The sequence below is a fragment of the Anaerosphaera aminiphila DSM 21120 genome (genome assembly GCF_900129925.1).
GTDB classification, from domain to species: domain Bacteria; phylum Bacillota; class Clostridia; order Tissierellales; family Peptoniphilaceae; genus Anaerosphaera; species Anaerosphaera aminiphila.
This window is the reverse complement of the sequence record NZ_FQXI01000001.1, coordinates 1-230,686: the sequence shown is the minus strand read 5'-3', so window position 1 is coordinate 230,686 and position 230,686 is coordinate 1. Positions and strand designations below refer to the sequence as shown.

Below are 230,686 nucleotides of genomic sequence, written 5' to 3'. Positions count from 1 at the left end.
GAATAATTCTATTAGTTTTTTGTGCGATTTCAGCTGGACTTTTAGCTTTTGTAAATAGTTTAACAGCTCCTACAATAGCAAAGACAGAACTTGAAAATACACTTAGCTCATATAAAGTTATTTTTGGAGATGAAGCAGATGATTTTGAAGAATATGACAGAACTAAATTTGCTGAAATCCAAGAAGAACATCCGGAAATACAAAATGTATTTGTGGCCACTAAAAACAGTGAGAAAGTGGGATATTGTATAAATGTTTCGGTAAATGGTTTTGGTGGAGCTATGACTAATGCAATAGGAATTTCATTAGATGGAGATGTAATTGCGGGATTTAGAAATATATCTAATGCAGAAACTAAGGGGTTTGGAACATTAATAGAAGAAGAGGACTATTATTCGTCTTATATGGGTAAATCTGCAACATCAGAGTTAAAAATGAATAAAGAACCTTCAACTGATGATGAAGTGCTACAAATTAGTGGAGCAACAGTGACTTCAAAGGCTGTTTTAGGTGGAGATAATATAGTTATAGATGTATACAATAACTATTTAAAGTTAGATAAATAGGGGGGATTAGTATGAATTTAAAAAAAGTTTTTATTGACGGAATGATAAAAAACAATCCCATATTTATACAATTAATAGGATTGTGTTCAGTACTTGCCATTACTAATACACTGGAAAACGCCTTGGCAATGGGAGTGGCAGTTACCTTTGTATTAATTATGAGTAATGGAGTTGTCTCACTGCTTAGAAATGTAATACCAAATAAAATAAGAATTCCCTGCTTTATAGTTGTTATTGCAACTTTTGTTACATTAGTTGAAATGATTCTTCATGCTTATTCACCAGCAATATACAGCTCACTGGGAATATTTTTGCCCTTAATAGTAGTAAATTGCTGTATTTTGGGAGAAGCTGAGGGGTTTGCATATAAAAACAAGTTTATTCCTTCAATAGTTGATGGATTGGGAACAGGTTGTGGATATATGTTAGCAGTAGCTTTAATGGGAATTATTAGAGAATTTTTTGGATATGGAACTCTTTTAAATATTCAAATTCTTCCAGAACTATATCCTGGAATAGGACTTATGGGTGCGCCTGCAGGGGCATTTATTCTTCTTGGATTTTTAATTGCAGGATTTAAAAAATTACTTGCTGATAGGGGTGAATAGTTATGATGAGTAATATTATAACGATATTGGTATCTACAATTTTAGTAAACAATTATGTATTTGCTCAATTTTTGGGAATTTGTCCGTTTTTAGGAGTTTCGTCTAAAACAGAAACAGCTGTGGGGATGGGAGTAGCAGTAACATTTGTAGTAGTTATTGCATCAGCAATTACATGGTGTTTACAAGTATTTATACTAGATAAATTTGGACTTGAGTATTTACAAACTATTGTATTTATTTTAGTTATAGCATCACTTGTACAATTTGTAGAGATGGTTATTAAAAAGACTTCTCCTGCACTTTATACAGCAATGGGAGTTTATCTTCCATTAATTACAACTAACTGTGTTGTATTGGGAGTAACAGTACTTAATGTTCAAAATGGTTACAATTTAATTGAAACTATTTTCAGTGGACTTGGAGCTTCAATTGGATTTACATTAGCACTTGTGTTAATTAGTACACTTAGAGAAAGACTAGCACTGGGAAATGTCCCTAAAGCACTAGAAGGTGTTCCGATAGCTTTAATTAGCGCTGGCTTAATGGCTTTAGCATTTTCTGGATTTTCTGGATTAGTATAGGGGGTAAATATGAATATAGATGCGATTATACTTCCAGTTGGAATATTAGCTGTAATTGGAGCTATCTTTGGGGTTGTACTTTCAATAGCTTCCAGAGTTTTTGCTGTTGAAACAGATGAAAAGGTAGAGGCTATTCGTAATGCACTTCCTGGCGCGAACTGTGGAGCTTGTGGATTTCCGGGATGTGACGGATTAGCTCAAGCGATTGCCGACGGAAAAGCTACAGTTAGTGGATGTTCCATTGGAGGAAAAGAAGTTGCTGATGACATAGCTGAAATTATGGGAGTAAATGCAGGAGATATTGAAAAAGAAGTTGCCTGTGTCCTATGTCAAGGAAGCTGTGGAAAAGCTAAAGAAAAATATAATTACAACGGATTTGTAGATTGTAGATTGATTTCTGATTTTCAAAAGGGATCTAAATCTTGTAACTATGGCTGTGTTGGTGGCGGTACATGTGTATCTGTTTGTGAATTTGACGCAATACATATTGTCGATGGAATTGCAGTTGTAGATAAAGAAAAGTGTGTGGCATGTAAAAAATGTGTGGATATTTGTCCTAAACACTTAATAGAAATGGTGCCATATAAGAGTAAGACTGTAGTGAAGTGTTTTTCTAATGATATTGGAAAAGTTGTTAGAGCTAATTGTTCAGTGGGATGTATTTCATGTAATATATGTGAAAAAAGTTGTCCTAAAGATGCAATACACGTTGAGAACAATATTGCGAAGATAGACTATGACAAATGTATTAACTGTGGAATATGCGTTGCAAAGTGTCCAACAGGAGCAATTTTCTCTGAATATCCTGAAAGAGTAGAAAAGATTAAAGAAAAACAAAAATTAGATGCAGAAAAGAAAAAACAAGAGTTATTAAAACAAAAAGCAGAAAAAGACTTAGAAGCTACGAAAAATAATTAATTAAAGGCACTGATTTTCAGTGCCTTTTTACTTGCTTTGACAGTTGATTAGTTGTTATAATTTATTAGAGGTTTATATGAAAAAAGGCGATTATGTTGTAGTTATATTAATTTTTCTAATTTCAGTTACAATTTTTTATATTTCAAAGACAAACTTAAGTACTTCAAGTGACAGTAACTTAATTGTAAATGTAAATGGAGAAATAGTTGAAAGACAAAAATTAAATAGTGAAGTTTCAGAAAAAGAGTTTGTAGTTGAAAGTGAATTTGGCAAAAATATAATTGTAGTAGAAGATGATTCTGTATATATTAAAGACTCAGACTGTAAAGATAAAACTTGCATTAAAATGGGGAAAATTAGTAAAGTCGGTCAATCACTAGTGTGTCTGCCAAATAGACTTATTGTAACAATTGAGGGAAATAGTGATGTGGATGTGGTTTTACAATGAAAACTAAAAAAATGATATATTTATCTTTGCTGGTGGCAATGGGAATTGTAGTAAGTCTTTTTGAAAATATTATTCCTATACCACTACCTATTCCTGGTGCAAAATTAGGACTGTCTAATATAGTAGTCCTTGTTACAATAATAGTATTTGGATATAAAGAGGGATTAATAGTAGCAGTACTAAAGTCAGTAGTGTTAATTTTAGTGACTGGCTCTCTATCTTCTTTTATATTTTCATTTGTAGGGGCTATGCTAAGTTCCATATCTATGATTTTGGCAGATAAATATTTAAGTAAACAGCTATCTTTAATTGGAATTAGTTTAATTGGAGCATTTTTTCACAACTTTGGACAAGTACTAGTAGCTTCGTTTATTTTAAATAATATAATGATATTTAGTTATTTGCCTTTTTTATTAATTTTGGGATTATTTACAGGATATTTTGTGGGTATTGCAAGTGAAATGATTGTAAGTAATTTAAAAAAGACAATAAAGGAGGGTTTAAAATGATTGTTCTTGCATCAAATTCACCAAGGAGAAAAGAAATTTTAAAGAAATTTATAGATTTTTCTGTAGTAACTTATGATATTGAGGAAAACAATGAATACTATAGTAGTCCTGAACAACTTACTATGGCTCTTTCCTTTGAAAAGGGAATAAAAGTTGCAATAGATAATCCGAAGGACATTGTAATTTCTGCAGATACTATTGTAACTATTGATTCTAAAGTAATGGGAAAACCAATAGATATATCTGATGCAAAAAATATGTTAGAAGAACTTTCAGGTAAAGTTCATGAAGTAATTACAGGGTATAGTATTTTCAATATAAATAAAAAAATTAAATATACAGATCATGTTAAATCTAATGTAAAGTTTAAAGAACTGTCAAATAAGGATATAAAGTATTATTTAGACACAGATGAATATATTGGAAAAGCAGGCGCTTATGCTATACAAGGTTATGGGAGTTTGCTAGTTGAATATATAGAGGGAGATTTTAATAATATAGTTGGATTGCCAATTTCAAAAATCTCTGATAAGTTATATGATTTTTTTGGAATTTCTTTAATGAAAGAGGTAGTAAAAGGTGGAAAAAAGGGAATGCACTTATAAAATAAAAGATTTGCCCTTAGAGGATAGGCCGCAAGAAAAATTGTTGAAATATGGAGCTGACAATCTTTCTAATGCAGAATTACTTGCTCTTATTATTAGAACGGGAACTAAGACTAAAACTTCAGTGGAACTCTCGCAAGAGATAATAAATTCTCTAAAAAGAGAAGGTGTTGAAAGTGAAGTTGGAATTTCTGCTCTGTCAAATACTACAATTAAAGACTTATTAGAAATTAAGGGAATAGGTATTAGTAAAGCGTCTATGATTATGGCAGCAGTTACTTTATCGAAGAGAATAAATAAAGAGAGTATACATAGTAAGAAAAAAATCAAATCGCCAAATGAGGTAGTTAAATACGTCATGAGCGAAATGAGGTTTTTAAAAAATGAAACATTTAAGATAGTAATTTTAAATACAAAAAAAGAAATTGAAAGTATAAGAGACATATCTTCAGGAATAATAAATGCAACTATAGTCCATCCAAGAGAAGTATTTTTTACAGCAGTAAATGAGTCAGCACACACTATAATTTTACTTCACAATCATCCATCAGGTGATCCTAAACCATCTAAGGAAGATATTGAGCTTACAGATAGAATGATAAAAGCAGGAGAAATAATGCAAATACCAGTAATAGATCACATAGTAATAGGGGATAATGTGTATTACAGCTTTTTAGAAAATGGTTTAATTTGAGGTTAAAATGGGAAAATTTTACATAGATGATGATTTAAAAGTAGCTATATATTATAGCGATGAAATAAAAAAAATAATAGATTATGAAGATTCAAAAATTTCTAGTATTTATAGAGGAAGAGTAAAAAAAGTATCTAAGACTATGAACTGTGCCTTTGTTGATATTGGCTTAGAAAAGGATGGGTACTTAGATTTAAGTAACACATGGAAAGATATAAATGAGACAGATGAAATATTAGTGCAAATAAAAAAAGTACCTGAAAGGGAAAAGTCTGAAAAACTTACAATGGAACTGTCATTTTCAGGTAAATATATAGTGTATTTCCCTGAAAGAAAATTTATTAAGTTTTCAAAATTACTTGGGAAAAAAGAAAAAGATGAACTTTTAAAATTTGCCAAGGAGAAAAATATAAAAGGTGTTTTATTTAGAAGTAATGCCAAGGCAAAATACACTCAAAACATAGTAGATGAGTATTTTAGCTTAAAAAAAATAGCCGATAAAATACTACTGAAAAAAAACCTGAGACCAACACCAAAAGAATTGTATTTTGATAACTCTCTTAAGAGTTTTATAAGGGATAATTATAAAAAGGACGACATTATAATTTCTAACAATAAAGATTTGTTTAGTGGTGAAGAGGATTATGAAGTAGAGTATGATAGTGGATTTAAAATTATATACAATATAGAATTATTAGAGGAGTACAAGAGCTTATTTAATAAAAAAATAGAGCTTTTAGGCGGAGCTAACATAGTTATAGAAAAAACTGAATCTCTCTATGCAATAGATGTCAATTCTTCAAATTATGACGTTGGTAATACAGTTGAAGAAAACATCTATAAAGTAAATGAACTTGCAGCAAGAGAAATAGTTAGACAAATAAAACTTAGAAATTTATCGGGAATTATTATTATAGATTTTATAAATATGAATGATTTAAAAAATAGAGAAAAGCTTTTGAAATTGCTTAAAAAATCTCTGTCAAAAGATGATTCAAGATCTGAAGTGTATGGATTTACGAGGTTAGGATTAGTTGAAATAGGTAGAAAAAATTTGGGAAGTGAATTAAAGAATAAACTTGGGAAGTGATAATTTGACTATATTTGCTCTGGGAGACTCTATAGTAAAGGGGTTTGGGGTAGGTGAAGAAAAATCCTTTGTAAATGTAAATGAAAAGGGAATTCACACTGTTAACTTTGGAATGAATGGTGCAACTAGTGACTATGGAGTAAGTAAACTAAAAGATATATATGGAGATATTCTTGTTTTATATTTTGGAATTAATGACTTTTTGTCAAACTACAGTGTTGACTATGTCGTAAAAAATTTAATGACTATTTTTGAATACGTAGATAAAGAAAAGTTGGATATTATTTTATGTTCTCCTCATAGAATTGCTATTGATTCAATAGAAAACTGGACTAGTTATACTTCTTTTATCTCAACTAATAACAAATTAAAAGAATACAATCAGAAATTGAAAGATATCTCAAATATAAAAAATATAAATTTTTAGACTTTTACAGTGTTTTAGGTAGTATGGATAATTATGATAACTTGTTTTTTGATGGAATTCACCCTACAAAAAGTACACACAATATTATGAGAAAAGAATTATTAAGGATTTTATAGGTGAGTGTGTTGGAGAAAATAAAAGAAATTTTAAATGTAAATATTCTCTCTAAAAGAGAAAAATTATTACTTTTAATATTGTTGATTTTAATTTTTGAACTACTATTATATTTTTTAGTTTTTTCTGAAAAGATTGAGAAAATAAAATCTGTTGAAGCTAAATCAAGTGAGGCTAGAAGCGAAATTGACCTTCAACAAAAACAAATTGAACAATATAAAACTTTGGCAAAAGAAAATACTAAACTTCAAAATATAAATTTAACAAACAATAGATTAACTACACTGGAAGATTTAAATAAAATCAAAGGTGATTTTCCGTACATAACCAGCGTTGAAGAAATAAATAAAAATATAGATCACTTTGAATTTAACTTGCCATTAGAAGAAAAAAATAAGTTGAAAGTTTTAACTGATAATTTTATTATAGATAAATTATACATAAATAGAGAATCCGAAGAAAATTACCATGGAAGAGCAGAAATTTATAAAAATCAATCTGAGTCAAAACTTCCTATTATTTCCAGCTCAGATAGTGAAGTGAATTCTAAAATTAATTTAAATAAAGAGTATTTTAAAAACAGAAATGATTTAAAAAAGCAAAGTGAAGAAAATAAAATAGGTTTTAAGGGAGAAAACGCAGAAAATAAAAAAATAAAAGAAGCGATGAAGGTAGAGAACTTACCTAAAGAAGAAACTAAGAAAATAGAAGATACAGAAAAAATTATAAAAAATAAAGAATTAAAAGAAGTTAAAAATTTAAAAACAGAAGTACAAAAAGAAGAACTATTATCAGAGTTAAATCTGGACTATAAAAGTTTGTTTGTAGTATACAGTAGTGAAAATGCAGCAAGTATATTTTATCCTGAATTGGAAAACAGAGCGTTTATTCAATATAGTTTAAATAGAGAAACAAATGACAATGAAATACTGGTATTTTTTGACGAGTTAAGGGATTTTGAAATTATAGAGTTTGATTTATTTATACCACAGAATTTCTCCGGAGAATTTGGTCTCTATTGCAATGATAAAATACCCTATACTGAAGAACTAGAAAAAGATGTGATAAATACTATTAGGTTTGAAAATGTAAAAAATTTAAGGGGAATCTACTATGAAGTAAAGAATAATGAGCAGGAAGATGGGGTTTTTGCATTAGGAAATTTTAAGGTTAAACTATGAAAAGAGGATTTACTTTAATAGAATTAGTAGCTGTAATTTCAATTTTATTAATTTTAACTACAATAGGTTTAAATAAAAGTTCAATAGTTGAAAACTACAGGGCCAAGCAAGATATAAATATGATTTATAAAGATATTAGAAGTGCAAGAAACTTAGCAATGTCCAATAAAAAAATGGCTACAGTTTCTTTTAATAAAGACAATTCCTACACAATATCTTGTGGAGATTACATGGAAAGAAAAAGATATTCACAAAAAATTAAATTAATGAGCAAAAATATAGAAAATATTGGATTTACTAAAAGGGGAGCAGCCACGCAAAATGGTTCCGGTACTTTTATATTTTTATTATTAAACAGAGAATATAAAATAACAGTTGAACCTGTTACAGGGAAAGTGAATTTAAAAAAATGAAAAGAGGATTTACTTTAATAGAAACTTTAGTAAGTGTTGCAATATTAAGTATTATTGCCTCGATGCTACTGCCTTCACTTATTAACACACTATCAAATCAAAAGAAAGTAGAATCTAGAAATGAAATGTTTTTAGAGGCGAGAAATCAAATGGAGCAAGTGATAGGAACAGCTTATAGAGGCAAGCTAGATTTAAGTAGTGTTGTTTCTGAAAAATATGAAATGGAAATAGAAAGTAGAGAACTTAACGAAGAGTTGGTGGAGATTACTTTAAAAATAAAGGAGAAAAATAGCAAGGAAAATGAAGCTGTATTTAAACAAATTTTACCGAAAAAGAGGATTTACATTAATTGAATTAATTATTACTTTGGCAATATCTTTAATAGTTTTTTCGGTTCTAGGGTCTATTTTAAATATTACTTTAAAAACATTAAATGCTTCAAATAGTACTGACTCAATGTTTAACGATACATATTTTAGTTTAAACTACATTGCTGATGAAATTTATAGTGCTGATTATATAATCCCAAATAAAAACAAGGGAAGTTTGGGATTTGCAATATTAAATACTATGAATAACAGAGATGAAAAATATAGGTATATTTACTATTCACTAGATGGGATGGCCTTAGAGAGAAAGGCAATAAATCTTAAATACAGACTAAAAAACGAAGAAGTTTTAAGTGGAAAATTTGGAACAAATATTTTATTAAATAATGTTAAGAGTTTAGAGTGTTTAGTTAGTGATGAGTCTATAGATTTAGAAATGAATTTACTTGAAAATGGATTGGAAAAGTGCATTAGAAAAATAATTGCAATAAGGACTTTTGAGTAATTTTCTATGATTACTAATTAAAACAAATAAAGTGAGCTGATATATTGAAAAAAAGAGGATATATTTATATTGTGTGTATTTTTATTATTTCAATAATATTGTTAACATTAAACTATATGTTTTCAAATGTTGAAAGTTCATCAAATATATTAAAAAACGAAAGCAATTTGCTTCAAGCAGAATTAAGTGCAGAATCAATAATAAACATTGTATTATCAGATGAAGAAGAGTTAAAAAAGAGTTGTAAAGAAATTTATAATGGATCAAAAAATAAATTAGTAGAAAATATAAATACATATGTTTTAGATGATATTGAGGACTTACAAGTTAATCTATCACTAGATAATACCTATGAAGAAAATGGATTTTTATTAGAATCTAAGTTGCAATATAGAGGAATTGATGCTAGTTGTTACAGCAAGGGCACTATTGTAAACCCTGTATACACTTTGGGAGTAGATGTTTTAAATAAAAATACTTTAGAAAGCAAAGAAATAGAAAAGCTCATAGAAGAATATAGCAATATAAACATTGACTCATTTGAAAAAATAAATGTAGTAGATTTAGACAGTGGTACTTATTATTTAAAAAAAGAAGAATTAAATTTTATAGTTTATAGTGAAATTATAGAGTATGATGAAAATGGTGAAAGTTTTACAGTTGAAAATATTCTATACAAATATCCAATTTCAAAAGGAGTGTTTTTAAATCAAAAAGAGGGCATTCTTGTAGTTGAAGATAACTTGAATTTATACGGCGTTTTTAACTTAAGTGAAGTTTACCTTTCTGAAGATTTAAATATTAAAGGTCTTTTGGCGTTAAATGGAAGTGTAAACAATATAGAAAATACTAAGAACATTGTTGTAGAGGGAATTTTAGTAAATTTATTGGGACTAAGTGAAAACAATGTAGTGTCAAATTATAATTTCAAATATTTAAAAAACTATTCAAACTATATTCCGGGTTTCTTTGATATAATAGTTAGAGCTATTGAAAAGAGTAAAGTTGAAATATAACATTTTTCTTGATAGCTAACCGCTATATTGATATAATTGAAACATAGATAAATTAGGAGGTAAATTATGATTTCAGCAGGTGATTTTAGAAAGGGCTTAACATTTGAAATGGACGGAGAAGTCTATGAAGTAATTGATTTTCAACATGTTAAACCTGGGAAAGGAGCTGCTTTTGTAAGGGCAAAGATTAAATCTGTGCTAACAGGTGGAACAAAGGATACAACTTTTAATCCATCTGAAAAATTTGAAAAAGTAGTAATCGAAACAAAGGAAATGCAATATCTATATGGAGATGGTGAGCTTTATTATTTTATGGATAATGAAAATTATGAGCAAATCCCATTAGAAAAATCAATGGTGGAAGATGCACTTAGCTTTTTAAGAGAAAATGACACTGCAACTATTAATTTTTATCAAGATAAAGCATTTAAAGTTTCACCTGCAAATTTTGTGGAATTAGAAGTAACACAAACAGAACCTGGAGTAAAGGGAGATACCTCATCTGGAGGAACTAAACCAGCTACTGTAGAAACAGGATTTACTTTAAACGTTCCATTATTTATAAATACAGGTGATGTAATTAGAATTGATACTAGAATTGGCGAGTATATGTCAAGAGCATAAATTTAGGAGGTATAATTATGGAAAATATTATTAATAGAATAGCTTATTTAGAAGGTTTAGCTGAAGGATATGAAATAGACGAAGAGTCAAAAGAAGGTAGACTGATTTTTGAACTAATTGACGTAATTGCTGAAATGGCTGAAGAAGTTAAAATAGCTCAAGATGAAATGGAAGAGTATGTAGATATTATTGAAGAAGACCTTTCAAGCTTAGAAGAATATGTATATGATGACTTAGATGAAGATTATGATTCTTATGATGATTTTGATTTTGATGATGATTTTTATTTTGAAGAAGAGGCAGAAGACGACAACTGTAGTTGTGGAAACTGCTCAGATGAACAAGCTGAATAATTTTATAAAGATAAAGAGCCTCTATTAGAGGCTCTTTATCTTTATAAAATTGAATACTTATGGATAATTTGATATAATATATCCAAATTATGGAGGTGTAATTATGACTGATAATTATTTAATAGATGATGTAAATAATGGAAATGTTAAAATTTCTGAAGAAGTAATAGCTACAATAGCTGTAGTTGCAATAGAAGAAGTTGAAGGTGTAGTAGAAATGCAGTCAACACTTAAAACTAGTGTAACTGATATGTTAGGAGTAAAAAATCTTTTAAAAGGTGTAAAGGCAAGTATTGGAGAAAGAGAAGCCGTAATTGATGTTTTTATTACAGTTGAATATGGTAAAAACATTATAGATATTGGGAAAAACGTTCAGGAAAAAGTGAAAGAAGCTGTGGAAACTATGACAGGACTTGATGTAGTAGAAGTAAATGTCCATGTTGGTGGAGTGGCTATGGAAAACAAAGAAAAGGTAAAGGCATAGTTAATGAGTAGAAAAAAGGCGAGAATTGGCCAGATGCAAATGTTGTATCAAATGGATGTTACAAAGGACTATTCATTAGAAAATTTAGCTGTTTTTTTAGAGAATTTTGAATTTGCAGAGGATGAAATTAATTATATAGAAGAGACAATGCCTCAAATAGTTTCAAATATAAATTCAATAGATGAAACTATTAGCAATCACTTAGAAGGGTGGAGCCTTTCCAGACTTGCAAAAGTTGATAAAGAAATTTTAAGGATTGCTGTTTATGAGATTTTATATAGAAAAGACATACCTGATGAAGTATCTATAAATGAAGCTATTGAAATATCGAAAGAATATGGAGGAGAAGACTCCTTCAAATTTATCAATGGTATATTAGGAAGTATTTATAGAAATATGTACAATAAGTGACGAGAGCTATGGAAATTTTTACTCCTGCTCTCGGTTCTTGTTTCGTGAGGGATTTATGAGCGCAATAAAAGTTAAGGAATTAAATAAATATATTAAAAAATATATTGCAATGGACTATCTATTATCAGATCTTGAAGTAGAAGGAGAGATTTCCAATTTTAAATTACACTCCAATGGAAATATATATTTCACACTAAAGGACGATAGTGCAAAAATCAATTCAATTATGTATTCAAATGACAGTTTAAATTTATCGTTTACACCACAAGATGGAGATAAGGTAATCGTCAAAGGTTCTATATCAACTTATGAAAGAGAGGGAACTATAAATCTATATGCTCGACAAATAAGTTTAAAGGGAATTGGGAATCTTCATGAAGAATTTTTAATTTTAAAAGATAAACTATATAAAGAAGGTTTATTTGATGAAGAGCATAAGTTAAAGGTACCTTATTTTCCAAGAAAAGTTGGTGTTATAACTTCTCCTACAGGAGCAGCTATAAGAGATATAATAAACGTACTAAGGAGAAGAAACAGTTCTGTAGACATTGTTTTATATCCTTCAAATGTTCAGGGAAACTTAGCTGTTTCTCAGTTGATTGCCGCATTGAATTATTTTGAAAAACATCCTGTAGATGTTATAATATTAGGTCGAGGTGGTGGCAGTTTAGAAGAACTATTTGAATTTAACAGTGAAGAACTTGCTAGAAGAATATATAAAATGAATATACCTATAATTTCAGCTGTTGGACATGAAGTGGATTACGTTATAACAGACTTTGTAAGTGATTTAAGGGCTCCTACTCCATCAGCAGCAGCAGAGTTAGTGTCTATGAGTAGAGAAGATTTAAATAATTCATTAAATTTAATTATGAATAGAATTAGAAGAAAAATTGAACATGATTTAGATGACAGTACTTTAAATTTAGTAAATAGTTTTAAGAGTATGAACAAATCTATTTCTCAAAATATAGATGTAGCTAAAATTAAATTAAACTCAAATAAAGACAAGTTAATTTTAAAATCTCCGGCAAACATATTGTATTTTAATAGGCTTAGATTAGATGATAATAAAAAACTGTTAAAAAAATATAATATTGAGAAAAAAATAATAGAATCCTTTAAAAAACTAGATGATTTAAAGTTAGCTTTAGATTTAGCTGTTGAAAGCACAATAAAGAGCAAGAGATATAACTTACTTTTACAAGAGACAAAGCTTAAAAATCCAAGTTTTTCAAATTGTATTTTTTTAAAAAATGAAAAGAATAAGTATGTGCTCAGCATAGGGGATATAAAAGTCAATGAGAACATTGAAATCAATTTTATTGATGGAAAGGCAACAGCTAAAATAAATGAAATTTCCGTATGGGGTGATAAAAATGAGTGATAATTACGAAAGTGCGTATGCAAAACTCGAAGAAATAATTAACGATTTAGAATCTGAAGATATAACTTTAGAAGAATCTATAAAAAAGTATGAAGAAGGTTTGGAGCTTTATAAATACTGTAATAAATTATTAAATGAATATGAGGGAAAGGTAAAAATCTTAACTGAAGAAGATAATAAAATAGTAGAAAAAGATTTTGATACTGGTGAATTAGATGGATAAATATAGCGAGTTAATAGAATCAATAGATAATTATATTTATAAAAATTTTACAGCTGTTGATGAATATCAAAAAAAAGTTTATGAGTCTATGACTTACTCCCTATTTTCAGGTGGAAAGAGAGTTAGACCAATACTGGGGATACTGACTTATAAAGCTCTTTCAGGTTCAGATGACTATGAGGAGATATTACCTTTTGCAGTAGCGGTTGAATTAATTCACACTTACTCATTAATTCACGATGATTTACCTGCAATGGACGACGATGATATTAGAAGGGGAAAGCCTACAAATCATAGAGTTTATTCTGAAGCAATAGCAATTTTGGCGGGAGATGGACTATTAAACATGTCGGCGGAGGTATTGTCAAAGGAAATTGAAACTTACGACGATTTAGCTAAAGTAAAGAAAGCGATTAAGGCTATGAAATATATTTTTACTGCTTCAGGAGTTCATGATTTAATAGGTGGACAGGTTATTGATATAGAATATAATGACGATATGAATTACGATATTTGTGAAATCATGTATAAACTAAAGACAGCGGCTTTAATTAGAGCTTCAGTTGTAAGTGCAGGAATTATTGCAGGGGCAAGTGAAGAAGAGATAGCCAGCTTAGAAGAATTTGCAAATTGTGTGGGAATTGCCTATCAAATAGAAGATGATATTTTAGATGAAGAGTTGGACCAAAAAAAAGAGAAAAATACTATGCTTAAATTTAAGACTAAGGAAGAACTATTAAGCAGAATTGAAGATCTTACAATCAGAGCAAATAATGAGTTAGATTCTTTAGAATACGACACAACAGAACTTAAAGAATTTGCAGAACTCTTAATGAATAGAGGAAAATAAAATGGTGAAAGAACGTGCAGATGTTCTACTGGTCAATAAAGACTTGGCACCTTCAAGAGAAAAGGCAAAGCGATTAATCATGAGTGGTGAAGTTTTTATTGGTACACAGAGAGTTGAAAAACCTGGACAACTAATAAATATAGATGAAGATATTACTATAAAGAGCAATTCCTTAAAATATGTAAGTCGAGGTGGCTTTAAATTAGAAAAGGCTATAAATCTATATAATTTAAATTTAAAAGATTTAACTTGTATGGATATAGGTGCTTCAACCGGAGGATTTACTCAGTGCATGTTGTTTAATGGGGCAAAAAAAGTCTACGCTATAGATGTGGGTTACAATCAACTTGACTATAGTTTGAGAATTGACGATAGAGTTATTTCTATGGAAAAAACAAATATAAGGACATTTGACAGATCTAAAATAGCTGAGCCAATAGATTTTATATCAATTGACGTTAGCTTTATTTCTCTGGAATTGGTTTTACCAAAAGCTGTAGAACTTTTAAGAGAAGATGGAAAAATAGTTGCATTAATTAAGCCGCAATTTGAAGCGGGAAGAGATAAAGTTGGCAAAAAGGGAATAGTAAGAGATAATACAGTCCATAAAGAGGTTATAGAAAAAGTAATTAATATAGCTAGAGATTTGAATTTAAGAATTCTAGGATTGACATACTCTCCAATTAAAGGTGCAACGGGGAATGTGGAATTTTTAATATTGTTTGAAAACTCAAATATGGAAAGTGTTAATTTGGATATAGATTCTGTAATAGGTGAATCCAACGTTATGTAGGTGAAAGAATGTTACTTGAATTAAATATAAAAAATTTTGCAATAATTGAAGATCTGAGAGTTGAATTTGAAAAAGGTCTAAATGTAATAACTGGAGAAACCGGCTCTGGAAAGTCTATAATAATTGATGCTCTTTCCATAGTTTTAGGACAAAGAGCTACTAAAGATATTATAAAAACAGGAAAAGACTATGCTTTTATAGAAGCTATTTTTACTGATGAAAACAATATTCTTTCAGATTTTTTAATTCAAAATAATATTGAAGCTTCTGAAGTGATTATTATTTCAAAGGAGATAAAAGTTGATAGGCCCAGTATTACAAAAATTAATGGTAGAACTGTAACAACGAGTGTGCTTTCAAAAATCACTTCAAAGCTTATAGATATATTTGCTCAACATGAGAATGTTTCTTTAATGAATGTTCAAAATCAAAAAAAACTAATAGACTTTTTTGGAGATGAAGAACATGTAAAAACATTAAAAATATTAGGTGAGTTAGTTGAGGAAATACAAGTTTTAGAATCAAATTACCATTCAAATTTAGAACTAGAAAAAGATAAAGATAGAGAAATGGATTTATTAAAATATCAAATTGAGGAGATAAATAGTGCGAATTTAACAATCGAAGATGATGAAAAGGTAGAGAGTGAATTTAAAATGTTAAATAATATCTCTCATATATCTAATTCCATAAATGAATCTATAAATATAATAAATAGCGATTATAATAGTGCAAATATTGAAGATCTGCTAGATACAGTGGTAGTAAATATTAGCGATGCTTTAAAATTCGACGATGAGCTTGAAAGTACTTATAAAGACTTGGAAGATATTAGGTATAGATTAAAAGAAATATCTTCAAGTCTTGGATTATACTTAAGTGCAATAGACTATAGTGAAGAGAGATATAAAACACTAGAAGATAGATTAAATACAGTAAATAACTTAAAAAAGAAATATGGCAATACTGTATTAGACATAAAAGAATATTTAAAAAAAGTTTCTAATAGGTTATCATTTTTAGAAAATTATGAAAATGAAATTAATAAGCAAAGAGAAGAAATTGAAGCATTAAAAGATAAGTCACTTAAATTGGCGCTAATTATTTCAGAAAGCAGAAAAAAGATATCTAAGATATTAGAAAAAGATATTGAAAGAGAGTTAAGAGAATTAAATATAAAAAATGCAAAATTTAAAATAAATATTTCAAAAAAAGAACTGTCAAAAGATGGTATAGATGGAATTGAGTTTATGATTTCAACAAATATAGGGGAGGACTACAAGAGCTTTTCTAAAACTGCATCTGGTGGAGAAATGAGCAGAATTATGCTGGGATTTAAAAGTATAATAGCAAAAAAAGACAATATAGGAACTCTAATATTTGATGAAATAGATACGGGTATAAGTGGAGAGACAGCACAAATAGTTGGAAATAAAATTAAAGCACTGTCAAGGGATATACAAATAATTGTAATATCTCATCTTCCACAAATTGTTTCTTTAGGAGATGTTCATTTTTCAATAAGAAAAGAAGAAAGAGGAAACGTTACTTTTTCAAATATAAAAAAGTTAAATGAAGAAGAGAGAGTATTGGAATTAGCTAGGCTAATTGGAGGAAAAGACATAACTCAAACAGCCCTTAGAGTAGCTAAAGAAATGCTAGAAAAGTAAATTTGACAAGGAGAACTATATGGAAGAAATAGAGAGAACGATGAAGTCGGAAAAAATTTATGATGGAAAGATATTATCTCTAAAGATTGATACTGTTGAACTGCCAAATAGAAAGTATTCCAAAAGAGAAATAGTTGAACATAATCCAGTATCTGCAATAGTAGCAGTAACTGATGAAGATGAAATATTAATGGTAAAGCAGTATAGAAAAGCAGTAGATAAGTATATTTATGAAATACCTGCTGGAATATTGGAATTAAATGAGAGTCCACAAGAAGGTGCACTTAGAGAATTAGAAGAAGAAACGGGATTTGTAACTAAGGACATTGAATATATATTGGAATTTTTCTCTTCTCCAGGATTTTGTACAGAAAAAGTGTATGTATTTGCAGCTGAAAATTTAATTAAAAAAGAACAAAAACTAGATGAAGATGAGTTTTTAGAATGTGAAAAAATTCCCTTTGAAGATATATTAAAAATGATTGAAGTTGGTGAAGTAGTTGATGCAAAGTCAATTGCAGGAATACTTGCTTATAGTCAAATGAGGAGAAGAAATGAAAATTGAAGAAACTATAGAATTTATTAGAACTACAGTTGAATTCAATCCAGAAATCGGAATTATATTAGGCTCTGGTTTAGGTGATTTTTCAAAGTATATTGAAAATAAAATTATAATAGTCTATAAAGACATACCTGAATTTCCAATATCAACTGTAGCCGGACACAGTGGACAGTTAATATTTGGAGAACTATATGGGAAAAAGATAGTGGCAATGAAGGGCAGAGTTCACTATTATGAGGGACTTGGAATTGATAAAACTGTATATCCTACAAAAGTAATGTGTGAGCTGGGCATAAAAAAATTAATAGTAACTAATGCTTCTGGTGGTATAAATAGAGATTTTAAACCAACAGATATAATGCTAATAAGAGATCATATTAATTTCACAGGTAAAAACCCTTTAATTGGAAAAAATGAAGATGATAAAGGTCCCAGATTTCTGGATATGACATATACCTATTCAAAAGAACTTAGAGAAAAGGCAAAGAGTATTGCTAAAAAAATAAATTTAGATATTAAAGAAGGCGTGTATATTTGGTTTACAGGACCATGCTATGAAACACCGGCAGAAATAAAAATGGCTGAAATACTGGGTGCTGATGCTGTTGGGATGAGTACTGTTCCAGAAGTGATTATTGCTAGACATAGAGGCGTTGAAGTGCTTGGTATTTCTTGCATAACTAATATGGCAGCAGGAATTTTAAATCAGCCGCTTAACCATGAAGAAGTAATAGAGGTATCTGAAAAAGTTAAAAGTATTTTTTCAAAATACATCTCTGAAATAATTAAGGTTATTTAGTTCATTAGATTAGGGTGATTAAAAAATGAATATGTATGAGATAATTGAAGAAAAAAAATTGTCAAAAAATCTATCTAAAGAGGAAATTGATTATTTTATAAAGGGATATACAAATGGTGAAATACCGGATTATCAAGTATCTGCACTTTTAATGGCCATTTATTTTAATGGGTTAAATACAGAGGAAACTTATTACTTAACTGATGCAATGGTGAATTCTGGAGATAGGATTGACTTAAGTGCAATAGATGGAATAAAAGTAGACAAACATTCAACAGGGGGAGTAGGTGATACAACTACTCTTGTTGTTGGGCCACTTGTAGCAAGTTGTGGGGTGCCTTTTGCAAAAATGAGTGGAAGAGGTTTGGGACATACAGGAGGAACTATAGATAAGCTTGAGTCAATTCCAGGAATGAATATAGATCTTAGTATTGCAGAGTTTATAGAGAATGCAAATGCCATAAAAATTGCCATTTGCGGGCAGACTGGTGATATTACTCCGGCAGATAAAAAACTATATGCCTTAAGAGATGCTACTGCAACTGTAGATAATGTGAGTTTAATATCTAGTTCAATACTGAGTAAAAAAATTGCAGTAGGAGCTGATGCGCTTATATTAGATGTAAAAACAGGCTCTGGAGCTTTTATGAAAACTTTAGAAGAAGCAAGAGAACTATCAAAAATGATGGTTGATTTAGGGCATAAATTTAATAGAAAAACTGTTGCCCTAATTACGAATATGGATGAACCTTTAGGATATGCTGTAGGCAACGCCCTTGAAGTAATTGAGGCAATTAATACACTAAGAGGAGAGGGACCAAGAGATTTAATTGAACTTTGCTTAAATTTAAGTTCGAAACTACTAGTACTCAGTGGAAAATTTAACAGTGAAATTGAAGCTAGAAAATTGTTGAATGAAAATATATCCGCAGGATTGGGATTGGAAAAGTTTAAAGAATTTGTTTCAATGCAAGGTGGAGATATTAGCTATATTAATGATTTAAGTAAATTTGAGCTTTCAAGTATTAAAAGAGAAATTTATTCAAATAGTGAAGGTTATGTTAAGAAAATAGATGCATTAGAAATAGGAGAAGTTTCAAAAAACTTAGGCGCAGGAAGAGAGACTAAAGATTCCAGTATAGATTTAGGAGCAGGTATACTATTAAATAAAAAGATAGATGATTTTGTAAAAGTGGGAGATTTACTAGCCACTGTCTACACTGAAAAAGAAAGTGAAATAGAAAGAGCGAAAAACACTATTTTATCAGCATATAAAATAGGAGAAGAGAATAAAGACGAGTATAAACTAGTACTAGATGAGATAGATTGAGGATTAAAATGATTGATTTTACAAGTTTAATATATAGGATAATAGCTTTATTAAGTGCAATAATTCCCCATGAAATCGCACATGGATATGCAGCCTATTTACTAGGAGATGATACTGCTAAATCAGAGGGGAGATTGTCTTTAAATCCCTTAAAGCACCTAGATCCAATAGGGTTATTGTCAATGATAGTATTAAGAGTTGGTTGGGCAAAGGCCGTTCCAATAAATCCAAATAAATTTAATAAAAATCGCAAGGCATCTACAATAATAGTTTCGCTTGCAGGGGTATTTGTAAATTTTATAATGGCAATACTATTTGGCATTTTATTTGTAATTGGATATGTAAAGGGATGGAATATAACTAGTTTGTTTTTAGAAATTCTATGGTACAATGTGATGCTTGGAGTTTTTAACTTAGTTCCATTACCACCATTAGACGGCTCAAAGGTTCTTGCAAGCTTATTGCCGGAAAAAATAGAATACTATTTTTATAAATATGAGCGATACTTTTATATAGTGCTTATAGTTTTACTATTTTCAGGAGTAGTAAATAAAGTGATAAGTCCGATAATTTTTACAATTATAGATAAAATAATTTTTCTAGGAGCTAAAATTTATGGACTATAAAGTTAATTTAAAAGTCTATGAAGGTCCTATGGAACTCTTAATTGATTTAATTAAAAAGAATGAAGTGGATATTTATGACATACCAATTCACATTATAACAAGTCAGTTTTTAGAATATATTACAGAAGCCAATAAAATAAATTTAGAGTTGACTAGTGATTTTTTAGTTATGGCCAGTACACTTTTAGAAATAAAATCAAAAGTACTACTTCCTAAAATAAATTTAGAAGACGATGAAATTGAAGAAAATGATCCAAGAGATGAATTAGTTCAAAAAATATTGGAATATGAAAAATATAAGGAAATCTCAGAAAAGTTAAGAGAATCGGAAATTTATGAGTTAAAAGCTTTTTATAAATTACAAGATGATTTTTCATCTATAGATGATTTGGATTTTTTAAAAAATTGTAATGTAAATAGTTTATTTAAAACAATGAAGAAAATATTAGAGAGAAGTAAAAGCAGTACTGAAATATCAGAAATTTATAGTGAAAGTTTTCCAATTCAAAAAGCTAATGATATAATTGTTGAAACTTTAAAAAAGAAAAATACTTTTTTATTTTCAGAATTAATTGGAGAGTATTCTTTTAACGAGGAGATAATATCTTATTTTTTAGCAATTCTAGAACTTATAAGAATGGGTGAAATATTAGTAAGACAAACTGGATATTTTACTGATATAAAAATTAGTAGGAGAGAAAATATTGGATAATGAAAAGATTAAATCAATAATTGAAGGTATTTTATTTGCGTGGGCTGATCCTGTAAATATAACTGATCTTTCAAAAGTTTTAGAAGTTTCTCCCAATAAAATAAGAGAATTAATTTTAGCTATGCAAGATGACTATGAACAAGAGGAGAGAGGACTTAGAATATTACAAGTAAATGAAAGTTTTCAATTGAGTACTAAACCGGAAAACTATGACTATATTAGTGAGTTTGTAAGTACAAAAAATAAAAAAAACCTATCAAATGCATCTCTTGAAACTTTGTCAATAATAGCATACAAACAACCTGTTACAAAAATAGAAGTAGAAGAAATCAGAGGAGTGAAGTGTGACTCTAGTATAAGGGCTTTAATTGAATTAGGTCTTATAGAAATAACTGGACAGCTAAATAAAATAGGTCGTCCCAACATATATGAAACTACGGAAGAGTTTTTAAAAAAATTTGGTTTGAAATCAATAGATGATTTGCCAGCAATAGAAGATGAAAATCAATTAAAGATAAATTTTTTGGAGGAACAATGAGATTACAAAAGTACATGGCGCATAGTGGAGCAGCATCAAGGAGAAAGTCAGAAGAGTATATTTTAGAAGGTAGAGTTAGAGTAAATGATGATGTAATTACAGAGCTTGGATATATAGTAGATGAAGAAAAGGACAAAGTTTATTTAGACGATAAGAGATTAAGAGTAATAAAAAAGCATACTTATGTATTGTTAAATAAACCTGTTGGAGTAGTTTCTACATCAAGTGATGAAAAAAATAGAAAGACAGTTGTAGATTTAATAGAAAGTGGCTCAAGGTTATATCCTATTGGAAGATTAGATATAGATACGACAGGGTTAATACTATTAACTGATGATGGATCTATAACAAATAAATTGACACATCCTAAAAATATGATAGAGAAAAAATATATTGCAACAGTAGAGGGAACACCTAATAAAATTGAATTGGATATGTTGAGAAAAGGCGTTAAAGTTGGAGCTGTTAAATTTGCTCCTGCAAAAGTAAGAATATTAAAGAAATTTGACAGTGACAGTATTTTAGAAGTGGTAATTCACGAGGGAAAAAATCATCAAGTAAAATTAATGTTTGAAAAAATAAATCACCCAGTAAAAAAATTAAAGAGAGTTTCAATTGGAGAGTTGGAACTTGGAGATTTAGAGCTTGGAAATTACAGATACTTGTCAGAAGAAGAAGTTAATTATTTAAAGAAGATAAAATAATGAGACCAGTAAAATTTAACTATAGAGAAATAATAGATGAAGTATTAGAAAATATGGATTTAAAGGACAAGGTTTGTCTAGACTGTACATCGGGAAGAGGAAATGATAGTTTAAACATAATTTCTAAAATAGGTGATAATGGATTTTTATATGCCTATGATATTCAAAAAGAAGCAGTAGAAGATACAACTGAATTATTAAAAAGTAATGGGTACAGTAATTTTAAAATATTTAATAAATCACATACAAATATAGATATTGATATTTCTTGTGAATTAGAACTTGTAATTTTTAATTTGGGATACTTGCCAAAATCTAATAAGAGCATAACCACTAAAAAAAATACTACAATAGAAGCGTTAGATAAAGCTATACCACTGCTTTCAAAAAGTGGAGTGATTATAGTGGTCTCCTATCTTGGACATGAATACTCTTTTGAGGAAAGAGAGGCAGTGGATAGTTATTTGAAACGGTTAGATCAAAATAATTTTTTAGTGGAAAAAAGGGAATTTTACAATCAAGTAAATAACCCTCCAATTGTTTTTTTAGTAGGGAGAAGATAGTATGAAAAATGTTGCTGTAATTGGTGCAGGACCGGCTGGAATGATGGCGGCTTATTTTGCCGCTAAAGACAACAGAGTTACTTTATTTGAAAAAAATGAAAAACTTGGCAAAAAACTGTTTATCACAGGTAAGGGCAGGTGTAATTTAACTAATAACAGAGATATTTCTGAGTACTTTAATGAAATTGCGAGAAATGATAAATTTATGTATTCTGCTCTATATATGATGTCAAATGTTGAGACGTTAAAATTGTTTAAAGAATTTGGATTGGAAACTAAAGTGGAAAGAGGAGATAGAGTTTTTCCTAAAAGCGATAAGTCCTCTGATGTAATACAATCTTATGAGAGAATGCTAAAGTCCAGAAATGTAAACATAAGACTAAATTCAAAAATAAAATCAGTTTCTAAAAATGAAGAGGAATTTTTAGTAGATGTCAATGGATTAAAAGAAACATTTGATGCAGTAATAATTGCAACGGGAGGAGTTTCATATAATTCAACAGGTTCAACTGGTGATGGATATAAATTTGCAAAAAACTTTGGACTAAAAGTTGAAAAAATATATCCGGCGTTAGTTCCAATAGAATTAAAAGATGATTTTCTAGGTGATTTACAGGGTATTAGTTTAAAAAATGTAACTTTAAAAACTGTTAAAAATAAAAAAACTGTACATGAAGAATTTGGGGAACTCTTATTTTCTCATTTTGGAATTACTGGACCAATAGTTTTAAGAACCTCCAGCTATATTAATAGAATGAGTGATTTTAATTTATATTTAGATTTAAAGCCGGCTTTAAGTTTTGAAAAACTTGAAAATAGAATTTTAAGAGATTTTGACAAATATAAAAATAAAGAATTAAAAAACTCCTTATTTGATTTATTGCCGAAGGGATTAGTTCCAATTATTATTAAAATGGCAAATATAGATGGTAGAAAGAGTGTAAATGAAATTACAAGAGAAGAAAGGCTTAGCTTGTTAAATACTATAAAAAGCATGCCCCTTGGCTATAAGAACTTAATGGATATTAATGCAGCAATTGTAACTAGTGGTGGAGTTTCTGTAAGGGAAATAAATCCTTCTACAATGGAGTCTAAAAAAGTCCCTAATCTGTATTTTTGTGGTGAGGTTTTAGATGTAGATGCGTTGACAGGTGGATTTAATATACAAATTGCAAATTCCACTGGATATGTAGCAGGAAATAGTATATAATTTATGAATTTATGCATTGCTATTTTCATCTAAATAAGGTATAATAATTTTGATAAGTGTAGTGTTTCTTAGTTGCAAATTGTAATTATATGAGTTGTTAAAAAGAATAATATTTAAGATCACTGGTTTTCAGTGACTTTTTTTTTGGGGGAATTATGTTTTCTATTGCAATAGACGGTCCTGCAGGAAGTGGAAAAAGCACAATTGCAAAACTTTTGGCCAGTAAATTAAATATTGAATATATAGATACAGGAGCAATGTATAGAGCGATAGCACTGAAGTGCTTAAGACTTAAAATAAATACTGATGAAGAAATTAAAAACATGCTAGCTGATACGGAAATAGATTTTATAAATGGTAAAATTTATATGGATAGTGAAGATGTATCTGAATTAATTAGAACAAAAGAAATCTCAACTATTGCATCTGACATTTCAAAAATAGCTGTAGTAAGAAAAAAATTAGTAGAAATTCAACAAAAATTAGCATCTAAAAAGGCTGTTGTAATGGAAGGTAGAGATATAGGGACTGTAGTTTTAAAAAATGCAAAGTACAAATTTTTCTTAACAGCTTCAATTGAATCCAGAGCAAAAAGACGATATGAGCAAATGCTTGAAGATGGAATAAAAATTGATTTAAATTCTGTAAAAGAAGATATATTAGCAAGAGATTACAATGATGAGCACAGGAAAAACTCTCCTTTGAAAATGGCCGATGATGCCATACTATTAGATAATAGCAATATGACATTAGAAGAAACTTTAGATTTTATGTTAAATGTAATTAGAGGTAATTAATAAATGCTATATAAAATTGTAAGAATTGTCGGCTTATTTATTTTTAAAATATTATATAGATGTGAAGTAATAAATGCTGACGAAATACCTAAAGATACACCGCTTGTAATTTGTTCAAATCACAAGAGTAATTTAGATCCGCTTTTTATTTCTGCAAACATAAAATTTCAAATACACTGGATGGCAAAAAACGAATTATGGAATATTCCATTTATAGGTTTTTTAATCACTAAACTAGGTGGCTATCCTGTAGATAGAAATACAACAGATATAAAAGCCATTAAGACATCTATGAAACTTTTAAAAGAAAATGAGGCAATTGGTATTTTTATTGAAGGTACTAGAGTACAAGAAATAGATTATTCAAAGGCAAAATCTGGGGCAGCAGTTATAGCTCATAGAAGTTCAGCTGTAATAATTCCAGTTTACGTTGAAGGAAATTATATGCCTTTTAAAAAAATGAAATTAATAGTAAGAGAACCTATGGACATTAGAAGTTTACCTAAACAAAGTCCAGATCAGTACGATGAAATTGCAGTAGATATATTAAAGGCAATTTATTCAGGAGTTGAAAAAAATAGAAGTTAAATTAGCTAAGTGCGCAGGATTTTGTGGTGGAGTTAAAAGAGCTGTTATTTTGGCAAATAAAAGTGCTGATTCAGGAGTTTACTGTCTAGGAGATTTAGTTCACAATAGTGTAGTTATGAATGAATTGTTAGACAAGGGTGTCAAAAAAATATATGATATTGAAAATATAAAAAATTCAAAGGTAATTATTAGATCTCATGGAGTCCATAGAGAGATAATAAAGCAGCTTGAAGAAAATAATAATGAAATTGTAGATTGTGTATGTAAAAAAGTTTCTACGATTTATGATATTGTAAATGAAAATTATAGAGAAGGCTACAATATTATAATATTTGGAGATAAGAATCATCCGGAAGTAATAGCAATAAATTCACATTGTGATGACAGTGCACTAATAATTGGAGATGAAAATGAGCCATTAAATTTACCGGAAGGCAAGTTAATAATAGTGTCTCAAACCACAAATAACGAAGAAAAATATAAAAAGTTAATAAATCGTATAAAAGATATTTCAAAAGATGAAGTTTTAGTTTATAATACTATTTGTAGTGCAACTAAAAATAGGCAACAAAGTGCTTCAGAACTTGCAAAAGAAGTAGACGCTATGATAGTTTTAGGAGGTAAGAATAGCTCCAACACAAAGAAACTCTTTGAAGTGTCTAAGAAGTACTGTGAAAATGTATATTTAATAGAGTCAATTAAGGACTTTAATTATAATATTTTAAAAAAATTTAATAAAATAGGTATTACTGCTGGTGCATCTACGCCAGATTCAGTAATCAAGGAGGCTGTTAGTAGTATGGAAAATTTTGGTAACAATGAGATGATGGAGGCCATAGAAAATACTTTTAAAAAAGTTAGAAGAGGCGAAGTAATCGAGGGTGAAGTATTATTTGTAAATGAAAATGAAGTAATGGTAAACATTGGATACAGATCTGATGGAATTATTTCTAAAGAAGAATTGTCAAGTGATCCTAACGTTACACCATCTGATTTATTTAAACCAGGCGACAAAATCCAAGTTTATATTATGAAAATGGATGATGGCGATGGAAATGTTGTTCTTTCTCACAGAAGAATAGAAAACATTAAAGTTTGGGATGAAATTGAAGAGAAATTTAATAACAAAGAAAGGGTTACAGTAAAAGTTAAATCTGTAGTTAAAGGTGGACTTACTGCTGATCTAGATGGATTAAATGCTTTTATTCCTGCATCTCATGTATCAATTAGATTCCAGAGAGACTTAACAAAGTATGTTGGACAAGAATTGTTATGTGAAATTATAGATTTCGATAAGAGCAAGAGAAAAATTGTTCTTTCAAGAAAAATGGTTGAAGTTGAAGAATTAGAAGAAAAGAAAAAAGCTGTTTATGAATCTATACATGAAGGAGACATTGTAGAAGGTGTTGTTCAAAGATTAACTAACTTCGGAGCGTTTATTGACCTAGGTGGAGTTGATGGTTTGATTCACATTTCTGAACTTTCATGGAATAGAGTTAAACATCCATCAGATGTAGTTACATCTGGACAACATGTGAAAGTACAAGTACTTTCAGTGGATGAGGAAAAAAACAGAATAGCTCTAGGCCTAAAACAAACTACAGAAAAACCTTGGGATACCTTTATAAGTAATGTCAAAGTAGGAGATGTAGTAGAGGGAAAAGTAGTTAACTTATTAGATTTTGGTGCATTTGTAAGATTAGAATCTGGAGTTGACGGATTACTTCACGTTTCTCAAATTTCAAGAGAGCATGTTGAAAAACCAGCAGATAAATTGGCAATCGGAGATGAAGTAACAGTAAAAGTTACAGATATTGACGAAGAAAATAAAAAAGTTTCTCTTTCAATGAAAGCTCTTTTAGAAGATGAACCTTCTGATGAACATGATGAGGAAACTGAAAAAGTTGAAACAAAGAAACCAGTAAAAAAAGTTAAAGAACCTACACCTACAGAAATTAATAATGATGATTCTTTTAACACTACAATTGGAGACTTATTTAACATAAATATAGAAGATTAATTAAACTGTTACTAGTAGTTAATAAAATTTTAAATAGTAGACAGGTTTAATAAGTTTTATAAATTTAGATGAAACTTTGATTAATAATAAAACCGCTTAATTCAAGCGGTTTTATTTGTATTTATTTATGCAAATATTCTATATTGAAGAATAGAATATGTTATTATATGTTTAGGTGATAATGTGATAATTGAAGCTATACTTATAGGTTTACTTCTAGTTAAAATTTTAGGAGGAAACTTTACAAATTTAATGGAATTTAAAATTAAGGGCATTAAAGTATTATTAATAGGAGTATTATTAAACATTATTATTTATTTATTTTCAAGTGTGGACTTTGGTTTTGTCACAAAATTAATAATAGATAATTACACTGTTTTGCACATTTTTTCTCTGTTATTTATTATTGCAGGGTTAATTTTAAATTATGACAATGCAGGTATTGTAACTATTGTATTGGGGCTTAGCCTAAATATAATTCCAATTATACTCAATGGAAAGATGCCTGTTTCTAAGGAAGCACTAATTGCTACTGGAAATAGTAAAGTTATTGAAATAATAACTCAGGGGAGAAGTTTAAGTCATGGAATTTTTAATAGTCCAAAAGCTCTTTTTTTATCTGATATAATTGCACTTAAGTCCCCATATAGTCCGAAAGTTATAAGCGTAGGCGATATAGTAATAAGTGTAGGTCTTATTATTACAATAGTATTAATTTCGAGGAGAAGAACATGAATTTTTTATATGACATTTATAATGTATTTAGACTAAGAGATGTTGTAGACATATTGATAATTGCCATAATAACTTATAATTGTCTAAAACTAATAAAGGGAACTAGGGCAGAACAGCTTGCTAAGGGAATATTAGTAATATTAGTTTGTACAAAATTAAGTGAATGGTTTCAACTATATACTTTAAATTGGCTATTAGGCAAATTAATGGCTTGGGGAATGGTAGCTGTTTTAATAGTTTTTCAGCCAGAGTTGAGAAGAGGGTTGGAATTTTTAGGTAGGACTAGTTCAATTAGAACGAATTCAACAGATATATCTGACACTCCAACTATAGTAACAGAAATTTGTGATGCTGTAGCTTCACTTTCCAGACAAAAAATAGGAGCATTAATAGTATTGGAAAGGCAAACTGGATTAAGCGAGTTTGTAGAAACGGGAACTGAAATAAATGGATATGTCTCCAGTGGGCTGTTAATAAATATATTTATTCCCAACACTCCGCTTCATGACGGAGCAGTTATTATTGAAGGCAATAGAATTTTAGCAGCAGCTTGTTTTTTGCCGCTTTCAGATAGTGAAAACATTTCTAAAGAATTGGGAACTAGGCATAGAGCAGGTATAGGTATAACGGAGCGTTCTGATTGTTTAAGTATAATGGTATCAGAAGAGACGGGTTCGATTTCTACTGCTGAAAAGGGAGTTATATCTAGATATTTAGATATATCTACTTTGGAGAGTATTTTAAGTGAAATTTATAAACCTGTTATAGAAAATTCAGATTCAATATTTGGTAAGTGGGGGTTTTTCAATGAAAAAGACGAAGACAAAAAGCAATAGAGATAGAATGTTTCAACTTATATCAATTGTTTTTGCAATACTCCTCTGGTCCTATGTTAGAAGTGAAGTAGATCCTGAGAGAACAATTGTATATAAAAATATGGATGTAAGTGTTGAAAACTTAGCAGAATTAAAAGAAAATAATTTGTCTGTCATAATTTCAGAAAAACCTACTACTGATGTTACGTTGAGAGGAAGACAGTCTGTAATTTCAAAATTAGATAGGACTGACGTTAAAGCAAGTGTAGATTTATCAGGGTATGCAATAGGAGATCACAAGATACCGATAAAGGTCCAAGTGGATTCTACAAACGTAATTGTGGAGTCAAAAAATCCTTCTAATGTTTCTGTAAAAGTAGATGAAAATATTTCTAAACAACTTGAAGTTGATTTAAAAATAAAAGGAAATCCCGCTGAAAATTTTGTGCTTGGAAATATAAAACAAGCTGAATTTGTTACGGTTTCAGGTGCTAAAACTTATGTGGATTCTATAGATAAGATTATAGCAGTTGCCAATGTTTCCAATAAAAAAGAAAGTTCTGTCATGTCAATTCCGATAATTGCCTATGATAAAGAGGGAAATGAAATTGAAAATATAGAAATAGAGCCTGAAAAAATAGATTTTGAGATTCCAATTTTAAAAACAGAAACTGTTCCCGTTAAATTAAATGTTGTAGGAGAAGTTCCGGAAGGTGTTGACAGCAAGAAGTTTTCAATATATCCTGATTCTGTTTCAATAAAGGGTAATACAGCTGTAATTAATAAAATAAATGAAATTTCAACAGCTCCAATTACTGTAGAAGAGTTAATGAGTGGTCAAATTCCAGTAGAAGTAGAAATGCCAAATGGGATTTCTCTTGTGGATAATGACGTTAAATTTATAGCAAGTGCATCAGAAATAGTTTTAGAAGAACAAGAGGTAAAAATACCGATTGAAAATGTAAAAATATTAAATTTAGACACTAAATTAGAATTTAGTGAAGATGTGGAAACAGTTAAATCTATAGATATTACTATTGTTGCCAAAGATCCATCTTCAAAAGAAGTTTTAAATGTAGAAGATGTTACAGCTAGCATGGATTTTTTAAATTTGAAAGCTGGAGAACATGAAATTCAAATTAATATTAATTTACCAGAAAAATTTAGAGTTACAAAAATTACGCCAAAGAGTATCGTAGTTGAACTGGTTAAAAAAAGAATTTTTTAGAAAAATATAACTAATATTTGATTAATTAAATTATTGGTTTTATAATGTATTAAACTATATATTTTAAGGAGGAGATATTTTGCAATATGTTGGAGAGGGATTAACTTTTGATGATATTTTAATTTTACCAGGTAAATCAGATGTATTACCTAATTGTACAGATTTAAAAACGAAACTTACTAATAATGTTACTTTAAATATGCCACTAATGAGTGCGGGAATGGATACTGTTACTGAGGCTGGAATGGCAATTGCCATGGCACGAGAAGGTGGAATAGGTATTATTCACAAAAACATGTCAATAGAGAGACAAGCTCAAGAAGTTGATAAAGTAAAGAGATCTGAACATGGAGTAATAACAGATCCATTTTTTCTTTCAAAAGATCATACTATAAAAGATGCAGATGAATTAATGGGAAGGTATAAAATTAGTGGAGTACCAGTAGTTAATGAAAATGGTATCTTAGAGGGAATAATTACAAATAGAGATATAAGATTTGAAGTTGACTTAGACAGAAAAATAGAAGAAGTCATGACTAGTGAAAATCTTATAACAGGACATGAGGGAATTTCTTTAGATGGAGCATTAGAAATTTTAAGAAAATACAAAATAGAAAAACTTCCTTTGGTGGATAATGACTTCAAATTAAAGGGTTTAATAACTATTAAAGATATAGAAAAACAAGTACAATATCCAAATTCAGCAAGAGATTCAAGCGGTAGATTACTTGCGGGAGCGGCAATAGGTGTTACAAGTGATGTCATGGAAAGAGTTCAAGCTCTTATTAATGCCAAAGTAGACGTATTTGTAATTGACACTGCTCATGGACAGTCAAAATCAGTGCTAGAAGTTATAAAGGAGTTAAAAGCTGCTTTTCCAAATATTGAATTAGTAGCGGGAAATGTTGCTACTTACGAGGGAGCTTATGATCTTATTAAAGCAGGTGCTGACTGTGTAAAAGTAGGTATAGGACCAGGTTCTATTTGTACTACGAGAGTAGTTACAGGTATAGGAGTTCCTCAAGTAACAGCAATTTTAGAAGCATCAAGAGCTGCAAAAGAATTAGGGGTTCCGCTAATAGCTGATGGTGGAATAAAATATTCAGGAGATTTAACTAAAGCTATAGCTGCCGGTGCAGATGTAGTCATGATTGGTTCCTTATTTGCAGGAACAGATGAATCACCTGGAGAAGAAATATACGTTGAGGGAAGAAGATTTAAGACATATAGAGGAATGGGTTCTCTAGGTGCTATGAATTCAGGTTCCAGTGACAGATATTTCCAATCTGAAAGTAAAAAATATGTACCAGAGGGTGTAGAAGGAAGAGTACCATTTAAGGGTAAGGTTGGTGAAGTTATATACCAATTAATGGGAGGACTTCGCTCTGGAATGGGATACACTGGTGCACACAATATTGAAGATTTACAAACACATACAAAATATATGAAAATAACTCCAGCAACACTACAAGAAAATCATCCTCATAATATAACAATAACTAGAGAATCACCAAATTATATGGGAAGATAAATTATAAAAACTATGTATATTAATATACATAGTTTTTTAATATGTTCAATTCAATTGTATTTTGTTTTAAAGTTACTTATAATTAATAGTAGAAATAAAAAAGGTGAGGTTAGAAAATGAATACAAAAATACTTTTAGTTGAAGACGAAGATGCTATAAGAAAATTTGTTAAAATAAATTTAGAAAGAGAAGGTTATGAAGTCTATGAAGCTGGAACAGGAGAGGACGGTATAGAAATAGCTAGAGAAGTTACTCCCGAAATTGTAGTTTTAGATGTTATGTTGCCTGGAATTGATGGCTTTGAAGTATGCAAGATATTGAGATCGGAATTTCCAAATTTGGGAATAATAATGCTTACTGCCAAGGCAGAAGACTATGATAAGATAATGGGTTTACAAAATGGAGCAGACGACTATTTATCTAAACCATTTAACCCTACTGAATTAACTCTTAGAATAAAATCGCTTGAGAGAAGAATTGAGCCAGAGGAAAATGTTAGTAGAGAGTTAATAATTCATGAACCCTTTAAATTAGACAAGTACTCTAGAAAATTTTACAAAGATGACATTGAATTAGAACTGACTCCTACAGAATATCAAATTATGAAAAACTTTATGGAAAATCCTGGAAAGGCACTAAATAGAGATGAAATATTAAAATTAGTATGGGGAGAAGACTTTGTGGGAGATTCTAAAATAGTAGATGTAAATATAAGACGACTTCGTTCAAAAATTGAAGAGAATCCTGCCAGACCAAAATTTATAGAGACAGTTTGGGGTTTGGGATACAGGTGGCATATTGGGGTGTAAATATTGAATAAGAGTATAGGAAAAAGACTTGTTAGAAGTTTTTTGCTTATAATTATATTGGCTGTAATAACAATTGAAATATTTTTAGTCGTTGGATTTAAAGATTTTTATTATGGCAGTGTGGAAACAGAGTTAGAAAATGGAATTTCAATATCTGTAGATTATTTTAAAAAATTTTATTCAAGTAAAACTGTTGAAGACTTAGTAGATGAAAATAGTGAGGAAAATGAAATCCTATGGTCTCATATAAATTCAGAAATACAGATTTTAGATTTAAATGGAAATGTTGTTTCTGATAGTATTGGAGTGCTGCCTAGTAATCCTGTTGAAACAGCAGATGTAAAAGGAGCTAGAAACGGTAAGAGAGTATCATATGTGGGCTCAAGTAATTACACGAACGAAATGGTGATGTCTATTGCAGAGCCTTTAAAAAACAGTAGTGGCGAGGTCATAGGCTATCTTAGATTCATATCGTCAATGGAAGAGGCAAATAAAGCAATTTTAAAGACAACCTTAACAATGGGACTCTTTGGGTTAGTAGTTGTTTTAATTACAATGTTTATGAGTTACTTATTGGCAAATTCTATTGTAAAGCCAATTAAAGAACTCACATCTGTTGCAGAAAAAATGGTTGACGGTCAGTACAAAGTAAGATCGACTGTAAAGACAAATGATGAATTAGGACAACTTTCAAAGACTTTAAATACAATGGCTGAAGAAATAATAAAAAGAGATCAAATTAAAAATGACTTTATTTCTTCAATATCTCATGAACTTAGAACTCCGCTTACTTCCATAAAAGGTTGGGCAGTAGTATTAAAAGGTGCAGACAAAGAAGAAAAAGAATTGATAAATGACGGTCTTACAATTATTGAAAATGAAAGTGATAGACTTGCCAAAATGGTTGAAGAACTTTTGGACTTTTCCAGATTTATTTCAGGTAGAATTCAACTTGAAAAGGATACTTTTAATATTACGGACACCTGTAATGACGTTGCAAAACAAATGAAGCCAAGAGTTGAGTCGAATAAAGTTGATTTTATAAATGAAGTCAAAGAAGAGAAAGTGTTAATTATTGGAGATGAAAACAGAATAAGACAAATATTGATAAATTTAATTGACAATGCCATAAAATTTACTTCTGAAAAGGGTTGGGTAAAGTTTCAAGCTTATAAAGAAGGAGAATACTACTCAATGTTAGTTTCAGATAATGGCGTTGGAATTTCAAAAGAAGATTTAGCTCATGTAAAAGAAAAATTTTATAAGGGCAAACATTCAAAGAGTCATAGTGGGTTGGGACTTTCCATAGCAGATGAAATTGCAAAATTACACAATGGAAAGCTTGAAATATTTTCTGAAATAAATATAGGTACAACTGTAAAGGTATCAATTCCAATACCAACTCCAACAAATAGTAAGGAGGAAGTAAATGAATAAAAAATTAGTAGCTATGTTACTTATTGCGTTGTTATTTCTTTCAAGCTGTTCTTATATAAATACTGATGTGGGAGTAGTAGAGCCACCTACACTAAAGAAAACTCCCTTAGACGGAAAATGGATAATAACAAAATCTATTTTTAAAGATAAAATCAATGAAAATAGTTTTGAATACAAAGACCTAATAGGTGCTGATGTTTTATTTTCTTCTCAGGGAATAATAATAGGACAAATGTACTCTACTAAAGTTAATTATAAAATAAAGAGAATAGATACAAATAAACTTTCAATTAATGACTATAATATTGATTCGGATAAGTTAAATATAGATGTGGAATATATTTATTTAGTAGATGTTTACAATGATGAAATGCACTATAAAGTATTAAAAGTATCTGAAGAAATAGCTTATTTAATAACAGAGGATGCTTTTTTGCAAATTACCAGAGTATCAAATACTATTTCTGAAAAAGAATTTGAAGAACACTTAAAAAGTATCGAAGAAGAAAAGGAAAACATGGCATATTTAGATTATCAATAAAAACATCTTAAAAGAGTAAGTGGAAAAAAAGTTGTTTTAAAGTTATAATGTATGTTATAGTTTTTAGCATAATAAATTTGAGTTTGAGGTGAAAAATGTCAAAAATTCTAAGCTTAATTTCAGAACATAGTCAATATTTAACTATTTCTATATATGTAATAATATTGGCAGTAGTTATAACTTTTGTAGTAAATTTTGTTGCGAAGAATTTAAAATTTGCAAAGTATTTGCCAGGTCTAGCTTTGATTTGTATAGGAATGTTTTCTTTTCTATCTGTCATGAATGATTTGTTTAACCCTGAGAATTTAAGCAATCTTGCGATATTTGTAATTGGTTCAGCAGCAGGTATAATTTCACTATTGTTTGCACTTATAATAGGAATTATGCAAAGTGGGAAAGATTAATTAGCATGGAATAACAATTTTGTTATTCACATGCTTTTTTTATAATTTTTAATTTTTCTTTTCTAGTTAATTGCTTTATTTCATATTCTCTTTTTAAAGCCTCTGACTTAGTTTCAAATTTTTCATAGTATTTTAAAGATACAGGAGTTCTTGGCTTTGTATATTTTGCACCCTTTTTATTATTATGTGTTTCTATTCTCTTTTCTAAGTCATTAGTATAACCTGTATATAAGGACTCATCACTACACTGTAGTATATAAACATAGTATTTCATTTTATAACAATTCCCTCATTATTTTTTTTATCTGACCATAGTCATAGCCCTTGCCAATTAAATGTCTAACTGTTTTTTCGTAGGTATTCTTACTATTTCTAAGGGAGTATATTTTTTTACTGCAAGCATATCTTAAGTTGGTATAGAGCATATCTTGTGGGAGTTTAGATATTACTTCATTGACAATGTCTTCATCTATGCCTTTAAATAAAAGCAAATTTTTTATTTTTAAATCGCCATACTTGTTAATTTTAAGTTTATCGTTGGAGAATGCAACAGCGTATTCATAGTCGTTTAAGTATTTTAAATTTTTAAGGTATTCAATAGTGTAGTTGATTATATCTTTTTCAATTTCAGATTTTTTTAAGTAATCTCTAACTTCTTTTTCTGTCTTCCTATTCCTCAAAAATTTTAAGCTTAAATTAATAGAATTATATTTTTCATTTTCAAATATTATATCGTCAATTTCATTCTTATCAATTTCTTTACTTTTGTATAGGTTGAACTTTACAAACGTATCTTCATGGACAGTGAACTCAAGGTCTTCACTGGTAAATATAGTAAAGCTTTTATTGTCTTTAGTATAGACAATTTTAGTTATTATCATAAAATCACCAATAGTATTTTACCATAATAAGAGCTAAATGTTTTATTTAAAAGCATTTTATGTTATTATATTCATGATTAATAATGCGAGGTGGAGCTGTGTTTGAATTAATTTCACAAATTTTAAAATATGTTTTTATTTTAATTATATATCTTTTTATTCTAAGTATACTAAGGCTTATGTACTTAGATATAAAATCAATGGACAAAAAAGGTTCTTCAATTGATGCAGCTTATTTAAAAGTTGTAAACAGATTAGATACTTTAGATTTTAAAATGCAAGATTACTACGTTTTAAAGGGTAAAGTCACTATTGGAAGATCTTCAAAAAGTGACATAATTATAAAAGATAATTTTGTAAGTAAAAATCATGCCTTAATTAAAGAGGAAAAAAATGTGTTTTTTCTAGAGGATTTAGATTCAGCAAATGGAACTTTTTTAAATGGTGAAAAAGTTTACGATATAATAGAGCTTAGAAATGGAGACAAATTGGGAATTGGATTAATTCAGTTTATATTTGTTGACAATAGGGGGTAACATGTTAGATAAAGTATTAAAGACAAGGCGCCCGAGAGATTTACTTTTAGTATTTGAATTATTAACAGTACTATTGCTTTTTTTATTTAATAATACTAATGTAGATAAATATATAGTAATATTATTTTTGGGTTTAATTTTAATCATTTATATATCAAATTTCATTTTGGGAAGAGTTTCCACAGGGGATAATTATTTATTTTTAATAGTGTCAATGCTCATGACTATAGGAATTATTACAATATATAGAATAAATCCGGACTTGGGCATTAAACAACTTGTGTGGATTCTCGTTGGAATATCTGTTTTTTACATTACTTATTTTGCTATTAGAGGTCTTAGAAAACTTGAAAAACTAACTTTAATTTACTTGGGAATATCTATTTTACTATTTCTTGCTACGGCGATTTTTGGAAGAGAAATTAATGGAGCGAAAAACTGGATAAAAATAGGTAGTTTTTCATTTCAGCCCAGTGAAATTACAAAGATACTTCTCATATTCTTAATAGCTTCTTATTACACTGATTTTCAATATAAAATAGACAAGAGATTTAAATATAGACCTTATGTATTAATGGTTGTAGTTTACTTTTTAATAGGTCTCTTATTTTTGCAAAGAGACTTGGGAACAGCTGTAATTTTTTGGTCAATATTTACTGGTGTGCAATTTATCTATGAAGAAGATAAAAAAGCCCTTTTTATAAATATTGGTTCAATGGCTATTGGAGCGCTGGCTGGTTATTTTTTATTTAATCACGTGAGAGTTAGAGTTGATATTTGGCTAAACCCATGGACAGAAAAAAATATTTATGGAAATGGACGACAAATTGTTCAGTCCCTTTTTGCAATAGCTGAAGGTGGTTTTTTTGGAACTGGTATAGGTCTAGGATATCCTAAATTACTTCCTGTTGTAGAATCTGACTCTATATTCCCGTTAATTTGTGAAGAAATGGGAATATTTGCAGGAATAGGAATAATTATGCTGTTTATGTTGTTAACTTATAGAGGCATAAAAATAGCTATAAAACAGGAATATAAATTCTATAGAATTCTTGCAATATGTGTTTCAATTCTCTTTGCGGTACAGGCCTTTTTAAATATTGGAGGGATGATAAAGTTAATCCCTATGACGGGACTTACTCTTCCATTTATTTCCTATGGAGGAACTTCTATTCTTTCAAGTTTTATGGCATTGGCTATACTTCAAGTGGCAAGTGAAGATATGTCATATAAATATGAGTGAGGTATAAAATGAATATTAAGGAAAATAAAAAAATATTAGTGCTCTTAGTATTTTTAATAGTTTTATTTATGTCTTTAGTTGTATATTTAAGTTATTTTACAATATTTAAAGCTTCTGACGTTTCAAATAATGCAGCAAATAGAAGAGGAGCTCTTCAAGAGCAGTCAATAAAGAGAGGAACTATCTATGATAGAAATGATGAAGTGCTGGCTTATTCTGATGGAGAAAAGGGCAACTACCAAAGACACTATACTTACCCTACAATATATGCACATGCTCTTGGATATTACAGTAAGGTTCAAGGAAAATCAGGGCTTGAAGAAAAGTATAACAAATATCTATCTGGTCAAGATGGAAATAGAGTAGTAAAGGAAATAAAAGCTTTTTTTGACAAGAGCATAGATCCTAATTCCGGAGATAGTTTAAAAATGACTACTGATACTAATATTCAGCAAAAATCAAGGGATTTGCTAGATGAATATGGAGAACAGGGAGCTATAGTTGTAATGAATCCCAAAACCGGAGAAGTATTGTCACTAGTTTCTTATCCTGACTTTAACATACAAAATATAGATGCAGACTCTGCTGCAATAATAGAGCGAAATAAAGGAGAACTTTTTAATAGTGCTACTCAATCACTATTTGCACCGGGTTCAATTTTTAAAATAATTACGTCAGCGGCAATATTAGAATCCGGAATAAATCAAAATTATACAGATACAGGAGAAGAAAGTTTTGGAGGGCTTCCAATAAAAAACTCAAATCAAAAAGTATATGGAGATGTAAATTTAAATACTGCCTTTACTTATTCTATAAATACTTATTTTGCAAATAAGGCAGTGCAAATTGGAAATAAAAAATTAGGAGAAGTTTCAGAAAAATTTATGTTTAATAAAAAAATAGATTTTGACTTACCAGTAGCCGTTTCAAAATTTAATTATGAAAAGGCCGAAAGTAGAGCTTTAGCAGAATCTGCTATTGGACAAGGTCTTGTAACGACTACTCCTTTTGAAATGTGTTTGGCAACTTCTGCAATAGCAAATGGCGGAAAGATTATGAAACCGTACATGGTTTCAGATATTGTTTCCACTGATGGCAGTAGCATAATGAAAAAAGAACCTGAAGTTCTTTCTGAGGCTACAAGTGAAGAAAATGCAAATATAATTAAAAATATGATGATTTCAGCAGTTAATAAGGGTTCAGGAAAGCCGGCAGCAATAAGAAGAGCTCAAGTTGCAGGTAAGACAGGTACAGCTCAGCTTACTTCTGAAATAAACAATGCTTGGTTTGTGGGATTTGCGCCTGCAGAAGACCCGCAAATTTGCGTAGCAGTAGTAGTTCAAAATGTTGAGGGATTGGGTGGAGAAGTTGCAGCTCCAATTGCCGGAGAATTAATAGACTACTCACTAAAACAAGTAAATAAATAGGAGGATATCTCGTGTATAAAGATAATTTTGTGACAGCATTTATAGCGGCAGCAGGAATGGGAAAGAGGATGAACCATCCAATTAACAAACAATTTTTATCAATAAATGGTGCACCTATTTTAGCTTATACAATAAAAAAAATTGAATCCTCTAAATATATAGATTTTATAATTTTATTAATAAAACAATCTGATATTAACTATGTTGGAGAAATAGTTAATAAGTATAAAATTAATAAACCTTTTAAAATTGTCTATGGTGGTGAAGAAAGACAAGACACTATTTACAATGGTTTGTTAAATATGCCCTGTGAAACTGATATTGTACTAACTCACGATGGCGCCAGACCTTTTGTAAGTGTAGAAAAAATTAATAATTCCATTGAAAGAGTTTTTGAAACGGGTGCTTGTACACTTGCAAATCCCGCAAAAGATACAATAAAAGTTTCATCTAATGGAAAAATTGTGGACTATACTCCAAATAGAGATGAATTGTGGGCAATTCAAACACCGCAAGTTTTTTTAACACCCATTATAACTAAGGCCTATGAACAAGCTTTTGAAGAAGAATACTATGGAACTGATGACTGCTCACTAGTAGAAAAAACGGGGAAAAAAGTTACTTTAATATTAAATGACTACAATAATATTAAAATTACTACTCCGGAAGATTTAACTATAGCAGAAGCTATTTGTAAGGAATATAATATTGAGGAGGATTTATGAGAATAGGCATTGGATATGACGTGCATAAACTAGTTGAGGGAAGGAAACTAATAGTTGGAGGAATTGAAATTAAGCATAATAAGGGACTATTGGGACATTCTGATGCAGATGTTTTAATACATGCAATAATGGATTCAATACTTGGAGCTTTAAATCTTGGAGATATAGGAAAATTATTTCCGGATACAGATATGGCCTATAAAGATATAGATTCAAAAATACTTTTAAGTAGAGTTTATGAAATTATGGTATCTAAAGGCTATGAAATAGGTAATTTAGATTCTGTTGTAGCAGCAGAAAAACCTAAATTTAAAGACTATATTGAAGAGATGGAAGGTGTTATAGCAAATATTTTAAAAACTGATATAAGCAATATATCCATAAAAGCTACTACTACAGAAAAGTTGGGGTTTGTAGGTAGAAAAGAAGGTATTTCAGCAGAAGCTGTAGTGCTTTTAAAAGAAAAAAATTAAAAGAGGCGATAATATGAAGTTTTTTATAGATACGGCAAATATAGAAGAAATAAAAGAAATTAATTCTTGGGGGATACTATCGGGAGTCACTACTAATCCAAGTTTAATTGCAAGAGAGGGAAGAGTTTTTGAAAATGTAGTAAAAGAAATTACAGAAATTGTAGATGGTCCAATTTCAGCTGAAGTTACTGCTACTGAATGTGATTTAATGGTAAAACAAGGTAGAGAACTTTCAAAAATTCACAAAAATATAATAATAAAAATTCCGATGATGGAAGAGGGTTTGAAAGCTGTTAGTATTTTGTCAAAAGAAGGGATAAAAACTAATGTAACACTTATTTTTTCTGTAAATCAAGCGCTACTTGCTGCAAATGCTGGAGCAACCTATGTGAGCCCATTTTTGGGAAGATTAGACGATATTGGTCAAGATGGTATGGAATTGGTTTCAGATTTAAGTGAAATATTTGACATATATGGAATAAAAACTGAAATAATAGCTGCAAGCATAAGAAACACTATGCATATATATGAGTGTGCTAAATGTGGTGTTGATATAGCAACTGTGCCTTACAAAATTTTTAAACAAATGAATAAACATCCATTGACAGATTCTGGAATTGAAAAATTCTTAGAAGATTTTAAGAACGTAGAGACAAAAGGGGAGTTTTAATATGAATAGAAATTTAGCTTTGAACATAGCAAGAGTAACAGAGGCAGCAGCACTTTCTTCAGGCAAGTACCTTGGCAAGGGAGATAAAAATGCAGCAGATGGCGCAGCTGTAGATGCAATGCGTAGAATGTTTGACACAGTGGAAATTAATGGAGAAGTAGTAATTGGTGAAGGAGAAATAGATGAAGCACCAATGCTATATATAGGAGAACACATTGGAAAAGATGGCGATGACTTTGACAAAGTTGATATAGCAGTAGATCCTTTAGATGGTACTACATCTATAGCAAATGGGATGAATAATGCCATTGCAGTAGTTGCTGTTGCTCCAAAGGGATGTCTGTTAAATGCGCCTGACGTATATATGGATAAAATTGCCTGTGGACCAAAAGCTAAGGGAATGATTGATTTAGATGACTCAGCCGTAAATAATATTAAAAGAGTAGCAGAGGCACTAGATAAGAATATAGAAGATATAACTGTTGCTGTTTTAGATAGACCGAGACATGAAAAACTTATAGAAGAAATTCGCTCAGTTGGAGCTAGAATAAAAAAAGTATCAGATGGTGATATTTTAACAGCGATAGAAACATGTTTTGATGATTCGGGAGTGGATTTAGTAATAGGAATGGGTGGTGCACCAGAAGGCGTTATTGCTGCGGCTGCGTTAAAGTGCCTAGGGGGAGATTTCCAAGGGAGATTACATCCTACAGACGATGCTCAGTTAAGTAGATGTAGAGAATTTCACAGCGACTTAGAAAAAATTTATTATATTGATGACCTTGTAAAGGGAAATGAAGTTATATTTTCTGCTACAGGAGTTTCTAAAGGTGAAATTTTAGATGGTGTAAAATACTATGGCAAAGATGGAGCTAGAACAGAGAGTTTAGTACTTAGACTACCTAGCGGAACAGTTAGATTTATTAAATCAAACCATAAATTATCACAAAAACCAGATTACGCTAAATAAAAAGTTCAGACTAAAAGTCTGGACTTATCTTTTAGGAGTGGAGGAAAATTTGAAAGAAGTTAATGATAATATGTTAAATGTAGAAAATAGTGATGTATTGCTTAATAAATCTATTGAAGACTTGCGTAAAATTGCAATTTCTATGGGTTTAAAAGATCACAACTCACTAAGTAGAGGTGACTATTACAATTATATTGTAAAGGGAAAAAGTCCAAAAATATCAAGTTATAAAAGAGAAGAATTAGAAAATTATACAACGATTGATCTTAGAAATATTGCCAATGAATTAAATGTTCCACAATCATATAAATTAAAAAAAGAAGAACTAATAGACACCATTTTAAACTTACAGTCAAATTTAGAAGAAGAAAGTCAATTTATTAACAAGCTAAACAACATGAATGTATCTAAACTTAGAGAAATAGCCGACAATTTAAATATAAAAAAATCCTATAACTATAAAAAAACTGAATTAATAGATGAAATAATTAATCTGCAAAAATATAATAGCGAACTAGATTTAGATGACTATGATGAGTCTATAGAAACTGAGGAAGTGGAAGAGATAAATGTTGAAGACCTCTCTGACAATGCCACTGAAATCATAGAAGATATGAAGGACATTAATTATGTCAGCGGAATTTTAGAGTTACATCAGGATGGATATGGATTTTTAAGAGTTCACAATTATTTACCAGGTGAAGGAGATATTTATGTTTCCCCATCTCAAATTAGAAGATTTAGATTAAAAATGGGAGATGAAGTAGAGGGGGTTATTAGACCTTCTAAACCTGGAGAAAATTACAATGCTTTGATTTATATAAAAAGTGTAAACTCTGCCGATCCGAATCTATGTGTAAATAGACCTTATTTTGACAATTTAACGCCAATTTATCCAAGACAAAAATTAATATTGGAAAATGAAAAAAATGATGTTGCCACCAGAATTATTGACTTAATTTCACCTATTGGAAAAGGACAGAGAGGGCTTATAGTATCTCAGCCTAAAAGTGGTAAAACAACTTTATTAAAAAGGCTTGCCACATCTATAGCTAAAAATTATCCAGAGGTAAAATTAATAGTCTTGCTAATAGATGAGCGACCTGAAGAAGTTACAGATATGAAGAGATCAGTAAATGGAGAAGTTATTTACTCAACTTTTGACGAATTGCCTAAAAATCACACTAAGGTAGCAGAAATGGCAATTGAACGTGCAAAGAGATTAGTTGAACAAAAAAAAGATGTTGTGATTTTACTAGACTCACTTACAAGACTTGCAAGAGCGTATAATTTAGTTACTCCAACAAGTGGTAAAACTTTATCTGGTGGATTAGATCCACTTTCACTTCATAAACCAAAAAGATTTTTTGGTGCAGCGAGAAATATTGAAGAAGGTGGAAGCCTTACTATTTTGGCAACGGCATTAATTGAAACCGGTTCAAAAATGGATGATGTTATTTTTGAAGAATTTAAGGGCACTGGCAACATGGAAGTTCACTTGGATAGAAAACTCTCAGAGAGAAGAGTATTTCCAGCTATAGACATATACAAAAGTGGTACTAGAAAAGAAGAGTATTTACTAAGTGATAAAGAATTAAATTTTGCTAGAGAAATTAGAAAAGCAATGAGCAGTGAATCTACAAAAGACATAACCGAATTTATAATAGAAAACATTGTAAGTACGGAAAAAAATGATGATTTTATAGATAAAATAATGAGAAAATTATCAAAAAAATAGTAAAGAGTGATTTAATTGATTATAAAAAGTAGTGAAAATAAAAATTATAAATTTTTGAAATCATTGTTAAATAAAAAATACAGAACAAAAGAAAAACTGTTTTTAGTTGAGGGTATTAAAGTTATTAGCGAATCTCTTGAATACTTTAATCCAAAGTATATGGCGGTCTCTGAGGATTTTTATTTAAAAAACCAAAATGAAGAAATTATAAAAACCTTAGAAGAGTCCACTGACTTCTTTTTCATATTTCCTGATATACTTTTTAATAAATTAAGCGATACAGAAAATCCTCAGGGAGTAATAGCTTACTATACTCATATTCACAAAACAGGAATTTCAACTATAAATAAAGGCAGATATATATTACTAGATGATGTAAAGGACCCTGGCAATGTAGGTGGTATTATAAGGTCAGCAGACGCCTTTTTAATCGATGGCGTAATACTTACAAGGGAATGTGTTGATTTATATAATCCAAAGCTAATTAGGTCTACTATGGCCTCGATATTTAGAGTTAACATATATACTATAGATGAAAAATCTGAAATTTTAAATTTAAGGAAAAATGGATTTAAAATTGTAAGCACTTCCATTGAAAAGTCAAAATCTTCATATAATTATTCCTTTGAAAAAAACAGTGTTTTTATAGTTGGAAATGAAGCGAGGGGCGTAAGTGAAGAAATGTTTAAGTATTCAGATGAAAATATTCACATACCCATGTCAAATAAAGTGGATTCCTTAAATGTAAATGTTGCCAGTTCTATAATAATGTATGAGATGAATAGAAATGAATAAAGTAATAGTTGACTGTAAAATTAGTGATAATATAAAAAATGCCCTAATTAATAAAGACTTAAAACTTTTTTATACTAAGCAAAACAAAGCTCTCTTAGAGCCGATTAATTCTCACCCAGATATGTTAGTAAGACAATTGTCAAAGAGAGAATTAATTTGTGACAAAAGCAATCTATCTTATTATAAATCTATTTTTAATGATTATGATGTCTTGCCGACAACTAATTATTTAGAAGAAAAATATCCTAGAGATATAGTTTTAAATTATGTTGTTTTTAAAAACTATTTTATACATAATTTAAATTTTACAGACAAATACGTTTTAAATGCTTATAAAAAAAGAAATTACAAGTTTATAAATGTGACTCAAGGGTATACAAAGTGTAGTGTAATTGTAGGTGAAAATTCATTGATTACATCAGATAAAATAATCTATGATAAATTAAAAAACCTTGAAAACATACTCTTAATTGATCATAAGCAAATAATATTAAAGGGTTTTGACTATGGATTTATTGGTGGAACTTCGGGATTGGTAAATGGTGAAATACTATTTACTGGAAGCTTAAAAAAGCATAGTTCTTACAGGGAGATAATTAATTTTTTAGAGCTAAACAATGAAAAGTATTATTTTTTAACAGATGAGGATATTGTAGATTTTGGTAGTATAATAGAAATTGTATAAAAATAATATAAGTAGTTGATATTTAAAATTGAATGTGCTATTATAATGTTACTTTTTACGAAGATGGGACGAGTAAAATAGACTATACTTAAAAGAGAAGAGAATCTAGGCTGAAAATTCTCAAGGAAAATCTATTTGAAAACTAACCCGGAGTACTTTGGTAATGCAAAGCGTTGGTTGCGATAAGACTTTTGAGAATTAATTAAGGTGGAACCACGGTCTATCGTCCTTTTGGATGGATAGATCTTTTTTTATTTAGGAGGATATTATGATAATAAAATTGCCAGATGGCTCAGAGAGAGAATATGAATCAAAGAAAACTGTAAAAGAAATTACTATGGATATTTCAGAGGGGCTAGCTAGAGTAGCTTTAGGTGCTGTAGTAAATGGTGAAACTTTAGGAATGAAAGATGAAGTAACTGAAGATGCTGAATTTAAAGTAGTAAAGTTTGAAGACAAAGAAGGTAAACAAATTTTTTGGCACACTACTTCACATGTTATGGCATATGCAATACAAAACTTATTTGATAATGTAAAATTTGCAATTGGACCTTCCATAGATAACGGATTTTACTATGATGTAGATTTAGAGCATAGATTTATACCGGAAGATCTTGAAAAAATAGAAGCTGAAATGAAAAAAATCATAAAAGAAGGCTATGAAGTTGAAAAAATTTCAATGACTAAAAAAGAGGCAACAGAATTCTTTAAAGAAAAAAATCAAGACTATAAGCTAGAATTAATTGAAGGTTTAGAAGATGAGGAAGTTGGAATCTATAAAATAGGTGACTTTTATGACTTGTGTAAAGGACCTCATCTTGAAAATATAAAATCTATTAAGGCAATTAAACTTCTATCAATAGCAGGTGCTTATTGGAGAGGTGACGAAAACAATAAAATGCTTCAGAGAATTTATGGGATTTCATTTGAAAAGAAAAAACAACTTGATGAATATATAGAGAGAATGGAAGAAGCTGAAAAAAGAGATCATAGAAAACTAGGCAGAGAACTTGATTTATTTTCTATGCATGAAGAAGGTCCTGGTTTTCCGTTTTTCCATCCTAATGGAATGATTTTAAGAAATGAACTATTAAATTGGTGGAGAGATATATTAATTGAAAATGGATATGGAGAAATTCAAACTCCGATAATCTTAAGTGAAGCTCTTTGGCATAAATCAGGACACTGGGATCACTATAAAGAAAATATGTACTTTACTAAAATAGATGGAGAAGACTACGCTATTAAACCTATGAACTGCCCTGGATCTACAATAGTATATGCAACATCACCACATTCATATAAAGAACTTCCAATAAGATATTCAGAATATGGACAAGTGCACCGTCATGAGTTATCAGGCGCACTACACGGACTATTTAGAGTAAGAACATTTACTCAAGATGATGCCCATGTCTTTTGTTTACCTGAACAAATAGAAGATGAAGTATTTAAAATGATAGATTTGGCAGATTTTCTATACTCTACTTTTGGTTTTAAATATAAAATAGAGCTTTCTACAAGACCTGATGACTTTATGGGCGATATTGAAACTTGGAATATGGCTGAGAAGAGTTTACAAGATGCTCTTGAAAAGAGAAATATGGAATATACTATTAATGAAGGGGATGGAGCTTTCTATGGTCCTAAAATAGACTTCCACTTAGAAGATGCCATAGGTAGAACATGGCAATGTGGAACTATCCAACTTGATTTCCAAATGCCAGTGAACTTTGATTTGACTTATGTTACTGAAAAAGGTGAAAAAGCAAGACCGGCAATGCTTCACAGAGCACTATTTGGTTCAATTGAGAGATTTTTAGGAATACTAATAGAACACTTTGCAGGTAAATTTCCTTTGTGGCTATCTCCAACTCAAGTTGAAGTTATACCAGTATCAGAAAAATTCAATGACTATGCAAAAAAAGTAGTTGGAGAATTAAAAAAGTCTAAAATTAGAGTTAATTTAGACGAAAGAGCTGAAAAAGTAGGATATAAAATTAGAGAAGCACAACTTAAAAAGATTAACTATATGTTAGTAATAGGTGAACAAGAAGTTAATTCCGGAAAACTTTCTGTTAGAAAGAGAAATGGAGAAGAATTAAAAGATGTTTCTATTGATGATTTTATAAGTAATCTAAAAGAAGAAATTGAAACAAAAGAAATTACTGAGTAGTAAAATATAAGTGGAGGAGTATCCACTTATATTTTGTTGATATTTCAATAAATGCTTAATATTTTATTGCAAAAGGAAGTTCATTATGATATTATAATTAACTGTAACCGCACAGAGTATGGTCTAAAAATATTACCTACAATGGCGAGTCTTATATTTAAGGAGGTGCTACAAGATGTATGCAGTAATAGAAACAGGTGGAAAGCAATATACAGTAAAAGCCGGAGACAAAGTTAAGGTTGAAAAACTTAATGCAGCAGAAGGAGAAAAAGTAGTTTTTGATAAAGTACTTTTAGTTGGTTCTGATGATGTTAAAGTTGGAAAACCCTATGTAGAAGGTGCAAAAGTGGAAGCTAAAGTTCTTCTTCAAGCTAAAGATAAAAAGATAATTGTATATAAATACAAATCTAAGAAGAATGAAAGAAAGAAAAAAGGACACAGACAACCTTTTACATTAGTTGAAATTGAAAATATTATTTAATGACTAATATAAAAATTTATAAAAGAGACCTAAATTATATGGGATTTGAATCAAAGGGACATGCAGATTATGAAGATGGAGAGTATGATATAGTGTGTGCTGCTATTTCAATACTTACTCAAACTCTATATTTCAATTTAATTGACAATTGCAATATAGCTGATTCTTCAATAGATTCAAAACAAGATGAAGGTTATTTAAAAATTCTTTTAAAAGATAATGTAGAAAATAATGAAGGAGTTCAAAATTCTTTTAATTTTATGATTAAGGGATTAGAACTACTAAAAGCACAGTATTCTAAATATTTTAAATTAGAGATAATGGAGGTGCAGTAATGATAAAGTTTGATTTACAACTTTTTTCCTCAAAAAAGGGAGCAGGTTCTTCAAAAAACGGTAGAGACTCAAATGCCAAGAGATTGGGCGTTAAAAAAGGTGATGGCCAGTATGTAATATCTGGCAACATACTTGTAAGACAAAGAGGAACTAAAATTCACCCAGGTGAAAACGTAATGCGTGGTGGAGATGATACTCTTTTTGCAGTTGCTGATGGCCGTGTAAAGTTTGAAACAAAAAACGGAGGCAGCAAAAAAGTAGTTAGTGTTTATACAGAAGAATTAGCATAAAAAAGTCGTAGCTTGCTACGACTTTATTTTTTATAAACTTAGATATATTGTAGATATTTTAAGTATAATGTAAAAGTTTTTTTGAAAAATACGTGATATAATTATTATAAATAAATTACAAAGGTGGAATTATGTTTATAGATGTAGCCACAATAAAATTAAAAGCGGGTAATGGTGGCGATGGAGCTGTTGCTTGGAGAAGAGAAAAATATGAACCAGCTGGAGGACCAGCAGGTGGAGACGGCGGAGCAGGTGGCAATATTATATTTAAAACTGATGAGGGAATTCACACTCTAATGGATTTTAGATATAAGAGAGAATATAAAGCGCCTAGTGGAGAAAACGGAAGAAATAAAAAACAGTTTGGAAAAGATGGGGAAGATATAATATTAAAAGTTCCCGTTGGAACCCTTATAAAAGATAAAAATACTGAGGGAGTAATTGCTGATTTAAAAAGTAAAGATCAGAAATTTATTATTGCAAAAGGTGGAAGAGGCGGTAAGGGAAATGCAAAATTTACTACTTCTACAAGACAGGCACCTGCTTTTGCACAAGCTGGATCAAAAGGTGAAGAAAGAGAAATAATTTTAGAGTTAAAACTGCTAGCTGATGTAGGGTTAGTTGGATTTCCAAATGTTGGTAAATCTACACTGCTATCAGTAGTTTCTGCTGCAAAGCCAAAAGTTGCAAACTACCACTTTACGACACTAAAACCAAATTTAGGAGTTGTGAATTTGGGAACAGAGATGAGTTTTGTAATTGCAGATATACCAGGACTTATAGAAGGAGCAAGTGAAGGGCTAGGTCTTGGAGATGAATTTTTAAAACACGTTGAAAGAACTAAAATTTTAATACATGTTTTAGATATATCAGGCTCTGAGGGAAGAGACCCAATTGACGACTTCTTTAAAATAAATAGTGAACTTAAGAATTATGATGAAAGACTTTCTACAAAGCCGCAAATTATTTTTGCCAATAAAATGGATATTCCCGGAGCTGAAGAAAATTTAAAATTATTAAAAGAAAAACTTGGAAAAGATTACAAAATATTTTCAGGTAGTGCAGCTACCACAGAGAATCTTCAAGAATTAATGAAATATACATTTAATGAACTTCAAAATTACGAAGAAGAATATGAAACTTATGATGAAGAATATGTTGCCGTAGAAGAAAAAGAAGAGGGCATACGTGTATATAAAGAATTTGATAAATATATAGTTGATGGACCTTATATTGAAAAATTAATGAGATCAACTAATTTTGAAGATGTGGATTCACTTAGATATTTTCAAGAGAATTTACGTAAAAACAAAGTAATAGAGAAGTTAAAGGAACTGGGAATTGATGAAGGGGATTCAGTTTTTATACTAAAATATGAATTTGAATTTTTTGAATAGAGGTATTTATGATAACAGGAAAACAACGTTCTTATTTAAAGTCGCTTGCAAATAGTGAAAAACCACTTATACAAATTGGAAAAGGTGGAGTTACTGAAAGCTTAATTGCTCAAATAGATGAGCTATTGGAATCACATGAAATTGTGAAGATTTCAGTTCTAAAAAATGCTCCAATATTGGCAAGAGATATTTCAGAAGAAATTACAAATGGTACTAATGCTGAATTTGTTCAGCAAATTGGAAATAAACTAACGATTTATAGAGAGTCAAAGGAAAATAAAAAGATAATATTATAATGAAGAGATATGGAATAATGGGAGGAACTTTTGATCCTATTCACGTGGCGCATTTAATGATTGCCGAATATGCAAAAGATGAATATGAACTCGATAAAATCATATTTATACCAACGGGAACCCCTCCCCATAAAAACGAGTGTACTGATTCTAAAATTAGATATGATATGGTTTCTCTAGCAGTTGAAGATAATGTTGACTTCGAAGTAACTGATATTGAAACTAATAGGACAGAGCTTAGCTATAGTGTAGATACTATAAATGAGTTAAAAGGCAAATACAGTGGGAGTTTTTATTTTATAATAGGTTCAGATACGCTATTTCAATTAAAAACATGGAAAAAAATAGGCGAACTCTCCAAAAATGTAGAATTTATTTGTGCTGTAAGGCCTGAATATATTTCTACAAAAGCCTTAGAAATGGAGTTGTTGTATTTAAAGTCCAAGTACAATACTAAAATTAATATAATAAAATCACCACTTTATGAATTGTCCTCAACTTACATTAGAGAGAGAATACAAACAGGTAAATCAGTTAAATATCTGTTACCTGATAAAGTTATAAAATATATAGAAGAACACAAATTATACAGAGGTTTATCATGACAAATCCACATGAAGAAGATATTATAAATAGAATAGGGGAAAAGAGATTTGAACATTCTCTTAGAGTTATGCAAACTGCTGAAAAACTAGCTGAAAAATATGATGTAGATATTAAAAAAGCTAGGACAGCAGCTTATTATCACGACTGTGCAAAGATAGGTAATTCAACTGAACTCTTTAAACAGTGTGAAATTTATAATTTGAAAATTGACCATGAGATGAAAATGGCACCTCAAATAATACATGGATATCTAGGAGCTGTAATTGCTAAAAAAAATTATGGCATAGATGATGAAGATATTTTAAATGCAATAAAGTATCATACAACTGGAAGAGAAGACATGTCTAAACTTGAAAAGATAATATTTTTAGCAGATTATATTGAACCTAAGAGAAATTTTAAGGGAGTTGATACTGCAAGAACTTTAGCAAGTGAAGACTTAGATAAGGCTATGTACTTTAGTCTAAATAACACAGTGGAATTTTTATGCAGTTCAAATGAATACATTGTATTAGATAGTATAAAAGCTAGAAACTATATTTTGGAGATGAGCAATGGGAAGATTTTTTAAATCCTTTTTTATAACTTTTTTAGTAATTGTATTATTATTTGTGGGGCCAATTAGTTTTTTTGTATTAAAAAATCACATTGAAAATCCTCAAGATTTCTTTTCAGAAATTAACAATGGTAGTAAAAATGTATCTTTTTTACTTTTAGGAGTGGACAGCTTAGATTCAAATACAGATTCAAATACTAGATCTGATACAATAATGGTTGTAAACATGAACTTGGAAAATGGAGATGTCAATTTAATATCAATACCAAGAGATACTTACGCATCAATAGATGGATATGGAAAACAAAAAATAAATCACTCATATAATTATGGTGGACCAGAGTTAACTTTAAAGACAGTAAATAACTTACTGGGAACAAATGTAGAGCACTATGTAACACTTAGCTATGGTTTTGTTGGAGATGTAGTGGATATTGTAGGTGGAGTTGATGTTGACGTCCCTATGGATATGGACTATGAAGATGAATGGGCGGATCCGCCTTTAAAGATACACTTAAAAGCAGGAGAACAAACTCTTGATGGAGATAAGGCAATGCAATTTTTAAGATTTAGGAAGGGATACGCTGATCAGGATTTAAGTAGGGTACAGGCACAACAACAATTTGTATCATCATTCTTAGATAAGTTGAAATCTCCAATGACTGTTTTAAAAGCCCCTGCGCTTTTAAGAAGTTATGATAAAAATACTAAGACTAATTTACCTTTTTCTCAGGTAGTTAAAATAGGATTAAATGTTGGAAAACTTTCTAAGGATAGTATAAACGCACAGACACTACCGGGTTCTCCAAGTTATAAAAATAAAATTTCTTACTTTTTTATAGATGAGAATGCAACAGGTACTTTGCTAAGAGAAGTTGGCTTAAAATAAGGAGAGGTTATGGAAAACAAAAAACTTGATATTATAGTAAAATCATGTGAAGATAAAAAGGGAATAGATATTAAAGTATTAAATATTAATGGACTTAGTTCTATTGCTGATTATTTTGTAATTGTAAGTGGAAATTCTTCAAGTCAAGTGAGTGCACTTGCTAATGAAATTGAAGAAAAGATGGGTGAAGCTGGCTATGAATTAAATAATCAAGAGGGAAAAAATTCAATGAGATGGATTATTCTTGACTATTCTGACATAATTATCCATATTTTTCACAAAGAAGAGAGAGAGTATTACAATCTTGAGAGATTGTGGTCAGATGAAAGTAATTTCATAGATAAATAAAATTAGGAGGGTTTTTATGAACTTAATACACACTGAAAAGGCACCAGCAGCAATTGGACCTTATTCACAAGGAGCAGTAGTTGGAAACATAGTATTTACTTCAGGACAGGTACCTATTAATCCGGAGACAGGCGAATTAATCTCTGAAGACATAAAAAAAGCAACTAGACAAAGTCTTGAAAATGTAAAAGCTATTTTAGAAGAAGCGGGCAGTAATTTAAATAAAGTTGTAAAAGTTAATGTGTTTATGGCAGATATGAATGATTTTGCAGATATGAATGAAGTGTACTTAGAATATTTTTCAGATCATAAACCTGCAAGAAGTGCAGTTCAAGTTGCTAAACTACCTAAAGATGCAATTGTTGAAATAGAAGCTATTGCAGAAATATAAAAAATAAAATGATAATCTCTTTTGAGATTATCATTTTATTTTTCTGTATCATTACTTTCAAATGTAATACCTAAAACTAAATTAAGTACTTCTTGTGCATTTACTAAAGACATAACAGGTACATAAATAGTAGAACCTGAAATATTTAATTCTTTCATAATTGCAGGGCTGTCATCAGTTACATCGGTTTTAATCTCGTAGGAAATTTTAGCATCGTCTAATAAGTTTTTAATAGACTCCAATTGAAAGTCATCATAAACTGTAATTAATTTTTCATATTCAGAGTTATCTAAATTCATATTTCACCTCTTTTAATATAATAAAAAAGCGATGAAATTTGGGTCTTAATTTCATCACTCTTATTATTACAAATTTTTTGAGTAGAATTCAACAATTAATTGATCTTCTATCTCTATAGGTATATCTTCTCTGTTTGGTAAAGAAACAAGCGTTGCACTAAAGTCCTTATCCTTTGAAATGTAAGGATATGATGCTACAAAAGCTGTTTCATAGTTTTCTTTGAAAAGCTCAGCCTTTCTTCCCTTTGGAGAAAGAGCAATAACATCACCAGCATTACATCTGTATGAAGGAATGTCTAATTTTTTACCATTTAAAGTAATATGTCCATGAGTAACCATTTGTCTAGCTTGTCTAATAGAGCTTGCAAATCCCATTCTGTAAACAAGATTGTCAAGTCTTACTTCTAAAAATTTAACAAGTGCTGGACCTGTTTGGTCTTTAGATTTTTTAGCCTCTTTAAAAAGGTTGACGAATTGTTTTTCAAGAACACCATAGTAAGCTCTAAGTCTTTGCTTTTCAAGTAATTGCTTACCATATTCAGTTAATTTTTTATCACTTCTTGCAGTACCTTTATGCGCTCTTTTCATAGCTTTAGGGTGACCACACACATTAAGACCTAATCTTCTAGATTGTTTAAATCTAGGTCCCATCATTTTTGCCATTTATTAATTCAACTCCTAATATTTTCTTGCCGCGATAATTCAAGAGCCGAGAGTATTATACTAAATATACTGGTTTTTGTAAATGTTTTTTAAGAAAATTTAAAAAATAATTATAAAAAATAATTATAAAAAATGGTATAATGTTATTTGTTAAAGTTAATTAATGATAAAAGAGGATTGAAATGATACTATTAAAAAACATATCTTATTTAGATATTGAAGAAGAAAAAATAAAAGAAAATATGGATATCTTAATAGAAGATAATCTCATAAAAAAAATTGGCAAGGACATTAAAAGTAATAGAGCAGAGGTAATAGACGGAAGAGAAAGATTAGCAGTTCCTGCATACACAAATGGACACACTCACTTGGGAATGACTATGATGAGAAATTTAGCTGACGATTTAGACTTAGATACTTGGCTAAATAAAAAAATTTGGCCTGTAGAAGATAAATTAACAGATGAAGATATATACTGGGCCAGTATGCTTTCTATAGTAGAAAATATTAAAAGTGGAGTTTCGACAGTTTATGATATGTACTATTCTATGGATAGAGTATCTGAAGCAGTTATAGAATCGGGAACTAGAGGAGTATTGACTAGGGGAATGATGGACATCTCCGGTGGTGGAGATGAGAGAATTGATGAATTAATGGAATTATATAAAAATTATAATAATGCAGGTAATGGCAGAGTAAAAATAGTTCCCGCTCCACATTCAATATATACTTGCTCAACAGAATACTTAAAAAAATTAATAAATATAGCTGAAAGTTTTGATGGAGTTATAAATATTCACCTATCAGAGACAAAAAAAGAAGTAAGTGATTGTTTAAAAGAACATTTAATGACTCCTGCAATGTACTTAGATAGTATTGGAATGTTAGATTTAAAAGTTATAGCAGCTCATTGTGTTCACCTAACTGATGAGGAAATAAACTTAATAAGTAAAAAAGATGTCTTTCCGATTTATAATCCCAGTTCAAATTTAAAATTGGGAAGTGGCTTTGCGCCAATAGATAAAATGATAAAATCCAATATAAAAATAGGAATAGGAACTGATGGTTCTTCCTCAAATAACAATCAGGATTTAGTTGAGGAAATGCACATTGGCTCAATTGTAAATAAAGCTGTAACACTAGACCCAAATGCTGTTCCTGCAATTGAAATTTTAAAAATGGCAACAGTAAACGGAGGCGCTCTAACAGGATTTAACAATGGAGTTATTCGAGAAAATGCATTGGCAGATATAGCGATATATGATTTAAATTCAATTGGTTTTACTCCCAAGAACAATTTAATATCAGCACTTTGCTACAGCTCAAATTCAAATTACATTTTAGATTTAATAGTTGATGGAAAAATTGTAATGAAGAATAGAGAAGTTTTAACATTAGATGAAGAAAAAATAAAAGTAAAAGTTAGAGAGCTAACTGAAAAACTTTTAAATAGATAGGAGATTAGAATGGACAAAAAAGTAGTTTACAGTGGAATTCAGCCATCAGGTTTATTGACGATAGGAAATTATATAGGTGCACTTTCAAATTTTACAGAACTTCAAGAAGAGTATAATTGCCTATATTGTATAGTTGATATGCATGCAATTACAGTACCTCAAGAAGCTAAAGATTTGAGAAAGAACACACTGGATATACTCTCTCTTTACTTGGCAGCGGGAATAGACCCTGAAAAGAGTATTATCTATATTCAATCCCATGTTCCGGAGCACGTTGAATTAGCTTGGTTGTTAAATTCTATTACCTCTGTAGGACAACTTCAAAGAATGACACAGTATAAAGATAAATCCCAAAAGTCAAAAGAAGTTCTATCTGGCTTATTAAATTATCCGGTTTTAATGGCAGCAGATATCTTGCTATATCAATCTTCTTTTGTGCCTGTAGGTGAAGATCAAAGACAGCACATAGAATTAACTAGAGATATTGCTCAAAAATTTAATTCCAGATATTCGGAAACATTTGTAGTGCCTGAAATAATGGTTCCAAAAGTTGGTGCTAAGATAATGTCACTGCAAAATCCGGAATTTAAAATGAGTAAGTCTGACCCAGATAAAAACAGCTATATTTTAATATTGGATTCTGAAGATGATACTAGAAAAAAAATAAAGAGAGCAGTAACTGATTCACTTGGAGAAATGAACTATTCAAATGAGCAACTGGGATTAAAGAACTTAATAGACATACATTCAGCATTTAGCGGTAAAACTCCTGATGAAATAGTAAATTACTATAGAGATTTGGGATACGGAGCATTTAAAGAAGATTTAGGTGAGGTAGTTGTTGGAGGTTTAAGACCTATAAGACAGAGATTTGAAGAAATAAGATCAGATAAGTCAGCTCTTGAAAAAGTTTATAAAGAAGGAGCTGAAAAAGCCAGTTATTTAGCAAATAAGACACTTAGAAAAGTATATAAAAAAATGGGTTTTATCGCCAAGTAATTTAGTTCTATTGACAAAGATTTTATTTATTCATATAATTAAAACAATTAAATATAGCAATGGAAAAGATTAGTAACTTTAATACTTCTGTAGAGAGATATTGGTTGGTGAAAAATATTGAAAGGATTAAAGCGAATGTTACTTTTCTGCTTTGTAGAGGACAAGTCTACAACGGGTAACCGTTAAATTATTGAGCCGAATTTTCGGAAATTAAGGTGGTACCACGTCCTTCGTCCTTATACGACGAGGGACTTTTTTATTTATAAATTTAGGAGGAAAAATGGAACAATTATCTAAAACTTACAATCCAAAGGAATTTGAAGATAGACTGTACGATTATTGGATGGAAAACGAATATTTTAAAGCAGAGGTAGATAAGAATAAAAAACCTTATACTATTATGATGCCTCCTCCAAATGTGACGGGAAATTTGCATATGGGGCATGCATTAAACAACACCATTCAAGATATTCTAACAAGAACTAAGAGAATGCAAGGATATAGTGCGCTATGGCTTCCTGGAACGGACCACGCTTCTATATCTACTGAGGCAAAAGTCGTTGAAAAATTAAAAAAAGAGGGAAAGTCAAAAGATGATCTAAGTAGAGAAGAATTTATAGAAGAAGCTTGGGAATGGACTGAAAAATATGGTGGAACTATAAAGAATCAACTAAAGAAGCTAGGTGTATCTTGTGATTGGTCTAGAGATAGATTTACATTAGATGAAATGCTTTCAAATGCAGTTGAAGAAGTGTTTATTAAATACTATGAAAAAGGACTTATCTATAGAGGAGACAGAATAATAAATTGGTGTCCAAATTGTAAAACCGCAATATCTGATGCAGAAGTTGAGCATGAAGAAAGCGACGGACACATTTGGAGTTTTAAATATCCTCTGGAAGACGGAAGTGGATATATTGAAGTTGCAACAACTAGACCGGAAACTATTCCAGGAGACTTAGCAGTTGCTGTAAATCCTAAAGATGATAGATATAGAGATATGGTAGGGAAAAATGTACTGTTGCCAATTATGGACAATAAAAAGATACCTATTATTTCAGATGACTATGTAGACATGGAATTTGGAACAGGAGCTGTAAAAATTACTCCATCACATGATCCAAACGACTTTGAAGTTGGAGAAAGGCATAATTTAGGACAGCTAAAAATTTTTACTGACGACGCACATTTAAATGAAAATGCCGGAAAATATGAAGGATTAGATAGATATGTGGCAAGAGAAAAAATAATAGAAGACTTTAAAGAGTTGGGATTATTTTCAAAAGTTGAACACCATCACAATTCTGTAGGGCATTGTGAAAGATGTAAGACTGTAATAGAACCAATGCTTTCAAAGCAGTGGTTTGTAAAAATGAAACCTCTAGCAGAACCAGCTTTACAAGCTTTCTATGACGGAAAACTGGACTTTATTCCAGAGAGATTTTCAAAAATTTATATACATTGGCTAGAAAATATAAAAGATTGGACAATTTCCAGACAACTTTGGTGGGGACATAGAATACCAGTTTACTATTGTGAAGAAACTGGAGAAGTTGTAGTTTCAAAAACTAATCCAGAGGGAACTAAGGGCTATGAAGGACTGCATTTTAAACAAGATGAAGATACACTTGATACTTGGTTTTCATCTGCACTGTGGCCTTTTTCAACTCTAGGTTGGCCAAATAAAACAGAAGACTTGGAATATTTTTATCCTACCAATGTATTAGTTACAGGTTACGATATTATATTTTTCTGGGTAGTTAGAATGGTATTTTCAGGAATTGAAAATATGGATGGAATAGTCCCCTTTAAAGACGTATTCTTAACAGGACTTGTAAGAGATTCACAGGGAAGAAAGATGAGCAAGTCCCTTGGGAATGGAATAGATCCTCTTGATGTAATTGATACCTATGGAGCAGATGCATTGAGATTTACTTTAATTTCAGGTAATAGCCCAGGTAATGATATGAGATTTTATACAGAAAGAGTTGAAGCTAATAGAAACTTTGCAAATAAACTTTGGAATGCTACAAGATTTGTGCTAATGAATTTAGAAGAAGATGAAGATTTAAATACTATTGACATTTCTAAATTAAAAAACGAAGACAAGTGGATTTTATCCCATCTTCAAAAATTAATACAAAGCGTAACAGATAAAATTGAAAAATACGAAATAGGGTTAGCTGCTCAAGATATATATGATTTTATATGGAGTGACTACTGTGACTGGTATATTGAAATGGTTAAACCTAGATTATATGGCGAAGATAAAGAAAGTAAAACAGTTGCTAAACAAGTACTTTTATATGTTTTAAAGGATACTTTAAAATTACTTCATCCATTTATGCCATTTATTACTGAAGAAATTTGGCAGCACTTACCAAATACAGAAAAAGCGCTAATTATTTCCAAATGGCCGGAATTTAAAGATATCTATGTATTTGAAAAAGAAGAAAAAGCTATTAACTACATCAAAGAAGCTATTAGAGGCATAAGAAATGCAAGATCAGAAATGAATATTGAAAATAGTAGAAAATCAAATACTATTATCTTTACTGAGGACAGTGAAATTGAAGATATAATTAAAGAAAATAAAGAACAATTTGTAAACCTTGGATATTCTGACTCAGTAACTGTAACAGATAATAAAGATGACGTTGATGAAGATAATATTTCAATAATACTTGATAGAGCTCAAATATTTTTACCATTAAAAGATCTTGTAAATTATGAAAAAGAATTTGAAAGACTTACAAAGGAAAAAAATACAGTAGTATCTGAAATTGAGAGAGCTACTAAAAAACTTGCAAATGAAAGTTTTACTTCAAAAGCTCCACAAAAATTAGTAGATGAAGAAAAAGAAAAGAAGAAAAAATACGAAGAGATGTTGATTACTATTGAAAAAAGACTTGAAAGTGTGAAAGAGAATTTAAAATGAACTATAGTGAAATAATTAAAAATATAGAAAATAGAGAAGGCAAGAGAAAATCTTATGATTTTAAGAGAATGAGATATCTTTTGGGTATTTTAAATAATCCACATATTGGGCTGAAATATCTTCATATTGCAGGTACAAATGGCAAGGGTTCTACATCGAGTTTTATCTACAATATTTTAAAAAGTGGAGATTATAAAGTTGGATTATATACTTCACCGCACCTTGAAAGATATACTGAGAGAATAATTATCAACGGAAGAGAAATAAGTGAAGATGATTTTGTAAGACTTTCAGAAAAAGTGATAAAGGCAGAGCAAGAAATTATATCAGAATTTGAAATGTTAACTTATTTTGAATTTATTACTGCAGTTGGTTTTTTATACTTTAAAGAAAATAATTGTGATTACTGTGTATTAGAAGTAGGAATGGGAGGACTTTCCGACAGTACAAATGTAATAGAGACAAAAGATAAAATATTAAGTGTAATAACTCCAATTTCTATGGATCATATGCAGTATTTGGGAGATACAATAGAAGAAATAACAAATCAAAAAGTTGGAATTATTGGAGAAGGTGTGCTTTGTACTTCTTCTAATAGAAATTCTCATATAGAAGGTATCGTGGCCAAAAAAGCCAAAGAAAAAAATGCTCCCTTTTATGACTTAAATGACATAGAGATAGAAAACTTGGAAATTGATGATAGGCATACTAAGTTCGATGTCTTGTTTAAAGATGAAAAGATAGAAAATTTAAAGACAAATATGATAGGATACTATCAATTGGACAATGCAGCTGTAAGCATTCTTTCAATTTTAGAATTAAGAAATAGAGGACTTTTAAATATTTCAAATGACTCCATAAGAGACGGACTACTAAATACAAATTGGCCCGGTAGAATGGAGCGAATAAGTGAAAATCCAACTGTCATTTTAGATGGAGCTCATAATTTTGATGGAATACTAAAACTTACAGAGAGTTTAAAATTATTTAAATATAACAAACTGACTATTATCACTTCTATCTTAGATGATAAAGAACATGAAAAGATGCTTCATGAATTTGCGAAATATTCAAATGAAATTATAATAGTGGATTTATCAACTAATAGGAAAACTAATTTAAATACTTTAAAAAATGAAGCTACTAAGTATAGTTCAAATGTTTTAATAATAAATAACTTAGAAGAGGCAATTGAAATTGCTGTTAAAGGTTCGTCAAAAGATGACTTAATAGTAATAGCAGGTTCGCTATATCTAGTAAGCGAAACAAAAGAATTGATAAATAGTGTTTTAAAAAAGGCATAGTCTTATAGACTGTGCCTTTACACATCAAATATTTTTATGATTTTAAAATAAAATTCATCAGGTTCTTCTTCAAAGGACTTTGTTATCATCTGAGCATAGTCTTCAGTGGGAACTTCCAAGTGAAGGTTAAAGATATCAACAAGTGCTTCTTTAATAGCCAGATTAACGTAAAATCTGTTAAAGTCATCTCTATAGTATTCTGAAACTATAGATTTCTTAGAGATGATATCTCTTTTACACTCATTTAAGTTAGTGTTTATATGCTCAAGAATATCTTTTGGAAGTTTATCTAAAAACATATCCAGTGTATTTAATCCATCTGTTGTAATGTGATAATTGTCATTTGAATCTAAACATAGAAAATTGCTCTCTATTAGCTCTTCAGTATACTGCTTAAAATAAAAAAAGTTTAATAGATCAAGTTCTAAAACAAATTTAGTAAGTTTTTCATCGTTAAATAAATTATCAGCACCTTTTACTATATATAGTAACAACAATTTGCTTTGAGCTAGTTCTAGCTTATTTAAATCCATGTCATCATTCCTTTTACATTGGTAAATAATATTTTAATTATAACATCAAAAATAGTAAAATGCCAAATTATATAGCTGAAAATCTTTAGTATAAATTATAAATTGAATTATAAAGTTATATAATATAGTATAGTGTTTAATATATTTTATTTTAAGATTAGCATTGTAATGCTATAATTATTATAAATATTTAAGTTAAAAATAATAAATTTTAGACTAGACTTTGCAAAAGGAGGATTGTAGGGAAAGTAAAATTAATAAAAATATTTTCCATACTGACACATATGAAAAAAGTTAAAAAAATTAGATATAAGAAAAAGAATTTAAATGTCTTAAGTGTTAATACACTTACTTTAGTGTTGTCGATTTTTTTTCTCACTGTAGGATATCATATACAAAATAAAGACTTTTTTAAGGGAACATTTATAAATGAAGTTTTTATTATTTTAATACCGGCTCTACTTATTTGTGGAAGCGGAAAGAGAACAGAAGTATTAAGAGTTAAAAAATTAGAATATATTAATATTATAAGGGTAATTATCATAGTGATACTCAGTTATCCAATAATTCTATTATTAAATGGAATATTTTCATCTTTCTTATCTTCATTTATTGAATTAAAAAACTTTTCAATGGATGTTCTCTTAATGGAAGAGTCTTTTATGCGCTATCTGTTGTTTATGTGTGTTGTACCTGCCGTTTGTGAGGAGATTTTTTTTAGAGGGGCACTGATAAATTCCTATGACATATATGGCGGGAAATTTGCAATAATAATGTCTTCATTGGTATTTGCCTTATTTCATTTTGACATACAAAATTTTATAGCCCCATTTTTACTTGGAATTTTATTTGGAAACTTGCTAGAGTTAACGGGTTCAATTTTTGCTGCAATATTAGCACATTTTACTCACAATATAATAGCAATATTAACATCTAAGTATTTAAATGACATCTTATTTAACTATTTAAAACAAACTAATTTAGCTCAAGATATAGGTTCTTTGCAGTTGTTTATTATATTGATGTTATTTTTAATTTCTATTGTATCGGCGGTATTATTGAGAGTTTTATTTAAACAAATGGATAAAGAAAAAAAACATAGAGAGAATAGGTCAGGTGTTAGAGTTAGGGTGAGAGAAATACAGAGTATAGACTTTTTTAATTTTGTTCCAATAGTGGCATTGATAATTTTGTATTTTATTTACTATGCAATTGTATTTTAAGAGGTGATTAATTTGAAAAATAATTTTAATTATAAAATTTTAGAAACAGCTCAGCTTATAATTAATTCAAAGAAGACTTTTGTGTTAACAGGAGCTGGAATGAGTACTGAGTCAGGAATTCCCGACTTTAGATCAGATACGGGATACTATCAAAAAATGGATCCGGTAAACGCTCTATCAAAAGACGTTTTATTAAGTAATCCAAAGCGATTCTATTCTGAAGGATATAAAATATTAGAAGATTTAAATGACAAAAAACCTAATGAAGGTCATCTGGCATTGGCAGAATTAGAAGAGATGAAGTATATTAGTGGTATTATTACTCAAAATATTGACAATTTGCATACTAAGGCTGGAAGTAAAAATGTCTATGAAGTACATGGAGAGACTAGAAGAGTTCACTGTATGAAATGTGGAAGCAGCTTTGAGTTTAAAGTTATGCAAGATAAAGTAAATAGTGGACAAATTCCGCCTAAGTGCGATAAATGCAGCGGAATATTGAGACCGAATGTAGTTATGTTTGGAGATATGATGCCTGAGGACTTTCAACTTGCAGTAAGGGAACTTGAGTCTACAGAACTTTTAATAGTTATAGGTTCAAGTTTAACTGTTGCTCCGGTTAACTATCTTCCTCAATATGTGGAAAAATTAATAATAATTAACAACACACCTACTCCAGAAGATAATAATGCAGAAGTGATATTTAGAGAACAAGCAGGAACTGTTTTACAAAATATTTTAAAAGAGGTAAAAAGATTAAATGACCTATAAACTATTTGCAAACATTTACGATAAATTAATGTATGATTTTGACTATGAAAAAGTATATTCTTTTATTGACAAAGTGTACAGTGCTTCGAAGTTAAAAAATAAAACTGTACTTGAATTAGGATGTGGAACGGGAAATTTAACTGAGAAACTTATTAAAAAATTTACTGTAGATGCTGTAGATATATCTTTAGATATGTTATCAATACTTTCAAGTAAGATAAGTAGTTCAAATTTGAGAGTGTTTAATCACGATATGGTGGACTTCAAATCTGATAGACTTTATTCTATGGTATTGTCATGTTGTGACAGTGTAAATTATATAAGAAGTTCAAAAGATATAAAAAAATTATTTAAAAATACATTTAATCAGCTAGAGGACGAAGGTATTTTTATATTTGATTTAAATACAGAAGATAAATTTATTTCCATGGAAAATACTTATGTAGATGAAGTAGATGATGTATTTTATGTGTGGGAAAATTTTTATGATGTTGAAAACAAAGAAAATACTTACAGTATAAATTTTTTTGTAAGAAAAAATAATTTGTATGAGAGATTCTATGAAGAACACATAGAAAAAGTATATTCCAATAAATTTATAGTGGATACTCTTAAAAGTGTTGGATTTAAAAGTATAGAAGTTTATAGTGAGTATGAATTTGGTATGGAAATAAATAATTCTAATAGATTAGTATATATTGCTAGGAGGTAATATGGATTATATAGTAAGGGCAATAGATGTTAGTGGTTCTATAAAGATTTCAGCAGCTATTACCACAGGAGTAGTTGAAAAAGCAAGAATGACACACAATCTTTCAAAAACTGCATCATCAGCACTTGGAAGAACTTTAACTGCGGGATTAATAATGACAGATGCACTAAAAAATGAGCAAGATTCTTTGACAATAAATATTAAAGGCGATGGACCTTTAGGTAGAATAGTGGTAACTGGAAAAAATGATGGGAAAATAAAGGGATATGTAGATAATCCATCTGCAGATCTACCAGTAAGAGAAATTGACAATAAAATAGATGTATCAGGAGTAGTTGGAAGCGGTTTGCTTACAATTGTAACTGATATGGGGCTAAAAGAGCCCTATGTAGGACAGGTAAACTTAGTCTCAGGTGAAATTGCAGAGGATATAGCAAATTATTTGTATATTTCAGACCAAGTTCCATCTGCAGTAGGGCTAGGTGTATTAGTAAATACTGACTATTCAATAAAAGCTGCTGGTGGATTTATTTTACAGCTTTTGCCAGATGCAGATGAAGAAATCATTTCAAAAATAGAATCTAACATTCAAAATATGCAGAATGTAACTGAAATGATCAATTTAAATTACAGTGCAGAAGATATAGTAAAGACAATTACAAATGGATTGGAAGTTAAATTTTTAGAGAAAAAAGAAGTTTTTTATGAGTGTGATTGTTCAAAAGAAAAAATGGAAAGTGCTTTAGCTGCTATTGGGAAAAATGAGTTGAATAATATAATAGAGGAAGATGGGCATGCAGAGCTAAGTTGCTATTTTTGTAATAGAAAATATGATTTTGACAAAGCAGAACTAGAAAATTTAATTGAAACTAGTTGTGATTAAATTGACATAAATAAAAATATATGGTATTTTATTAAGGCATTGTAAAATGCAGATAACTAAAAAGCCCAGATAGCTCAGTCGGTAGAGCAGAGGACTGAAAATCCTCGTGTCGCTGGTTCGATTCCGGCTCTGGGCACCATGTATACAACTCAAATTTGAGTTGTATTTTTTATAGGAGTATAAAATGAAATTATATAGTATAAAAAAATTTTCAAAACTCAGTAAACTTCCAGTGAGAACTTTACACTATTATGATGAAATTGGATTATTAAAGCCGGAATATAAGAGTAGTTCAAATGGATATAGATATTATAGTGAGAGTCAAATTTTGCTAATTAATAGTATTTTGAACTACAGGGAATTGGGATTTAAATTAAAAGAAATAAAGGCATTAGTATATAGTAACACCTATACTAACAATAAAAATTTACTTAGTTTCAAATTAGAAGAACTTACCAGTGAAATAGAATATAAGAAATTGCTAATAAGTAAAATACAGAACTATTTAAATAAAAATGAAGATTTTATTAAAATAAATAATTTTGAAAGTAAGAATATTGTCTATTATAGAAGTGTAGATGTTGCTGGGGAGGATTCAATTAAAAAAAGGTACTTAAAATTAACTGAGTTCATTTATGAGTTTAAGCTTACTCCCATTGGTTTAACTTCTCTAATTAACCATGATGACTATAGAGAATATAATGAAAAAAGTGTGGATATAGAAGTATATATTCCCATAGCTGAAAATATTCATATTGACTTTGTAACTCGAAAATTAAATTCATATAGTGCAGCTACATGTATACATAGAGGGTCTTATAAAAACATACCAAGCTCTTATGCAAAAATTTTAGATTGGATGCAAGAACATAATTACAAATATATGGGAACTACTATTGAAGAATATTTAATAGATTGGACTAATACAAGAGATGAAAATGACTTTGTAACAGAACTTCAAATAATTATTTGACACTACAGTTACTGTAGAGTTTACAATAAATTTGAGGTGAGGTATTTGGAACATTTAGTATATTGTGATAGGAAGGCAAAAGTATTAGAAAATTTAATTAAAGGTAAAAAAACAATGATCATAAGAGGAGCTGCTGCTAGGAAACTTCCATATGGGAGAGTATTTCCTAAAGAAAAGTTATATTTTGTAGAAAATGACGGAAGTAAGTTAATTAAAGCTGAAGGATTTGTAAAAGATATAATCAACAGTGAAATTTTAACTTCTGAAGAGTCAATAGCTATGTTAGATAAGTTTAAATTAGAGTTAAATTTATCCAAAGAGCAATTGAAAAGATGGAGTGGCAAGAAGAGATTGTGTTTAATTTCAGTAGAAAATGTAAGAGCACTAGATAATCCATTACAATATGAGCGAGAAAAAAATATGGATGACTGGATAATAGTGGAATCAATTAATGATATATTAATTGGCAGTGAAAAAGAATACAAGAACATAAGATACAATGACCCAAGTAAAGAATAATTATTCTTTACTTGGGTCATTGACACAGTTATAAAAAATGCTATATAATAAAATAAAATTAATTATGCGGAAGTGGCTCAGTGGTAGAGCATCGCCTTCCCAAGGCGAGGGTCGCGAGTTCGAATCTCGTTTTCCGCTCCAAAAGCCCTAGGGCTTTTTTTATTTGCAATAAAAAAGGACTGAAAATCAGTCCCATTTTTAATATTTTGCAAGATATTAAAAAATTTTTATAACTTAAATAGCTCTTTCAACTTTACCAGATCTTAAGCATCTAGTACAAACATTAATTCTCTTTGGTTGACCATTAACAACAGCTCTTACTCTTCTAATATTAGGAGACCAGCTTCTATTGCCTCTCTTATGTGAAAAAGAAATAGTGTTTCCGAAAGTCTTTTGTTTTCCGCACACATCACATTTTTTTGACATGACGACACCTCCTTAATTCTTTCATAGCTTATTTATTCTACCATAAATATATTGCATTTTGCAAATTGTTTTTTCTTTTTTTAAAATATATTTTATGAAATATGAAATTAATGGTATAATGAGTTAAAAGTTAAGAAATATAGGAGGTGCTTTATGTCTGCAAACATTAAGACAGATGGTGGAAATATAATTATAGAAAATACCGTTCTTGCACATATAGCAGGTATGTCTGCAATGGAAAGCTATGGAATAGTTGGTATGGCTTCAAAAAATGCTACAGATGGCATACTGGAAATTTTAAAATTTGACAATTTATCTAAAGGTATTAAAGTAGGTACTGAAGAAGGACAAATAAATATACAACTTCATGTAGTTTTGGAATATGGAGTTAAAATCTCTGTCGTTGGAGAAAATATAATCGACAGAGTTAAGTTCAATATAGAAAATTTAACAGGATTGACAGTTAATAATATAGAAGTCCTTGTAGAGGGCATAAGATTAAAATAATGGAGGAAGTTTATTTGGATATAGTTAAATTAGATGGATTCTTATTAAAAAAAGCCTTAACAGGTGCCGTAAACTACCTCATATTAAATAAAGAAGAGGTAAATGATTTAAATGTATTCCCAGTTCCAGATGGAGATACGGGAACAAATATGTCTCTTACTGCAAAATCTTCATTAAAACAAGTTGAAACTGTTGAAAATGTAAAATCCATTGAAGAAATTGCCAAAGCTGCAGCTAGAGGTTCATTAATGGGAGCTAGAGGAAATTCAGGTGTTATACTTTCTCAGCTACTAAGAGGCTTTTCTGAAGGCTTAGCAGGTTTAGAAGAAGCTTCAGTTGAAGATTTAGCTCACGCCTTTAAAAAGGCCTCTGAGACCACTTATAAAGCTGTTATGAAACCGACAGAGGGAACTATTTTAACTGTTGGAAGAGAAACAGCAGATTTTGCCTTAAAAAGTTTTAAGCAATACACAGATATAATAACTTTTTTAAGAGACGTAATAGAAGAAGCAAATATATCTCTTGAAAAGACGCCGGAGAAACTTCGAGTTTTAAAAGAAGCAGGTGTAGTAGATGCCGGTGGAAAGGGTCTTGTTGTGCTATTAGAAGGTGCTTATAAGGCGCTAATAGGTGAAAATATTGAAAGCCCTGAAGAAGATGATGTTTTAAAAAGTAAGGCGCAAAAAGAGATAATTTTAGGACCAGTAGATAGTGATATTAAGTATGGCTATTGTACAGAATTTATTATTAATACAGATTATAATGACATTGAAAACTTTAAAGAAAAATTAGCACCTCTAGGAGATAGTTTATTAGTAGTTGGAGGAGAGGGAAGTGGACTAATAAAGGTTCACGTTCACACTAACAATCCGGGACAAGCTCTAGAGTATGCTGTAAAACTTGGAGAACTTCAAGATATAAAAATAGACAATATGAGATATCAACACAAGGAAATACTATTTAAACAATCTGAAGTTGATCAAGCTAAAAAAGAAGAAGCAAGGGAAAAAGAAACTAAAGTAGAAAAGGACTATTCCTTCATTACCGTTTCAATGGGAAGTGGATTAGACGAAGTCTTTAAATCACTAGGTGTAGATGCCATTGTAGAAGGTGGTCAAACGATGAATCCAAGTACGGAAGACTTTTTAAAAGCCATTGACGAAGTAACTGGGAAGAGTATTTTTATAATGCCAAATAATAGCAATATTATATTGGCAGCAGAACAGGCTAGAGACTTAAGTGATAGAGATGTCTACGTTATAGAGTCGAAATCTATTCCGCAAGGAGTAGCAGCGCTTTTAGCATTTAATGAGGAGCTTGATGTTAAAACCAATATAGAAAATCTTTCAAGTGCAATTAATGATGTTATTTCTGCACAGGTGACATATGCTGTAAGGGATACTCAAATGAATGGTAAAAATATTTCAGAGGGAGATATTATTGGACTAAGTGGAAAAGAAATAGTATCTTCTGGTAAAGATATTAATGTTACCACGCTTGAATTAATTGACAAACTAATGAATGATGATATTTCAATGATTACACTCTATAGAGGTGAAGACGTTGAAGAAGAATCTTCAGAGTCATTGTTAGATGAACTTCAAGAAAAGTATTCAGATTTAGATATTGATTTAATAAATGGCACGCAGCCTTTATATTATTATATAATTTCACTAGAATAGTTAAGTAGCCTCGCAAAAATTTGCGGGGCTATAAATAAGAGGTGGTAGTTTGAAATTAGAAGATAAAATAACCGTCCTAAAAGGCGTGGGAGAGAAAAGAGAAAAGAAGTTTTTAAGTATAGGAATAGAAACTATAAGAGATTTGTTGCTATATTATCCGAGAAATTACGATGATCAAAGTAATTTTAAGAAGTTATATGAAGCTGAAATAGGGGAAAAGGCAACATTTACAGTTAAAATTTCATCAATAATTGAAGATAGACGAATAAAAAGAAATTTATCTATTACCACTTTTTTAATTGAAGATAGTTCGGGACTTGGAAAAATAAGTTTTTTTAATATGAAGTATGTAAAAAATCAAATTAAATTAAATAATATTTATTTAGTTTCGGGAAAAGTTAATAAGTTTAAAGGTCAAGTACAGCTTACTAATCCTTCATTTGAACTTAAAAGTGAAAATAATAAAGTGGGAAATATCTATCCGATTTACTCTCTTAAAAAGAATATAACTAATAATGAAATAGTTAAATTAGTTGATCAGGTTTTGAATTTAAATTTATTTAAAGAAAATTTACCACCTAATTTAATAAAAAAATACAACTTAATGGGAAAAAACGAAGCTATAGAAAATATTCACAGACCAAAAGATCAAAAAAAATTTATTCAAGCTAGAAATAGATTAGTCTTTGAAGAACTTTTTTTATTTCAACTTACACTATTTAGTTTAAAAAATAAAGATGTTGAAATAAAAACATCTCCATATAGGCTATATAATGATGTATATAAATTTATTGATAATTTAAGTTTTAAACTTACGGATGGTCAAAATAGAGTTTTAGAAGAAATTTTTTCTGATATGTGTTCAGAAACTAGAATGAACAGGCTTCTACAGGGAGATGTTGGGTCCGGTAAGACAATAGTCGCTATAATAGCAATGTATTTAACTTATTTAAATGGATATCAATCTGCTATTATGGTTCCTACTGAAATATTGGCAAGGCAACATCTAGAAAGTTTTAGAGAAATTTTAGAACCCTACGCTCTAAAGGTCGAGTTATTAGTTGGAAGTACTACACAAAAAAATAGAGATAGAATATTAACTGGCATATACAATGGAGAAGTTGATATTTTAATAGGAACTCACGCTTTAATTGAAGAAAATGTTGAATTTAAAAACTTGGGATTAAATATTACTGATGAACAACATAGATTTGGAGTAAGGCAGAGGCAGAGTTTAAATGTAAAAGAAAAGTCTGCACATATTCTCGTTATGACAGCTACACCAATTCCAAGAACTTTGGCTCTTGTACTCTATGGAGACTTATCTATTTCAACTATAGATACTTTACCTCCAAACAGAAAGAAAATAGATACAATTGCAATTAATGAGACTATGCTAGATAGAGCATTGAACTTTATAAAAAAAGAAATTAATTCAGGAAGGCAAGCTTATGTAATATGCCCATTAATAGAAGAAAGTGAGCATTTTGAATTGGACTCTGCTACAGAAGTATATGAGAATTTAAAAGAAAACTACTTCTATGATTCAAATATAGCACTGTTACATGGAAGAATGTCCAATGACGAAAAAAATAAAGTTATGGAAGATTTTAATCTTGGAGAGATAAATATAATCGTCTCCACAACAGTAATTGAGGTTGGAGTAAATGTTCCAAATGCCACTGTTATATTAATCTATAATGCTGAAAGATTCGGACTTGCACAACTTCATCAGCTAAGAGGAAGAGTCGGTAGATCTTCCCATAAGAGCTATTGCATTTTATATAATAGTTCAAATACAAAAATCTCTTGGGATAGAATGAAAGTAATGACAGATTCTACAGATGGATTTTATATAGCAAATAAGGACTTAGAATTAAGGGGAAGTGGAGACATATTTGGATTAAGACAGTCTGGAGTTATGGATCTTAAAATATCTGAATTACCTAGGGATTTAAATATATTAAAGTATGCACAAATAGAAGCACAAAATACTTTTAAAGAAGATAAGTATTTAGAAAGTGAAGACAATAGAATATTAAAAGCAGAGCTGGAAAATAATTTAAAGGTGGACACTGCAATACTTAATTAACTTTATTGTTATTAGGGGATATTTGTGTTAAAATAGAGTAAATTTGGGGGTATAATGAGAGTAATATCAGGAACTAATAGAGGGTTGAAACTAGACACTTTAAAAGGTGAAAATACTAGGCCAACTGAAGATAGAATAAAAGAAAATGTATTTAATTTATTAGGTCAAAACTTTTATAATACTAATGTATTAGATCTTTTTTCAGGAAGTGGTTCAATAGGAATTGAGTTTTTATCTAGAGGTGCTGAAAAATCTTACTTTGTAGACAATAGCCTAGAGGCAATAAACGTCATTAAAAAAAATGTAAAAAAGGCAAAATTAGAAGATAAATCACTTATTTTTAAATCTGATGCTCTTACGTTTTTAATGAAATACAGTGACGAAAAGTTTGACTATATTTACTTAGATCCTCCATATAAAAATGTAAACTTATATTTAAAGGTTGTGGAATATATTTCTAAAAAGAATATTTTAAAAGATACCGGTTATATTGTAATAGAACAAGATAGCTCAATTTCTTTAAATATAGAAGATTATTTAAAAATAGTAAAGTCAAAAAAATATGGAAATACTTCAATAGGAGTTTGGCAATTAAAATGAAAGTTATATATGCTGGCAGTTTTGACCCCGTGACAAATGGACATTTAGATATTATACTTAGAGCTAGAAATATTTTTGGAGAAGTTGTTGTAGCTGTTTTAGAAAATAAAAACAAACAAGCTATGTTTTCTATAGATGAGAGATTAGATCTTTTAGGAGAAGTTTTAAAAGATGAGGAAAACATAGAAATAGATTCCTTTCAAGGACTATTAGTAGACTATGCAAAAAGTAAAAAATGTCGTACAATTGTAAGAGGAATACGTTCTGCACAAGATTATGAGAACGAACACATTTTAGCAAGAGCTAATATGTATTATAAAGAAGGAATTGAAACAGTTTTTTTATTGGCATCAAATGAAAATTTATTTGTAAGTTCAACACTTGCCAAAGAAGTGGCACAATTTAATGGCGATTTGTCTATTTTTGTACCGAAGCTAGTTGGTAAGGCTATGATAGATAAAATAAAAGGGGGCAATTAATATGGATTTATTAGAGTTGATTGAAGAGCTTGAAGATTTAGTTGAAACATCAAGTCAAATTCCGTTGACAGGAAAAGTAATGTTAGACAGAGAGGAATTTCTAGAAATTATAAACGATATGAAAAATGATATTCCAAGTGAACTAAAAGAGGCAAAACAAATATGTGCTGATAGAGGTACAATAATTCAAAATGCACAATCTGAAGCAGATAAAATTTTGACAGGAGCTAAAGCTCATGCAGAAGAAGTTATCTCTGAAGATGAATTAGTTTTAAAGGCAAATGAAAGAGCTTCAGATATACTTAAGCACGCAAATGAAGAATCTCTACAAATAAGAGAAGGTGCTAGAGATTATGCAGATGAACTCCTTGAAAACACTCAAGTGAAACTTTCTGATATAATAAAAATGTTAAATGAAAATAGACAAGAACTTAGAGGTTAAACTCCAAGTTCTTTTTATTTGAAAATTAATAAATTTTTAAAATAATCTTCATTATAGTTTTTATTTTGATTTAAGTTATATATATTAGTTACAAAACTTTCTTTAAGTGCAATTTTCTTTCTAATGTCATTATCGGGTAGAGAATTTATATTTGAAAACTTATCTATTACTAAGTTTTCTTTTTTTATCTCCCTTATTATTTTAAATCCTGTTTCATTGGAAGCAAGTATTCTAATATAGGGAAGGGTAAAACTATCAGCTATTAAACTTTTTTCTATTCCAAGAAGTATTTGAGTAATTAATCTGGAAATTCTGGAATTAGTGTACCTTTTTGAAGATACTAAATTTATAAACTCGCTAATATTATTGGATTCAATAAATTTAAAAAATCTGTTTTCCAGACCATTTTCATAGTCAAAATAATTAGAATAGTCTATGTCATTTTTTAAAATCATATATTTAAATATATTAAAATAATTGTTGAGTTCATTATAATGCAGTTCTTTTAAATTATCATAAGAGTTAATAGGAATAAATTTTTTACACTCTTCAATATTTCCACCTATTAGCATTTCCCTAATATTTGATGCAGAAGAAAAAGTACCTCTAGTTATATCTGAGTTGTGTTCTACATTTTTTCTTTGAATAGATATTGGATTAATAGTAGACTTAAAACTTTTAAGAGATTTTAAATATTCTATAGCTAAAATATTATTTGGCCTTCTGAGTATGCTAAGTTGTTTAGTATTTAAAAAGCTATAGGCTGATTCTCTAGCTCTTAAAAAAGAAGAGCCTTTTTTTAGTTCAGCTTTTATAGCTTCATCAACAGTATCTTTTTTATTGTCAATTAACTGAACTATTTCAATTAAGCTGGATAACTCATCTTCACTTCCAAAAAACAAATTGTCGACAATTCCCAGAGAATTTAATATAAATATAGAACCCTTGGAAAAAATTTCGGCATTGGAAGTCGAATAAATAGCCGGAAGTTCAATTACTAAATCAACTCCGTTTTTTATTGCAATTTCACTTCTGTCAAATTTATTTATAATTGCAGGCTGACCTCTTTGAGTAAAGGAAGAGCTCATTATTACAATTACTGAGTATCCCAATTCTTTAATTTTATCAATTTGATATTTATGTCCATTGTGAAATGGATTGTATTCTGCTACAATTGCTGCAATTTTCATTTGTTTTCCCCATTAATATTATTTATAATTATATTATATATTAAAGTACAGATTAGTGTTAATGTAAATTATACAATTGTGATTTCATATTAATGCAATACTGTACGAAAATATTTGAGTTGTGTTATAATAAAAAGGAATAATATTGTAGGAGGAATTTATGAACATTTTAGTTATTAATTGTGGTTCATCTTCTTTAAAATATCAATTAATTGATATGGATGGAGAAAATGCCATTGCCAAAGGACTTGTTGAAAGAATAGGAATAGAAGGTTCACGTGTAAAGCATGAAACTATAGGAAAAGAAAAACAGGTAATTGAAGAGCCTATGTCTGATCATAGAAAAGCTTTAGAATTAGTTATGGGGGCTTTAGTTAACCCTGAATATGGAGCAGTTAAATCTCTTGATGAAATTGGAGCGGTAGGACATAGGGTTGTCCATGGAGGAGAGGACTTCTCCGCTAGTGTAGTAATTGATGAAAAAGTTATGAAAGCAATTGAAAAAAATATTGAGCTAGCACCTTTACACAATCCACCTAATATTATGGGGATTGAAGCATGTCAAAAGTTATTGCCAAATATTAAACAAGTTGCAGTTTTTGATACGGCATTTCACCAAACAATGTCACCTGAAAACTATATATATGCAATACCTTACGAATACTACGAAAAACACAAAATACGTAGATATGGATTTCACGGAACATCACATATGTACATTACCAACAAAACTGCAGAAATATTAAATAAAAATGTAGAAGATATAAATTTAATTACTTGTCACTTGGGAAATGGTTCAAGTATTTCAGCAATTAAAAATGGAAAGTCTATTTGTACTTCAATGGGACTTACTCCACTTGAAGGACTTCCAATGGGAACTAGAAGTGGAAATATAGACCCTGCAATAGTTACATTTTTAATGGATAAAGAAAATTTAAATACTGAAGAAATATCTAATGTTTTAAATAAAGAGTCTGGAGTTTTTGGAATCAGTGGTGTTAGTTCTGACTTTAGAGATATTGAAGATGCTGCAGCCGATGGAAATAAAAGAGCTCAGTTAGCTTTGGATATATTTGAAGAGAATGTTGCTAGATTTATAAGTGCATATATGACAGAATTTAAAAGCATTGAAGATATAGATGCAATTGTATTTACTGCTGGGTTGGGAGAAAATTCACCGGAAACTAGAGAACATATAATTAATAAATTATCAATTTTTGGTTTAGAAATTGACGAAAATAAAAACAATGTAAGAGGAAAAGAGACAATTGTATCCTCAGAAGAATCTTCATCAAAAGTAATTGTAGTTCCTACTGATGAAGAACTTATGATAGCTAGAGATACTCTTAAACTTATTTAATTATATATTTGTATGCACCAATATATTCACTTTTAAATTATAAATAGTGAAACTATTGGTGCATTTAAATTGACAATATTTTTTAAATATTGTATAATTACTTGCATTGGTTTTTAAAGGTGGAGAAAAATGAAGCTTGATATAAAAGATTTTTTGCAAAGTCCAGATTATAGTATGGAATTTGAAGGTCAACTAATAGAGCAAAATAGTCACTATGATATAGATGATTTAAACTTAATTATGCCAATTGACTATTCAGGAACAGTATTTAATTTGGGAAATGAAATATTACTTGATTTGTGTGTGAAATATAAGTATAATACACAGTGTGATAGATGTCTTAAACCAATGGTGGAAATAGTTGAGACAAACCTAGAGGCTCATTTTTTTAAGAACCTTGAAGAAGTATTTGAAGATGAAGCAAGTATAGAGTACTTTGAATTAGAAGATAGTCAAATATTTTTAGATGACTTAATTATTTCACAAATAATAACATCTATTCCTTTTAAAAGTTTATGCGATGAAAATTGCAAAGGAATTTGCCCAAAATGTGGTAAAAACTTAAATGAAGGATCTTGTAATTGTAACGAAGAACTTGAAATAGATCCAAGATTAGGAAAACTAATGGATTTATTTAATGATGAGGAGGTGTAACAATGGCAGTACCAAAGAGAAAAACTTCAAAGCAAAGAAGAAACAAAAGAAGAGCATCTTCTTATAGATTAAATAAAGTAACTTTAGTTGAATGCCCTAATTGCCATGAAACTAAGATGCCGCATAGAGTATGCCCAAGCTGTGGTTACTATGATGGAAAAGAAGTTATAGCAATGGATTAATAAAAGCTTCCTTATGATAGGAAGTTTTTTTATTACATAAAATATTTTGTTTTAAAATAATGATTTGTGATTTTCTTGACTACTTATTAAATGTTAAGTACAATTATTTAAACAATAAGTTTATGTTCTTATTTAATATTCAAATTTATAAATAATAATTTATTATTTTTTGATTTAAAAATTCAGAAAAGTATTTGAAATTTGTAGTTTATATTAAATTAGTAAAGAGGAGTGATAAAATTGGATGTTTTACTTTCTAAAGTTAAAGAAGTATTATCTTCTGTACTTCCTATTGTACTAATAGTAATAGTTTTGCACTTTACATTAATTCCACTGGACAATACTGTATTTATTAAATTTTTAGTGGGATCTATATTAATAGTAATTGGGTTATCTATATTTTTAATAGGGGTGGACATAGGGCTTACTCCCATTGGAAATAATATGGGAAGTTCTATAACAAAGACAAATAAATTGTGGTTTGTAGTAGCTGCAGGGCTCGTTCTTGGATTTTTTATTTCAATAGCCGAGCCGGATTTACACATACTTGCAGATCAAGTTCAAATAGCTACTATGGGAGCTACTACTAAGTGGGCTATAGTAATAGTAGTTTCTATAGGGGTAGCAGCTATGATTTCTATAGGATTTGTTCGTATTGTTCACAAAATAAAATTAAATAGAGTGCTAATATTTGCATATGGTTTTATATTATTATTGGGTATGTTTGCATCACCTGAATTTTTAGCAATAGCTTTTGATGCATCAGGAGCGACAACAGGAGCTTTAACAGTTCCATTTATATTGGCATTGGCTGCTGGGGTAGCTTCTCTAAATAGAGATAGTAAGTCTTCAGAAGAAGATAGCTTTGGTTTGGTTGCTTTGGCATCTAGTGGTGCTATAATGGGAGTTTTAGTAATGGATATTTTATTAAAAAACTCCAATTCCCTAGAGGTAGCAAGTCCAATAATAAGTACAGTTGGTGCTGAAACTTTAAATTCTAATTTTTTAAAACCATTTTTTGAAATAATACCTAAAATAACATATGAAGTATTTTTATCTTTATTTCCAATAGTTGTAGTGTTTTTAATATATCAAAAGAAAACTTCGATTTTATCAAAGAATCGCGTTAGAAGTATTATGTTTGGTATTTTATTTACTTTTCTAGGATTGATTATATTTTTAGTAGGAGTAAACGCAGGATTTATGGATGTGGGTAGAATAATTGGAAATGATATTGCTAAAATGAACAATTTTTATATAATAGCACTTGGATTTATACTTGGATTTGTAACTATACTTGCAGAGCCCGCAGTACACGTATTAACGAGACAAATAGAAGATGTCACAAGTGGGTATGTAAATAAGAAAATTGTGCTAATTACACTATCTATTGGCGTTGGTGTAGCTGTTGCACTATCGGTGGTAAGACTTTTAATTCCGGAGTTGCAATTGTGGCACTATCTCTTACCGGGATATATTATTTCTATAGTTATGACATTTTTTGTTCCAAATTTATTTGTAGGAATAGCCTTTGATTCAGGAGGAGTTGCTTCAGGGCCAATGACAGCAACGTTTATCTTGGCGTTTATACAGGGAATTGCTGAGGCTATGGGAAGTACAGGTGGATTAATGGATGGATTTGGAATGATAGCAATGGTTGCAATGACACCTCTTATAGCTATACAAATTTTAGGTGTAGTGTTTAAAATAAAGTCTAAAAAACAAGGAGTTGAATAATTTTATGAATACTGAAATTAATGAACTTGAAATAATTTATGCAATAGTAAATTGTGGACTGGGAAGTAAAATTTTGCACACTGCCAAAGGTCATGGAATAAGCGGTGGAACTATTTTTTTAGCTAGGGGAACTGCTAATAATCAAATTTTAAAATATTTGGGATTATGTGATATTAGAAAAGAAATAGTCGTAATGGTTTCAAAAAAAAGTGTAGTTAGTAAAGTTATTGATATTTTAGATAAAGTATTTTTATTCGAGAAACCAAATCATGGAATAGTATTTACTATGCCAATTAATGATGTTGTGGGAATAAAAAAACTTGAGGGAACAAATAGAAATATAGTAGAGGGTGAAATAATGTACCATACAATTACAGTAATAGTTGATAGAGGAAAAGCGGAACAGGTAATTGATGCAGCTGTAAAAGCAGGATCAAAGGGTGGAACTATTGTAAACGGAAGAGGATCAGGAATTCACGAAGTCAGTAAACTCTTTTCAATGGAAGTCGAACCGGAAAAAGAAATAGTGCTTATACTTTCTGAGTCAGATAATACTGATAATATAGTTTCATCTATAAGAAAAGATTTGGAGATAGATAAAGCAGGGAATGGAATTATTTATATTCAAAATGTAAATCAAACATTTGGAATTCATAAATAGAAAAAAGGATCTATAGCTATAGATCCTTTTTTAATTTATACTGTTGGCGATAATGAAATATTAAGGTAACTATGATAAAATAATTGTCTAGGTAAAATTAAAAGAAATTGAAAGGTGTGTAAATAATGGCAGGTCATTCCAAGTGGAATAATATAAAAAATAAAAAGGGAAAAGAAGATGCAAAAAGAGGTCAGGTTTTTACTAAACTTGGTCGATATATAATGGTAGCGGCTAGAGATGGTGGGGCAGATCCTGAATATAATGCTGCACTAAAAGTTGCAATAGATAAGGCAAAAGCAGAGAATATGCCAAATGACAACATTGAAAGAGCTATAAAAAAGGGAACTGGCGAAGGTGCAGAAGATAATTTTGAAGAAATTATCTATGAAGGCTATGGACCAAATGGAATAGCTGTTATGGTTCAGTGTTTAACCGATAATAGAAATAGAACTGCGCCAGATGTTAGACATGCTTTTGATAAATACGGTGGAAATCTTGGGCAACCAGGGTGTGTGTCATTTATGTTTGATAAAAAAGGACAACTTGGAATTGAAAATACAGATACTATAGATGGGGAAGAGCTAATGATGAGCGCTATAGATTTAGGTGCAGAAGACGTTATTGAGTCTGAAGATGTATTTGAAATCTTAACAGAACCAGAAAACTATCACATTGTTAGAAATGGTCTAGAAGAATTAGGCTATGAATTTATTCAATCAGATATAACTTATATTCCTCAAAACTATACAAAACTTGAAGATGAAGAAGACATTAAAAAAATGGATAAACTAATTGAAATATTAGAAGATAATGATGATGTACAAGAAGTTTATACTAACTGGGAAGAATCTGGAGAGGATGAATAATTTTGAAAATTGTTGCAATAATGGGGAGCTCTAGAAAAAAATCTAATACTGACAATTTACTTGAGATGTTTTTAAATAAATATAATTTGAATAAAGAAGATTTAACTAAGTATGTATTGAAAGATTTAGATTATAAATATTGTCTCTCTTGTTATAATTGTGCTAGAACTTCAAAGTGTATCTTAAAAGATGATGTAACAGGAATATATCCACTGTTAGAAGATGCTGATTTAATAATATTTGCAACTCCTATTTATTATAATAGTGTGACAACTCTTTCAAAGGCATTTATAGATAGAATGCAAGTATACTGGTCTCGTAAGTTTGTTTTAAAATTAGACCCACCAAGAGAAAAACACGGTGTGGCATTAATTAATGGTGGAGCCTTTAAACAAGAAAATCAATTTTTAGGCTCTGAATTAGTTTTTGATCATTTTTTTAAATCACTAGGCTGTAAAATACGTACATTTGTAGAAGTTTCAAATACTGATGACTGTCCAATTGATGATAAAAATGAACAGTTGGTAGAAATGCTTGATGGGTTAGAATTTGACTTAAAAAAAGACAATCATTGCGTGCTAAGTGGAGGTAAAATTGAATATGGAAATAAACAGAGTAATTGACCATACACTTTTAAAACCAGAAGCAAGTAGAGTACAAATCAAGAAGCTATGTGAAGAGGCGTTAAAATATAACTTTAAATCTGTGTGTATAAATCCATATTGGGTGAGTTATGCTAAAGAAATTTTAAAAAATACTGAAGTGTTAGTTTGTACAGTAGTAGGATTTCCACTAGGAGCTAATACAACTGCATTGAAAGCTTTTGAAACTAATGAGGCTGTAAAAAATGGAGCCGATGAAATAGATATGGTAATAAATATTGGACTTTTAAAAAACGGAGAGTTAAATTTAGTTAAATCTGACATTAGTGAAGTAGTAAAGGCTGCTCAAGGCAAGTGTGTAAAAGTAATACTTGAAACTTGTCTTTTAAGTAATACTGAAATTATAAGTGCATGTGAGATTTCAGAAAGAGCTGGTGCAAATTTTGTCAAAACTTCTACAGGATTTAATGTATTAGGAGCTAAGATTGAAGATGTTAAACTAATGAAAAATACAGTGGGAAATAAATTAGAAGTAAAGGCTTCAGGTGGAATTAGAGATTTAAAAACAGCAAGAGAAATGCTAGATGCTGGTGCAACTAGACTTGGAGTAAGTGCAGGAGTTCAAATTATGGAGGAATTAAAAAATGAATATTAATTCTACAGCATTTACTATATTTAATATAGAAGTTAAATGGTATGGCATCTTAATTGCATTAGGTGCCTTTCTTGCAATTTACTTTGCAGGAAAGTTGGCTAAAAGAGCTGGGCTCTATGATGACGTTGTAATTGACTTTGCCTTTTTAGCGATACCATTTGGAATAGTAGGAGCAAGATTATACTATGTAATATTTGAATGGGATTATTATTCAGCTTATCCACTGGAAATAATTAATATAAGAAATGGTGGACTGGCAATATATGGTGGAATAATAGCTGGAATAATTGTTGGATACTTTTTTTCAAAGTGGAAAAAAATAAATTTTCTCACACTAGCTGACTGTGCAATGCCAGGTGTTAGTCTTGCTCAGGGAATTGGTAGATGGGGTAATTTTATTAATGGAGAAGCTCATGGAGGTCCTACAAATTTACCATGGGGAATTTTAGTAAATGGACAAAAAGTTCATCCAACGTTTTTATATGAATCTATTTTGGATATAGGAATTTTTATATTTTTGTACTTTTATTTGTCTAAACACAAAAAGTTTGAAGGTCAATTATTTATGTATTATTTAATAATATATGGAATTGGAAGATTTTTAATTGAAGGATTGAGAACAGATTCTCTCTATATTGGGCCTATAAGAGCATCTCAATTAGTTAGTTTAATTATGATTGTAGTTGGAGTTTCATATACAATATATAAATATAAAAAAGCTGATGAAATTTAATATGAAAATATTATTTATTATTTTAATTATTTACATGCTATTTGAAATAATTTACTTTAAGGAAGATTTGATAACAATTAAATCTAAGAAGATAAATTCAAATTTTAAAATAATTCAAATTTCAGATTTTCACGATAGTAAGCTTATAAATTTAAAAAGACTTAAAAAATCTATAGATAAATTTAATCCGGATATAATAGTTTTAACAGGAGATTTAATAAATAGATACACAAAAAAATATGAAAATATTGAAAACTTATTAAAATCTATTGAAGGATATAAAGTGTTTTTTGTTGAAGGAAATCATGAAATTGACAATCCAGATAAAATTATTTACAAAGTATTAGAAGAAAATAATATAGTAAATCTGTCAAAATCCAGTGTGAGTTTAAACATTAAATCTCAAAAAATAAATTTATATGGAAACAGTTTTGGAAAACACAATGTGGTAAATAGAAAGTTAAACTTGGAAGAATATAATATTCTATTGTCCCATAATCCCAATGACTTTTTAAAAAAGCAAGAGGGTTTTGACTTGGTACTGTCAGGACACACTCATGGCGGTCAAGTTAGAATTCCTTACTTTGGCCAAATAGTAGACCATGGAATGAAGTTTTTTCCGAAATATAGTAAAGGTTTATATGATGTGTCAAATACAAAACTATATATAGATTCAGGACTGGGGCAGAGTTTGCCTATTAGAATATTTAACAGAGTATCCTATACAAATATAACTATAAGTGCAAAATAAAAACAGCTTATCTGTGTACAAGAACCACAACATTAAACAGTTGAGGGAATATACAAAAGATAGCTGTTTTTTTTATTTATATTTTATATGGAAAAGTTTCCATTTTTAAAAATTTCAATTTCTCTATTATCTTTAGTTACGCCAATAATATTTGTAGTTTCGTCTCCAACCATAAAATCTACGTGAACTAAAGAATCGTTGGCTCCATTTTCCAAAAGTTCCTTTTCACTCATAGATTCGCCACCTACAATACAGGTTGGATATGCTTTTCCAAGAGCAAAGTGGCAAGATGCGTTTTCATCATAAAGGGTATTAAAAAATAGTATATTAGTATCAGAAATAGGAGATTTATATGGAACGAGTGCAATTTCACCAAGTCTCTTTGAACCATCATCAGTATTTAAAAGATTTTTTAAAGTTTCATATCCCTTTTTAGCATTAAAGTCTATTACTACACCATCTTGAAATTTTAAGTAAAAATTATCTATAATATTGCCATTATAATTTAATGGCTTAGTGTTATATACAATTCCATTAACTTTATTTCTATGGGGCATTGAAAAAACTTCTTCCGTAGGCATATTCGCTATAAACTCTTCATTGTATCGATTGTATTCACTAGCACCTGCAAATATATAATTTTCAGGCATTCCCACAGTTAGATTAGTTCCATTTGTAGAGGAGTAGTGAAAGGACTTGAATTGCTGTTTATTTAAAAAGTTAGACCAATTTTTTAAACTTTCAACGTGAATATCCCAAGATTTACTAGGATTATCATCAGATAATCTCACAGTATAAAAAATCATATCCCATAATTTTTTTAAAGCCTCTTCTTCATCTAAATTTGGAAATACAACTTTAGCCCATGATTTAGTTGCAGCTCCAACAACGCACCAAGATACTTCATTATTCATTAGCTTAGCGTTGACATCTTTTAGTGCCTTGGACGAAGCAATTACTGATGCATTAATTTTATCAGGATTTACTGAAGATAAAATATTCGGATCATCACCAACTATTGATAATATTTTAGCTTTTTTATCCATGTAGTAGTTTTGTTCATCAACAAAGTGTTTAGGAATATCGGTTAGTGTTTCAATGGTAGCATTGTCATATCTTATTTTTGAAAGTTCTTGGTTTCTATAGTTAACTTTAACATCTTTAGCGCCAAATTTATAAGCAGTTTCAGCCACTATATTTATAAACTTATAATTTTCCACTTCTCCTCTAATTATTAAAATATCATTACTTTTAATATTTAACCCTTTTTTAATAATTAGATTAGCATATTTATTTAAATTATCTAAAAAAGACATATAATCACCTCTTAAAGATTATAACATAACTTGAAAGAGCGAGAATTATATTATAAAATAAATTATAATAAAGTTGTAAATCTAAGGAGGTTCTTTATGAAAAATTTAAGTTCAAGAGAAAAACAAATTATTGCACTACTGGCTGTAGTTTTAATAGTTTTTCTAGCTTCTATTTTTAAAGACAATTTTTTAGATAAGCAGGCAAGCTCTTTAGCTGAAAATAATAAACAAAACTTAGAAGTAGTAAATTTAAATAGTGATTTAAATAATAAGTTTAATGGAGTTGAAGATACAGAAAAAATTATTCAAAAGGAAAATTCAACTATTTATGTTCATGTCTGTGGCAGAGTGAAAAATCCGGGTTTAGTTGAACTTAGTGGAGAGTCTAGAGTTATTGATGCTGTAAATAAAGCTGGAGGCCTCTATGATGATGCAGATATTGACAATATAAATTTAGCGAAAAAGGTTTCAGACGAAGAGAGAGTTTACATACCGGCAATTGGTGAAATTGTTGAAAGTAGTGAAGGAGGTATTTCTACAGAAAATAATAATAGTAAAATAAATATTAATACGGCAGATAAAAATTTACTTCAAACTCTTCCGGGAGTAGGTGAAAAAACAGCTGAAAAGATAATTAAGCATAGGGAAACTAATTCATTTAAAGAAATAGATGACTTAAAGAGTGTGCCTGGCATAGGTGATAAAAAATTTGATGAATTGAAGGACTATATTGCTGTAAATTAAAAAAACACTTGATATTTCACCGCTTATTTGTTAAACTAAATATTGTTGTGAATAGGGGTATAGTTCAGTTGGTAGAACACTGGTCTCCAAAACCAGGTGCCGTGGGTTCGAGTCCTGCTACCCCTGCCAATAAAAAGCTTGTAATCTTAATGGTTACAAGCTTTTTACTTTTTATAAATTTAATTATATTATATTTTTAAAAAAAATTTCTTATTAATTTATTGTATGGGTGTGCTTTACTATCCATTGTTTTAATTTTATACTTAACCAAAATCCATAAATTCCAAATGTTACAATTGTAAGTAAAAACCACTTTATCCAGTTTCCAAATAATTGCATAGCAGTACCATCAAAGTAAAGTCTCTTACCGTCAATAATGGTATGTTTTGTCTCCCAGTCATAAATCATACATAGCGCCCAAGGGTAGCATATTCCAAATGTAAAGACTGTAATTAAAAGGCCAATGATTCTCCAGCCTATAAGTTGTAACAAACCACCATCAAAGTACGATTGGCTATAATAGTTCGTAACATAATTTTCTTCCATAATTCCTCCTGATGTAGTAAATTTTTGTATCTAATAAGACCATTATATTTTATCTTCTTATCTACATTAACAGTATACGTGAATAAAATTTCTAAGACAATATAAAATTGTATAGTTTAAAGGTGATTTTGTTATAAACCTTGTAATTTACGAGTTGTATGATACAAGTGATTATTAATTAATATGTAGAAATTATAAAGGTTAAAATATATAGAAACCAATTTAAATTAAATAAAAAAATAATCTCTGGCTAGTTTCTATCTAACCAAAGATTATTTTAATAAATACTACTTTTGATCTTTAAAACCTTCTCTTATAACTTTGTATTCTCCAGTTTCCGGATTTAAATCGTATACATTAAAGTTGTTTTTTATATCAAATCCATCATAATGTGTAGCAAGGTTAATAGATGCAGAACCTTCATCTCCACTTAAAATCCTATGAAAAACGCCTACAGGCCATACTAGAACAGCTCCACCTTCAAAAACTACTTTTCCATTATGAGTAATTTTATTTGGTTCAACTGTAAATTTTTCTACTTTTCCATGTGCTTGTGTGTATATTTCTACATATCTTGTTCCCTGTAATACAATTAAGTTGTCATCTTGGCTTTTATGCATATACCAAGGTCTTTCAATATCACCAACAGAACCTGGAGATATAGCACCGGCTTTGTGTAAAACTCTGTCCACGGCATCTATTTTTGGAACCATACTTTCAACCATTACATCAAAGTTTACACCTTCAGTTTTTCTGAATTCTTTTAGTTTAATAATTTTGTATAGTCCTTCAACTTCGTCAATTATATAATCTTTCATAACTATCACTCCTCCTATAAGATTAAGATATTTTTTATATACCCCTTCAAAGTATAAAGATATCAAAATGAAGTGATATACTAATATTAAATGTAAGGATAGTGTCAGTCAAATGTATTTTTTAATATACTGAATATTAAATTATATACATTATCATATAGAATTTCATTAACAGATAAAATTAATATTTCCTCAGGTGACGGAATATTTGATTTGTTTTCTATGTTAAAAAAATTTTTCTTTAAAATAAAATTACAATAATTGATATTGTCATATAGTGCTTTTTGAGTTTCAACTTTAATTGTAAATAAATTATTTTCTATAGTCAGTTCATAATTAAATAAATTAAATAAAATAGAGTCAGCTATAGATGTGGAACCTTTCACGATTAAATAATTATTCACCATTTTGATTTTATCAATATTAAAAATGTCACTGTTAACTTTTAATGTGAGTTTATCATTTAATTCCTCTACAATTTTTAAACTTTGCACTAGGCCCAATACATCATCTCTATTGTGTATGACCATTTCTTCAATTAGAGAACTATCTTTAGATATTAAGTATTCTCTATGTTTTTTTACAATTTCTCCTCCGCTGATAAACTCACTTCGTTCAAGATTTAAATATTCTTCAATGGTTTTTTGCTTGTAGTTGTCTAAGTTTAGCAAGTACTTATAATTTAATATATATTTATATAAGTCAAAGTTTATAGCGTTATCTAATTGAATGTTATAAATTTTTTTCCGCTTATTGATAAAGGGAATATCAAAAGAATCCCCATTATAAGTTATTATTTTTTTCTCATTTAAGTTAAAATTATTTAAAATATCAATTTCATCTTTTAAATCTTCTGCAAATAATATACTGATTTTAGCATTTTCTTTTATTTCACAAGTACAAATTGAAATAATAGAGTTTTTTTCTCTTGAAAATCCTGTAGTTTCTATGTCTAAAGCTATATAATTGCCAAAATTATTTAAAATATATTCATCTTTTATAGTAAAATCATATATAAATTCTTTCAATTTTAAATTACCACCTTTAATTTATTTTAATTGTAATCTATAATAGTAATATTGACAATAAGAGGGGATAATATGATTTATTTAGATAATTGTGCTACAACAAAACCTAGAAGAGAAGTTGTGGATGTTGTGGTTAAAGCTTTAACAGAAGATTTTGCAAATCCATCTTCACTTCACAGTCTTGGATTTGAGGTTGAAAAAGAAATAGAAATATCTAGGAAAAACATAGCGGATTTAATAAATTCTAATCCATCAGAAGTTTATTTTACTTCCGGAGGAACTGAAGGGAATAATATAGCCATTAATGGCCTTATAAATAAAAATACTAGATTGGGAAATAAAATAATTACAACAAGTATTGAGCATTCTTCTGTCTTAGATAAGATGAGATCTTACAGAGATAAGGGGTTTGAAGTTGTTGAAATTGGGGTAGATAGGTATGCAAATTTAGACACAAATAAATTGTATAGTTCAATAGATAGTAATACTATTTTACTTAGTTTATCTCATGTTAATAATGAAATTGGAACTATAAATGAACTTGAAGAAATAGTAAAAAAAGTTAAATCTATTAATGAAAATATATTAGTTCATGTAGATGGCGTTCAAGCTTTTGGAAAGATTCCAGTAGATGTTAAAAAAATAAATTGTGACACTTACTCTGCAAGTGGCCATAAAATATATGGACCCAAGGGGATAGGGGCACTGTATATAAAAAACTCTGTACAAATTAAGCCCTTGGTTCTAGGCGGTGGTCAAGAAAAGGGAATTAGGTCAGGAACTGAAAATGTACCTGGAATTTTAGGGTTGGGAAAGGCAGCAGAGTGTGTAAATAATAATTTTAAATGTGAATACGAACATGCTGTTGAAATAAAACAATATTTAATTGAAAAAATTAGAAATTCTATAAAAGATTTTGAATTTAACAGTCCTAAAAACTCATCTCCCTATATACTCTCTATTTCCATTAGAGATACTAGGGCGGAAGTTTTACTTCACTATTTAGAACAAGATGAAATATATATATCTACAGCTTCTGCGTGTACATCAAATGGCACACATAAGAGTCATGTTTTAAGTGAATTAAAAATAGATGATTCTCTGGTTGAGGGAACTATAAGAGTTTGTATATCAAAGGATATCAGTAAGAAGGACATTGATGAATTTGTAGAGAGATTAACAGTGTATGTAAATGAAATACGAGAAATAATGAAAAGGTGATTTAATGGAAAGAGTTATAAGTGTAAGTTTAGGTGAAGTGGTTTTAAAAGGGAAGAATAGAAAACACTTTGTAGATAAAATAATAGGACAAATTAGAAAGGCAATAGCTGATATAGGTTTTAATAAAATATATAAAGAAATGGGAAAGATATATATTGAAGCTGATTACAAAAATTTTGATATTATTATTGAAAGAGTTAGTCATGTTTTTGGAATTATATATATTAGCCCATGTGTTAAAGTGGAAAAAGAATTTAGTGAAATAGAAAAAGCAATAAAGTTGTTAGTTGAAGAGAAATTAGAAAAAGAACCTTCAATAAAAACCTTTAAAGCTCTTACAAAGAGATCAGATAAAAATTTTCCACTTAAATCTACAGAGATTAATAATAAAATTGGAGGTTACGTATTAAAAAACTTTCCTTTAAAAGTAGATGTTCATAATCCGGGCTTATATATATATTGTGATATAAAGACAAGTTGTTATATATATTTAGAAAGAGTTAGAGCTTATGGTGGAATGCCGGTGGGTACAAATGGCAGAGGATTGCTTTTATTATCAGGAGGTATAGATTCTCCTGTTGCTGGATTTTTAATGGCTAAAAGAGGCGTACAAGTAGATGCAATACACTTTCATTCCTATCCTTTCACATCTGATAGGGCAGAAGAAAAAGTTTTAAATTTAGCTAAAATTATATCCACATATACGGGAAATATGACAGTTTATTCTGTAAATTTATTGCCCATACAAAAAGAAATTAATAAAAATTGTTCAGAAAGAGAAATGACTATAATTTCAAGAAAATTTATGGTTAGAATTGCAGATAAACTATCAGAAAAATTTGGCTATGATTCTATGATTACTGGTGAAAGTTTAGGGCAAGTAGCATCTCAAACTATAGATGGATTAAATGTGACAAATAGAGTTACAGATAGGTTGATTTTTAGACCATTAATAGGAATGGACAAAGTTGACATAATAGAGTGGTCAAAGAAAATTGGAACTTACGAAACTTCTATATTGCCCTTTGAAGATTGTTGTACTGTTTTTTTACCTAAGCATCCATCTTTAAGGCCGCAAGTAGAAGATATAGAAAAATCTGAAGAAGTTTTAGATATAGAATATTTAGTAAATGAAGCTGTTGAAAATATGAAAATTGTAAAAATTAAACAGGAGGTTTAATGTGAAAAAAGTTATTGCAGTTATTTTGGCTATAGTAGTAGTCTTAGGAGCGTTAATAGTTCCAAAATATAACAAGTTAGTTAAATTGGATAATGAGGTGGATGCTTCTTTTGCTCAAGTACAAGTTGTAGTTAAAAGACGTGCTGACTTAATACCTAATTTAGTAGAAACTGTAAAGGGATATGCTACTCATGAAGAAGAAACTTTTCAAAATATTACAGAAGCTAGAGCGGGAATAAGTTCAGCTAACAATATAGATGAACTTTCAAAGGCAAATGATGAACTTACAAGTGCGATTAGTAGATTAAATTTTGTAGTAGAAAACTATCCTGAATTAAAAGCCAATCAAAACTTCTTAGATTTACAAGCACAATTAGAAGGCAGTGAAAATAGAATATCTACAGAAAGAGGAAGATATAACGAAACTGTAAAAGAGTACAATCAAGCTGTTAGATCATTTCCTATGAACATGTTTGCTGGAATCTTTGGGTTTGATAAAAAAGATTACTTTGAAATTTCAGAACAAGATCAAGAAGTCCCAGGAGTTAACTTTTAATTAAAATATTGTCTAGAAGAGGAAATTTATGAAATTAAAAAAAGGTTTAATACTTGTCCTATCTATGGTTTTAATGTTTGCATCGAGTGCATTTGCCTATAGCATTGGCAATATAGTTGATAAAAGTGAATCTGACTACAATGTATATGATGAAATGAATATATTAACTGAACAAAATAGAGCATATATTAACAATACCAATGAAGATTTAAAGAACAAAACAGGTGGGCAAATAGTAATAGTAGTTTTAAAATCTCTTGGTGAAAATAACATTAATGAATATGCAACTGAACTATTTTCTCAATGGGGAATAGGCGATGAAAAAGAAGATAATGGGGCTCTATTATTAATTTCAATTGGAGATGGGGAAATTTGGATTGAACCAGGATATGGAACCGAAGGATTTATACCTGATATAACAGCTAAACAGATTTATAGAAATATTGTATCTTACTTTCCAGCGGGAGATACAACAGGAGAGAATAAAGAAGCTTATAGAGCGGGAATAATGGAAGGTTATAATGAAATTTTATCTTGTTATATTGAAGAATATAATATAACAATAGATGAAAGTGTTAAACCGAAAAATGGACTATCAGAAGAATCAGAATTTAACTTTAGTGAAATAGTAAAAATAATGCTTGTATTAATTGTTGTTATTTCTATAGTAAGTTCCTTTAACAAACCTAAAGGCGGAAGAAAAAATAAAAAGTTTTATGATGACGATGATTTTTTCCCTCCTTTTTTCGGAGGCTTTGGAGGTTTTTCTGGAGGTGGACATTCTAGAGGTGGAGGCTTTTCTGGAGGTTCCAGAGGAGGCGGATTCTCCGGAGGCGGAGGACGCTCCGGTGGTGGTGGAGCCGGCGGGAAGTGGTAATTATTAATTTAGTGTATTTATAAGTAAACTAAAAATAAAACTCTTAGTATTAAAACTTATACTAAGAGTTTTATTTTTTTATTAAATTTCATTTTTTTTAATGTAATCAGTAAATTTTTCAAATCCCTTTATTAAAGATTTAGCTTTATCTTCTAAAAGTTTTCCATCCTCAATACTGTCTTGAATTTTTGGAAAATAAACTTCTATCCTAGGAACTACTATAGATTGCAGACCGTTTGAACGCATAATCTGCCTTAAATGTCCTTGAGATCTTATTGTGCCCCAATGTCCTGTAGATCCACCTGTAATCATAACGGGCTTGTTTGTATAGACTCTATTTCCTCTGGAACACCAGTCTAAGTAATTTTTTAATACAGCGGGAACAGAATAGTTGTTTTCAGGTGTAACAAGCACAATGCCATCAGCCCATTCCACATCTTCTCTTGCCTTATCTACCATAGGCCAATTTTCTTTTTCAATATCTTCTGAAAAAATTGGAATTGATGAAATGTCTGTTTGTCTAATATTGTATTCATCTTTGTATTTTTCCATTAAATAATTTGCAATTATTTGATTATATGAAGCTTTTCTAATACTGCCAACTACAAATAGTATATTCATAAGTCCTCCTTTTTGTTTTCACAATTGATTTTAAAATTTTAAATTGTCACTTATAATAAATTTACCCAATATTTGAAAATATAACTCTAGTATTTTTATGCTGTTCATAATAAACTATAATTACATTAAAAATTAATATAGTTATAATTAAGCTGTTTATAAAAGTAGCGTCTATATAAGGCGTGGGTCCAGTTAATTATGAATAAAATTATTTAAATATGCTATAATATATAATTATTTATAGAAATTAGGGGGAATTTTTATGAAAATAAGAGAACTTGTATTATCAGCACTAGGTTTGGCTACTGTATACATATTGACAGTTTGCATTGCAATACCAGTTGCCGGATATGGATATATTAATGTGGGAGATGCTGCAATTTATGTGTTTTCATTTTTTGTTCCTCCTCATTTCGCCTTTCTACTTGCTGGAATAGGAAGTGCTCTAGCAGATTTGTCTCTAGGGTACAGTCACTATTTTATTTTTTCTTTAATTATTAAAGGAACTATGGGGTTTGTTGTATCTAAGTTAATTAAAAAATACTATCCAAGACAAAGTATAATTACATATTTAGTAGGTTCATCTATAGTTCTAATAGGATATTTTTTTGCAGGATGGATATTATATGGAACTTTAGCCTCAGGTTTGCTTACACTTGTTCCAAATTTAGTACAGGTAGTTGTAAGCTCTGTTCTGTCATATGTAATATTTAAAATGATTTTAAAAGACAAGGACAGTAAAACTATAAAATAAATAATATTTAAAAATAATTTATTTAAAACAAAAATATAAAGTGCCAATATTTAATTAAGTATTGGCACTTTTATATTAACTAAGAATTTTAATTTTCCTTATTGTATTTATCAGAAAGTTTGTTAAAGACTTTTTCTGTAATTTTTGATCAAAGTCCCACTACAAGATACTATACATTGAATTTAAATAGTACAACGTCTCCATCTTGCATTACATATTCTTTTCCTTCACTTCTAACAAGTCCTTTTTCTCTAGCTGCTGCCATAGAGCCGCTTTCAACTAAGTCACTATATGATATAGTATCGGCCTTTATAAAGCCTCTTTCAATATCAGTGTGAATTTTACCTGCAGCTTGTGGAGCTTTTGTGCCTTTTTTAATAGTCCAAGCACGTGTTTCCATTTGTCCAGTAGTTAAAAAACTAATAAGTCCAAGAAGTTTGTAACTAGATTTAATTAACTTATCTAATCCGGAACTGTCTAGACCAAGTTCCTCTAAAAACAATACTTTTTCATCATCATCTAGTGCTTGAATTTCCGATTCTATTTCTGCACTTATAACTACAACTTCGTCATCTTGTTTTTGAGCAAAGTCCTTAACCTCTTTTACATATTTATTATCTACTCCATCATTAAGTAAATCATCTTCAGCCACATTTGCTACATATATTACAGATTTAGAACTTAAAAGGGAGAAGTTTTTAATTAGCTTTCTTTCTTCTTCATTTAATTCAAGAGATCTGGCTGGTTTTCCACTTTCAAGTACAGCTAATAATTTTCTTAACAACTCAACTTCAGGTAACAATTTTTTATCGCTCTTTACTTGTTTTTCAGCTTTTGAAAGTCTCTTTTCAATTTGCTCTAAATCTGAGAAGATAAGTTCAAGATTAATATTTTCTATATCTCTTAAAGGGTCTACACTTCCATCAACGTGAATAATATTTTCATCATCAAAACATCTAACTACATGGACAATGGCATCAACTTCTCTAATGTTAGATAAAAATTGATTTCCTAAACCTTCACCTTTACTGGCCCCCTTTACAAGTCCAGCTATGTCAAAAAATTCAATTGTAGTATATAGTATTTTTTCAGATTTACTAATATCTGATAAAACTTTCAATCTTTCATCAGGTACGTTAACTACGCCTATATTAGGCTCTATAGTTGCAAATGGATAGTTCGCTGCTTCAGCGCCAGCTTGTGTAAGTGCATTAAAGAGTGTTGATTTGCCAACGTTTGGCAGACCTACTATGCCTAATTTCATTAAATCGCCTCATTTCATATAATAAATAAATTATAGCATATTTCAATATATTGTCCTAGTTTTTCATTACTATCGATGAGAAAAAGCATGAAAATTTTTAAATAACACAGTGAATAAAATCAAATCAAATCAATTTAAAATTTATTCTGTTAATATATGTTTCCTTTTTATATGTAGGAATTTAGGAATTAATATATAAATATTGGTTTTATAACATTCTTATAGTATAATGTGTTAAGAAATTAATTAAAGAGGTGAATGTGATGAGTGCCATAGTCATTAGTGATTTAACTAAGAGAATAGGCAAAAGAAGTGTTTTTTCAAATATCGACTTAGAAGTAATAGAAGGTGAATTTTTTGCATTATTGGGTTTAGAAGATTCAGGTAAAACAACTTTAGCAAGAATTTTATTTAATTATTTAAAACCGGCAAAAGGGACAGTTTCTATTTTTGATATGGATTCTTCAAAGGACTCAAAAGCAATAAAAGAAAGCGTTAGTTTTGTTCCGGAGGAATTATTATTTCAAGAAAATGCAAAAGTTATTAATTTACTAAAAACCACATTAAATATGCATAATTTAAAAAATTCTGAAGAAATTGATATGCTTTTAGATTATTTTAACTTAAATCCAAAATTGAGAGTTCTCGATATGGATAATAGCGAAAAGAAAATATTTTCTATAATTAATGCTTTAATTGTAAAGCCAAGACTCTTAATTATGGATGAACCAACTAAATATTTAAGTGATTCTCAAGTAGAAAAACTGTTTACTTATTTAAATGATTTAAAAGTAGAAAACTCTCTTACTTTGTTTATGTTAACAAACTCTCTATCAGAAGCTCAAAGATTTTGCGATAGAGTTGCATATTTGCATGAAGGGGAAATAAGGGGAGTAGAACAACTTAACAACAAAGCTGCAAATGATAAAATTATAAAAATATATAGCGGCATAGAAGATTTAACTCCTTTTATAAATATTGGAGCAAAAATTATAACTTCAAGTGAAGGCAATAAAATTTTATACTATGATAAAGACATGAAAAATCTTTCTAGAGTTATATATGAATGTGAAATAGATAATTATAGTATTGAAGATTCATCTCTTTCTGATAAAATAGAAGCTTATTATAGCAAGAAAGAGGAGGCTTAAAATGATATTTTCTAAGGAATTCAAATCAAATTTAGGAAAAATGATTGCATGGGTAGTAGTTTTGTCAATATTAATTGGCTTGTTACTTGCACTTTATCCTATGATGCTTGATATAAATATGAAAAGTATGTTTGATACATTTGTAGATTCTTTAAGCCCTAGCTTAAAAATGATATTGGGTTTTGAGGAAGAAATAGACTATACAAACTTAGGACAATATGTTGCTTTTATATTTCAATACATTGCAGTATTAATTGCAATATTTTCAATGCAATTGGGGGGCAGTTCTCTATCTAAAGAACAAGAATATGGAACTATTCAATACTTATACTCCAATCCAATAACTAGATACGAAATAGTAACCCAAAAAGTATTGTCAAATATATTAACTTATGTAGTGTTCTTAGTTTTGATTATGGGCATTACATTTGGACTTTCATATATAATCCCAATAGATGCAAGTGCAAATGTTGACAACATAATAAATTCTAAAGGCTTTTTAATAGATATTATAAAGATATTTGTAGCTTTACTTGGAAGCGGACTAGTATATATGTCCATTGGATATTTCTTTAGTTCTATTTCTAAGTCATCTGCTTTATCTGATGGAATAAGTGTGCTATTTGTATTCTTTACTGTTATTTTAATTATGACGGGAAAAGTTTTCGGATCACTATTTTCAAGCATTATAAATATGTTTCCATTAGAAGTATTTAAACCTATTAAATTTGTAGTTACAAATATTTCCCTTATGGGAGTGGGAATTAATTTAATAATAATTATTATATTTATATTATTAACATATATAATATATAATTCTAAAGATTTAAAATTTTAAATAAATAAGTATAACATAATAGTCTTGCCACTTTAAAACTATTGTGTTATACTTATTTACGGTTATAAAACACACACATTTTTTGATAATTTAAGAGTTGCTTAATGTCCTTAAATTAGATGAAAAAAATGGAGGAATAAAAAACGGAGGTGAATATTTTGTCAGTTATATCAATGAAAAGTCTACTAGAAGCTGGAGTACACTTTGGTCATCAAACAAGAAGATGGAATCCAAAAATGAGTAGATTTATTTTTACAGAGAGAAATGGTATATATATCATAGATCTCCAAAAAACTGTCAAAAAAGTAGACGAAGCTTATGAATTCGTAAGGGAAATCGCATCTGAAGGTGGACAAGTATTGTTCGTTGGCACAAAGAAACAAGCACAAGATGCAATTAAAAAAGAAGCACAAAAGTGCGAAATGCCATATATTAATCAAAGGTGGCTAGGTGGTCTATTAACTAATTATAAAACAATTAGAAAGAGAATTGATAGGCTACATCAATTAAATGAAATGGAAACAGACGGAACTTTTGACCTTCTTCCAAAAAAAGAAGTTATTCAGTTAAAGCATGAGAGAGAAAGACTTGAAAAATTTCTAGGTGGAATCAAGCATATGGACAGAATGCCAGATGCAATATTTATAGTTGATCCACGTAAAGAGAGAATTGCTGTTAAAGAAGCTCACATTCTAGGAATTCCTATAGTTGGAATCGTAGATACAAACTGTGATCCTGATGAAATTGATTATCCAATTCCAGGTAATGATGATGCTATAAGAGCTGTAAAACTTATTACTGAAACAATTGCAAATGCAGTATTGGAAGGAAAGCAAGGCACTCAAACAGAAGACTACTCAGAAGAAAACGAAGAAAAAACTCAAGTAATAACTGAAGAATCTGAAAAAGAGCAGCCAATTATAGATAAAGAAGAGATAGAGTAATATTTTGAGAGTTCTAAAGCTATGCCTTTATAACTCTCTTTTTTTAGGAGGTAAATAATGAGTGTAAGTATAGAAATGATTAAAGAATTAAGAGAGAGAACTTCTGCTGGAATGATGGACGCAAAGAAAGCTCTTACAGAAGCGAATGGCGATATTGAAAAAGCTATTGACATCTTAAGAGAAAAAGGACTTGCTAGCGTTGCTAAAAAGTCTGGAAGAATCGCATCTGAAGGTATTGTAGATTCTTATATTCACGGCGGAAGAATCGGAGTTTTAATTGAAGTAAACTCTGAAACAGATTTCGTTTCAAAGAACGAAGAATTTAAAGCATTTGTAAAAGATATGGCTATGCAAGTTGCAGCAGCAGCACCTAAATATGTAACACGTGAAGAAGTACCTGCAAGTGAAGTAGAGCGTGAAAAAGAAATACTAAAAGAACAAGCATTAAATGAAGGTAAACCGGAAAAAATCGTTGAAAAAATGGTTGAAGGTAGATTGGAAAAATTCTATGAAGAAATTGTACTTTTAGATCAAAAGTTTATAAAAGATCCAGATGTAAAAGTTCAAGACCTACTTAACAACTTAGTTGTTAAAATCGGAGAAAATATTAAAATCAGAAGATTTGTTAGATATGAAGTAGGAGAAGGATTAGAGAAAAAAGAAGAGAACTTTGCTGAAGAAGTAAAAAAACAAATGGGCCAATAATAGGGGTACTATTATGAGTCCAAAATATAAAAGAATTGTCTTAAAATTAAGTGGAGAGGCTATGGCTGGTGAACAGGGAATTGGAATTGACATTGAAACTGTAAAATCTATTGCCTCTCAAATAAAAACAGTGCATAAAACTGGAGTTGAAATTGGAATTGTTGTTGGAGGTGGAAACTTCTGGCGTGGTAGAGATGCCAATATGGATAGAGCAACTTCAGATTATATGGGAATGTTGGGAACTGTAATGAATGCACTTGCTTTTCAAGATGCATTGGAAAATATGGGCGTTGCAACTAGGGTTCAAACTGCAATTGAAATGCGAGAAGTTGCTGAACCGTATATAAGAAGAAGAGCAATTAGACATTTGGAAAAAGGCAGGGTCGTTATATTTTCTGCTGGTACAGGAAATCCATATTTCTCCACTGACACCACTGCTGCACTTAGAGCTGCAGAAATAGGAGCAGATGTAATACTATTAGCTAAAAAAGGCGTTGATGGAATTTATGATTCTGATCCTAAAATCAATAAAGATGCTAAAAAGTTTGAAGATTTATCGTATCTTGAAATTTTAAGTAAAGAATTAAAAATAATGGATACAACAGCAACATCACTTTGTATGGACAATAATATTCCTTTAACTGTATTTGGAATAGATGAACCTTCTTCTATTATTGATGTTGTCAATGGTAAAGATATTGGTACAAATGTAAAATAATTTAGGAGGACACTATGATTTCTGATATAAAAAGAGATGCTGAAGATAAAATGAAAAAAACAATTTCTGTCTATAAAGAAGACCTTCAATCTATAAGAGCTGGTAGAGCTAATCCTGCACTATTAGATAAGATTGCAGTTGATTACTATGGACAAATAACACCTTTAAATCAAGTCTCAGGAATATCTGCACCAGAGCCAAGAATTTTGGCTATTCAACCTTGGGATGTAAATTTAATTCCTGACATTGAAAAGGCAATTTTAAAATCAGATTTAGGACTCAACCCTTCAAATGATGGAAAAGTAATAAGATTAGTAATTCCACAATTGACAGAAGAAAGACGTATTGAGCTTACAAAAGTTGTAAGAAAAAATGGTGAAAATGCAAAAGTTGCAATACGTAATATTAGACGTGATGCCATTGATGAAATTAAAAAATTAGAAAAAGCAAAAGAACTTTCTGAAGATGATAGAAAATCAGGAGAAGAAGAAATTCAAAAAGTTACTGATAAGTATATTGAAGAATTAGATTCTGTAACTAATTCTAAAGAAGAAGAATTGCTAGAAATTTAAAAATAAAAGGGCTTAGCCCTTTTATTTTTAAATTATACATAAATATAATTAATACAATAATTTAAAGTCTCAATAAAATTAATACTTATTAAAGATAAGTTTGATATAATAGATACTATAAATTTTATTAAAGGAGATTTTATAGTGTCGATGGATGAACTGGATTTAAAAAACATTCCAAACCATATTGGAATAATTATGGATGGGAATGGTAGATGGGCTAAAAAGAGAAATCTTCCTCGAAGCATGGGACATAGAGAGGGGAGTAAGCGGGTTATAGAAATAGTAGAAGCCTGTTACAGACTAAATGTTAAATCATTATCCCTTTATGCTTTTTCCACAGAAAATTGGAAAAGACCTAAAGATGAAATTTCAAAACTAATGGATTTGTTAGTATATTATATTAAAACACAGTTGGACAGACTAATAAAAAACAACGTAAAAATAAATGTCATGGGAGATATTTCAAAATTACCAGATAGAATTGTTCAAGAAATAAACAGAGCATTGTTATTGACAAAAGACAATGATAAAATGATATTAAATATAGGCTTGAATTATGGTGGAAGAGACGAAATTGTCAGAGCCACACAATTAATTGCAAAAGAAGTTGTAAATGGAAATTTTGATGTAGATGATATTAACAAAGAGATGTTTAATGAATATCTCTACACTAAGGGGCAACCTGAACTGGATTTATTAATAAGACCAAGTGGTGAATTTAGAGTTAGTAATTTTATGTTATATCAATTGGCTTATTCTGAATTTTGGTTTTCAAATGTACTATGGCCTGATTTTAAAGAAGATGTTCTCTATGAAGCAATACTTGATTATCAAAAAAGAAATAGAAGGTTTGGTGGAATATAATTGTCAGATTTAAAGCAAAGAGTACTTACTGGAATTGTTGGGCTCGTTTTATTATTTTCAATACTCTATTTAGGGGGAATATATTTAAGAGGGGCTATTTTTATTATAAGTATTATTGCAATTTTAGAATTTAAAAATGCATTTAAAAACATTAAAATTAATATCAATATGCTGCCCATAATAATTGGGTGTATTTCTCTTTTCGTATTTAATATAGTTGGAATATCTTATGATTTTAGTATTATTGTAGTTTTAATAATTTCTTTAATCTACTTGGTTTTTTCTGTAAAGTATGATTTTAATAGTACAGCTGTTTCAATATTTACTTTTATTTATATACCTTATTCACTAAACTTGCTAAATACTTTTGTGGGAACACCTTTTTTATTGTTAGTTTTTATTATAGCTTTTTGTACAGATACATTTGCTTATTTTGTAGGATCTAACTTTGGAAAGCACAAACTCTTAGAAAGAGTTAGTCCGAAAAAATCAATAGAAGGTGCTATTGGTGGAGTTTTAGGAGCTGTATTAGTTTCTATAGTTTATTTTTATTTTGTAAAAATTCCAATTAACTTAACTTCTATTTCGCTTACAGTAATTGCTTCAGTTGCAGGGCAAATAGGGGATTTAACTGCATCAAAAATAAAAAGGTTAACAGGTATAAAAGATTATGGGAAAATTTTACCGGGACATGGTGGAATTATGGATAGATTTGATAGTACTATAATGGTAATTCCGTTTGTCTATATTCTATATTTTTTATTATACTTATATTAATGGAGGTAAAATGGCTACTTTAATAGGTTCAATATTAGTTTTTTTAATTGTAATAATGTTACATGAATTAGGCCACTTTACAATAGCAAAGTTAGTTGGAATAAAAGTTGACGAATTTTCTATTGGCATGGGTCCTGAAATTTTTCAAACTCAAAAAGGTGAAACAAAGTACTCTTTGAGAATACTTCCAATTGGTGGATATGTTGCAATGGACGGAGAAGATGAATATTCAGAAAATCCAAGGAGTTTTAATAATGTATCTGTATTAAAAAAAATGGCTGTAGTTGTAGCGGGTGTCATTATGAATTTTTTGCTAGCAATTATAGCTTTTTTCTTTATAGCATCATTTATTGGATATAACACTAATGCATTAGGGCAAATAGTTGAAAATTCACCTGCTCAATATGCAGAATTAAAAGTTGGAGATGAAATACTATCTGTAAACAATCAGCCTACAAAAATTTGGGAAGCAGTTGCGACAAATATTTCAATGGCAAAAGAAAATGAAAATATTACTCTTGAAGTTAAGAGAGGAAATGAAATTTTAAAAAAAGAAATTAAACCCGACTATAAGGATGGTGTAGCTTCTATAGGAATAGGACCAAAATCGGAAAAATCTTTTTTAAGTTCTATTAAATATGGATTTAATAAAACTGTTTTTACTATTGGAAGTGTATTTACTACTCTAAAATTATTATTTCAAGGAAATGTAAGCGTTGATATGTTTGCAGGACCCGTTGGAGTAATTCAAATAATAGGCCAGCAAACAGCTAGAGGGCCGATTTACTTGCTAAATATTCTAGGCATTATAAGTGCTAATTTAGCTGTAATGAACTTGTTGCCAATACCGGCACTAGATGGTGGAAAATTAGTTTTCTTGTTAATTGAATCAATCACAGGAAAAAAAGTTAGCGATGAAATTGAAGGAAGATTAAGTTTTATAGGATTTGGACTTTTAATGACCTTAATGCTATATATTACTGTATTTGGAGATTTAAAAAGGATATTTAATTGGTGATTAAATGATTAGTAGAAAAAAAACTAAAAAAATATTTGTTGGAGATATTCCAATTGGCGGAGATTCGAAAATAACTGTACAGTCAATGACTAATACAATAACTAAAGATACAGAAAGCACAATTAATCAGATTCATAGACTTGAAAATGTAGGATGTGACATTATTAGATTTGCAGTTAATGACTTAGACGACGCAAAAGCTATAAGAATAATTAAAGAAAATATAAATATACCGACGATTGCCGATATTCAATTTGATTATAAGTTAGCAGTTGCTGCTGCTGAAAATCATGTTGATGCCTTAAGGATAAACCCTGGAAATATAGGTGCAAAACATAAAATAAAAGAAGTTGTAAATACTTGTAAATATTACAATATACCTATTCGAGTTGGTGTTAATTCTGGATCGGTTAAGCAAGAGTTTTTAGATAAGTACCACGGTGTTAACGAAAATTCAATTTGTTACAGTGCATTAGAAGAGGTTGAACTACTTGAATCTATGGGATTTTTTAATATAAAAGTGTCATTAAAGGCAAGTAATGTAAATCTTTCCATTGCTTCATATGAAAAATTTTCTTCCCTTTCTGATTATCCATTGCATTTAGGAATTACAGAATCAGGTCCAACATTTTCAGGAACTGTGAAGTCTGCTGTTGGCATAGGTTCTCTATTAAGTAGAGGAATAGGAGATACAATAAGGGTTTCTTTAACTACTGATCCGATTGAAGAAATAAAAGTTGGCCGAGAAATATTAAAATCACTGGATATTTTAAATGAAGGTGTAGAAATTATCTCTTGTCCTACTTGTTCTCGAACTAAAATTAATTTGATTGATTTAGTAAATGAAGCTGAGCTTAAATTACAAAGCATTGATAAAAATATTAAAGTAGCTTTAATGGGATGCCCGGTAAATGGACCTGGTGAAGCTAAAGAGGCAGATATAGGAATTGCAGGTGGAAACGGAATAGGAATTATATTTAAAAAGGGAAAAGTTGTAAAAAAGGTTAAAGAAGAAGATTTATTGGAAGAGTTATTTAAAGAAATAGAAGAAATGTAGGTGTTTTTTTGATTAGTTTTAACGAACTCCTTGAAAAATTGAATATTGATGAGGTTACTCTAAAGGGTAAACAAATAAAAATTGAAAGTATTTTTTTAGATGATAAAAATATGGAACTTTTTATAAATTTAGTACTATTTGAAAAAATATCTGAAAAAGAAAAAGAAATTTTAATAAATAGTATGAAAGCATATTTTAAAGGACTTAATGTTCAAATTCTATTTAAAGAAGACTTTCTAAAATATTCAGATGAAATCGAATTAATAAATTCTGAAATTATAAAATATAATCCCTCTAGTAAAGTATGGATTGACAGTATGGAAATTATTTTAAACAAAGAAAACAATGTAATTGAAATTATAGCTCCAAATGAATCAATTTATTTTTCAATGCAACAAAATGGTTTAAAAGATACTTTAAAGACAAGTTTAAAATATTTTGGAAATTATGAAGTAGTTTTTAAATTACATGAAACTTCTCTTGAAAGAAATAATGAAAATATGAAAGATTTTGTATCTAATTTTGAAAATGAAGAAAAAAATATTTGTAAGGATATAGAAGTATTTAACAATAATGCTCCTATAAAAACAACTTCTAAGTCTAATTCTGAAGCTGGTAACTACAGTTTTGGGAGGATGGACTTAGGAGAAGTTATAAATTTATCGGAATTAAACTTAAATATTACAAAAGCTACTGTAAAAGTAGATATATTCAATATAGACATTCGTGAACTTAAAAATTCTAAATTTTTGCTTATTTTTTCAATTACTGATTATACTTCATCTTATATTGCAAAACTTTTTATTTCATCAAAAAAAGTAACAGAGTTACTAGATAACATACAAGTTGGAGATAATGTCTTTATTACGGGAAATATTCAATATGACAACTACTCAAAGTCAGAAAACATTATGATTAAGTATATAGAAAAATCAGAGAGAGTTGTTCGTACTGATAATTCTGATGTAAAGAGAGTGGAATTAAAACTACACAGCAAAATGAGTACGATGAATGGGGTTACTTCCTTTGATGAATTGGCAAAGAGAGCTAAATATTGGAATATGAATTCAATAGCCATTACAGATACTGCAGATGTGCAGGGATTTCCTGAAGCCATGGAGGCTGGAGAAAAATATGGCCTTAAAATACTATATGGATTAGATGCAAATTTTGTAGATGATGAAGAACAAATTTTAAAACACTATAATGAAAATTCAAATAACAACACAGATACCTTTGTAGTATTTGATATAGAAACAACTGGATTATCTGTAAGGGTAGATGCCATTACGGAAATTGGAGCTGTGAAAATTGAAAAGGGACAGATTATAGATAGATATTCTCAACTTGTAAATCCTGTAATTCCCATACCACAAAAAGTAGTTGAATTAACTGGAATAAGTAATGCCTTTGTGGCAAGCGAACCAAAAATAGATATTGTAATTAGAGAATTTCATGACTTTTGTAAAGATTCAATTCTTGTAGCTCACAATGCAACTTTTGATATGAGTTTTATAACGAGAGATATGGATAAATATGGTTTAAACAGTGATTTTCCGGTTATTGATACACTTCCTCTGGCAAGGGCCGTAGTTAAAGGTACTAAAAGATTTAACTTGGGAACACTTTCAAAGAAACTTGGAGTTACTTTAATAAATGCCCATAGAGCTGTAAATGATGCTGAAGCAACGGCGGAAATCTTTTTAAAAATGCTTGAGATGTCAAAAAAAAGCGGAGTTGAAAATATTAAGGATATTAACAACTTGTCTAAAGAAATTGATAGCTCCATGCTTTTTGAAAGCTCCGTATCCGTATTAGTAAAAAATGAAATTGGTTTAAAAAACCTATATAAATTAGTAAGTGAATCACATATGAATAACTTTAATAGAGTTGCAAAAGTTCCTAGAAGCTTGTTGAATAAATATAGAGAAGGTCTAATAATAGGAAGTGGAAACTCTTCTTCTGAACTGTATAAGTCTATTTTTAATTTAGAATCTGAAGAGATAATTAAAGAAAAAGCAAAATACTATGACTATATTGAAATTCAACCAGTAGAAAATAATTTAAACTATATTGCTGACAATATGGTAGGTAATTACGATGTATTAAGAGATATAAATAAAAAGCTATATTCTATAGGAAGAGAACTCGACATACCTGTTGTTGCCACTGGAGATGTTTATTACTTAGATGAAAAAGATGATATACTACGTAGAATAATTTTAAATGGACGAACTGGAAGACCTTTTGGAAATGCAAAAATTCCACAGTCTCTTTATTTTAAAACTACAGCTGAAATGTTAGAAGAATTTTCTTATTTGGGAAGAGATGAATCTTATGAAGTAGTAGTAGAAAATTCTAACCTAATATCTAATTTATGTGAAGATATTAAGCCAATACCAGATGGAACCTATTCTCCTGTAATTGAGGGCTCTGATAGTGATTTAAGAAATATGTGCTATAAAAAAGCTCATGAAATTTATGGAGATGAACTTCCGAAAATTGTATCTGATAGATTAGAGCGAGAATTAAACTCAATAATAGACCATGGTTATGCCGTACTTTATATAATAGCTCAAAAGCTAGTTAAAAAATCTAATGACGATGGATATCTTGTTGGCTCTAGGGGGTCAGTAGGTTCATCTTTTGCTGCAACTATGAGCTCTATTACTGAAGTAAACCCTCTACCTCCACATTATGTATGCCCAAAGTGCAAACACTCTGAATTTATAACAGACTTAAGCGTAGGCTCAGGTGTGGATTTACCAGATAAGAGGTGTCCAGAATGTGACAGTGAGATGATAAAAGATGGACACAATATTCCCTTTGAAGTATTTTTAGGCTTTAATGGAGATAAAGAGCCGGATATTGATTTAAATTTTGCAGGAGAATATCAACCTGTTGCTCACAAGTACACAGAAGAACTATTTGGAGAGGGGTATGTCTTTAGAGCAGGAACTATAGGTACTGTTGCTGAAAAAACCGCATATGGCTTCGTTAAAAAATATTTTGAAGACAGCTTTGTTCCAAATATAGAAGTTGAAAGATTGGCAAAAGGTTGCATTGGTGTAAAGAGAACGACAGGACAACATCCGGGTGGTGTAATGATATGTCCTAAAGATAAAGAGATATTTGATTTTACACCTATTCAATATCCAGCAGATGATGAGAGCTCGGGAGTAATAACAACACATTTTGACTATAACTTTATACACGGAAAAATTTTAAAACTAGATATATTAGGACACGACGGTCCAACTATTATAAAAATGCTAGAAGATTTTACTGGAATTAATTCAAAAATTATTCCCTTAGATGATCCTGAAACCCTTACGTTATTTTCAAGTCCTAATGCCTTACATTTAGATGAAAGTATATTTTCTACTAAAACTGGCACTTTAGGTATTCCTGAATTTGGAACTAGTTTTGTAATACAAATGCTCATAGAGACAAAGCCAAAGAGCTTTGCTGAATTAGTTAGAATATCAGGTTTATCCCACGGGACAGATGTATGGACTAACAATGCTCAAGATTTAGTAAGAGAGGGCAGAGCTGAACTTTCAACTGTTATTTCAACAAGAGAAGATATTATGTTGTACTTAATTGAAGCAGGTGCAGATAATAAAATGGCCTTTGACACTATGGAAAAAGTTCGTAAAGGGAAAGGTCTAACTCAAGAACAAAAAGATATTATGAAAACTTTAGATCTTCCAAGTTGGTATATTGACTCTTGTGAAAAAATAAAGTATATGTTTCCAAAGGCTCATGCTGTTGCCTACGTAATGTTATCTTTTAGAATAGCTTATTTTAAATTAAATTATCCTTTGGCTTACTATGCAACATATTTCTCTATTAAACTCTCTGATTTTGATGGGGAATTAATTATGAAGGGCATTGAGTCAATAAAAGAAAAAATAGAAGAAATAAATAATACAACTGAAAAACTTACAGCAAAAGACAAGGGTCAGATAATTGTCCTAGAAATGGTTTTAGAAATGTATGCAAGAGGTTATGAATTTGAGCCAGTAAATATCTATGAATCAGAAGCATCTAACTTTACAATAAAAGACTCAAAAATATTAATGCCTCTTAGAGCTTTAGTTGGATTAGGAGATTCAGTAGCTCAAAACATTGTGGCTGAAAGGACTAATGGAGAGTTTTTATCTATTGAAGATTTAATTTTGAGGACAAAGGCTACAAAAACAGTAATTGCAATTTTAGAAGAAAACAATCTACTGTCTAAACTTCCAAAGAGCAACCAATTAAGTTTGTTTAATATACTTTGATTTATATACATTTTATGGTATAATTTCTTAGAAAGATATAAATGTTGTTAAAGAGTGGGGGATCCCACTCTTGTTTTTTTAAAGGAGGTGCGTTTTGGAAAAAAATGATTTGCTAAAAACAGTTTTAGAGGTTGCAAATGAATGCGCTGAAAAGTTAAATTATGAAATTGTTGATGTTGAATATCAAGTTGGTTCTAAACATGATTTATTGTCAATATTTATATATAAAAAAAGTGGAATTGATGTAGATGATTGTACTGATATGAGCAGAAGTATAGAAGAAAAATTAGATGAATTAAATTTGATAGATAAACCATATTATTTAGAAATTTCATCACCGGGATTAGATAGACCATTAAAAAATCAAAATGATTATAGAAGAAACGTTGGTAATGAAGTTGAAGTAAAATTATTTGCACCTTTAAATGATGTAAAACGATATGAAGGTGTTTTAAGTGATTATAACTCAGATTCAATATTTCTTTTAATTGATGAAAATACAGTTGAAATACCAATTAAATCAATATCTATTATGAGACAATTAATCAAATTTTAATGGAGGATATTATGAATGAAGAATTTATTGGCGCTTTAGAAGAATTAGAGCGAGAAAAGGGGATTTCTAAGGAAATAGTCTTTGATGCTCTTGAGTCTGCGTTAGTTTCAAGTTATAGAAAAAACTTTGGAACATCACAAAATGTTGAAGTTGACATAAATCGAGAAACTGGGCAAATAAATGTTTTTTCTTTAAAGGATATAGTAAATGATGATGAAGTTGAAAATTCAAACTTACAAGTACCTTTATCCATTGCTAGAGAATTTGATCCCAAATTAAATGCGGGGGATGTTTACAGTGAAAAAATAAATCCGGCAAAATTCGGAAGAATAGCAGCGCAGACAGCTAAACAAGTAGTTATTCAAAGAATTAGAGATGCAGAACGAGACATTATATTTGAAGATTTTACAGACAGGGAAAATGAAATTATTACAGGACAAGTGCAGAGGGTTTCCTATGGGAATGTGTACTTTGACTTGGGTAAAACAGAGGCTGTTTTACCTCCTGCTGAGCAAATAAAAGGAGAAACTTATACTCAAGGTCAAAGATTTAAACTATTGCTACTAGAAGTTAAACAAACTACTAAGGGACCACAGATTATACTTTCCAGATCACATCCTAATTTAATAAAGAGACTTTTTGAATTAGAAGTGCCGGAAATAGCAGATGGAATTGTAGAAATTTACTCTATATCAAGAGAAGCTGGTTCCAGAACTAAGATAGCAGTATTTTCAAAAGACGATGATGTAGATGCTCTGGGAGCTTGTGTAGGTTATAAAAGATCTAGAATCAAAGCTATTGTAGATGAACTCTATGATGAAAAAGTTGATATTATAATTTATGAAAAAGAAATAGATTGTTTTATAGCAAATGCTTTAAGTCCGTCAAAAGTTGAAAAAGTATTTGTTAATGAAAAAGAAAAATCAGCTTTAGTTATAGTACCTGACTACCAACTGTCATTAGCTATAGGAAAAGAAGGACAAAATGCCAGACTGGCTGCTAAGTTGACAAACTGGAAGATAGATATTAAATCTAATGCTCAATTCAGCGAATATTTAAAAGATTCAGAATTAGAAGAAGACACATTTAGAGAAAAGTTTGGTTATTCATCAGAGTCAAGTTACAATGATTCATTAAATAATCAATACAAAAAAGACGATATAGAAGATAAGTCCGTAGAATAAAACTTAATGAATGAGGTTAATTATGGCGAAAATTAAGAAAGTACCAATGAGAAAATGCATTGGTTGCGGAAACAGTAAACCAAAAAAAGAATTAATTAGAATAGTGAAGAACAAAGATAATGAAATATTTTTGGATAAAACTGGTAAAAAAAATGGCAGAGGTGCTTATATATGTTTTAATGAAGAATGTTTAGAGAAAGCTATAAAGTCAAAAGCTTTAAATCGTGCATTTGAGATGGAAATAAAAGAGGAAACATACAATGATTTATTTAACTCACTAAAGCAAGAATAACACCTCATTTAAGGAGGTATCTTAATGTCAAAAATAAGAGTACACTTATTGGCAAAAGAAATCGGAATAGCAAGTAAAGAATTAATTAATAAACTTAATGAAATGGATGTTCCGGTTAAAAATCACATGTCTACAGTTGATAAAGAAGACGAAGAAAAAATAAGAAAATTATATTCACCTAAACAAGAATCTATATCTAAAGAAGATAATTCTAAAAAGAATATAACGAAAAATAAAGTAGATCAAGACCAAAAAAAGACAGAGGATAAAAAATCTGACAATAAAAAAAACAATATTGGTTTAGATAAAAAAGCTAAACAAAAAAATACAAATGGTCAAAAAAATGAAACACAAAAGAAAACAGAAGATAAAAAATCGGATGAACCGAAAAAGTTTTCTAAAGAAAAAATTGAAACCAATAAAAAGAAAAACAAAATAGAACCTAAAAAAGATAATACAAATAAAAATGTAGCTACAAAGGCAACTCCCAGAAGAGACCTTTCAAAGAAGAAACCTAAGAAGAAAAACAAAGCTCAAAAAAAGGTAGAAAAAAGAGAAGTAGAAATTGGAGATGATACTATAGTTAATATAAATTTACCTATTACAGTTAAGGAATTTGCAGAGCAACTATCTATTCCATTAGCTCAGGTTATAACAAAGCTAATAGGGTTAGGTGTTATGGCAAGCCAAAATGAAGTTATTGATGAAGATACTTGTATTTTATTAGCAGATGACTTTGGAAAAGAAATAAATATTGTAGAAGCTGAAGAAGAAATATCTATAGAAGAAGAAATGGGCTTAAATTATGAGGATAAAGAAAATCAACTTAAACCACGACCACCTGTAGTTACAGTTATGGGACACGTTGACCATGGAAAGACTTCACTTTTAGATGTTATTAAACATTCGCATGTACAAACATCTGAAGCCGGCGGAATTACTCAACATATAGGTGCATATACTGTTAATGTTAATAATAAAAAAGTAACTTTTTTAGACACTCCTGGACATGAGGCTTTTACTTCAATGCGACTAAGAGGTGCTCAAATAACGGATATTGCGATTTTAGTAGTTGCAGCTGATGATGGTGTTATGCCTCAAACAATTGAAGCTATTTCACATGCGAAATCTGCAAATGTTCCAATAATAGTTGCAATAAATAAAATTGACAAGCCATCTGCTAACTTAGATAGAGTTAAACAAGAGCTTTTAGACAATGGGCTAATGCCTGAAGACTGGGGTGGAGATACTATAATGGTACCTGTTTCAGCTAAGACTAAAGAAGGCATTGACGACTTATTGGAAATGGTCTTATTAGAAGCTGAAATGTTGGAATTAAAAGCTAATCCTAATAGAAAAGCTATAGGAACTATTATTGAAGCTAGACTAGACAAGGGAAAAGGTCCTATGGCAACAGTATTAGTTCAAAAAGGAACTTTGAAGTTTGGAGATAATGTAGTTTCAGGATTTTCAAGTGGTAGAATCCGAGCTATGATTGACGATAAAAACAAACAAATAAAAAAAGCTGGTCCTTCAATGCCTGCTGTAATTTTAGGATTGTCAGATGTTCCAAATGCAGGAGACTTAATTTATGCTGTAGAAGACGAAAAAACAGCTAGAACTATTGCTGATAAAAATAAAGAATCTTCAAGAGAAAGTAGAATCAACACTAATAACAGAGTATCACTTGAAAATCTATTTGATCGCATTAAAGAAGGCGAAATGAAAGAATTGAACATAGTTGTTAAAGGTGATGTAAAAGGCTCAGTGGAAGCTTTAATACAATCTTTAGTAAAGTTAACTAATGAAGAAGTTAAGATCAATATAATTCACTCAGGTGTTGGTGGAATAAATGAAAGTGATATTTCTCTAGCTTCTGCTTCAAATGCGATAGTTATAGGATTTAACGTAAGACCTAATATCAATGCAATAGACTTAGCTAGAGTTGAAGAGGTTGACGTTAGAACGTACAGAGTTATCTATGACATTATAAATGACATAGAATCAGCTGTGAAGGGTATGCTTACTCCTACAATTGTAGAAGAAATACTTGGAAGATGTGAAATCAGACAAACATTTAAATTACCTGGTAATACAATAGTTGCTGGAGTATATGTTTTAAGTGGTAAAATTTTAAGAAAATCAATGGTTAAAGTTTTGAGAGATGATATAGTTATTCACGAAGGTGAAATAAGTTCTCTAAAGAGATTTAAAGATGATGTTAAGGAATTGGCAACTGGCTATGAAGGTGGAATTACAATAGATAGTTTTAATGATCTTAAAGAAGGAGATTTACTAGAGAGCTATATCTTAAAAGAAGTTCAAAAAGATTAGGTGATTATATGAATAAGAAAAGAACTCATCAAATATCTGAAGAGGTTAAAAAATCTCTTTCAGATATCATTCAACATAAAGTAAAAGATCCTAGAATACCGGAAATTATTAGCGTATCTCATGTGGAGGTTACAAATGACTTATCATTTGCGAAAGTTTATATTTCTATACTCTCAACTGATAAGACTCCAGAGGAAGTGCTAAAGGGATTAAATAAAGCTAAGGGTTTTATAAAAAAAGAACTATCTAAATCTGTTAAATTAAGAGCAATGCCAGACTTGATTTTTATTAGTGACGATTCAATTGAACTTGGAATAAAAATGTCAAAGTTAATTGATGAGGTAAACTATGGAGATAGGTAATTTAAAGAAAATTATTGAAGATTCAAATAAAATCTATATTGCATCACATGTAAGTCCTGATGGAGATAATATAGGATCTCTTTTAGCTATGTTTAAAATTTTAAAAAATTTAAATAAAGAAGTTTACATGATTATGAATGAAGATGCGCCAGATGATGAAAGCTTTTTACCAAATTTAAAATATGCTGTTAAAAGTGATGATTTAGATAGTGATTCTGATTTATTTATCACTTTGGACTGTGCTGATTTAAATAGATTGGGTATTGCCAAAAATTTATTTTTAAATTCTAAGTATACAGTAAATATAGATCACCATTATACAAATACAAATTATGCACAGTTAAATATCGTTGATTCTAAAGCTTCTGCAACTGGTGAGCTTTTATATACTATTTTTAGTGAATTAAATTTGAAATTAGATACAGAAATTGCAACTTGTCTTTACACTGCAATTTCCAGTGATACTGGAAGTTTTAAATATGATAGCACTACATCTTATACATTTGAAGTAGCTTCAGAACTATTAAAGTACAATATAGACAAAAGAGAAATAAACATTAACTTATATCAAAACAAGAGCTTGGAAAAAACTAAACTATTTCTAGAAGCTTTAAATTCTTTTGAATTATATGGAAATGATAAAATAGGATTAGTAACTATAAGTGATGATTTAATAAAAAGTATTGGAGCTAAAAATTCAGATGCGGATGGAATAGTTGAATTTATAAGAGATATTTCAGGGATTGAAATAGCGATTCTGCTAAAAGAAAAATCGGACTGTATTAGACTTAGTCTTAGAACTAAATCCTATGCAAATGCCATAAATATAGCATCTAAATTTAATGGTGGAGGTCATATTAGAGCTGCTGGAGCTACTATTGAACTGCCATTAAAAGATACTAAGAAAAAAGTTGTTGAATACTCTTTAATGGAGTTAGATAGATGAATGGAGTTTTTATATTTAATAAACCTAAAGGAGTAACATCACACGATGTTATTTATATGTTCAGAAAAAAATTAAACATAAAAAAAGTTGGCCATACTGGTACTCTCGATCCAATTGCAACAGGAGTTCTTCCAATATGTATTGGAAAAGCAACTAAAATTGCACAATATATAACTGCAGAGGACAAAGAATATATTGCAACAATGAAATTTGGAATTGAAACTGACACCTTAGACATAACTGGAAATATAACTCGTTCAGATGGTAGAATACCTTTATCCAAAGAAGTCGTAGAGTCTTTAGTTGCCTTTAAAGGTGAAATATATCAAAAACCACCTATGTATTCTGCCATAAAAGTAAATGGAAGAAAACTTTATGAATATGCGCGTGATGGCATAGAAGTAGATGTAAAAGAAAGGCTTGTTAAAATTTCAGATATTTCTCTGTTAGAAAAGGTAAGTACAGATACTTTTATAATAAAAATAAATTGTTCTTCTGGAACTTATATAAGAAGCTTAATCAGAGATATAGGCTATTCATTAAATACCTTTGCCACAATGACTGATTTAGTGAGAACTAGAAGTGGAAATTTTAATATAGATAATTCAATAGATGAGATAATACTTAAAACATCAGCTGTTGATGATTTAGAAAAAAGTTTAATTCCAATAGATGCAGCTTTAAATGACTTTGAAGCTTTTGAATTTCCAGACGAATTTTATTTTAGAGCTTTAAATGGAGTGCCTTTTAAAACTCAAGCAGATATAAAAGAAAATAAACTCTTAAGACTTTATTGCAGAAATGAATTTATTGCAATAGGAGAATATAAAACTACAGAAGAATTTTCTGGTATTAAAATTAAGAAATTATTAATAGGAGATTAGATGGAAATTATAACTATAGACAAAAATTTTGTAGCAAAAGAAAATACTTTTATAGCATTAGGTAACTTTGACGGAGTTCATACTGCCCATAAAATACTTTTAAAAAAACTTGTAGAGGAAGCAAAATTAAATGGGTATAAAAGCAGTATTTTAATTTTTAAAAGTCACACAAAGAATTTAATTTTTAAACAAGAGCAAAGACTACTGACATCAAATGAACAAAAATATAAATTATTAAAAGAAATTGGCATTGATATAATATATGAATTAGAATTTAATAAAATTGTTATGACTATGGACCCTGATGACTTTATAAAAAAATTACTTTTAAAACACTTAAAAGTAAAGGGAATAGTTGTAGGATTTGACTATAGATTTGGACACAAGGCAAGTGGAAATACTGAATTATTAAAACAGCGTTCTCTAGAAGAAAATTTTAAATTGTTTATAATTAACCCTGTAGAAAAAAATGGAAAGATAATTTCTTCTACCTCAATAAGAGAGTTAATTAAGAACGGACAAATTAAACTTGCGAATGAATTTCTGGGATATAATTTTACTATGAATGGAGTAGTAATTAATGGGAAAAACCTAGGTTCAAAAATGGGATTTCCAACTGCAAATATAAAAACTGATGTGAATTATGAAATTCCAAAATTTGGAGTATATGATACTAATATAGAAATTAATGGAAAGTCTTATAGAGCAGCAACAAATATTGGGAAAAATCCCACTATTGAAAATAGCGGATTGAGAATAGAGGCTTTTATTTTAGATTTTAATGAAGATATTTATGGGAAAAGTGTTCAACTTTCTCTTTTGGATTTTATTAGAGAAGAAGAAAACTTTGATAACATTGATGATCTATTTGCTCAAATAAAATTAGATGTAGATTATATAAAAACAAGATTATAACAGTTTACAATTTATTTTAATTATGGTAGTATGTATTAGGTAATACCTCACATATGTTTGTCGTTCCTCAGCGCTGACTTGTGTGTAGGCTTATATAAAAACTTGGAGGTTTAAAATGTTAAGTAAAGACGAAAAAAATGGAATAATAGAAGAATATAAAGTTAATGAAAAGGACACTGGCTCTCCAGAAGTTCAAGTAGCTATATTAACTAATAGAATCAATGAATTAAATGAACATCTTAAAGAGCACAAAAAAGATCATCACTCTAGAAGAGGTCTTTTAAAAATGGTTGGTAAGAGAAGAAATCTTCTTAGATATTTAAAAAATAAAGACATTCAAAGATATCGTGCACTTATAGAGAAGTTGGGAATAAGAGGTTAGTATAAAGAGCGGAGGAACCGCTCTTTATTTTATAAAGGAGGAAATAATGGAGAAAGTTTTTACCTTAGATTTAGCAGGAAGAACTTTAAAGGTTACTATAGGTAAAGTAGCTGAACAAGCTAATGGAGAATGTATAATACAATATGGAGATACTGTAGTTTTAGTAACGGCAACTGCATCAAAAAAACCAAGAGAAGGAATTGATTTTTTTCCTTTAAGTGTTGATTTTGAAGAAAAGATGTATGCTGTAGGTAAGATGCCAGGTGGATTTATAAAAAGAGAAGGTAGATCTAGTGAAAAAGCTATTTTATCTGCCAGACTTATAGATAGACCTATAAGACCTTTATTTCCAGAAGGATATAGAAATGATGTACAAGTTGTTGCAACTGTGTTATCTGTAGATCAAGATTGTCTACCTGAAATAGTTGCTATGATTGGATCTTCTATAGCTCTTAGTATTTCAAATATTCCCTTTGAAGGACCTACTGGTTCTGTACAAGTTGGATTTATTGATGGAGAATATATTATAAATCCAAATGAAGAGCAAAGAAAAAAATCAGACATATATTTAGTACTTTCAGGAACTGATAGCGCTATAATGATGGTTGAAGCAAGTGCGAACATAGTAACAGAAAAAGAAATGCTAGATGCTATTTTAATTGGACATGAAGAAATTAAAAGAATTTGCAAATTTACTAAAGATATAATTAAAGAAGTTGGAAAAGAAAAATCAACTTATTCTGTATTTACACCTGATGAAGATATTTCTTCAAGAGTTAAAGAATATGGCGAAAATTTAATAGTTTCTGCAATAAATGAAGCTGATAAAGTTATCAGAAATGAACAAGTTGATGCAGCGAAAGATCAAATTAGAGAACACTTTGAAGCTGAAATGGAAGATTATTCAAAAGATATAGAAGCCATTATGGAAGAAATTGAAATTACTGAAGTTCGAAGAGGTATTTTAGAAGATGAAGTAAGACCAGATGGTAGAAAATTAGATGAAATAAGACATCTTTCATCTGAAGTTGGTATTCTTCCCAGAACACATGGTTCAGGGCTGTTTACAAGAGGACAAACTCAAGTACTTTCAATAGTTACACTTGCAGGACTTTCTGATGTTCAAATAATTGACGGTTTAGGAGACGATAAACCTAAAAGATATATACATCACTATAATTTCCCGCCATTTTCAGTAGGTGATACTAGACCAATGAGAGGTCCAGGACGAAGAGAAATTGGACATGGATCTTTAGCAGAAAAATCATTAATACCTGTAATCCCTTCAGAAGAGGAATTTCCTTATGCAATAAGAGTTGTGTCTGAAGTACTAAGCTCAAACGGATCTTCATCTCAAGCTTCAGTATGTGGTTCTACATTGGCTTTAATGGATGCAGGTGTTCCTATAAAAGCGCCAGTAGCTGGAATTGCAATGGGATTAATTGAAAAAGACGGAGTAACAAAAATATTAACTGATATTCAAGGTTTAGAGGATCATTTTGGTGATATGGACTTTAAAGTAGCAGGTACTACAGAAGGTATAACTGCAATACAAATGGATATAAAAGTTGAAGGTATTAGCAAAGAAGTTTTAAGTGTTGCGTTAGATAAAGCCAAAAATGCTAGAGTTGAAATATTAGAACATTTAAATACAACTATAAGTAAACCTAGAGAAACTTTATCTAAATATGCTCCTATAATTCACATAATAGTAATTAATCCGGAAAAAATCGGAGAAGTTATTGGAGCTGGTGGAAAAGTAATTAATAAAATAATAGAGGAAACTGGAGTTAAAATTGACATAGATGAAGATGGAAAGGTTTCTGTTATTTCTGAAGATGCAGATAAAGCTAAAGAAGCTATTTCTATAATAGAATCTATTGTAAAAGATGTTGAAGTTGGGGATGTATTCGAAGGTAAAATCAAAAAGATTATGAAGTTTGGAGCATTTGTAGAACTTAAAAAAGGCGTAGAGGGTTTACTTCACATTTCTGAAATTCAACACGAAAGAACTGAAAAAGTTGAAGATTTATTTAAAATGGGTGACTTTGTAAAAGTAAAAGTTATTGATATTGATGAAAATGGAAAACTTTCTTTATCTCGTAAAGCACTATTACCAAAAGAAGATGATAAAAAAGAAGAAGAAAAGAAAAATATTGAAAATTAAAAAAATCGGGATACTATTTAATTAAAATTTATTACAATTTATTTTTGGGATAATAGTCTATCCCGATTTTTTTAAAGGAGAATTCTATGAAAATTAAAATTTTAAATAAAAGTAAAAATAATATACCGAAATATCAAACAGAAGGTTCCTCAGGTATGGATTTACAGGCAAATTTAGACGAAAAAATAGTATTGAAAAGTTTAGACAGAGCACTTATACCTACAGGTATTTATATTGAACTTCCTCTAGGATATGAAGCTCAAATACGAGCACGTTCAGGATTAGCTTTAAAAAAAGGTCTATCTCTTCCCAATGGCATTGGAACAATAGACTCGGATTATAGAGGTGAATTAAAAGTAATAGTTGTAAATTTAGGAAAAGAAGACATTGAAATAAACCATGGAGATAGGATAGCACAATTAGTAGTAATTAAATATGAAAGAGCTGATATTGAAGTTGTAAATGAATTAGAAAACACTTCTAGACAAGATGGTGGATTTGGACACACTGGCGTGTAATAGCAGTTAAGATGTGTTTATGATATAATTATTATGAGGTGTTTATTTGAGTACGAAAAAAAAGAAAAAGGCAAAAAAAAAGAATAGTATTGTAATAAATAGAGAAATTATTAGTGTTTTTTTAATTGTTTTTGGAATATTGTCATTAATTAGTATTTTTAGCAATAAAATGGGAATAATAGGTTTAATGTTATATCGTAGTTTTTCTTTTTTAGGTGGAAGAGGTAATTTTATTTTTCCTGTTTTATTTATTTTTTTTGGATTTATGTTTAATAGCAAAAATCATAAAAAAGACAATAAAAAATATTTTATTTCTAGTATTATAATTTCGCTGTGTATTTTAGTAATTTTAGATAGCACAAAAACGTCTGAATTAACATTAATTGATAGAATTAATTTATCAATTGAATACTCAACCATAGCTTCTTCTGGTGGAGTTATTGGAGCTGTTTTAGGATTTTTCCTATACAAGCTCTTTGGTTCTATTGGAACATACGTGCTACTTTTTATTGTCATTTTAATAAATGTTTTTATTATTACTGGACAAAGTTTTGACTCAATAAAAAATTATTTAAACTTACAATTAACAAATTACAGTAAATTTAAAGAAAACAGAAAAATTAAAAAAGCTGAAAAAGCTAAAAATAAAGAACAACAAAAAGAAAATATTTCAGAAAAAAACATTATAATTAGAGATAGTACTTCATCTAAAGATGATAATGTCATAAGTGAAGTTGAAGATACAGAAATAAATTTACCAAAAGATGGATTTATAGATGAAAATATAGTTGAAGAAGATTTAGTTGTAGATGAAAGTGATGATTTGACATTTATAGAAACAGATGAGGAATATGTTTTTCCTCCAGTTGAAATTTTAAATTCAAATTTAAGTAAGACTTCAATTTCCAACAAAGAAATTATGGAAAATGGGAAAATTATAGAACAAACTATGAATAATTTTGGAATAGATTCAAAAATAGTTGCAATTAATAAAGGACCGGTTATTACTTGCTATGAATTAGAACCTGCTCCTGGAGTAAAGCTTAGTAAAATAGTTTCACTAAATGATAACTTATCAATGAGTCTTGCTAGTTCGGATATTAGAATAGAAGCGCCAATTCCAGGTAAATCAGCTGTGGGAATTGAAGTTCCCAATAAAAATAAAGAAGCTGTAACAATAAGAGAAATAATTGAAACTGAAGAATTTAAAAATCTAAAATCTAATTTACCATTGGCTTTAGGAAAAGATGTATCAGGTTCTGTAGTTATGTCAACTATTGATAAAATGCCGCATTTATTAATTGCAGGTGCCACAGGTTCTGGAAAATCTGTATGTATAAATACAATAATTGTAAACTTAATTTATAAATCATCTCCAAAAGATGTGAAGTTAATGCTAATAGACCCTAAAGTTGTGGAGTTGAATATATACAATGGAATTCCACACTTACTTATTCCAGTTGTAACAGATCCTAAAAAAGCTGCTTTTGCTTTAAATTGGGCAGTTGGTGAAATGGAAAAGAGATATAAAGTCTTTGCAGAAAATACTGTAAGAGATTTAGCATCCTTTAATAAAAAAATGGGCAAATTAAATAAAACAGAAGAAAAACTTCCTCAAATAGTTATTATAGTAGACGAGTTAGCTGATTTAATGATGGTTGCTGCTAGAGAAGTTGAAGATTATATTGCTAGACTAGCACAGATGGCAAGAGCTGCTGGAATACATTTGATTTTAGCAACACAAAGACCCTCTGTAGATGTAATTACTGGTACAATCAAGGCAAATATTCCTTCCAGAATTGCATTTTCTGTATCATCTGCAATTGATTCAAGAACTATATTGGATTTTTCTGGAGCTGAAAAATTAATAGGCAAGGGAGATATGCTTTTCTATCCAAGTTTTTATTCAAAACCTGTGAGAGTTCAAGGGGCATTTATTAGTGATGAAGAAGTTGAAGCGGTAGTTGATTTTGTAAAAGCTAATTCAAATATAGAAAATAATTATGAAACTGAAATAAATAAAAACTTAGAAGAAAAGTCTAAGCAAGTTTTAGATGATAAAGATCCTCTCTTTGAAGATGCACTTGAATTTATTTTAAATGATGAACAAGCCTCTATTTCTTTCTTACAGAGAAAGCTTAGAATTGGATATTCAAGAGCTGCTAGAATAGTTGATCAAATGGAAGAATTTGGCATATTAGGGCCTCACGAGGGTTCAAGACCTAGGAAATTGCTACTAAGTAAAGAAGAGGTAGATCAAATGATGGAGGAAAAAGATGTATAATGTATTTTTTCTTACTCTAGGCTGTTCAAAAAATGACGTGGACACTTCGTTAATGCAAAATGTATTAGATAATAAAAAATTTCTAGTTTCTAAAAATATAAATGATTCAGAAGTAATAGTTATTAATACGTGTGCTTTTATAGATTCTGCTAAAGAAGAATCTATAGATACAATACTTGAAGCGGCTACTTATAAAAAAACAGCCAAGTGTAAAAAAATAATTTTAGCAGGTTGTCTTGCACAGAGATATCCCGAAGATTTATTAAATGAAATTCCAGAAGTTGATGGAATTCTTGGCACTGGAAATCTGTTAGAATTAAATGATGTAATAAATAATGCTCTTACTGGTGAAAAAGCCATAAGTATAGACAACCTAAATAGTGAATTTTTAGAAGGTTATAACAAAAAAGATGTTAATGTTACTGAATATATTAAAATATCAGAGGGATGTAATAACAATTGTTCTTACTGTATAATTCCAAAACTTCGAGGTAGAAATAGGTCTAGAAAAATTGAAGATATCTATGATGAAGTAAATTATCTTGTAGAAAATGGAACTAGAGAAATAATACTAATTGCACAAAACACTACCGACTATGGAATTGACAACTATGGAGAATATAAACTACATTCTTTAATTTCTAAATTATCAGAAATTAAAGATTTGAAATGGATTAGAGTTATGTACTTATACCCTGACAATTTTACAGATGAGCTTATAGAAGAGTTTAGAACAAATGAAAAGCTTTTAAAATATGTTGATATTCCATTACAACATATCAGTAACCATATTTTAAAAGAAATGAATAGAAAAACTAATAAGCTTGATATAGAAAACCTTCTAACTAAACTGAGATTAAAAGTTCGCAATATAGTGATTAGGACAACTTTAATAGTAGGATTTCCAGGAGAAACAGATAGTGACTTTAATGAATTGCTAGACTTTGTCACAAATTTTGAATTTGATAAGCTGGGAGCATTTACCTATTCCAGAGAAGAGGGAACTTCTGCTTATAATATGGCTGATCAAATAGATGAAGACGTTAAATTAAGTAGAAGAGATAAGCTGTTAGATAATCAACAATATATGTCAAGTTCTCTATTGATGAAAAATGTAAATAAAACTTTCGAAGTATTAATTGAAGAAAAAGAAAGTGGAAATATATATACAGGCAGAAGCTATATGGACTCACCTGAAATTGATGGTGTGGTCTATATAGAGACAAATGAAAAGTTAAATATAGGAGATTTTGTAAAAGTTAAAATTAAAGAATCTCTGGAATATGATTTAATAGGAGAGTTACTATGAATTTACCTAACAAGTTAACATTTTTAAGAATTTTAATGGTTCCTATATTTGTTATTTTTATGTACGTTGATTTTAAATATTCTAAGCTAGTAGCAACACTTATATTTTCTATAGCTTCTTTTACAGACTTTTTAGATGGATACTTAGCTAGAAAAAATAAACTGGTTACTAATTTTGGAAAGTTTGCAGATCCACTAGCTGATAAAATATTAGTATGTGCAGCTTTAATAACATTAACTGAACTTGGATCTATACCTGGCTGGGGAGTTATAATAATAATATCCAGAGAATTTTCCGTTACAGGTCTTAGAATTATAGCAGCTTCAGAAAATATTACTATTGCAGCAAGTAAGCTTGGTAAAGTTAAAACCATATCTCAACTTGTATCTATGATTATATTGCTTACAAATATAAGTAGTTTGCATTTGATAGGTTTAATATTCTTTTACATCGCTGTGTTCTTTACTGTTTTATCGGGAGTAGATTATTTTATTAAAAATAAAAACGTGTTAGACTTAGACAATATTTAGGAGAAATGTATGAAAGCAGGAATTATTACTATAGGTACTGAAATTTTAATAGGTAGTATATTGGATACTAATTCTAAATACTTATCAGAAAAACTATCAGAACTAGGAGTTCACGTAAGCCACCAACTATCAATACGAGATGATTTTAAGGAACTTTCTATTGAGATAAGGGATATGATTAAAAAAGTAGATGTGTTGTTTTTATGTGGAGGTTTAGGCCCTACAGAGGATGATATGACAAAAGAAGCACTGGCAGATGTTTTAAATAAAAATTTAGTGTTAGATGATGTTCAATATACAAAATTAGTAGATAGATTTAATAAATTAAAAAGGCCGATGACATCTAATAATAAAAAACAAGCTTATGTAATAGAAGGTTCAAAAATACTAGATAATAAATGGGGAACAGCCCCTGGAGAAATAATAGAATATGGAAATAAAAAAGTGTTTTTATTTCCGGGACCTCCAAAGGAATTTGAACCTATGGTTGATTATTATTTAAAAGATAATATAGCTGAAAACAATGAAATCATAGTTAAATCTCTAAATATAGCTGGATTAGGTGAATCTTCTGTAGAGGAGACTATAAGGCATTTAAAATTAGAAAATAATGAAATTTCTATAAATACATTTGCTCATTTTTATGATACTGAAATAAAAATAATAGCAGAAGGAACTGACAAGGAACATTTAGTTTATCAAGTAAGAGAAATAGTTGAAAAACTACACATTACATTTGGAGAACACTTATATTCTGAAAATAATACTAAACCAAAGGAAGTTTTAGTTAAAAAACTTACAGAAAAAAATCTTAAAATAAGTTTTGCCGAATCTATTACCGGAGGGCTACTATCTTCTAAACTAACCAGTGTAAATGGAGCTTCCAAAATTTTGAAAAATTCAGTTGTAAGTTATTCAAATGAATCTAAACATAAAATACTGGGGGTTTCAAATAGTACTTTAGAAGAATTTGGAGCTGTTAGTGAACAGACTGCCCTAGAAATGGCAAAAGGGCTATACAATCTTGGATTATGTGATATTGCAGTAGCTACTACTGGAGAAGCCGGTCCAATTTCAAGTGAAAAAGAAGTAGGTACTGTTTTTATTTGCTACTACTACAAGGACTTTTATGAGATAAAAGAACACTTTTTTAAGGGAAGTAGGAATGAAATACAAGAAAGAGTTTCTGATACAGTAATAACTCATTTACTATTAAATTTAGATAAAAAAGGGGAAAAAAATGGATAACGAAAATAAAAAAAAGGCCTTAGATTTAGCAATTGCACAAATTGAAAAACAATATGGTAAAGGGTCAATTATGAAGTTAGGGACTGATCCAATTCTAGATATTGAAACAATACCAACAGGAGCATTAGCTCTTGATTTAGCTCTAGGTGTTGGCGGAATTCCGAGAGGCAGAATTATTGAAATCTATGGTCCGGAATCTTCAGGTAAGACAACGCTAGCACTGCACATATTAGCTCAAGCGCAAGAAACAGGTGGGATAGGAGCTTTTGTTGATGCTGAACACGCCCTTGATCCAGCATATGCTAAAAACTTAGGTGTTGATACAGAAAATTTAATTATTTCGCAACCTGATACTGGTGAACAAGCTTTAGAAATTACAGAGTCTCTAGTTAGAAGTAATGCTGTTGATGTTGTTATTGTAGACTCGGTTGCAGCTTTAGTTCCAAGAGCTGAAATAGAGGGAGAAATGGGTGACACTCACATAGGGCTACAAGCTAGGCTTATGTCTCAAGCCCTAAGAAAACTTACCGGAGCTATAAGCAAGTCTAAAACTTCAGTTATTTTTATAAACCAATTAAGAGAAAAGGTTGGAGTTATGTTTGGAAATCCGGAAGTAACTACTGGTGGAAGAGCATTAAAATTTTATGCTACAGTTAGGTTGGAAATTAGAAAGACAGAAAATTTAAAACAAGGTGAAAATATCATCGGTAATAGAGTCAGAGTAAAAGTTGTTAAAAATAAAGTAGCTCCACCTTTTAAACAAGCTGAATTTGATATAATGTATGGAAAGGGAATTTCTAAAGAGGGAAATTTAGTTGACATTGGTGCACAAATTGACGTAATAAATAAATCTGGGTCTTGGTACAGTTATAATGAACATAAAATTGGACAAGGTAGAGAAACTGCTAAAGAATACTTAGTGGAAAATCCCGATATTGCCAGAGAAATTGAAATGAAAATAAGAGAATTTTATAGTGTGAAACCTTCCAATAAAACTGAAGAATCTGAAGAAAAAAACACAGAAGACAAAAAATAAGGTTGTGATATATTGAAGTTATTATATTTTACAGATAGCCACTTGAGATCTACTAATCCCAAAAATAGGTTAGATAACTTTTATGAGACACTAAAACAAAAAACTAGCGAAATAGTCGATATTAGCATTAGCGAAAATGTCGACTATATTTTGCATGGTGGAGATCTTTTTGATAGACCGGATACTCCAATATCTTTAGTATCTGATTTTTTTAAAATATTTAATAAGTTTCAATGCCCTATTTATATAGTAAGTGGAAATCACGATATATTTGGACATAATACAAATACTATTAATAGAACAATGCTTGGATTATTGTCTAACTTAGGTATATTAAATCTGGTAAATGATAATAAAATAATTTTAAAAAAAGATAATATTTCTGTGCAACTAACTTCAAATCCTTATAGTTATGGCATTGATGAAAAAATTAATATTGATAAGTACAAAGTAACTGAAAAAAACAATGATGTTGACTACATGATTCACATGACTCATGGGTTTTTAGTGGATAAACCATTTTTAAAGCACATTCCACATACTTTAATAAGTGATATCTCGGATACTTTGGCTGACATAACTCTAGGTGGACACTATCACTATGGATTTAACACTGTTAAAATTGACAATAAATACTTTATTAATCCTGGAGCTATAGTAAGAATATCAAACAGCTTAATAGAGCTTAAAAGAAGACCTAAAGTTGTAATTATAGAATTAACCGACTCTATAACAATTAAAGATATATATTTAGAAAGTGCACTTTCCGGTGATCTAGTTCTTGATAGAAGTGAAATTGAAAGACATAAATTTAAACAAGATAAAATATTTGAATTTAAAGAAATAATTGACTCCAGTTCAAATTTTAACAGTTTAGACATATATGAACTTTTAACTCAAATATCTATAAATGAATCTATAGATGACAAAGTAAAAAAAGAAGCTATAAGAAGAGTCCAAGAAATACAAATTAAAGGGGCTGAATTTTCATGATTTTTATTACTAAACTCGAACTAAATAATTTTCAATCTCATGAAAACAGTACTATTGAATTTGATAGGGGACTAAATGTTATATTGGGAAACTCAGATAGTGGTAAAACAGCTGTTTTAAGAGCTATCAAATGGGCTCTTTACAATGAGCCGCTAGGTAACTATTTTATTAGAGAAGGTAGCAAATATGTATCTGTAAGCGTATATTTCAACACAGGAGCAATAGTAAGAAGATATCGTTCTGCTTCTAAAAACACATATTATTTAAAAAAATTTAATGGAGAAGAATTTACTTTTGATGGATTTGGCATAGATGTTCCCAAGGAAATAAAAGAAGAAATAGGAATGTATAAAATAAATTTAGACAACAAGGAAACAAGTATTATAAATATTTCCGAACAATTAGAAGGTCCTTTTTTGTTAAATGAAAAATCCTCTTTAAGAGCTAGTGCAATAGGAAGACTAATTGGTGTTAACTATGTTGATGATGCATTAAGAGATACTGTAAGAGACAATAAAACTATTAATTCAGATATTAAATTATTAAATATTAACAAAGAAGAACTAACAGAAGAGTTAAAAAAATTTGAGTATATAGATGAATATGAAATAAAACTAAAAAAATTATCCTTAATTAATAGTGAAATTACTAAAATGCAAAAAAAAGTTGAGATTGTGACTTCTCTTAGAAATCAATATTTAAACAGCAACAAAGAAATTGATAATATTAATAAAACTTTAAAAAAGTATAAATATATTGACAAATTAAATGATATTTATATTAAAATAAATTCTAATCTAAGTAAATATACAATTTATTTAAATGCCTTTAATAGATTAAATAATAGTAATAAAAATATTGTTCTAAATATGAAGTTAATTGATTCTTTAGATTATGTTTCCAAATTAGAAGAAATTACTCTAAGACTAGATGAAAATATAAGTAAATACTCACTTAATTATTCTCAAAGAAAAAGATATGAAAATATAAATTCCTCTATTAACTTAGATAGAGATATAGTAACTAAATTTAAAGATATTGACCAAATTTATTTAATAAAAAATACGCTAAGTGAAAAAATTTTAAAATATCAGGTAATTGTTTCATATAGAGAAAAATATGTAAGCAATTCAAAAAGTTTGTCAGTTGGAGAAAATTACTTATTAAAATTTAAAAATTTAAATTCCTTAGTTGAGATAAAAAATAGTATTAATTCAAAACTTTCTCTATATGAAAAATTAGAGAGAATGAATTTAAATTACAATAATTCCAAGAATGAAATAAAGAACTTACAAAATAAAGTTGAATTTTATAAGTATTCTTTAAAAGAAAAAACTGATGAATATAACAATGTATTGTTAAATTTAGGATATTGTCCTCTCTGCCATAGCAAAATAGATAAAGATACTTTAGATCATATAAAAGAACATTATGAGGTGTAATATGAATTATGAAGAAAATTTAAACATACTTAAAGATGAACTTGAAAAAGCTAAGAACTTAAAATACAAAGCTGAGGCTAGGCTTGAACAATTAAACGTTCAAAAAGAAATTTTAATAAAGGAAATAAAAGACTTGGGAATTGAGCCGGAAAACTTAGATTCAGAAATAGATAATTTAAAAAAAGAAATAGATAATTTATTTGATGAAGCAGAAAAATTAATACCGAGAGATTAAAATGGATATTAACTTGTTAAATGAAGAAATTTTAAAATTACAGAGGAAAATAGATATAGATAAGGGAAAGAGAGAAGTCATCTCAAAGAACTTAGATGAAGTAAATTCTAAGCTAAAATCTTTAACAGAGTATGAAGATATACTTTCAAAAGTAATTATACTATTTCAAAAGACATCTAGTTATGGAAGAATTCAGGCTAAAAAACAAATTGAAGATTTAGTATCAAGGTGCTTACAGTTTATATTTGAAACAGATATAGAATTTGTTATTGAAATAACAGAAAGCAGAAATATTCCCCAAGCTGAATTTTACGTAATCTCAAATTATGATGGATACAGTGTAAAGACAAAACCTGAAATATCTAGAGGTGGGGGAGTTGTTGATATTATTTCTATAGCTTTGAGATTAGCTTTTATACAAATTCACAAACCTATAATTGAAGGTCCTATATTATTAGATGAACCGGGCAAACATGTAAGCGATGATTATATATTTAATTTAGGAGAATTTTTAAAACAATCTTCCAATATGTTTAAAAGACAAATAATTATGGTTACACATAATAATCACTTATCACAAATATGTGATCTCTCATATACTGTGGAGATAAAAAATGGAAAGAGTAAGGTCATAAAAAATGATGCAAATTAATTTAAAATCAAATGTGAATATTTAAATACCTTGACTTATTTTTTTAAAAGATATAAAATATTTTCATACGAATTTATAATTAAAACATTAAATTTGAATCTTGAAAACTAAATAGGGAGGTGTATAGATGTTTCAAAATATTCTTATAATAATTTTATGTTCAATCATTGGTATAGCTATAGGTTATGCTGTTAGAAAATATATAGGTGAAGGTAAAATAAACAATTCTGAAGAGCTTGCTAAAAAAATAATTACAGAAGCTGAACACTCGGCTGAAAATAAGAAAAAAGAACTTTTATTAGAAGCAAAAGAGGAAATTCACAAGATAAGACTTGAAAATGACAATGATATTAAAAATAGAAGAAATGAAGTTCAACAACTGGAAAAAAGAGTACTATCTAGAGAAGAAACAACAGAAAGAAAAGCTCTGCAACTGGAAAAAAAGGAAGAAAGCTTAGTTTCTAAACTAGAAGAATTAAAAGGTAAAGATGAAGAAGCTGAACTTTTAATTTCTAAAAGAGAAGAAGAACTTCAAAAAATTGCAGGTTTAACTGCAGATGAGGGAAAGAAAATTCTTCTATCAGAATTGGAAATGGAAATTAAACAAGAATCCGCACTTATAATTAGAGAAAATGAAGCAAAAATAAAAGATGAAAGTAATAAATATGCTAGAAATGTTATTTCTCAGGCAATACAGAGATGTGCAGCTGATCAAGTTGCTGAAAGTACTGTATCTGTAGTTACTCTTCCCAATGATGAAATGAAGGGAAGAATAATTGGTAGAGAAGGCAGAAATATCAGAGCTATTGAATCTTTAACAGGTGTTGATTTAATTATTGATGATACACCGGAAGCAGTAGTGTTATCCTGTTTTGATCCAATTAGAAGAGAAGTAGCTAGAATTGCATTGGAAAAATTAGTATCAGATGGTAGAATTCATCCTACTAGAATAGAAGAAACTGTAGAAAAAGCTCAAAGTGAAGTAGACATAATGATAAAAGAATCCGGAGAACAAGCGGCATATGATGCAGGAGTTCATGGATTACATCCTGAATTAATTAAATATTTAGGACGACTTAAATTTAGAACTAGTTATGGACAAAACGTTTTAAAACACTCAGTTGAAGTATCAAGTATAGCTGGCATTTTAGCTAGTGAAATTGGTGCTGACGTAAAACTTGCAAAAAGAGGGGGACTTTTACACGACATTGGAAAGAGTATTGACCATGAAGTAGAAGAACCACACGTATATTTGGGAGTTGAATTAGCTAAAAAGTATAATGAATCAGAACAAGTTATAAACTGTATTGAAGCTCACCATGGCGATGTTGAACCAAAGTATGTTGAAGCTGTATTAGTTCAAGCAGCAGATACTATAAGCGCTGCTAGACCAGGAGCAAGACGTGAGACTGTGGAATCGTATATTAAGAGATTAGAAAAATTAGAAGAAATAGCAAATTCTTTTGATGGTATAGAAAAATCTTATTCAGTACAAGCTGGTCGTGAAATTAGAATTATAGTAAAACCAGAAAAAATTTCAGAGGCAGATATTACAATTACTGCTAGAAATATAGTAAAGAAAATTGAATCAGAACTGGATTTTCCAGGTCAAATTAAAGTAAATGTAATTCGTGAAACAAGAGCAATAGACTATGCAAAATAAATAAACCTGCAGATATGCAGGTTTGTTTTTTTATAAGGAGTTGATAAAAATAATTTATAGTAATTTATTAGATGATTTTTTAGCTTATCTCAAAACTACTAAGGGAGCTTCAGAGACGACATTAAGAGAATATTATTACGATATAAGGACTTTTCTAAGATTTATACTATTGAGAAAAGGCTTTGTTGAAAATGAAGAGTTTAATGAAATTAATATTGATAATATTGATATTGAAGTGCTTAAAGGAGTAAATAAACAAGATATTTATGCTTATAATGCATTTTTAGAAAATAGAAGAAACAATTCAAATAAAACTAAATACAGAAAAATTTCAGCAATTAGAACATTTTTTAATTATCTTTCTACAAAAATAGATGTAATAGACTTTAATCCAGTAGAAAATATTGATATGCCCAAAATCGAAAAGACAATACCTGTATATTTAACCTTAGAAGAGTCTATTCACTTATTAAAAACAGTTCACAATTCAAAGTCTAAGTATAAGCATAGAGACTTTGCTATAATAACACTTTTTTTAAACTGTGGTATGAGATTATCTGAACTATCAAGTTTAAGTGTTGATGATATAAAAGATGATAATACACTGGTGGTTAAGGGTAAAGGAAATAAAGAAAGAGTAATTTATTTAAATGAAGCCTGTATACAAGCACTCAATAAGCATTTTGAATACAGAACTGACGTTGAGGATAAGGCACTTTTTCTCTCTATGAGAAATACTAGAATGAGTAATAGAGCTATACAGAGAATGGTAGAAAAATATATAAAAATGTCAGGACTTGACCCTACAAAATATACTGTCCATAAGTTAAGACATACTGCTGCTACCTTAATGTATCAATATGGGAACGCGGATATAAGAGCATTGCAGGAAATTTTAGGTCATGAATCAGTGACAACTACACAAATTTACACACATATAAATAATAAACACTTAAAACAAACTGTAGAAAGTAATCCTCTTTCAGATATTAATGAGGATACATTTTAATGTGCTTTTTATACGTTTATAATTTATAACTTTACTAAAATGTGATAAAATTAAATAAACAATTAATAATATTAGGAGGCTTACAGATGGATAGTATTTCTGAATTGCAATCGCAATACAGTTCTAGTTTTGATAAAAGAAAAATTTGTTCATACAATGTTGAACAAATAAACGAGCCTACAAAATCTTTAATGCATCAAGAGTCACGTATTTTATTTTTCATAAAGGGGAAGGGCACATTTAAAATCAACGATGTTTCATATAAAATAATTCCAAACTCTTGTGTAGCAATTGTGCCTTGGATAATAACTGAAGTTACTGAAGTAGAAGAGCCCTTACAATTTATTAAAATTGTATACAATTTTAACTTTTTTAATCAAAGTATTAAGTCTGTATATAATTCTTTTAATGACAGTTTTGATATATTTAATGAAATATCAGAATATCCCATAATTTATTGTAGCGAGCATGAGGCTAAAAAATTTATTAAAATTACAAATGATATTAAAAATGAAGTCAGTGCAGAGTCTATTTTAGATGTTAAGAAAGAAAAAATTCTTTCTAATGTTTTTATTACAAATAAAATAGTAGAATTATTAATAAATTTTATTAGAATCGAACAAAAGACTAATATTCTTCCTGAAAATAGCAATAATTCTAGTTTTGATGAAAGGACAACTATTTTTAAATATCTTTATTCTCACTTAAGTGAAAAACCAACATTAAAATCTGTATCAACTTTGTTTTTTATGTCAGAATCAAGTTTATCAAAATATTGTCAAAAAATTACAGGGAATACTTTTCATGACTTGCTAAATGAAATGAGACTTGTTAAAACTATAGATTTTTTATTATATTCAGAGTTTACCTTAAATATGATTGCCGACTTAGTTGGATTTAATGATGCCTCACATCTTTCAAAATTTTTTACTAAAAGAATAGGTACAACCCCAAATCAATATAGAAAAATTAACAGAAATGTATTAAATATGTTAAGCTCAGATGAACGAAACGTGACTTATGATTTAATAAAATATATATCCAACGTTTTCACAGAAGATATAACTGAGTCAGAAGTAGCTAAAGAATTTAATATGTCTGTAATTGAAATGAATAAAATACTGCTATACGTGTTAGAAAAAAATTTTTATGATTTTATAAACTATTTGAGAATTAATCACGCCTGTGAGTTATTAAAAAATACTAATAATAAAATAATCGATATTGCTATAACAGTAGGTTATAACAACACCAAGACATTTAATAATCATTTTATTAAGTTAAAGAAAATGAATCCATCAGAGTTTAGAAAAAACGTGGAAATTCAATATGATTATGATTAGAATTTTTAATTTAAGTCATTTTTACAATTATTTTCATTAACTTTTTCGCATTTAGGAAATCATTTTCGTATACAATTATTGTGTAAGAATTTTTAGTATATAAATATTATTTAGGAGGTTGTAATTATGACAGTTATTAACGTAACAAGTGAGATTAAGCCTTTAAAAAAGGTGTTGCTTCACAGACCAGGTAGAGAGTTATTAAATTTAACTCCAGATACTCTAGAAAGGCTTTTATTTGACGATATTCCTTTCTTAAAAGTTGCTCAAGAGGAACATGATGCTTTTGCTGATATTTTAAGAAATGAAGGCGTAGAAGTAGTATATTTAGAAGATTTAATGGCTGAAACTCTTGAACAAAATCAAGGTTTAAGAGAACAATTTTTAAAACAATTTATTGAAGAAGCAGGAATACACTCAGAAAGATATCAAAAAATTCTTTTTGATCACTTAAATGCAATTAAGGATAATAAAGAACTTGTATTGAAAACAATGGAAGGTGTAAATCTAAATGAATTAAATATTGAAAAAAGCAATTCACTTATAGATTTAGTTAACTCAGAAAAGTCTAAAATGGTTTTAGACCCAATGCCAAACCTTTACTTTACAAGAGATCCATTTGCTTCAGTAGGAAGTGGAGTAGTTCTTAATAGAATGTATTCTCAAACAAGAAATAGAGAAACTATATATTCGGATTATATATTTAAATATCACAATGAATACAAGGGAAAAATTGAATTGCTTTACAATAGAGATCTTCCTTTCCATATAGAAGGTGGAGATGTTCTTAACTTAAACGATAAAATTTTAGCTATTGGTATTTCTCAAAGAACTGAACCAGATGCAATAGATTTACTAGCTAAAAATATATTCTATAATTCAGATTGTAAAATTGAAAAGATTTTAGCTTTTGATATTCCTGTTAAAAGAGCATTTATGCACTTAGATACAGTATTCACTCAAATTGACGTTGATAAATTTACTGTTCATCCAGAAATTTTAGGCACTCTTAGAGTATTTGAAATTACAAAATCTGATGTTAAAGATGAACTTAAAGTAGTAGAGATTCAAGATACTTTAGAAAATATACTTTCAACTTATCTTGAAACAAAAGTAGATTTAATTCCTTGTGGCGGTGGAGATGAAATTATTGCAGCAAGAGAACAATGGAATGATGGTTCTAATACACTTTGTATAAGACCGGGAACAATTGTAGTATATGAAAGAAATGACGTTACTAATAAAATATTAGAAGAAAAAGGATTAAACTTACTTGTAATGCCAAGTGCGGAATTATCTAGAGGTCGTGGAGGTCCTAGATGTATGAGTATGCCACTAATTAGAGAAGATTAATCTTAAGATATATGCTTTTTGAAAGGATGATATAAATGCCTGTAAATTTACAAGGAAGAAGTTTTTTAAAATTATTAGATTTTAGCACTGAAGAAATTAAATATTTATTAGATTTATCTAGACAATTTAAAAATTTAAAGTTATCTAGAACGCCTCATAGATATTTAGAAGGAAAAAACATTGTACTTTTATTTGAAAAAACTTCTACTAGAACACGTTGTTCATTTGAAGTTGGAGCTTATGATTTGGGAATGAATGTAACTTATCTTGAGCCAGGAACTTCTCAAATGGGCAAAAAAGAATCTGTAGAAGACACAGTAAGAGTTTTAGGTAGATTCTATGATGGAATCGAATACAGAGGATATTCACAAGAATTAGTTGAAGAAATGGCTGCTAAAGCAGGCGTTCCTGTTTGGAATGGACTTACTGATGAATTTCATCCTACTCAAATGTTAGCCGATGTTTTGACAATGGAAGAAAACCTAGGAAATGTTAAGGGATTAAACCTTACATTTATGGGAGATGCAAGAAATAACGTTGCAAATTCATTGATGGTAGTATCTGCAAAACTTGGAATTAATTTCACTGCTTGTGGTCCAAAAGAATTAATGCCAGAAGAAGGGTTAGTAGAAACTTGTAGACAAATTGCCGAAGAAAATGGTAGTACTATAACTTTAACAGATGATGTTAAAAAAGGTTGCACTGGTGCTCATGCTATATATACAGATATTTGGGTTTCCATGGGTGAGCCAGATGAAGTTTGGGAAGAGAGAATTAAGCTTCTTGAACCTTATAGAGTAACTAAGGAAGTTATGGAAATGGGAGATAAAAATGCTATATTTTTACACTGCCTACCATCTTTCCACGATACAAATACAGTTATCGGACAAGACATTGCTAAAAAATTCAATATAACTGAAATGGAAGTTTCAGATGAAGTTTTTGAATCTAAACAATCTAAAGTTTTTGATGAGGCTGAAAACAGAATGCATACAATAAAAGCTATTATGTATGCAACATTAAAATAAAATAATAAGGGGACAAAATAATATGACAAAGAGAATTGTAATCGCTCTTGGAGGAAATGCACTTGGAAATACTCCAGAAGAACAATTGAAATTAGTTAAAGATACAGCTAAACCAATTGTAGATTTATTAAAAGAGGGTTATGAAATAATGATTGGTCACGGAAATGGTCCTCAAGTTGGAATGATTAACCTTGCGATGGAATATGCATCGCAAGGTGAAGTCAATACACCTTACATGCCGTTTCCTGAATGTGGTGCAATGAGCCAAGGATATATTGGATATCATTTGCAACAAGCAATAGGAAATGAACTAAAAAATCAAAAAATTGATAAATCTTGTGCTACTGTTGTTACACAAGTTATTGTTGATGAAAATGATAAAGCTTTTTCTAATCCTACTAAACCAATAGGGTCTTTTTATTCTAAAGAAGAGTCTGAAAAAATAGCTAAGGAAAAGGGATATACATTTGTTGAAGATTCAGGAAGGGGATATAGACGTGTTGTTGCTTCTCCTCAACCTGTAGAAATTGTAGAGTCTGACATTATTAAAAGCATAGTTAACAATGGCAATATAGTTATAACAGTTGGAGGTGGCGGAATACCTGTAATAAAAACTAAAGATGGATTAAAGGGCGTTCCTGCTGTAATAGATAAGGATTCTTCAAGTGCAAAACTTGCATTAGAACTTGAAGCTGACATGCTAGTTGTTTTAACAGCTGTTGAAAAGGTTGCGATTAACTTCAATACACCTGATCAAATAGACCTTTCATCACTAACTTTAGATGAAGTTAATAAATATATTGCAGAAGATCAATTTGCAAAGGGATCAATGCTTCCAAAGGTTGAATCATGTAAACGATTTGTTGAAAATAGTAAAAAAGACTCCATAGCAATTATCACTTCACTTGAAAAAGCTGCTGAGGCAATAAAGGGAGAGACAGGAACTGTTATTAGAAAATAATAAGAGGTGATAGTAATGGAAGGTAACAAAAAAAAGAAAAAATCGATATCTTCATTTAGTATTTTATTTATAATATTAATAATAATTTTTATAGTTTCAAAATTTCTTGATGGACAAACATTTGCTCCAGTAGTGCCTAAAGGAGCAGAAGAAGCTGTTTCAGCTGTTGTAGGTGCAGATCTTCCTACATTAGTAATGGCTCCATATAATGGATTTGTAGATGCAATAGATATTTCTATATTCGTACTTGTACTAGGAGGTTTTTTAGGACTTGTAACAGCAACAGGAGCACTAGATGCAGGTATTCAAAGATTAGTTAAAAATAGTAAAGGGAAAGAAGTTTTTTTAATTGTAGTATTAATGACTTTATTCTCAATAGGTGGTTCTACTTATGGTATGGCAGAAGAAACAGTAGCGTTTTATGCAATTGTTACATCAGCCATGGTAGCAGCGGGATTTGACTCCTTAGTGGCAGTAGGTACTATTTGTTTAGGTGCCGGAGCCGGGGTACTGGGTTCTACAGTTAACCCTTTTGCAACAAGTGTTGCAGTTGATGCACTTAGAGGTGCAGGATATGAATCTGATTGGGGAATTATTTTACCGATAGGTGTTATTTTATGGTTAACAACACTTGTTATTTGTATTTACTTTGTTGTAAAATATGCAAAAAAAGTACAACGTGATAAAGGATCAACTTTACTTTCTCTTCAAGAACAAGAAGATATGGAAAGAGAGTTTGGTTCTCATACAGAAAAAGAACTTGAATTTACGGGTAAACATAAGGCTGTATTATTGGTTTTTGCATTTACATTTGTAGTTATGGTAATTTCACTTATTCCTTGGCCTGATTTAGGTGTTACTATCTTTGATGGTTGGACTTCCGTTTTAACAGGAACCAGCTTTGGAGAATGGTACTTTGCTGAACTTGCAATGTGGTTCTTAATAATGGGAATAATTATTGCAATAATTGGCGGAATGAGTGAAAGTGAAATTGTTGATAACTTTGTAGCTGGTTCAGCTGATATTTTATCTGTAGTTTTAATAATAATAGTATCACGTGCAGTATCTGTTTTAATGCAAAACACTCATATAGATGCACTAATTCTTGATAGGGCATCTAATGCACTAAGTGGAACAAATACAATTGTATTTGTAATAGGTTCTTATGCATTATATCTATTCTTATCATTCTTAATACCATCCACATCAGGACTTGCAACAGTATCTATACCTGTAATGGGTGCTTTAGCAGCTAATTTAAATATGAGCCCTGAAGTAATGATAATGATATTCTGTGGCGGATGTGGACTTATTAACTTAGTTACTCCAACATCAGGTGTGGTAATGGGTGGCCTTCAAATGGCAAGAGTAAATTATACAACTTGGGTAAAATTTGTTACTAAGCCTATGGTTCTCATTGGAGTAGTAAACGTAGTCATCTTATGTGCTTCAATGCTAATATTTTAACCAATAATTAAACTTAATAAAATAAATATAACACTCTCTGATTATTAGTACAAATCTAATAGTCAGAGAGTGTTATTTAATATAAATTATTTGAATAGTAAAATATATTATTCATCATATTGTAAAATAGTGTTACATTATTAAGAAGTATGTTAAAATGAATATTATCATTGTAAATTAAAATTTACTGTTGATTATTGAAGGAGGCAAATTCAATATAGTTTATAATGAATTTTTATAATTTAGGAGGTATAATATGGGATTAGAAAAAATTGATAATGTACTAAATATAAATATTGACTCAATTATGACTTTAGCATTTGCTGCAGTACTTTTACTTTTAGGATATTTTGTTGTAAATAAATCTAAAATGCTTCAAAAATATTGTATTCCAGCACCAGTTGTTGGTGGATTTATATTTATGTTTATAACTTGGATAGGGCACAGCACAGGGTCTTTTAATGTAAATTTCGAAAATATATTTCAAGATACTTTTATGCTGGCTTTTTTCACAACAGTTGGACTAGGTGCTAGTTTTACTTTACTTAAAAAAGGAGGAAAACTATTATTAATATACTGGGTAATATGTGGAGTTATTTCTATTTGCCAAAACTCAATTGGAATAATAGTTTCCAAAGTGACAGGGCTAGAAGCTCCTTATGCACTTCTTGCAAGCTCTATATCAATGATAGGTGGACATGGTGCAGCCTTGTCTTATGGACAGACATTTGCTGACATGGGATATGATATAGCTCCATTAGTAGGTGCTGCCGCTGCTACATTCGGTCTTATTTCTGCTGTATTAGTAGGTGGTCCACTAGGTAGGCGTTTAATAGAAAAAAATCATTTAAAACCCGATGAATCAGAAGAATTTGATACATCAATTACGGATATCAATGCAGATACAGGGCAAAAATTATCAGATTTAGATATTATAAAAAATGTATCAGTAATATTGATATGTATGGCAATTGGAAGTATGATCGCCGGATGGGTTAGTACTTATATATTAAAAGACATACAGTTACCTAGTTATGTAGGAGCTATGTTTGTGGCAGTTATAGTTCGTAATTTAAACGAAAAATTTCATATGTATAAATTTGATTTTCCATTAGTAGATAATATAGGAAATGTAATGTTGAATTTATATTTATCATTGGCACTTATGACATTAAAATTATGGGAACTCTCAGGTCTTGTTGGTGGAGTACTATTAGTAGTTGTATGCCAAGTAATATTTATGGTATTAATTGCATACTTTGTTGTATTTAGGATATTAGGGAAGAATTACGATGCAGCAGTTATGTGCGCTGGACTATGTGGTCATGGACTTGGTGCTACACCATCAGCTATTGTAAATATGACAGCCTTAAATGAAAAATATGGTATGTCTCGAAAAGCTATGATGATTGTCCCTATAGTAGGGGCGTTTTTAGTAGATATTATTTATCAACCTGTTACAATATGGTTTATAAAAACTTTTGTTTCAGGTTTTACTGGATAGAGTAGTATATAAAAGCACACAAAAATAGACACAAAATAATAATTTTGTGTCTATTTTTGTGTTAAATATCATTTGGTATTATAATTGTTTGACCTGGATAGATGTCAGTAGTAATGTCATTTAAGTCAGTAATTAAGTTAACATAATCTCTTTTATCTCTCTTGATTGCAAAATTATCGCTTACAATTGACCAAATTGTATCATTTTTTTTAACTGTATAATAAGTATATGATTGTACTTCATTTATATTTTCATCACTAAAATAATTTGACAAGTTTGTAGTTTGTACTCCTGTCCCAAAAATAAATATTACCAGCAAGAAAACTATACATCTAAATTTGTTTAAATAAATCTTCTTATTCATAATAATAACCTCTCTTTTATAAAATATAAAAATAAATATATGTTCAGAATGTTTGTTCTTATTCTTATTTTATACGAACATACATTTATTGTCAATACATTTTATTAAACAAACGTTTGAAATGTTTGTTCTTTTTTGTTATAATGGAATTAATTCAAAATGGAGGTAAATTATGTACGAAGACTTAACTCAACGAGAAACAGAAGTACTTATGTTTATAAAAAGAGCTCTTGATTCTAAAGGTTACCCACCTACTGTTCGTGAAATTTGTCAAGAATTGGAAATTAAGAGTACTTCAACAGTGCATGGAAGCCTTGAAAGGCTGGAAAATAAGGGATATATAAAAAAAGATCCTACAAAGCCAAGAGCTATTGAAATAATGGACACTAACGATGATTTCTTAATGATTAAAAAGAAGACTGTGGATATACCAATTGTTGGCTGTGTCACAGCTGGTATGCCAATATTAGCCTATGACAACATAGAAGATACGCAGCCTCTTCCCATAGACTTTGCACAGGATAAAAATTTATTCATTTTAAAAGTTCGTGGTGAGAGTATGATAAATGCCGGTATTCTTGAAGGTGACTATGTAATTATTGAGAAATCTGATTTTGCTAGAAATGGTGAAATGGTATTAGCTCTAATTGGCGAAGAATCTACTATAAAGACATTTTATAAAGAAAAAGATGGATATAGATTACAACCTGAAAATGATTTTATGGAACCGATTTTTGTAAAAGACTTAAGTATTTTAGGAAAAATTGTAGGTTTATACAGAAAAATATAGAGCTAAATTACATAGCTCTATATTTTTTATACTTAATCTTATTTAATTATATATCTAATTCTAAATTTACATTTTTCATATTGTCTTTTAGTGAGTATATTATTTTGCCATTTCTTCCTACAGTTGTCTCACTGTGATATATTGAGCTGACAATTGATTCTTCAATAGAGTCAACAGTTGCCTTAAAAACAATATCAATTTTATCATCATCTAATACTTGAGTGTTAAATATAGAATTTTCAGAGTTGGCAAATATTTTATTTGATGTAGAAAATGCAATTGCAATATCTCCGCTTCCGTGGCCCATATAAGAGCCTACTCTACCTAAAGCTATAGAAGCTCTATTTGCTATTCTCTTTAACTGTCTATCACTTGCTGGTAGGTCTGTGGCTATGACTATTATTATAGATCCCTTTTCCCTATCATTAATATCATCATTTTCCAGTTCCAGTTTTTCTTCTTTATTTTTTTTCCTTGCTAAGTACATTCTCTCACCAATAGGGTCGCCACATATCCTAAAGTCTTTTATATTTCCTGTATTTGAAAGCACTAGAGTTCCTATTGTATATTCTTTTTCATTAAAAGATATCACTCTAGAAGAAGAGCCTATTCCACCTTTTAAGTTCATGGATATCATTCCACGACCAGCTCCGACACTTCCTTCTTTAAAGTCAGATGAAGCATTTTCTATGGCATCAATTACATCTTCCTCTTTAACGTGTAGACCTCTCATATCATTTAAAACTCCATCATTACACTCAGTTACAATGCAGTTTGTTGCACCAGAGTTTGCTCCCATATCCTTGTGCTTACTCATCATATATTTAATACTGGCAGTTAATGCTGTTCCAACACTAAGCGTATTGGTCATTATTATAGGAGATTCGATGGAGCCCAGTTCATCAATTTGTATTAGTCCAACACTTTTTCCAAAGCCATTTAATATAGAAGCTGCTGCTACGACTTTTTCATTATAGATATCCCCACCATGAGGTAGTACTGCTGTTACACCGGTATTTATATCCCCATCATCCAATGTAACATGCCCTATTCTTACCCCTTTTACATCAGTAATTTTGTTTTTTTCTCCCTTTTTGTAAGGTCCAAAGGTATACTTATTTGAATTAATTCCCACTATTTCACTTCCTCCTAATAATATAATACTTAATATACTTAAACTTACATTAACCTATATTTTTATATAGTTTTTCAACTTAAAGTTGGCAAGTACTTTCATTAATGCAAATTTTGCATGATAATATGTCAATCCACCTTGATAGTATACGTAATACGGCTCTCTCATAGGCCCATCTGCTGAAAGTTCAATAGAAGACCCTTCAATAAAATCGCCTGCTGCCATTATTACCTTGTCATCATATCCCGGCATATCCCAAGGTTCAGGAGTATAGTGAGAATCTACAGGTGATGACTCCTGAATAGCTCTACAGAACTCACATAATTTATCAGGATCATCTAACTTAATAGATAGAATTATATCAGAGCGTTTTTCTGTATAGTCAGGAAAACACTCATATCCCAATTTAGAAAATACTACAGAAAATAAAAGCGCTGCTTTAATGGCATCTTCTACTACTTTTGGGGCAATAAAAAGACCTTGTAACACTTGTCTGGTTGTGCCAAAAGTCAATCCACAATCTTTTCCAATTCCCGGAGCTGTTAATCTATTGGAAATTAAATCTATATACTTTTTTTTACCAACTATATATCCACCAGAGTAAGCTAGACCCCCACCTGGATTTTTAATAAGCGATCCTGCAATTATATCAGCTCCAAAGTTTGAAGGCTCATATATGTCAGTAAACTCCCCATAACAATTATCTACAAATACAATACAATTAGGAGCAAAGTTTTTGATTTTTTTAATTGCTTCTTCTAATAGTTCTATACTTAAAGCTTTTCTATCACTATATCCGGTAGAACGCTGTAACATAATTACTTTAGTATTAGTTTTAATTTCTTTTTTAAGAGCCTCAAAATCTATTTTATTGTCTTTCATTGGTACTTCAGAATATTCAATTTTCTGATCCATCATATTTCCAGGTTCATCTCCAGTAATACCTATTACCTTTAATAAGGTGTCATAAGGCGTTCCTGAAGCTGATAAGAGGTGATCACCAGGTTTTAGTACTCCAAATAAGCTTAAAGAAATTGCATGGGTACCACTTACAATGTTAGGTCTAACTAGAGCATCTTCTGTTGAAAAAATATCACTATAAATTTTTTCAACCTTTTCTCTACCTACATCTCCATATCCATATCCTGTAGTCCAATTAAAATCAGTTGATTGTAATTTACTATCCTGCATAGCTTTTAAAATTTTTACTTGATTATATTGACTTATTGAGCTTAACTCCTCAAATCTATGTTCTAAAATTTTTTCACATTCATTTACAAAATCACAAATATTATTGTCTATTTTATAATTGTCAAAAATAAAATCTTTAAATATTTCCAAATTTTTCTCCTATTAGTTTCATTAATTTATATTCTAAGTCCTCTTCTTCCCTATCAAACCAAACAATTCTCTCGTCTCTTCTAAACCATGTCAACTGTCTTTTAGCATAGTGTCTAGAATTTTTTTTAATTAGTTCAATTGCTTCATCTAAAGTTATTTCATTATATAGGTAACTTATAATTTCTCTATATCCTATAGCTTTAAATGAATTTAAATCTCTACTATAACCTAAATCTAACAATTTTTTAGTTTCTTGAACAAGTCCATTATCCATCATTTGTTCAACTCGTTCATTAATTTTTTTATATAAATTTTCTCTTTCCATATTTAATCCAATATAAAGTAGATTATACTCACTATTTTCTTCTCTAAATCTACTGACTTCTTTGGATTTTGATGATTTTAAAATTTCCAGAGCTCTTATTATTCTATTTTTATTATTTTTATCAATTGTTTCGGCTAAATTTTTATCTGCTTTTACTAACTGTTCATATAAGCTATCTAATCCATTAGTCTCTACAAGTGATTCCAAATAATTTCTATACTCTAAATCCTTACTTGTATTTTGAAAATTTAAATTATAAACTATTGAATTAATATATAGTCCTGTGCCTCCAACTATAAGGGGTAATTTATTTTTTTCTTGAATATTGGAAATTGTTTTTTTACATTTATCTTGAAACATTGAAACTGAAAACTCTTCATCAGGATTTACAATATCAATTAAGTGATGTTGTATATTAGTTGAACATAAATTTAATTTGGCAGTCCCAATATCCATTCCCCTATAAATTTGCATAGAGTCAGCTGAAATTATTTCGCAATTAAATTTTTCAGCAATATCTAGGGAAATTTCAGTTTTACCTATTCCTGTAGGACCTGTTAAAATTAACAAGTTATTCAATCTATCACTCCCTTAAAAATAACTTTTCAATATCATATTTTTTAACCTCAATAATTGTAGGTCTCCCATGGGGACAAGTGTAAGGATTATCACAGTTAATTAAGTCTTTTAACAGATAGTCTACTTCTATATTAGATAGTCTGTCACCTGCTTTAACAGCTGACTTACAAGCTTTTTTCATTATTTTATATGGGTCGACTTCATAACTTGATTTAATATTTCTATCAAGAGAAGATATTGCATCATAAATAAAATTAGTATATGAACCTTCGCCAAAAACCATAGGAATTTCTCTTAAAATAAGTGTATTATCGCCAAATTCTTCAATCTCAAAACCTAAATTTTGAAATTGAGTTAAATTATTTTGCACCTTGGACATTTCTTCAGGGCTTAAACTAATTACTTCCGGCTTTAATAAAATTTGTTTTAATACACTTGATGATTCGTATTGTCTCTTATATTTTTCATACATTATTCTTTCGTGCGCTGCATGTTGATCTACTAAATATATTTTTTCCAAAGCAGTGTTTTCAAGTATAATAAATGTTTTAAATAATATTCCAACTATTTTAGCATCTAAGATAGAATTGTCTATTTTTGAAAACTTATTTCCCTCAAAAATATTTTCGCTTTCAGCATTAGCATTATAATCTTCTGATTCATCTTTTAATACTTCATATTCAGAGATTTTTACATTCTTACTTTGAAAATCTTCTGTATCTTCTATTGCATTTACATTATTTTTAATAAAATTATCTTGAACTATCTCACTTTTATTTGAATTAATTAAGTTGTCATTAAATATTTCAAATACTGATTTTTCTTCTGTTTTATTCTCCTTATAACTTTCAATCGGGTCTGGTATTCTCCTATTAGGGTAAAGTACTTCCTCTACAGTTTCTCCAATAATTGCAAGTACATTGTTATCCTTAGATAGTTTTACTTCATGTTTTTTAGGATGAATGTTTACATCTACTAATATAGGGTCAATATCTAAATACAATAAAAATACAGGGTATCTATTTAATGGAATTAGAGAATAGTAATATTTTTCAATTATTTTTGATATTTCTAAATTTTTTACATATCTGCCATTTATATAGATGTATTGATGCATTCTGTTAGATCTGTAGAGTTTGTTGTTAGAAAAATAAATATTTATTTTATAAGATTCAGAATTAAATGTATTGTTCAGTAAATTACTTGCTATATCTCTGCCTAAAATTGAAAAAATTCTATTTTTAATATTTGCCTCTGAATTGGTATTCATTATAACTTTATTGTCTCTTATTAATTTAATGGAAATATCAGGATTGCCAAGAGAAATTTTTTGAACGACTTCATAGATGTAATTAAATTCAACGTTGTCATTTTTTAAATATTTTTTTCTAACAGGAGTATTAAAAAATACATCTCTAACAAAAAATGTAGTGCCTTTCGGCAAACCTACATTGTTTAATTTATCAATCTTTCCATTGGATATTTCAGCTCTTAATCCAGTTAGAGAATCTTCTGTTTTAGTAAGCACTTCCAATTTTGAAATATGAGATATACTAGCTAGTGCTTCTCCTCTAAATCCTAATGATACGATATTGTTCAAATCTTCAACAGTTCTTAATTTAGATGTTGCATGACGTAAGAAGGCAAGGTTTAAATCACTTTCATCCATGCCATCTCCATCGTCAGTAATTCTGATAAAATCGCCAATACTTCCCTTTATTTCTACAATTATATTTTTAGAATTTGCATCTATTGAATTTTCTATTAATTCTTTTACTATTGATGCAGGATTTTCAATTATTTCTCCTGCAGCTATTTTTGAAACCGTAGCTTCATCTAAAACTATTATACTCATATTAAATCCTTTGATTTCTTTATTATTTGGTCAAGCAAATTTAAAGCTTGAATAGGAGATATTTCATTTACATTTATAGCATTGACATCTTTTATAAAATCGTCTTTTTTAACGTCAAATATGCTTTTTTGTTCAACTTTATAGGTTTTATTATTTAATACATTTTTATTTATTTTCATTTCTTCTTCATTTTGCATATCAGTTAGTAATTCATTTGCTCGATTAACAATATATTCATTAACGCCTGCAAGTTTTGCCACTTCAATTCCGTAGGAGTTATTGCTAAATCCTTCTATAATTTTTCTCAAAAATACAATTGAATCTTCTTTTTTTTCTACAGCAATAGTTAAATTTGTAACATTGTCATATTTTTCACTTAAATTGACTAGTTCATGATAGTGTGTTGCAAATAGAGTTTTGGCTTTTACTGCAGTTGCAATGTACTCAATAATAGACCAGGCAATTGACAGTCCATCATAAGTACTCGTTCCCCTACCCACTTCATCAAGTATTAAAAAAGAGTCTTTAGTTGCATTTTTTATAATATTTGAAACTTCTTTCATTTCGACCATGAATGTACTGTCGCCTCTGGCTAAGTTATCTGATGCTCCTATTCTAGTAAAAATACGGTCCACTATAGAAATATTTGCGCTTTTACAAGGCACAAAAGACCCCATTTGAGCCATTATAATTATTATGGCAACTTGTCTCATGTAAGTAGATTTACCTGCCATATTCGGCCCTGTAATCACATGAATTAGATTTTTGTCCATATCCATACAAGTATCATTTGGAACGAATAGTTCTTCTGTGAACTTTGATTCAACTATTGGATGTCGTCCATCTTTAATAGATATGACACCTTCTGTATTTAAAGTTGGCCTAACATAGTTATTATTTTTAGCCACAATAGATAGAGATACTAAAACGTCAATTTTAGCAATTTCTTTAGCCGTTTTTTGAATAGAAAATAAGTTACTTAATAAAAATGCCTTTAAACTATTAAATATTTTCATTTGGAGTTTTAAAGCTTCATCCTTTGAACCAAGTAACCTTGATTCCATTTCCTTTAATTCAATAGAAAAATATCTTTCTGAACCTACTAGAGTTTGTTTTCTAATATAGTCAGATGGAACTTGTTCAATATTTGCCTTTGTAACTTCAATAAAATATCCTAAAATTTTATTGTACTTTACTCTTAATTTTTTTATACCTGTTCTATTTTTTTCTCTTTCCTCTAAATCTAATATCCACTGTTTACCCTTTTCACTAGCTTCAAAAAGCTCATCCAGTTCTTCAGAATAACCATGTTTAATAAATCTATTATCATCAATAATAACAGGTGGGTCATCAACTATAATTGTATTAATTTCACTTCTTATTTGCTCAAGTGAATTTAAATTATAAGATAATTTATTAATCATTTTATTTTCTGACCTTGAAAACAACTCTTTAATGTCTTCAATATATTCTAAAGAATTTGAAAGCGAAACCATTTCCTTTGGATTTATACTCTTATTGGAAATCTTAACACTTAGTCTCTCGATATCATAAATTTGTTTTAACAGCGTTCCCGTACTATCAAGTAACATTAAATCTGAAATAAAACTTTCTAAAATGTCAAATCTCTCTTCTATTTGTTTTTTATTTACTAGAGGCTCTTCTATCCATTTTTTTAGCTCTCTTGAACCCATAGCAGTTTTTGTACTATCTAATATTTCCAAAAGTGATTCAGACCTATTATCAGTATTTATCCCCTTAATTAGCTCTAAATTTTTTTTACAGTGCTCATCTAAAATTAAAAAGTTTTTATCTTCATAGTAAATTATACTGTTTAAGTGATTTAAGCTCATTTTTTGAGTCTTTATTAAATATTTAAGCAATACATTAATAGAGGAATAATCGTCAATTTTTCCTTCGTTTTTTAATGTAGATAAATCTTTAAAAATATTTTCGTTTATAAAACTTTCTTCTTCTACAGATAAATCAACACCATCAAATATATCTTCAATATAATTAATATAAAATTGTGATGAAGTTAAAAATACATTTAATTTTTTATCATCTTGTTTATTTATTAATATTTCAGAGGGATTTATTCTGTAACATTCATCAGTAAAAAAGTTAGTTAAATCATCAAAATTAAAAAAAGTTTTAAAAGTTGTATATACTTCACCTGTACTGTAGTCAGCATAGCTAATATAAATATTATTTCTATTAATTATTGCTGATAATAAATAATTATTTTCATCTCTTTTCAAATAGTTAGTATCTGTAAATGTCCCGGGAGTTAGTATTTTAGTAACTCCTCGCTTCACGAGTCCCTTAGCAAGAGCTGGATCTTCCATTTGATCGCAGATTGCAACTTTATATCCCTTGTTAATTAATTTTGAAATATAACTGTCTGCAACGTGATATGGTACGCCACACATTGGATAGCTGTTTGCGCTATTCCCCGCTCTTTTTGTCAAGGCAATATCTAGTTCTCTAGATGCAATAACTGCATCGTCAAGAAACATTTCATAAAAATCTCCCAACCTAAAGAACAGTATTTCCTCTTTGTGATTTTCTTTTATTTTTAAATACTGTTCCATCATTGGGGTTAAGTTATTATCTTTTTTATTCAATTATTTCACCTTTTAATGAAAAAGTATTGGCACTTGTAATATTTACATCGACTATATTGCCAATCTGTTCTTTAGTTCCCTTAAAATTCACTAATTTAAATTCTTCAGTTCTTCCTGATAAATAATCTTTGTTGTTTTTACTAAAGTCATCTACTAAAACTTTACATTTTTTACCTATAAACTCGCTATTCTTTTTAAGTTGAATTGGATACAGGACATCTAACAATTTTTCAAACCTTTCATGCTTTACTTTGTCAGGTACTTGTTCTTTAGATCTACCAGCTATAGTTCCCTCTCTAATTGAATAGATAAATGTAAAGGCAGTATCATATTCCACCTTTTTAACAAGGTCTATTGTCTCCAAGAAATCTTCTTCACTTTCAGATGGAAATCCTATCATTAAATCAGTGCTAATAGCTATATTCGGATTTATATTTCTAATTTTATATATTTTTTCTAAATAGTCTTCCTTAGTATATTTTCTATTCATTAAATTTAAAATTCTACTAGATCCTGATTGTATTGGAAGGTGTAAAAAATTACATAGTTTATCTAAATCTTTAAAAGCATACATCAGTTCATCAGATATGTCTTTCGGATGAGATGTCATAAATCTAATTCTTTCAATTCCATCAATATCATTAATTTTGTAGAGCAGGTCCGAAAAACTTATTGGATGATTTAAAGTTTTTCCATAGGAATTTACATTTTGACCTAGTAAAGTAATTTCCTTGGTTCCATTTTTTGCTAAATTTTTAATTTCTAACAATATATCCTCTGGATTTCTACTATCTTCCCTACCTCTAGTAAATGGCACTATGCAATATGTGCAGAAATTATTGCAACCATACATTATATTCACATATGATTTATAGGAATATAGTCTATTTGCTCCTAAATAATCATCAAACTTTTCCTGAGTTTCTTCTATATCAATAGCAAGTTCTTTTGTAGAATAGTTTCTCACTATTAATTCCGGAAGTTTCCAAATATTATTTGTACCAAATATAATATCTACATTTTTAAAGTTGTCAATAACGTACTCACGTGATTCATTCCTCTGCATCATACAGCCGCACACGGCTACTTTTAATTTTGGATTGCGTTTTTTTAAGGGTTTTAAATTACCCAATTGTCCATAGACTTTATCTTCAGCTGAGTGCCTAATTGAGCATGTGTTTAAAACAACAAAATCGCTATCTTCAATATCTTCAACCAAAGTGTATCCCATTTTTTCAAGTAGCCATTCAATTTTTTCAGAGTCGTGTTCATTCATTTGACAACCATGAGTAATTACCTTCGCATTTTTACCTATAGAGTAATTTTCCATTACATCTGTTATATATTCATTTATATTTTTGTTAAAATCATTTAATAAATCTATATTATCTTTCATATTAATATCATCACCAATTAATTATTATATCACAGCTATAAGCATATTTTAAACAACATCTAAATAGTCATTAATTTTTTATTGACTCTGATATTTTTATAAATTCCTGAGTTGCCTTTTTTAAATACTTATATTTTTTATAGTAAAAAGAAACTTCTCTAGCTGAGTCCATTGACTCCAATTTATATATACATATATCTTCATTAATTCCAACATTCTTTAATAAAATGTCACTTACAAATGATATGCCCATTCCAAAACACGTAAGATTAAAAGCTGTAATTTGCTGATCTAATTCTAATAAAATATTAGGTTTTACATTTTCCCTAATACAAATTTTTTCAGCCCTGATTCTAGTGTCATTGCCTTCTTTTAGAAAGAGAAAGGGATCTTCTTTAAATATTTCAAGAGGAAGTGTCTTTACAGATTCATCTAAATATTTTCCGTTTATTATATCTTCATATGAAACAACATAGTCCGTGGCATTTTTATTTGATAAAAACTTAGCTGGAACAGCCAACATTATATTGTCCTTTGAATAAAATTTTCTCTCATATACAGAACTGTCAAAGTCATAGTTATCAATAACTAAGTCTAAAGTTCCACTATATAAGTTTTTTTCCAAACTAGATGTATTTGTTTCAACAATATTTAATTTAATGTTGGGATATTTTTTTGAAAATTCCGATATAATTGGAGGTAAAATATAAGAAGTGAATAAATTTGTTCCACCTATGGAAATGTTACCTGCTTTTAAGTCACTTAAATCATTTAAATAATTGTTAAAGTTTTCTTCTATTTCAATAATCTTTTCTAAAGACTTTATATACTCTAATCCAAATTCAGTTAAACCAATGGGCTTTGTAGTTCTGTCAAAAATTTCAAATCCAACTTCTAATTCAATTTTTTTAATTGCCGCACTTAAAGAAGGCTGTGAAATAAATAAATTCTTAGCCGCCTTTGAAAAACTTCTCTCTAAATAAACTTCGTAAACATAATCAATACCTTTGAACATTATATACCCCTGTCTATAGTTTTATATCTTATTATATATTTGATTATATAATAGTGTAAAATTATAATTATATCAAGAGGTTATTCTAATTTTGTGGTTTTATGGAGGTTTATTATGGATAATACATTGTACAGAGTTGAAGAAGATTCAATAGGAGAAAAAAAAGTTCCAAAAGAAGCATATTATGGCGTACAATCGCTACGAGCTAAAGAAAATTTTAACATAACTGGTCAAAAATTAAGTAGTGACTTAATTAATTCAATAGCAGAAATAAAAAAAGCTGCTGCTATAACTAATGTAGAAGTTAAGGAATTGGACTCTACAATAGGAGAAGCGATTATAAAAGCTTGTGATGACATAATTAATGGTAAATTTCATGATCAATTTATTGTAGATCCAATACAAGGTGGTGCCGGAACATCTACTAATATGAATGCAAATGAAGTTATTGCAAATATTGCCTTAGAGTACTTAGGAGAAGAAAAGGGAAACTATAAAATAGTAAATCCCAATGACCATGTTAATATGGGACAGTCAACTAATGATGTTTATCCATCCTGTGGCAAAATTACAGTATTAAAACTTATCATAAAAGCTATTAAAAAACTTGAAGATTTAGACAAGGCACTATCTGACAAAGCAGAAGAATTTTCTGATGTAATAAAAATGGGACGAACTCAACTTGAAGATGCAGTTCCAATCACATTAGGTCAAGAATTCCACGCTTATAGCAGTGCAATTAAAAGAGATATAACAAGATTTAAAAATGCTTTAAATGAAATTAAAGTTTTAAATCTTGGTGGTACAGCTATAGGAACAGGAATAAATGCTGATATAGATTATGTGAATAAAGTTGTACCTAATTTAAGTAAAATAAGTGGTTTAGACGTAGTACAGGCAGATGATTTAATTGACAGTACTCAAAACTTAGACTCTTATGTCATGGTATCAGGCGTTATAAAATCTTGCGCTGTTAGTTTATCTAAAATGAGTAATGATTTACGACTTATGAATTCAGGTCCGAGAACTGGATTTGGTGAAATTAATTTACCACCTAGACAAAATGGCTCATCTATTATGCCAGGGAAAGTTAATCCAGTTATACCGGAAGTAGTAAATCAAGTAGCTTTTAATATAATTGGAAATGATGTTACTATAACAATGGCTGCTGAAGCAGGTCAATTAGAGTTAAATGCATTTGAGCCAATTTTATTTCACAATTTATTTGAATCTTTAAATACTTTAACAAATGCCATCACAACCTTTATTGACAATTGCATTGTTGGCATAGTTGCAAATAGAGAAGAAAGCAGACGACTAGTGGATCATTCTATTGGAATGATTACTGCAATTAACCCATATGTAGGATATGATGTAGCTGCTAAAATAGCTAAAGAAGCACTTGTAACAGGAAAATCTATAAAAGAATTAATTTTAAGAGATAACTTAATCCCAGAAGATGAGCTTGATGAAATCTTAGATCCGTATAAAATGCTAAAACCTGGAATTATAGGAAAAAATAATGGGTGATAATATGAAATTTAGAATTGAAAAAGATTCAATGGGAGAAGTTGAAGTTCCCTTAGACGTATATTGGGGAGCTCAAACACAGCGTAGTCATGAAAATTTTATTATAGGAAAGGATATTATGCCTCTTGAAGTAATTAGAGCCCTTGCTCATTTAAAGAAGGCGTGTGCTGAGGCAAATAACAGCTTTGGAAAAATTAGTTTGGAGAAAGCCTCTCTAATTGAAAAATGTTGTGATGAAATAACTTCTCATAAACTTGATAATAATTTTCCGTTAAAGGTTTTTCAAACTGGAAGTGGAACTCAAACAAATATGAATGTAAATGAAGTAATTGCAAATAGAGGTAATGAAATTGCTTCAAAAAAAATATTGCATCCCAATGATGATGTAAATATGTCTCAAAGCTCAAATGATACCTTCCCCACTGCTATGCATATTGCTGCAGTTATTGAAATAAGTGAAAAGCTAATTCCCGCTTTAGATAAATTAATAAACTCTTTTGAAGAGTTAGAAAAAAAATATAGTTCAATTATAAAAATTGGCAGAACACATTTGCAAGATGCTACCCCTATAAAATTTTCACAAGAAATTAGTGCTTGGAAAAATATGTTAGAAGTAAATAAAGATATGATTCTTGAAAGTAATAAGGGACTATTAAATTTAGCAATAGGAGGAACTGCTGTAGGAACTGGTATAAATGCTCCTTTAAATTTTGGAGACAAGGTATGTGAAATACTAACTGCAAATTTAAACTATAAATTTGTTTCAGAAAAAAATAAATTCCATGCTCTTACAAGTAAAGATTATTTAGTGTATTCACATGGAGCTTTAAAGGCTACTGCATCAAATTTAATGAAAATTGCAAATGATATTAGATGGTTAGCTAGTGGCCCTCGATGTGGTCTTGGAGAAATTACCATACCTGCCAATGAACCTGGATCTTCTATTATGCCCGGTAAAGTAAATCCGACACAATCAGAAGCTATGACAATGGTATGTGTACAAGTAATGGGAAATGATACTACTATTGGATTTGCAGCATCCCAAGGAAATTTTCAATTAAATGTATTTATGCCTGTTATAATTTATAACTTTTTAAATTCCGTTTCCCTTTTAACTGACTCTATAAATTCATTTAATGATAATTGTGTGCGTGGCATAGAGCCAAATATAGAAAAAATGGAATATAATTTATCTAATTCTCTAATGCTTGTTACAGCATTAAATCCTAAGATTGGATATGATAACTCTGCAAAAGTTGCAAAATATGCACATGAATTTAACTGTTCTTTAAAAGAAGCTGCAATTAAACTTGAGTTACTTACAAGTGAAGAATTTGATGAATTAATAAGACCTAGCGAAATGGTATAAAAATATTTTAAAAAATAGAGGTTCAAAAGTTAGTTTTAAATTTAACTTTTGAACCTCTATTTCTATGCTATAGTTTTTTTATAAATTTTCATTGTCTTATAAATCATTATTGCTAGGATAGCATTAAATACAGCTGCTGGAACTACAACTATCATAATCATAGATAAAATACTAACTGAACCTGGAAGTCCACTTAAAATTGATGCACTAGTTAAGAACATTAAACCACTAAACATTGTTCCTATAATAGTTATAATTACTGTTTTTATTGATGAAATATCGCTTTTTAAAGTAAATACCTTAAATAAAAGTAGTACAAAAACTGCCGTACAAACTTTATCTATTATATTAGGTATTTGTCCACTCGGAAAAGTTGTAGTGGCAGCGCCTAATAAGCCCGCTACTACTCCAATTGTTAAAGTTGAACTAAGCTTTAAATTCATTAAAATTGCAAAAAACATTGTTACCAATATAAAATCCGGTTTCATTCCACCGGGAAATGCAGGTACTATTAAATGAAGTACTGTACCTATTGACAATAAAACTGCTGCTGTTACTAAATTTTTAGTTTTCATATTTATTCCTCTTTTCTTAGTAAAATATGAATAGAAAATAAAAAAACCACTTGCTCTATTTAAGGAGCAAATGGTTGTTCGCGGTGCCATCCTATTTATGTCTATGGACATATCTTATTCGAATACTTATATATTCTATCTCTATAACGCGAGAAACGTCTTAGCTACTATAATTCGCTTTGCACTCATAGACCCATTCACTAAAATGATTCTATCAACTTCCACCACTTTGTTGACTCTCTATAAAAAATCTTAATTTAGCTACTATTTTCTAATCATCATTTTGTATTTTCATATACTTTATAATATTTCTTTGAGATTGTCAAGCATATAATTCATTTAAATATCTTGCTAAATATACTCCGCAAGCAGATGCTTGGGATAGAGAATGTGTAGTTCCTCCCCCATCTCCCATAACATATAGATTTTTTTGTGATGTTTCAAAGTTATTATTCACTTCAACTTTAGAATTGTAAAATTTCACTTCTACCCCATATAATAACGTATCTTCATTTGCTATTCCCGGAGCTATTTTATCCAAGGCATATATCATCTCTATTATAGAGTCCAATTGTCTTTTAGGTATTACTAATGACAAATCTCCTGGTGTTGCCTTTAATGTAGGTATTGTAAAGCACTTTTCCATTCTTCTATCATCAGAACGTCTACCCTTTATTAAATCTCCAAATCTCTGCAATAGAACTCCCCCGCCAAGCATATTAGATAACTTGGCAATGGATTCTCCATATTCATTTGAATCTTTAAAAGGTTCAGTAAATTTATTGCTAACAAGTAGTGCAAAGTTTGTATTTTCACTTTGAAGTTCTGGATTTGAATAAGAATGACCATTAACAGTAATAATGCCATTTGTATTTTCGGCAACTACTTGTCCATAGGGATTCATACAAAAGCTTCTAACTAAATCATTATAGGATTTTGTTTGATATACTATTTTGCTCTCATATACTTCATCTGTAATGTGTTTAAATATTTCTGCCGGTAATTCCACTCTCACCCCTATATCTACTTGGTTACTAGATAGATTAATATTAAACTTTTTACAAATATTGGACATCCATTTTGAACCCGATCTTCCAGATGCCAATATTAAATTATCACATGTAAATTCTTCTCCCCCATCTGTTATAACTACATATTCACCATTTGGTTTTTTTATTACATCTTCACAGTTGGTATTAAATTTAATATCTATTTTATCCTTTGAAAATTCATACATTTTTTTTAAAATTTCAATATTTCTATCTGTACCAAAATGTCTTATTTTGGCATCTAATAGATGTAAGTCATGTCTTAAAGCAATTGTTTTTAAATTAGAAGACTTTGTAGAATATAGTTTAGTTTCCCCTTCGTCAAAACTACATAGAACTTTGTCTACATATTCCATTAGCTCTATAGATTTATCTTTTCCTAAATACTTGTGAATATCACCACCAAAATTAGTGGTTATATTGTATTTACCATCTGACAGAGTTCCAGCTCCGCCATATCCATTCATAATATTACACGGACTACATCCTATACACTTTTCAACTTTACCGGCTTTAATGGGACAAATTCTATTTTCTATAGAATTTCCCTTATCTATCATTAAAACTTTTAAATTTGTGTTTAGTTTTGTAAATTCATAAGAGGCAAACACTCCACTTGCGCCTGATCCTACAATTATTACATCAAATTTATTCATATTTACACCCTTTTCTATTAATAATTTTCTTTTTTATAAATTATTATTGAAATATATATTATAATGTTATTATATCAGAAAATCAGGAGGTAATAATGAAAAAATATGCAATTATAGCAGGTACTGGCTTTGACGATTATTTTAAAGACTCTAAGGAAATTAGTATATCAACACAATATGGAAATGTAATCTTAAATGAAATATACTTTGATGACTTTATAGTCTACTATATTCCTCGTCATGGAAAAGACCACAGTATATCACCATCTAATATAAATTATAGAGCCAATGCAATGGCAATTCAAAAATTGGATATTAAACATGTATATGGAATATGTGCTGTTGGAAGTTTAAAAAAAAATTTAGCTATAGGTTCAATAGTTTTAAGCACAGATTTTTTAGATATGACAAAGAATAGAATATCTTCTTTTTATACAGACAATAATGTGAAACACTTAGAAGTATCAAACATATATAATTCTCAGTTAAACAATCTATTTATAGAGGAATCTAAAGGTACTTCATTATCTACTAGCGAAGGAATATACGTATGCACAGAAGGTCCAAGATTTGAAAGTAAAACAGAAATAAAATTATATCAACTGTTAAATTGTGATGTAGTTGGAATGACTAATATTCCTGAATCATTACTATTTGGTGAATTAAATATAGCCTACAGTTGTGTAAGTTATGTAACTAATTATTGTACTGGAGTATTGGGAAATATATCCCAAGATGATTTTAACAACTCCAATATAAAAAAAGATCTTATTATAAAAACAATATTAAAGTGTTTTTATAAAGATCCCTATAATTTAAATATTAAGTCAAATCAAATTTTATTGTAGTTTAAAGTGGTTGTACTTTATTTAAAAAGTCATTAAATCTAATGGGAAATTCATCTTTAAAGCACAGTTTTTCATTAGTTACCGGATGATAAAAAGAAAGAGAATAGGCATGTAGCATTTGCTTGTCTATTTTGTATTTATTTTTATTTCCATATAGAGGGTCTCCTAGTACCGGATGATTTATATATCGCATATGAACTCTTATTTGATGAGTTCTTCCTGTATATATATTAAGAGAAATTAATGAACATCCCCTGTAATTTTTTATTAAATTATATTTTGTAATTGCTAATTTCCCATTTTTCTCTACGACAGCCATTTTTATTCTATTTTTTGGATCTCTTCCAATTAGTGTTTCAATAGTATTATCCTCATAAAGGTTTCCCTCTACAATGGCTAAGTATGTCTTATTTATTTTTCCGTTTTTAAAGTCATCAACTAATTTATAATAAGCTCTATTAGATTTTGCTATTATCATCAGTCCACTTGTGTCCTTATCTAATCGATGTACTATTCCCGGTCTAAGTGCATTGTCTTCAGTGTTGGCTAGATTATCAAATTCATACAAAAGCCCATTTACTAAAGTGTTGTTTAAATTTCCGGCACCAGGATGAACTACTAAATTTTGTGGCTTTGAAATTATTGCAATATCTGCATCTTCATAAATTATTTTAAATTCAATATTTTCAGGAACTAATTTCAAATCTGCTTCATCTTCATAAAAGACTGTAATTGTATCATTAAAAGAAAGTAAATATCCCGCTTTTACAATTTTAGAGTTTACTTTAATATTGCCACTTTGTATTAATTTTTTTATTTGAGATCTATTCAATGGCAATTGCTCTGTTAAGTACTTATCTAATCTCTCTTCAATTTTAGATGTAAATGTAAAAGTATTGCTATACATTTTTGCTCCTCTTTGGATTATCATGTAATAATATTATAATTATCAACAAAAAAGTTCCAACTACTATAAATACATCAGCTAAATTGAAAACAGCAAATTCAAAGTTAATTTTTTTAATGTTTATACTAATAAAATCAACTACATAGTGTAATCTTATTCTATCAATAAAGTTACCAATAGTTCCACCTACAATTAATGAAATAGAGGTTTTAAACATAACTGAAGCATGTCTATAGTTTTTGTATAATAAACTTAATAGTATTAATATTACAACTGCAGTAATTATTATAAATAAAAATCTCTTGTTTTGCATTATTCCAAATGCTGCTCCTCTATTTTCCAAATAATAAAAATTTAGTACGTCTTTTATTATAACTACTGGAGCCTCTCCTGCTAGGAACTTTACAACTAAATATTTAGAAAATTGATCAATAATAATTAAAAATATAGAAAATAAAACTACGCCCATAATTCCTCCAAACAAACATATCCCAAAATAATCATTTTGGGATTTTTATATTAATAACATATTTATCCTTTTTAGTAATCTGTTCAACATCAGCAAAAATAAAACGTCCATATTTTTTTATAGAAATCAAATCTCCCTGATTTAATTTTATTGATGGCTTAGTTTCATCTTTAAAATTCACTTTCACTTTTTTCGTCTCTATTAAACTAATTGCATTAGCTCTTGATATTTTTAAAATAGCTCCAATAAAAGTATCTAATCGCAATGAAGAAATAATTATCTTTTTAAATTCATATTCCAAGACAGGAGCTATGAACTCAATATTTTCTTCTAATTTTACATTTGATTGATTTATCTTTGTCAAATTATATTTCACATATTCTGATATTTCAGATTTTAAAAATATATGGCAATAGCCATTGCTAAAAACAATGTCACCTACTTTTTTTCTATCTATGCCCAAAGACATTAAACTTCCCAATACATTTTTATGTTTAATATCTTCATTGTCTTTAAAGCTTAACTTTTTAATATCACCATAATCTACATCATATAAATATGAAGGATATACGTATATAATAGAGCGCTCAAAACTATGGTAGCCTCCAGATATAGTATATTTAATCTCATCAAATTTATTTAATATTGATTTAGATAAATAAACTTCATAGGGATCTAAAAAATCTGTGGATACAACTATATGTTTATTGATTACTGTTTCTACTTTATCAATTAAATTTCTAAGAACAACTTTTTTATCATCTTCAAAAATATGATTTAAAAGTATACTCCTATCAATTTTCATTTTTTATTACCAAGGAAACATTCCAGCATTTTTAAGTTCTTCTTTTAAACCATCTATTTCAACATTTTTAGGTGCTAAAATAAATATGTCTTTGTTTACTTTTTGTATTTTACCATCTAAAGCATAAAGAGCTCCATTTACAAAGTCAAAAATTTCTCTCTTAACATCTATGTCAAGTTGTTCGAAATTTAATACTATTGATTTGTAATCTCTTAAGTCATCAACTATATTAGGTGCTTCTTCATAAGATAAAGGTTCGTGAACTGTTATAACCATATCTGCAGAATCTAAAGCCTTTCTATTTTTTACAGTTCTCGTAGGTGTCTCCCTTTCGACAACATTAATTTCGTCTTCATAGTTTTCATCCTCATAATCATCGTAGTCATAATCATCAGAAAATCCAAAAACCTTTTTAATCTTATCCATCATTTCTGCCATTTTATCCTCCTAGTTTCTATTTCCAAATATTCTAGTTCCAATTCTTACCATATTGGAACCTTCTTCAATAGCTATTTTAAAATCTCCACTCATTCCCATAGACAAATATTTCATTTCAACTTCATTATAATTTTTTCTCTCGATTTTTTCTTTTAGCTTAAACATTCTTCTAAAACAATCTCTTAAAAAAACTTCATCATCTATATTTGGTGCCACAGTCATAAGTCCCTTTATTTTTACATTTTCATAGTCTAGACAATCTTCAATAAATTGTTCTACCTGACTGTATAAAACTCCACCTTTTTGCTCTTCGTCTGCAATATTTACTTCAACTAGACAATTTACAAATATATTATCAGTCTTTGCTTTTTTATTAATTTCTTTAAGTAAACTTAGTCTATCAAGAGATTGAATTAAATAAACCTTGTCATATATATATTTTACCTTATTTGTCTGTAAATTTCCAATCATATGATAATTAATTGCAGAATTATTTAATAAATTTATTTTATCCTTAAGTTCCTGAACTTTGTTTTCTCCAATATCTAATATTCCACAATTTATAACCTCTTCAATTTCTTCAATTGTCCTAGTTTTTGTAACTGTAATTAATTTTACTTCTTCATTAGTAATTGAATGCTTTCTAGCTTCTTCAATTTCTTCTAAAATATTATTTAAATTATCTTTTATAGCCAAATTTATCACCCCTACTAATTTAAAATTTGAGACTCTCTAATTCGTTCAGGATTAATAACTATGGAGTCATTGATTGTAATAGTTTTATACGTTTTTTCAGAAAGAGTTATATAACTATCTTTATCTCCTGTTGAAACATAAACACTATTTTCTAAGGACTTTATAGATTCTATTGGCACAAATCTCACTAGGCCTTGAATCTCTTGAACATATACTCCTGCCATTGAATTTCTCTTTATAATAGCACTTTTTGGTATTTCAAAACATTTCATTTCATTTAATACTATTTTAAAGTTGTGAAATCTACTGGAATATAGTTCATCAAAATTTGTGTTTACACTTAAAACTATTATTCCCTTTTTTTTCTCTTTATTTATTTCTACAACTTGTCCCAATATATCTTCCTTGCCATCTACTTCTAAATTAAGTTGATCTCCTAATTTTAAATCTTTTAATTCTTCAAAATCATCTATTTTTAAAGCTACATAGTAAGATAGGTTATTTACAAGTTTAAATAAATAATCTTTATTCTCAACTTTTGTTTCACTTTTGAAGTCAGATACTTTGTAATGTTTATCTAAATATTCAATAGTTAGTTTACCTAAATTTTCAGGTGTATAATATTTTTCAAGCCCGTCAATCTTAAATGAAACTACTCCTGAATAATCAGCTTTATAAGAAATATTGCTCTTTGCTATTTGCGAAGATAATTTTTCTTTTTCCTCTGTTAATTCTTCTATTGATGAGCTCATTAATTCTGTTAAATTAGATACACTTACATTTTTTTGAGTATTCAAATCTAATTCATTTATATCAGAAATAGCTTTAAGTAAATCTTTATTTTTTAAATCTTCTTGAATTTTTGTAACATTAACTTCATCATTTATGGCAACACTTTTACCTTCTTCATTTAATTTATAACTTAAGGCTGCATTTATTTGAGAAAGTTCATCTTTTAACTCGGAAGTATCATTCATTAAATTTATATTTGCAATTTCAAAATCTACAGGGACTTTTTCCCCTTCACTTGCATTAAATAAAACTATTCCACTTCCCTTTGCAGTATAGACCTCTTCATCAAATATTGCTACACCTTTTGTATTTATGCTGTCAATATAAGTTGTATAAGTTGGAAATACTGTTTTATTTTTTTTATATAGCCTATTGGTTGTAGAATTCACAAGAAATAAAATAAAAACTAGTATTATTAATAAAAACAAGCTTTTTTTGTTTAGACTATATTTCTTTTTTTGTTTTGATTTCAAATTTATTCACCTAATTATAAATTTATATTGTCTAAAAAAATTTCTTCCATTTCTTCTTTATATTCTCTTTTCATTAGACTAGAAACAGCTTCTTTAGGATTAACATCATTGTATAACACATCATATAGTTTGTGTGTTATGGGCATTGAAACATTGTGAATTTTTGATAATTCATATGCTGATTTTGTTGTCTTTACTCCTTCAACTACTTGACCGATCTTTTCAGCTGCTTCTTCAGAGCTCAAACCCTCTCCCATTAATATACCTGCTCTTCTATTTCTAGAGTGCATACTTGTACAAGTTACTATTAAATCTCCAATTCCAGAAAGTCCGTTAAATGTATATGGATCTGCTCCTAAGGCTTTACCTAATTTACTCATTTCGTATATTCCTCTAGTCATAAGTGCAGCTTTTGTATTATCTCCATATCCTAAACCATCACTCATCCCAGCAGCCAATGCAATTATGTTTTTTAATGCTCCTCCAATTTCAACTCCAATTAAGTCATTGTTAGTATAAACCCTAAAATTTTCTGTTGAAAAAGCATGTTGTATTTTTTTGGAAGCTTGTATATCTTCTGATGAAACTACAACAAGGGTTGGTATGTCTTTTCCCACTTCTTCTGCATGAGAGGGTCCTGACAAACTAATAAATGCATTTTTAGGTAGTATCTCTTTAGAAATTTGAGAAACTCTTTCAAGAGTATCGACTTCAATTCCCTTTGCCAAGTTTACAATTATTTGATCTTCTATATCATCTTTTATGGAATTTAAAACACTTCTAACTGAATTTGTAGGTACACCAAGTACTATGGTCTCTGTATCTTTTACAGCATCATGTATATTTGAAGTAGCTTTTAAATTTCCCAAATCAATGTTTGGTAAAAATTTACTATTTACACCTCTAGTATTAATATCTTCTACTACATTTTTATCTCTTATATAAAATTTTACATTATGACCTTTATTGTGAAGAAGTCTTGCAACTGCAGTTCCCCAGCTGCCTCCTCCTAATATTGCTATATTCATTTTTTTCTCCTATTTCCTATTTTATTTTCTGTTTTGCTTAATATTCTCTTTATATTTGACTTGTGTCTATAAATTCCAAGCCCACAAATAACAAATATAGTAATATCACAATACACATCATAGTCTCCAAGTAAAGTAAATAAAACAATAATACTTAAAAGAAAACCTATTGAAGCTAAGGAAACCATTTTTGTAGTTAATATTAAAAACATCCAAATTAGCCAACATATAAAAGCTAATTTAAAATTAAAGACAGCAAATGCACCAAGTGTAGTTGCTACACCCTTTCCCCCTTTAAATTTCATATAAAAAGGATAGTCATGACCTACTATACAAGCTAAAATCATAAATAAAATATATTGATTTGAAAATAAAAAAATATATTTTGAAATTACAACTACTAAAATTCCCTTGAGAAAATCTATTATAAAAGTAATTACTCCCCATTTTTTTCCAAGTACTCGCATGGCATTAGTCGTTCCAGCATTTTTACTTCCATAATTTCTAATATCTATATTTAAAACCTTGCTTCCAATAATATATGAACCTGATATAGTGCCTATTAAGTAAGATAATAATAAGCAAAATAAAAATTTCATTACTTCTCTCCCCTATTTTTTAAAGATAATATAATAGGTACTCCATCAAAACTGTAAGATTCTCTAATTTGATTTTCTAAATATCTTACATAGCTAAAGTGAAATAATTCTTTGTCATTTACAGATAATAAAAACTTTGGTGGTCTTACAGAGACTTGTGAAGCATAATAAAGTTTTCCCCTTCTTCCCTTGTCTGAAGGAGGTTGATTAATCAATACTGCTTTGTTGAGTATATCATTTAAAACGCCTGTTTTTATTCTGTGATTATAGTTATTGTTGACAATTAAAATTGTCTCTAATAATTTGTCTATACGCTGTCCTGTCAGTGCTGATATAAATATTATTGGCGCATAATTAATAAAAGGAAGTCTTTCTCTTATTGATTTTTCAAATTTTTTAATAGTTTTATTGTCTTTTTCTATTATGTCCCACTTATTTACAGCAACTATTATTCCCTTGTTGTTGTCATGAGCGTAGCCCACTATTTTAGAGTCCTGTTCAGATATTCCCTCTTCAGCATCTACGACTAATACACATACACTAGACCTTTCTATAGCAGTAAGTGTTCTTATAACAGAATACCTTTCAATATTCTCGTTTATCTTTTTCTTTTTACGAAGTCCCGCAGTATCTACAAGTGTATAGTCCTCATCTTTGTATTTAAATTTAGAATCTATAGCATCTCTTGTCGTTCCAGGAATATTTGTTACAATAACTCTATCTTCTCCCAATATTTTATTTATTAGCGAAGACTTGCCCACATTTGGCTTTCCAATAAAAGTAACTCTAATATCATCATCAAAAAAATCTTCATCTTGTTCGCCAAAATCTTTGATAACTTCATCTAATAAATCTCCAACACCAGTTCCCTGTTCTGAACTTATTTTAATGGGATCGCTTAAGCCTAATTCAAAAAAATCATAGTAATTATTATTAGCTGCCTTAGAGTCAAACTTATTTATAGCTAGAATAATTTTTTTATTGGATTTTCTTAAGTAATTTGCTATTTCTCTGTCACTTGAAGAAACACCTCTAACGCCATCAGTTAAAAATATTATTACGTCACTCATATCTAAAGCAAGGTCTACTTGCGATTTGATATTAGACATAAATATATCTTCATCTTTTAAATCCAATCCACCAGTGTCAATTAATAGAAATTTCTTTCCAAGCCATTCTCCATCAGAATAAATTCTATCTCTTGTAACTCCTGGTGTATCTTCTGTAATAGAAATTTTTCTTCCAATTATTTTATTGAAAAGTGTGGATTTCCCTACATTTGGAGTTCCTATAATAGAAACTATAGGTTTTTCCATACTATCACCTCTTATAATATTTTAGAGTCTTATTATATCATTAGGAGCAAGTAGTTTCAATTAATATTGATTGTCTAAAGCTTTCTAAGATAGTATAATTGAAATGATTGGAGAAATATATGAAACGAAATTTAAATGATATTAAAGATGCTAAACAATTAATGAATTTATCTCTATATGCAGGAAAACTATTAGTAAAAAACGGAGCTGAAATATATAGAGCTGAAGATACAGTTCAACGTATTTGTAAATCTGTATCTAATGTTGAAGCTGTAGATGCCTATGTGTTAACTTCAGGAATATTTGTATCTTTAGAATATGACAATGAAATAATTACAATTTTTAAAAAAGTGCATAATTCAACTATTAATCTTGAAAAAATCGACAAAATAAATGACTTTTCACGTAGATTTGTAAATGAAGATATTTCCTATAATCAAGGTATGCAGATTTTAAAAGATATAGATGAAAATTCTAATTTAGATAATTGGAAAGCTCATATTGCAGCAGGATGGTTAGCTTCCTTTTTTTCTCTATTATTTGGTGGAGACTTAAAAGATTTTTTATGTGCCTTTATTATTACACTGTTCATGTCCTTTATTTTATCTAAAGCCTCCAAATTTAAATTTAATTTTTTTATCTATAATTTTCTGGGCGCTTTTGTAAGTTCAATATTTGCGCTAGTTTTAACTAACCTTAATTTTGCAACCAATTACAATATGGTGATAATTGGATCTATTATGATTTTAGTTCCAGGAGTTTCAGCTACAAACGCTGCCAGAGACATTATAAATGGAGATTTTTTATCAGGAGTAATGGGCTTAGCTAAGACAGTATTTCTTGGTTTGGCCATAGCTCTTGGCGTTGGTGCCGCATTACAAATTTTTAAGTGAGGTGTATTATGTACTATTACATTACACAGTTTTTAATAGCAACTTTTGCAGCAATGGGTTTTGCCATATATTTTAATTGTCCCAAAAAAGCTATTTTTATATCATGTATATATGGTGGTATTTCATGGATTATATATAAATTCACCCTGTTGCAAACAAATAACTTCTTCATTGCCGGATGCTTTTCTACCTTTGTTTTAGGTTTTATTGGTGAATTTGCGGCAAGAAGGATGAAAAAACCTGCAACTGTATTTATATTACCAGCTCTAACGCCTATGGTTCCTGGAGCAGGGATGTACTATACTATGTATTATTTAATTAATGACAATACTAAATTAGCCCAACAATCTGCTATTGAAACTTTTTTAATAGCTTCTTCATTAGCTGTTGGAATTGTTGCATCAACTTCAATTATTAATGCATATAAGATTTTTATAGATGATATTAAGAAAGGAAGTTAATATAGTTCTAATACAATTTAAATGATAAAAAAACAATGTTATTCAAATAACATTGTTTTTTTATCATTTTTTAACTATTTAAATTTAGTTTGGTTGTTCCATTTTTAAATAGTAGTCATATCTATCTTTTGCATTTTCTTCTGCAATTTCAAATAGTTGTTCTGCTCTTTCAGGGAATAATTTTTTCAACGAAGTATATCTAATTTCTCCATCTAAGAATTCTCTAAATGGTTTAGTAGGAGCTTTTGAATCTAGTACAAATGGATTCTTTCCTTCTTTTTTCAATTCAGGATTAAATCTGTATAAGTGCCAGTATCCAGTATCTACCGCCTTCTTTTCTTCTTCAATTGAAGCGCCCATTCCAGCTTTAATACCATGATTTATACATGGAGCATAGCAAATTATTAGGGATGGCCCTTTATAAGCCTCTGCTTCTTTAATTGCCTTTAAAGCTTGGTTTTTATCTGCTCCTAGAGCTATTTGAGCAACATATACATATTCATATGTTGCAGCCATCATTCCAAGGTCTTTTTTCCTTGTCAATTTTCCTGATGCTGCAAATTGAGCTACAGCTGCTGTTGGAGTTGCCTTAGAAGCTTGTCCTCCAGTATTAGAATAAACTTCAGTGTCTACAACTATTACATTAATATCTTCTCCTGAAGCTAGAACATGGTCTAATCCTCCATATCCAATATCATACGCCCAGCCGTCTCCACCTATTACCCATTGAGATTTTTTAATTAAAAACTTTCTCAAACTATTTAAATTTGACATAATTTCATTGGCTTTTTCATCGTTAAACTGTTTTTCAAATATAGGAATAAGTTTTACACTAGCTAATTTTGAAGTTTTATAGTCATCCATTCCTGCAATCCACTCTTCAAATAGTGCATTTACATTTTGATCTATATTTAATTCTATAAATTCTTCCATTAATACTTTAATTCTATTTCTTGTTTGAGTTTGAGAAATCGCCATTCCAAATCCATATTCCGCATTGTCTTCAAATAGTGAATTTGCCCATGATGGACCACAACCATTATTGTCAGTGCAATATGGCATTGACGGTGCAGAACCACCCCATATTGAAGTACATCCTGTTGCATTGGCAATACTCATTCTATCTCCGAACAATTGCGTAATTAGCTTAATATAAGGTGTTTCACCACAACCAGCACACGCTCCTGAAAATTCAAGGTATGGCATAAAGAATTGTGAGTTTTTAACGTTATTAGCTTCAAAATCATCTTGCTTAGAAGTTATTGTAGTAGAATAATTCCAATTATCTTCTTCTTGAAGCATTGTCTCTAAAGGTGTCATAATAAGTGCTTTTTCCTTTGAAGGACAAACTTGAGCACAGTTTCCACATCCAGTACAATCTAGTGGAGAAACTTGAATTCTATATTGATATTTGTCAGCGCCCTTTCCAATTCCCTTTTTTGTCTTAAAGCTATCAGGTGCATTGTTAACTTCTTCTTCATCTAATAAGAATGGTCTAATAGCAGCATGAGGACAAACGAACGAACATTGGTTACATTGGATACACTTTTCTATTTCCCACTTAGGAACATTAACTGCTATTCCTCTTTTTTCATATTTACTAGTTCCCGCAGGGAATGTTCCGTCTTCAACACCTACAAATGAAGAAACAGGTAAGTCGTTTCCCTCTTGTCTACTCATAGGAACTAATATGTCATTTATAAATTCAGGTGCATTCTTAATAGTGTGATCATCGCTTGATGTTAAATTTTTCCAGCTATCTGGTATATTAACAAGATGTGTAGCGCCTATTCCGGCATCTACAGCACGATAGTTCATTTGTACAATATCGTCACCCTTTGTTCCATAGTCATTTACAATTGCTTCTTTTAAGAATTTTATTGCTTCGTCAATAGGTAAAACTTCTGAAAGTTTAAAGAATGCAGATTGCATTACCATGTTAATTCTCTCGCCAAGTCCAATTTCAGCAGCAATTTTTGTAGCATTAATTGTATAGAATTTTATTTCATTGTCTGCAATAAATTTCTTTAGTGAATTTGGCAAGTGCTCGTCTAATTGACTATCATCCCATAGAGTATTTAATAAGAAAGTTCCACCCTTCTTTAAGCCCTTTAGTAAGTCATATAGATATACATAGGATTGTTTTGAACAAGATATAAAGTCTGACTCAGAAAGCAAGTAAGTTGAAGTTATCTTGTGGCTTCCAAATCTCAAGTGAGACATTGTAACTCCACCTGATTTTTTAGAGTCATAGTCAAAATACCCCTGAGCATACATATCAGTATTGTCACCAATAATTTTAATTGCACTTTTATTAGCACCTACAGTACCATCTGAACCAAATCCCCAGAATTTACATCTAATTGTTCCCTCTGGCTCTGTAGTTATTTTTTCTTCAATAGGTAATGAAAGTTTTGTTACGTCATCATTAATTCCAACTGTAAAATTATGAGTAGGATTCTTTGAGTCCAAATGTTTAAATACAGCTAATATATGTGATGGGTTAGTATCTTTAGATCCTAAGCCATATCTTCCTCCTATAATTAATGGAGCATTTTCTTCATCATAAAATACATCTCTAACATCTAAGTATAGAGGTTCGCCTATAGCACCTTTTTCCTTAGTTCTATCTAATACAGCAATTTTCTTAACTGTCTTAGGTATTGCTTCTAAGAAGTGTTTCTTAGAGAATGGTCTGTATAGATGTACTTTTAATAGACCTACTTTTTTATTTTTTGCATTTAAATAATCTACAACTTCTTCAATTGTCTCTGTTACTGAGCCCATTGCAATTATAATTTCCTCTGCATCATCAGCTCCGTAATAGTTAAATAAACCGTAATCTCTACCAGTTAATTTAGATATCTCTTTCATATATTCTTCTGTTGTACCTATTACATCAGAATAAAAATTATTTGATGATTCAACAGATTGAAAATATATGTCAGGGTTTTGTGCTGTACCTCTAACTACAGGCGAATTTGGATTTAAAGCCCTTTCTTTAAATTCATTTATTGATTTTTTGTCTACTAATTTTTCAAGATCATCATAATTTAAAACTTCTATTTTTTGCATTTCGTGTGATGTTCTAAAACCATCGAAAAAATGTGCAAAAGGTACTCTGCTCTTAATAGAAGTAAGATGTGCAACTGCTGCCATATCCATAGATTCTTGTACAGAACCTGATGCTAAAAGTGCAAATCCGGATGCACGACAAGCCATAACGTCTTGATGATCACCAAAAATTGATAGTGCATGTGAAGCTAAAGCACGTGCTGCAACGTGAAATACTCCTGGAAGTAATTCACCTGCTATCTTATACATATTTGGCAACATAAGTAATAATCCTTGTGATGCAGTATAAGTAGAAGTTAATGAACCGGCTTGAAGTGCACCGTGCATAGCACCAGCAGCCCCTGCTTCTGATTGTAGTTCTTTTACTAAAACTTCTTGTCCGAAAATATTTTTTCTTCCTTGTGAAGCCCAAGCATCTATATGTTCTGCCATAGGTGATGATGGCGTAATTGGATATATACAAGCTATATCTGAAAAGGCATATGCTACGTGAGCAGCCGCTTCATTACCATCCATAGTTTTGAAAATTTTTCCCATAATAACCCCCCGTTTTTAGTTACTGATATAATTTTATTCTTAATACTATTATAGGCTTATAATTCAGGTATTTTCAAGAATTATATTCTTATAATACACTATAAAAACATAGTATAGCTTTAAATTTACTTATATTTTAAAATCCTATTGTTTAATTCAATGGCAGGATTATACCCTGTTTCTTTTTGTTTAAAATTCTTTGTGGCTGCTTCAATTATAAGTGCAGTGTCCCTTCCTGGTTTAACTGGTATAGTGTATTTGACAACTTCTTTTCCTAAGATTTCTTCATAGTCATCATCTATTCCCAGCCTTTCATATTCTTTAGACTTATCCCACGCTTCTAAGTGAACAATCATTTCAACTTCCTTATCTTCCATTACAAAGCCTATTCCAAATAACTTTTGAATATCTATTATTCCCACACCTCTAATTTCCATAAAGTACTTAGTTATTTCAGGTGAAGTCCCTATTAATCTATTTTCTATGTTTTTTATAATAACAGAATCATCTGATATTAATTTTGAACCCTTGGAGATTAAATTTAATGCAGCTTCTGATTTTCCAATCCCTGTGTTTCCAGTTATTAATACTCCTACACCATATACATCTAGTAGAACTCCGTGTTTCCTCATCTTTGGAGCAAGTTCTACCTCAATATAGTTTTGAAATTTTACTGTGAACTTTGAAAAAGAATCTTTTGTCCTCAATAGAGATATATCATATTTTTTAGACAACTCGATAATTTCGTTGTGAATCCAATGATTACCGGAAAAAATCAGTGCTGGAATTTTATGACTAAAAAACTCATCAATTGATTTATAACGCTCCTCCGGACTTAATTCATTTATATAGTACCATTCCTGCTCTCCTATTACTTGCAATCTTTTTGGTGGAAATTTATTATAATAGCCTGTCAATTGTAATCCCGGTCTATTTATTTCTCCATTTAATAAAATTACATCTTCTATACTTTCTGGAATATAAATTTTTTCAAGTGGCAAATCATCAATTATTTTTTGCAAACTAATTCCCTTCATTCTTTCCTCCTTGAAAGTGATTATATAATATTTCTGCAGATTTTTTATTCATTGAACTTACTTCTAGAAGCTCTTCAACAGTTGCGTTTTTAATTTTATTTATGGATTTAAAGTGTTTCATCAAATCCTGTTTTCTCTTATTTCCAATTTGCTCGATTCCATCTAATTCTGATTTAAATAAAATTTTATTTCTCAATGACTTATGATAATTAATTGCAAATCTATGAGCCTCTTCTTGAATTTTATATATTAATTTATAACCTTTAGAAGATTGATTTAAGTCGTATTCTATGTTGTTATAAATAATTCCTCTCGTCTTGTGAAAGTCATCTTTTACTAAACCACATACTTCAATATCCAATTTTAAGTTTTCCAGTACTTCCAGAGCAATATTTACCTGTCCCTTACCGCCATCAATCATTATTAAGTCAGGAAATGAGGCAAAGGATGAGTTTATATTCTTTTCTCTCTCTTCTATACCTCTTTTAAATCTTCTACTTAAAACCTCTCTCATAGAAGCATAGTCATCAGGGCCTATTACATCTTTTATTTTAAATTTTCTGTAGTCAGTTTTTTTTGCTTCTCCACTTTCAAATACTATCATTGACCCCACAGACTCAACTCCATAAGTATTGGAGATATCATATGCTTCAATTCTAGTGGGTATTTTATCTAAATTCAAAGTGTCTTTTATTTCCTCTAATGCCAGTAAGTTACTTTCCATCTTTTTTTTGTACTTATTGGAATATTTATTCAGCATGTCAATTGCATTTTTCTTAACTAGTCTGACAAGTTCTTTTTTCTCTCCTTTTTGAGGCGTTATAATTTTAACGCCAGCGCCTCTCTTAGCAGATAAAAAGTCTTCTAAATCTCCCAACTCTTCTAAATTTGCCTCAATAATTACTTCTTTAGGTATAAAAGTCATATCAGTATAAAATTGTTTTATAAAGGCAGAAATTATTTCAGATGCACTGTCGTTAAAATAATCTCTCATAAAGTAATGTTCTCTTCCTATAATTTTGCCCGCTCTTATAAAAAATACTTGAACCAAAACTTCGTTTACACCACGAGCTATTCCTATAACATCTTTATTATCGCTGTAGTCTGTATTTGATATTATTTGTTTTTCATTTAATAATTCTAAATTTTCTATGTCATCTCTAATTGCAGCTGCCTTTTCATATTCTAAATTTTCAGAGGCATTTAACATTTTTTCTTTTAATACTTTTATTAAACTATCATCTCTTCCAGATAAAAATTTAGTTATTTTATCAATCATATTTAAATATACATCTACTTCTACATTTTCAACGCAAGGTGCCAAACACTTTCCCATGTAAAAATTTAAGCATGGCCTATGTCTTTTTTGTCCATTTTCCAAATTTAAAGAGCAAGTTTTTAAAGGAAACATTCTATGAAAGACTTCTATTGAAGAATTTACAGCAGTTACATTTGGATATGGTCCAAAATACTTGGCCTTGTCTTTTGAAATTCTCCTTGTTTTCATAACCCTTGGATATTTTTCATTAATTGTTACCTTAATGTATGGATATTGTTTATCGTCTCTTAATAAGATATTATATTTGGGATTATTATCTTTAATTAAATTGCTTTCAAGAATTAGAGATTCTACTTCATTTTCTACTATAATATATTCAAAATCATCTATATTAGAAACCATTGCTTTAACTTTAGCACTTGAGTTTCCATAACTTCCAAAATATTGCCTAACTCTCTTTCTTAAAGATTTTGCCTTTCCCACATAAATAATGTTGTCATTTTTATCTTTCATTATATAAACGCCGGGAAAATCTGGTAATTGTTTAAGTCTATCTTCTAAATCTTTCAAAAAATCACCTATTTAGATATATTTTTAGTTACTTCAAATAGCCATTTTCTTTCTTCATCTGTTAAATAATCAGATATTTTATTATATACTTCTCTGTGATATGAGTTTAAAGCGTTAATTTCATAGTCTTCTAATAAATTTACATCTATAGCATCAATATCAATTGGCGCAAATGAAATAGTATTAAATTTGTAAAATATATCATCATCTACTTTTTCATCATATACAACTTTTAAAATATTCTCTGTTCTAATTCCATATTTACCTTCTCTATAGATTCCCGGTTCATTTGAAACTATCATACCCACTTCCATAGGGCTTTCAAGAGCTCTAGGACTAATAGAAGGTGGAGCTTCATGAACACTTAAAAAGCATCCAATTCCATGCCCAGTACCACTTTTATAATCTGTTCGATTTTTCCAAACATTATATCTTGCAATTGAATCCAATGCCTTGCCAGTAGTTCCCTTTAAAAATACACATGTAGCTAACATTAGGTGAGATTTTAGTACATAAGTAAAATCTCTTATTTCTTCGCTACTTAAATTTCCCATGGAAATAGTTCTTGTAATATCAGTAGTGCCTTCTAAATATTGTGCCCCTGAATCTACTAATAAAAACCCGCTATTTTTAACCGTTGAACTATTTTCTTCACTTGCATGGTAGTGCATCATTGCAGCATTTTTTTCATAGGCAGAAATTGTATCAAAACTATCATAAATATAATCTTTTGATAATTTTCTAAATTCTCTTAATTTTAATTCTGCTTCATATTCTGTTATACCTTTATTTTTAATTGTCCTTTTAATCCAAAAAATAAATTTAGTTAAAGCTACTCCATCTTTAATATAAGCTTTTTCTATATTTGCAAGTTCTGTACTGTTTTTAATGGACTTTAATTTTTCGGTTAAATTATTTCCACTAATTATTTCATTAGACTTATCTATACAATTAAACAATTTATTATTTAACTTATTTTTATCTACATATATACTTGTATTTTCATATTTTTCAACATAATTAAAAATATCAGAGTAATTATATAATTCACAAAAAGACTCTAAATAGTTTTTTACATCATTAGATATCTTTTCTAAATCTACGAAGAGCAAAGCTCTATCTTCTTCTATAATTGCATAGGACATAACTAATGGTGTATATTTAATGTCGCTTCCCCTAATATTAAATAGCCATGCAATATCCTCCAGAGATGAAATTATAGTAATTTCAGATTTCATGTTTTTCATTTCTCTTCTAACTTCAAGTAGTTTTTCTTTGGAAGTTTTCCCTGCATATTTATCTTCATATATATATACTTTTCCCTTTGGTGGTAGCGGTCTATCTTCCCAAATTTCTTTTATTAAATTTATATTTTTTATATTAATATTTTTGAATCTTAGGGAACTCTTTAATTTTTCATAGGATTCTTGTGGAAAACACTCTAAGTCCAGTCCTATAGTTTGGTTTTTCTCTACAGTATTTCCAATCCACTCTGTATAACTTGGAACTCCACTAAATCCCATTTTCATAAGAGTAAATCCAGTGTTTTTTATTTGCTCTTCAGCTTGTATAAAATACCTTCCATCAGTCCATAAATAAGCTTCACTCAATGATATAATTGCTACTCCGGCCGACCCTGAAAAATCGGTTATAAATTCTCTTTCTTTATAATTTTCCGGTATATATTCTGATCCGTGAGGGTCGAATGTTGGAACTATATAGAAATCTATACTATTGTTAATCATTTTATCTCTTAATTTTTTTAATTTCATATTTATCGCCTCAAATAAATAATAACACATATGACTTTCTATATCTAATTTTGATAAAAAAAAGATGCTATAGTATCTCATATAGCATCTTTGTAGTATTTCTCTATAATTTTTAACTTTTCATTATCATATTTTTCAAAGGTCTTTTTCGATGCATATATGTCATTATAGCATTTCCAATATCCACTTAACTTGCACTCTTTATTTTTACATTCAAAATCTATTACATCGTTTAAGGGATATCCCAGAAAAACACCTATTTCATTTGGGCAACTATTGTTCTCTGTAAACTTAGATTTTAATACATTTAAATATTTTTCTACAGTTTCATATTCTCTATAATTTAAACTAATTAAATAGTTACTTATGCTTTCTTCTAGTAAAATTTCTTTTAAAAGTTTTTTTTTATAAAAATAAACTAAAGTAAAGTTTTCACTTTCTTTAAATTCAAAATAATCCACATTTAACATTTTCCTAAAAAAATCTTTGTTTTCACTCCAAATATCCTTTAATTTCCTACTTGAGTTACAAATATTTACTAATGTAGCTATTTTAATATTTGAGGATGTTGGCGATGTTAAAAATCTAAGTATTGCCAATAAATAATTAAAGTCATCATATTTATCAATAAATTTATAAAATTCTAAAAAATTTTTCTTATACATTTTAAGCGTTAGCTAAATCTTTACCTAGTGATTCGCATTCATCTATAGCATCTTCATCTGGTGAATCATAGGCTATAAAACCATCGGCAATTAATTTACATCCAGTAGCCATGATCTCATCTTGCCATGATCTCATCCACTCTCCATCTGCCCATTCATAAGATCCAAAAATTACTACATTTTTTCCTGCTAAAAGTGAATTTACCTTATCCATAAATGGTCTCATTTCTGTTTCTTCCAATTCTTCAGCACCCATTGCAGGACATCCAAATGCTATATTGTTAACACTTTTAACATCATCTTCAGTTGCTTGGCCGACTTCAATTATCTTTACTTCAGCACCTGCGCCCTCTGCACCCTTTCCCATGGCATTTGCCATAATTTCTGTATTTCCTGTTCCTGTCCAATAAATTATATTTACTTTTTTCATAATTATCTCCTTTTTGATATTGTTTATCATTTATATATAAATTATAATAGAATTAGATAAAATAAATTATATAAAGCTATCATAATTTTATATAAAGGAGATAATTATGCTTAATCAAATTGCCTTGGCAGAACAACTCAGTCCATCAACTGTAAAAGAAGCTATTAATATATATAGTACCAATATAAAAAACACAAATTATAATGTAAATAGTATAAAAAAATATTTAAATACCTTGAATATTTTTTTATATACTTATTTTTTGTTGAAATATAATAGAGACTTGGAAAACCTAGCTCATAAAAACGATAAAATAATTTCTAATGAAAATAATCTTCAAAATTTGATACATTTTGGAGAAAAATTAATAAAAGAATATTCAAATAATTTAGAGATTACACTAGAAAAAAATGATCATTTAATTATTAAAAATGCTCTTGATATTATAAATGTTACTTTTAATAAAAAAATAACTTTAACAGAAATAGCTGACAAATTACATATCTCTAAAAATTATTTGTGTTGCTTGTTTAAAAAAGAAACAGGATATAGATTTTGTGAATACATAAATATATTAAGAGTCAACAGAGCTAAATTATTAATTATTCAAAGCCGTAAAAATTTTGACTATATAGCTTATGATTGTGGCTTTTCTTCTCAATCACATTTTTCTACAACTTTTAAAAAATATACGGGTACTACTCCAAATCAATTTAAAATAAATATAAACAATACAAAAAAAAGTCCATAATTATGGACTTTTAGTTTTAAATTATTCAATTGTTACTCCTGAGTAGATTCTACTTCTTCTTTTTCTTCAGGCTCATTGATAATTTCTTCGTATTTAGCGAAAACAGCATCCTCAACTTTTTTTCTTGATTCTGCGTTAATAGGATGTGCGATATCTCTAAATTCACCGTTTGGAAGCTTTCTACTTGGCATAGCTATAAATAAGGAATCAGCACCTTCTATTATTTTTATGTCATGAATAACAATCTCATCATCAAAAGTAACCGAAACTATAGCTTTCATTTTACCTTCATCAGGTAATTTTCTAATTCTTACGTCTGTGATTTTCACTTAATACTCACCCCTTCTATTTTTAATTATACTATATTTATTGCTTAAAATATACATTAATTAAAATATTAACGATAATTATATATTTTTACTTTTCTATATTTAATGTTATAATTAGTTTGGTTAATTAATAGGAGGTTTACATGTTTAGTTTTAATATAAATGATCATAAATATAGACATATCCACTTCATTGGCATAGGAGGAATTTCTATGAGTGGCTTAGCTGAAATAATGTTAAGTGAAGGGTATGTAGTATCTGGTTCTGATGCAAAAGGTAGTCAAATAATAGATAAATTAAAAAATGATGGTGCAATAATATATAACGTTCATTCCCCTGCTAATATTAAAGATGCAGATTTAATTGTTTTTACTGATGCAATTAGCTTGGACAATGAAGAGTTAGCTGCTGCTATTAAATCAAAAATCGATATAATAGATAGAGCTTCCTTCTTAGGCGCTATTATGAAAAACTATCAATCTTCAATTGCTGTGTCTGGTACTCATGGAAAGACTTCAACTACTTCTATGATTACTGAAATAATTAAAAATATAGATATAAATCCTACTATTTTATTAGGAGGGCAGTTAGATGGAATACAAGGTAATGTGAAAATCGGAGGAAAAAAACTTTTTTTAACAGAGGCTTGTGAGTATAAAGCTAATGTTTTAAAATATTATCCTACTACTGCAATTATATTAAATATTGATGAAGATCATTTAGATTATTTTGACAACATTGAGCACATAATAAATACTTTTAAAAAGTATTCTGAAAATTTAACAAAAAATGATAAATTAATTTTAAATATTGATGACGAAAATACAGCTTTACTTAAAAATTCAACAAACTGCAATGTTGTTACTTTTGCAATAGATAATAATGCAAATTACAGGGCAAAAAATGTTTCTTATGATTCAAATGGATATCCTAATTATGACTTATATTATAATGGCAATTATGTTGACAGTGTAAGTCTTTCCGTAATGGGGATTCACAATGTATACAATTCTCTTGCTGCAATAACAGCATCAGTTGAAAATGGAATTTCTTTTTCAACTGCTATAGAGGGAATTAAAATTTATACTGGAGTTCACAGAAGACTTGAATTTAAGGGGATTTATAATGGAGCCATTGTAAAAGATGACTATGCTCACCATCCAACTGAAATAAAAGTTACTTTAAATGCAATTAGAAAAGGGCTTAAGGGAAAATTGTATTGTATATTTCAACCACATACTTTTACTAGGACAAAACTTCTTTTAGATAGTTTTTCAAAATCTTTTAACGATGCAGATATTACTATTATCACAGATATTTATGCTGCAAGAGAAAAGGACTATGGAGATATTCACTCTAAGACTCTCTATGAAGCAATTCAACTTAATGGAAATGAAAGCCTCTATATTAAAGATTTTGATGATATTGTAAAATACCTTAAAGAAAATTTAAAAGAAGGAGATATGGTCATTACTATGGGAGCTGGAGATGTGTATAAAATAGGTGATATGTTATTAGATAGTTAGATTAAATAAAAATGTAGAGTTGAAATTCCAACTCTACATTTTTATTTAATATTTTTCATTAATATATTCTTCAATTAAAGATGTTTTTACATCTGAATCAAACACTTTTTTTTCTTTTAAAATTTTTAACAACCATTCAGCTTTCGAGTGAAAAATTGCCTCCGTCTTATTTTCTAAAACTATTTCATATAAACTATCTTTCAAGTAATCAGAATCACATTTTATAAAATAGCTTTGAACATCTTCAAAGTCTTGAAGTTTAAGTATAGCTAGAGCACTTTCATCTTTCCCATCATAATATTTGTTTCCGAGATTTAAGTAGTAATTATAATATCTGGAATGCTTTTTTGTGTTTTTCACTTCTTTAGCTAACATTTTATAATACTTAGCCATTCCATTATAATATTGGTAGTTAAATAGTCCTTTTTCATAAGAATCTATTTTTAAAAAAGGTCTAGCATTTACCGATATAAAATAATCATAATTATACTTTAAAAATTCACGTTTAGTAATGTTCCCATTACTGTATTTATTTATCAAGAATGAACGATGTTCAAAAAAATCTTCAAACATATTAATTTTGTTTATATAGTTCACAAAAACTCCTACATCTAATTTAAAACTTGCAATAAAAATGGTACTACCATAGCAAGAACTAAAATCATGGCTATTGTTCTTATCATTTTCTTATTCACAATATCACCTTACTGAGGTTTAACTTCCAACGCATGATCTTTTAATGATTCTGGCATATCATCTAAAAGATAATCCACATTTATATATATTTCTCTGTTATTTGCCTCTTTTACCTTTTCTATTTTATTTGTTATATGCTCTAGATCTTCAACAGTTAAATGTAATACCTTGTAAATTCCATCTATATATATTTTTTGTAAATCATAATCCATTGCCATTAATCCACAAATAAATCCATAAAAAGACTCAACATCATCTAACATGTAATCTGTCGCATTTATCAATCTAACATTATAATCAAGACTAAATATGTGATCATCATCAACTTCTACAAAAGCAATATTTCCATTTCCGCTTTTATAATCAGCATTTGCATTGTCAATAAGCCATCTAGTTTTACCAGATCCCTTAGCTCCTAAAATAAACTTAATCATACTATCATATCCTTTCTAATATATTGACCCTGATAAAAATTATTTATCTGCATTTTTTCAACAATATCATCTCTAATTTTCCACCAAGATGTATCCCAATTACAAAATAAACTATTTTCTTCAGGAGCACGTCCAATAAGTCTCTGCACTACAATTTTATCATCTAAATATTGTAGAAAGAGTATAACTCTATCTTTATATTCTTCTAAAGTTATCAGTTCAATATTTCCTTTTTCATATAAATTTCCAAGTACAGTATTTTTTAAAATATACAATGCATGCACTTTTACTTCTTCCACATTTAAAGCATTTAAAACTTTAGCAGTTTCTATAGTATCTAATTTATCATCATAGGGCAAATTTAAGATTACATGTGCGCATACCCTAATTCCTCTTCTATGAGTTCTAATGACTCCATCAATAAATTCGGCTATTCCATGACCTCTGTTTATTTTATAGAGGGTCTTATAATTTGCTGTCTGTAATCCAAGTTCAAGTGTAACCATAACCTTTTTATTGATTTCTTCTAAATAATCTAAGAAGATTTCAGGTATACAATCAGGTCTTGTTGAAATGGAAATTCCAACAACATCTTCCATTAAACACTGTTCTATATTTTCTTTAAAATTTTCTATACTGGTATAGGTATTTGTAAAATTTTGGAAATAGGCAATAAATTTTTTAGCATTGTATTTTTTTTGAATAACTACTTTATCTTTAAGAAGTTGTTCTTCAACACTGCCATATTGATTTTCAAAACTTCCGCCTTCTTCACCACAAAAACTACACCCACCATAACCTAGACTCCCGTCCCTATTGGGACAGGTTAAGTCTAATTTAACTGGTAATTTATATACTTTTTCATTAAAACGCTCTTTTAAAAAATCTGAATATTTCCTATATATCATAAACTTTTTATATACTCTAATACCTCTAAAGCATGATCTTTTGCTTTTACATCCCTATATTCTTTTATAAGGTTGCCCTCTTTATCAAATACAAATGTAGATCTAATTGTCTTTATGACATCTTTGCCATACATTTTTGCAGGTTTTAAAACGCCATAATTTTCATGTACAATCTTATCTGAATCTGATAGTAAATCAAAAGGTATATTTTCCTTTTCTTTAAATTTTAGATGACTTTTTATTGAATCCTTGCTTATTCCAAGCACTTCACACTCAAGTTTTTTAAAATCATCATAGTTCTCTGAAAATTGATTTGCTTCTAGTGTGCAACCAGAAGTATTATCTCTAGGATAAAAATAGAGAACTAAATATTTCCCCTTAAAATCATCTAATGAGACAACTTTACCACTAGTAGAATCTAAATTAAAGTTTTTTTCCAAATAAATCACTCTTCTTCAAAAAATAAGTTTTCAAATTCTTTTGAAACTCTATTGAAAAGTTCTTCATCTTCAATTACATTTAATTCCATTTCGTCATTTTCAAGTTCTAGATAATCATATATAAGCACTTCTTCACCATCTTTTTCATCTGATGGAACTAAAGCAATATAGGATTTATCTTCAAAATCAAAAACTCCCAATACTATACACTCAAGTTCTGAATCATCTTCAAGTGTCAATATTATAGTTTCAAATTCCTCATCAATATATTCATGATCGTGATCTTGAAGATCGTGATTATGGTTACAACATTCGTGGTTATGCTCATGATTGTGGTCATTGCCACAACAAGATTTATTATTTGTCATAATACCCTCCATTTATTTTAAATTTTTTAATATATTTATTACAAATTCATAAACTCTTTTAGTTGAGTTTATTTCTAGTCTTTCCCCTGGTGCATGAGGTCCATATATATTAGGTCCTATTGATAACATATCAATATCACCAATACTTTCTTTAAATAATCCGCATTCTAAGCCGGCATGAATTGCCTCTAGCTCAAGCTCTGTTCCAAATAAATCTTTGTAGACTCTAGATGCCAAGTCTCTAATTTTTGATTCATCTTTATATTCCCAAGCTGGATAAGAACTTAAAATTTTATAATGTGCATTAAATGCTTCCGCACAAACTTTGTCAATATTTCCAACTTCTTCTTTAAGAGAAGATAGTGCAGATCTTATATTCACTAGTACATCTATTCTGTCATCATAGCTTTCTATAACTCCAACATTAGTTGAACATCCAACTAAGCCTTCAATATCTTGACTCATACTCTGTACTCCATTTGGAAGCACATTAATTAAATTAATAATATCTGTCTTTAGAGAATTTTTTAAAACTTTTTCAAACTTATCTGTTTTTTCAAAATTTAATCTAACATCGGGATCAACTTTTCCAAATTCTTTTACAAAGTCTCTATTTAACTTAACGATTAAATTTTGTATATCTTTTTTATCTTCTTCATAAATAGCAATTATAGCTTTTGCATATCTTGGTATCGCATTGGGTTTTGCTCCGCCAATTATATCTACAAGGTCAATATCAAAGTTAGTATTTATCTTATATAAACTTCTGGCTAATAGTTTGTTTGAGTTTCCCAAGCCCTTTTGAATATCTTGACCTGAATGACCTCCCTTTAAACCAGATACACTAACTTCATAAAACTCTCTTTTATCTTCAGCTTTCTTAAACTCCTTTGGAAAAGAAATAGATTCTCTCTGTCCTCCAGCACAAGCAATACAAGCTACGCCTTCAGTTTCAGAGTCTAAATTTAAAAGCATTTCACCTTTTAATAGAGATCCGTCTAAATTCCTAGCTCCACTCATTCCATTTTCTTCATTAGAAGTTATTAAAACCTCCAATGGAGGGTGTTCAATAGTATCATCTTCTAGTATTGCCAAAGCCATTGCCACTGCAATTCCATTATCTGCTCCAAGAGTAGTTTCTTTTGATATAATCAAATCTCCTTCTACTTCAAAGGGAATTGGATCTTCTTCAAAATTTATATTACAGCTTTCAGTTTTTTCACAAACCATATCCATGTGGCCCTGAATAATTAAAACAGGTGATTTTTCATAACCCAAAGAAGCGGCTTTTTTAATAATAATATTATTACTACTATCTCTTATATACTCTAAAGAATGTACTTTTGCAAAATTTTCTAAATAGTCAGCAATTTTATCTTCTTGTAGAGAACATCTTGGAATTTTAGTCATTTCTTCAAAATAATGAAATACCCTATTAGGCTCTAAATTAATTAACTTATTCATGTACTCCTCCTTATAATACTACTTAACATTATACTCTAATAAAGGAAATTCTTCATTACATATTTTCATTAATCTAATTTAATATGACAATAGCCACCTGGATTATTCTTTAAGTATCTTTGATGATACTCTTCCGCTTCATAAAAATTTTCAAGAATTTTAACTTCTGTTAAAACCTTTTTTGTTGATTTCTCTTGTATATTATTAATAAAGTTTTTAATTATATCAAGGTCTTCTTGATTTTCATAGTAAATTCCAGATCTATATTGTGTTCCCATGTCATTGCCTTGTTTGTTTAAAGCATAGGGGTCAATTATTTTAAATAAATTGGTCAACAATTCCTCTAAACTTATAATATTTTTATCATACGTAATTTTAACTGTTTCTGCTGCACTTGTATTGCCTGTACAAACTTCTTCATAAGATGGAGAAATAATTTTTGAGTTTGCATATCCCACTTTAGTCTCTAAAACTCCACTGAGTCTTGCAAAATACTCCTCGACTCCCCAAAAACACCCTCCTGCAAAATAAATAGTACTCATAGAACCCTCCTCTTTCTAATTATATTGGTTTAAAGATTTTTCAATATTCTCACATAAACTATCTTCATTATATATTTCGCATATACCCAATTCTCTTTCTATCGTCTCTACTGCATACTCTAAAAGATAGTTTATAGAGAAATTTTTATTAAAATTAGTACTCACTATATTTAAAATTTTATCCTCTAAACTATCTAGTTCTCCATTTTCAAGTCCTATTTTATCTTTAAAATCTAAGAATAAACTTGAATACTTATATCTTAAAAAGTATAGAAAGTTTTCCAATATTTCAGAATAGCTACTTCCTTCTATTTGATAGATAATTTTAAAAAATAAGTTCCAAGAAAAATCTTTATTTAATACATCTATTATTGTATTTCCAATGTTTTTTGAAAATTCATCAATATAATTTGGAATTTTTTCGAATTCTATATACTCTTCTAAACGTGTATCATTATATGCAACTTGATTAATTTTATTAATTAAATCTACAAAATTTTCTCCATAGGTAAGGTCTACATTCTTAGCTGCTTTCATTCTCAAATAGTCTACTATTACATCAGTGGTACTCTTAAAATTAAATACAAAGTCAAATTCTTCTTTTACCTTCTTGCTAAAGACATCGTGTATTATCTTTGAAAGCAAGTAATTAAGTTGACTTTCAGCTGATACAACAGCACTGGCATCCATACTGGATACATGGTCATAGAGTATCATAAGTTGTCTATCCACCATTGAGAGTGAATCTTTAATCGAGGACATCATATCTTTAAAAAAGTTCTCTGTTAACATATATGTATAATTTTTATACAATATTTTATGATCAATTTCTCCCCAAAATACATTTACCATTGATTTAATTTGTAATTCAAAGTGAAATGCATTCTTTCCATACTCAAATATTCCATCAATTTTATAAATTTCAAAACCGTTTTGTTGAATTTGAGGTTGCCTATCTGTCAACCTTAGCTTTAACGGAAAGTCTTTATCTGCCTTAAAATATCCATCCCCTACATCAATAGTGAATTTCTTTTTTATTTCATTGAAAATATACGTTTCATCTTTAATAAATCTACATTCAACTCTAATCCCTATTAAATCACTTAAATTTAATATAACCTCTTCAGGCTCTCTATATTTAAAGTAAAAATTATTTTTTATTATTTTTTCTCTTAAACTCTTCTCTGATTTTATTCTATAGGAAATATTTAAAAACAACTCATCATCAGAAAATAAAGTCTTTATGTGTTTTACAGAATCTTCTGAAATATTAACGAGAAGTTTATTGTAATTATTTAAAAGTAACAGTGTATTATCTATAAAGTCAAATAATTCTAATTTCATATTTTATATGTACTCCTTTATAATAATTATTATACCTTGAATGTTAAATATTTCATAGAAAAAGTGAAACTAGAATTAATTTCCAGTTTCACTTTTAACTTCTACATTATATTTTTTAGAAAGTTCTTCAACTTTATTTAAATAAGCTTTTTGTTCTTTAGATCTCTTAACTTCATTTTCAACGGTTTCTCTTACTTCGTCTAAATTTTGCTTATGAGCATCTTGTGTTTCATTAACTTTTATAATGTGAAATCCAAATTGCGTCTTCACAACATCTGATATTTCATCTACTCCCATAGAAAATACCGCTTGGTCAAACTCAGGTACCATTTGTCCCGGATAGAAGGTTCCCAAATTTCCACCTTTTTCCTTTGAAGGACAGGTAGAAAATTCAACAGCTAATTCTTCAAAATTTTCATCATTTTTAATCTTTTCTAATATTTCTTTTGCAAGGTCTTCAATTTCTACTAAGATATGACTTGCATTTACAGATTTAGGTGTGTTAAAGCTTTCAACATTTGTATTATAAAACTCTTCAATTTCTTCTTCTGAAACTTCAATTCCCTCTAAAAGTTTTCCAAGAGCATAAGTTTTTAAAAGTGAAGACTTTGTTTTGTCTAATACATTTATAAATTCTTCATTTTTATCAAACTTATTTTCAACTGCATCTAGGTACAATAACTCTTGATAAATTAGTTCATCTAAGATTTCTTTTTCTTTTCCACCTTGAGAAAAATACGCTCTTACTTGTGGGTTTAAAGATTCTAAAAAAAAGTTGTAGTCTTCTAAAGTAATTTCTCTATCACTTACTGTTGCCAATACTTTTTTTTCCATATAAATCCTCCTAATTAAAAAGGCAGCTAAGATTAGCTGCCCGTTTTATTATAAAATTACTATATTTTCGGCTTGTGGTCCTTTTTCCTTTTCAACTACGTCAAACTCTACGTCTTGACCTTCGTCTAAAGTTTTGAATCCATCTCTTTGAATTTGAGTGAAATGTGCGAAAACATCATTTCCTTCTTCAGTTGTTATAAATCCAAATCCCTTTTCACCATTAAACCATTTTACTTTACCTTTCATTAGTACCTCCTTATTACTTCAATCCTTTGTTAAATGCAGAGAAACTAAATTAAAATAAAGTATAATTCATTTCCAAATTCATTTCCAAACTCATTTCCAAATTCATAAAGTTTAAATATTCTTTATTTATAATACCACAGTTAAAAATATATTTCAAGCTTTCTTTTCTAAATTTATTTTTGCCCTTGAATTAAGACTATCAGTTTTAATTTCAAAATAACTATAGTTGTGATTATAATTTATATTTACATACTCGCTATTTCTTATTTCTCGACTATATATTAAATTTAACTCACTTATAAAATAGTTAGTATATACTTCTTCGCTTAATGTCTCCTCTATCCAATCAATATATACCACATTGTTAACGTGTCCATTTATATCAATATCAGATTTTCTAATTTTAAATTTATTCTCCAATAAATTTTCTAATTCAGGCTTTATTCTTTCAATCGTTTCAAAATTTCTCTCATTAATAATTTCATACTCACCAGAAATTTCATCAGATATTCTAATAGGCTTTAGTTTAAGCAAATCAACTACTAAAAATATTGCACTGGCTTTCAATATTACTTCTTTATTTTCATCAATGATTTCAAATTCTCTATAGGCACTTATTTTTTCAAATCCCGATGCCCAAGTTCTAACTAATATTTTTTCTCTTCGCTTAATTGGCCTATTAAGTTTAATCTTCCACTTATATATCATCCAAGTTTTGTTGAACTTTAACAAATCTTCAGCTGTTGAGCTGTTAATTATACTTTGCTCATTAGATGTCTCTAACAAAATATTTACTAAATTTTTATAACTTAAATATCCTCTATTACATAAAAAATCATATATAAAATACTCTTTTATAAATTTCACAAAATCACTTTCCTTTATTAGTATAGTTTAGCATAAAATGCATTTGTTTACATACATTTCTCGTTGTGTTAAAATTTTAATAGAGATAAAAAATCTACAGCGCCAGGTCCTTTGGGATGACGAGGATTGGAGTTATCGAAATATTCGGCGGATGCTCCAAAGGTTCCACAGCCTAAGTTCCTTAACAAAACATACAAGAAATTGTATAACAAAGCAGGTTCAGTGGATCTCTAATAACTTTTGGAGGTTAATTTTATGAATGAAAATCAAACAAAGAAACAAAGCCCTGACAAAAATGGTTTTGAACATTTTATGTTAAAGGAAATTTTTGAGCAACCAGGTGTAATTAAAAACATTATCAGTAACTACGCTGATAATAAACTTTTTAATTCAAACAACAGTTTTTCAAAGGAAGAACTTCAAAACATTGACAAAATATATATAGTGGCTTGCGGAACAGCACTACATGCTGGTCAATCCGGAAAATTTGCAATTGAAAAATTTACTAAAATTCCAGTTCTTACAGATATCGCCTCAGAATTTAGATATAACAATTCTTTTATTGACGAAAAGACTCTTTTAATAGTGATAAGTCAATCCGGAGAAACTGCTGATACGTTAGGCGCTCTTGAAAAAGGCATTAAAGCTAAGGCTAAAACCCTATCTATTACAAATGTAGAAGATTCTACTATTGCAAAAACTACAGATAAGTCACTTTACTGTAATGCAGGTCCTGAGGTGTCTATTGCTTCTACTAAGGCCTATACTGCTCAAGTAGCTTTAATATATCTTTTATCACTAGATATGGCAAAGAAATTAAAAACTATTGACGATGAAGACTTAAGCTCTATATTAATAGAACTTAAAAAATTACCGGAAAAAATAGAAGAAATACTTCAAAATGTAGATACTATTAAAAATATAGCTAACGAACTAAAAGAATGTCAATCTATGTTTTATATAGGCAGAGGCCCAGATTTAATAACAGCAAAGGAAGGATCTTTAAAACTTAAGGAAACTTCTTATATACACTCTGAGCCTTTTGCTGCAGGAGAATTAAAACACGGAACTATGGCTCTTATGGATTCCAGTTCAAAGGTAATAGCAGTAGCTACTCAATCAAACCTATCTAAAAAGACTGCTACTAATGTGTTGGAATTAAGAGAAAAAGGTGTAAGTGTATACTCTGTTGGAGTTGAGGGAGATGTACTATTAGAAAAAAATTCTAATTATACTGTCTTTATACCAGAGACTTTAGATGTATTAAGTCCTATTCTAACTGTAATACCAGAACAGTTAATTGCCTACTATACATCTCTAGCTAAGGGAATTGATGTTGACCATCCTAGAAATTTAACAAAAAGTGTTATAAGTGAATAAATAAAAAAATAAGGCTTCTTAAATTTAAGAAGCCTTATTTTTTTATTTCTATTTCAATATTAAATCGACCATTTTTACAGTAGATGCTACTTTCATATTTCAACTTATCAAAAGCAGCCTTTACTATTGCCAATCCAATTCCTGTAGAATTTTTTCTGGACCTGTCAATAACTCTACTTCTTTCAAACAAAAAATTATAATCTCCATCTTCTAAAGAAGTATCATTTGAAACTATAATCTTTATTTTTTTATCCTCTTCTAATATGTTTATTTCATTATTTCCCTCTGAGTACTTCAATAAATTCCCAAGTATATTGTGCATAGCTTTTGACAATAGTTCTTTTGAACTAAGTATTTCTAATTTTGATTCAGGTGCATTTATTTTAAAATTCTGATTATTTTTTATAAAGCTGTCATAGTATTCAAAAGCAATAGCATAAACCAGCTCATTTAAATCTATATATTCCAGCTTTTCAGCTTCATAAGTTGTACTTGAAATTAAAGAAAGCTCGTAAAAATTTTCAATTAAATTATTTAAATACTCTGCTTTCCCATTAATAGTATCAAGATATCCTTTAGACTTTTCATCATCTGTCTTTATAAGAGGAATGTATCCCAGTATAGAAGTCAAAGGAGTCCTTAAATCATGGGATAAATCTGCCAATAAATCTCTATACTCCTTAGACACTCTTTCTTTTTTTATTTCTAAATTTTTATTTTCAATTATTAAATCATCAATATTATTAACTAATTCATTAAAGATTTTATTATTTGTATTGTCAGGCATTTTTGAATAATTATCTCTTTTAATTTTATTTTTTAAAAGCTCAACTAAACCATTAATATTTAGCTTTAATGATTTGTATCTATAAAAATAATATAAACTTGTCACTAACAATAAACATAATAATAAATTTTTAATCAAAATCTTTCCTCTTCACAATAAATATTGAAATACCAATAATTACAAATAAAAACAATAAATTAAATGCCATGTTGTACTTTAAATCTATAAAAGTATTTAAAAGCGATATACTTTCTGAACTCCCAGACATTCCATTTTCTGTAAACATTTTGGAGATCTTTGAAAGTGTAGGTGCCGGAAAATATGCTGTTACCTTTCCTAAAAAATCTATTTTTAAAAAGAAATTTACCGCTTTTACAAGTGTATCTGAAAACACGGCAACAAACAAGCTGGCACAAACTGCAAAAAATTCAGTTTTAAATAACAAGTACATAAGTATTGCTACAAAAAATATTACAGATATTGGAATTATAGATAGAACTATTGACTTTAAAAAGTTCAACAACATAATTGTGTTAGATATATTCCATCCAAAGAATAAATAGCTTAAAGCACTGTGAAATAATATTCCAAATACAAAAAACACTAAGCAAATCGATACCATTTCAAAATATTTTACAATTACTATTACTTCTCTTCTATACCCACACTCTAAAACGTGTATATAGCCTCTTTCCTTTTGTTCATCTGTTATAGCAAAACTTCCCAATGCAAAACTTATATATCCAACAGCAGCTATTACCATGCTCAATCCTAAGAAAAGTGGAATATGTTGAGGGAAATAATTAACCCCATCAGAAAATGATGTCTTGTAAAATCCAAAATTTCCCACAAATATAATTAACATCATAGCAATAAATGTAATTATAGTAGAACGCTTCTTTAAAGTCTTTGCTAAATCTGTTTTAAAGTATGTCATTATTTTAAACCTCCCATTAAATTCATATAGTATTCTTCTAAAGTATTTTCTACTATAGATGCAGATCTTAAATATATATCTTTTTCTGCAAGAGATTTTTGAATAATGAATATGTCAACTATGTCATATACTTCAATTATATTGTTTGGTAAAACTTTGTAGTCGTTAATTTTTAAATTTTCTTCAAGTACATTTACAATTTTGCTTACATCTTTTGAATCAGCAGCAATTATTCTAATAAATTTCTCATTTTTTTCTTTTAAATCATCTAGTGTTATTTCTTCAATCATCTTCCCTTTTTTTATAATTCCCACTCTATTAGCTATTTGAGATAGTTCATTTAAAATATGTGAAGAAATTATTATTGTAGTTCCCCACTCTTTGTTAATTTTTAAGAGAAAATTTCTTAAATCAATAATTCCGGAAGGGTCTAGTCCATTAATAGGCTCGTCTAAAATTAAGATTTTAGGTCTATTCATCATAGCGGCTACTATTCCTAGCCTTTGTCGCATTCCAGTTGAATAACCTTTAACTTTTTTATTTAAAGCTCCATCAATTTTAAATATCTTTGTCAGTTCTATTATTTCATCATCTACTTTAAATTTTCTAAGAGATGCTTGGTATTTTAAATTTTCCATACCGGTTAAGTAAGAATAAAAAGAAGGATTTTCTATAAGAAATCCGCAATCTCTTCTATATTCGAAGCTGCTTTCAATATTTGTTCCGAGAACACTGCAACTTCCTTCTGACTTTAATATGTGACCTGCCAATATTTTTAAAAGCGTTGACTTCCCTGCTCCATTTTCTCCAACTAATCCATAAATATCATCTTCATAGACATTAAAATCAAGTCCATCTAATGCAATATTTCTACCGTAATTCTTTTTTAAATCTTTGCACTCAATAATCTTTTCCATAATTGTCCTCCTAAGTTAATTATATTATTGCAAAAGAATCTTTGAATACATTAAAGAATTTCTAAATAAAATCTAAAGATTTAAAATTAACTACTTTAATCGGTATCCCATTCCCCAAATAGTTCCAATATAGTCTTTCCCATTAACTTTTTTAAGCTTATTTCTCAAATTACTCATATGAGAATTTATAGTATCTGCATCATAAGCATACCTTTCTTCCCAGACAGATGAGTAAATATTTTCTTTTGTAAATATCTTATTTACATTTGAAATCAATAGTTTAAGTATGTTGTATTCAATAGGAGTTAGTTTAACAACTTCATTCTCTACCTTAACTTCTACAGCGCTTTTATCTAAGCTTATTTCCTTAAAGGTAAGCATCTCATCGACAGTGCCACTATAGTCCTTGTATCTTCTTATAGTAGCCTCTACTTGTGCCAACACTTCTTCTCTATTAAAGGGTTTTTCTATAAAGGCATCTGCTCCCTTTTTTAAAACTTCAACTTTTGTTTCAATTCCTATTTTTGCACTTATTACAATTATGGCTATATTATTATTCTCCCTAACTGTGCTAATAAATTCCTCACCAGTCATATTGGGCATCATTAAATCCAACAAGATTAAATCAAAGTGTTTCATTTTCATAATTAACAGAGCTTCCCTTGCTGTGTAAGCTCCTTCAACTTCATAATTGTTTTCTCTTAATATTTCTACTAATAAGTTGTTAATATCAATATCATCTTCGACAACTAATATATTTCTCATATTATCACCAAATTTATTATATAGTTTTTCAACACTTATAACAATATGATATTGATTTAACTTAAATTAACTGTTTAAAGCTGGATTTTCAAACGAAAAAAAGTTGAACTGTCTATAAAAAATAAAATCTGTGATATAATTTAAACAAATAATATTAATAGGGAGATGTAGAAAATGAAAAGAAAAATTGAACCCTTTAAACATTCAAGTGAAATTTTTAACTCTTTAAAAAGCGGAATTTTAATAACTACTAAATTTGATAACAAAGTAAATTCTATGACGATTTCCTGGGGAACGTTGGGAATTGAGTGGAATAAAAAAATCTTCACTATTTTTATTAGAGAAAATAGATTTACTAAATTTCAACTTGACAACAATCCTGAGTTTACAGTGAATATACCTTATGGAGATTTTGATAAGAACATATTAAAATTTTGTGGTATAAAATCCGGATACAATACTGATAAAATAAAAGAACTTGGGTTAACTCTTGAAGATTCTAATACAATTTCCGTTCCTGCCATTAAAGAACTTCCACTAACACTTGAGTGCAAAGTTATATATAGGCAAGAACAGGATAAAGGAAGTATTTCAAAAGAAGATAAAATAGCTTTCTATCCCGAAGATATTGAAAGTTCTTATCACGGTTCAAATAGAGATTACCACACTGCCTACTACGGCGAAATTTTAGATGCATACATAATAGAATAGTAAAGCAAAACCCCTAAATAGTTAAATTTAGGGGTTAATTTTTTAAAATTCAATTATTGTTTTAAATAAATCGCCATCAATTTCTATTTCAAAACTTCCACCCTGTGCATCCACTAGAGAGCTTGCTATTGAAAGACCTAATCCCGAACCTTCAGTAGTTCTGGAACTATCTCCCCTAGTAAATCTCTCCATTAGTTCATCTGCTGAAATATTAAGTGCATATTTTGAAATATTTTTAATAGTTAGAGTTGTTGTATTATTCTTATCTAGGTCAATATAGACTCTTGTACCTTCTAAGGTATATTTATATATATTTGAAAATAAATTGTCTAATACTCTGGAGGTTTTATTTCCGTCTAACTGCAAGCTAACAGGCTTATCTGTAATGCTTATATTAATATCCAATTTCTTTTCTTCAAATTTATCTAACCATTCACCTACAATTTGATTTACTAATTGTTTAAAATCAATTTCTTCAATGTGAAGTTCTATATTATTACTTGTCACTTTTGACACCTCAAATAAATCTTCTATTAATTTTTTTAGTTTTAATGACTTTTCATTAATTACTTTTGCATACTCTTTTTGTTTTTCAAAGTCGCTTTTTTCATCAACTATTAACTCAGAATAATTAATAATTGAAGTTAAAGGAGTTTTTAAATCATGTGATACATTTGTAATTAACTCACTTTTTAATCTTTCGGATTTTATCGCCTTGTCTACAGCTTCATTTAAATTATCTCCTATAGTGTTAAAACTATGTGCAATGTCTTTAAAGTTAGTAGTATTTTCATCAATTTTAATATCATAGTTTCCTTTAGATATAAGTTTTGAAGTTTCACTTATATTTATTAAATCTTCATAGTATTTTTTAGCATAGTTAAAAGCAATAGTAATAAATATAATCCATAAAATTATTAAAAATGTTGAGTTATATGTTGTAATAGATATTACAACTCCTCCTCCTATTATCAGTGAGATAAAGAGTATAGTAATATGTCTTTTGTTTAAAATTTCTAAATTATCAAGTATTCTTGCAAAATAATTTTTAACCTTATGGTAAAATCTCTTAAATAAATTTATAAACCACTTACATATCTTAACAGTAATGGATTCTTGTATTAGAAATGATTTCATCCCATCATTGTATATAGATTTTATTCCAAAAATTAAATATACTAGCGCTATGGAGGAGAAGAAAGTAAAAATAAATTGTCCGGCACCTATTATTACAGTTCCTGTAATGTCAGGAGATATTCTAAATTCATTGGTAAACAACCCTACTCCTGCTAATAAAAGCAACCATAGCACCCACACAATTTCTATTGGAAATTTTGAAATACCTTCATAAAATTCAACCTGTTTTGCTTTTTTATAGTTTGTAACTGTTCCAAAAATTGCAACTATAAACATTGACAACATAAAAATTGTTACTATTGAAGGAATTAACATCTCTTGAGTATAGTAGTTATTCTCAAGATTTGTTACTACATTTGAATTTAAATCCAATATAAAACAAAAATTCACTTTATCGTTATTTTGTTGAACATAGTTTAAATATTCATTTCCGTCATTATTATAATAAAAATAATCTACAGTAGCATTCTTTAAAGCTGTTTCAAATAGTTTATTGTTACTTTCCTCCTTTACATTTTCATTTGCATTTGTATTGTTAAAAGTAACTTTTCCATTTTCATAAATTCCCTTAACGGCTATTTCATTAGATTTTATTTTTATATCTTGAGGATTTACATTGTCACCATAATTTAAATTGCTCTTATTTTTTAAAACATAGTTTGGCTCTTCTGTTACATCTATATTAAAGGAATATGAGCCATCATTGTAATCATCTCTATAGTAGTCAAGTTCATCAACATTAAATGTTCTTACTATTTCTCCACTTATATTATTTCTTACAGCCACAATATTTGGATATTTTTCTTTAAATTCCCTTGTGAATTCGTAGTTGGACATTCCATAACTTCTAATATAAAAATCCAATAAATTAACATTATTATAGTTATATCCATTGCGACTATTTATATTCATAATTTCATTTCTAAATTCATTTGAATAAAATTCTTCTTTGGTAACTCTTCCATAAAAATCTGTTCCGAAGCTCTTCATAAAAAATGTTCCTAAAATTGAAATCATACTTATTATAATTATAAAAAGCCAAATTCCCCTTGTAGTATACCTAAAGGAAAATTTTTCTCTAGGAAGGTCATCTTTTAAATTACCATCTTCATGTATATCTTTGTCCATTTTCAATTCCTCCTCTTGGGATTTACAAATTTATATCCAAGTCCCCAAGCTACTTTTAAGTAAAGTGGTTTTTTAGGATCAAATTCAATTTTTTCTCTAATTCTTCTAATGTGTACTGTTACAGTCTTTGGTTCAATAGCCGGTTCATTCCAAACTCTTTCGTAGATTTCATCTATAGAAAACACTCTGTTTGGATTTTCCATTAAAAGTTCAAGTATTTTATACTCTAATGATGTAAGAGAAACTTTTTCACCATCCACATAAACGTTTTTTTCCATTGTATTTAGTTTTATTCCTCCAATTTCAATTGACTCAGAGTTTTCACCGGAACTTTGATATTGGTAAAGCCTTCTAATATTTGAATTTACTCTTGCCATTAATTCAAGGGGATTAAAAGGTTTTACTATGTAATCATCTGCACCAATGTTTAAACCTATGACTTTATCATAATCTTCAGATTTTGCTGAAAGAATAATAATTGGAACGAAGCTTTTTTCTCTTAGCTTTATTATTGCCTCTTCTCCACTCATTTCAGGCATCATTAAATCCATAATTACTAAATCTATTTTTTCACTTTGAAATTTTTCTATAGCTTCCTTGCCATTTTCTGCATATACAACATCATAATTAGAATTAGTTAAATAAATCCCTATTGAATCTCTTATTGCCTTATCATCTTCCGCTACAAGTATTTTATATTTTTGCATATTATTTCCTCCATAATCATAGTAACAAATATCTTCAACATAAATCTTAGTTATCTTTTACAAATTTATTAAATTTATTATATCAAATTTTAATAATTAATTTTTATGTTTTCTCAGATATGCTATAATTGTGAAGAAGTAGGTGAAATAAATGGCTTATGATGGAACAGTTTTAAAGTCCGTTATTGAAGAACTAAACTCTAACTTAACTGGTGCTAGAGTAGAAAAAATATATCAGCCCTCTAAAGAAGAAATAGTTCTCAATTTAAGAAATTATACTGGCAAATACAAATTATTATTAAGTGCAACAAGTAACAATCCCAGAGTTTATTTAACAAATCAAACTTTTGAAAATCCTAAATCTCCCCCAACATTTTGTATGCTGCTTAGAAAACATTTAGAAAATTCAAGGGTTTTAAGTTTTGAACAATATAAAATGGATAGAATTTTAAAAATTAATTTTTTATCAAAAAACGAACTGGGAGATGACCTTCAAAAATCTCTTATTGTTGAAATAATGGGAAAACATTCAAATATTATTTTAATTGAATCTGACACTAAAAAAATATATGACTCAATTAAAAGAGTTAACTCCTTTATTAGTAGAGTGAGGGAAATCCTTCCCGGATTAATTTATGATGAAAGTTTAATTTCTACTAAAGAAAATCCTCTATGTTTTGAAACTTTAGATAAGTCTTTTAAGTCTTTTGAAATTAATAAATCTATAAAAAATAACCTTGTAAATACTTTTACAGGTATTAGCCCTCTCATTGCGAGAGAGACTGCATATAGAGCTAATTTAGATGAAGATAGAGCTATTTCCAGTTTAGATGAGGATTCCCTTGGCAAATTATATGATGCCTTTAAATCCATAGTTAGTAGTCTTAATGCTAATGAGTTTAAACCCACGGCTATTATAGACAATGAGAATATTATAGATTTTTCTTCTATTGATTTAATGATGTACCCTAATTCTGAAAAAAAATTCTTTTCTTCAATTTCAGAATTATTAGATGAGTTTTACATTAAAAGAGAAAAATCTCAAAACTTAAATGAAAAAAGTAGTTCTATAAAAAAAGTTGTTAAAAATCACTTAGATAGAGCTAAAAATAAACTCTCTAAGCAATCTCAAGAGTTAGAGGATGCATTTGATAGAGACAAATATAAAATATATGCAGATTTAATTTCTTCAAACTACTATAAAATAGATAAGGGAATTGACAACATATCTTTAGAAAACTTTTACAATGAAATGGAACCATTAAATATTCCTCTAGATGAAAAGCTCTCAGCTCAAGAAAATGCAAATAAATACTATAAAAAATATTCAAAGCTTAAAACTGCTGTGAATAAGTTAAATATTGAAATAGAAAATAACAAAAATACTATAAAATATTTAAATAGTGTCCTTCTAAATATTGAACTCTCTGAAACAAGTGCAGATTTAGAAGAAATTAGAGAAGAATTAGTTGAAATGGGCTATATTAAAAAGAACTATAAACAAAAGAAAAATAAGGTACAAAAAATAAAGTCTTTAGAATATAATTCCACTGACTCATTTAAAATTTATGCTGGTAAAAATAACAGACAAAATGAAGAACTGACACTGAAATTTGCAAATAAAAATGATATGTGGTTTCACGTAAAAGATGCTCCTGGTTCCCACGTAATTTTAAAAGAAGACGGACGAGAATTTACAGAGAAATCAATAGAAGAAGCAGCTACAATAGCTGCATATAACAGCTCTCTTAAAAACTCCGACAATATAATTGTAGACTATACACTTAAAAAAAATGTTAAGAGACATCCTTCTAAAATTCCAGGATTAGTATCATATGTTAATTACAACAGCATTATTATAAGTAGTAAAAATTTATCTGACTATGAAAACTATGAAAAAAATACAAGCAAAACTCTTTAAAAAAGTTTTGCTTGTATTTTTATTTATCGTTATCTTCTTCATTGATGAAATTAAGTCTTTCTAATACCAACTTATAACCGTCTGAACCATAATTTAAAGATCTATTAATTCTTGAAATAGTAGCTGTACTAGCTCCAGTTTCTGTTTCTATCTCATGGTATGTTTTATTCTTAATAAGCAATTTTACAACTTGCAACCTTTGAGAAATTGCTTGTATTTCCTTTACCGTACAAATATCTTCAAAGAATCTATAACAATCTTCTACAGTTTCTAAGGTTAAAATAGCCTCAAATAACTTATCGGTTTGTTCACTTTTTATTTTTGAATCATGAATCATGGATATCCCTCCTATTACTTTAACTGTTCGTTCATTTTTTTAACGTCTTCTTCTAGCTTCTTTTTGTAATTAGTTAATTTATCTCTTAAATCATCGTTACTTACAGCTAATATTTGAACAGCTAGTAATGCAGCGTTTTTTCCTCCGTCAATTGCCACAGTAGCAACAGGTACTCCAGAGGGCATTTGTACAGTAGCTAAAAGGGCATCCAAACCATCTAGTGTTGACGATTTTACCGGCACTCCTATAACTGGGAGAGTTGTATTTGCAGCTATTACTCCACCTAAATGGGCTGCTTTTCCAGCAATAGATATAATTACTCCGACTCCTCTTTCCACTGCTCCTCTTGAAAACTCATAAGCTCTAAGGGGTGTTCTATGGGCAGATATAACTTCAATTTCATAATCTACTCCAAATTCATCTAAAACCAAAACGATTTCATCACTAATTCTTTTATCACTAATACTACCTAATACTACCTAATACAATAGATACCTTCATAAAAACCTCCATATATTGTAAAGATAAAACAAACTTTTACTTAGTTAATTATTCATTAATATATTAACAGTGTCCCGCTTTAAAGTCAAGAATTATAAATTTAAGATATCTTTTTTATACATAAAAACTTAATAGCAGGGCTTATTAAATTTAATAAGCCCTGCTATTATTTACTTCGTCGTATTATTTTTACCTTGTTTTGTTGGTAGTTCCTTTATTAAGTCTTTTGCCTTGCCAGCTTTTAATATATAACTGTCAGTTTGATGATTTACTAGGGAAACTACTTCTTTTCCTATTTCTATAACTTTATCCAAGTTAATATCTGTTTCAATATCCATTAACTCCAGCATGTGAAGTACATCTTCAGAAGATATATTGCCGGCTGCTCCAGGAACGAAAGGACAACCACCCAGTCCTGCAAATGCAGTATCAAAACAATCAACACCCGCTTCCATTCCAGCTAAAATATTTGCAATTGCAAGCCCTCTTGTATTATGGAAGTGTAAAATCCACTTAACTTCAGGATATTCTTTTTTTACAAGTTTACTAATGTTATAAACTTGACTAGGATAAGCAACACCAGCTGCATCAGACAGAGAAATTTCTCTTATTCCCACATCTATATAGGCTTCTATGATTTTTTTCACATCTTCTATAGGTATTTCACTATCCCAAGGAGATCCAAAGGGCATTGAAATAGATCCGGAAATTCCAATATTATTTTCTTCTGCAAGTTCTACACAACTTTTAAATCCAGCTACACTTTCTTCAGGTGTCATATTTAAATTGGCAAGATTATGAGCTCTACTAGCTGAAACATTTAACTTTACTTTTTTACATCCACAGGCAATAGCTCTCTCTACACCTTTTAAATTTGCAATTAGTGCTCTATACTCAACTTCAGGATTTAAATCAGCTCTTTTAAATAATTCATCAGTGTCTGCCATTTGTGGAACTGCCTTTGGATTTACAAAAGACCCAACTTCAATTATTTTATAACCGGCATCAGTAATTTCATTTAACAATTTTATTTTATCTTCAGTCTTTAAAATAGTCTTCTCATTTTGTAAGCCATCTCTTAGTCCCACTTCACAAATTGTAACTTTTTGCATTTATCCACCTCCTAAATAGTTGCATACTCTCTGCCAGTGACGTATTTTTCACAATAATCTCTTGCTGTTTCAATACATCTCTTAGCATGTTCTTCATACCCATATTCTGCAACTTTCTTCAAATTTGGAAGTTCTATTGAATATGGAACTATTGGCATATTATTTAAAATGTCTTTAATTTCAATACCGCCTTCTCCTAAATACAATCTTTCTTCTCTTAAAATTCTAGTCATTTCTTCTTCATCACTTGGAATGTCTTTACAGGCATCACAGATGTGAGCAAAGTGAAAATACTTTTCAGGTATAGACCTAAGCATTTTAGGATCGTCTTTTGCCCTATGAACGTGATGAGTATCAATCATAATACCTGCATTATCAGCATTAGTATTATCAAGAACTTCCAAAGTTTCCTTTAAATTTTTTACTCCTGCTATAGGCACATACTCTAAATCCACTGTCAAATTATACTTAGCTGCAAGTTCGCATAGTTCGTTAAACTTTTCTATATAGTAACCTTTTTTATCAGTCCAAATGCTACTTAAAATATGTTTTGCATTTAATTCTGCTGCAACTTCCATTGCACCTTCATATTCTCTAACATCCATACCATCATAAATTCTAGCAAGTTCGATATCTAATACTTTTAAACCAGTACTATTTAATACTTCTTTAACTTCTTTCATAAGCTTTTTATCTTTTTTTAAATCATATTTTACTTCATCGCTTAGGCCCATATATATTTGTCTTAAACTAACATAGTCATATCCACAATTTGCTGCTATCTTTGCTATTTCAACTGGGGAGGTATGCAATACTGTTAGTTGAGCTAACGAAAATTCAAATTTCAAAACTATCACCTTTTCTATAAATATATTCGCTTACCTTTTTCTGCAGAAAAATAAGCTGCATATATTATTCTCATTGTGTCATAAGCTATTTCAAAATTGGAAATTGGTTCCTCATTGTTTACTACAGACATTACAAAATCTTGTAATTCTCCAGTATAACCTCTCATAACTTCATCAGCTATAAAAGCTTTATTCCAACCTATTGCAGTAGGCAACATTTCTGAAAACTTAACATCTTCCATTCCATCATCGTCTAACATATAACAATTTAATGCATCAATGGGAGTTAAATTACAGTTCATGGCAACATTATTACCATAAATTTCTATATAATTTTTCGTCCCACCTAAAACTGTATCTGATGCCATAACAACAGCTTTACTTCCATTTGAATAAGTTATTGTTATATTTGAAAAATCTTCTACATCTTCAACTTTAATTGTATGATATTTCAACTCTTCTTCTGGTATGTTTTTTGTAACAGAACCCACATCTGCAATTACACTTTCAACTTCTATTTTTTCACTACTGTAACAATTTTCAACTTTTTTTAAATAGACTATTCCACCTAGAGGGTGACACCCTAATCTAATTAGTGAGCCTCCTCCAGTGCCACTCCACTGTCCTGCAACAGGTGAACTCGAACCCTTTAAGCTCTCCTCACCCTTTAAAAACATAAGTCTAGTCTTTTTTGATTGTATTATTTCTGCTGCCTTTAAAATATTAGGCGCATATACAAAGTTCTCGGCATACATTAAATATTTATCTGTATTCTCTAGTTCATCTTTGATTTTATTTAAAGATTTCATTACAGAATTGTACATATGCTCTTTATCAACATTTACTCCTATTGGATGTTCATCGCCATCTTCGCCAAAATATCCTATTAAAGGTTTTTCGCAAATTACGTGTTTATTTGAACGTAAGCCATTTATTATCATTTCTTCGTGAAGTACAGGAGGAGTACATATATCAATAATGTCTACTTCTTCATCATTTAAGATGTCATTGTAATCTGTAGTTACTATTTCTATATTGTATTTCTCAGCTTTTTCTACAGCTAAATTTCTATTTATATCAGATATATATTTTATTCGTATATTTACTCCACTAACTTTTCCATATCCTTCACAGTGAAGAAATGCTCCATATCCTGCCCCAACAATTCCTATGACTACTGTTTTCTTTTCCATATTTAAGATTCCTCAAATAGTTCTTGTCTCACATAGTCCTGTGGCATATCTACTCCCAGCCATATTTTAAAGGCTAGTGCTCCTTGCCAAATCATCATGTTTATTCCGTTACAAGTTTCGCATCCTGCTTCTTTTGCATATTTCATAAACAGTGTTTCTCGAGGATCATATACAATATCATATACAAAAACATCACTATTGCTGATAACTTTTGGAGAGGAAATAGAACATCTATCATCTCTTCCCTTCATTCCCAAAGGTGTTGCATTAATTAAGAGAACCGAATCTTTTAGCTCTTCACTTAATTCTTTTTCAGTTTCTATAATTTTAACGTTGCATCCTTTGATGTTTTTTTCAATAGTGCTTTTTATTTCACTTGCTAAATCCTTGTCAATTTCTTTTATAACTAAATCTTTAAGTCCCTCATAGGCCAACTGAATTGCTATAGCTCGACCAGCTCCACCAACTCCAATTAAAACTGCTTTTTTTCCCTTATACTCTATGCCCTGTTCTTCTATTGATGCAATAAATCCGGCACCATCTGTGTTATAACCCGTAGTTTCTTTAGTTATAGGGTCAATTTTTACAGTGTTAACAGAACCAATAATTCTAGCATCTTCAGAAACATAATCTAAATATTTAATTACTTCTTGTTTATTGGGAAAAGTTATATTGGAACCTAGGGCACCAAATAATTTCAGTGCCTCTATTCCCTGTTTTAAGTCTTCTTTTTCTAATTCAAAACATAAATATACATAGTCTAAGTTTAATTTTTCAAAAGCAGAATTGTGCATATGAGGTGATCTGCTATGTTTTAGCGGATTACCTAACAATCCTATTAATCCTGTTGTTCCTTGAATTCTATTTGCCATAACATTCTCCTTAGTTCATACCTAATTCAGTTTCAGCTTTTGCAATTTCAGATCTCAATAAGTCAACTAGTTCTTTTCCTATTTGATTTTCTAAAGTAGTCCAAACAGATTCACTACTATTTTTCATGTCATTAAATAATGTTTCATTATATGGAATAATAGTTGTACCACTGTCTTTTACTATTTCAAGTCTTCCTGCTGAACGCTCGTCTGTTTGAGCTCTTGCATCAATTTTAGCTTCATCGGCTGCTTCATAAACACACTTTTGTAATTCTTCAGGTAAATCATCTATTACATTTGGAGAACCTATTAATGTTAAAGTGTGCAATATATGGTTAGTTTCTACAATATAGTCTTGTTGCTCATAAACTTTACTTGCAACTATAGTTTCAACTGGATTTTCCTGTGCATCAATTGAACCTTGTTGTAATCCTATATACACTTCTGACCAAGCCATAGGTGTCGGGTTTGCTCCTACAGATTTCCAAAATGCTATATGGTTTGGATTCTCCATAGTTCTAATTTTTATTCCCTTAAGATCGCTTAATTGTTCAACATTTTTATTAGAGCTCATTACTCTAAAACCTTGATCTGCTATACCTAAAAGTCTTAAATTTTTAGGTTCGTAGAACGCTTTAAGTTCTTCAGTAAGAGGACCATCTAATACTTTTCTAGCCACTTCCAAGTTTCTAAATGCCATTGGAGCATCAAATATAGCTGCCTCCGGAACAAAAGTAACTTGTGGAGCTGTAGTTTGTACTACAAAGGTGATATTTCCATTTTGCACAGCTTCTGCAATTTCTCCATCTCCTCCCAATTGAGAGTTTGGATATCTATTTACAATTATTCTTCCTTTAGACTTCTCTTCTAATATATCTGCAAATGTATTCATGAAGATTCCGGTAACTGTGTCTTCTTGACTGTCGCAGGCAATGTAGAGTTCATATACATCTCTTTCGCCCGTTTCTTTTCTTCGCTCCTCACTACTTAAGCATCCAGTTAGAGAGGTTAAAACACAAGTCAACATCAGTATTAAGGATATTTTCTTTATAAAAAATTTATTCATAATTTAACCTCCTATTAAAACTAAACTTATTTGAGGAATAAATGTAATCAATAGTAGTGCTACTATAAAGGCTCCTACAAATGGAAGCGCCTTTTTAATTATATCCTCAATCCGCACATCAGTTATTGAACTTGCAACGAATAAGTTTACTCCTAGTGGAGGTGTTACAAAACCTATTGCCAAGTTTACAACCAGCATAACTCCAAAGTGAATAGGGTTCATACCATATGCTGTTACCAGTGGTAATAGTATAGGAGTTAAAACCAATATAGCTGGTGTGGTGTCCAAAAACATACCTACTGCCAATAAAATTACATTTAGTAATAAAAGAAGTGCTATTTTACTACTTACTGAATTTGTAATTAAAGCGGCTATCATCTCTGGCGCTTTCATATATGTCAGCACACGTGCAAATCCTGTTGCAGCTGCTATAATAAATAGAATTGTAGAATAAGTTGCTACACTATCTATTAATATAGGCATTATATCTTTTACTTTTATAGTCTTATATATAAATATTGATATAAATAGCGAATAAAATACTGATATAACTGCAGCTTCAGTAGGAGATGCTATACCGCTATATATACTACCCAGTATAATTATTGGTGATAGTAGTGCCCAGAAGCTATTTAAAAATAATTTCCCAAATCCTACGCTTTTAAGTTCTGATTCATATGCACGTAGTTTTTCCTTGTCTTCTCCATTTTTCTTACAATAGTAGTAAGAATATGCCATTAGGCAAAATCCTATTAATAATCCCGGAATTATTCCTGCAATAAATATGTCTGCTACAGATACCCCTGCGGCTTGACCATAGAATATAAATGGAATACTTGGTGGAATAATAACTCCAAGTCCCCCTGCTACAGCTACTAATGCTGTGGAGAACACCTTATCATAACCATACTTTACAAGTATTGGTATAGTCATTGCGCCTACTGCCGCTGTTGTTGCAGGTCCTGAACCTGATATTGCACCGTAAAATAGACAGGTTACAATAGTTGCTATAGGAAGTCCCGCTGTTTTATTTGCTATAAAATATGAGAAAAAGTTAAAGAGTTTTTCACTTATTTTACCTTTCGCCATTATATTTCCCGATAATATAAACATTGGAACAGCTAAAATCGGAAAACTGTTAACTCCACCTACCATCGCTCTTATTATGTACTGAGGATCAGCAGCAAACCAAGGATCTATTAAGTTAGGTAATATTCCCAGTCCAGCCAAAATCATTCCTATTGGAATTCCCAATACAAGTAAAAGCACAAATACAATAAATAAACTTGCTATTGTCATTAAATTACCCTCCCTTTACAATCCGTGTTTTTGTTCTACTTTTTTATGACCTGAAAGCACTTCATAAAAATTTTGTACTATTCTAATAAGTGATAATATAGATCCCACTAAAACTGACAATTGTACAATCCACATTGGAATTCCCATTGCAGCGCTAGTTTGACCGCTTAAATAAGTGCTTCTTACAACGTCATAAGAGAAAATAGTCAATATTAAAAATAGCGCAAACATTATAATTTTATCAAAATATAGTAAAAACTTTTGAAACTTTACAGGCATCATATTTCTAAACTGATCCACCTTTATAGAGGTTCCCTTTTTAATACAATATGGAACTCCAATAAATGCCGACCACACAAATAAATATCTTACTAATTCTTCTGACCAACTTAGTGAGTTATTAAAAACATATCTAGATACAATTTGTATTCCCAATAGCACAGTCATTATTACCAATAATATAACTAAGAACATTTCTTCTAAGTGTTCATCTAACCATTTAATCATTGTATACCTCCTTATTTATATAGGGAGGAAAGATTCTCCTCCCCATTTTATATGTTTTATTCAGTAGAAACGTGATCAGATCTTTCAGCTTCTCCACTTATTAATACTCCATCTTTTACATTGTCTTTAGGAGTATAAATATCATTAATATTCCAAATTCCGTCAGTAGGAACCGGTATGTTCTCCATAGGAACATCTATTAAATATGGTTCATTACTATTTAAAGCTTCTTCAAATATTGCTTCGAAGTCTTCAGCTCTCTCTACTTTTTTAGCTTTTATTCCATAAGCTTTAGCTACTTCAGCCCACTCCGGATTATATGGCTTGCCATCTATTTTAAATACTGTTCCAAAGTTATGTTTATAGTGAGCTCCTTCAAGTCCTGCTATAGTTCCAAAGGCATAGTTATTCATAACAACCCAAACTACAGGTATATTATATTCTTTAGCTGTTGCTAAAACTGATGGATTTGTTCCAAAACCTCCATCACCTATTAAAGTTATAACTTTTTTATCAGGTTTTGCAAGTTTAACTCCAAGTATAGCTGCTGATCCAAATCCCATTGTTGCAAGGCCACCTGGATGCATAATAGTTCCCGGTTCTGTAATATCGAACTGTTGAGCTACACCATTTTTATTCCATCCAACGTCTGTACAAATAACAGCATCTTCAGGTAAAACTTCTCTTACGTCTTTTAATATTCTCTGAGGTGTCATTGGAAATCTCGAATCATTTGCTATCGGTTCATTTGATTTTTTAAATTCAGTTTTATAAGCTTTGATTTCTTCTATTAATTTAGGTCTTTGTATTCCCTCTGGTTTAATAATCTTAGCTTCTTCAAGTATCGCCTCTAAAGCTAATTTCAAATCAGAAACAGCACCAATTTCAACAGGGTAGTTTCTTCCAATTTCAACAGGATCAATGTCTATCTGTATAAACTTTGTCTTGTCGTCGTTAAAAGTTACACCTTTGTACCAAGAACTGGAATCTGCTTCCGCAAACCTAGTTCCAAGTCCCAATATTACATCCGCATTTGCAGTTTTATTGTTTATAAAATCAGTTCCCCAAAATCCCGTCATACCTAACATCAATGGATGTTTATCTGAAAGAGCACCTTGGCCCATTAAAGTTCTTGAAACTGGAATATTTAAGAAATCTACTAGTTCTTCTAATTCTTTAAATGCCTTTGATAAAACTACTCCTCCACCTATGTGAATAACTGGATTTTTAGCATCAATTAGCATTTGAGCAATTCTCTTTGCAGTATTTCTATCTAGAGCTGGTTTAATAGTATCAAGTGTACCTTTAAATGTCTTTTCAAAGTACTTAGTATCTATTTCTCTAGAGAACATATCCATTGGAACAGATATTAAAACAGGTCCCGGCCTTCCAGATTCTGCAAGTCTAAAAGCTCTATCTAATATATCTGGAAATAATTCAGGTGTGTCAATTCTAAAAGCTCTTTTTACAAAAGGCTTGTATATTTCATATTGGTCACCATCAGAGTGCATATTAACCTCTTGATGAGGATGCTTTCCATAGTAGTAACTAGGAACGTCTCCTGCAATAACAACCATTGGAATTGAATCTAAAGATGCATTTGCAACACCTGTAGTTGCATTTGTAAGTCCTGGTCCTAAATGGCACATAACCACACTTGCTCTACCAGTTGCTCTTGCATATCCATCAGCTGCTGTTGAAGCAATTTGCTCATGTCTTACAGATATATATTGTAATTTTTCACTTTTTTCTAAAGCATCTAGCATAGCTATTACTGTATGTCCACAAAGTCCAAATACATATTTTGTATCTCTTCTCTCTAGGTAATCAACTAGTTGCTCTGATATTAATTTATTCATCTAATACCTCCCACCTACCATCTCATTAACTACAATTTATTTACATTATTAATTATAATATTAATTTTCAGCTAACTCAGGGTCATAAAATTCACCAAATAGTTCTTTATCTGATGGCATATCTTTTTCAATTGGCACAGAAACCCAAGTTGTGTTCATATAGTGTTTTAATGCAATGTTTTCAGAAACTATATTTCCACCCCAAGTTCCACAACCCATTGATGATGTCATTGGCATTCCATTAGTTGCTGAACCTGAATTTGCCTTTGATTGAGGTTGTCTAACCATAATTCTACTTACAGGAGCTGCCATTGCTAATCTATTTATATGATCTTCATCAAAAGAGAATATTCCACATGAGTGCCCTTTTCCACCAACTTCATAAATTGCTCTCATTCTATCTAGAGCATTTTCAAATTCGCCTGAATATTTAAATGTTGCAAGAAGTGTTGTCAACTTTTCACTTGAGAATGGATAGTCTTTTCCAATATTGTCTTCTTCAACAAAAATAAATTTTTTGTCGCTTGGAATTGAAAATCCTGCTGCTTCAGCAAGTTTTTGAGGAGAAACAGCTACTGTATCAGATTTTCTGTGTCCTTCTTCATCCCACATAGCTTTTCTAAGTAGTTCTTTTTCTTCTGCATTAGCTCTATATCCGCCTTCTTTTTCTAGGCAATCTAATGTTTCATCATAAATTTCATCATATATAATTAAGTTTCCGTCTGCAGAACAACCACTACCAAAATCTGATGTCTTACTTAACATTGAATTGTGAGCTGCTTCTTCTGGAATTGCAGTGTTGTCAAAAATCATAGTTGCATTTCCTGCTCCCGAACCATAAGCTGGTGTTCCTGAACTATAAGCTGCTTTTACCATAGGTTTTCCACCAGTTGCTATTACTAGATTAGCTCTTCTCATAAGTTCATTAGTCATTGCAACACTTGGATTTGTAACGCATTGTAAAATATCTTCTGGAGCTCCTTCTCTTCTAAGAGCTTCTCTCATTATTTCAACACCTTTAAAGGTTGTATTTTTAGCTCTTGGATGTGGTGAAAATATTAATACGTCTCGTGCTTTTATTCCATAGATTGCTTGTCCAGCCGGTGTTAAAACGGGATTTGTAGTAGGAACTAGTGAAGCAATAATTCCAACAGGTTTAGCATATTTTTTTATACCTTTTTCAGGTATTTCTTCTATACAACCTACACTTTTCCCTCTAAGTGCGTCTCTAAGAACTCCTCTAACTTTAAATCTTTTATTTAATCTAGATTCTGGATCTCCTAGTCCACTTTCCTCAATAGCCATATCTGCAAGTTCTTTTACAACTTTTTTATTTCCAATTGCCCAACCTACGGCTTGGATAAGTCTATCTACCTTTTCCTGATCATAAGTTTCAATAATTTGTCTTGCCTTTTCTGCCTTTTCAAATAATTCATCTAATTCTTTTAACTGTTCTTCTGTAATTTCTTTAGCCATTTTAATACCTCCATCATTACCATTAAAATTAGTGTCGTTTTTCTGCATTTCTTCTACTGCTTAAAAAAATATTACCATATAAACGTTTACATTTCAATGTCTTAAGAGATAGCTCATCTCTTTATCACGCTAAATTTCCGTTGCTATCTCACTAATTTTTAGAATGATAGAGGTGGTTTTTTATGTTTTATACCGTTTTTTACAATATATTTTCACATAATTTTACTTTATTTTTTATCAAGCTCTGTATTTTTCTATGTTTTTACTTTTAAATGTGATAAAATATTGTCATTCTATTATACAGTTTTTTGTATTAATTATTAATTTATGGAGGAATTTATGAATATTCAACATTTATATTATTTTCAATCTCTTGCTAAATACGAACACTACTCAATTGCTGCAGATGAACAACTAACTTCTACCTCAAGTATTAACTATGCTATTACCACCATTGAAAATGAAATCGGCCTTCCCTTATTTCAAAAAGTTGGAAGGAATATAAAATTAACTAAATATGGAACTATTTTTTTAGACTATACAAATAATATTTTAAATACTTATGAAAATGCACTAAGTGAAATGAACGATTTAAAATTTAAAATAAGTAGTTCGGCTAAAATCGCCTGTGTTGCATCAATGAGTTTAGGATTTTTACCACTTATGTTAGCCACTTTTAATGAAGAAAACAAAGGTGAAAATATAAATTTCGAACTATTGCAAATGGATACAGCTGAAATGATACAAAATATGAAATTGGGAAAAGTATTTATGGGATTTGCAATACGAGTTGATGATCCTGAAATTCTATCCTATCCTCTCTTTAAAGAAGAATTCGTACTAATTGCACCTAAAAATAAATACTCCATTGAAGAAGATATTGATGATTTTTCAGCATTTAAAGATGAAGACTTTATTACTTATGATAAGACTTTTTCTATGTATAAAACAATTACAAAAATATTTGCATCTTATGATTTTAATCCAAATATTTTGTACTATGCACCTACTGATTCAATGGTAGCTGACTTTGTTAGTAATGGACTTGGAGTTGCTATTACCCCAAATTCTCATATGCTTGCAAATTACGACGTTGATATTTTTAATTTAAAAAATAAACACTATAGAACTCTTTGTCTACACTGGTTAAAAAGCGCTCCTATGACAAGTACTGATAAAAAATTAAAGAAATTTATTTTAAATAATTCTCTGGAGCTTGCAAATAAATTTTCAATTGTTAAATCAAAAAAATAGCTGTCTAATTAGACAGCTATTTTACATTAACTATTAATATTTTACAAATACTTTTGCTTTTGCATGACAAATTGGACATTCTGCCAAAGTTTCATCAAAAGTTATAAATCCACAAACTGGACAAAGAAGTATATTTTCAGCTTGTAAGTCATTACCAGCATCAACAGCATCTTTTGCTTCTTGATATCTCTCAGCATGAACTTTTTCAGCTTCTATTGCATATTTCATTGCCCTTACAGCAGTGTCTTCACCTTGCATTTCTGCAACTGCAATATATGCCGGATACATTTGAGTATATTCAAAAACTTCTCCACCCTTAGCTCCCTCTAAGTTTTCAGAAGTTGTTCCAATTCCAAATCCAGCCATTGATACTACAGGAAAATCTCCCTTTACATCTTTTAGTGCTTTGAAATGTAATTTTGCATGAACTTCTTCAGCGTCAGAAGTAGCTCTGAATAATCTTGCTACGTTTTTAAATCCGCTTTTTTCTGCTTCTTCTCCCCATATAATGTATCTCATATGTGCTTGACTTTCTCCACCAAAGGCAGATCTTAAATTATCGCTAGTCATTTGATTCATAAATATTACCCCCTAATATATTTTTAATTTACACCCTATTAGTATTATATATAATACTAATTATTAAATCAATATTTACTATTTTATATTAATTATTACTATCTGCATTTTCAATTTTATCAGCTTGATCACTTGCTATTAAAGTATCTATAATTTCATCTAACTCCCCATCTGTTATAGCATCTATTTTGTGAAGAGTTAGCCCAACTCTATGGTCAGTAACTCTACCTTGAGGATAATTGTAAGTTCTTATTCTCTCCGACCTATCTCCAGTTCCAACTTGTGATTTTTTTTGATCTGATAGGACTTTATTTTGTTCTTGTAATTTTTCATCATATAATTTTGTCTTTAATATTTTTAAAGCCTGTTCTCTATTTTGAATTTGAGATCTTTCATTTTGACACTGAACTACTATTCCCGTTGGAATATGAGTAATTCTAACTGCAGAGTCTGTAGTATTAACATGCTGTCCACCTGCTCCTGACGACCTATATACATCAAATTTAAGTTCAGTTGGATCAACATCCACTTCAACATCTTCAGCTTCTGGCAATACTGCTACAGTGACAGTTGACGTATGAATTCTACCTGAGCTCTCAGTCTCTGGAACTCTTTGAACTCTGTGTACACCGGATTCATATTTTAATCTGGAATAAGCTCCCTTTCCTATAATCATAAAAATCACTTCTTTATAGCCACCTATTCCTATTTCATTGGTATTTAGTATATTAACTTTCCAGTTTTTTCTCTCTGCATATCTAACATATTGTCTAAATAAAACTCCGACAAAAAGTGCTGCTTCATCTCCACCAGCTCCGGCTCTTATTTCTACAATAACATTTTTATTGTCATTGGGATCTTTAGGTATTAATAAAAATCTCAATTCTTCTTCAATTTTTTCTAAGTTTTCTTCATCTTCTTTAATTTCTTCTTTTACTAATTCTTTTAAATCATCATCTAATTTTTCAGTTAAAAGTTCCTTATTGCCATTTAAACTATTGTGTATGTTTTTTAATTCTCTATATTTTGAAACAATGGGCTCTATTTCAGCATGTTCAATTGCAATTTTTTGATATAATTTTGAATCGTTAATTACATTTATGTCCATTAACTGTTTTTCAAGCTCTTCATACTTATCCTCAAATACTTGTATATTTTCGTACATACTAAACTCCTTTACTAGCCACTACAACTCTGTCATTTCCAGATAAATCTCTATATACATCGACATCGTATCCAGCCAAAATTTTTTTTAAATCATCTGCTTGGTTGTAACCTATTTCAAATACTAAAACCCCTCTTTTTTTTAAATATTTCTCAGCATCTCTTACAATATTTCTATAAAAGTCCAACCCATCTGTTCCTCCATCTAGAGCATTTAAGGGTTCAAAATGTCTGACCTCTTCTTGAAGGTTTTCTATATCACAACTCTTTATATATGGAGGATTTGAATAAATTATATCATAGTGTCCATTTACATTTGAATATAAATCACTCTTTAATAAATTTATATTTTCTACTTTGTGTAGTTTTATATTCTTTAAAGTGTTTTTTAGAGCACTTTCGGAAATGTCTACACTTGTAAATTTACAAAATTTATATTTAAGTGCCATTGTTATTGAAACAACACCTGTACCACAACCAATTTCTAAAAAATTTTTAACATTATTTTCTTCAAAGAGAGATATTAAAACTTCCACACTTTTTTCAGTGTCATTTCTTGGAATTAATACACCTTTATCTACTAAGAACTTGTGTCCATAGAAATTTACTTCACCTATTATATATTGTAGAGGTTCTCCTAATTTTCTACGTCTTAAAATTTCAAAATATCTATCTTCAACTTCTCTATCTAGCTCTTCATCACCATGTGATACAAAGTAAGAACTATCTTTTTCCAGTAAGTATTCTAATATTAACTTAGTCTCTAAAAAAGGGTTAGTATATTCAGATTTCTCTAAATAATTTAACCCTTTTTGCAATGCCTCTACTATGCCCATAGATCACTTTCTCCATCTTCTGGTAAAACAGCTTTTAAGCTTTCTAAGGCAACCTCTATCATTGAATCGTCTGGTTCTCTAACCGTTACATACTCTTGAATTTTAAGTCCAGGAATTGTCATTATCTTACAAATTTTTAAATCACTTTTGCCTATAATTCTATTTACCTCATAGGCTATACCAGCAATAAATGGAAGCGCAACAATTCTACTTAACATTCTCATTATAGGACTAGGCCATCCAAAAAAAGATAAAACTAAAATGCTTATAATCATTACCATAAATAAAAAGCTTGTTCCACATCTTGGATGAACCATTGGATACTTTCGTACATTTTCAACTGTCAATTCATCTCCTGCTTCATAACAGTGTATTGACTTATGTTCACTCCCATGATATTCAAACACTCTTCTAATATCATCTACTTTTGAAACATAGTATAGATAAATTCCAAAAACTGAAAGTCTTAATAATCCCTCTACTAAATTTAATATTAGTGACGAATCAGTATACTTTGTTAAAAATCCAGCAACTATACTAGGTAAAATCATAAATAACAGCGCTGCAATAGCAAATGAAAATAGTATTATTATTGCCATTTCAACACTTTCACTTTTATCTTTAAATATTTTATTTAGTATTCCCTCTTTATCTTTACTTGTTTCTTCTTGTTCTTCGTCTTCCCAAAAAGAAGCTGCATACATTAGAGAATTTATTCCAACTACCATTGAATCTATTAATTTATATGCACCTCTAATAATTGGAAAATCTAATATTTTATATTTTTTTGATAGGTCATTTACTTTTTCAACTTTAAGTTCTATATCATTATCAGGTTTTCTGACAGCTATAGCAATTTTAGAAGGACCTTTCATCATAACGCCCTCTATTAATGCTTGACCGCCTATTGAAGTTTTAAATGACTTTTTTATATTGTTGTTCATAATACTCCTTAAAGAAAAATGGTTAGCCCATGCTAACCATTAATCGTTTCTTTGATATTTCTTATTGAATCTTTCAATACGTCCGCCATGGTCAGTGAATTTTTGTTTTCCTGTGAAGAACGGATGACATTCAGAGCAGATTTCAACTTTTAACTCTTCTTTAACTGATCCTGTTTTAAATGTGGTTCCACAAGAAGCACAAGTAACAGTTGCTTCTTTATATTCTGGATGAATTCCTTTTTTCATTTTACACAACTCCTTTGTCTATAACTATTTTAGTTTATCATAATATTTATACTATTACAATAAATAATAAATTAGCGTCTTGTCTTACTTAATATATATTCTTTAACGTCTATAACTTCACCTGATGCCATTGTAATTTTAAATACATATTCTCCTAATAAGTCAGTACTCATAAGCCCTACACCTAGTAGTGCTGCCACAGGAGCTATTATCATTCCTATAGCTGATACTGTAAGAGAAATATTTAGCAGAACTTCTGAATCTTTTTCAACAGACAATCTGCTTGTATTTCCAAGTTCCCAAATTTCCTTAATGGCATTTTTTATGTCATTAAAGTCAATAGAATCTTTCTCTTTTTTATCTTCTTCAAATACAATTAAAGAAGAATTTATAATTTGAATTGCCTTGTCCACATCTCCATCAGAATCAAGTAGAGCTTTTCTAACTACTTCATATGACGTACTGGTTACATTCATTACATAATCAATTTTTTCAATAGTAATCAAATTATCACCTACTTCACATTTATTAATACCCAAAAATATAAAAATTATTTACATTTTTTCTATCTTTTGAATATCGGTGGTACTTCCAAGTAATACTAGGATATCATCTTTTAATAGAACTCTTTTAGAAGAAGGCGATATTTCTAATTTTTCTTGGCTTTCTATGCCAAGTATAGTGACATTGTAAAGTTTTCTAAATTGCACTTCATCTATACTCTTATTTATCCACTCAGGGACTACTTTAATCTCTGCTATAGAGAAATCAGGAGATAGTTGAATATAATCTAATATATTGTTTGATGTTAAATTATGGGCAACTTTAAAACCCATGTCAATTTCAGGATATATAATTTTATGTGCTCCAACTTTCTCAAGTATACTACCATGTCTAAGCCCATTGGCTTTTGCCACTATATAGTCAATACCCGCTTCTTTAGAAATTATAGTCGCCATAATGGCAGCTTCTAAATTTGTACCTATAGCCACTACAGCTATATCAAAATTTTTAAGCCCCAAATCCTTAGTTGCATTCTCATCAAGCACATCACATTGTACTGCAGCTGTAACTTCATCTGAAATAGATTGAACTTTATCAAAATCTACATCTATAGCCAAAACATCATTACCTAATTCTGCAAGAGTTGTAGCTACAGTAGAACCAAATCTTCCACAGCCAAAAACAATAAATGATTTCATAATATCCTCCTTAACCTACTATTACATTTCCTTCAGAATATTTAATATTCGAAGTTTTTTTCTTGCGCATAAGTCCTATGGCAAGTGTAGTAGGCCCAACTCTTCCCATAAACATTGTCAATGAGATTAATAATTTTGATAAGTCTGTAAGTTTGTCTGTTATGCCCCTAGTAAGTCCAACGGTTCCAAAGGCTGAAGTTGTCTCAAATAAAATATCTTCAAAGTCAAATTTTCCCGTTTCTATTATAGATAAACTAAAAGCTATTACAATAACCAAACTTAAACAAATAAATATCATACTTAAACATTTTAAAACTATATTAACAGGAATGGTCTTTTTAAAAGCAACTGCTTCTCTTTGTCCCCTTACCATTGATATAGTTGAAAATATTATAACACCTATTGTAGTGGTTTTTAATCCTCCTGCTGTTGAAGCTGAAGAACCACCAATAAACATTAATATAATCATTAAAAATGCTGTAGAATCTCTAAGTTTACCTATGTCTACAGAATAAAAACCCGCCGTTCTAGTGATTGTAGATTGGAATGCCGATATTAAAAGTTTTTCACCAAAAGAATAGTTTTGAATAGTCTCCGGATTTGAAGATTCTAGTATAAATATAAATACTGTTCCAATTAATAACAAACTTATTGTCATAACTAAAACTATTTTTGTGTGAACTGAAAATTTTCTAAATTGTCTTTTTTTGAACATATCTAAATATACGACAAATCCCAGACCTCCTAAAATTACTAAGGCCATAATTGTACCTGAGACAATTAAATCTGTACTATATGATGCCATAGAATCTCCCGTTATATCAAACCCAGCATTACAAAAAGCTGAAATCGAATGAAAAACACTATACCATATTCCCTTTTTTACTCCGTAATCCGGAATAAATCTAGTCATTAACAGTAAGGCTCCCACAAATTCTATAGCAAAGCTCACACTTATTACATATTTTGATAACTTCACAACTCCACTCATTGAGCCACTACTAAGTTGTTCGCTTATCAATAGTCTTTCTTTTACACCGATTTTTTTTCTAAATAGCATTGCCAATAGAGAAAATGCAACCATAGTACCTAATCCACCAATTTGGATTAATAAAAGTATCACTACTTTCCCAAAAAGTGTCCAGTATTCTGCTGTATTTACGACTACTAGACCATTGACACCTGTTGCTGAACTTGATGTAAACAAAGCATCAACAAAACCTATAGAATTACCATTATTACTTGCAATAGGAAGGTTTAGCAATAATGCACCAAATAAAATCACCCCTGCAAAAGATAGACACAGAAGCAACGGGGGATTTTTTGAAAGATTTAAAATCTTTGCTTTCATTTTAGATTTCATCGAAATTATCTCCAAAAAAGAAAGTTCCCGAAGGAACCCGATATATTATTTAATTACCTTTTGCAATTTCTACTAATTGTGAAAATCCCTTAGGATCATTTATTGCCATTTCAGAAAGCATTTTTCTATTAACTTCAACGTTTGCTTTTTTTAGCCCGTTTATAAATTTAGAATAGCTCATTCCGTTTTCTCTTGTTGCTGCGTTGATTCTAGTGATCCAAAGTCTTCTAAAATCTCTTTTTCTATGTTTTCTACCTATATAAGAATAGTTTAGTGATTTCATTACTGCTTGATTAGCAGGTCTAAATAACTTTGATTTAGCACCAAAATATCCCTTAGCTTGTTTTAATATTTTATTATGTTTTTTCTTAGCATTAACTGCTCTTTTTATTCTAGCCATTTATTATACCCTCCTACTATGGAATCATTTTATTTATTCTTCTTTGGTCGCCTGTGCTCACTAAAGAAGCTTTTCTAAGTTTTCTAATTCTCTTTGGACTTTTTTTACCAGTTAAATGACTTTTATATGCTGAAAATCTTTTAATCTTACCTGAACCTGTTCTTTTAAATCTTTTAGCAGACGCTCTGTGAGTCTTCATTTTACCCATAATAATCCTCCTTATTTATCTGTCTTAGGAGATAAAAACATAGACATATTTCTACCTTCTAACTTAGGCTTTTTATCAACTATTCCGTGCTCAGAAATCAATTCAGTAAATTCATTGAGTACATCTTTTCCGATATCAGTATGACCCATTTCTCTTCCTCTGAACCTAACTGAAACCTTCACTCTATCTCCGTTATCTAAAAATTCAATAGCTTTATTAGCCTTTGTATTTAAATCGTGAGCCTCTATATTAGGAGTTAGACGTAATTCCTTTATATTTATTACTTTTTGTTTCTTTTTTGATTCTTTTTCCTTTTTTATCATCTCATACCTATATTTGCCATAGTCCATAATACGACATACAGGTGGTTTTGCATTTGGAGAAATATTTACAAGATCTAGTTTACTTTCTTCAGCCATCTTTAAAGCTTGAATTTTTGAAACTACACCTACCTGATTTCCCTCAGCATCAATCAATCTAACTTCCTTTTCTCTTATCTCTTCATTGATTTGAAGTTCTTTAATTTCTAAGCACCTCCATATAAATTAAAAAAAGCGAGCAAAAGCCCGCAAGAATACAAATATAACTTTGCATATTCTAAACTAACCCTATAACTTAAGAATAAGGTGAGAAGCGGACTTCTTCTTTAACAACGTTAAGTATACTATCAATCACAAGTATTGTCAATTATTATTTTCTTTTTCTTTTAAAAAGGCCTGTACTTTTGTATTTATCAAATCTATTGCAACTTTATTGTACCCACCTTCTGGGATTATTACATCAGCATATTTTTTTGATGGCTCTACAAATTGTAAATGAGCTGGTCTGACAGTTGACATATATTGTAATATTACAGACTCTAAAGAACGACCCCTTTCTTTAATATCTCTTAATATTCTTCTAATTATTCTAACATCACTATCAGTGTCTACAAATACTTTTATATCCAACAAATTTCTAATTTCTTCCTCTGTTAAAATTAAAATTCCTTCTAAAATAATTACTTCCTTTGGAATTATTAGTTTTGTTTCTTCTTTTCTATTGTGTTTTTCAAAATCATATATAGGCTTTTCTATTGGCTCATTGTTTTTTAACATTTTTAAGTGCTTTATTAAAAGCTCATTGTCAAAGGCAAATGGATGGTCATAATTTGTTTTTACTCTTTGTTCGTAAGGAAGTGAACTTTGGTCTTTATAGTAACTATCTTGCTCTATTATAGTTACTTTGTCTTCTTCTATTAAGTTTTTTAACTCATCAGTAACTGTGCTCTTACCTGATCCTGATCCACCAGCAATTCCAATAATTATTGAATTTTTCATATATTATCACTTTTTCTCCTAAGTATATATCCCGGTTTAACTTTTGTATCTATCTTTGTTTTAAATATTTGTTGAGCGTGATTTGCAACATCTATCTCAACATCTTTATCGTCAGTCATATATTGTAATTTTTGATTAAAGTGCTCAGTAGCAGGTCCAAAAATTTCAACTTCATCACCTTTAAATATTCTGTTTCTCTGTTCAACTCTTGCTAATTTTGTATCTTCATCATAGTCCAATACTAATCCAACAAAATCATATCCACGTATATATGAATTTGTCTTGTAAACTTGAGAGTCTTCATTGGCCTGTCCAAAGTAAAATCCCGTTGTAAAATCTCTATGGCTTACTTTTTTTATTTCCTCTAACCAATATGGGTTTACTTTATAGTTTTCTCTATCTTCGTAGTAAGCATCTATACTCATCCTGTAAGATCTAATTACTGTAGCCAAATAGTATTCACTTTTTACTCTACCTTCAATTTTTAAGCTTGAAATTCCAGATTCAATAAGTTCTCCTACGTGATCTATCATACATAAATCCTTAGAATTCATAATAAAAGTACCCTCTTTATGTTCTTCAATCGGAAAATACTCTCCAGGTCTTTTTTCTTCTACAAGGTAGTACTTATATCTACACGGCTGTGCGCAGTCTCCCATATTGGCATCTCGCCCAGTCATGTAATTTGACAACAGGCATCTACCTGAATAAGACATACACATTGCACCATGTGCAAAAGTTTCAATTTCTATTTCATTGTGTGTATCTTCAATTACTCCTTTGATTTCATCTAAGGACAACTCTCTAGCCAACACCACTCTTTTAGCCCCTAATTCTGACCAAAATTTCACTGTTGACGAATTTGTAACTGATGCTTGAGTTGATATGTGAATATCAATCTCAGGACAAGCCTGTCTAACTTTTAAAAACATCCCAGGATCTGCTACAATTAAAGCATCAATTCCTATTTCATATAATTTTTTTACATAATCTTCTACACCAACTATGTCTTTATTGTGAGGTATTATGTTAAGTGTTACATGAACTTTTTTCCCTCTCTCATGAGCATACAAAACTCCCTCTCTTATATCCTCAAAGGAAAAATTTTTAGAAGCCTTTCTAAGACCAAAGCTTTCTCCACCTAAGTATACAGCATCTGCACCGTATTCTATTGCAGTTTTTAATTTATTTAAATCTCCAGCCGGAGCTAATAGTTCTATTTTTTTCATAAATTTACATTTCTCCCAATTAACAATATACCATCTCCTATTGGAATAATTGAAGAAATGTAAATTTCATCTTCTTTTATTCTCTTTAAAAATGACCTAAGTCTTTTTACTATGGTAATTTTTCTTCTCTTTACTAATTCTTGATTGGCGATCATACCCTTAAATAAAACATTGTCGCAAATTATAATACCTTCACTATTTAAATTTTTCAATGCTAAATTAAAATATTTTTCATATTGTCCTTTAGCGGCATCTATAAAAATTATATCATAACTATCTGTCAAAGTTTCCAACACTTCTGCTGCATCTCCATGTAGAACCTTAATAGTATTTTCTAACCCTTCAAGTTTAATATTTTTTCTTGCAATTTCTACCATATCTTCTCTAATTTCTACAGTATCAAATTTCTCAATACCTTTAAAACTATTTACAAATACAATTGAAGAATATCCTATGGCAGTTCCAAGTTCCAATATTGATTTTGGCTTTTTCACCGATATTAAAAATTTTAAAAACTCTTCTGTCTCTTCCTCAACAATGGGAACATTGTTTTCCAGTGCATAGTTTTTCATTTCTAACAAGTGCTTTGTCTTCTTCGGTATTAAGCTTCTAATATAATCTTCTATATAATCATAATTTATATCTGACATTTTAACCTCTTAAAAGGGGAATCTTTCGATTCCCCTGACTAATTTTCCATAATAATAGGTAGTATCATAGGATTTCTCTTAGTTTGATTAAATAAGAATCCTTTTAAATCATCTCTTATATTATTTTTTAAAGATGACCAATCGGTGATTGATTTACTATCACATTTATCTAATGTTGCCTTTACTACTTTTCTAGCATCATCCATTAAATCCCCAGATTCTCTAACATATACAAATCCTCTTGAGATAATATCAGGCCCGGAAATCACTTTTCCCTCTGACTTGGAAATAGATACAACAACTACTATTAATCCATCTTCAGATAGATGCTTTCTATCTCTTAACACTATATTTCCAACATCCCCAACACCTAGTCCATCAACTAGTATATTACCTGCTGGCACATCTGCTGTAAATTTAGCTTCTTTTTGTGAAAGTTCAAGGCAATTTCCATTTTCCATAATAAAAATATTCTCTTTTTTAACTCCAACATCTTCAGCTATACTTGCATGCTTTAATAGATGTCTTATTTCTCCGTGAGCCGGTATAAAATACTTTGGCTTAACTAGCGTTAAAATAAGTTTTAACTCTTCTTGACAAGCGTGACCAGATACGTGAATTTCTGTTAGTGATTCATAAATCACCTTTGCGCCCGTCTCCATTATTTTGTTGATCACTTTAGAAACATCATTTTCATTTCCAGGTATAGGAGTTGCAGATAGAATTATAACGTCATTTGGTGTCAATTGAATTTTCCTATGTTCACCATAAGCTATTCTAGTAAGAGCACTCATTGGCTCCCCTTGTGAACCAGTGGTAATTAAAACTAAATCTTCATCTTTGTACTTATGCATGTCTTTAATATCTATTATAGTTCCCTTTTTAACTTTTAAATATCCAAGTCTTTGAGCTGTCTCAGTCACATTTAACATAGACCTTCCCGATAATACAACTTTTCTATCAAAGTTTTCAGCAGCATTTATAATCTGTTGAACTCTGTGAACATTTGACGCAAATGTTGCAATAATTATTCTATTACCTGACTGAGCTGAAAAAATTCTTTTAAATGTTTCCCCAACTTTGCTTTCACTTATTGTATAGCCTTCTCGAAGAACGTTAGTAGATTCTCCTAGCATTGCTATTACACCTTTTTCACCTATTTTTGCAATTCTCTGCAAATCAATTACTTCACCTGATATAGGTGTATAATCCACTTTGAAGTCACCTGAGTGATATACATATCCTAGTGGTGTTTTTATTGCAAGAGCACAACTATCTGGAATTGAGTGATTTACCGAAATCCATTCAACTTCCATCTTTCCAATTTTAACATTATCTCCAGCACGTACTACATTTAAATCCACTGCACCTAAATTATGTTCTTTTAACTTGTTTTCTAAAAGACCTAGTGTAAGTGGTGTGCCATAAATAGGCATTTTTATTTTTTGTAATATATATGGTATTGCACCTATATGGTCCTCATGACCATGTGTTAAAACTAAAGCTTTAACTTTTTCTTGATTTTTAATCAAATAACTAATATCAGGTATTACTATATCTATTCCTAACATTTCCTCTTCAGGGAATGTCAGCCCACAGTCTACGACAATAATTTCATCTCTGTACTCAATTATTGTCATATTTTTCCCAATCTCGTACATTCCTCCCAGGGGAATGATCTTTAATTTATTACTATTTCTCATTAATTCTCTCCTTCTTATTATTACAATTTTCACAGTAACCATAGAATTTGAGATTGTGGTCAACAATTTTAAAATTTTCTACTTTTTCTATTTCTGCTTCTAAATCATCTAATAAGTCAAGTTTAAACTCTATGACTCTTCCACAGTTAAGACAAATTAAGTGATGATGTCTGTGAACTGAATTGCTTGTTTTTATTTCATACCTTATAACTCCATCATCAAAACTTATTTTGTAAAGAATACCCAACTCTTCAAACAACATTAGCGTTCTATAAACAGTTGCTATGCCAATTTCAGGATTATCTTTTTTTAAATATTCAAATACATCTTCTGTTGAAAGATGATTATCTCTATTTTTCAAAAACACATCATATATTTTTGCTCTTTGATGAGTATATTTATATCCATTGTTCTTTAAAACATTTTTTATATAATTATCATTTGCTTCCATACGGTTTCACCTCATTGCAGTTTGTCTTTGATAAGTTCTTCATAAACTTCTATTGCCTCTTCTAACTCATCATCATCAATTCCCAATAAGATTTCATTTCCATTATCATCTAAATCTATTTTTAGTATATATACTAATGGTTCTATATCATCTACTGGAACCATTGCAACATAGTCAATTTCATTAATACTAAATTTAGCTTTTACGATAAATTCAACAGCATTTCCATCTTCGTCATAAAAAAGTTGTCTTTGCATTTATTTCTCCTTTAATCCGTCAAGATAAGTTTGTAATATATAGGTAGCAGCGATTTGATCGATATATTTTTTTCTATTCTCTCTTCTAACATCAGCTTCTATTAAAACTCTTTCGGCAGATATACTGCTCATTCTCTCATCTATATAGATAATTTCAATTTCATATTTACGACTTAATCTAGAGGCAAATTTCATAGTTTTTTCGCCTTGTGGTCCTATTGTATTGTTCATATTTTTAGGTAGCCCAACAACAACTTTTTCTATTTCGTATTCGGAAATAATTTTAGAAATTTCCTCAAGGGTTTGCTTGCTTGTTTCTCTTTTAATTGTTTTTAAAGTTTGAGCTATTAGTCCAAGTGAATCACTTATAGCAACTCCTATCCACTTGTCTCCAACATCTAGCCCCAAGACTCTTTTAATATTAACCACAACCTTATTCTAAGGACATATTTTTTGTATACTATACAATATGTAAAAGAGATGGATAAATCCATCTCATTATCATTTTCTCATTTTAAATAGGATTTTAAAAGCTCTCCTAGTAGTTCGTCACGTTCTACTTCTTGTATTATGGATCTAGCATTGTTATAACTTGTAATGTAAGTCGGATCGCCTGATAGTATATAACCTATTATTTGATCTATAGGATTATATCCCTTTTCATTTAGCGCAACATATACTAACTGTAAAATCTTTTTGTATTTTTCTGATTCTGAGTTTTGTTTTTCAAATACTTGAGTTTCAAAATTTTTTTCATCCATAATATCCCTCCAAAGTAATTATAACATAATTTCAAATTTTATTATATCTTTAATTATATTAAGTTTTTTAACTCTGATAGAGCTAAGTCCAATTTGGAAATATCTTTGCCTCCAGCTGTAGCCATATCAGCTCTGCCACCACCGCCACCACCGGCGATTTTAGCAACTTCTCTAACTATATTACCAGCAGAAATATTTTGCTTTACTAAGTCTTTGGAAACTGCACATACAAAGTTTATTTTTCCATCACTTACTGTTGCAAATAGTACAATAACACTTCCTATTTTATCTCTTACTTCATCAGCTATATTTCTTACAATGTTTAAATCTACATCTTCAAAAACATAGGTTACATAATTTATAGAATTATGTTCTTTTACACTTTTTATTATATTTGAAACTTCATTTTCGGCTTCTTTTTGTTTTAAATCTTTAATTTCTTTTTCGTAATTTTTATTTAAATCAACTACACTTTTAATTTTATCTAACATATCAGAAGTGCTGACTTTAAGAAATCTTACACTCTCATCTCGTAATGACTCAAGGCTATTTAAATAGTTATATACTGAAGGGCCCGTTATAGCTTCTATTCTTCTAACCCCTGATGATATTCCACCTTCTGATAGTATTTTAAACATTAAAATTTCAGAAGTATTTTTTACATGGGTTCCACCACACAGTTCTATGGAAAAATCTCCCATGCTTACAACTCTAACTTCACCTGAATATTTTTCTTCAAAAAGTCCAACTGCTCCTAATTTATAAGCTTCTTCTGGAGTTGTAATAGTAGTTGTAACGCTTAAAGATTCACTAATTTTTTCGTTTACAATTTTTTCTACTTTGTTTACTTCATCTTTAGTCATTGATTCAAAATGTGTAAAGTCAAATCTCAACCTGTTGTCAAAAACTTCAGAGCCTGCTTGATTTACATGTGAGCCTAAAACTTCTTTTAAAGCCTTGTGAAGTAAGTGTGTAACTGAGTGATTTCTTCTTATGTTAGTTCTTCTCTTTTTATCTATTTCCGCAAATACTTCAGATTTAGTAACTATTCCAGCTTCTACTTCTACAATGTGTAAATGTAATCCCTTGGAATTTTTCTTGGTATCTATTACTTTTAGTAGAAAACTATCTGATTTAATTACACCTGTATCTCCAACTTGTCCACCTGATTCTCCATAAAACGGAGTTTTATCAAGTATTACAATTGCCTTGTCTCCTACATTTAGTTTTTCAACTAGCTTATTTTCCATAACCATTGCTATAATATTTGCATTTGTCGATTCTTCTTCATATCCTACAAATTTATTAGTAAATTCCTCGTAAATCTTATCATTTTCTTCACTGGACCAACCTGTATTGTCCGAATCATCTCTTGCACTTCTTGCCATTTGTCTTTGAAGCTCCATATTTTTATTGAAGCCATCTAAATCAACTTTAAAATTATTTTCAGCTAGTATTTCAATCGTCAAGTCTATTGGAAATCCAAAGGTATCATATAATTTAAAGGCAATATCACCAGAAAGCGTATCCTTATCTGAACCCTTTAAATTTTTTACAATGTAATTATCTAACAAAGTCATACCTTGTTCTATTGTCTCAAGAAATTTTTCTTCTTCAGACTTAATTACTGCTATAATTTTATCTCTATTATCCTTTAATTCTCTATAGTAATCTTTACCCCAAGATTCAATAATTAGCTCTGCAAGTTCACTTAAAAAACTCTTTTTAACTCCAAGTATTCTACCATGTCTTGCCGCTCTTCTAATTAACCTTCTAAGAACGTATCCTCTTCCTTCATTTGATGGTCTAACTGTGTCTGATATTAAAAATGTAATAGCTCTAATATGGTCAGCTATAACTCTTACGGAAACATCTAATTTTTCATTGCTTCCATATTCATAACCTGTTATCTCTTCAATTTTGTGAATTATATTTTGAATTGCATCTATCTCAAAAATATTATTAGTTTTTTGTAAAACTGTTGCCAGTCTCTCCAGTCCCATTCCAGTATCAATATTAGGATGTTTAAGTGGATGATAAACTCCATTTTCATCTTTGTCAAATTGAGTGAAAACTAAATTCCACACTTCTATAAACCTATCACAGTCACATCCTGGCTTACAATCTTTATCGCCACATCCGTATTTTTCGCCTCTGTCTACAAATATTTCAGAACATGGACCTGATGGACCTACTTCAAGTTCCCAAAAATTATCTTCTTTACCTAGTCTTACAATTTTTTCTTTAGGTATTCCTATTTCTTCATTCCATATTTTAAAAGCTTCATCATCTTCATAATAAACTGTAACCCAAAGATCATCTTTAGATATTTCTATTACTTCAGTTAAAAACTCCCATGCCCATGCAATAGCTTCTCTTTTAAAATAATCTCCAAAGGAAAAATTACCTAACATTTCAAAAAAAGTTGCATGTCTATCTGTCTTTCCAACATTTTCAATATCACCTGTTCGAATACACTTCTGACATGTTGTAACTCTCTTTGATGGAGGAGTTAATTCACCTGTAAAATATTTTTTCATAGGTGCCATTCCAGCTCCTATTAAAAGCAGTGACTTGTCATTTTTAGGAATTAAGGAAAAGCTTGGAAGTACTAAGTGTTGTTTGGATTCAAAAAATTTTAAATACTCCGATCTTATTTCATGTAATTTAAGATTTCTCATTCTACACCTCTTCATTTTAAAAATCCTCCCATCAAAGGGAGGAACTTTGCTATTGCAATTATAAATTGTATCTTTATATTTGTCAATTTTATACTAAATTAGAATTTCTTTCATTATATTTCATTTTTGCATAATCCAACAATATTAAAATTATAGAGACAACTGGTACTGCAAGTATCATTCCGAATACTCCAAAAGTACCTCCTCCAATTATTATTGATATTAATATCAGCATTGGATTAAGACCTGTCTTATCAGACAATAGTTTTGGTGCAAGGATATTATTTTCTACCCATTGTAACAATAAGAACATTATTGCTACCCACACTGCCTTAATCGGTGATTCTATAAAGGCAAATAGCACAGCAGGGACAAATCCCAAAAATGGACCGATATACGGAATAATGTCAGCTATACAAGTAATTGCACCTATAACTATAGCAAAGTCTACTCCTAAAACTAATAGGTAGACCATTGTGGCAAAGCCAACAAATAATGCCATTAAAAGTCTTCCCTTGACAAAATCCAACAGTGCTTGATTTATTCTCTTTGAAACATAAAATATATCACTCTTATACTTTTTAGGAATATTTCTAATTAAAATGTTCTTATATTTATCTTTATCAACAGTAAAATAGAAAGAAAAAATAAATACAAGTACCAGTCTTATCATTTTAGAAAATACTACATAAACTCCACTAGCTGCATTTTTAAGATAATCTACCAGTCTGTCTTGGAATACATTAATAGAGCCTAATAAATATTCTTCGAAACTGCCTATTATTTTTTTAATGTCTAAGTTAAACATTGATGTAGACGTTTCCGGATTCATCATACTGGAAATTTTTTCTGTAAAATCGGTAAGCAGCTTTCCACTTACTTCAATTATTTCCGGAACACTTTTTAATAAATTGGAAACTTCTTGTATTGTCTTTGGTATAACAATAGTTAAAAGGATAGTCAAAATCAAAATGGCAGTGAAATATACTATTATTACTCCATATTTCCTCTTAATCTTTTTTTCTTCTAAGAAACTCACTGCCGGATTTACTACAAATGCCAAAATAACACCTGCAACTAATGACCAGACAGTATCACCAACTATAGAATACCTTTTAAAAATTGTTCTAATTAAAAATATAACTATAATAGCTACAATTATTTTTAATACTAATTTTAAATCTATTCCCAGTCTTTTATTTTTTTCAATATATTTATTTCCTATGTTAATTAAGTAGTAAATAATTAAAAAAAGTAAAATTACAGATAGTGCAGAAACAATCATTGTAAGGGATTTAGGTGTTATGTCACTTACTTGTGGAGTAATCATACTAATTGTATTCATTCTTCACCTCTATTTTCTCAATATTTTTATTATTTTTTTTATTTCTTTTGACACTTCTTCAACTTCTTCTAGTGTATTTTCAGAGTCTAATGTCAACCTCAGACAATCTTTAGCAAGTTCGTCACTTAATCCCAACGCCTTTAATACATGAGAAGGTTTTATACTTCCTGTATTACAAGCACTTCCGCTAGAGGCACATATGTCTTTTCTATCTAAAAAAATTAACATTTCTTGAGAATCTACTCCTTCAATTGAAACATTTACATTTCCCGGCAATCTATTTTCTAATGATCCGTTTAAAGTAACTCCATCTATTGACAATAAATTTTCAATTAGTTTGTTTCTCATTTTAGATATATAATCTATTTTACCATTTATATTTTCTACTGCAAGTTCTACAGCTTTTCCCATTCCAATAATGCCTGCAACATTTTCAGTTCCTGCTCTTTTACTTTTCTCTTGAGCTCCTCCATGAAGTAAAGGTGTAATTTTAGTTTTATCTTTAATGTACAACACCCCAACTCCAGCTGGTCCATTAATTTTATGACCGGAAAAACTCATTAAATCAACATCTAGATTTTTTAAGTCAATTGGCAAATTCCCAAGAGCCTGAACTGCGTCTACATGATAAATAACATTTTTTTCTTTGGCAATTTTCCCAATTTCTTCTATTGGCTCAATCGTTCCTATTTCATTATTTGCAAGCATGGTAGATATTAATATAGTCTCATCGCAAATTGAATCTTCAAGTTCCTTCAAACTTATAAAACCATCTATATCTACATTTAAATAGGTTACCCTATATCCTCTTTCTTCTAAAAAATAAGCACTATTTAATATTGCATGATGCTCAATTTTACTTGTAATAATATGATTACCCTTTTCCCTTAAACTGTCTGCTATTCCCTTGATTGCCCAATTGTCTGATTCTGTTCCTCCAGATGTGAAATAAATCTCTGAAGGCTTACACCCCAGAGCACTGGATATCTTCATTCTGCTACTCTCTATTTTTTCTTTAGACTTTTGTGCAGGGCTATATATACTTGATGCATTAGCATAAAATTCATTTAAATAGGGAAGCATTTCATTTAAAACTTCTTCTTTTAATCTAGTTGTTGCTGCTTTATCAAAATTAATACTCATAAATACCTCACATATCTGCAAGACTCATAGAATTCAACACTTCTTCCATTCTAACTTGAAGTTTATCTAATATACCTTTAGTTGCACATTCACTAATATTTCTACAGTCAGGGCTGTTTTTCATACTACTACAAGACAGTGCCATGTCGCCTTCAAGTGAATTTAAAATCTCACCTATTTTTATTTCATCTGGAGACCTAGTTAGTTCATAGCCACCACTAGCACCTCTAATACTTTTAACAAGCCCATCTTTTTTTAATAGTGTGAATAGTTGTTCCAAGTAAGACTCTGAAAGTTGTTCTTCTTTTGCTATGTCACTTATTGAAACAGGGCCTTTTCCAAAATTAAGTTGCAATTGATACATGGCCATTAGACCATATCTACCTTTAGTTGATAATTTCATTTCATCACCTTCACTTTATGGAATGAAACTTCCCTTTACTTTATCATTCTCAATTATATCTTTTAACGTATACCAAGGCAATACTGCACATTTAACTCTAGCTGGTAAATTTTTTATGCTTTCAAAGACTACAGCATCACCAAGTTCTTCTAACTCTTTTTCATCAGAAATTTCATTTTTTACCATTGAAATAAATTTATTACACAGGGACAGTGCATCACTTTTACTAAGCCCCTTTACAGTGTCAATCATTATAGAAGTACTTGCTTGAGATATTGCACATCCTTTACCTGTATATGATATATCTTCAATAATATCTCCAACTATTCTAAGCTGCAAAGTTATCTCATCTCCACAACTAGGATTGTGTCCCAACTCCACATGTGTGGGGTTTTCTAATTCTCTTCTATTTCTCTTGTTTCTGCTCTGTTCTAAAATCAGTTCAGTATATATTTCATTTAGATTCAATTCCCATCAACCTCCTAACATCTTCCAGATGCTCTACAAAATAGTCGATTTCTTCAAAAGTATTGTAGATTGCAAAAGATGCCCTACATGAAAAGTTAATATCTAAATACCTGTGAAGTGGTTGTGCACAGTGATGCCCACTTCTAACAGCTATTTTATAACTATCTAAAATCGATGCCACGTCATGTGGGTGTACTTCCTTAAAATTAAATGAAATAATAGGGCTTCTATTTTTATCAGGAGTAGTATACAAATCCAAATATGGTAAATCTTTTAATTTGTCATAGGCATAGTTTGTAAGTTCACTTTCATATTCAAAAATATTGTCCATTCCGATTTCATCCATATAGTCTATTGCATCAGCTAAAGACTTTGCTCCACTTACATTTACAGTTCCCGCTTCAAATCTCTGAGGTGATTTTAAAAATGTTGAGTGGTCCTCATATACATATTCAATCATTTCTCCGCCATACATAAATGGAACCATTGAGTTTAATATTTCCTCTTTTCCATATAAAACTCCAATTCCCATTTCAGAAAACATCTTATGGCCTGAAAATACTAAAAAATCACAATTTAAATCAGTTACATCTACACTGTGATGAGGAACGTACTGTGCTCCGTCAACTATTGTAACTACATCTTTATTTTTGCTCTTGGCTATTTCTATATATTTTTTTACATCGGGCATTGTTCCTAACACATTTGAAGCTGCAGTTAAAGTAAAGAGTCTAGTCTTATTACTTATTTTACTATTAAATTCTTCATCAGTAATTTGCATTTCATCATTTAAGTATAGATAAACAAGTTTTGCCTTTGTCTTTTTTGCAATATATTGCCATGTTACAAGATTTGAGTGATGTTCCATTATTGACAATAGAATTTCATCACCCTCTTTTAAATTTTCAAGCGCCCAAGAATATGCAATTAAATTTAAAGCCTCTGTTGCATTTCTTAGAAATACTATTTCATTTGGAGATTTTGCTCCCAAAAATTTGGCAACTTTCTCCCTTGCACCTTCATATACCTCTGTAGACTTTAATGCAAAATAATGGGCACCTCTGTGTGGATTCCCATTTTCTTTGCGATAGTAGTCATCTATTCCCTTAATAATTTTTTCAGGTTTTTGTGTAGTAGCTCCATTGTCAAAGTATATATAATTGTCTTCTAATTTTAAAAAGCTGAAATCTTTTCTAATTTGCAATATATCATTTTTATCTAACATCCTATTTCCTCACAATCTCAACAATTCGACTCCAAAGTTTATTTTTTATTTCTTCATCACTTATTTTATCTATCGCCTTTGAAAATCTAGATTGAACTATTAATGTCTCTGCTTCTTTTTCAGAAAAGCCTCTGCTCATTATATAAAACATTAAATCTTTATCGATTTTTCCTGAACTTGCAGCGTGATTTCCCTCAATGTTGTCTTCATGAGCAAGTAGTATAGGAACTGATATAGCTGTAACTCCATCATCTAGCAAGATAGTATACTCACCTTCAGAACCAACAGATGAACTTGAGCCTTTTTTAAAATCCAAAGTTGATTTTAAGTTTTTGTAGCTTGAATCTTTTAGCGCACCATTTATTAAAATATCTGAATTTGTATTTTTCCCATTGTGACATATATTGTAAAGCATATTTAATTCATGAGAATCATAGCCAAAATATATGCCATCTAAATTCAATTCCGAATTATCTCCTTTTAAGTTACTTTGAAAATTTGAATATAATTTGCTTGAACCTAATTCATATTGGTAAATATTGACTTCTGCATCTTTTTCAACACATGCTGCAATAGATTCAAGTACCATAGTTTGTTTTGGGTCATCTTGAATTACAAACAAATTCACCTTAGAATTTTCTTCAGCAAATACTTTTATTATTGAACTTCTAAAATTTTCCAATGTGGAGTTTCCATTATAGTTTAAAATCACTTCAACTTCAGAATTTTTTCTGGCAACTATGTCATGAAAATCTAAAAGTTCATTGTATTCATTGTTAATTTCCAAGTTTACTACTTCTCTATAAGTTTCATTTTCTTTACTCTCATAGAATCTATACAAGTTTTCATACTCTTCAGTTAATTTTATAACCTCTTTAGAAATTGCATATTCCATATTGCTAAAATCTAAAGCACTATCTTTTTTATCGGACTTCAACATATATTTTTTACCAGATAGTTCCGGTATTAATATTTCTGTATTATTTACATTAAGCCAACTATATGTCTTAAAGGTTAGGTCATTGCCTATTATTTTTGTACTCATCTTTTCCTCCTAACCAATTGAACCTTCCAGTTCAAGATTTATAAGATTATTCATCTCAACTGCATATTCCATTGGAAGTTCTTTTGCAATTGGTTCAGCAAATCCTCTTACCACTAAAGCTTTTGCTTCTTCTTCTGATATTCCTCTTGTCATTAAATAAAATATTACCTTATCAGATATTCTTCCGATTTTAGCTTCATGCCCTAAGTCAACATTTTTATTTTTAATATCTATCACCGGTATAGTGTCTGATCTGGACTCAGAGTCCATCATTAAAGACTCACAACTTACAGAGTTTTTTGAACCATAGGCATTTTCATTGATTTTAACTAAGCCTCTATAAACTGCAACTCCACCGCCTTTTGATATTGACTTAGAGTTTACAGTAGATGTTGTATGTGGTGCTGCATGCACTATTTGAGCTCCTGTATCAATGTTTTGACCTTCTCCGGCAAAGGAAATTCCAGTAAATTCACTTGCTGCATATTCACCCACTAGTATTGAGGAAGGGTATAGCATTGAAACTTTTGAACCAAATGATCCGGAAACCCACTCTATTTTTCCCTTTTTTTCAACAATTGCTTTTTTAGTATTTAAGTTATACATATTCCTAGACCAGTTTTCAATTGTAGAATACCTAAGTGTTGAATTTTCTCCAACAAATAGTTCCACTCCACCTGCATGAACATTTAATGCATTGTATTTTGGTGCTGAGCACCCTTCTATAAAGTGACAATACGCATCATCTTCAACTATTATCAAAGTGTGTTCAAATTGCCCTGCACCAGGTGCGTTTAATCTAAAATAAGATTGTAAAGGTACGTCAACTTTAACTCCCTTTGGAACGTATACAAAACTTCCCCCACTCCACACTGCATAGTGTAGAGCCATATATTTATGCAAATCAGGTTTAATACACTTGCCAAAATATTTTTTTATTATTTCAGGATATTCTCTAACAGCAGATTCAAAATCAGTGTAGATTACTCCTTGATCTAATAAATACTTTTGAATACTGTGATAGACTACCTCACTGTCATATTGAGCTCCAACTCCTGACAGTAGCATTTCTTTTTCTGCTTCCTGTATTCCCAATCTATCAAAGGTATCTCTAATTTCTTGTGGAACATCTCTCCAATCGTCTGTTAAATCTGCATCCGGTCTAATATATGTCACTATTTTTTGAATATCAACTTCTGATAAATCAGGTCCCCAAACAGGATTTTTCATTTTGAAAAATAAATCTAAAGCTTCTAATCTAAAATCTAACATCCAGTCCGGTTCATTTTTTTCTTTTGAAATTTGTCTTACTATTTCTTCTGTAAGACCTAATTCAGACTTGGTTCTATAGACAACTTTATCCTTTATGTCGTAAATTCCCCTGTCCAGATCTTCAATTTGAGCTTTCTTTCTTGTTGTATCTGACAAGTTATTTCACCTCTTCCCTAATCCAATTAAATCCTTCTTCTTCAATTTTATCTATTAAAGTATAATCTCCTTCTTTTACAATATTTCCATTTAAAATTACATGAACATAATCAGGAGATACTTCTTTTATTAATTCCTTGTGATGTGTAATTATAATAACTGCATTATCTTTATTTAAAAATCTTTCAATTCCAGTAGCTACTATTTTAGTTGCATCAACATCTAGTCCTGAGTCAGTTTCATCTAAAATTGCCAACTTTGGATTTAGCATTAGCATTTGCAGTATTTCATTTTTTTTCATCTCTCCGCCGGAAAATCCCTCGTTTAAATATCTACTTGCATAAGAATGATCCATATATAACTTATCCATTTCCTTTTCAAGATCTTTTTTAAAACTTAAAATTGGAATATTCTTATCCTCTACTGATGATTTAGCAGTTCTTATAAAGTTTTCAACACTTATTCCAGAAACTTCTATTGGTGTTTGAAAAGTCATAAAAAGTCCTTTTCTAGCTCTTTTATCAGTAGACAATTCTGAAATATCTTCTCCATCAAAATAAATTTCCCCATTTGTAACTGTATATTCAGGATTATTCATTATTACATTGGCTAGTGTACTCTTACCTGAACCGTTAGGCCCCATTATTACATGAACTTCTCCATAATTTACTTTTAAATTTATATTCTTTAAAATTTCTTTACCCTCTACACCTGCAGATAAGTTTTCAATTCTCAACAATTCTTTTGACATTGTTTCCTCCCACTTTTTATTAGTTAATATATTATATTATAAAATATTTTTAATTCATATTGATTTACTATGATTTAAGATAAACTTATTATAGCATATATTTTTTAAAAAATATTCAATTTTGACAAAATATATCTACCCATATATAATTTAAGCATGAGGTGAAATATGAATTCTGACAGTTATATGTATTTAATATTATTTTTATTGTTTTTATTCTTTTCTTTTGAATTTACTCTAATTGAAAATGCTTATTTAAACCTTTCCACTTATAAAATAAAAAAATTAGAGGAAAAAAATATTGAGAATTTAGATGTTATTAAAAAATTGCATAATAATAAAAAGTTTTTTTCAACGATTCTAGTTGCTGATTACTTTTCAAACACAATTGCAGCACTTTGTTTTGGTCTTTTACTTAACTCCCTATATGGATTTATAGGATTTATAATTAGTATACTTCTATCCCCTATAATGATTATAGTAATAGGAGAAATGTTACCTGAATCTATTGGTGTACAGAAATATGAAAAAATCGTAGAAAAAAAAGCAAAACTTTCTTCTTTTTTATTCACTTTTTTAAGGCCACTAGTATTTATTGTAAATTTATTTTATTCATTACTTATAAAATTAACAGGTGGAGATAAAAACTTTAAAGAACCACTTATAACAGAAGATGATTTGATTGATGCTGTATCACTTGGAACTGAAGAAGGAATTTTAGACAAAGACGAATCATTTTTCATTGGAAATGTATTTGATTTTAAAGATAGTCTTGCTAAGGATATAATGACTCCACGTACTGATATTGTGGCTATTAACTTGGATTCAAGTTATAAAGAAGTGGTAAAAGTAGTACAAAGTGAGGCATTTTCAAGAATGCCTGTATATGAAAATGATTTGGACAATATAATCGGAATCTTACATGTTAAAGATTTATTGACTATTCCTGAAGATTCTACTTTAAGAGACCATATTGACATTTTAAAACCACCATTTTTTACTTTTGAATTTAAGGCAGTTGGTGAACTATTTGATGAAATGCGTAGAAATAAAATTTCTATTGCAATTGTCAATGACGAGTACGGCGGAACTGAAGGTCTTATTACAATTGAAGATTTAATAGAAAAAATTGTAGGCTCAATTTCTGATGAATATGACGAAGACGAAGAAGAAGATATTATAAAAATAGGTCCAAGTGAATATTTAATTGATGCTTCTACAAATATTGATGATATAAACCACATATTGAACTTAGATTTATCTTCAGATGGTACAGACTCTATTGCCGGCTATATAATAGAAAAAATTGACAGATTTCCTGAAGAAAATGAAGAAATTGAAATTGAAGGTCTTCGATTTTTAATTAAGGAAACTTCAAAGAATAGAATAACAAAATTGGTTTTAAAGGTTCATTGTCAAATGTTGGGGTAGGTTTTTTCCTACCTCAATTTTTATTCTAATTTTTTGTTTAAATTAACTGCAACACCACAAAATCCTTTTCTTAAAGGTCTCGAAATTACGATATCCATAAGATACTCGTTTAATCACTTTGATTTTATTGTTAAATCCTTCCGTTCTTCCGTTGGTAAATCTGCTTTCAAAATAATGAAGTATTTCTTCTTTCCAGTTTTCTAAAGCTTTAATACATGCTTTGAATTCAGATATTTTTGATTGTTTCGCTCTTTCTATCCATTTCTCTAATTCTTTCCTAGCAATATTTTT

244 protein-coding genes, 3 tRNA genes, 1 pseudogene and 3 other annotated features (1 of these 251 cut by a window edge) are annotated in these 230,686 nt (G+C 29.5%); of the genes and pseudogenes, 152 read left to right on the top strand and 96 right to left on the bottom strand.

Going from position 1 to position 230,686, the window contains the following annotated elements; translation table 11 throughout:
* From BUB47_RS01240 to BUB47_RS01025, 44 genes are all read left to right on the top strand, one after another.
* Window positions 1-566 carry the 3' portion of an RnfABCDGE type electron transport complex subunit G gene (locus BUB47_RS01240; RefSeq protein ID WP_073182998.1) on the top strand. The gene continues 22 nt to the left of window position 1, outside the view, so the window shows 566 of its 588 coding nt (coding positions 23-588); its start codon lies beyond the left edge, outside the window; the stop codon is at window positions 564-566.
* Between the two features lie 11 nt (window positions 567-577).
* Window positions 578-1,174, top strand: a complete 597-nt coding sequence (rsxE, locus tag BUB47_RS01235) for an electron transport complex subunit RsxE (protein WP_073182996.1) — start codon at window positions 578-580, stop codon at window positions 1,172-1,174.
* Between the two features lie 2 nt (window positions 1,175-1,176).
* On the top strand, window positions 1,177-1,755 hold the full coding sequence (gene rsxA / locus BUB47_RS01230; protein WP_073182994.1) for an electron transport complex subunit RsxA: 579 nt from the start codon (window positions 1,177-1,179) through the stop codon (window positions 1,753-1,755).
* A 9-nt stretch (window positions 1,756-1,764) separates the two neighbouring features.
* Window positions 1,765-2,673 (top strand): RnfABCDGE type electron transport complex subunit B, encoded by a 909-nt coding sequence (locus BUB47_RS01225; protein WP_073182993.1) that lies wholly within the window; start codon window positions 1,765-1,767, stop codon window positions 2,671-2,673.
* A gap of 76 nt (window positions 2,674-2,749) precedes the next feature.
* Entirely contained in the window at window positions 2,750-3,121 is a 372-nt protein-coding gene (locus BUB47_RS01220; RefSeq protein ID WP_073182991.1) for a NusG domain II-containing protein, read from the top strand.
* Window positions 3,118-3,630, top strand: a complete 513-nt coding sequence (locus BUB47_RS01215) for a Gx transporter family protein (RefSeq protein ID WP_073182989.1) — start codon at window positions 3,118-3,120, stop codon at window positions 3,628-3,630. Before BUB47_RS01220 ends, BUB47_RS01215 begins: the two co-directional genes overlap by 4 nt.
* The gene (locus tag BUB47_RS01210; RefSeq protein ID WP_073182987.1) at window positions 3,627-4,235 is read left to right on the top strand and encodes a nucleoside triphosphate pyrophosphatase; all 609 of its coding nucleotides are present in this window, start codon (window positions 3,627-3,629) and stop codon (window positions 4,233-4,235) included. The genes BUB47_RS01215 and BUB47_RS01210 overlap by 4 nt, the downstream gene beginning before the upstream one ends.
* Window positions 4,210-4,929, top strand: coding sequence for a RadC family protein (gene radC, locus BUB47_RS01205; protein ID WP_073182985.1), 720 nt, complete (start codon window positions 4,210-4,212; stop codon window positions 4,927-4,929). Before BUB47_RS01210 ends, radC begins: the two co-directional genes overlap by 26 nt.
* 7 nt (window positions 4,930-4,936) lie before the next feature.
* Entirely contained in the window at window positions 4,937-6,019 is a 1,083-nt protein-coding gene (locus tag BUB47_RS01200; protein ID WP_073182983.1) for a ribonuclease E/G, read from the top strand.
* 4 nt (window positions 6,020-6,023) lie between these two features.
* Complete coding sequence (locus tag BUB47_RS01195) at window positions 6,024-6,446, top strand: SGNH/GDSL hydrolase family protein (protein WP_073182982.1); 423 nt, start codon at window positions 6,024-6,026, stop codon at window positions 6,444-6,446.
* Window positions 6,447-6,571: 125 nt separating this feature from the next.
* Window positions 6,572-7,741: a hypothetical protein gene (locus tag BUB47_RS01190; RefSeq protein WP_073182980.1), complete on the top strand. Its 1,170-nt coding sequence runs from the start codon at window positions 6,572-6,574 to the stop codon at window positions 7,739-7,741.
* Window positions 7,738-8,154 carry a type II secretion system protein gene (locus BUB47_RS01185; RefSeq protein ID WP_073182979.1) on the top strand — a complete coding sequence of 139 codons (417 nt, stop codon included), beginning with the start codon at window positions 7,738-7,740 and terminating at the stop codon, window positions 8,152-8,154. The genes BUB47_RS01190 and BUB47_RS01185 overlap by 4 nt, the downstream gene beginning before the upstream one ends.
* Complete coding sequence (locus tag BUB47_RS01180) at window positions 8,151-8,507, top strand: type II secretion system protein (RefSeq protein ID WP_073182977.1); 357 nt, start codon at window positions 8,151-8,153, stop codon at window positions 8,505-8,507. Before BUB47_RS01185 ends, BUB47_RS01180 begins: the two co-directional genes overlap by 4 nt.
* On the top strand, window positions 8,455-8,988 hold the full coding sequence (locus tag BUB47_RS01175) for a PilW family protein (RefSeq protein WP_073182976.1): 534 nt from the start codon (window positions 8,455-8,457) through the stop codon (window positions 8,986-8,988). The genes BUB47_RS01180 and BUB47_RS01175 overlap by 53 nt, the downstream gene beginning before the upstream one ends.
* 71 nt (window positions 8,989-9,059) lie before the next feature.
* Window positions 9,060-10,004, top strand: coding sequence for a hypothetical protein (locus BUB47_RS01170; RefSeq protein ID WP_143270576.1), 945 nt, complete (start codon window positions 9,060-9,062; stop codon window positions 10,002-10,004).
* A gap of 66 nt (window positions 10,005-10,070) precedes the next feature.
* Window positions 10,071-10,628: an elongation factor P gene (efp, locus tag BUB47_RS01165; RefSeq protein WP_073182972.1), complete on the top strand. Its 558-nt coding sequence runs from the start codon at window positions 10,071-10,073 to the stop codon at window positions 10,626-10,628.
* 17 nt (window positions 10,629-10,645) lie between these two features.
* Window positions 10,646-10,981, top strand: coding sequence for a CD1247 N-terminal domain-containing protein (locus tag BUB47_RS01160; protein WP_073182970.1), 336 nt, complete (start codon window positions 10,646-10,648; stop codon window positions 10,979-10,981).
* A 103-nt stretch (window positions 10,982-11,084) separates the two neighbouring features.
* Window positions 11,085-11,465: an Asp23/Gls24 family envelope stress response protein gene (locus BUB47_RS01155; protein WP_073182969.1), complete on the top strand. Its 381-nt coding sequence runs from the start codon at window positions 11,085-11,087 to the stop codon at window positions 11,463-11,465.
* A 3-nt stretch (window positions 11,466-11,468) separates the two neighbouring features.
* On the top strand, window positions 11,469-11,876 hold the full coding sequence (gene nusB / locus BUB47_RS01150; RefSeq protein ID WP_073182967.1) for a transcription antitermination factor NusB: 408 nt from the start codon (window positions 11,469-11,471) through the stop codon (window positions 11,874-11,876).
* 55 nt (window positions 11,877-11,931) lie between these two features.
* Window positions 11,932-13,263, top strand: a complete 1,332-nt coding sequence (gene xseA, locus BUB47_RS01145) for an exodeoxyribonuclease VII large subunit (RefSeq protein ID WP_073182965.1) — start codon at window positions 11,932-11,934, stop codon at window positions 13,261-13,263.
* Window positions 13,256-13,486, top strand: a complete 231-nt coding sequence (gene xseB, locus BUB47_RS01140; protein WP_073182964.1) for an exodeoxyribonuclease VII small subunit — start codon at window positions 13,256-13,258, stop codon at window positions 13,484-13,486. Before xseA ends, xseB begins: the two co-directional genes overlap by 8 nt.
* Window positions 13,479-14,336, top strand: a complete 858-nt coding sequence (locus BUB47_RS01135) for a polyprenyl synthetase family protein (RefSeq protein WP_073182962.1) — start codon at window positions 13,479-13,481, stop codon at window positions 14,334-14,336. The genes xseB and BUB47_RS01135 overlap by 8 nt, the downstream gene beginning before the upstream one ends.
* A 1-nt stretch (window position 14,337) precedes the next feature.
* Window positions 14,338-15,129 carry a TlyA family RNA methyltransferase gene (locus BUB47_RS01130; RefSeq protein ID WP_073182961.1) on the top strand — a complete coding sequence of 264 codons (792 nt, stop codon included), beginning with the start codon at window positions 14,338-14,340 and terminating at the stop codon, window positions 15,127-15,129.
* Window positions 15,130-15,137: 8 nt separating this feature from the next.
* Window positions 15,138-16,799 carry a DNA repair protein RecN gene (gene recN / locus BUB47_RS01125; RefSeq protein ID WP_073182959.1) on the top strand — a complete coding sequence of 554 codons (1,662 nt, stop codon included), beginning with the start codon at window positions 15,138-15,140 and terminating at the stop codon, window positions 16,797-16,799.
* Between the two features lie 19 nt (window positions 16,800-16,818).
* On the top strand, window positions 16,819-17,364 hold the full coding sequence (locus BUB47_RS01120) for an NUDIX hydrolase (RefSeq protein WP_073182957.1): 546 nt from the start codon (window positions 16,819-16,821) through the stop codon (window positions 17,362-17,364).
* Window positions 17,354-18,160 carry a purine-nucleoside phosphorylase gene (locus tag BUB47_RS01115; protein ID WP_073182955.1) on the top strand — a complete coding sequence of 269 codons (807 nt, stop codon included), beginning with the start codon at window positions 17,354-17,356 and terminating at the stop codon, window positions 18,158-18,160. Before BUB47_RS01120 ends, BUB47_RS01115 begins: the two co-directional genes overlap by 11 nt.
* A gap of 25 nt (window positions 18,161-18,185) precedes the next feature.
* The gene (locus tag BUB47_RS01110; RefSeq protein WP_073182953.1) at window positions 18,186-19,490 is read left to right on the top strand and encodes a pyrimidine-nucleoside phosphorylase; all 1,305 of its coding nucleotides are present in this window, start codon (window positions 18,186-18,188) and stop codon (window positions 19,488-19,490) included.
* 8 nt (window positions 19,491-19,498) lie between these two features.
* Entirely contained in the window at window positions 19,499-20,116 is a 618-nt protein-coding gene (locus BUB47_RS01105) for a site-2 protease family protein (protein WP_073182951.1), read from the top strand.
* Window positions 20,106-20,828 carry a segregation and condensation protein A gene (locus BUB47_RS01100; protein WP_073182949.1) on the top strand — a complete coding sequence of 241 codons (723 nt, stop codon included), beginning with the start codon at window positions 20,106-20,108 and terminating at the stop codon, window positions 20,826-20,828. Before BUB47_RS01105 ends, BUB47_RS01100 begins: the two co-directional genes overlap by 11 nt.
* The gene (scpB, locus tag BUB47_RS01095) at window positions 20,821-21,366 is read left to right on the top strand and encodes an SMC-Scp complex subunit ScpB (protein ID WP_073182947.1); all 546 of its coding nucleotides are present in this window, start codon (window positions 20,821-20,823) and stop codon (window positions 21,364-21,366) included. The genes BUB47_RS01100 and scpB overlap by 8 nt, the downstream gene beginning before the upstream one ends.
* Window positions 21,363-22,070: a pseudouridine synthase gene (locus tag BUB47_RS01090; RefSeq protein WP_073182945.1), complete on the top strand. Its 708-nt coding sequence runs from the start codon at window positions 21,363-21,365 to the stop codon at window positions 22,068-22,070. The genes scpB and BUB47_RS01090 overlap by 4 nt, the downstream gene beginning before the upstream one ends.
* The gene (locus BUB47_RS01085) at window positions 22,070-22,633 is read left to right on the top strand and encodes a tRNA 5-(aminomethyl)-2-thiouridylate-methyltransferase MnmM (RefSeq protein WP_073182944.1); all 564 of its coding nucleotides are present in this window, start codon (window positions 22,070-22,072) and stop codon (window positions 22,631-22,633) included. The genes BUB47_RS01090 and BUB47_RS01085 overlap by 1 nt, the downstream gene beginning before the upstream one ends.
* A gap of 1 nt (window position 22,634) precedes the next feature.
* Window positions 22,635-23,843, top strand: a complete 1,209-nt coding sequence (locus BUB47_RS01080) for a BaiN/RdsA family NAD(P)/FAD-dependent oxidoreductase (RefSeq protein WP_073182942.1) — start codon at window positions 22,635-22,637, stop codon at window positions 23,841-23,843.
* A 155-nt stretch (window positions 23,844-23,998) separates the two neighbouring features.
* Complete coding sequence (gene cmk, locus BUB47_RS01075) at window positions 23,999-24,640, top strand: (d)CMP kinase (RefSeq protein WP_073182940.1); 642 nt, start codon at window positions 23,999-24,001, stop codon at window positions 24,638-24,640.
* Between the two features lie 3 nt (window positions 24,641-24,643).
* Window positions 24,644-25,228 (top strand): lysophospholipid acyltransferase family protein, encoded by a 585-nt coding sequence (locus BUB47_RS01070; protein ID WP_073182938.1) that lies wholly within the window; start codon window positions 24,644-24,646, stop codon window positions 25,226-25,228.
* Window positions 25,218-27,248, top strand: a complete 2,031-nt coding sequence (locus BUB47_RS01065) for a bifunctional 4-hydroxy-3-methylbut-2-enyl diphosphate reductase/30S ribosomal protein S1 (protein WP_073183391.1) — start codon at window positions 25,218-25,220, stop codon at window positions 27,246-27,248. Before BUB47_RS01070 ends, BUB47_RS01065 begins: the two co-directional genes overlap by 11 nt.
* 183 nt (window positions 27,249-27,431) lie before the next feature.
* Window positions 27,432-27,983 (top strand): DUF5317 domain-containing protein, encoded by a 552-nt coding sequence (locus tag BUB47_RS01060; protein ID WP_073182937.1) that lies wholly within the window; start codon window positions 27,432-27,434, stop codon window positions 27,981-27,983.
* On the top strand, window positions 27,980-28,819 hold the full coding sequence (gene cdaA, locus BUB47_RS01055; protein WP_073182935.1) for a diadenylate cyclase CdaA: 840 nt from the start codon (window positions 27,980-27,982) through the stop codon (window positions 28,817-28,819). Before BUB47_RS01060 ends, cdaA begins: the two co-directional genes overlap by 4 nt.
* Complete coding sequence (locus BUB47_RS01050; protein WP_073182933.1) at window positions 28,791-30,026, top strand: CdaR family protein; 1,236 nt, start codon at window positions 28,791-28,793, stop codon at window positions 30,024-30,026. The genes cdaA and BUB47_RS01050 overlap by 29 nt, the downstream gene beginning before the upstream one ends.
* A gap of 79 nt (window positions 30,027-30,105) precedes the next feature.
* A complete protein-coding gene (gene guaB, locus BUB47_RS01045) occupies window positions 30,106-31,557 on the top strand; it encodes an IMP dehydrogenase (protein WP_073182931.1) in 1,452 nt (483 codons plus the stop codon).
* A gap of 116 nt (window positions 31,558-31,673) precedes the next feature.
* Window positions 31,674-32,366 carry a response regulator transcription factor gene (locus BUB47_RS01040; protein WP_073182929.1) on the top strand — a complete coding sequence of 231 codons (693 nt, stop codon included), beginning with the start codon at window positions 31,674-31,676 and terminating at the stop codon, window positions 32,364-32,366.
* Between the two features lie 3 nt (window positions 32,367-32,369).
* Entirely contained in the window at window positions 32,370-33,803 is a 1,434-nt protein-coding gene (locus BUB47_RS01035) for a sensor histidine kinase (RefSeq protein ID WP_073182927.1), read from the top strand.
* A complete protein-coding gene (locus BUB47_RS01030) occupies window positions 33,796-34,344 on the top strand; it encodes a hypothetical protein (protein WP_073182925.1) in 549 nt (182 codons plus the stop codon). Before BUB47_RS01035 ends, BUB47_RS01030 begins: the two co-directional genes overlap by 8 nt.
* Before the next feature lie 95 nt (window positions 34,345-34,439).
* A complete protein-coding gene (locus BUB47_RS01025; protein WP_073182923.1) occupies window positions 34,440-34,748 on the top strand; it encodes a cytochrome C biosynthesis protein in 309 nt (102 codons plus the stop codon).
* 22 nt (window positions 34,749-34,770) lie between these two features.
* Here the strand turns inward: BUB47_RS01025 and BUB47_RS01020 are convergent, their stop codons facing one another.
* Entirely contained in the window at window positions 34,771-35,022 is a 252-nt protein-coding gene (locus BUB47_RS01020) for a GIY-YIG nuclease family protein (RefSeq protein ID WP_073182921.1), read from the bottom strand.
* A gap of 1 nt (window position 35,023) precedes the next feature.
* The gene (locus BUB47_RS01015; protein WP_073182920.1) at window positions 35,024-35,629 is read right to left on the bottom strand and encodes a RecX family transcriptional regulator; all 606 of its coding nucleotides are present in this window, start codon (window positions 35,627-35,629) and stop codon (window positions 35,024-35,026) included.
* Window positions 35,630-35,727: 98 nt separating this feature from the next.
* Between BUB47_RS01015 and BUB47_RS01010 the strand changes: the two genes are divergently transcribed.
* From BUB47_RS01010 to BUB47_RS00910, 21 genes are all read left to right on the top strand, one after another.
* Entirely contained in the window at window positions 35,728-36,165 is a 438-nt protein-coding gene (locus tag BUB47_RS01010) for an FHA domain-containing protein (RefSeq protein WP_073182918.1), read from the top strand.
* A gap of 1 nt (window position 36,166) precedes the next feature.
* Window positions 36,167-37,408, top strand: coding sequence for an FtsW/RodA/SpoVE family cell cycle protein (locus BUB47_RS01005; RefSeq protein WP_073182916.1), 1,242 nt, complete (start codon window positions 36,167-36,169; stop codon window positions 37,406-37,408).
* Window positions 37,409-37,416: 8 nt separating this feature from the next.
* Window positions 37,417-38,835, top strand: coding sequence for a peptidoglycan D,D-transpeptidase FtsI family protein (locus BUB47_RS01000; protein WP_073182914.1), 1,419 nt, complete (start codon window positions 37,417-37,419; stop codon window positions 38,833-38,835).
* Between the two features lie 11 nt (window positions 38,836-38,846).
* On the top strand, window positions 38,847-39,560 hold the full coding sequence (gene ispD, locus BUB47_RS00995; RefSeq protein WP_073182912.1) for a 2-C-methyl-D-erythritol 4-phosphate cytidylyltransferase: 714 nt from the start codon (window positions 38,847-38,849) through the stop codon (window positions 39,558-39,560).
* The gene (ispF, locus tag BUB47_RS00990) at window positions 39,557-40,033 is read left to right on the top strand and encodes a 2-C-methyl-D-erythritol 2,4-cyclodiphosphate synthase (protein WP_073182910.1); all 477 of its coding nucleotides are present in this window, start codon (window positions 39,557-39,559) and stop codon (window positions 40,031-40,033) included. The genes ispD and ispF overlap by 4 nt, the downstream gene beginning before the upstream one ends.
* 13 nt (window positions 40,034-40,046) lie before the next feature.
* Window positions 40,047-40,703 (top strand): fructose-6-phosphate aldolase, encoded by a 657-nt coding sequence (gene fsa, locus BUB47_RS00985; protein ID WP_073182908.1) that lies wholly within the window; start codon window positions 40,047-40,049, stop codon window positions 40,701-40,703.
* 1 nt (window position 40,704) lies between these two features.
* Window positions 40,705-41,673: a class II fructose-bisphosphatase gene (gene glpX / locus BUB47_RS00980; RefSeq protein ID WP_073182906.1), complete on the top strand. Its 969-nt coding sequence runs from the start codon at window positions 40,705-40,707 to the stop codon at window positions 41,671-41,673.
* Window positions 41,674-41,743: 70 nt separating this feature from the next.
* Complete coding sequence (rho, locus tag BUB47_RS00975; RefSeq protein WP_073183389.1) at window positions 41,744-43,411, top strand: transcription termination factor Rho; 1,668 nt, start codon at window positions 41,744-41,746, stop codon at window positions 43,409-43,411.
* A gap of 15 nt (window positions 43,412-43,426) precedes the next feature.
* The gene (locus BUB47_RS00970) at window positions 43,427-44,206 is read left to right on the top strand and encodes a TrmH family RNA methyltransferase (protein ID WP_073182904.1); all 780 of its coding nucleotides are present in this window, start codon (window positions 43,427-43,429) and stop codon (window positions 44,204-44,206) included.
* The gene (locus tag BUB47_RS00965) at window positions 44,199-44,891 is read left to right on the top strand and encodes a DUF6873 family GME fold protein (protein WP_073182903.1); all 693 of its coding nucleotides are present in this window, start codon (window positions 44,199-44,201) and stop codon (window positions 44,889-44,891) included. The genes BUB47_RS00970 and BUB47_RS00965 overlap by 8 nt, the downstream gene beginning before the upstream one ends.
* A gap of 268 nt (window positions 44,892-45,159) precedes the next feature.
* Window positions 45,160-47,067: a threonine--tRNA ligase gene (gene thrS / locus BUB47_RS00960; protein ID WP_073182901.1), complete on the top strand. Its 1,908-nt coding sequence runs from the start codon at window positions 45,160-45,162 to the stop codon at window positions 47,065-47,067.
* A gap of 95 nt (window positions 47,068-47,162) precedes the next feature.
* Window positions 47,163-47,229, top strand: a sequence feature (ribosomal protein L21 leader region).
* Window positions 47,230-47,242: 13 nt separating this feature from the next.
* On the top strand, window positions 47,243-47,548 hold the full coding sequence (rplU, locus tag BUB47_RS00955; RefSeq protein WP_073182899.1) for a 50S ribosomal protein L21: 306 nt from the start codon (window positions 47,243-47,245) through the stop codon (window positions 47,546-47,548).
* Window positions 47,548-47,883: a ribosomal-processing cysteine protease Prp gene (locus BUB47_RS00950; RefSeq protein ID WP_073182897.1), complete on the top strand. Its 336-nt coding sequence runs from the start codon at window positions 47,548-47,550 to the stop codon at window positions 47,881-47,883. Before rplU ends, BUB47_RS00950 begins: the two co-directional genes overlap by 1 nt.
* Entirely contained in the window at window positions 47,883-48,173 is a 291-nt protein-coding gene (gene rpmA, locus BUB47_RS00945; protein ID WP_073182895.1) for a 50S ribosomal protein L27, read from the top strand. The genes BUB47_RS00950 and rpmA overlap by 1 nt, the downstream gene beginning before the upstream one ends.
* Before the next feature lie 131 nt (window positions 48,174-48,304).
* A complete protein-coding gene (obgE, locus tag BUB47_RS00940) occupies window positions 48,305-49,570 on the top strand; it encodes a GTPase ObgE (RefSeq protein WP_073182893.1) in 1,266 nt (421 codons plus the stop codon).
* Between the two features lie 8 nt (window positions 49,571-49,578).
* Window positions 49,579-49,866 carry a ribosome assembly RNA-binding protein YhbY gene (gene yhbY / locus BUB47_RS00935; protein WP_073182891.1) on the top strand — a complete coding sequence of 96 codons (288 nt, stop codon included), beginning with the start codon at window positions 49,579-49,581 and terminating at the stop codon, window positions 49,864-49,866.
* The gene (gene nadD / locus BUB47_RS00930; RefSeq protein ID WP_073182889.1) at window positions 49,866-50,471 is read left to right on the top strand and encodes a nicotinate-nucleotide adenylyltransferase; all 606 of its coding nucleotides are present in this window, start codon (window positions 49,866-49,868) and stop codon (window positions 50,469-50,471) included. Before yhbY ends, nadD begins: the two co-directional genes overlap by 1 nt.
* On the top strand, window positions 50,468-51,043 hold the full coding sequence (gene yqeK / locus BUB47_RS00925; RefSeq protein ID WP_073182888.1) for a bis(5'-nucleosyl)-tetraphosphatase (symmetrical) YqeK: 576 nt from the start codon (window positions 50,468-50,470) through the stop codon (window positions 51,041-51,043). Before nadD ends, yqeK begins: the two co-directional genes overlap by 4 nt.
* Complete coding sequence (locus BUB47_RS00920) at window positions 51,027-51,917, top strand: LCP family protein (RefSeq protein ID WP_073182886.1); 891 nt, start codon at window positions 51,027-51,029, stop codon at window positions 51,915-51,917. Before yqeK ends, BUB47_RS00920 begins: the two co-directional genes overlap by 17 nt.
* Before the next feature lie 9 nt (window positions 51,918-51,926).
* On the top strand, window positions 51,927-52,265 hold the full coding sequence (gene rsfS, locus BUB47_RS00915) for a ribosome silencing factor (protein WP_073182885.1): 339 nt from the start codon (window positions 51,927-51,929) through the stop codon (window positions 52,263-52,265).
* 16 nt (window positions 52,266-52,281) lie between these two features.
* Window positions 52,282-52,656, top strand: a complete 375-nt coding sequence (locus tag BUB47_RS00910; protein ID WP_073182883.1) for a RidA family protein — start codon at window positions 52,282-52,284, stop codon at window positions 52,654-52,656.
* Window positions 52,657-52,691: 35 nt separating this feature from the next.
* Here BUB47_RS00910 and BUB47_RS00905 read toward each other — a convergent pair whose 3' ends face one another.
* Entirely contained in the window at window positions 52,692-52,955 is a 264-nt protein-coding gene (locus BUB47_RS00905) for a hypothetical protein (protein ID WP_073182881.1), read from the bottom strand.
* 66 nt (window positions 52,956-53,021) lie between these two features.
* Window positions 53,022-53,618, bottom strand: a complete 597-nt coding sequence (gene rpsD / locus BUB47_RS00900) for a 30S ribosomal protein S4 (protein WP_073182880.1) — start codon at window positions 53,616-53,618, stop codon at window positions 53,022-53,024.
* 182 nt (window positions 53,619-53,800) lie between these two features.
* Here rpsD and BUB47_RS00895 point away from each other — a divergent pair, with 182 nt between their 5' ends.
* From BUB47_RS00895 to BUB47_RS00880, 4 genes are all read left to right on the top strand, one after another.
* Window positions 53,801-55,075 carry an amidohydrolase gene (locus BUB47_RS00895; protein WP_073182878.1) on the top strand — a complete coding sequence of 425 codons (1,275 nt, stop codon included), beginning with the start codon at window positions 53,801-53,803 and terminating at the stop codon, window positions 55,073-55,075.
* 9 nt (window positions 55,076-55,084) lie between these two features.
* Window positions 55,085-56,074, top strand: coding sequence for a tryptophan--tRNA ligase (trpS, locus tag BUB47_RS00890; RefSeq protein WP_073182876.1), 990 nt, complete (start codon window positions 55,085-55,087; stop codon window positions 56,072-56,074).
* A gap of 50 nt (window positions 56,075-56,124) precedes the next feature.
* Window positions 56,125-56,315 (top strand) — a binding site (T-box leader).
* A gap of 39 nt (window positions 56,316-56,354) precedes the next feature.
* Window positions 56,355-59,012, top strand: coding sequence for a valine--tRNA ligase (locus BUB47_RS00885; protein ID WP_073182875.1), 2,658 nt, complete (start codon window positions 56,355-56,357; stop codon window positions 59,010-59,012).
* The gene (locus tag BUB47_RS00880; protein WP_073182873.1) at window positions 59,009-60,316 is read left to right on the top strand and encodes a bifunctional folylpolyglutamate synthase/dihydrofolate synthase; all 1,308 of its coding nucleotides are present in this window, start codon (window positions 59,009-59,011) and stop codon (window positions 60,314-60,316) included. Before BUB47_RS00885 ends, BUB47_RS00880 begins: the two co-directional genes overlap by 4 nt.
* A gap of 17 nt (window positions 60,317-60,333) precedes the next feature.
* On the opposite strand, the gene BUB47_RS00875 is transcribed toward BUB47_RS00880, so the two are convergent.
* Window positions 60,334-60,849: a DUF4364 family protein gene (locus tag BUB47_RS00875; protein ID WP_073182872.1), complete on the bottom strand. Its 516-nt coding sequence runs from the start codon at window positions 60,847-60,849 to the stop codon at window positions 60,334-60,336.
* 284 nt (window positions 60,850-61,133) lie between these two features.
* On the opposite strand from BUB47_RS00875, the gene BUB47_RS00870 reads away from it, so the two are divergent.
* The 8 genes from BUB47_RS00870 (at window position 61,134) to BUB47_RS00835 (ending at window position 66,071) form a co-directional block, all read left to right on the top strand.
* On the top strand, window positions 61,134-62,072 hold the full coding sequence (locus tag BUB47_RS00870) for a type II CAAX endopeptidase family protein (RefSeq protein ID WP_073182870.1): 939 nt from the start codon (window positions 61,134-61,136) through the stop codon (window positions 62,070-62,072).
* A gap of 12 nt (window positions 62,073-62,084) precedes the next feature.
* The gene (locus BUB47_RS00865; protein WP_073182869.1) at window positions 62,085-62,843 is read left to right on the top strand and encodes an SIR2 family NAD-dependent protein deacylase; all 759 of its coding nucleotides are present in this window, start codon (window positions 62,085-62,087) and stop codon (window positions 62,841-62,843) included.
* The gene (locus BUB47_RS00860) at window positions 62,833-63,555 is read left to right on the top strand and encodes a class I SAM-dependent DNA methyltransferase (RefSeq protein ID WP_073182867.1); all 723 of its coding nucleotides are present in this window, start codon (window positions 62,833-62,835) and stop codon (window positions 63,553-63,555) included. The genes BUB47_RS00865 and BUB47_RS00860 overlap by 11 nt, the downstream gene beginning before the upstream one ends.
* 1 nt (window position 63,556) lies before the next feature.
* Window positions 63,557-64,438, top strand: a complete 882-nt coding sequence (hslO, locus tag BUB47_RS00855) for an Hsp33 family molecular chaperone HslO (protein ID WP_073182865.1) — start codon at window positions 63,557-63,559, stop codon at window positions 64,436-64,438.
* Between the two features lie 63 nt (window positions 64,439-64,501).
* Window positions 64,502-64,577 (top strand) — tRNA-Phe (locus BUB47_RS00850).
* 45 nt (window positions 64,578-64,622) lie between these two features.
* Entirely contained in the window at window positions 64,623-65,411 is a 789-nt protein-coding gene (locus BUB47_RS00845) for a MerR family transcriptional regulator (protein ID WP_073182863.1), read from the top strand.
* Window positions 65,412-65,456: 45 nt separating this feature from the next.
* Complete coding sequence (locus BUB47_RS00840; protein ID WP_073182861.1) at window positions 65,457-65,930, top strand: hypothetical protein; 474 nt, start codon at window positions 65,457-65,459, stop codon at window positions 65,928-65,930.
* Between the two features lie 66 nt (window positions 65,931-65,996).
* A tRNA-Gly gene (locus tag BUB47_RS00835) sits at window positions 65,997-66,071 on the top strand.
* Between the two features lie 93 nt (window positions 66,072-66,164).
* Here BUB47_RS00835 and rpmB read toward each other — a convergent pair.
* Window positions 66,165-66,356 (bottom strand): 50S ribosomal protein L28, encoded by a 192-nt coding sequence (rpmB, locus tag BUB47_RS00830; protein WP_073182859.1) that lies wholly within the window; start codon window positions 66,354-66,356, stop codon window positions 66,165-66,167.
* A gap of 153 nt (window positions 66,357-66,509) precedes the next feature.
* Between rpmB and BUB47_RS00825 the strand changes: the two genes are divergently transcribed.
* Genes BUB47_RS00825 through BUB47_RS00800 form a run of 6 tightly spaced genes read left to right on the top strand, consistent with a single transcriptional unit; the run spans window position 66,510 to window position 72,158 of the window.
* A complete protein-coding gene (locus BUB47_RS00825; protein ID WP_073182858.1) occupies window positions 66,510-66,863 on the top strand; it encodes an Asp23/Gls24 family envelope stress response protein in 354 nt (117 codons plus the stop codon).
* 14 nt (window positions 66,864-66,877) lie between these two features.
* The gene (locus BUB47_RS00820) at window positions 66,878-68,545 is read left to right on the top strand and encodes a DAK2 domain-containing protein (protein ID WP_073182856.1); all 1,668 of its coding nucleotides are present in this window, start codon (window positions 66,878-66,880) and stop codon (window positions 68,543-68,545) included.
* 49 nt (window positions 68,546-68,594) lie between these two features.
* Window positions 68,595-70,637, top strand: coding sequence for an ATP-dependent DNA helicase RecG (gene recG, locus BUB47_RS00815; RefSeq protein ID WP_073182854.1), 2,043 nt, complete (start codon window positions 68,595-68,597; stop codon window positions 70,635-70,637).
* Between the two features lie 54 nt (window positions 70,638-70,691).
* On the top strand, window positions 70,692-71,237 hold the full coding sequence (gene rsmD / locus BUB47_RS00810; protein ID WP_073182852.1) for a 16S rRNA (guanine(966)-N(2))-methyltransferase RsmD: 546 nt from the start codon (window positions 70,692-70,694) through the stop codon (window positions 71,235-71,237).
* Window positions 71,234-71,716 carry a pantetheine-phosphate adenylyltransferase gene (coaD, locus tag BUB47_RS00805; protein ID WP_073182851.1) on the top strand — a complete coding sequence of 161 codons (483 nt, stop codon included), beginning with the start codon at window positions 71,234-71,236 and terminating at the stop codon, window positions 71,714-71,716. Before rsmD ends, coaD begins: the two co-directional genes overlap by 4 nt.
* Before the next feature lies 1 nt (window position 71,717).
* Window positions 71,718-72,158 (top strand): ATP synthase subunit B family protein, encoded by a 441-nt coding sequence (locus BUB47_RS00800; RefSeq protein WP_073182849.1) that lies wholly within the window; start codon window positions 71,718-71,720, stop codon window positions 72,156-72,158.
* A 14-nt stretch (window positions 72,159-72,172) separates the two neighbouring features.
* Here BUB47_RS00800 and BUB47_RS00795 read toward each other — a convergent pair whose 3' ends face one another.
* Entirely contained in the window at window positions 72,173-73,348 is a 1,176-nt protein-coding gene (locus BUB47_RS00795; RefSeq protein ID WP_073182847.1) for a tRNA(Met) cytidine acetate ligase, read from the bottom strand.
* A gap of 160 nt (window positions 73,349-73,508) precedes the next feature.
* Between BUB47_RS00795 and BUB47_RS00790 the strand changes: the two genes are divergently transcribed.
* From BUB47_RS00790 to BUB47_RS00745, 10 genes are all read left to right on the top strand, one after another.
* Complete coding sequence (locus tag BUB47_RS00790; RefSeq protein WP_073182845.1) at window positions 73,509-74,708, top strand: acetate kinase; 1,200 nt, start codon at window positions 73,509-73,511, stop codon at window positions 74,706-74,708.
* Window positions 74,709-74,837: 129 nt separating this feature from the next.
* Entirely contained in the window at window positions 74,838-75,362 is a 525-nt protein-coding gene (locus BUB47_RS00785; protein WP_073182844.1) for a YceD family protein, read from the top strand.
* Window positions 75,363-75,364: 2 nt separating this feature from the next.
* A complete protein-coding gene (gene rpmF, locus BUB47_RS00780; protein WP_073182842.1) occupies window positions 75,365-75,544 on the top strand; it encodes a 50S ribosomal protein L32 in 180 nt (59 codons plus the stop codon).
* 240 nt (window positions 75,545-75,784) lie between these two features.
* Complete coding sequence (locus BUB47_RS00775; RefSeq protein ID WP_073182840.1) at window positions 75,785-77,281, top strand: DUF1538 domain-containing protein; 1,497 nt, start codon at window positions 75,785-75,787, stop codon at window positions 77,279-77,281.
* A 4-nt stretch (window positions 77,282-77,285) separates the two neighbouring features.
* Window positions 77,286-77,942: a P-II family nitrogen regulator gene (locus BUB47_RS00770; protein WP_073182839.1), complete on the top strand. Its 657-nt coding sequence runs from the start codon at window positions 77,286-77,288 to the stop codon at window positions 77,940-77,942.
* A 125-nt stretch (window positions 77,943-78,067) separates the two neighbouring features.
* Complete coding sequence (locus BUB47_RS00765; RefSeq protein ID WP_073182837.1) at window positions 78,068-78,808, top strand: YebC/PmpR family DNA-binding transcriptional regulator; 741 nt, start codon at window positions 78,068-78,070, stop codon at window positions 78,806-78,808.
* 2 nt (window positions 78,809-78,810) lie between these two features.
* Entirely contained in the window at window positions 78,811-79,431 is a 621-nt protein-coding gene (locus tag BUB47_RS00760; protein WP_073182835.1) for a flavodoxin family protein, read from the top strand.
* The gene (gene deoC / locus BUB47_RS00755; RefSeq protein WP_073183387.1) at window positions 79,409-80,065 is read left to right on the top strand and encodes a deoxyribose-phosphate aldolase; all 657 of its coding nucleotides are present in this window, start codon (window positions 79,409-79,411) and stop codon (window positions 80,063-80,065) included. The genes BUB47_RS00760 and deoC overlap by 23 nt, the downstream gene beginning before the upstream one ends.
* Window positions 80,055-80,798 carry a prolipoprotein diacylglyceryl transferase gene (gene lgt, locus BUB47_RS00750; RefSeq protein WP_073182833.1) on the top strand — a complete coding sequence of 248 codons (744 nt, stop codon included), beginning with the start codon at window positions 80,055-80,057 and terminating at the stop codon, window positions 80,796-80,798. The genes deoC and lgt overlap by 11 nt, the downstream gene beginning before the upstream one ends.
* Window position 80,799: 1 nt before the next feature.
* Entirely contained in the window at window positions 80,800-81,549 is a 750-nt protein-coding gene (locus BUB47_RS00745) for a metallophosphoesterase (RefSeq protein ID WP_073183385.1), read from the top strand.
* 83 nt (window positions 81,550-81,632) lie between these two features.
* Here the strand turns inward: BUB47_RS00745 and BUB47_RS00740 are convergent, their stop codons facing one another.
* Complete coding sequence (locus BUB47_RS00740; protein WP_073182831.1) at window positions 81,633-82,865, bottom strand: aminopeptidase; 1,233 nt, start codon at window positions 82,863-82,865, stop codon at window positions 81,633-81,635.
* Window positions 82,866-82,961: 96 nt separating this feature from the next.
* On the opposite strand from BUB47_RS00740, the gene BUB47_RS00735 reads away from it, so the two are divergent.
* Both BUB47_RS00735 and BUB47_RS00730 read left to right on the top strand, forming a co-directional pair.
* Window positions 82,962-83,609: a helix-hairpin-helix domain-containing protein gene (locus BUB47_RS00735; RefSeq protein ID WP_073182829.1), complete on the top strand. Its 648-nt coding sequence runs from the start codon at window positions 82,962-82,964 to the stop codon at window positions 83,607-83,609.
* Between the two features lie 53 nt (window positions 83,610-83,662).
* Window positions 83,663-83,738, top strand: a tRNA-Trp gene (locus tag BUB47_RS00730).
* Window positions 83,739-83,822: 84 nt separating this feature from the next.
* Here the strand turns inward: BUB47_RS00730 and BUB47_RS00725 are convergent.
* The 3 genes from BUB47_RS00725 to BUB47_RS00715 form a co-directional block, all read right to left on the bottom strand.
* Window positions 83,823-84,155, bottom strand: coding sequence for a DUF898 family protein (locus BUB47_RS00725; protein WP_073182827.1), 333 nt, complete (start codon window positions 84,153-84,155; stop codon window positions 83,823-83,825).
* Between the two features lie 287 nt (window positions 84,156-84,442).
* Window positions 84,443-84,973 carry a hypothetical protein gene (locus BUB47_RS00720; protein ID WP_073182826.1) on the bottom strand — a complete coding sequence of 177 codons (531 nt, stop codon included), beginning with the start codon at window positions 84,971-84,973 and terminating at the stop codon, window positions 84,443-84,445.
* Window positions 84,974-85,077: 104 nt separating this feature from the next.
* The gene (locus BUB47_RS00715) at window positions 85,078-86,001 is read right to left on the bottom strand and encodes a ribonuclease H-like domain-containing protein (protein WP_073182824.1); all 924 of its coding nucleotides are present in this window, start codon (window positions 85,999-86,001) and stop codon (window positions 85,078-85,080) included.
* A gap of 72 nt (window positions 86,002-86,073) precedes the next feature.
* Between BUB47_RS00715 and BUB47_RS00710 the strand changes: the two genes are divergently transcribed.
* Genes BUB47_RS00710 through BUB47_RS00695 form a run of 4 tightly spaced genes read left to right on the top strand, consistent with a single transcriptional unit; the run spans window position 86,074 to window position 89,835 of the window.
* Entirely contained in the window at window positions 86,074-87,222 is a 1,149-nt protein-coding gene (locus BUB47_RS00710) for a cysteine desulfurase family protein (protein WP_073182823.1), read from the top strand.
* A 4-nt stretch (window positions 87,223-87,226) separates the two neighbouring features.
* On the top strand, window positions 87,227-88,402 hold the full coding sequence (thiI, locus tag BUB47_RS00705) for a tRNA uracil 4-sulfurtransferase ThiI (protein ID WP_073182821.1): 1,176 nt from the start codon (window positions 87,227-87,229) through the stop codon (window positions 88,400-88,402).
* Window position 88,403: 1 nt separating this feature from the next.
* A complete protein-coding gene (locus BUB47_RS00700; protein ID WP_073182819.1) occupies window positions 88,404-88,958 on the top strand; it encodes a LemA family protein in 555 nt (184 codons plus the stop codon).
* Window positions 88,959-88,986: 28 nt separating this feature from the next.
* Window positions 88,987-89,835, top strand: coding sequence for a TPM domain-containing protein (locus BUB47_RS00695; RefSeq protein WP_073182818.1), 849 nt, complete (start codon window positions 88,987-88,989; stop codon window positions 89,833-89,835).
* 81 nt (window positions 89,836-89,916) lie between these two features.
* Here the strand turns inward: BUB47_RS00695 and BUB47_RS00690 are convergent, their stop codons facing one another.
* Window positions 89,917-90,456 (bottom strand): NADPH-dependent FMN reductase, encoded by a 540-nt coding sequence (locus BUB47_RS00690; RefSeq protein WP_073182816.1) that lies wholly within the window; start codon window positions 90,454-90,456, stop codon window positions 89,917-89,919.
* Window positions 90,457-90,718: 262 nt separating this feature from the next.
* On the opposite strand from BUB47_RS00690, the gene BUB47_RS00685 reads away from it, so the two are divergent.
* On the top strand, window positions 90,719-91,210 hold the full coding sequence (locus tag BUB47_RS00685; RefSeq protein ID WP_073182814.1) for an ECF transporter S component: 492 nt from the start codon (window positions 90,719-90,721) through the stop codon (window positions 91,208-91,210).
* 169 nt (window positions 91,211-91,379) lie between these two features.
* Here the strand turns inward: BUB47_RS00685 and ychF are convergent, their stop codons facing one another.
* On the bottom strand, window positions 91,380-92,474 hold the full coding sequence (gene ychF / locus BUB47_RS00680; protein WP_073182812.1) for a redox-regulated ATPase YchF: 1,095 nt from the start codon (window positions 92,472-92,474) through the stop codon (window positions 91,380-91,382).
* A gap of 263 nt (window positions 92,475-92,737) precedes the next feature.
* Between ychF and BUB47_RS00675 the strand changes: the two genes are divergently transcribed.
* From BUB47_RS00675 to gltS, 39 genes are all read left to right on the top strand, one after another.
* Window positions 92,738-93,625, top strand: coding sequence for an ATP-binding cassette domain-containing protein (locus BUB47_RS00675; protein ID WP_073182810.1), 888 nt, complete (start codon window positions 92,738-92,740; stop codon window positions 93,623-93,625).
* A 1-nt stretch (window position 93,626) separates the two neighbouring features.
* Window positions 93,627-94,463, top strand: coding sequence for an ABC transporter permease (locus BUB47_RS00670; protein ID WP_073182808.1), 837 nt, complete (start codon window positions 93,627-93,629; stop codon window positions 94,461-94,463).
* Window positions 94,464-94,621: 158 nt separating this feature from the next.
* The gene (gene rpsB / locus BUB47_RS00665) at window positions 94,622-95,407 is read left to right on the top strand and encodes a 30S ribosomal protein S2 (RefSeq protein WP_073182806.1); all 786 of its coding nucleotides are present in this window, start codon (window positions 94,622-94,624) and stop codon (window positions 95,405-95,407) included.
* Between the two features lie 57 nt (window positions 95,408-95,464).
* Window positions 95,465-96,112 carry a translation elongation factor Ts gene (gene tsf, locus BUB47_RS00660; RefSeq protein WP_073182804.1) on the top strand — a complete coding sequence of 216 codons (648 nt, stop codon included), beginning with the start codon at window positions 95,465-95,467 and terminating at the stop codon, window positions 96,110-96,112.
* A 13-nt stretch (window positions 96,113-96,125) separates the two neighbouring features.
* Entirely contained in the window at window positions 96,126-96,830 is a 705-nt protein-coding gene (gene pyrH / locus BUB47_RS00655) for a UMP kinase (RefSeq protein ID WP_073182803.1), read from the top strand.
* Between the two features lie 14 nt (window positions 96,831-96,844).
* Window positions 96,845-97,402, top strand: a complete 558-nt coding sequence (gene frr, locus BUB47_RS00650) for a ribosome recycling factor (protein WP_073182801.1) — start codon at window positions 96,845-96,847, stop codon at window positions 97,400-97,402.
* Between the two features lie 150 nt (window positions 97,403-97,552).
* Window positions 97,553-98,269, top strand: a complete 717-nt coding sequence (locus BUB47_RS00645) for an isoprenyl transferase (RefSeq protein ID WP_073182799.1) — start codon at window positions 97,553-97,555, stop codon at window positions 98,267-98,269.
* Entirely contained in the window at window positions 98,270-99,046 is a 777-nt protein-coding gene (locus BUB47_RS00640) for a phosphatidate cytidylyltransferase (protein ID WP_073182797.1), read from the top strand.
* A gap of 10 nt (window positions 99,047-99,056) precedes the next feature.
* Window positions 99,057-100,064, top strand: coding sequence for an RIP metalloprotease RseP (gene rseP, locus BUB47_RS00635; RefSeq protein WP_073183381.1), 1,008 nt, complete (start codon window positions 99,057-99,059; stop codon window positions 100,062-100,064).
* Window positions 100,065-100,068: 4 nt separating this feature from the next.
* Window positions 100,069-101,121 carry a flavodoxin-dependent (E)-4-hydroxy-3-methylbut-2-enyl-diphosphate synthase gene (gene ispG, locus BUB47_RS00630; protein WP_083529012.1) on the top strand — a complete coding sequence of 351 codons (1,053 nt, stop codon included), beginning with the start codon at window positions 100,069-100,071 and terminating at the stop codon, window positions 101,119-101,121.
* An 8-nt stretch (window positions 101,122-101,129) separates the two neighbouring features.
* A complete protein-coding gene (locus tag BUB47_RS00625; RefSeq protein WP_083529011.1) occupies window positions 101,130-105,407 on the top strand; it encodes a PolC-type DNA polymerase III in 4,278 nt (1,425 codons plus the stop codon).
* A 94-nt stretch (window positions 105,408-105,501) separates the two neighbouring features.
* The gene (locus BUB47_RS00620) at window positions 105,502-105,963 is read left to right on the top strand and encodes a ribosome maturation factor RimP (protein WP_073182796.1); all 462 of its coding nucleotides are present in this window, start codon (window positions 105,502-105,504) and stop codon (window positions 105,961-105,963) included.
* 11 nt (window positions 105,964-105,974) lie between these two features.
* Window positions 105,975-107,147 (top strand): transcription termination factor NusA, encoded by a 1,173-nt coding sequence (gene nusA / locus BUB47_RS00615; protein ID WP_073182794.1) that lies wholly within the window; start codon window positions 105,975-105,977, stop codon window positions 107,145-107,147.
* Between the two features lie 22 nt (window positions 107,148-107,169).
* On the top strand, window positions 107,170-107,439 hold the full coding sequence (gene rnpM, locus BUB47_RS00610) for an RNase P modulator RnpM (RefSeq protein ID WP_073182792.1): 270 nt from the start codon (window positions 107,170-107,172) through the stop codon (window positions 107,437-107,439).
* Between the two features lie 24 nt (window positions 107,440-107,463).
* Window positions 107,464-109,773 carry a translation initiation factor IF-2 gene (infB, locus tag BUB47_RS00605; RefSeq protein ID WP_073182790.1) on the top strand — a complete coding sequence of 770 codons (2,310 nt, stop codon included), beginning with the start codon at window positions 107,464-107,466 and terminating at the stop codon, window positions 109,771-109,773.
* An 8-nt stretch (window positions 109,774-109,781) separates the two neighbouring features.
* The gene (gene rbfA, locus BUB47_RS00600; RefSeq protein ID WP_073182789.1) at window positions 109,782-110,135 is read left to right on the top strand and encodes a 30S ribosome-binding factor RbfA; all 354 of its coding nucleotides are present in this window, start codon (window positions 109,782-109,784) and stop codon (window positions 110,133-110,135) included.
* Window positions 110,122-111,081, top strand: coding sequence for a DHH family phosphoesterase (locus tag BUB47_RS00595; RefSeq protein WP_073182787.1), 960 nt, complete (start codon window positions 110,122-110,124; stop codon window positions 111,079-111,081). The genes rbfA and BUB47_RS00595 overlap by 14 nt, the downstream gene beginning before the upstream one ends.
* Entirely contained in the window at window positions 111,078-111,965 is an 888-nt protein-coding gene (truB, locus tag BUB47_RS00590; RefSeq protein ID WP_073182785.1) for a tRNA pseudouridine(55) synthase TruB, read from the top strand. Before BUB47_RS00595 ends, truB begins: the two co-directional genes overlap by 4 nt.
* Window positions 111,966-112,880, top strand: a complete 915-nt coding sequence (locus BUB47_RS00585) for a bifunctional riboflavin kinase/FAD synthetase (protein ID WP_073182784.1) — start codon at window positions 111,966-111,968, stop codon at window positions 112,878-112,880. It begins immediately after the preceding gene.
* A 115-nt stretch (window positions 112,881-112,995) separates the two neighbouring features.
* Window positions 112,996-113,262: a 30S ribosomal protein S15 gene (gene rpsO, locus BUB47_RS00580; RefSeq protein ID WP_073182782.1), complete on the top strand. Its 267-nt coding sequence runs from the start codon at window positions 112,996-112,998 to the stop codon at window positions 113,260-113,262.
* 46 nt (window positions 113,263-113,308) lie between these two features.
* Window positions 113,309-115,429, top strand: a complete 2,121-nt coding sequence (locus BUB47_RS00575; RefSeq protein ID WP_073182780.1) for a polyribonucleotide nucleotidyltransferase — start codon at window positions 113,309-113,311, stop codon at window positions 115,427-115,429.
* Window positions 115,430-115,515: 86 nt separating this feature from the next.
* Window positions 115,516-115,947 (top strand): dUTP diphosphatase, encoded by a 432-nt coding sequence (gene dut / locus BUB47_RS00570; RefSeq protein ID WP_073182779.1) that lies wholly within the window; start codon window positions 115,516-115,518, stop codon window positions 115,945-115,947.
* Window positions 115,948-115,993: 46 nt separating this feature from the next.
* A complete protein-coding gene (locus BUB47_RS00565) occupies window positions 115,994-118,231 on the top strand; it encodes an FtsK/SpoIIIE family DNA translocase (RefSeq protein WP_073182778.1) in 2,238 nt (745 codons plus the stop codon).
* The gene (gene rimO, locus BUB47_RS00560; RefSeq protein WP_073182777.1) at window positions 118,224-119,540 is read left to right on the top strand and encodes a 30S ribosomal protein S12 methylthiotransferase RimO; all 1,317 of its coding nucleotides are present in this window, start codon (window positions 118,224-118,226) and stop codon (window positions 119,538-119,540) included. Before BUB47_RS00565 ends, rimO begins: the two co-directional genes overlap by 8 nt.
* Window positions 119,537-120,070 (top strand): CDP-diacylglycerol--glycerol-3-phosphate 3-phosphatidyltransferase, encoded by a 534-nt coding sequence (gene pgsA / locus BUB47_RS00555; protein WP_073182776.1) that lies wholly within the window; start codon window positions 119,537-119,539, stop codon window positions 120,068-120,070. Before rimO ends, pgsA begins: the two co-directional genes overlap by 4 nt.
* A gap of 9 nt (window positions 120,071-120,079) precedes the next feature.
* On the top strand, window positions 120,080-121,318 hold the full coding sequence (locus tag BUB47_RS00550) for a competence/damage-inducible protein A (RefSeq protein ID WP_073182775.1): 1,239 nt from the start codon (window positions 120,080-120,082) through the stop codon (window positions 121,316-121,318).
* Window positions 121,311-122,354: a recombinase RecA gene (gene recA, locus BUB47_RS00545; protein WP_073182774.1), complete on the top strand. Its 1,044-nt coding sequence runs from the start codon at window positions 121,311-121,313 to the stop codon at window positions 122,352-122,354. The genes BUB47_RS00550 and recA overlap by 8 nt, the downstream gene beginning before the upstream one ends.
* Window positions 122,355-122,366: 12 nt before the next feature.
* Window positions 122,367-123,347, top strand: coding sequence for a metallophosphoesterase family protein (locus BUB47_RS00540; protein WP_073182773.1), 981 nt, complete (start codon window positions 122,367-122,369; stop codon window positions 123,345-123,347).
* Window positions 123,344-124,789 (top strand): AAA family ATPase, encoded by a 1,446-nt coding sequence (locus tag BUB47_RS00535; protein WP_073182772.1) that lies wholly within the window; start codon window positions 123,344-123,346, stop codon window positions 124,787-124,789. The genes BUB47_RS00540 and BUB47_RS00535 overlap by 4 nt, the downstream gene beginning before the upstream one ends.
* Window position 124,790: 1 nt before the next feature.
* Window positions 124,791-125,024, top strand: a complete 234-nt coding sequence (locus tag BUB47_RS00530) for a hypothetical protein (protein WP_073182771.1) — start codon at window positions 124,791-124,793, stop codon at window positions 125,022-125,024.
* Between the two features lies 1 nt (window position 125,025).
* Window positions 125,026-125,676: an AAA family ATPase gene (locus BUB47_RS00525; protein WP_073182770.1), complete on the top strand. Its 651-nt coding sequence runs from the start codon at window positions 125,026-125,028 to the stop codon at window positions 125,674-125,676.
* A gap of 127 nt (window positions 125,677-125,803) precedes the next feature.
* Window positions 125,804-127,339, top strand: coding sequence for a ribonuclease Y (gene rny, locus BUB47_RS00520; protein WP_073182769.1), 1,536 nt, complete (start codon window positions 125,804-125,806; stop codon window positions 127,337-127,339).
* 49 nt (window positions 127,340-127,388) lie between these two features.
* The gene (locus BUB47_RS00515; protein WP_073183377.1) at window positions 127,389-128,348 is read left to right on the top strand and encodes a tyrosine recombinase XerC; all 960 of its coding nucleotides are present in this window, start codon (window positions 127,389-127,391) and stop codon (window positions 128,346-128,348) included.
* An 86-nt stretch (window positions 128,349-128,434) separates the two neighbouring features.
* Window positions 128,435-129,691: an AraC family transcriptional regulator gene (locus tag BUB47_RS00510; protein WP_073182768.1), complete on the top strand. Its 1,257-nt coding sequence runs from the start codon at window positions 128,435-128,437 to the stop codon at window positions 129,689-129,691.
* Between the two features lie 126 nt (window positions 129,692-129,817).
* The gene (gene arcA, locus BUB47_RS00505; protein ID WP_073182767.1) at window positions 129,818-131,044 is read left to right on the top strand and encodes an arginine deiminase; all 1,227 of its coding nucleotides are present in this window, start codon (window positions 129,818-129,820) and stop codon (window positions 131,042-131,044) included.
* 35 nt (window positions 131,045-131,079) lie between these two features.
* A complete protein-coding gene (gene argF, locus BUB47_RS00500) occupies window positions 131,080-132,072 on the top strand; it encodes an ornithine carbamoyltransferase (protein ID WP_073182766.1) in 993 nt (330 codons plus the stop codon).
* 22 nt (window positions 132,073-132,094) lie between these two features.
* Window positions 132,095-133,033 (top strand): carbamate kinase, encoded by a 939-nt coding sequence (gene arcC, locus BUB47_RS00495; protein WP_073182764.1) that lies wholly within the window; start codon window positions 132,095-132,097, stop codon window positions 133,031-133,033.
* A 15-nt stretch (window positions 133,034-133,048) separates the two neighbouring features.
* Window positions 133,049-134,500, top strand: a complete 1,452-nt coding sequence (locus BUB47_RS00490) for a YfcC family protein (protein ID WP_073182763.1) — start codon at window positions 133,049-133,051, stop codon at window positions 134,498-134,500.
* A 256-nt stretch (window positions 134,501-134,756) separates the two neighbouring features.
* Window positions 134,757-136,004 carry a sodium/glutamate symporter gene (gltS, locus tag BUB47_RS00485; RefSeq protein ID WP_073182761.1) on the top strand — a complete coding sequence of 416 codons (1,248 nt, stop codon included), beginning with the start codon at window positions 134,757-134,759 and terminating at the stop codon, window positions 136,002-136,004.
* A 61-nt stretch (window positions 136,005-136,065) separates the two neighbouring features.
* Here the strand turns inward: gltS and BUB47_RS00480 are convergent, their stop codons facing one another.
* Window positions 136,066-136,368 (bottom strand): LysM peptidoglycan-binding domain-containing protein, encoded by a 303-nt coding sequence (locus tag BUB47_RS00480; protein WP_073182760.1) that lies wholly within the window; start codon window positions 136,366-136,368, stop codon window positions 136,066-136,068.
* A 172-nt stretch (window positions 136,369-136,540) separates the two neighbouring features.
* On the opposite strand from BUB47_RS00480, the gene lexA reads away from it, so the two are divergent.
* On the top strand, window positions 136,541-137,158 hold the full coding sequence (lexA, locus tag BUB47_RS00475; RefSeq protein WP_073182758.1) for a transcriptional repressor LexA: 618 nt from the start codon (window positions 136,541-136,543) through the stop codon (window positions 137,156-137,158).
* Between the two features lie 46 nt (window positions 137,159-137,204).
* Here the strand turns inward: lexA and BUB47_RS00470 are convergent, their stop codons facing one another.
* The 7 genes from BUB47_RS00470 to BUB47_RS00440 all read right to left on the bottom strand — a co-directional run bounded on the left by BUB47_RS00470 (window position 137,205) and on the right by BUB47_RS00440 (window position 147,431).
* Window positions 137,205-138,293, bottom strand: coding sequence for a P1 family peptidase (locus tag BUB47_RS00470; RefSeq protein WP_073182756.1), 1,089 nt, complete (start codon window positions 138,291-138,293; stop codon window positions 137,205-137,207).
* A 54-nt stretch (window positions 138,294-138,347) separates the two neighbouring features.
* Window positions 138,348-139,634 carry a methionine gamma-lyase family protein gene (locus BUB47_RS00465; RefSeq protein WP_073182755.1) on the bottom strand — a complete coding sequence of 429 codons (1,287 nt, stop codon included), beginning with the start codon at window positions 139,632-139,634 and terminating at the stop codon, window positions 138,348-138,350.
* Window positions 139,621-140,538: a tRNA (adenosine(37)-N6)-dimethylallyltransferase MiaA gene (miaA, locus tag BUB47_RS00460; RefSeq protein ID WP_073182753.1), complete on the bottom strand. Its 918-nt coding sequence runs from the start codon at window positions 140,536-140,538 to the stop codon at window positions 139,621-139,623. Before miaA ends, BUB47_RS00465 begins: the two co-directional genes overlap by 14 nt.
* Before the next feature lie 4 nt (window positions 140,539-140,542).
* Complete coding sequence (mutL, locus tag BUB47_RS00455) at window positions 140,543-142,393, bottom strand: DNA mismatch repair endonuclease MutL (RefSeq protein ID WP_073182751.1); 1,851 nt, start codon at window positions 142,391-142,393, stop codon at window positions 140,543-140,545.
* Window positions 142,390-145,020, bottom strand: a complete 2,631-nt coding sequence (mutS, locus tag BUB47_RS00450; protein WP_327020988.1) for a DNA mismatch repair protein MutS — start codon at window positions 145,018-145,020, stop codon at window positions 142,390-142,392. The genes mutL and mutS overlap by 4 nt, the downstream gene beginning before the upstream one ends.
* Window positions 145,013-146,416, bottom strand: coding sequence for a tRNA (N6-isopentenyl adenosine(37)-C2)-methylthiotransferase MiaB (gene miaB, locus BUB47_RS00445; protein ID WP_073182749.1), 1,404 nt, complete (start codon window positions 146,414-146,416; stop codon window positions 145,013-145,015). The genes mutS and miaB overlap by 8 nt, the downstream gene beginning before the upstream one ends.
* A 70-nt stretch (window positions 146,417-146,486) precedes the next feature.
* Window positions 146,487-147,431, bottom strand: coding sequence for a LysR family transcriptional regulator (locus tag BUB47_RS00440; RefSeq protein WP_073182747.1), 945 nt, complete (start codon window positions 147,429-147,431; stop codon window positions 146,487-146,489).
* Window positions 147,432-147,545: 114 nt separating this feature from the next.
* On the opposite strand from BUB47_RS00440, the gene BUB47_RS00435 reads away from it, so the two are divergent.
* On the top strand, window positions 147,546-148,961 hold the full coding sequence (locus BUB47_RS00435) for an aspartate ammonia-lyase (protein ID WP_073182746.1): 1,416 nt from the start codon (window positions 147,546-147,548) through the stop codon (window positions 148,959-148,961).
* Window positions 148,962-148,965: 4 nt separating this feature from the next.
* Window positions 148,966-150,330: a class II fumarate hydratase gene (gene fumC, locus BUB47_RS00430; RefSeq protein WP_073183374.1), complete on the top strand. Its 1,365-nt coding sequence runs from the start codon at window positions 148,966-148,968 to the stop codon at window positions 150,328-150,330.
* A 62-nt stretch (window positions 150,331-150,392) separates the two neighbouring features.
* Here the strand turns inward: fumC and BUB47_RS00425 are convergent, their stop codons facing one another.
* Window positions 150,393-150,905, bottom strand: a complete 513-nt coding sequence (locus tag BUB47_RS00425) for a tryptophan transporter (protein ID WP_073182744.1) — start codon at window positions 150,903-150,905, stop codon at window positions 150,393-150,395.
* A 59-nt stretch (window positions 150,906-150,964) separates the two neighbouring features.
* Window positions 150,965-151,193 (bottom strand) — a binding site (T-box leader).
* 34 nt (window positions 151,194-151,227) lie between these two features.
* Entirely contained in the window at window positions 151,228-152,610 is a 1,383-nt protein-coding gene (locus BUB47_RS00420; protein WP_073182742.1) for an NAD(P)/FAD-dependent oxidoreductase, read from the bottom strand.
* A 95-nt stretch (window positions 152,611-152,705) separates the two neighbouring features.
* Between BUB47_RS00420 and BUB47_RS00415 the strand changes: the two genes are divergently transcribed.
* On the top strand, window positions 152,706-153,458 hold the full coding sequence (locus BUB47_RS00415; RefSeq protein WP_073182740.1) for an MTAP family purine nucleoside phosphorylase: 753 nt from the start codon (window positions 152,706-152,708) through the stop codon (window positions 153,456-153,458).
* A gap of 1 nt (window position 153,459) precedes the next feature.
* Here the strand turns inward: BUB47_RS00415 and BUB47_RS00410 are convergent, their stop codons facing one another.
* The 9 genes from BUB47_RS00410 to der are packed head-to-tail and all read right to left on the bottom strand — an operon-like array spanning window position 153,460 to window position 160,981.
* Entirely contained in the window at window positions 153,460-154,365 is a 906-nt protein-coding gene (locus tag BUB47_RS00410; RefSeq protein ID WP_073182739.1) for an RluA family pseudouridine synthase, read from the bottom strand.
* Window positions 154,358-154,834, bottom strand: coding sequence for a signal peptidase II (gene lspA / locus BUB47_RS00405; protein WP_073182737.1), 477 nt, complete (start codon window positions 154,832-154,834; stop codon window positions 154,358-154,360). Before lspA ends, BUB47_RS00410 begins: the two co-directional genes overlap by 8 nt.
* Window positions 154,835-154,865: 31 nt before the next feature.
* Window positions 154,866-155,639 (bottom strand): YlmH family RNA-binding protein, encoded by a 774-nt coding sequence (locus BUB47_RS00400; protein WP_073182735.1) that lies wholly within the window; start codon window positions 155,637-155,639, stop codon window positions 154,866-154,868.
* 6 nt (window positions 155,640-155,645) lie between these two features.
* Window positions 155,646-156,077 (bottom strand): cell division protein SepF, encoded by a 432-nt coding sequence (locus BUB47_RS00395; protein ID WP_073182734.1) that lies wholly within the window; start codon window positions 156,075-156,077, stop codon window positions 155,646-155,648.
* 9 nt (window positions 156,078-156,086) lie between these two features.
* The gene (locus tag BUB47_RS00390; protein ID WP_073182732.1) at window positions 156,087-156,773 is read right to left on the bottom strand and encodes a YggS family pyridoxal phosphate-dependent enzyme; all 687 of its coding nucleotides are present in this window, start codon (window positions 156,771-156,773) and stop codon (window positions 156,087-156,089) included.
* Between the two features lie 14 nt (window positions 156,774-156,787).
* Window positions 156,788-158,038 carry a biotin/lipoyl attachment domain-containing protein gene (locus BUB47_RS00385; protein ID WP_234945617.1) on the bottom strand — a complete coding sequence of 417 codons (1,251 nt, stop codon included), beginning with the start codon at window positions 158,036-158,038 and terminating at the stop codon, window positions 156,788-156,790.
* A gap of 14 nt (window positions 158,039-158,052) precedes the next feature.
* Window positions 158,053-159,066, bottom strand: coding sequence for an NAD(P)H-dependent glycerol-3-phosphate dehydrogenase (locus BUB47_RS00380; RefSeq protein ID WP_073182729.1), 1,014 nt, complete (start codon window positions 159,064-159,066; stop codon window positions 158,053-158,055).
* The gene (gene plsY / locus BUB47_RS00375; RefSeq protein ID WP_073182727.1) at window positions 159,063-159,665 is read right to left on the bottom strand and encodes a glycerol-3-phosphate 1-O-acyltransferase PlsY; all 603 of its coding nucleotides are present in this window, start codon (window positions 159,663-159,665) and stop codon (window positions 159,063-159,065) included. The genes BUB47_RS00380 and plsY overlap by 4 nt, the downstream gene beginning before the upstream one ends.
* Window positions 159,665-160,981: a ribosome biogenesis GTPase Der gene (gene der / locus BUB47_RS00370; RefSeq protein ID WP_073182726.1), complete on the bottom strand. Its 1,317-nt coding sequence runs from the start codon at window positions 160,979-160,981 to the stop codon at window positions 159,665-159,667. Before der ends, plsY begins: the two co-directional genes overlap by 1 nt.
* A gap of 119 nt (window positions 160,982-161,100) precedes the next feature.
* On the opposite strand from der, the gene BUB47_RS00365 reads away from it, so the two are divergent.
* Together BUB47_RS00365 and BUB47_RS00360 are read left to right on the top strand one after the other, a co-directional pair.
* Window positions 161,101-161,874 carry a threonine/serine exporter family protein gene (locus BUB47_RS00365; protein WP_073182724.1) on the top strand — a complete coding sequence of 258 codons (774 nt, stop codon included), beginning with the start codon at window positions 161,101-161,103 and terminating at the stop codon, window positions 161,872-161,874.
* A gap of 8 nt (window positions 161,875-161,882) precedes the next feature.
* Window positions 161,883-162,335 carry a threonine/serine exporter family protein gene (locus BUB47_RS00360; RefSeq protein ID WP_073182722.1) on the top strand — a complete coding sequence of 151 codons (453 nt, stop codon included), beginning with the start codon at window positions 161,883-161,885 and terminating at the stop codon, window positions 162,333-162,335.
* 84 nt (window positions 162,336-162,419) lie between these two features.
* On the opposite strand, the gene nifJ is transcribed toward BUB47_RS00360, so the two are convergent.
* From nifJ to BUB47_RS00330, 6 genes are all read right to left on the bottom strand, one after another.
* The gene (gene nifJ / locus BUB47_RS00355) at window positions 162,420-165,947 is read right to left on the bottom strand and encodes a pyruvate:ferredoxin (flavodoxin) oxidoreductase (protein ID WP_073182721.1); all 3,528 of its coding nucleotides are present in this window, start codon (window positions 165,945-165,947) and stop codon (window positions 162,420-162,422) included.
* 125 nt (window positions 165,948-166,072) lie between these two features.
* The gene (gene hprK / locus BUB47_RS00350) at window positions 166,073-166,984 is read right to left on the bottom strand and encodes an HPr(Ser) kinase/phosphatase (RefSeq protein ID WP_073182719.1); all 912 of its coding nucleotides are present in this window, start codon (window positions 166,982-166,984) and stop codon (window positions 166,073-166,075) included.
* Window positions 166,971-168,833 carry an excinuclease ABC subunit UvrC gene (gene uvrC, locus BUB47_RS00345; RefSeq protein WP_073182717.1) on the bottom strand — a complete coding sequence of 621 codons (1,863 nt, stop codon included), beginning with the start codon at window positions 168,831-168,833 and terminating at the stop codon, window positions 166,971-166,973. The genes hprK and uvrC overlap by 14 nt, the downstream gene beginning before the upstream one ends.
* Window positions 168,834-168,841: 8 nt before the next feature.
* Window positions 168,842-170,605 carry an aminopeptidase P family protein gene (locus tag BUB47_RS00340; RefSeq protein WP_073182715.1) on the bottom strand — a complete coding sequence of 588 codons (1,764 nt, stop codon included), beginning with the start codon at window positions 170,603-170,605 and terminating at the stop codon, window positions 168,842-168,844.
* A gap of 77 nt (window positions 170,606-170,682) precedes the next feature.
* A complete protein-coding gene (locus tag BUB47_RS00335; RefSeq protein ID WP_073182714.1) occupies window positions 170,683-171,270 on the bottom strand; it encodes a DUF3793 family protein in 588 nt (195 codons plus the stop codon).
* A gap of 1 nt (window position 171,271) precedes the next feature.
* Window positions 171,272-171,700 (bottom strand): flavodoxin, encoded by a 429-nt coding sequence (locus BUB47_RS00330; RefSeq protein WP_073182712.1) that lies wholly within the window; start codon window positions 171,698-171,700, stop codon window positions 171,272-171,274.
* 106 nt (window positions 171,701-171,806) lie between these two features.
* Here BUB47_RS00330 and BUB47_RS00325 point away from each other — a divergent pair, with 106 nt between their 5' ends.
* Window positions 171,807-172,451 carry a helix-turn-helix domain-containing protein gene (locus BUB47_RS00325; protein WP_073182711.1) on the top strand — a complete coding sequence of 215 codons (645 nt, stop codon included), beginning with the start codon at window positions 171,807-171,809 and terminating at the stop codon, window positions 172,449-172,451.
* A gap of 32 nt (window positions 172,452-172,483) precedes the next feature.
* Here the strand turns inward: BUB47_RS00325 and spoVG are convergent, their stop codons facing one another.
* A complete protein-coding gene (gene spoVG, locus BUB47_RS00320) occupies window positions 172,484-172,780 on the bottom strand; it encodes a septation regulator SpoVG (protein ID WP_073182709.1) in 297 nt (98 codons plus the stop codon).
* A 143-nt stretch (window positions 172,781-172,923) separates the two neighbouring features.
* On the opposite strand from spoVG, the gene murC reads away from it, so the two are divergent.
* The gene (murC, locus tag BUB47_RS00315; RefSeq protein WP_073182707.1) at window positions 172,924-174,306 is read left to right on the top strand and encodes a UDP-N-acetylmuramate--L-alanine ligase; all 1,383 of its coding nucleotides are present in this window, start codon (window positions 172,924-172,926) and stop codon (window positions 174,304-174,306) included.
* Window positions 174,307-174,351: 45 nt separating this feature from the next.
* On the opposite strand, the gene BUB47_RS00310 is transcribed toward murC, so the two are convergent.
* From BUB47_RS00310 to BUB47_RS00260, 11 genes are all read right to left on the bottom strand, one after another.
* Complete coding sequence (locus tag BUB47_RS00310; RefSeq protein WP_073183372.1) at window positions 174,352-174,879, bottom strand: DUF6648 family protein; 528 nt, start codon at window positions 174,877-174,879, stop codon at window positions 174,352-174,354.
* A 131-nt stretch (window positions 174,880-175,010) separates the two neighbouring features.
* Window positions 175,011-175,436: a hypothetical protein gene (locus BUB47_RS00305; RefSeq protein WP_073182706.1), complete on the bottom strand. Its 426-nt coding sequence runs from the start codon at window positions 175,434-175,436 to the stop codon at window positions 175,011-175,013.
* Window positions 175,433-176,344: a tRNA modification radical SAM protein MnmL/YtqA gene (locus BUB47_RS00300; RefSeq protein ID WP_073182704.1), complete on the bottom strand. Its 912-nt coding sequence runs from the start codon at window positions 176,342-176,344 to the stop codon at window positions 175,433-175,435. The genes BUB47_RS00305 and BUB47_RS00300 overlap by 4 nt, the downstream gene beginning before the upstream one ends.
* The gene (locus BUB47_RS00295) at window positions 176,341-176,784 is read right to left on the bottom strand and encodes a peroxiredoxin (protein WP_073182702.1); all 444 of its coding nucleotides are present in this window, start codon (window positions 176,782-176,784) and stop codon (window positions 176,341-176,343) included. The genes BUB47_RS00300 and BUB47_RS00295 overlap by 4 nt, the downstream gene beginning before the upstream one ends.
* 5 nt (window positions 176,785-176,789) lie before the next feature.
* A complete protein-coding gene (locus tag BUB47_RS00290; protein WP_073182700.1) occupies window positions 176,790-177,152 on the bottom strand; it encodes a DUF1292 domain-containing protein in 363 nt (120 codons plus the stop codon).
* Window positions 177,153-177,164: 12 nt separating this feature from the next.
* The gene (locus BUB47_RS00285) at window positions 177,165-178,616 is read right to left on the bottom strand and encodes an aminoacyl-histidine dipeptidase (RefSeq protein WP_073182698.1); all 1,452 of its coding nucleotides are present in this window, start codon (window positions 178,614-178,616) and stop codon (window positions 177,165-177,167) included.
* A 68-nt stretch (window positions 178,617-178,684) separates the two neighbouring features.
* On the bottom strand, window positions 178,685-179,158 hold the full coding sequence (gene msrA, locus BUB47_RS00280) for a peptide-methionine (S)-S-oxide reductase MsrA (RefSeq protein WP_073182696.1): 474 nt from the start codon (window positions 179,156-179,158) through the stop codon (window positions 178,685-178,687).
* A gap of 15 nt (window positions 179,159-179,173) precedes the next feature.
* The gene (locus tag BUB47_RS00275; protein ID WP_073182695.1) at window positions 179,174-180,502 is read right to left on the bottom strand and encodes a GTP pyrophosphokinase; all 1,329 of its coding nucleotides are present in this window, start codon (window positions 180,500-180,502) and stop codon (window positions 179,174-179,176) included.
* 75 nt (window positions 180,503-180,577) lie between these two features.
* The gene (locus tag BUB47_RS00270; RefSeq protein WP_073182693.1) at window positions 180,578-181,336 is read right to left on the bottom strand and encodes a peptidylprolyl isomerase; all 759 of its coding nucleotides are present in this window, start codon (window positions 181,334-181,336) and stop codon (window positions 180,578-180,580) included.
* A 48-nt stretch (window positions 181,337-181,384) separates the two neighbouring features.
* Entirely contained in the window at window positions 181,385-181,582 is a 198-nt protein-coding gene (locus tag BUB47_RS00265; protein WP_073182691.1) for a cold shock domain-containing protein, read from the bottom strand.
* Between the two features lie 153 nt (window positions 181,583-181,735).
* A complete protein-coding gene (locus tag BUB47_RS00260; protein WP_073182690.1) occupies window positions 181,736-182,449 on the bottom strand; it encodes an acyl-[acyl-carrier-protein] thioesterase in 714 nt (237 codons plus the stop codon).
* A gap of 255 nt (window positions 182,450-182,704) precedes the next feature.
* On the opposite strand from BUB47_RS00260, the gene BUB47_RS00255 reads away from it, so the two are divergent.
* Window positions 182,705-183,829, top strand: coding sequence for an isomerizing glutamine--fructose-6-phosphate transaminase (locus tag BUB47_RS00255; protein WP_073182688.1), 1,125 nt, complete (start codon window positions 182,705-182,707; stop codon window positions 183,827-183,829).
* 34 nt (window positions 183,830-183,863) lie between these two features.
* Here the strand turns inward: BUB47_RS00255 and BUB47_RS00250 are convergent, their stop codons facing one another.
* The 4 genes from BUB47_RS00250 to BUB47_RS00235 form a co-directional block, all read right to left on the bottom strand.
* Window positions 183,864-184,754, bottom strand: a complete 891-nt coding sequence (locus BUB47_RS00250; RefSeq protein WP_083529007.1) for a sensor histidine kinase — start codon at window positions 184,752-184,754, stop codon at window positions 183,864-183,866.
* A complete protein-coding gene (locus tag BUB47_RS00245) occupies window positions 184,747-185,553 on the bottom strand; it encodes a hypothetical protein (RefSeq protein WP_073182686.1) in 807 nt (268 codons plus the stop codon). The genes BUB47_RS00250 and BUB47_RS00245 overlap by 8 nt, the downstream gene beginning before the upstream one ends.
* Window positions 185,553-186,470, bottom strand: coding sequence for an ABC transporter ATP-binding protein (locus tag BUB47_RS00240; protein WP_073182684.1), 918 nt, complete (start codon window positions 186,468-186,470; stop codon window positions 185,553-185,555). Before BUB47_RS00240 ends, BUB47_RS00245 begins: the two co-directional genes overlap by 1 nt.
* Window positions 186,471-186,560: 90 nt before the next feature.
* A complete protein-coding gene (locus tag BUB47_RS00235; RefSeq protein WP_073182682.1) occupies window positions 186,561-187,235 on the bottom strand; it encodes a response regulator transcription factor in 675 nt (224 codons plus the stop codon).
* Between the two features lie 174 nt (window positions 187,236-187,409).
* Between BUB47_RS00235 and BUB47_RS00230 the strand changes: the two genes are divergently transcribed.
* Window positions 187,410-187,946, top strand: coding sequence for a flavin reductase family protein (locus BUB47_RS00230; RefSeq protein ID WP_073182680.1), 537 nt, complete (start codon window positions 187,410-187,412; stop codon window positions 187,944-187,946).
* Between the two features lie 42 nt (window positions 187,947-187,988).
* Here BUB47_RS00230 and BUB47_RS00225 read toward each other — a convergent pair whose 3' ends face one another.
* Together BUB47_RS00225 and BUB47_RS00220 are read right to left on the bottom strand one after the other, a co-directional pair.
* Entirely contained in the window at window positions 187,989-190,211 is a 2,223-nt protein-coding gene (locus BUB47_RS00225) for a sensor histidine kinase (protein ID WP_073182678.1), read from the bottom strand.
* A gap of 2 nt (window positions 190,212-190,213) precedes the next feature.
* Window positions 190,214-190,918: a response regulator transcription factor gene (locus BUB47_RS00220; protein ID WP_073182676.1), complete on the bottom strand. Its 705-nt coding sequence runs from the start codon at window positions 190,916-190,918 to the stop codon at window positions 190,214-190,216.
* A 151-nt stretch (window positions 190,919-191,069) separates the two neighbouring features.
* Between BUB47_RS00220 and BUB47_RS00215 the strand changes: the two genes are divergently transcribed.
* Window positions 191,070-192,839, top strand: a complete 1,770-nt coding sequence (locus tag BUB47_RS00215; RefSeq protein ID WP_073182674.1) for an Rqc2 family fibronectin-binding protein — start codon at window positions 191,070-191,072, stop codon at window positions 192,837-192,839.
* Window positions 192,840-192,858: 19 nt separating this feature from the next.
* Here the strand turns inward: BUB47_RS00215 and BUB47_RS00210 are convergent, their stop codons facing one another.
* From BUB47_RS00210 to BUB47_RS00160, 11 genes and pseudogenes are all read right to left on the bottom strand, one after another.
* Window positions 192,859-193,176 (bottom strand): YerC/YecD family TrpR-related protein, encoded by a 318-nt coding sequence (locus BUB47_RS00210; protein ID WP_073182672.1) that lies wholly within the window; start codon window positions 193,174-193,176, stop codon window positions 192,859-192,861.
* Window positions 193,177-193,190: 14 nt separating this feature from the next.
* Window positions 193,191-193,655 (bottom strand): annotated as a pseudogene (purE, locus tag BUB47_RS00205) (5-(carboxyamino)imidazole ribonucleotide mutase); the annotation flags it as partial.
* Window positions 193,656-193,847: 192 nt separating this feature from the next.
* Window positions 193,848-194,789, bottom strand: a complete 942-nt coding sequence (locus BUB47_RS00200; protein WP_073182669.1) for a hydroxymethylglutaryl-CoA lyase — start codon at window positions 194,787-194,789, stop codon at window positions 193,848-193,850.
* Between the two features lie 11 nt (window positions 194,790-194,800).
* Window positions 194,801-195,637 carry a sugar phosphate isomerase/epimerase family protein gene (locus BUB47_RS00195; protein ID WP_073182667.1) on the bottom strand — a complete coding sequence of 279 codons (837 nt, stop codon included), beginning with the start codon at window positions 195,635-195,637 and terminating at the stop codon, window positions 194,801-194,803.
* Window positions 195,638-195,651: 14 nt separating this feature from the next.
* Window positions 195,652-196,830, bottom strand: coding sequence for a Gfo/Idh/MocA family protein (locus BUB47_RS00190; protein ID WP_073182665.1), 1,179 nt, complete (start codon window positions 196,828-196,830; stop codon window positions 195,652-195,654).
* A 2-nt stretch (window positions 196,831-196,832) separates the two neighbouring features.
* The gene (gene aroE, locus BUB47_RS00185) at window positions 196,833-197,702 is read right to left on the bottom strand and encodes a shikimate dehydrogenase (RefSeq protein ID WP_073182663.1); all 870 of its coding nucleotides are present in this window, start codon (window positions 197,700-197,702) and stop codon (window positions 196,833-196,835) included.
* Between the two features lie 10 nt (window positions 197,703-197,712).
* A complete protein-coding gene (locus tag BUB47_RS00180; RefSeq protein WP_073182662.1) occupies window positions 197,713-198,768 on the bottom strand; it encodes a TRAP transporter substrate-binding protein in 1,056 nt (351 codons plus the stop codon).
* Window positions 198,769-198,771: 3 nt separating this feature from the next.
* Window positions 198,772-200,067, bottom strand: coding sequence for a TRAP transporter large permease (locus BUB47_RS00175; RefSeq protein ID WP_073182660.1), 1,296 nt, complete (start codon window positions 200,065-200,067; stop codon window positions 198,772-198,774).
* Window positions 200,068-200,082: 15 nt separating this feature from the next.
* A complete protein-coding gene (locus tag BUB47_RS00170) occupies window positions 200,083-200,574 on the bottom strand; it encodes a TRAP transporter small permease (RefSeq protein ID WP_073182658.1) in 492 nt (163 codons plus the stop codon).
* A gap of 56 nt (window positions 200,575-200,630) precedes the next feature.
* Window positions 200,631-202,433, bottom strand: coding sequence for a thiamine pyrophosphate-binding protein (locus tag BUB47_RS00165; RefSeq protein WP_073182656.1), 1,803 nt, complete (start codon window positions 202,431-202,433; stop codon window positions 200,631-200,633).
* Between the two features lie 60 nt (window positions 202,434-202,493).
* On the bottom strand, window positions 202,494-203,909 hold the full coding sequence (locus tag BUB47_RS00160; RefSeq protein WP_073182655.1) for an aldehyde dehydrogenase family protein: 1,416 nt from the start codon (window positions 203,907-203,909) through the stop codon (window positions 202,494-202,496).
* Between the two features lie 339 nt (window positions 203,910-204,248).
* Between BUB47_RS00160 and BUB47_RS00155 the strand changes: the two genes are divergently transcribed.
* Window positions 204,249-205,163, top strand: coding sequence for a LysR family transcriptional regulator (locus BUB47_RS00155; protein ID WP_073182653.1), 915 nt, complete (start codon window positions 204,249-204,251; stop codon window positions 205,161-205,163).
* A 33-nt stretch (window positions 205,164-205,196) separates the two neighbouring features.
* On the opposite strand, the gene BUB47_RS00150 is transcribed toward BUB47_RS00155, so the two are convergent.
* The 28 genes from BUB47_RS00150 to sufC all read right to left on the bottom strand — a co-directional run bounded on the left by BUB47_RS00150 (window position 205,197) and on the right by sufC (window position 228,964).
* Window positions 205,197-205,742, bottom strand: coding sequence for a rubrerythrin family protein (locus tag BUB47_RS00150; RefSeq protein WP_073182652.1), 546 nt, complete (start codon window positions 205,740-205,742; stop codon window positions 205,197-205,199).
* Window positions 205,743-205,830: 88 nt separating this feature from the next.
* Window positions 205,831-206,907, bottom strand: coding sequence for a peptide chain release factor 1 (gene prfA / locus BUB47_RS00145; RefSeq protein WP_073182650.1), 1,077 nt, complete (start codon window positions 206,905-206,907; stop codon window positions 205,831-205,833).
* Window position 206,908: 1 nt separating this feature from the next.
* Window positions 206,909-207,742, bottom strand: a complete 834-nt coding sequence (gene prmC / locus BUB47_RS00140) for a peptide chain release factor N(5)-glutamine methyltransferase (protein ID WP_073182648.1) — start codon at window positions 207,740-207,742, stop codon at window positions 206,909-206,911.
* Window positions 207,733-208,686 carry a DUF1385 domain-containing protein gene (locus BUB47_RS00135; RefSeq protein WP_073182647.1) on the bottom strand — a complete coding sequence of 318 codons (954 nt, stop codon included), beginning with the start codon at window positions 208,684-208,686 and terminating at the stop codon, window positions 207,733-207,735. Before BUB47_RS00135 ends, prmC begins: the two co-directional genes overlap by 10 nt.
* A 39-nt stretch (window positions 208,687-208,725) precedes the next feature.
* Window positions 208,726-208,932 carry a 50S ribosomal protein L31 gene (gene rpmE / locus BUB47_RS00130; protein WP_073182645.1) on the bottom strand — a complete coding sequence of 69 codons (207 nt, stop codon included), beginning with the start codon at window positions 208,930-208,932 and terminating at the stop codon, window positions 208,726-208,728.
* Window positions 208,933-209,003: 71 nt separating this feature from the next.
* Entirely contained in the window at window positions 209,004-209,438 is a 435-nt protein-coding gene (locus tag BUB47_RS00125; RefSeq protein WP_073182643.1) for a DUF4342 domain-containing protein, read from the bottom strand.
* A gap of 48 nt (window positions 209,439-209,486) precedes the next feature.
* Window positions 209,487-210,134: a potassium channel family protein gene (locus tag BUB47_RS00120; RefSeq protein ID WP_073182641.1), complete on the bottom strand. Its 648-nt coding sequence runs from the start codon at window positions 210,132-210,134 to the stop codon at window positions 209,487-209,489.
* 10 nt (window positions 210,135-210,144) lie between these two features.
* Entirely contained in the window at window positions 210,145-211,497 is a 1,353-nt protein-coding gene (locus BUB47_RS00115; RefSeq protein WP_073182639.1) for a TrkH family potassium uptake protein, read from the bottom strand.
* Window positions 211,498-211,546: 49 nt separating this feature from the next.
* Window positions 211,547-211,897, bottom strand: a complete 351-nt coding sequence (rplT, locus tag BUB47_RS00110) for a 50S ribosomal protein L20 (protein ID WP_073182637.1) — start codon at window positions 211,895-211,897, stop codon at window positions 211,547-211,549.
* A gap of 16 nt (window positions 211,898-211,913) precedes the next feature.
* Entirely contained in the window at window positions 211,914-212,105 is a 192-nt protein-coding gene (gene rpmI / locus BUB47_RS00105; protein ID WP_073182635.1) for a 50S ribosomal protein L35, read from the bottom strand.
* An 11-nt stretch (window positions 212,106-212,116) separates the two neighbouring features.
* Window positions 212,117-212,647 carry a translation initiation factor IF-3 gene (gene infC, locus BUB47_RS00100; RefSeq protein ID WP_073182633.1) on the bottom strand — a complete coding sequence of 177 codons (531 nt, stop codon included), beginning with the start codon at window positions 212,645-212,647 and terminating at the stop codon, window positions 212,117-212,119.
* A gap of 141 nt (window positions 212,648-212,788) precedes the next feature.
* Window positions 212,789-213,424, bottom strand: coding sequence for a uridine kinase (gene udk / locus BUB47_RS00095; RefSeq protein ID WP_073182631.1), 636 nt, complete (start codon window positions 213,422-213,424; stop codon window positions 212,789-212,791).
* Entirely contained in the window at window positions 213,421-214,653 is a 1,233-nt protein-coding gene (locus BUB47_RS00090) for a peptidase U32 family protein (protein ID WP_073182629.1), read from the bottom strand. The genes udk and BUB47_RS00090 overlap by 4 nt, the downstream gene beginning before the upstream one ends.
* Entirely contained in the window at window positions 214,650-215,303 is a 654-nt protein-coding gene (locus tag BUB47_RS00085) for an O-methyltransferase (RefSeq protein WP_073182628.1), read from the bottom strand. Before BUB47_RS00085 ends, BUB47_RS00090 begins: the two co-directional genes overlap by 4 nt.
* Before the next feature lie 38 nt (window positions 215,304-215,341).
* A complete protein-coding gene (locus tag BUB47_RS00080) occupies window positions 215,342-217,006 on the bottom strand; it encodes a ribonuclease J (RefSeq protein WP_073182626.1) in 1,665 nt (554 codons plus the stop codon).
* A complete protein-coding gene (locus BUB47_RS00075; protein ID WP_073182624.1) occupies window positions 216,996-217,457 on the bottom strand; it encodes a Fur family transcriptional regulator in 462 nt (153 codons plus the stop codon). Before BUB47_RS00075 ends, BUB47_RS00080 begins: the two co-directional genes overlap by 11 nt.
* Window positions 217,458-217,468: 11 nt before the next feature.
* The gene (locus tag BUB47_RS00070) at window positions 217,469-217,714 is read right to left on the bottom strand and encodes a DUF1292 domain-containing protein (RefSeq protein ID WP_073182623.1); all 246 of its coding nucleotides are present in this window, start codon (window positions 217,712-217,714) and stop codon (window positions 217,469-217,471) included.
* Window positions 217,715-218,134, bottom strand: a complete 420-nt coding sequence (ruvX, locus tag BUB47_RS00065) for a Holliday junction resolvase RuvX (RefSeq protein WP_073183368.1) — start codon at window positions 218,132-218,134, stop codon at window positions 217,715-217,717. It abuts the gene before it with no gap.
* Window positions 218,135-218,223: 89 nt separating this feature from the next.
* Window positions 218,224-218,475, bottom strand: a complete 252-nt coding sequence (locus tag BUB47_RS00060) for an IreB family regulatory phosphoprotein (RefSeq protein ID WP_073182621.1) — start codon at window positions 218,473-218,475, stop codon at window positions 218,224-218,226.
* Window positions 218,476-218,528: 53 nt separating this feature from the next.
* Entirely contained in the window at window positions 218,529-221,156 is a 2,628-nt protein-coding gene (alaS, locus tag BUB47_RS00055; RefSeq protein WP_083529006.1) for an alanine--tRNA ligase, read from the bottom strand.
* An 88-nt stretch (window positions 221,157-221,244) separates the two neighbouring features.
* Window positions 221,245-222,501, bottom strand: coding sequence for an AI-2E family transporter (locus BUB47_RS00050; protein WP_083529005.1), 1,257 nt, complete (start codon window positions 222,499-222,501; stop codon window positions 221,245-221,247).
* Between the two features lie 9 nt (window positions 222,502-222,510).
* Complete coding sequence (locus BUB47_RS00045; RefSeq protein ID WP_073182618.1) at window positions 222,511-223,644, bottom strand: cysteine desulfurase family protein; 1,134 nt, start codon at window positions 223,642-223,644, stop codon at window positions 222,511-222,513.
* 7 nt (window positions 223,645-223,651) lie between these two features.
* Window positions 223,652-224,047 (bottom strand): RrF2 family transcriptional regulator, encoded by a 396-nt coding sequence (locus BUB47_RS00040; protein WP_073182616.1) that lies wholly within the window; start codon window positions 224,045-224,047, stop codon window positions 223,652-223,654.
* 15 nt (window positions 224,048-224,062) lie between these two features.
* On the bottom strand, window positions 224,063-224,515 hold the full coding sequence (sufU, locus tag BUB47_RS00035) for a Fe-S cluster assembly sulfur transfer protein SufU (protein ID WP_073182614.1): 453 nt from the start codon (window positions 224,513-224,515) through the stop codon (window positions 224,063-224,065).
* Complete coding sequence (locus BUB47_RS00030; protein ID WP_073182613.1) at window positions 224,502-225,740, bottom strand: aminotransferase class V-fold PLP-dependent enzyme; 1,239 nt, start codon at window positions 225,738-225,740, stop codon at window positions 224,502-224,504. The genes sufU and BUB47_RS00030 overlap by 14 nt, the downstream gene beginning before the upstream one ends.
* Before the next feature lies 1 nt (window position 225,741).
* Window positions 225,742-226,785 (bottom strand): SufB/SufD family protein, encoded by a 1,044-nt coding sequence (locus BUB47_RS00025; protein WP_073182611.1) that lies wholly within the window; start codon window positions 226,783-226,785, stop codon window positions 225,742-225,744.
* 9 nt (window positions 226,786-226,794) lie between these two features.
* Window positions 226,795-228,213, bottom strand: coding sequence for a Fe-S cluster assembly protein SufB (gene sufB, locus BUB47_RS00020; protein ID WP_073182609.1), 1,419 nt, complete (start codon window positions 228,211-228,213; stop codon window positions 226,795-226,797).
* 1 nt (window position 228,214) lies between these two features.
* Window positions 228,215-228,964, bottom strand: coding sequence for a Fe-S cluster assembly ATPase SufC (gene sufC, locus BUB47_RS00015; RefSeq protein WP_073182608.1), 750 nt, complete (start codon window positions 228,962-228,964; stop codon window positions 228,215-228,217).
* 168 nt (window positions 228,965-229,132) lie between these two features.
* Here sufC and BUB47_RS00010 point away from each other — a divergent pair, with 168 nt between their 5' ends.
* Complete coding sequence (locus tag BUB47_RS00010; protein WP_073182606.1) at window positions 229,133-230,395, top strand: hemolysin family protein; 1,263 nt, start codon at window positions 229,133-229,135, stop codon at window positions 230,393-230,395.
* 42 nt (window positions 230,396-230,437) lie between these two features.
* Here BUB47_RS00010 and BUB47_RS00005 read toward each other — a convergent pair.
* On the bottom strand, window positions 230,438-230,686 hold a 249-nt coding region (locus BUB47_RS00005), incomplete at its 5' end, for a transposase (protein ID WP_143270573.1).

Bases quoted from the DNA above. Each gene is read 5' to 3' on its own strand.
- rsxE (WP_073182996.1), top strand. From the start codon at position 578: ATGAATTTAAAAAAAGTTTTTATTGACGGAATGATAAAAAACAATCCC.
- rsxA (WP_073182994.1), top strand. From the start codon at position 1,177: ATGATGAGTAATATTATAACGATATTGGTATCTACAATTTTAGTAAAC.
- BUB47_RS01225 (WP_073182993.1), top strand. From the start codon at position 1,765: ATGAATATAGATGCGATTATACTTCCAGTTGGAATATTAGCTGTAATT.
- BUB47_RS01220 (WP_073182991.1), top strand. From the start codon at position 2,750: ATGAAAAAAGGCGATTATGTTGTAGTTATATTAATTTTTCTAATTTCA.
- BUB47_RS01215 (WP_073182989.1), top strand. From the start codon at position 3,118: ATGAAAACTAAAAAAATGATATATTTATCTTTGCTGGTGGCAATGGGA.
- BUB47_RS01210 (WP_073182987.1), top strand. From the start codon at position 3,627: ATGATTGTTCTTGCATCAAATTCACCAAGGAGAAAAGAAATTTTAAAG.
- BUB47_RS01200 (WP_073182983.1), top strand. From the start codon at position 4,937: ATGGGAAAATTTTACATAGATGATGATTTAAAAGTAGCTATATATTAT.
- BUB47_RS01185 (WP_073182979.1), top strand. From the start codon at position 7,738: ATGAAAAGAGGATTTACTTTAATAGAATTAGTAGCTGTAATTTCAATT.
- BUB47_RS01180 (WP_073182977.1), top strand. From the start codon at position 8,151: ATGAAAAGAGGATTTACTTTAATAGAAACTTTAGTAAGTGTTGCAATA.
- BUB47_RS01175 (WP_073182976.1), top strand. From the start codon at position 8,455: ATGAAGCTGTATTTAAACAAATTTTACCGAAAAAGAGGATTTACATTA.
- efp (WP_073182972.1), top strand. From the start codon at position 10,071: ATGATTTCAGCAGGTGATTTTAGAAAGGGCTTAACATTTGAAATGGAC.
- BUB47_RS01160 (WP_073182970.1), top strand. From the start codon at position 10,646: ATGGAAAATATTATTAATAGAATAGCTTATTTAGAAGGTTTAGCTGAA.
- BUB47_RS01155 (WP_073182969.1), top strand. From the start codon at position 11,085: ATGACTGATAATTATTTAATAGATGATGTAAATAATGGAAATGTTAAA.
- nusB (WP_073182967.1), top strand. From the start codon at position 11,469: ATGAGTAGAAAAAAGGCGAGAATTGGCCAGATGCAAATGTTGTATCAA.
- xseA (WP_073182965.1), top strand. From the start codon at position 11,932: ATGAGCGCAATAAAAGTTAAGGAATTAAATAAATATATTAAAAAATAT.
- xseB (WP_073182964.1), top strand. From the start codon at position 13,256: ATGAGTGATAATTACGAAAGTGCGTATGCAAAACTCGAAGAAATAATT.
- BUB47_RS01135 (WP_073182962.1), top strand. From the start codon at position 13,479: ATGGATAAATATAGCGAGTTAATAGAATCAATAGATAATTATATTTAT.
- BUB47_RS01130 (WP_073182961.1), top strand. From the start codon at position 14,338: ATGGTGAAAGAACGTGCAGATGTTCTACTGGTCAATAAAGACTTGGCA.
- recN (WP_073182959.1), top strand. From the start codon at position 15,138: ATGTTACTTGAATTAAATATAAAAAATTTTGCAATAATTGAAGATCTG.
- BUB47_RS01120 (WP_073182957.1), top strand. From the start codon at position 16,819: ATGGAAGAAATAGAGAGAACGATGAAGTCGGAAAAAATTTATGATGGA.
- BUB47_RS01115 (WP_073182955.1), top strand. From the start codon at position 17,354: ATGAAAATTGAAGAAACTATAGAATTTATTAGAACTACAGTTGAATTC.
- BUB47_RS01110 (WP_073182953.1), top strand. From the start codon at position 18,186: ATGAATATGTATGAGATAATTGAAGAAAAAAAATTGTCAAAAAATCTA.
- BUB47_RS01105 (WP_073182951.1), top strand. From the start codon at position 19,499: ATGATTGATTTTACAAGTTTAATATATAGGATAATAGCTTTATTAAGT.
- BUB47_RS01100 (WP_073182949.1), top strand. From the start codon at position 20,106: ATGGACTATAAAGTTAATTTAAAAGTCTATGAAGGTCCTATGGAACTC.
- BUB47_RS01090 (WP_073182945.1), top strand. From the start codon at position 21,363: ATGAGATTACAAAAGTACATGGCGCATAGTGGAGCAGCATCAAGGAGA.
- BUB47_RS01085 (WP_073182944.1), top strand. From the start codon at position 22,070: ATGAGACCAGTAAAATTTAACTATAGAGAAATAATAGATGAAGTATTA.
- BUB47_RS01080 (WP_073182942.1), top strand. From the start codon at position 22,635: ATGAAAAATGTTGCTGTAATTGGTGCAGGACCGGCTGGAATGATGGCG.
- cmk (WP_073182940.1), top strand. From the start codon at position 23,999: ATGTTTTCTATTGCAATAGACGGTCCTGCAGGAAGTGGAAAAAGCACA.
- BUB47_RS01070 (WP_073182938.1), top strand. From the start codon at position 24,644: ATGCTATATAAAATTGTAAGAATTGTCGGCTTATTTATTTTTAAAATA.
- cdaA (WP_073182935.1), top strand. From the start codon at position 27,980: ATGAATTTTTTATATGACATTTATAATGTATTTAGACTAAGAGATGTT.
- BUB47_RS01050 (WP_073182933.1), top strand. From the start codon at position 28,791: ATGAAAAAGACGAAGACAAAAAGCAATAGAGATAGAATGTTTCAACTT.
- BUB47_RS01040 (WP_073182929.1), top strand. From the start codon at position 31,674: ATGAATACAAAAATACTTTTAGTTGAAGACGAAGATGCTATAAGAAAA.
- BUB47_RS01030 (WP_073182925.1), top strand. From the start codon at position 33,796: ATGAATAAAAAATTAGTAGCTATGTTACTTATTGCGTTGTTATTTCTT.
- BUB47_RS01025 (WP_073182923.1), top strand. From the start codon at position 34,440: ATGTCAAAAATTCTAAGCTTAATTTCAGAACATAGTCAATATTTAACT.
- BUB47_RS01020 (WP_073182921.1), bottom strand. From the start codon at position 35,022: ATGAAATACTATGTTTATATACTACAGTGTAGTGATGAGTCCTTATAT.
- BUB47_RS01015 (WP_073182920.1), bottom strand. From the start codon at position 35,629: ATGATAATAACTAAAATTGTCTATACTAAAGACAATAAAAGCTTTACT.
- BUB47_RS01005 (WP_073182916.1), top strand. From the start codon at position 36,167: ATGTTAGATAAAGTATTAAAGACAAGGCGCCCGAGAGATTTACTTTTA.
- BUB47_RS01000 (WP_073182914.1), top strand. From the start codon at position 37,417: ATGAATATTAAGGAAAATAAAAAAATATTAGTGCTCTTAGTATTTTTA.
- ispF (WP_073182910.1), top strand. From the start codon at position 39,557: ATGAGAATAGGCATTGGATATGACGTGCATAAACTAGTTGAGGGAAGG.
- fsa (WP_073182908.1), top strand. From the start codon at position 40,047: ATGAAGTTTTTTATAGATACGGCAAATATAGAAGAAATAAAAGAAATT.
- glpX (WP_073182906.1), top strand. From the start codon at position 40,705: ATGAATAGAAATTTAGCTTTGAACATAGCAAGAGTAACAGAGGCAGCA.
- rho (WP_073183389.1), top strand. From the start codon at position 41,744: ATGTTAAATGTAGAAAATAGTGATGTATTGCTTAATAAATCTATTGAA.
- BUB47_RS00965 (WP_073182903.1), top strand. From the start codon at position 44,199: ATGAATAAAGTAATAGTTGACTGTAAAATTAGTGATAATATAAAAAAT.
- thrS (WP_073182901.1), top strand. From the start codon at position 45,160: ATGATAATAAAATTGCCAGATGGCTCAGAGAGAGAATATGAATCAAAG.
- rplU (WP_073182899.1), top strand. From the start codon at position 47,243: ATGTATGCAGTAATAGAAACAGGTGGAAAGCAATATACAGTAAAAGCC.
- BUB47_RS00950 (WP_073182897.1), top strand. From the start codon at position 47,548: ATGACTAATATAAAAATTTATAAAAGAGACCTAAATTATATGGGATTT.
- rpmA (WP_073182895.1), top strand. From the start codon at position 47,883: ATGATAAAGTTTGATTTACAACTTTTTTCCTCAAAAAAGGGAGCAGGT.
- obgE (WP_073182893.1), top strand. From the start codon at position 48,305: ATGTTTATAGATGTAGCCACAATAAAATTAAAAGCGGGTAATGGTGGC.
- yhbY (WP_073182891.1), top strand. From the start codon at position 49,579: ATGATAACAGGAAAACAACGTTCTTATTTAAAGTCGCTTGCAAATAGT.
- nadD (WP_073182889.1), top strand. From the start codon at position 49,866: ATGAAGAGATATGGAATAATGGGAGGAACTTTTGATCCTATTCACGTG.
- yqeK (WP_073182888.1), top strand. From the start codon at position 50,468: ATGACAAATCCACATGAAGAAGATATTATAAATAGAATAGGGGAAAAG.
- BUB47_RS00920 (WP_073182886.1), top strand. From the start codon at position 51,027: ATGGGAAGATTTTTTAAATCCTTTTTTATAACTTTTTTAGTAATTGTA.
- rsfS (WP_073182885.1), top strand. From the start codon at position 51,927: ATGGAAAACAAAAAACTTGATATTATAGTAAAATCATGTGAAGATAAA.
- BUB47_RS00910 (WP_073182883.1), top strand. From the start codon at position 52,282: ATGAACTTAATACACACTGAAAAGGCACCAGCAGCAATTGGACCTTAT.
- BUB47_RS00905 (WP_073182881.1), bottom strand. From the start codon at position 52,955: ATGAATTTAGATAACTCTGAATATGAAAAATTAATTACAGTTTATGAT.
- rpsD (WP_073182880.1), bottom strand. From the start codon at position 53,618: ATGGCAAAAATGATGGGACCTAGATTTAAACAATCTAGAAGATTAGGT.
- BUB47_RS00895 (WP_073182878.1), top strand. From the start codon at position 53,801: ATGATACTATTAAAAAACATATCTTATTTAGATATTGAAGAAGAAAAA.
- trpS (WP_073182876.1), top strand. From the start codon at position 55,085: ATGGACAAAAAAGTAGTTTACAGTGGAATTCAGCCATCAGGTTTATTG.
- BUB47_RS00885 (WP_073182875.1), top strand. From the start codon at position 56,355: ATGGAACAATTATCTAAAACTTACAATCCAAAGGAATTTGAAGATAGA.
- BUB47_RS00880 (WP_073182873.1), top strand. From the start codon at position 59,009: ATGAACTATAGTGAAATAATTAAAAATATAGAAAATAGAGAAGGCAAG.
- BUB47_RS00875 (WP_073182872.1), bottom strand. From the start codon at position 60,849: ATGGATTTAAATAAGCTAGAACTAGCTCAAAGCAAATTGTTGTTACTA.
- BUB47_RS00870 (WP_073182870.1), top strand. From the start codon at position 61,134: ATGAAAAAAGTTAAAAAAATTAGATATAAGAAAAAGAATTTAAATGTC.
- BUB47_RS00860 (WP_073182867.1), top strand. From the start codon at position 62,833: ATGACCTATAAACTATTTGCAAACATTTACGATAAATTAATGTATGAT.
- hslO (WP_073182865.1), top strand. From the start codon at position 63,557: ATGGATTATATAGTAAGGGCAATAGATGTTAGTGGTTCTATAAAGATT.
- BUB47_RS00845 (WP_073182863.1), top strand. From the start codon at position 64,623: ATGAAATTATATAGTATAAAAAAATTTTCAAAACTCAGTAAACTTCCA.
- rpmB (WP_073182859.1), bottom strand. From the start codon at position 66,356: ATGTCAAAAAAATGTGATGTGTGCGGAAAACAAAAGACTTTCGGAAAC.
- BUB47_RS00825 (WP_073182858.1), top strand. From the start codon at position 66,510: ATGTCTGCAAACATTAAGACAGATGGTGGAAATATAATTATAGAAAAT.
- rsmD (WP_073182852.1), top strand. From the start codon at position 70,692: ATGAGAGTAATATCAGGAACTAATAGAGGGTTGAAACTAGACACTTTA.
- coaD (WP_073182851.1), top strand. From the start codon at position 71,234: ATGAAAGTTATATATGCTGGCAGTTTTGACCCCGTGACAAATGGACAT.
- BUB47_RS00800 (WP_073182849.1), top strand. From the start codon at position 71,718: ATGGATTTATTAGAGTTGATTGAAGAGCTTGAAGATTTAGTTGAAACA.
- BUB47_RS00795 (WP_073182847.1), bottom strand. From the start codon at position 73,348: ATGAAAATTGCAGCAATTGTAGCAGAATACAATCCATTTCACAATGGA.
- BUB47_RS00790 (WP_073182845.1), top strand. From the start codon at position 73,509: ATGAACATTTTAGTTATTAATTGTGGTTCATCTTCTTTAAAATATCAA.
- BUB47_RS00785 (WP_073182844.1), top strand. From the start codon at position 74,838: ATGAAGCTTGATATAAAAGATTTTTTGCAAAGTCCAGATTATAGTATG.
- rpmF (WP_073182842.1), top strand. From the start codon at position 75,365: ATGGCAGTACCAAAGAGAAAAACTTCAAAGCAAAGAAGAAACAAAAGA.
- BUB47_RS00770 (WP_073182839.1), top strand. From the start codon at position 77,286: ATGAATACTGAAATTAATGAACTTGAAATAATTTATGCAATAGTAAAT.
- BUB47_RS00765 (WP_073182837.1), top strand. From the start codon at position 78,068: ATGGCAGGTCATTCCAAGTGGAATAATATAAAAAATAAAAAGGGAAAA.
- deoC (WP_073183387.1), top strand. From the start codon at position 79,409: ATGGAAATAAACAGAGTAATTGACCATACACTTTTAAAACCAGAAGCA.
- lgt (WP_073182833.1), top strand. From the start codon at position 80,055: ATGAATATTAATTCTACAGCATTTACTATATTTAATATAGAAGTTAAA.
- BUB47_RS00745 (WP_073183385.1), top strand. From the start codon at position 80,800: ATGAAAATATTATTTATTATTTTAATTATTTACATGCTATTTGAAATA.
- BUB47_RS00740 (WP_073182831.1), bottom strand. From the start codon at position 82,865: ATGTCTTTTTTAGATAATTTAAATAAATATGCTAATCTAATTATTAAA.
- BUB47_RS00735 (WP_073182829.1), top strand. From the start codon at position 82,962: ATGAAAAATTTAAGTTCAAGAGAAAAACAAATTATTGCACTACTGGCT.
- BUB47_RS00725 (WP_073182827.1), bottom strand. From the start codon at position 84,155: ATGGAAGAAAATTATGTTACGAACTATTATAGCCAATCGTACTTTGAT.
- BUB47_RS00720 (WP_073182826.1), bottom strand. From the start codon at position 84,973: ATGAAAGATTATATAATTGACGAAGTTGAAGGACTATACAAAATTATT.
- BUB47_RS00710 (WP_073182823.1), top strand. From the start codon at position 86,074: ATGATTTATTTAGATAATTGTGCTACAACAAAACCTAGAAGAGAAGTT.
- thiI (WP_073182821.1), top strand. From the start codon at position 87,227: ATGGAAAGAGTTATAAGTGTAAGTTTAGGTGAAGTGGTTTTAAAAGGG.
- BUB47_RS00695 (WP_073182818.1), top strand. From the start codon at position 88,987: ATGAAATTAAAAAAAGGTTTAATACTTGTCCTATCTATGGTTTTAATG.
- BUB47_RS00690 (WP_073182816.1), bottom strand. From the start codon at position 90,456: ATGAATATACTATTTGTAGTTGGCAGTATTAGAAAAGCTTCATATAAT.
- BUB47_RS00685 (WP_073182814.1), top strand. From the start codon at position 90,719: ATGAAAATAAGAGAACTTGTATTATCAGCACTAGGTTTGGCTACTGTA.
- ychF (WP_073182812.1), bottom strand. From the start codon at position 92,474: ATGAAATTAGGCATAGTAGGTCTGCCAAACGTTGGCAAATCAACACTC.
- BUB47_RS00675 (WP_073182810.1), top strand. From the start codon at position 92,738: ATGAGTGCCATAGTCATTAGTGATTTAACTAAGAGAATAGGCAAAAGA.
- BUB47_RS00670 (WP_073182808.1), top strand. From the start codon at position 93,627: ATGATATTTTCTAAGGAATTCAAATCAAATTTAGGAAAAATGATTGCA.
- tsf (WP_073182804.1), top strand. From the start codon at position 95,465: ATGAGTGTAAGTATAGAAATGATTAAAGAATTAAGAGAGAGAACTTCT.
- pyrH (WP_073182803.1), top strand. From the start codon at position 96,126: ATGAGTCCAAAATATAAAAGAATTGTCTTAAAATTAAGTGGAGAGGCT.
- frr (WP_073182801.1), top strand. From the start codon at position 96,845: ATGATTTCTGATATAAAAAGAGATGCTGAAGATAAAATGAAAAAAACA.
- BUB47_RS00645 (WP_073182799.1), top strand. From the start codon at position 97,553: ATGGATGAACTGGATTTAAAAAACATTCCAAACCATATTGGAATAATT.
- rseP (WP_073183381.1), top strand. From the start codon at position 99,057: ATGGCTACTTTAATAGGTTCAATATTAGTTTTTTTAATTGTAATAATG.
- ispG (WP_083529012.1), top strand. From the start codon at position 100,069: ATGATTAGTAGAAAAAAAACTAAAAAAATATTTGTTGGAGATATTCCA.
- nusA (WP_073182794.1), top strand. From the start codon at position 105,975: ATGAATGAAGAATTTATTGGCGCTTTAGAAGAATTAGAGCGAGAAAAG.
- rnpM (WP_073182792.1), top strand. From the start codon at position 107,170: ATGGCGAAAATTAAGAAAGTACCAATGAGAAAATGCATTGGTTGCGGA.
- infB (WP_073182790.1), top strand. From the start codon at position 107,464: ATGTCAAAAATAAGAGTACACTTATTGGCAAAAGAAATCGGAATAGCA.
- rbfA (WP_073182789.1), top strand. From the start codon at position 109,782: ATGAATAAGAAAAGAACTCATCAAATATCTGAAGAGGTTAAAAAATCT.
- BUB47_RS00595 (WP_073182787.1), top strand. From the start codon at position 110,122: ATGGAGATAGGTAATTTAAAGAAAATTATTGAAGATTCAAATAAAATC.
- truB (WP_073182785.1), top strand. From the start codon at position 111,078: ATGAATGGAGTTTTTATATTTAATAAACCTAAAGGAGTAACATCACAC.
- BUB47_RS00585 (WP_073182784.1), top strand. From the start codon at position 111,966: ATGGAAATTATAACTATAGACAAAAATTTTGTAGCAAAAGAAAATACT.
- rpsO (WP_073182782.1), top strand. From the start codon at position 112,996: ATGTTAAGTAAAGACGAAAAAAATGGAATAATAGAAGAATATAAAGTT.
- BUB47_RS00575 (WP_073182780.1), top strand. From the start codon at position 113,309: ATGGAGAAAGTTTTTACCTTAGATTTAGCAGGAAGAACTTTAAAGGTT.
- dut (WP_073182779.1), top strand. From the start codon at position 115,516: ATGAAAATTAAAATTTTAAATAAAAGTAAAAATAATATACCGAAATAT.
- rimO (WP_073182777.1), top strand. From the start codon at position 118,224: ATGTATAATGTATTTTTTCTTACTCTAGGCTGTTCAAAAAATGACGTG.
- pgsA (WP_073182776.1), top strand. From the start codon at position 119,537: ATGAATTTACCTAACAAGTTAACATTTTTAAGAATTTTAATGGTTCCT.
- BUB47_RS00550 (WP_073182775.1), top strand. From the start codon at position 120,080: ATGAAAGCAGGAATTATTACTATAGGTACTGAAATTTTAATAGGTAGT.
- recA (WP_073182774.1), top strand. From the start codon at position 121,311: ATGGATAACGAAAATAAAAAAAAGGCCTTAGATTTAGCAATTGCACAA.
- BUB47_RS00535 (WP_073182772.1), top strand. From the start codon at position 123,344: ATGATTTTTATTACTAAACTCGAACTAAATAATTTTCAATCTCATGAA.
- BUB47_RS00530 (WP_073182771.1), top strand. From the start codon at position 124,791: ATGAATTATGAAGAAAATTTAAACATACTTAAAGATGAACTTGAAAAA.
- BUB47_RS00525 (WP_073182770.1), top strand. From the start codon at position 125,026: ATGGATATTAACTTGTTAAATGAAGAAATTTTAAAATTACAGAGGAAA.
- rny (WP_073182769.1), top strand. From the start codon at position 125,804: ATGTTTCAAAATATTCTTATAATAATTTTATGTTCAATCATTGGTATA.
- BUB47_RS00510 (WP_073182768.1), top strand. From the start codon at position 128,435: ATGGATAGTATTTCTGAATTGCAATCGCAATACAGTTCTAGTTTTGAT.
- arcA (WP_073182767.1), top strand. From the start codon at position 129,818: ATGACAGTTATTAACGTAACAAGTGAGATTAAGCCTTTAAAAAAGGTG.
- argF (WP_073182766.1), top strand. From the start codon at position 131,080: ATGCCTGTAAATTTACAAGGAAGAAGTTTTTTAAAATTATTAGATTTT.
- arcC (WP_073182764.1), top strand. From the start codon at position 132,095: ATGACAAAGAGAATTGTAATCGCTCTTGGAGGAAATGCACTTGGAAAT.
- BUB47_RS00490 (WP_073182763.1), top strand. From the start codon at position 133,049: ATGGAAGGTAACAAAAAAAAGAAAAAATCGATATCTTCATTTAGTATT.
- gltS (WP_073182761.1), top strand. From the start codon at position 134,757: ATGGGATTAGAAAAAATTGATAATGTACTAAATATAAATATTGACTCA.
- BUB47_RS00480 (WP_073182760.1), bottom strand. From the start codon at position 136,368: ATGAATAAGAAGATTTATTTAAACAAATTTAGATGTATAGTTTTCTTG.
- lexA (WP_073182758.1), top strand. From the start codon at position 136,541: ATGTACGAAGACTTAACTCAACGAGAAACAGAAGTACTTATGTTTATA.
- mutL (WP_073182751.1), bottom strand. From the start codon at position 142,393: ATGAGTATAATAGTTTTAGATGAAGCTACGGTTTCAAAAATAGCTGCA.
- miaB (WP_073182749.1), bottom strand. From the start codon at position 146,416: ATGAAAGATAATATAGATTTATTAAATGATTTTAACAAAAATATAAAT.
- BUB47_RS00440 (WP_073182747.1), bottom strand. From the start codon at position 147,431: ATGTTCAAAGGTATTGATTATGTTTACGAAGTTTATTTAGAGAGAAGT.
- BUB47_RS00435 (WP_073182746.1), top strand. From the start codon at position 147,546: ATGGATAATACATTGTACAGAGTTGAAGAAGATTCAATAGGAGAAAAA.
- fumC (WP_073183374.1), top strand. From the start codon at position 148,966: ATGAAATTTAGAATTGAAAAAGATTCAATGGGAGAAGTTGAAGTTCCC.
- BUB47_RS00425 (WP_073182744.1), bottom strand. From the start codon at position 150,905: ATGAAAACTAAAAATTTAGTAACAGCAGCAGTTTTATTGTCAATAGGT.
- BUB47_RS00420 (WP_073182742.1), bottom strand. From the start codon at position 152,610: ATGAATAAATTTGATGTAATAATTGTAGGATCAGGCGCAAGTGGAGTG.
- BUB47_RS00415 (WP_073182740.1), top strand. From the start codon at position 152,706: ATGAAAAAATATGCAATTATAGCAGGTACTGGCTTTGACGATTATTTT.
- BUB47_RS00410 (WP_073182739.1), bottom strand. From the start codon at position 154,365: ATGTATAGCAATACTTTTACATTTACATCTAAAATTGAAGAGAGATTA.
- lspA (WP_073182737.1), bottom strand. From the start codon at position 154,834: ATGGGCGTAGTTTTATTTTCTATATTTTTAATTATTATTGATCAATTT.
- BUB47_RS00400 (WP_073182735.1), bottom strand. From the start codon at position 155,639: ATGAAAATTGATAGGAGTATACTTTTAAATCATATTTTTGAAGATGAT.
- BUB47_RS00395 (WP_073182734.1), bottom strand. From the start codon at position 156,077: ATGGCAGAAATGATGGATAAGATTAAAAAGGTTTTTGGATTTTCTGAT.
- BUB47_RS00380 (WP_073182729.1), bottom strand. From the start codon at position 159,066: ATGAATATAGCAATATTAGGAGGAGGCAGCTGGGGAACTGCAGTTGCA.
- plsY (WP_073182727.1), bottom strand. From the start codon at position 159,665: ATGAAATTTTTATTTTGCTTATTATTATCTTACTTAATAGGCACTATA.
- der (WP_073182726.1), bottom strand. From the start codon at position 160,981: ATGGAAAAACCTATAGTTTCTATTATAGGAACTCCAAATGTAGGGAAA.
- BUB47_RS00365 (WP_073182724.1), top strand. From the start codon at position 161,101: ATGAAACGAAATTTAAATGATATTAAAGATGCTAAACAATTAATGAAT.
- BUB47_RS00360 (WP_073182722.1), top strand. From the start codon at position 161,883: ATGTACTATTACATTACACAGTTTTTAATAGCAACTTTTGCAGCAATG.
- nifJ (WP_073182721.1), bottom strand. From the start codon at position 165,947: ATGGGAAAAATTTTCAAAACTATGGATGGTAATGAAGCGGCTGCTCAC.
- hprK (WP_073182719.1), bottom strand. From the start codon at position 166,984: ATGAAGGGAATTAGTTTGCAAAAAATAATTGATGATTTGCCACTTGAA.
- BUB47_RS00340 (WP_073182715.1), bottom strand. From the start codon at position 170,605: ATGAAATTAAAAAAATTAAGAGATAAAATGATTAACAATAGTATAGAT.
- BUB47_RS00335 (WP_073182714.1), bottom strand. From the start codon at position 171,270: ATGTATAAGAAAAATTTTTTAGAATTTTATAAATTTATTGATAAATAT.
- BUB47_RS00330 (WP_073182712.1), bottom strand. From the start codon at position 171,700: ATGAAAAAAGTAAATATAATTTATTGGACAGGAACAGGAAATACAGAA.
- BUB47_RS00325 (WP_073182711.1), top strand. From the start codon at position 171,807: ATGCTTAATCAAATTGCCTTGGCAGAACAACTCAGTCCATCAACTGTA.
- murC (WP_073182707.1), top strand. From the start codon at position 172,924: ATGTTTAGTTTTAATATAAATGATCATAAATATAGACATATCCACTTC.
- BUB47_RS00310 (WP_073183372.1), bottom strand. From the start codon at position 174,879: ATGTTTGAAGATTTTTTTGAACATCGTTCATTCTTGATAAATAAATAC.
- BUB47_RS00305 (WP_073182706.1), bottom strand. From the start codon at position 175,436: ATGATTAAGTTTATTTTAGGAGCTAAGGGATCTGGTAAAACTAGATGG.
- BUB47_RS00300 (WP_073182704.1), bottom strand. From the start codon at position 176,344: ATGATATATAGGAAATATTCAGATTTTTTAAAAGAGCGTTTTAATGAA.
- BUB47_RS00290 (WP_073182700.1), bottom strand. From the start codon at position 177,152: ATGACAAATAATAAATCTTGTTGTGGCAATGACCACAATCATGAGCAT.
- BUB47_RS00285 (WP_073182698.1), bottom strand. From the start codon at position 178,616: ATGAATAAGTTAATTAATTTAGAGCCTAATAGGGTATTTCATTATTTT.
- msrA (WP_073182696.1), bottom strand. From the start codon at position 179,158: ATGAGTACTATTTATTTTGCAGGAGGGTGTTTTTGGGGAGTCGAGGAG.
- BUB47_RS00275 (WP_073182695.1), bottom strand. From the start codon at position 180,502: ATGAAATTAGAATTATTTGACTTTATAGATAATACACTGTTACTTTTA.
- BUB47_RS00270 (WP_073182693.1), bottom strand. From the start codon at position 181,336: ATGGAAAAAAAAGTATTGGCAACAGTAAGTGATAGAGAAATTACTTTA.
- BUB47_RS00265 (WP_073182691.1), bottom strand. From the start codon at position 181,582: ATGAAAGGTAAAGTAAAATGGTTTAATGGTGAAAAGGGATTTGGATTT.
- BUB47_RS00255 (WP_073182688.1), top strand. From the start codon at position 182,705: ATGAATGAAAATCAAACAAAGAAACAAAGCCCTGACAAAAATGGTTTT.
- BUB47_RS00245 (WP_073182686.1), bottom strand. From the start codon at position 185,553: ATGACATACTTTAAAACAGATTTAGCAAAGACTTTAAAGAAGCGTTCT.
- BUB47_RS00240 (WP_073182684.1), bottom strand. From the start codon at position 186,470: ATGGAAAAGATTATTGAGTGCAAAGATTTAAAAAAGAATTACGGTAGA.
- BUB47_RS00235 (WP_073182682.1), bottom strand. From the start codon at position 187,235: ATGAGAAATATATTAGTTGTCGAAGATGATATTGATATTAACAACTTA.
- BUB47_RS00230 (WP_073182680.1), top strand. From the start codon at position 187,410: ATGAAAAGAAAAATTGAACCCTTTAAACATTCAAGTGAAATTTTTAAC.
- BUB47_RS00225 (WP_073182678.1), bottom strand. From the start codon at position 190,211: ATGGACAAAGATATACATGAAGATGGTAATTTAAAAGATGACCTTCCT.
- BUB47_RS00220 (WP_073182676.1), bottom strand. From the start codon at position 190,918: ATGCAAAAATATAAAATACTTGTAGCGGAAGATGATAAGGCAATAAGA.
- BUB47_RS00215 (WP_073182674.1), top strand. From the start codon at position 191,070: ATGGCTTATGATGGAACAGTTTTAAAGTCCGTTATTGAAGAACTAAAC.
- BUB47_RS00210 (WP_073182672.1), bottom strand. From the start codon at position 193,176: ATGATTCATGATTCAAAAATAAAAAGTGAACAAACCGATAAGTTATTT.
- BUB47_RS00200 (WP_073182669.1), bottom strand. From the start codon at position 194,789: ATGCAAAAAGTTACAATTTGTGAAGTGGGACTAAGAGATGGCTTACAA.
- BUB47_RS00190 (WP_073182665.1), bottom strand. From the start codon at position 196,830: ATGGAAAAGAAAACAGTAGTCATAGGAATTGTTGGGGCAGGATATGGA.
- aroE (WP_073182663.1), bottom strand. From the start codon at position 197,702: ATGGCAAATAGAATTCAAGGAACAACAGGATTAATAGGATTGTTAGGT.
- BUB47_RS00180 (WP_073182662.1), bottom strand. From the start codon at position 198,768: ATGAATAAATTTTTTATAAAGAAAATATCCTTAATACTGATGTTGACT.
- BUB47_RS00175 (WP_073182660.1), bottom strand. From the start codon at position 200,067: ATGACAATAGCAAGTTTATTTATTGTATTTGTGCTTTTACTTGTATTG.
- BUB47_RS00170 (WP_073182658.1), bottom strand. From the start codon at position 200,574: ATGATTAAATGGTTAGATGAACACTTAGAAGAAATGTTCTTAGTTATA.
- BUB47_RS00165 (WP_073182656.1), bottom strand. From the start codon at position 202,433: ATGAATAAATTAATATCAGAGCAACTAGTTGATTACCTAGAGAGAAGA.
- BUB47_RS00160 (WP_073182655.1), bottom strand. From the start codon at position 203,909: ATGGCTAAAGAAATTACAGAAGAACAGTTAAAAGAATTAGATGAATTA.
- BUB47_RS00155 (WP_073182653.1), top strand. From the start codon at position 204,249: ATGAATATTCAACATTTATATTATTTTCAATCTCTTGCTAAATACGAA.
- BUB47_RS00150 (WP_073182652.1), bottom strand. From the start codon at position 205,742: ATGAATCAAATGACTAGCGATAATTTAAGATCTGCCTTTGGTGGAGAA.
- prfA (WP_073182650.1), bottom strand. From the start codon at position 206,907: ATGTACGAAAATATACAAGTATTTGAGGATAAGTATGAAGAGCTTGAA.
- prmC (WP_073182648.1), bottom strand. From the start codon at position 207,742: ATGGGCATAGTAGAGGCATTGCAAAAAGGGTTAAATTATTTAGAGAAA.
- BUB47_RS00135 (WP_073182647.1), bottom strand. From the start codon at position 208,686: ATGAACAACAATATAAAAAAGTCATTTAAAACTTCAATAGGCGGTCAA.
- rpmE (WP_073182645.1), bottom strand. From the start codon at position 208,932: ATGAAAAAAGGAATTCATCCAGAATATAAAGAAGCAACTGTTACTTGT.
- BUB47_RS00120 (WP_073182641.1), bottom strand. From the start codon at position 210,134: ATGAAATCATTTATTGTTTTTGGCTGTGGAAGATTTGGTTCTACTGTA.
- BUB47_RS00115 (WP_073182639.1), bottom strand. From the start codon at position 211,497: ATGAAATCTAAAATGAAAGCAAAGATTTTAAATCTTTCAAAAAATCCC.
- rplT (WP_073182637.1), bottom strand. From the start codon at position 211,897: ATGGCTAGAATAAAAAGAGCAGTTAATGCTAAGAAAAAACATAATAAA.
- rpmI (WP_073182635.1), bottom strand. From the start codon at position 212,105: ATGGGTAAAATGAAGACTCACAGAGCGTCTGCTAAAAGATTTAAAAGA.
- udk (WP_073182631.1), bottom strand. From the start codon at position 213,424: ATGAAAAATTCAATAATTATTGGAATTGCTGGTGGATCAGGATCAGGT.
- BUB47_RS00090 (WP_073182629.1), bottom strand. From the start codon at position 214,653: ATGAAAAAAATAGAACTATTAGCTCCGGCTGGAGATTTAAATAAATTA.
- BUB47_RS00085 (WP_073182628.1), bottom strand. From the start codon at position 215,303: ATGTCAGATATAAATTATGATTATATAGAAGATTATATTAGAAGCTTA.
- BUB47_RS00080 (WP_073182626.1), bottom strand. From the start codon at position 217,006: ATGAGAAATAGTAATAAATTAAAGATCATTCCCCTGGGAGGAATGTAC.
- BUB47_RS00075 (WP_073182624.1), bottom strand. From the start codon at position 217,457: ATGGAAGCAAATGATAATTATATAAAAAATGTTTTAAAGAACAATGGA.
- BUB47_RS00070 (WP_073182623.1), bottom strand. From the start codon at position 217,714: ATGCAAAGACAACTTTTTTATGACGAAGATGGAAATGCTGTTGAATTT.
- BUB47_RS00060 (WP_073182621.1), bottom strand. From the start codon at position 218,475: ATGGATGAAAAAAATTTTGAAACTCAAGTATTTGAAAAACAAAACTCA.
- alaS (WP_083529006.1), bottom strand. From the start codon at position 221,156: ATGAGAAATCTTAAATTACATGAAATAAGATCGGAGTATTTAAAATTT.
- BUB47_RS00050 (WP_083529005.1), bottom strand. From the start codon at position 222,501: ATGAATACAATTAGTATGATTACTCCACAAGTAAGTGACATAACACCT.
- BUB47_RS00045 (WP_073182618.1), bottom strand. From the start codon at position 223,644: ATGAGTATTAATTTTGATAAAGCAGCAACAACTAGATTAAAAGAAGAA.
- BUB47_RS00040 (WP_073182616.1), bottom strand. From the start codon at position 224,047: ATGAAATTATCAACTAAAGGTAGATATGGTCTAATGGCCATGTATCAA.
- BUB47_RS00030 (WP_073182613.1), bottom strand. From the start codon at position 225,740: ATGTTAGATAAAAATGATATATTGCAAATTAGAAAAGATTTCAGCTTT.
- BUB47_RS00025 (WP_073182611.1), bottom strand. From the start codon at position 226,785: ATGAGTACAAAAATAATAGGCAATGACCTAACCTTTAAGACATATAGT.
- sufC (WP_073182608.1), bottom strand. From the start codon at position 228,964: ATGTCAAAAGAATTGTTGAGAATTGAAAACTTATCTGCAGGTGTAGAG.
- BUB47_RS00010 (WP_073182606.1), top strand. From the start codon at position 229,133: ATGAATTCTGACAGTTATATGTATTTAATATTATTTTTATTGTTTTTA.